This is a genomic window from Sorangium sp. So ce887 (genome assembly GCF_051521455.1).
GTDB lineage: Bacteria > Myxococcota_A > Polyangia > Polyangiales > Polyangiaceae > Sorangium.
In genome coordinates, this window is sequence record NZ_CP150354.1 from 7,507,380 (window position 1) to 7,738,065 (window position 230,686).

At 70.5% G+C, this 230,686-nt stretch carries 169 protein-coding genes and 3 pseudogenes (2 of these 172 only partly in view); 91 read left to right on the forward strand and 81 right to left on the reverse strand.

What is annotated here, in order from left to right:
• A protein-coding gene (locus tag WMF36_RS27775) for a hypothetical protein (RefSeq protein WP_437573783.1) crosses the window boundary here: on the reverse strand, positions 1–59 show its 5' portion. Its footprint begins 847 nt before the window's first position; the window shows 59 of its 906 coding nt (coding positions 1–59); the start codon lies at positions 57–59; the stop codon falls past the left edge of the window.
• A gap of 270 nt (positions 60–329) precedes the next feature.
• On the opposite strand from WMF36_RS27775, the gene WMF36_RS27780 reads away from it, so the two are divergent.
• The 3 genes from WMF36_RS27780 (at position 330) to WMF36_RS27790 (ending at position 2,680) form a co-directional block, all read left to right on the forward strand.
• Positions 330–935 (forward strand): hypothetical protein, encoded by a 606-nt coding sequence (locus tag WMF36_RS27780; RefSeq protein WP_437573784.1) that lies wholly within the window; start codon positions 330–332, stop codon positions 933–935.
• 424 nt (positions 936–1,359) lie between these two features.
• Positions 1,360–1,797 (forward strand): DUF2382 domain-containing protein, encoded by a 438-nt coding sequence (locus WMF36_RS27785; protein ID WP_437573785.1) that lies wholly within the window; start codon positions 1,360–1,362, stop codon positions 1,795–1,797.
• A 112-nt stretch (positions 1,798–1,909) separates the two neighbouring features.
• Positions 1,910–2,680: a YsnF/AvaK domain-containing protein gene (locus tag WMF36_RS27790; protein ID WP_437573786.1), complete on the forward strand. Its 771-nt coding sequence runs from the start codon at positions 1,910–1,912 to the stop codon at positions 2,678–2,680.
• A gap of 96 nt (positions 2,681–2,776) precedes the next feature.
• On the opposite strand, the gene WMF36_RS27795 is transcribed toward WMF36_RS27790, so the two are convergent.
• Positions 2,777–3,283 carry a DUF6326 family protein gene (locus WMF36_RS27795; protein ID WP_437573787.1) on the reverse strand — a complete coding sequence of 169 codons (507 nt, stop codon included), beginning with the start codon at positions 3,281–3,283 and terminating at the stop codon, positions 2,777–2,779.
• Positions 3,284–3,356: 73 nt separating this feature from the next.
• Between WMF36_RS27795 and WMF36_RS27800 the strand changes: the two genes are divergently transcribed.
• Positions 3,357–4,214 carry a LysR family transcriptional regulator gene (locus WMF36_RS27800; RefSeq protein ID WP_437573788.1) on the forward strand — a complete coding sequence of 286 codons (858 nt, stop codon included), beginning with the start codon at positions 3,357–3,359 and terminating at the stop codon, positions 4,212–4,214.
• A gap of 718 nt (positions 4,215–4,932) precedes the next feature.
• On the opposite strand, the gene WMF36_RS27805 is transcribed toward WMF36_RS27800, so the two are convergent.
• Positions 4,933–5,394 (reverse strand): hypothetical protein, encoded by a 462-nt coding sequence (locus WMF36_RS27805; protein WP_437573789.1) that lies wholly within the window; start codon positions 5,392–5,394, stop codon positions 4,933–4,935.
• Positions 5,395–5,600: 206 nt separating this feature from the next.
• Between WMF36_RS27805 and WMF36_RS27810 the strand changes: the two genes are divergently transcribed.
• The 3 genes from WMF36_RS27810 to WMF36_RS27820 all read left to right on the forward strand — a co-directional run bounded on the left by WMF36_RS27810 (position 5,601) and on the right by WMF36_RS27820 (position 7,756).
• Complete coding sequence (locus tag WMF36_RS27810) at positions 5,601–6,617, forward strand: hypothetical protein (RefSeq protein ID WP_437573790.1); 1,017 nt, start codon at positions 5,601–5,603, stop codon at positions 6,615–6,617.
• Complete coding sequence (locus WMF36_RS27815; RefSeq protein ID WP_437573791.1) at positions 6,618–7,316, forward strand: DUF6629 family protein; 699 nt, start codon at positions 6,618–6,620, stop codon at positions 7,314–7,316.
• 182 nt (positions 7,317–7,498) lie between these two features.
• Positions 7,499–7,756, forward strand: coding sequence for a hypothetical protein (locus tag WMF36_RS27820; RefSeq protein ID WP_437573792.1), 258 nt, complete (start codon positions 7,499–7,501; stop codon positions 7,754–7,756).
• On the opposite strand, the gene WMF36_RS27825 is transcribed toward WMF36_RS27820, so the two are convergent.
• A complete protein-coding gene (locus WMF36_RS27825; protein ID WP_437573793.1) occupies positions 7,729–8,838 on the reverse strand; it encodes a protein-glutamine glutaminase family protein in 1,110 nt (369 codons plus the stop codon). The genes WMF36_RS27820 and WMF36_RS27825 overlap by 28 nt on opposite strands.
• 73 nt (positions 8,839–8,911) lie before the next feature.
• Here WMF36_RS27825 and WMF36_RS27830 point away from each other — a divergent pair, with 73 nt between their 5' ends.
• Complete coding sequence (locus WMF36_RS27830; RefSeq protein ID WP_437573794.1) at positions 8,912–10,180, forward strand: hypothetical protein; 1,269 nt, start codon at positions 8,912–8,914, stop codon at positions 10,178–10,180.
• A 174-nt stretch (positions 10,181–10,354) separates the two neighbouring features.
• Here the strand turns inward: WMF36_RS27830 and WMF36_RS27835 are convergent, their stop codons facing one another.
• Positions 10,355–12,352 carry an ATP-binding cassette domain-containing protein gene (locus tag WMF36_RS27835; RefSeq protein ID WP_437573795.1) on the reverse strand — a complete coding sequence of 666 codons (1,998 nt, stop codon included), beginning with the start codon at positions 12,350–12,352 and terminating at the stop codon, positions 10,355–10,357.
• 69 nt (positions 12,353–12,421) lie between these two features.
• Here WMF36_RS27835 and WMF36_RS27840 point away from each other — a divergent pair, with 69 nt between their 5' ends.
• Entirely contained in the window at positions 12,422–13,096 is a 675-nt protein-coding gene (locus WMF36_RS27840) for a hypothetical protein (RefSeq protein ID WP_437573796.1), read from the forward strand.
• 61 nt (positions 13,097–13,157) lie between these two features.
• Here the strand turns inward: WMF36_RS27840 and WMF36_RS27845 are convergent, their stop codons facing one another.
• The 10 genes from WMF36_RS27845 to WMF36_RS27890 form a co-directional block, all read right to left on the reverse strand.
• A complete protein-coding gene (locus WMF36_RS27845) occupies positions 13,158–14,657 on the reverse strand; it encodes a pyruvate kinase (protein ID WP_437573797.1) in 1,500 nt (499 codons plus the stop codon).
• 217 nt (positions 14,658–14,874) lie between these two features.
• Entirely contained in the window at positions 14,875–17,352 is a 2,478-nt protein-coding gene (locus WMF36_RS27850; protein ID WP_437573798.1) for a SpoIIE family protein phosphatase, read from the reverse strand.
• A 17-nt stretch (positions 17,353–17,369) separates the two neighbouring features.
• A complete protein-coding gene (locus WMF36_RS27855) occupies positions 17,370–17,747 on the reverse strand; it encodes a hypothetical protein (RefSeq protein ID WP_437573799.1) in 378 nt (125 codons plus the stop codon).
• A gap of 317 nt (positions 17,748–18,064) precedes the next feature.
• Positions 18,065–20,563, reverse strand: coding sequence for a SpoIIE family protein phosphatase (locus tag WMF36_RS27860; protein ID WP_437573800.1), 2,499 nt, complete (start codon positions 20,561–20,563; stop codon positions 18,065–18,067).
• Positions 20,564–20,579: 16 nt separating this feature from the next.
• Entirely contained in the window at positions 20,580–20,957 is a 378-nt protein-coding gene (locus WMF36_RS27865; protein ID WP_437477137.1) for a hypothetical protein, read from the reverse strand.
• Positions 20,938–21,456, reverse strand: coding sequence for a hypothetical protein (locus WMF36_RS27870; RefSeq protein WP_437494937.1), 519 nt, complete (start codon positions 21,454–21,456; stop codon positions 20,938–20,940). The genes WMF36_RS27865 and WMF36_RS27870 overlap by 20 nt, the downstream gene beginning before the upstream one ends.
• Before the next feature lie 76 nt (positions 21,457–21,532).
• On the reverse strand, positions 21,533–24,043 hold the full coding sequence (locus WMF36_RS27875; protein WP_437573801.1) for a SpoIIE family protein phosphatase: 2,511 nt from the start codon (positions 24,041–24,043) through the stop codon (positions 21,533–21,535).
• A gap of 17 nt (positions 24,044–24,060) precedes the next feature.
• Positions 24,061–24,438 carry a hypothetical protein gene (locus WMF36_RS27880; RefSeq protein ID WP_437477142.1) on the reverse strand — a complete coding sequence of 126 codons (378 nt, stop codon included), beginning with the start codon at positions 24,436–24,438 and terminating at the stop codon, positions 24,061–24,063.
• Positions 24,419–24,943 carry a hypothetical protein gene (locus WMF36_RS27885; protein ID WP_437477145.1) on the reverse strand — a complete coding sequence of 175 codons (525 nt, stop codon included), beginning with the start codon at positions 24,941–24,943 and terminating at the stop codon, positions 24,419–24,421. The genes WMF36_RS27880 and WMF36_RS27885 overlap by 20 nt, the downstream gene beginning before the upstream one ends.
• 242 nt (positions 24,944–25,185) lie before the next feature.
• Positions 25,186–29,850: an nSTAND1 domain-containing NTPase gene (locus WMF36_RS27890; protein ID WP_437573802.1), complete on the reverse strand. Its 4,665-nt coding sequence runs from the start codon at positions 29,848–29,850 to the stop codon at positions 25,186–25,188.
• Between the two features lie 142 nt (positions 29,851–29,992).
• Between WMF36_RS27890 and WMF36_RS27895 the strand changes: the two genes are divergently transcribed.
• Entirely contained in the window at positions 29,993–30,607 is a 615-nt protein-coding gene (locus WMF36_RS27895; protein ID WP_437573803.1) for a Uma2 family endonuclease, read from the forward strand.
• Positions 30,608–30,824: 217 nt separating this feature from the next.
• On the forward strand, positions 30,825–30,953 hold the full coding sequence (locus WMF36_RS27900; RefSeq protein WP_437573804.1) for a hypothetical protein: 129 nt from the start codon (positions 30,825–30,827) through the stop codon (positions 30,951–30,953).
• A 105-nt stretch (positions 30,954–31,058) separates the two neighbouring features.
• On the opposite strand, the gene WMF36_RS27905 is transcribed toward WMF36_RS27900, so the two are convergent.
• Positions 31,059–31,841, reverse strand: coding sequence for a Uma2 family endonuclease (locus tag WMF36_RS27905; protein ID WP_437573805.1), 783 nt, complete (start codon positions 31,839–31,841; stop codon positions 31,059–31,061).
• A 193-nt stretch (positions 31,842–32,034) separates the two neighbouring features.
• Here WMF36_RS27905 and WMF36_RS27910 point away from each other — a divergent pair, with 193 nt between their 5' ends.
• Entirely contained in the window at positions 32,035–32,244 is a 210-nt protein-coding gene (locus WMF36_RS27910) for a hypothetical protein (RefSeq protein ID WP_437573806.1), read from the forward strand.
• A gap of 117 nt (positions 32,245–32,361) precedes the next feature.
• On the opposite strand, the gene WMF36_RS27915 is transcribed toward WMF36_RS27910, so the two are convergent.
• The 3 genes from WMF36_RS27915 to WMF36_RS27925 all read right to left on the reverse strand — a co-directional run bounded on the left by WMF36_RS27915 (position 32,362) and on the right by WMF36_RS27925 (position 37,032).
• The gene (locus WMF36_RS27915) at positions 32,362–33,006 is read right to left on the reverse strand and encodes a hypothetical protein (RefSeq protein ID WP_437573807.1); all 645 of its coding nucleotides are present in this window, start codon (positions 33,004–33,006) and stop codon (positions 32,362–32,364) included.
• Positions 33,007–33,351: 345 nt separating this feature from the next.
• The gene (locus WMF36_RS27920; protein WP_437573808.1) at positions 33,352–35,451 is read right to left on the reverse strand and encodes a PKD domain-containing protein; all 2,100 of its coding nucleotides are present in this window, start codon (positions 35,449–35,451) and stop codon (positions 33,352–33,354) included.
• A 741-nt stretch (positions 35,452–36,192) separates the two neighbouring features.
• Positions 36,193–37,032 (reverse strand): hypothetical protein, encoded by an 840-nt coding sequence (locus WMF36_RS27925; RefSeq protein WP_437573809.1) that lies wholly within the window; start codon positions 37,030–37,032, stop codon positions 36,193–36,195.
• 110 nt (positions 37,033–37,142) lie between these two features.
• Between WMF36_RS27925 and WMF36_RS27930 the strand changes: the two genes are divergently transcribed.
• Positions 37,143–38,336 (forward strand): formylglycine-generating enzyme family protein, encoded by a 1,194-nt coding sequence (locus tag WMF36_RS27930; protein WP_437573810.1) that lies wholly within the window; start codon positions 37,143–37,145, stop codon positions 38,334–38,336.
• Between the two features lie 114 nt (positions 38,337–38,450).
• Here the strand turns inward: WMF36_RS27930 and WMF36_RS27935 are convergent, their stop codons facing one another.
• The gene (locus WMF36_RS27935; RefSeq protein WP_437573811.1) at positions 38,451–40,862 is read right to left on the reverse strand and encodes a hypothetical protein; all 2,412 of its coding nucleotides are present in this window, start codon (positions 40,860–40,862) and stop codon (positions 38,451–38,453) included.
• A gap of 459 nt (positions 40,863–41,321) precedes the next feature.
• Here WMF36_RS27935 and WMF36_RS27940 point away from each other — a divergent pair, with 459 nt between their 5' ends.
• The gene (locus WMF36_RS27940) at positions 41,322–42,875 is read left to right on the forward strand and encodes a serine/threonine protein kinase (protein ID WP_437573812.1); all 1,554 of its coding nucleotides are present in this window, start codon (positions 41,322–41,324) and stop codon (positions 42,873–42,875) included.
• Positions 42,876–43,022: 147 nt separating this feature from the next.
• Positions 43,023–44,384 carry an SGNH/GDSL hydrolase family protein gene (locus tag WMF36_RS27945; RefSeq protein WP_437573813.1) on the forward strand — a complete coding sequence of 454 codons (1,362 nt, stop codon included), beginning with the start codon at positions 43,023–43,025 and terminating at the stop codon, positions 44,382–44,384.
• Between the two features lie 119 nt (positions 44,385–44,503).
• Here the strand turns inward: WMF36_RS27945 and WMF36_RS27950 are convergent, their stop codons facing one another.
• Positions 44,504–44,959, reverse strand: coding sequence for a GFA family protein (locus tag WMF36_RS27950; RefSeq protein ID WP_437573814.1), 456 nt, complete (start codon positions 44,957–44,959; stop codon positions 44,504–44,506).
• A gap of 124 nt (positions 44,960–45,083) precedes the next feature.
• Between WMF36_RS27950 and WMF36_RS27955 the strand changes: the two genes are divergently transcribed.
• Positions 45,084–46,046, forward strand: coding sequence for a helix-turn-helix transcriptional regulator (locus tag WMF36_RS27955; protein WP_437573815.1), 963 nt, complete (start codon positions 45,084–45,086; stop codon positions 46,044–46,046).
• Between the two features lie 9 nt (positions 46,047–46,055).
• The gene (locus tag WMF36_RS27960; RefSeq protein WP_437573816.1) at positions 46,056–47,183 is read left to right on the forward strand and encodes a sensor histidine kinase; all 1,128 of its coding nucleotides are present in this window, start codon (positions 46,056–46,058) and stop codon (positions 47,181–47,183) included.
• A gap of 20 nt (positions 47,184–47,203) precedes the next feature.
• On the opposite strand, the gene WMF36_RS27965 is transcribed toward WMF36_RS27960, so the two are convergent.
• Positions 47,204–50,560, reverse strand: coding sequence for a protein kinase domain-containing protein (locus tag WMF36_RS27965; RefSeq protein WP_437573817.1), 3,357 nt, complete (start codon positions 50,558–50,560; stop codon positions 47,204–47,206).
• 316 nt (positions 50,561–50,876) lie between these two features.
• Between WMF36_RS27965 and WMF36_RS27970 the strand changes: the two genes are divergently transcribed.
• The 3 genes from WMF36_RS27970 (at position 50,877) to WMF36_RS27980 (ending at position 54,702) form a co-directional block, all read left to right on the forward strand.
• On the forward strand, positions 50,877–51,191 hold the full coding sequence (locus tag WMF36_RS27970) for a hypothetical protein (protein ID WP_437573818.1): 315 nt from the start codon (positions 50,877–50,879) through the stop codon (positions 51,189–51,191).
• A gap of 95 nt (positions 51,192–51,286) precedes the next feature.
• Positions 51,287–52,537, forward strand: coding sequence for a hypothetical protein (locus WMF36_RS27975; protein WP_437573819.1), 1,251 nt, complete (start codon positions 51,287–51,289; stop codon positions 52,535–52,537).
• A complete protein-coding gene (locus WMF36_RS27980; protein ID WP_437573820.1) occupies positions 52,534–54,702 on the forward strand; it encodes a hypothetical protein in 2,169 nt (722 codons plus the stop codon). The genes WMF36_RS27975 and WMF36_RS27980 overlap by 4 nt, the downstream gene beginning before the upstream one ends.
• Before the next feature lie 49 nt (positions 54,703–54,751).
• Here the strand turns inward: WMF36_RS27980 and WMF36_RS27985 are convergent, their stop codons facing one another.
• Positions 54,752–56,164 carry an RNA polymerase sigma factor gene (locus WMF36_RS27985; RefSeq protein WP_437573821.1) on the reverse strand — a complete coding sequence of 471 codons (1,413 nt, stop codon included), beginning with the start codon at positions 56,162–56,164 and terminating at the stop codon, positions 54,752–54,754.
• 525 nt (positions 56,165–56,689) lie between these two features.
• Here WMF36_RS27985 and WMF36_RS27990 point away from each other — a divergent pair.
• Together WMF36_RS27990 and WMF36_RS27995 are read left to right on the forward strand one after the other, a co-directional pair.
• A complete protein-coding gene (locus WMF36_RS27990; protein WP_437573822.1) occupies positions 56,690–57,202 on the forward strand; it encodes a hotdog fold domain-containing protein in 513 nt (170 codons plus the stop codon).
• A gap of 331 nt (positions 57,203–57,533) precedes the next feature.
• Positions 57,534–59,006 carry a VWA domain-containing protein gene (locus tag WMF36_RS27995; RefSeq protein ID WP_437573823.1) on the forward strand — a complete coding sequence of 491 codons (1,473 nt, stop codon included), beginning with the start codon at positions 57,534–57,536 and terminating at the stop codon, positions 59,004–59,006.
• A 175-nt stretch (positions 59,007–59,181) separates the two neighbouring features.
• On the opposite strand, the gene WMF36_RS28000 is transcribed toward WMF36_RS27995, so the two are convergent.
• Positions 59,182–60,498: a DUF5690 family protein gene (locus tag WMF36_RS28000; RefSeq protein ID WP_437573824.1), complete on the reverse strand. Its 1,317-nt coding sequence runs from the start codon at positions 60,496–60,498 to the stop codon at positions 59,182–59,184.
• Between the two features lie 173 nt (positions 60,499–60,671).
• Here WMF36_RS28000 and WMF36_RS28005 point away from each other — a divergent pair, with 173 nt between their 5' ends.
• The gene (locus WMF36_RS28005; protein ID WP_437573825.1) at positions 60,672–61,172 is read left to right on the forward strand and encodes a hypothetical protein; all 501 of its coding nucleotides are present in this window, start codon (positions 60,672–60,674) and stop codon (positions 61,170–61,172) included.
• 374 nt (positions 61,173–61,546) lie between these two features.
• Here WMF36_RS28005 and WMF36_RS28010 read toward each other — a convergent pair whose 3' ends face one another.
• Complete coding sequence (locus WMF36_RS28010; RefSeq protein WP_437573826.1) at positions 61,547–62,353, reverse strand: hypothetical protein; 807 nt, start codon at positions 62,351–62,353, stop codon at positions 61,547–61,549.
• On the opposite strand from WMF36_RS28010, the gene WMF36_RS28015 reads away from it, so the two are divergent.
• Positions 62,318–63,262, forward strand: coding sequence for a BON domain-containing protein (locus WMF36_RS28015; RefSeq protein WP_437573827.1), 945 nt, complete (start codon positions 62,318–62,320; stop codon positions 63,260–63,262). The genes WMF36_RS28010 and WMF36_RS28015 overlap by 36 nt on opposite strands.
• 243 nt (positions 63,263–63,505) lie before the next feature.
• Here the strand turns inward: WMF36_RS28015 and WMF36_RS28020 are convergent, their stop codons facing one another.
• The 4 genes from WMF36_RS28020 to WMF36_RS28035 form a co-directional block, all read right to left on the reverse strand.
• Positions 63,506–64,147: a hydrolase gene (locus WMF36_RS28020; protein WP_437573828.1), complete on the reverse strand. Its 642-nt coding sequence runs from the start codon at positions 64,145–64,147 to the stop codon at positions 63,506–63,508.
• Positions 64,148–64,296: 149 nt separating this feature from the next.
• Positions 64,297–65,028, reverse strand: coding sequence for a helix-turn-helix domain-containing protein (locus WMF36_RS28025; protein ID WP_437573829.1), 732 nt, complete (start codon positions 65,026–65,028; stop codon positions 64,297–64,299).
• A gap of 299 nt (positions 65,029–65,327) precedes the next feature.
• Entirely contained in the window at positions 65,328–65,717 is a 390-nt protein-coding gene (locus tag WMF36_RS28030; RefSeq protein ID WP_437573830.1) for a response regulator, read from the reverse strand.
• Positions 65,702–67,342, reverse strand: a complete 1,641-nt coding sequence (locus tag WMF36_RS28035) for a sensor histidine kinase (RefSeq protein WP_437573831.1) — start codon at positions 67,340–67,342, stop codon at positions 65,702–65,704. Before WMF36_RS28035 ends, WMF36_RS28030 begins: the two co-directional genes overlap by 16 nt.
• Before the next feature lie 144 nt (positions 67,343–67,486).
• On the opposite strand from WMF36_RS28035, the gene WMF36_RS28040 reads away from it, so the two are divergent.
• Together WMF36_RS28040 and WMF36_RS28045 are read left to right on the forward strand one after the other, a co-directional pair.
• Positions 67,487–67,846 (forward strand): transposase, encoded by a 360-nt coding sequence (locus WMF36_RS28040; RefSeq protein ID WP_437573832.1) that lies wholly within the window; start codon positions 67,487–67,489, stop codon positions 67,844–67,846.
• Positions 67,846–68,988, forward strand: a complete 1,143-nt coding sequence (locus tag WMF36_RS28045) for an IS3 family transposase (RefSeq protein WP_437573833.1) — start codon at positions 67,846–67,848, stop codon at positions 68,986–68,988. Before WMF36_RS28040 ends, WMF36_RS28045 begins: the two co-directional genes overlap by 1 nt.
• On the opposite strand, the gene WMF36_RS28050 is transcribed toward WMF36_RS28045, so the two are convergent.
• The 4 genes from WMF36_RS28050 to WMF36_RS28065 all read right to left on the reverse strand — a co-directional run bounded on the left by WMF36_RS28050 (position 68,983) and on the right by WMF36_RS28065 (position 72,710).
• Positions 68,983–70,350, reverse strand: coding sequence for a PAS domain-containing sensor histidine kinase (locus tag WMF36_RS28050; protein ID WP_437573834.1), 1,368 nt, complete (start codon positions 70,348–70,350; stop codon positions 68,983–68,985). The genes WMF36_RS28045 and WMF36_RS28050 overlap by 6 nt on opposite strands.
• 167 nt (positions 70,351–70,517) lie before the next feature.
• Positions 70,518–70,919: a response regulator gene (locus WMF36_RS28055; RefSeq protein WP_437573835.1), complete on the reverse strand. Its 402-nt coding sequence runs from the start codon at positions 70,917–70,919 to the stop codon at positions 70,518–70,520.
• 386 nt (positions 70,920–71,305) lie between these two features.
• On the reverse strand, positions 71,306–72,517 hold the full coding sequence (locus WMF36_RS28060; protein WP_437573836.1) for an ATP-binding protein: 1,212 nt from the start codon (positions 72,515–72,517) through the stop codon (positions 71,306–71,308).
• The gene (locus WMF36_RS28065; RefSeq protein ID WP_437573837.1) at positions 72,495–72,710 is read right to left on the reverse strand and encodes a hypothetical protein; all 216 of its coding nucleotides are present in this window, start codon (positions 72,708–72,710) and stop codon (positions 72,495–72,497) included. Before WMF36_RS28065 ends, WMF36_RS28060 begins: the two co-directional genes overlap by 23 nt.
• An 851-nt stretch (positions 72,711–73,561) precedes the next feature.
• On the opposite strand from WMF36_RS28065, the gene WMF36_RS28070 reads away from it, so the two are divergent.
• Positions 73,562–74,134, forward strand: a complete 573-nt coding sequence (locus WMF36_RS28070) for a hypothetical protein (protein WP_437573838.1) — start codon at positions 73,562–73,564, stop codon at positions 74,132–74,134.
• Between the two features lie 905 nt (positions 74,135–75,039).
• Here the strand turns inward: WMF36_RS28070 and WMF36_RS28075 are convergent.
• Positions 75,040–76,215 carry an alpha/beta hydrolase gene (locus WMF36_RS28075; protein WP_437573839.1) on the reverse strand — a complete coding sequence of 392 codons (1,176 nt, stop codon included), beginning with the start codon at positions 76,213–76,215 and terminating at the stop codon, positions 75,040–75,042.
• Positions 76,216–76,964: 749 nt separating this feature from the next.
• On the opposite strand from WMF36_RS28075, the pseudogene WMF36_RS28080 reads away from it, so the two are divergent.
• From WMF36_RS28080 to WMF36_RS28110, 7 genes and pseudogenes are all read left to right on the forward strand, one after another.
• Positions 76,965–77,201: pseudogene (locus tag WMF36_RS28080) on the forward strand (hypothetical protein); the annotation flags it as partial.
• A gap of 575 nt (positions 77,202–77,776) precedes the next feature.
• A complete protein-coding gene (locus WMF36_RS28085; protein WP_437573840.1) occupies positions 77,777–79,996 on the forward strand; it encodes a hypothetical protein in 2,220 nt (739 codons plus the stop codon).
• A gap of 149 nt (positions 79,997–80,145) precedes the next feature.
• Positions 80,146–80,973 carry an SDR family oxidoreductase gene (locus tag WMF36_RS28090; protein WP_437573841.1) on the forward strand — a complete coding sequence of 276 codons (828 nt, stop codon included), beginning with the start codon at positions 80,146–80,148 and terminating at the stop codon, positions 80,971–80,973.
• A gap of 992 nt (positions 80,974–81,965) precedes the next feature.
• Positions 81,966–84,911: a sugar-binding protein gene (locus tag WMF36_RS28095; protein ID WP_437573842.1), complete on the forward strand. Its 2,946-nt coding sequence runs from the start codon at positions 81,966–81,968 to the stop codon at positions 84,909–84,911.
• A gap of 38 nt (positions 84,912–84,949) precedes the next feature.
• On the forward strand, positions 84,950–86,266 hold the full coding sequence (locus WMF36_RS28100) for an extracellular catalytic domain type 1 short-chain-length polyhydroxyalkanoate depolymerase (protein ID WP_437573843.1): 1,317 nt from the start codon (positions 84,950–84,952) through the stop codon (positions 86,264–86,266).
• Positions 86,267–86,793: 527 nt separating this feature from the next.
• Positions 86,794–87,903 (forward strand): IS630 family transposase, encoded by a 1,110-nt coding sequence (locus WMF36_RS28105; RefSeq protein WP_437573529.1) that lies wholly within the window; start codon positions 86,794–86,796, stop codon positions 87,901–87,903.
• A complete protein-coding gene (locus WMF36_RS28110) occupies positions 87,878–88,174 on the forward strand; it encodes a hypothetical protein (RefSeq protein WP_437573530.1) in 297 nt (98 codons plus the stop codon). Before WMF36_RS28105 ends, WMF36_RS28110 begins: the two co-directional genes overlap by 26 nt.
• Here the strand turns inward: WMF36_RS28110 and WMF36_RS28115 are convergent.
• The 3 genes from WMF36_RS28115 to WMF36_RS28125 form a co-directional block, all read right to left on the reverse strand.
• A complete protein-coding gene (locus WMF36_RS28115; RefSeq protein WP_437573844.1) occupies positions 88,125–88,964 on the reverse strand; it encodes a transposase in 840 nt (279 codons plus the stop codon). The two genes, WMF36_RS28110 and WMF36_RS28115, sit on opposite strands and share 50 nt — an antisense overlap.
• A gap of 182 nt (positions 88,965–89,146) precedes the next feature.
• The gene (locus tag WMF36_RS28120; protein ID WP_437573845.1) at positions 89,147–89,902 is read right to left on the reverse strand and encodes an SDR family NAD(P)-dependent oxidoreductase; all 756 of its coding nucleotides are present in this window, start codon (positions 89,900–89,902) and stop codon (positions 89,147–89,149) included.
• Positions 89,890–90,324, reverse strand: a complete 435-nt coding sequence (locus tag WMF36_RS28125) for a DUF4082 domain-containing protein (protein WP_437573846.1) — start codon at positions 90,322–90,324, stop codon at positions 89,890–89,892. The genes WMF36_RS28120 and WMF36_RS28125 overlap by 13 nt, the downstream gene beginning before the upstream one ends.
• A gap of 623 nt (positions 90,325–90,947) precedes the next feature.
• On the opposite strand from WMF36_RS28125, the gene WMF36_RS28130 reads away from it, so the two are divergent.
• Together WMF36_RS28130 and WMF36_RS28135 are read left to right on the forward strand one after the other, a co-directional pair.
• Positions 90,948–92,252, forward strand: a complete 1,305-nt coding sequence (locus WMF36_RS28130; RefSeq protein WP_437573847.1) for a peptidylglycine alpha-amidating monooxygenase — start codon at positions 90,948–90,950, stop codon at positions 92,250–92,252.
• A 430-nt stretch (positions 92,253–92,682) separates the two neighbouring features.
• Positions 92,683–93,951, forward strand: coding sequence for a hypothetical protein (locus WMF36_RS28135; protein ID WP_437573848.1), 1,269 nt, complete (start codon positions 92,683–92,685; stop codon positions 93,949–93,951).
• 573 nt (positions 93,952–94,524) lie between these two features.
• Here the strand turns inward: WMF36_RS28135 and WMF36_RS28140 are convergent.
• Entirely contained in the window at positions 94,525–95,814 is a 1,290-nt protein-coding gene (locus WMF36_RS28140) for a transposase (protein WP_437573849.1), read from the reverse strand.
• A gap of 32 nt (positions 95,815–95,846) precedes the next feature.
• On the opposite strand from WMF36_RS28140, the pseudogene WMF36_RS28145 reads away from it, so the two are divergent.
• From WMF36_RS28145 to WMF36_RS28160, 4 genes and pseudogenes are all read left to right on the forward strand, one after another.
• Positions 95,847–96,614, forward strand: a pseudogene (locus WMF36_RS28145) (transposase); the annotation flags it as partial.
• Between the two features lie 456 nt (positions 96,615–97,070).
• Positions 97,071–97,313, forward strand: a pseudogene (locus tag WMF36_RS28150) (transposase); the annotation flags it as partial.
• A 3-nt stretch (positions 97,314–97,316) separates the two neighbouring features.
• Positions 97,317–97,769, forward strand: a complete 453-nt coding sequence (locus tag WMF36_RS28155) for a hypothetical protein (RefSeq protein WP_437582059.1) — start codon at positions 97,317–97,319, stop codon at positions 97,767–97,769.
• Between the two features lie 221 nt (positions 97,770–97,990).
• Entirely contained in the window at positions 97,991–98,347 is a 357-nt protein-coding gene (locus tag WMF36_RS28160) for a glycoside hydrolase family 30 beta sandwich domain-containing protein (protein WP_437573850.1), read from the forward strand.
• A gap of 25 nt (positions 98,348–98,372) precedes the next feature.
• On the opposite strand, the gene WMF36_RS28165 is transcribed toward WMF36_RS28160, so the two are convergent.
• Together WMF36_RS28165 and WMF36_RS28170 are read right to left on the reverse strand one after the other, a co-directional pair.
• Positions 98,373–99,572: a poly(ethylene terephthalate) hydrolase family protein gene (locus tag WMF36_RS28165; RefSeq protein WP_437573851.1), complete on the reverse strand. Its 1,200-nt coding sequence runs from the start codon at positions 99,570–99,572 to the stop codon at positions 98,373–98,375.
• A 510-nt stretch (positions 99,573–100,082) separates the two neighbouring features.
• Positions 100,083–100,889 (reverse strand): transposase, encoded by an 807-nt coding sequence (locus WMF36_RS28170; protein WP_437573852.1) that lies wholly within the window; start codon positions 100,887–100,889, stop codon positions 100,083–100,085.
• Positions 100,890–101,241: 352 nt separating this feature from the next.
• Here WMF36_RS28170 and WMF36_RS28175 point away from each other — a divergent pair, with 352 nt between their 5' ends.
• Complete coding sequence (locus WMF36_RS28175) at positions 101,242–101,937, forward strand: hypothetical protein (RefSeq protein WP_437573853.1); 696 nt, start codon at positions 101,242–101,244, stop codon at positions 101,935–101,937.
• Between the two features lie 91 nt (positions 101,938–102,028).
• On the opposite strand, the gene WMF36_RS28180 is transcribed toward WMF36_RS28175, so the two are convergent.
• Both WMF36_RS28180 and WMF36_RS28185 read right to left on the reverse strand, forming a co-directional pair.
• Positions 102,029–102,577 carry a nuclear transport factor 2 family protein gene (locus tag WMF36_RS28180; RefSeq protein ID WP_437573854.1) on the reverse strand — a complete coding sequence of 183 codons (549 nt, stop codon included), beginning with the start codon at positions 102,575–102,577 and terminating at the stop codon, positions 102,029–102,031.
• 453 nt (positions 102,578–103,030) lie between these two features.
• Positions 103,031–103,813 (reverse strand): IS630 family transposase, encoded by a 783-nt coding sequence (locus WMF36_RS28185; protein WP_437573855.1) that lies wholly within the window; start codon positions 103,811–103,813, stop codon positions 103,031–103,033.
• Between the two features lie 428 nt (positions 103,814–104,241).
• On the opposite strand from WMF36_RS28185, the gene WMF36_RS28190 reads away from it, so the two are divergent.
• Positions 104,242–104,523: a hypothetical protein gene (locus WMF36_RS28190; protein ID WP_437573856.1), complete on the forward strand. Its 282-nt coding sequence runs from the start codon at positions 104,242–104,244 to the stop codon at positions 104,521–104,523.
• Positions 104,524–105,054: 531 nt separating this feature from the next.
• On the opposite strand, the gene WMF36_RS28195 is transcribed toward WMF36_RS28190, so the two are convergent.
• Complete coding sequence (locus WMF36_RS28195; RefSeq protein ID WP_437573857.1) at positions 105,055–105,579, reverse strand: hypothetical protein; 525 nt, start codon at positions 105,577–105,579, stop codon at positions 105,055–105,057.
• A 253-nt stretch (positions 105,580–105,832) separates the two neighbouring features.
• Between WMF36_RS28195 and WMF36_RS28200 the strand changes: the two genes are divergently transcribed.
• From WMF36_RS28200 to WMF36_RS28225, 6 genes are all read left to right on the forward strand, one after another.
• Positions 105,833–106,177 carry a hypothetical protein gene (locus tag WMF36_RS28200; RefSeq protein ID WP_437573858.1) on the forward strand — a complete coding sequence of 115 codons (345 nt, stop codon included), beginning with the start codon at positions 105,833–105,835 and terminating at the stop codon, positions 106,175–106,177.
• 150 nt (positions 106,178–106,327) lie between these two features.
• Positions 106,328–106,525 (forward strand): hypothetical protein, encoded by a 198-nt coding sequence (locus WMF36_RS28205; RefSeq protein WP_437573859.1) that lies wholly within the window; start codon positions 106,328–106,330, stop codon positions 106,523–106,525.
• Between the two features lie 134 nt (positions 106,526–106,659).
• A complete protein-coding gene (locus tag WMF36_RS28210; RefSeq protein WP_437581972.1) occupies positions 106,660–107,673 on the forward strand; it encodes an NADP-dependent oxidoreductase in 1,014 nt (337 codons plus the stop codon).
• Between the two features lie 829 nt (positions 107,674–108,502).
• Complete coding sequence (locus WMF36_RS28215) at positions 108,503–111,214, forward strand: kelch repeat-containing protein (protein WP_437573860.1); 2,712 nt, start codon at positions 108,503–108,505, stop codon at positions 111,212–111,214.
• Positions 111,215–111,686: 472 nt separating this feature from the next.
• Positions 111,687–112,025 carry a hypothetical protein gene (locus WMF36_RS28220; protein WP_437573861.1) on the forward strand — a complete coding sequence of 113 codons (339 nt, stop codon included), beginning with the start codon at positions 111,687–111,689 and terminating at the stop codon, positions 112,023–112,025.
• A gap of 638 nt (positions 112,026–112,663) precedes the next feature.
• Positions 112,664–112,987, forward strand: coding sequence for a hypothetical protein (locus WMF36_RS28225; protein WP_437573862.1), 324 nt, complete (start codon positions 112,664–112,666; stop codon positions 112,985–112,987).
• Positions 112,988–113,373: 386 nt separating this feature from the next.
• Here the strand turns inward: WMF36_RS28225 and WMF36_RS28230 are convergent, their stop codons facing one another.
• From WMF36_RS28230 to WMF36_RS28245, 4 genes are read right to left on the reverse strand one after another with little or no spacing between them, the layout of a single operon-like run.
• On the reverse strand, positions 113,374–114,435 hold the full coding sequence (locus tag WMF36_RS28230; RefSeq protein WP_437573863.1) for a hypothetical protein: 1,062 nt from the start codon (positions 114,433–114,435) through the stop codon (positions 113,374–113,376).
• A gap of 13 nt (positions 114,436–114,448) precedes the next feature.
• Complete coding sequence (locus tag WMF36_RS28235) at positions 114,449–115,516, reverse strand: hypothetical protein (protein WP_437573864.1); 1,068 nt, start codon at positions 115,514–115,516, stop codon at positions 114,449–114,451.
• Positions 115,513–117,723, reverse strand: coding sequence for a hypothetical protein (locus WMF36_RS28240; RefSeq protein WP_437573865.1), 2,211 nt, complete (start codon positions 117,721–117,723; stop codon positions 115,513–115,515). Before WMF36_RS28240 ends, WMF36_RS28235 begins: the two co-directional genes overlap by 4 nt.
• Positions 117,720–119,180 (reverse strand): hypothetical protein, encoded by a 1,461-nt coding sequence (locus WMF36_RS28245; protein ID WP_437573866.1) that lies wholly within the window; start codon positions 119,178–119,180, stop codon positions 117,720–117,722. Before WMF36_RS28245 ends, WMF36_RS28240 begins: the two co-directional genes overlap by 4 nt.
• A 218-nt stretch (positions 119,181–119,398) precedes the next feature.
• On the opposite strand from WMF36_RS28245, the gene WMF36_RS28250 reads away from it, so the two are divergent.
• Positions 119,399–119,563: a hypothetical protein gene (locus WMF36_RS28250; protein ID WP_437573867.1), complete on the forward strand. Its 165-nt coding sequence runs from the start codon at positions 119,399–119,401 to the stop codon at positions 119,561–119,563.
• A 97-nt stretch (positions 119,564–119,660) separates the two neighbouring features.
• Here WMF36_RS28250 and WMF36_RS28255 read toward each other — a convergent pair whose 3' ends face one another.
• Genes WMF36_RS28255 through WMF36_RS28265 form a run of 3 tightly spaced genes read right to left on the reverse strand, consistent with a single transcriptional unit; the run spans position 119,661 to position 124,028 of the window.
• Complete coding sequence (locus WMF36_RS28255; protein ID WP_437573868.1) at positions 119,661–121,217, reverse strand: hypothetical protein; 1,557 nt, start codon at positions 121,215–121,217, stop codon at positions 119,661–119,663.
• 37 nt (positions 121,218–121,254) lie between these two features.
• Positions 121,255–122,892 carry a hypothetical protein gene (locus WMF36_RS28260; RefSeq protein ID WP_437573869.1) on the reverse strand — a complete coding sequence of 546 codons (1,638 nt, stop codon included), beginning with the start codon at positions 122,890–122,892 and terminating at the stop codon, positions 121,255–121,257.
• Between the two features lie 23 nt (positions 122,893–122,915).
• Positions 122,916–124,028: a hypothetical protein gene (locus WMF36_RS28265; RefSeq protein ID WP_437573870.1), complete on the reverse strand. Its 1,113-nt coding sequence runs from the start codon at positions 124,026–124,028 to the stop codon at positions 122,916–122,918.
• A 221-nt stretch (positions 124,029–124,249) separates the two neighbouring features.
• Here WMF36_RS28265 and WMF36_RS28270 point away from each other — a divergent pair, with 221 nt between their 5' ends.
• From WMF36_RS28270 to WMF36_RS28280, 3 genes are all read left to right on the forward strand, one after another.
• Complete coding sequence (locus tag WMF36_RS28270; RefSeq protein ID WP_437581973.1) at positions 124,250–125,317, forward strand: RNA polymerase sigma factor; 1,068 nt, start codon at positions 124,250–124,252, stop codon at positions 125,315–125,317.
• 208 nt (positions 125,318–125,525) lie between these two features.
• The gene (locus tag WMF36_RS28275) at positions 125,526–126,092 is read left to right on the forward strand and encodes a sigma-70 family RNA polymerase sigma factor (RefSeq protein WP_437573871.1); all 567 of its coding nucleotides are present in this window, start codon (positions 125,526–125,528) and stop codon (positions 126,090–126,092) included.
• A complete protein-coding gene (locus WMF36_RS28280) occupies positions 126,089–126,289 on the forward strand; it encodes a hypothetical protein (RefSeq protein ID WP_437573872.1) in 201 nt (66 codons plus the stop codon). The genes WMF36_RS28275 and WMF36_RS28280 overlap by 4 nt, the downstream gene beginning before the upstream one ends.
• Positions 126,290–126,578: 289 nt before the next feature.
• Here the strand turns inward: WMF36_RS28280 and WMF36_RS28285 are convergent, their stop codons facing one another.
• Positions 126,579–127,598 (reverse strand): hypothetical protein, encoded by a 1,020-nt coding sequence (locus tag WMF36_RS28285; RefSeq protein ID WP_437573873.1) that lies wholly within the window; start codon positions 127,596–127,598, stop codon positions 126,579–126,581.
• Positions 127,599–129,191: 1,593 nt separating this feature from the next.
• On the opposite strand from WMF36_RS28285, the gene WMF36_RS28290 reads away from it, so the two are divergent.
• From WMF36_RS28290 to WMF36_RS28310, 5 genes are all read left to right on the forward strand, one after another.
• Positions 129,192–129,488, forward strand: coding sequence for a hypothetical protein (locus WMF36_RS28290; RefSeq protein ID WP_437573874.1), 297 nt, complete (start codon positions 129,192–129,194; stop codon positions 129,486–129,488).
• 134 nt (positions 129,489–129,622) lie between these two features.
• Entirely contained in the window at positions 129,623–130,636 is a 1,014-nt protein-coding gene (locus WMF36_RS28295) for an NADP-dependent oxidoreductase (protein ID WP_437581974.1), read from the forward strand.
• 114 nt (positions 130,637–130,750) lie between these two features.
• Positions 130,751–132,004: a serine hydrolase domain-containing protein gene (locus WMF36_RS28300; RefSeq protein ID WP_437573875.1), complete on the forward strand. Its 1,254-nt coding sequence runs from the start codon at positions 130,751–130,753 to the stop codon at positions 132,002–132,004.
• 258 nt (positions 132,005–132,262) lie between these two features.
• Entirely contained in the window at positions 132,263–133,144 is an 882-nt protein-coding gene (locus WMF36_RS28305; protein WP_437573876.1) for a glycine zipper family protein, read from the forward strand.
• 158 nt (positions 133,145–133,302) lie between these two features.
• The gene (locus WMF36_RS28310) at positions 133,303–135,525 is read left to right on the forward strand and encodes a hypothetical protein (protein ID WP_437573877.1); all 2,223 of its coding nucleotides are present in this window, start codon (positions 133,303–133,305) and stop codon (positions 135,523–135,525) included.
• Between the two features lie 189 nt (positions 135,526–135,714).
• Here WMF36_RS28310 and WMF36_RS28315 read toward each other — a convergent pair whose 3' ends face one another.
• Positions 135,715–137,106, reverse strand: a complete 1,392-nt coding sequence (locus tag WMF36_RS28315; protein WP_437573878.1) for a hypothetical protein — start codon at positions 137,104–137,106, stop codon at positions 135,715–135,717.
• Positions 137,107–137,587: 481 nt separating this feature from the next.
• On the opposite strand from WMF36_RS28315, the gene WMF36_RS28320 reads away from it, so the two are divergent.
• Positions 137,588–141,205 (forward strand): hypothetical protein, encoded by a 3,618-nt coding sequence (locus WMF36_RS28320; protein WP_437573879.1) that lies wholly within the window; start codon positions 137,588–137,590, stop codon positions 141,203–141,205.
• A gap of 397 nt (positions 141,206–141,602) precedes the next feature.
• The gene (locus WMF36_RS28325; protein ID WP_437573880.1) at positions 141,603–143,471 is read left to right on the forward strand and encodes an amidohydrolase; all 1,869 of its coding nucleotides are present in this window, start codon (positions 141,603–141,605) and stop codon (positions 143,469–143,471) included.
• A 216-nt stretch (positions 143,472–143,687) separates the two neighbouring features.
• Here WMF36_RS28325 and WMF36_RS28330 read toward each other — a convergent pair whose 3' ends face one another.
• Positions 143,688–144,431, reverse strand: a complete 744-nt coding sequence (locus WMF36_RS28330; RefSeq protein WP_437573881.1) for a DJ-1/PfpI family protein — start codon at positions 144,429–144,431, stop codon at positions 143,688–143,690.
• A gap of 281 nt (positions 144,432–144,712) precedes the next feature.
• Here WMF36_RS28330 and WMF36_RS28335 point away from each other — a divergent pair, with 281 nt between their 5' ends.
• Positions 144,713–145,612: a hypothetical protein gene (locus WMF36_RS28335; protein WP_437573882.1), complete on the forward strand. Its 900-nt coding sequence runs from the start codon at positions 144,713–144,715 to the stop codon at positions 145,610–145,612.
• 215 nt (positions 145,613–145,827) lie between these two features.
• Here WMF36_RS28335 and WMF36_RS28340 read toward each other — a convergent pair whose 3' ends face one another.
• Complete coding sequence (locus WMF36_RS28340) at positions 145,828–146,580, reverse strand: hypothetical protein (RefSeq protein WP_437573883.1); 753 nt, start codon at positions 146,578–146,580, stop codon at positions 145,828–145,830.
• On the opposite strand from WMF36_RS28340, the gene WMF36_RS28345 reads away from it, so the two are divergent.
• The gene (locus WMF36_RS28345; protein ID WP_437573884.1) at positions 146,564–147,514 is read left to right on the forward strand and encodes an RNA polymerase sigma factor; all 951 of its coding nucleotides are present in this window, start codon (positions 146,564–146,566) and stop codon (positions 147,512–147,514) included. The genes WMF36_RS28340 and WMF36_RS28345 overlap by 17 nt on opposite strands.
• Entirely contained in the window at positions 147,511–148,182 is a 672-nt protein-coding gene (locus WMF36_RS28350; RefSeq protein ID WP_437573885.1) for a hypothetical protein, read from the forward strand. Before WMF36_RS28345 ends, WMF36_RS28350 begins: the two co-directional genes overlap by 4 nt.
• A gap of 64 nt (positions 148,183–148,246) precedes the next feature.
• Here the strand turns inward: WMF36_RS28350 and WMF36_RS28355 are convergent, their stop codons facing one another.
• The 3 genes from WMF36_RS28355 to WMF36_RS28365 form a co-directional block, all read right to left on the reverse strand.
• Positions 148,247–148,654 (reverse strand): hypothetical protein, encoded by a 408-nt coding sequence (locus WMF36_RS28355; protein ID WP_437573886.1) that lies wholly within the window; start codon positions 148,652–148,654, stop codon positions 148,247–148,249.
• Between the two features lie 250 nt (positions 148,655–148,904).
• Positions 148,905–151,139 carry a CHAT domain-containing protein gene (locus WMF36_RS28360; RefSeq protein ID WP_437573887.1) on the reverse strand — a complete coding sequence of 745 codons (2,235 nt, stop codon included), beginning with the start codon at positions 151,137–151,139 and terminating at the stop codon, positions 148,905–148,907.
• 252 nt (positions 151,140–151,391) lie between these two features.
• Complete coding sequence (locus WMF36_RS28365) at positions 151,392–154,328, reverse strand: DUF4215 domain-containing protein (protein ID WP_437573888.1); 2,937 nt, start codon at positions 154,326–154,328, stop codon at positions 151,392–151,394.
• 489 nt (positions 154,329–154,817) lie between these two features.
• On the opposite strand from WMF36_RS28365, the gene WMF36_RS28370 reads away from it, so the two are divergent.
• The 6 genes from WMF36_RS28370 to WMF36_RS28395 all read left to right on the forward strand — a co-directional run bounded on the left by WMF36_RS28370 (position 154,818) and on the right by WMF36_RS28395 (position 166,858).
• Complete coding sequence (locus WMF36_RS28370; RefSeq protein ID WP_437573889.1) at positions 154,818–160,169, forward strand: DNA repair ATPase; 5,352 nt, start codon at positions 154,818–154,820, stop codon at positions 160,167–160,169.
• A gap of 202 nt (positions 160,170–160,371) precedes the next feature.
• Positions 160,372–161,580 (forward strand): FIST signal transduction protein, encoded by a 1,209-nt coding sequence (locus tag WMF36_RS28375; protein ID WP_437573890.1) that lies wholly within the window; start codon positions 160,372–160,374, stop codon positions 161,578–161,580.
• A 209-nt stretch (positions 161,581–161,789) separates the two neighbouring features.
• The gene (locus WMF36_RS28380) at positions 161,790–162,956 is read left to right on the forward strand and encodes a DUF3500 domain-containing protein (RefSeq protein ID WP_437573891.1); all 1,167 of its coding nucleotides are present in this window, start codon (positions 161,790–161,792) and stop codon (positions 162,954–162,956) included.
• A gap of 628 nt (positions 162,957–163,584) precedes the next feature.
• Entirely contained in the window at positions 163,585–164,736 is a 1,152-nt protein-coding gene (gene tgt, locus WMF36_RS28385; protein WP_437479338.1) for a tRNA guanosine(34) transglycosylase Tgt, read from the forward strand.
• Positions 164,733–165,623 (forward strand): MnmC family methyltransferase, encoded by an 891-nt coding sequence (locus WMF36_RS28390; RefSeq protein ID WP_437573892.1) that lies wholly within the window; start codon positions 164,733–164,735, stop codon positions 165,621–165,623. The genes tgt and WMF36_RS28390 overlap by 4 nt, the downstream gene beginning before the upstream one ends.
• Positions 165,624–166,447: 824 nt before the next feature.
• Positions 166,448–166,858, forward strand: a complete 411-nt coding sequence (locus WMF36_RS28395; protein ID WP_437573893.1) for a hypothetical protein — start codon at positions 166,448–166,450, stop codon at positions 166,856–166,858.
• A 161-nt stretch (positions 166,859–167,019) separates the two neighbouring features.
• Here the strand turns inward: WMF36_RS28395 and WMF36_RS28400 are convergent, their stop codons facing one another.
• Positions 167,020–167,982, reverse strand: coding sequence for an L-lactate dehydrogenase (locus tag WMF36_RS28400; protein WP_437573894.1), 963 nt, complete (start codon positions 167,980–167,982; stop codon positions 167,020–167,022).
• A gap of 130 nt (positions 167,983–168,112) precedes the next feature.
• Positions 168,113–169,318, reverse strand: a complete 1,206-nt coding sequence (locus WMF36_RS28405) for a mechanosensitive ion channel family protein (protein ID WP_437573895.1) — start codon at positions 169,316–169,318, stop codon at positions 168,113–168,115.
• A 1,048-nt stretch (positions 169,319–170,366) separates the two neighbouring features.
• On the opposite strand from WMF36_RS28405, the gene WMF36_RS28410 reads away from it, so the two are divergent.
• From WMF36_RS28410 to WMF36_RS28430, 5 genes are all read left to right on the forward strand, one after another.
• Positions 170,367–171,047: a sialate O-acetylesterase gene (locus WMF36_RS28410; RefSeq protein WP_437573896.1), complete on the forward strand. Its 681-nt coding sequence runs from the start codon at positions 170,367–170,369 to the stop codon at positions 171,045–171,047.
• 629 nt (positions 171,048–171,676) lie between these two features.
• Positions 171,677–172,243 (forward strand): hypothetical protein, encoded by a 567-nt coding sequence (locus tag WMF36_RS28415; RefSeq protein ID WP_437573897.1) that lies wholly within the window; start codon positions 171,677–171,679, stop codon positions 172,241–172,243.
• Positions 172,244–172,869: 626 nt separating this feature from the next.
• Positions 172,870–176,817: an RHS repeat-associated core domain-containing protein gene (locus WMF36_RS28420; RefSeq protein ID WP_437573898.1), complete on the forward strand. Its 3,948-nt coding sequence runs from the start codon at positions 172,870–172,872 to the stop codon at positions 176,815–176,817.
• Between the two features lie 131 nt (positions 176,818–176,948).
• Positions 176,949–179,606 carry an NACHT domain-containing protein gene (locus WMF36_RS28425; RefSeq protein ID WP_437573899.1) on the forward strand — a complete coding sequence of 886 codons (2,658 nt, stop codon included), beginning with the start codon at positions 176,949–176,951 and terminating at the stop codon, positions 179,604–179,606.
• Positions 179,607–179,860: 254 nt separating this feature from the next.
• Positions 179,861–180,307 carry a CoA-binding protein gene (locus WMF36_RS28430; RefSeq protein ID WP_437573900.1) on the forward strand — a complete coding sequence of 149 codons (447 nt, stop codon included), beginning with the start codon at positions 179,861–179,863 and terminating at the stop codon, positions 180,305–180,307.
• A gap of 71 nt (positions 180,308–180,378) precedes the next feature.
• On the opposite strand, the gene WMF36_RS28435 is transcribed toward WMF36_RS28430, so the two are convergent.
• Positions 180,379–180,801 carry a cupin domain-containing protein gene (locus WMF36_RS28435; protein WP_437573901.1) on the reverse strand — a complete coding sequence of 141 codons (423 nt, stop codon included), beginning with the start codon at positions 180,799–180,801 and terminating at the stop codon, positions 180,379–180,381.
• A gap of 227 nt (positions 180,802–181,028) precedes the next feature.
• Here WMF36_RS28435 and WMF36_RS28440 point away from each other — a divergent pair, with 227 nt between their 5' ends.
• From WMF36_RS28440 to WMF36_RS28450, 3 genes are all read left to right on the forward strand, one after another.
• Entirely contained in the window at positions 181,029–182,102 is a 1,074-nt protein-coding gene (locus WMF36_RS28440; RefSeq protein WP_437573902.1) for a PA0069 family radical SAM protein, read from the forward strand.
• A 137-nt stretch (positions 182,103–182,239) separates the two neighbouring features.
• Positions 182,240–183,019 (forward strand): HAMP domain-containing protein, encoded by a 780-nt coding sequence (locus tag WMF36_RS28445; protein ID WP_437573903.1) that lies wholly within the window; start codon positions 182,240–182,242, stop codon positions 183,017–183,019.
• A 25-nt stretch (positions 183,020–183,044) separates the two neighbouring features.
• Positions 183,045–183,503, forward strand: coding sequence for a tellurite resistance TerB family protein (locus WMF36_RS28450; protein WP_437573904.1), 459 nt, complete (start codon positions 183,045–183,047; stop codon positions 183,501–183,503).
• A 28-nt stretch (positions 183,504–183,531) separates the two neighbouring features.
• On the opposite strand, the gene WMF36_RS28455 is transcribed toward WMF36_RS28450, so the two are convergent.
• The gene (locus WMF36_RS28455) at positions 183,532–185,265 is read right to left on the reverse strand and encodes an NFACT RNA binding domain-containing protein (protein WP_437573905.1); all 1,734 of its coding nucleotides are present in this window, start codon (positions 185,263–185,265) and stop codon (positions 183,532–183,534) included.
• Positions 185,266–185,286: 21 nt separating this feature from the next.
• Positions 185,287–185,943 carry a hypothetical protein gene (locus WMF36_RS28460; RefSeq protein ID WP_437573906.1) on the reverse strand — a complete coding sequence of 219 codons (657 nt, stop codon included), beginning with the start codon at positions 185,941–185,943 and terminating at the stop codon, positions 185,287–185,289.
• 135 nt (positions 185,944–186,078) lie between these two features.
• Between WMF36_RS28460 and WMF36_RS28465 the strand changes: the two genes are divergently transcribed.
• A complete protein-coding gene (locus WMF36_RS28465) occupies positions 186,079–186,822 on the forward strand; it encodes a formylglycine-generating enzyme family protein (RefSeq protein ID WP_437573907.1) in 744 nt (247 codons plus the stop codon).
• 10 nt (positions 186,823–186,832) lie between these two features.
• Here the strand turns inward: WMF36_RS28465 and WMF36_RS28470 are convergent, their stop codons facing one another.
• The 7 genes from WMF36_RS28470 to WMF36_RS28500 form a co-directional block, all read right to left on the reverse strand.
• Positions 186,833–187,540, reverse strand: coding sequence for a glutathione S-transferase family protein (locus WMF36_RS28470; protein WP_437573908.1), 708 nt, complete (start codon positions 187,538–187,540; stop codon positions 186,833–186,835).
• 222 nt (positions 187,541–187,762) lie between these two features.
• Entirely contained in the window at positions 187,763–188,944 is a 1,182-nt protein-coding gene (locus tag WMF36_RS28475; RefSeq protein WP_437581975.1) for a benzoate/H(+) symporter BenE family transporter, read from the reverse strand.
• Positions 188,945–188,959: 15 nt separating this feature from the next.
• The gene (locus WMF36_RS28480) at positions 188,960–189,874 is read right to left on the reverse strand and encodes a hypothetical protein (RefSeq protein ID WP_437573909.1); all 915 of its coding nucleotides are present in this window, start codon (positions 189,872–189,874) and stop codon (positions 188,960–188,962) included.
• Between the two features lie 120 nt (positions 189,875–189,994).
• On the reverse strand, positions 189,995–194,383 hold the full coding sequence (locus tag WMF36_RS28485; protein WP_437573910.1) for an amino acid adenylation domain-containing protein: 4,389 nt from the start codon (positions 194,381–194,383) through the stop codon (positions 189,995–189,997).
• A gap of 158 nt (positions 194,384–194,541) precedes the next feature.
• Positions 194,542–195,531 carry a diiron oxygenase gene (locus WMF36_RS28490; protein WP_437573911.1) on the reverse strand — a complete coding sequence of 330 codons (990 nt, stop codon included), beginning with the start codon at positions 195,529–195,531 and terminating at the stop codon, positions 194,542–194,544.
• Positions 195,532–195,615: 84 nt separating this feature from the next.
• Positions 195,616–197,292 (reverse strand): aspartate aminotransferase family protein, encoded by a 1,677-nt coding sequence (locus WMF36_RS28495; RefSeq protein ID WP_437573912.1) that lies wholly within the window; start codon positions 197,290–197,292, stop codon positions 195,616–195,618.
• 138 nt (positions 197,293–197,430) lie between these two features.
• Positions 197,431–198,483, reverse strand: coding sequence for an NAD(P)H-dependent flavin oxidoreductase (locus WMF36_RS28500; protein ID WP_437573913.1), 1,053 nt, complete (start codon positions 198,481–198,483; stop codon positions 197,431–197,433).
• A gap of 391 nt (positions 198,484–198,874) precedes the next feature.
• Here WMF36_RS28500 and WMF36_RS28505 point away from each other — a divergent pair, with 391 nt between their 5' ends.
• From WMF36_RS28505 to WMF36_RS28520, 4 genes are all read left to right on the forward strand, one after another.
• On the forward strand, positions 198,875–200,128 hold the full coding sequence (locus WMF36_RS28505; RefSeq protein ID WP_437573914.1) for a hypothetical protein: 1,254 nt from the start codon (positions 198,875–198,877) through the stop codon (positions 200,126–200,128).
• 166 nt (positions 200,129–200,294) lie between these two features.
• On the forward strand, positions 200,295–201,335 hold the full coding sequence (locus WMF36_RS28510; protein ID WP_437573915.1) for a methyltransferase: 1,041 nt from the start codon (positions 200,295–200,297) through the stop codon (positions 201,333–201,335).
• Between the two features lie 110 nt (positions 201,336–201,445).
• Positions 201,446–202,417 carry an aldo/keto reductase gene (locus WMF36_RS28515; protein ID WP_437573916.1) on the forward strand — a complete coding sequence of 324 codons (972 nt, stop codon included), beginning with the start codon at positions 201,446–201,448 and terminating at the stop codon, positions 202,415–202,417.
• Between the two features lie 38 nt (positions 202,418–202,455).
• Complete coding sequence (locus tag WMF36_RS28520) at positions 202,456–203,418, forward strand: MBL fold metallo-hydrolase (RefSeq protein WP_437573917.1); 963 nt, start codon at positions 202,456–202,458, stop codon at positions 203,416–203,418.
• A gap of 438 nt (positions 203,419–203,856) precedes the next feature.
• Here the strand turns inward: WMF36_RS28520 and WMF36_RS28525 are convergent, their stop codons facing one another.
• The 7 genes from WMF36_RS28525 to miaB form a co-directional block, all read right to left on the reverse strand.
• Entirely contained in the window at positions 203,857–204,723 is an 867-nt protein-coding gene (locus WMF36_RS28525; protein WP_437573918.1) for a carbohydrate ABC transporter permease, read from the reverse strand.
• Positions 204,720–205,718: a carbohydrate ABC transporter permease gene (locus tag WMF36_RS28530; RefSeq protein ID WP_437573919.1), complete on the reverse strand. Its 999-nt coding sequence runs from the start codon at positions 205,716–205,718 to the stop codon at positions 204,720–204,722. Before WMF36_RS28530 ends, WMF36_RS28525 begins: the two co-directional genes overlap by 4 nt.
• On the reverse strand, positions 205,715–207,016 hold the full coding sequence (locus WMF36_RS28535) for an ABC transporter substrate-binding protein (protein ID WP_437573920.1): 1,302 nt from the start codon (positions 207,014–207,016) through the stop codon (positions 205,715–205,717). The genes WMF36_RS28530 and WMF36_RS28535 overlap by 4 nt, the downstream gene beginning before the upstream one ends.
• Positions 207,017–207,450: 434 nt before the next feature.
• Positions 207,451–208,923 carry a VanW family protein gene (locus WMF36_RS28540; protein WP_437573921.1) on the reverse strand — a complete coding sequence of 491 codons (1,473 nt, stop codon included), beginning with the start codon at positions 208,921–208,923 and terminating at the stop codon, positions 207,451–207,453.
• Positions 208,924–209,018: 95 nt separating this feature from the next.
• Entirely contained in the window at positions 209,019–209,219 is a 201-nt protein-coding gene (gene thiS, locus WMF36_RS28545) for a sulfur carrier protein ThiS (RefSeq protein ID WP_437573922.1), read from the reverse strand.
• Positions 209,216–209,818 carry a gamma carbonic anhydrase family protein gene (locus tag WMF36_RS28550; RefSeq protein WP_437573923.1) on the reverse strand — a complete coding sequence of 201 codons (603 nt, stop codon included), beginning with the start codon at positions 209,816–209,818 and terminating at the stop codon, positions 209,216–209,218. The genes thiS and WMF36_RS28550 overlap by 4 nt, the downstream gene beginning before the upstream one ends.
• A 1-nt stretch (position 209,819) precedes the next feature.
• Positions 209,820–211,310, reverse strand: coding sequence for a tRNA (N6-isopentenyl adenosine(37)-C2)-methylthiotransferase MiaB (gene miaB / locus WMF36_RS28555; protein ID WP_437573924.1), 1,491 nt, complete (start codon positions 211,308–211,310; stop codon positions 209,820–209,822).
• Between the two features lie 285 nt (positions 211,311–211,595).
• Here miaB and WMF36_RS28560 point away from each other — a divergent pair, with 285 nt between their 5' ends.
• From WMF36_RS28560 to WMF36_RS28570, 3 genes are all read left to right on the forward strand, one after another.
• The gene (locus tag WMF36_RS28560) at positions 211,596–213,431 is read left to right on the forward strand and encodes an AMP-dependent synthetase/ligase (protein WP_437573925.1); all 1,836 of its coding nucleotides are present in this window, start codon (positions 211,596–211,598) and stop codon (positions 213,429–213,431) included.
• A 148-nt stretch (positions 213,432–213,579) separates the two neighbouring features.
• Positions 213,580–214,542: a prolyl aminopeptidase gene (pip, locus tag WMF36_RS28565; RefSeq protein WP_437573926.1), complete on the forward strand. Its 963-nt coding sequence runs from the start codon at positions 213,580–213,582 to the stop codon at positions 214,540–214,542.
• A gap of 301 nt (positions 214,543–214,843) precedes the next feature.
• Complete coding sequence (locus WMF36_RS28570) at positions 214,844–215,344, forward strand: host attachment protein (RefSeq protein WP_437573927.1); 501 nt, start codon at positions 214,844–214,846, stop codon at positions 215,342–215,344.
• Between the two features lie 30 nt (positions 215,345–215,374).
• Here the strand turns inward: WMF36_RS28570 and WMF36_RS28575 are convergent, their stop codons facing one another.
• Together WMF36_RS28575 and WMF36_RS28580 are read right to left on the reverse strand one after the other, a co-directional pair.
• The gene (locus WMF36_RS28575; protein ID WP_437573928.1) at positions 215,375–216,862 is read right to left on the reverse strand and encodes an OmpP1/FadL family transporter; all 1,488 of its coding nucleotides are present in this window, start codon (positions 216,860–216,862) and stop codon (positions 215,375–215,377) included.
• Positions 216,859–220,725, reverse strand: coding sequence for a hypothetical protein (locus WMF36_RS28580; RefSeq protein ID WP_437573929.1), 3,867 nt, complete (start codon positions 220,723–220,725; stop codon positions 216,859–216,861). The genes WMF36_RS28575 and WMF36_RS28580 overlap by 4 nt, the downstream gene beginning before the upstream one ends.
• 165 nt (positions 220,726–220,890) lie before the next feature.
• On the opposite strand from WMF36_RS28580, the gene glmU reads away from it, so the two are divergent.
• The 7 genes from glmU (at position 220,891) to WMF36_RS28615 (ending at position 228,535) form a co-directional block, all read left to right on the forward strand.
• Positions 220,891–222,315: a bifunctional UDP-N-acetylglucosamine diphosphorylase/glucosamine-1-phosphate N-acetyltransferase GlmU gene (gene glmU / locus WMF36_RS28585; RefSeq protein ID WP_437573930.1), complete on the forward strand. Its 1,425-nt coding sequence runs from the start codon at positions 220,891–220,893 to the stop codon at positions 222,313–222,315.
• A 188-nt stretch (positions 222,316–222,503) separates the two neighbouring features.
• Positions 222,504–225,419 carry a monovalent cation/H+ antiporter subunit A gene (locus WMF36_RS28590; protein ID WP_437573931.1) on the forward strand — a complete coding sequence of 972 codons (2,916 nt, stop codon included), beginning with the start codon at positions 222,504–222,506 and terminating at the stop codon, positions 225,417–225,419.
• A complete protein-coding gene (locus WMF36_RS28595) occupies positions 225,420–225,764 on the forward strand; it encodes a Na+/H+ antiporter subunit C (RefSeq protein WP_433927340.1) in 345 nt (114 codons plus the stop codon). It begins immediately after the preceding gene.
• On the forward strand, positions 225,761–227,416 hold the full coding sequence (locus WMF36_RS28600; protein WP_437573932.1) for a monovalent cation/H+ antiporter subunit D: 1,656 nt from the start codon (positions 225,761–225,763) through the stop codon (positions 227,414–227,416). The genes WMF36_RS28595 and WMF36_RS28600 overlap by 4 nt, the downstream gene beginning before the upstream one ends.
• Positions 227,413–227,910, forward strand: a complete 498-nt coding sequence (locus tag WMF36_RS28605) for a Na+/H+ antiporter subunit E (protein WP_437573933.1) — start codon at positions 227,413–227,415, stop codon at positions 227,908–227,910. The genes WMF36_RS28600 and WMF36_RS28605 overlap by 4 nt, the downstream gene beginning before the upstream one ends.
• Positions 227,907–228,185, forward strand: a complete 279-nt coding sequence (locus WMF36_RS28610) for a K+/H+ antiporter subunit F (protein WP_433927343.1) — start codon at positions 227,907–227,909, stop codon at positions 228,183–228,185. The genes WMF36_RS28605 and WMF36_RS28610 overlap by 4 nt, the downstream gene beginning before the upstream one ends.
• A complete protein-coding gene (locus tag WMF36_RS28615; protein ID WP_437573934.1) occupies positions 228,182–228,535 on the forward strand; it encodes a Na+/H+ antiporter subunit G in 354 nt (117 codons plus the stop codon). Before WMF36_RS28610 ends, WMF36_RS28615 begins: the two co-directional genes overlap by 4 nt.
• Before the next feature lie 21 nt (positions 228,536–228,556).
• On the opposite strand, the gene ribA is transcribed toward WMF36_RS28615, so the two are convergent.
• The 3 genes from ribA to WMF36_RS28630 all read right to left on the reverse strand — a co-directional run.
• Positions 228,557–229,243, reverse strand: a complete 687-nt coding sequence (ribA, locus tag WMF36_RS28620) for a GTP cyclohydrolase II (RefSeq protein WP_437573935.1) — start codon at positions 229,241–229,243, stop codon at positions 228,557–228,559.
• A 215-nt stretch (positions 229,244–229,458) separates the two neighbouring features.
• A complete protein-coding gene (locus WMF36_RS28625; RefSeq protein ID WP_437573936.1) occupies positions 229,459–229,962 on the reverse strand; it encodes a sirohydrochlorin chelatase in 504 nt (167 codons plus the stop codon).
• Between the two features lie 42 nt (positions 229,963–230,004).
• Positions 230,005–230,686 carry the 3' portion of an acyl-CoA dehydrogenase gene (locus WMF36_RS28630; protein ID WP_437573937.1) on the reverse strand. Its footprint extends 1,121 nt past the window's final position, so 682 of the gene's 1,803 nt are visible here — the last part of the coding sequence; its start codon lies beyond the right edge, outside the window; it ends in the stop codon at positions 230,005–230,007.

Sequence of the window (230,686 nt, forward strand, 5' to 3'; positions counted from 1 at the left end):
GGGAGGGCCCGCGCCGGGGCGGGCGGGGCGCCCGGCGCGGAGCGGTCGGCGAGCGGCATGGGGCGGCGATGCTACCGCCGGAGGGCCCTCGAGCGAACCGCCATGACGCCCGCGCCGAGCCGCTGCCCCCCGGACGGCGCTGCCGGCGGGCGCGGCGGCCCGCCCTCCCGCCCTGCGAGGTTCCGGTTGACGTGCCCTGCTCCTCTCCTAGCATGCAAGGACATGCGGCGATTCGGCTGCCCCGCGCACCGTCCGGAGCGATCGACCGCGCACGCGGCCGACGGATCGCGGTTCACGGCCGCGAGGCCCCTCGATCCGGCGCGGGCGCGATGAGCCCGTCCGTCCGCGAGCAGCGGCTCCGTCTCGCCGTCGTCCTCTGGGGTGTCCTCGGCGTCGTGGCCGTCCTGGTCGAGGCGATCTACCGGCTCGCGGCCACGGCGGTTCGCATCCTGACAACCCACGATCTCACGACAGCCCAGCTCATCCTTCTTGCGGCCTGGACGGTCGTGATCGCCTATTTCGAGGGGTATCGCGGCTTTCAGCAGCGCTTCTCGCCGCGGGTGATCGCGCGCGCGCTCCACCTCGCGGAGCACCGTCGGCCCCTGCATGTGGCGCTGGCGCCGCTCTACTGCATGGCGCTCTTCCACACGACGCGCCGCCGGCTGATCGCAACGTGGGTGCTCATCGTGGGCATCGTGGCGCTCATCCTGCTCGTCCGGCAGATGTCCCCGCCCTACCGCGCGATCGTCGACGCGGGCGTCGCGTTCGCGCTCGCCTGGGGGACCGTGTCCATCCTCGTCTACCTCGCGCGGGGGCTCGCGGGCCGCCCGCCCGGCATCCCGGCGGACGTGCCGGAGGACGCCCTCCGCGCCGGCAACGACGCGGAGCGACTCGCCCGTCCGGCCGTGCAGGCGGGCGGCCCCTGCGATCCGTGAAGCCGAGCAGACGAGCGGGCGGCTCCTGCGAACCAGGAGCTCCGCGCAAGCGGCCGATCTCCACAATGGCACAGCCAGGCGGGCGAGCGGCGCTGTGACTCCCGATCGGCGCGGCTCACGGTACGCCCTGATCTGAACCGCGTTGCGGCCTCACCTGTGGCCTTCTGGTCATCGCCTCCGACGTCGCGATTCGCGGCGACAATTCGCGGCAACAGGCACTTTGTAAACACATCTTCATGCCACGCGTGTGGCGCGATGCCTCGCGCGGCGCGGCCCGCGCAGGGGGGAGCGCGCTGTCGCGCGGCGCCTCGGCGCCTGCGGCCGCAGTTGGCCCGGGCCGTGCTCCAGGCCCGGGGGCCGGGAGCGCTCGTCGAGAGCGCGTCACCGACGATCAACCGCGCTCCGTGGAGCGCACCGGGGCACCGTGCAGGACTCGATCAACAGCCAGGAACCGGCCGATAAGAGAGCAGAGATCGCCGACGAGCTCATCGTGCCTGTCGTCGCGCAGGAGCTCGAGGTGCAGAAGCGCACGGTCGAGTCTGGACGCGTCCGCATCACCAAGCAGGTTCACGAGCGGCTGGAGACCGTCGAGGAGCCGCTCGTGAGCGAGCGCGTCGTCGTGGAGCGCGTCGCCGTCAATCAGGTGGTGGCGGAGCCGCCCGCGACCCGGCAGGAGGGCGACACCCTGATCGTGCCGGTCGTCGAGGAGGTGCTCTTCGTCGAGAAGCGCCTGGTGCTGAGGGAAGAGCTCCGCATCACCCGGGTCCGCGCGGTCGAGATGAGCCCGCTGGAGCGCGTCACGCTCCGGAGCGAGGACGTGCGGGTGGAGCGCGTCTCCCCGCGCGAGCGCGACGGCAAGTGAAGAGCTTTCGAGGGGCTCCGGCGTCCCGGGCCCCGAGCCACGAACCCCACCCTCGCGCGCGGCGCGGGGGACAACGGTCCAGAGGGACCCCACCGACCCTGGAGGTCACGTCATGAATCACAGCGAACGTTCCATGTCCCCGTCCCAGCGTTCTCAGCAGCTGAGCAAGTCCCAGCAGACCACCAAGACCGCCACCTCGACCGCGAAGACCGAGGACCTCCGGGCCGACGTCCTGCAGGAGCAGGTCGCCGTCCCCGTGATCGAGGAGGAGCTTCAGGTCGGCAAGCGCGAGGTGAACCGCGGGGGCGTGCGCGTGTCGAGCCGCCTCGTCGAGCAGCCGATCCAGGAGTCGGTGAGGCTGCGCGAGGAGCACGTCCACGTCGAGCGGCACCCGGTGGATCGGCCGGTTCAGCCGGCGGCGCTCGACACCTTCCAGTCCGGCACCGTCGAGCTCGTCGAGACCGACGAGGAGGCGGTCGTCGCGAAGAAGGCGCGCGTCATCGAGGAGGTCGTCGTCAGCAAGGCGGTCACCCAGCGGACCGAGCAGATCCGGGAGACCTTGCGTCACACCGAGGTCCACGTCGAGCCGGTCAGCGCGACCGAGCGCAGCAACGGCGCGCGAGGGTACGAGCAGTACGACACCGACTTCCGGCAGCACTACAAGACGGGCGCCTACTCCAAGCACGGCTATGCCTACGAGCAGGTCGCGCCGGCGTATCTGTTCGGCTACCAGCTCGGCACGTCCCAGAACTTCAAGGGGCACGACTGGACGACCATCGAGATGGAAGCGGGCAAGGCGTGGGAGGAGCGCAATCCCGGGACCTGGGAGCACATGAAGGCCGCGGTGCGGCACGCCTGGGACAAGGTCACGGGCAAGGCGTAGGAGGGCGGCGCTGACGCGCCGCTGAGCCCCCGAGACGGGAGAGCGCTGGAGGCGCCGGGAGATGGGTTCTCTCGGCGTCTCTTTGCTTGCTCCGATTCAGGACCAGCCCTCTTCCAGCCGCGCCGCATGGGCGCCGGGGCCTCGGCCTCGTGCCTCGCTCGCGGGGCGCGGCTTCCATCGGAAGGCCAGCACCACGATGAGCGTCGTGCACGCGATCTCGATCGCCGCGAAGAAGCGATAATAGCCGGCGGTGGGACCCATCATGAGCGTCGCCGCGACGACCGCGGTCTTGATGGCGCCGGCCACGATGTTGGCCCACCGGTTGGCCCGATGCGGCAAGATGCGCGACAGGAGCGTCATCGCGATCGGGATCTCCATGAGCACGGCTGCGCCGAGGAGGAACTCGCGGGTGATCCGGAGCGAGTCGACCTGGCCGCGCAGGAACTGCGCGAGCATCGTGGAGTCCATCAGCCCCACGACGTCGGCATAGAGGTAGTTGAACATCGCGAAGATCCACAGCGCCGAGAGGAGGCGCTCCATGTCCCGGGGCGGCGGGTGGATCGCGGCGGGCGGCGTCGAGAGGGTGTGTTCCGGGTGCCTCATGCGACGAACGTAGCGGTTCGCGTTCGTTCAGCCGATGGTTGAATCCGCAGATTCACTGTGCAAGGATGCACAGGTGGACTGGGACGACCTGCGGCACGTGCTCGCCCTCGCGCGGCACGGCACGCTGAGCCGCGCCGGCGTCGGGCTGCGGACGACCCACACGACGGTGGCGCGCCGCATCCGGGCGCTTGAGGAGCGCCTGGGGGTGCTGCTCTTCGCGCAGACGCCCGACGGCTACGTGGCCACGGCGGCGGGCCAGGACGTGGTGGAGGTCGCCGAGCGGACCGAGGCCGAGCTGCTGGCGCTCGAGGCGCGCGTGCTCGGCCGGGACGCGCAGCTCCAGGGAAGGCTCCGCGTCTCCACGATGGATATGCTCTTTCGCGTGTACCAGCCGGCGTTCTCGTCGTTCACCGAGCGCTACCCGGGCGTCGAGCTGACGGTCGCCTCCGGCGACAGCGAGGTCAGCCTGCCGCGCCGCGAGGCCGACGTCGTGCTGCGCATGACGAGCTCCCCCCCCGAGCACCTCGTGGGGCGCAAGGTCGGCCGCGTGCAGTTCGCCGTGTACGCGAGCAAGGGCCTCGCGGAGCGCGCGGGGCAGCCGGCGCGCTACGCCGACTTCCCCTGGATCCACTGGGACGAGCGGCTCGACCCGCGCTGGCTCGACGCGTGGCTGGCGGCGAACGTTCCGGGCGCGCGCATCGCGATGCGGGTGGACTTCGGCTCGATGGCGCTCCAGGAGGCGGTCGCCGCGGGGATCGGCGCGCACTTCCTCGCCTGCATCGCGGCGGACGGCGACCCGCGGCTCGCGCGCATCGGCCCGATCGACCCCGCGTTCGACCGCGACCTCTGGCTGCTCACGCTCCCCGAGCTGAAGAACGTGAACCGCATCCGCGCGTTCATGGATCACATGGCCGACGCGCTGTCGGCTTGACGCCGCGCTCGCACGGGAGCCGCGTGGGGGCTCACGCCGGTGGGGCGCCGAGCTCCGCGCGCAGGCGATCGCAACGGGAAGCCGGAATCAAACGCCAAGGCGCCAAAAGGCAAGGGAGAGGTGATCGTGCCATGGTGCTCCGCTCAGCGACGAGATTCTCCGACGCCCGCGCCATTGTTGTCGGACAGGATCCCACCGTGGGAGACTGGTGACATGTCGCGGACCTTGCTTGACGGTGAAATACTTATTCGCGGTGAGAATGAGTGGACCGGTCAGGTCGCAGGTAGGAGATGAGGGGCTTCCTTCGAGGCGAGCTTTCTCCCGCGCTCTCGAGCGCGCTCCGCGCCGCTACGGTCCAGTCGAGAAACCGCTTTCACGATCCGGCGCCCATCGACACGCGTGGAGCCCGGATCTCGGAGAGGTGAGCATGTCTCGAAACCTTCGTCAGTTCATCACAGGGTCGCTCGTTGCGGCGCTCGGTCTGCCGGTGGGCTGCATCTCTGCCGATGGAGCGCCCGCCGCCGGGGAGTAGCGCACGTCCCGAGGTGCACCGGCTCAGGTGGGCGGCCCCCGCTCGCCCGTGGGCCGGGCACCGCCTCCGCAGGCTCGTGCCTCACGCCGAGCCCGGCTTCCACCGGCCTGTCGACCTTCGTGGCGTCTCGTGGAACGGGAGGGGATGCTCGTTCCGTGCGCTGCGGGCTCGCTTGACGTCGCGACGTCAGTCGACTGCGATCGCGACCGCCGTGTCGTCCGGGTACGTGAACCCCTGCTCGACGGTGAACGGATCGATGGGGGACGAGCACAGGCCGCCTTCACACGTGGCCGCGCCGAAGAGCTCGAGGGCGATCTCGAACGCTCCGGGCTGCACGGCGACGGCGCGCGGGCAGTCCTCGGCGAATGGATTGTCCGGCTGCGCCGCGCAGGCGATCGGCATCTGCTGGGGCTCGTACAGCAGACCGGTCCAATGGAAGGTCGCGCTCTGTCCGGCGGCGATCTCGATCGCGGTCTCGTCGATGCAGTCGAACGGCCAGCCGTCGTTCGTCTGGACCTCTTCGCAGGTCAAGTGCACGCTCGGGAAATTCGCCGTGCCGAGGCGCCCGCCCTCGGGACCGATGCGGAAGCGCTCGAAGCACTCATGCTCGCGGTAATAGATGGGCGTCGCGCGGTGGTGCGCGGTCAAGTCGTCGCCCGGGACCGGAGAGGGCGGACATCGCGTTCGTCGACCGCGAGAGCGCGCACGTCGCCGAACTCGGCGACGTGCAGTACGTCCCGCCCGGACAAGGCGCGCGGCCAGGCGTGATCAGGCGACCCAACCGTGGGAATGGCGAATATTTATTCCAATTATGCCGAAGTTACGGATAATATACCCTCAGCATGGAGGGCGAAATGAACCAAGGCGCCGAGCGACCTTCGATGAAGGACGCGCACGTCGAAGCGCACGCGGACGTTCCGGCCGACATGGCCGCGGCGGACAACGAGAAGAGCAAGCGTGGCTCACATACCCGCGGCGCTGCGAGTTCCCTCCGCGACAAGCGCTGGGGTTGGCGATGGACGTGGCGCGTCCTTCGTGGGCTTGCAATCATCTACATCGCATTCATCGGCATCCTCGCCATCGAGGAGCTGCAACGTCGTGAAAAGGTCCTGGCCGTCCTGACCGCCCGCGACAACGAGATCGCGGCTGCGCTCGCCGTGATGGGCGACGATCGCGGTGAAGCGTCCAACCCGCAAAAGGAGGTTCTCGACAGGGAACGGACGAAGCTGCAGGGGCTGAAGGCGCGTATGACCACGCTCATCCTCGGTGGCTCGATGAGGCCGAATACGCGACCGCTCAAGGAGATCCTGTGCGAGCTCGCCGCGACCCGAAGCGTCGAGGTCACGTGCGACGGCCAGGAGCAAGACAGGCTTCGAGACCTTGCCGCGGCGCTGTTCCTCAAGAGGACAGCCGAGCAACGCTCCAGCGGAGACGTGTTCGCGGTCCTCATCGTCGTCGCCGCCGTCGGCGGCGCCCTCGTCCGGCTCTACTTGCCCGGAGAGTACGAGCACGACGAGCACGACGACGCGTTCCGCACGGTCTTCCGGGCCATCGGCGGCGGCATCGTCTGTTACCTCGCGCTCAGCGGCGGGAGCATCCCCTTCAGCGGAACGAACCTGACCGCGTACACGAGCCCTGCGACGGGTTCCCTGCTCGGCTTCCTGTCGGGGATGTTCTCGACGAAAGTCTTCCTGCTCCTCTCGTCCGTGGTGGACTCGTGGGTCGGGAAGCTAATGCCGCACGATCCGCCGCGTGCCGAGGCGCCCCCGAGCAGCAAAGCAGTGACCGTCGTGGCGGCGTCGAACGGCGCCGCTGTCGCGGCGGTCGCGCCGGTGAACAAGGCGCCGTCCGCTGGGTCGGAGGCCGGCTGAGTGTGCTTCTCGGCGCAAGCGAGCTTCGCGGCGGCGGCCGCGCTGACGGGCATCGGCGTCCTCACACTCCGCTCGGCGCCATCACGCGCCCACCTGCCTGTCGCTGCCATCCCGCTCCTCTTCGCCATCCAGCAAGCGTGCGAGGGCGCTGTGTGGCTGGTGCTCCGTGACGCTCCCTTCGGTAGGGGCGACACGTCGTTCGCGCGCGTCTTCCTCTTCTTCGCCCTGTTCGTATGGCCGGCCTACGTCCCGGGCGCGCTCGTGCCCATCGAGTTCGCGCGAGCTCGGCGGCGCGCGCTCATGGCGCTGTCGGCTGGCGGAGCGGTCCTCGGCCTCTATCTGCTGGGGTGCGCGTCTCTCCGCGAGTCGGACGCATGCATCGCCTTCGATAACCTCTACTACTGGATCCAGATCGACGCGCCATTGAAGCCGTTCGTGGCCTACGTGTATGCAGCCTTCATCATCGCGCCGCTCGTGCTGTCATCGGTGCGCGGCACGTCGCTCCTCGCTGTCGTCGTGGCCGCTTCGTTCGCGCTGATCGGCTCGCTCTACCGGGCGGGGTTCGTCTCGGTGTGGTGCTTCCTCGCGGCGGCGATAAGCGGCGTCACTGGACTCGTCGTCTATCGCGATACCGGTTCGCCCCACGTCCTCTCTGCACCCCTGCGTCGGGCCGACCGGCGCCCGAAGCAGCTCGCCTGAGCACGTACACCTCGCACGGCGGCTGGGGGGCTCGCCCGACGCGGCCCGTGTAGCTCGGAACTTCGGGATGCCAGCAAGTTCGGGGCGGAGCGCTCGCCGGCGTCGAGGTGCTCGGCCGAACCGCGAGCACAAGAGCCCTGGGGGCGCTGGCGAGCCTAACGTGCTCTGCCTCGAGGAGGCCGGTGCGGAGGGGGCAAGACAGCGGCGCGCGGACATCATCGTCCCCTCCGCTCACGCTCCCGGGCGAGGTCGGCGACATCGGCCCCGGCTTCGCCCTGGAGTGCTGGCGCTCCGAGCAGCCGCCCGAGCGCCTCGTGCGCCACACGGGCCGCTTCGACGTCGCCGGCCCCAGCCGCGCCCGCGCCCGGCCGAGCGTCGCTCTCCTACCGGCGCACGTGCCCGGTCCTCCGGCTCAATCGATCGTCAGCGACACGGTCTGACTGGCGTGCGCTCCGTTCGACGCCGTCACCTGATAGACGCCGGACGGATACGACTCCTCGATCAGGATCCTGCGCTTGTTGATCTTGGAGATGGGAGCCAGCGCGTCGATATCGTTCCCGGTGATGCGCACGGTCGTCAGGCCCTCGACGAAGTTGTCGCCGATCACATGGATGGGATACCAGACGAGCAGGTCGCGGTCCGACGCGAACCCCCGGATGGTCGGCGGCAGGTTCGGATTGGGCGCGGGCTCGGGGGGGCAGTCGGCCCACGGCGGGCAGTCGCCGAGGGAGCGGTACGGATCGCGTCCGAGGAGCTCCTGGACGCGCCATTCGGTGGTCAGCCGCCTGCGCAGCCCCTGAGGGTCGGTCATGCTGGGAAGCGACGGCACCTTCGGCACCGCGTCGAAACACCCGCTCTGGTCGGCGTGATCGCGGCACACCGCCACGTCGACCTCGCTGGCGACGAACCGAGAGAGCCACTCCGCGATCGGGAGAGGTCCATCCGGCTCGATGGCGGGGTCGAGGACCATGAGCTGCCCGCCGGCCCGGACCACGGGTGCAACGTGGGCGCTCCACGACACCGAGCCGTCCGGCTCGTTCTCGGTCGCCAGGGTCAATCCGATGTTCACCCTGGAGTGGACTCTGGCAAACCAGGGCGTCGGATACCCCCACTGGGTGAGGAAGTAGGTCGCCGCCGGGGCCCGGTCCTGGCAGCCGTTATCGGCCTCGAGCCAGGAAATCCGCCGCGGAAAGCCGGGTTGCTCCGGCAAGGCGAGCTCCGCGAGCCGCGTGTCGCGGATCGCTTCGAACCCATCGCTCAGCTGCGCCTCGGTCCAGCTGGGGACGCAGTCGACCGGCAGGTTCTCGAGCGGGCCCTTGAGCTCGTTGAACGAGAGTGGACCGTCGGGCAGCTGGCAGCTACCGCTGCCGGCGCCTCCCTGGAGCGGCGCCCCCACATCCGAGCGCTCGATGTCGAGATCCGGCTCGGAACCCGGGTCCTCGCCGCCGCCGCAGGCCGACGAGGCCATGACCATGGCCGCGACACAGAAGAATTTCGCCAAAGCAAGGTACGGCTGTCTCATGACCTGGGGATGCGGACCGCGGTGCGCCCTACCCGGTACAATGTCGGGAACCGCGGGAACAAAGGAGCACGACGTGCCGAAGTCCGATCCATTGCGCGCGCTCGAATCGCGGCTGCGCGCCGACGATCCCAGGAGCCGGGGGCCGACCGAGGCAGCCGCTCGTCCGCCACGTGACGTGGAGGCATGGCGGCGCTACGGCGAGCTCCTGGCTGCGGCGGGTGATCCGCGCGCCGAGCTCGTGGCCATCGAGCTGCGGTTCCTCGAGCGCTCGCCGCGGGAAGAGCTGGAGCTGCTCCGCCGGCGCAACGTCCTCCAGGCCGACCTCAAACGCGCGCACGGGCTCGACAAGGACGTCTCCGGCGAGTGGTGCTGGGCCTTCTTCGTCCCGTCGTCGGTCGGCGGAGACCTCGTGGGGGCCCTGGGGCGGCTGGCGGCGTGCTCCTTCGTCTCCGCGCCGGACCTCGAGCTCGACTTCGACGGGAGCACGCAGCCCCTCGGCGACGCCCTGGGGAGCCTCGTTCACCTCGCGCCCCGCACCCTCCGCCTCAAGGATGTGGGGCGACCCCGAGAGGCGCTCGAGTCGCTGCTCGCGCAGGGACGCCCCTTGCTCGCGCGTCTCGAGGGCTTCGCGCTGTCCTGCGACGAGCAACCCGTGTTCGAGACCGAACCGCTCCTCCTCGCCGCGCTGCTCGAAGCTCTCCCTCTCGTCCGCGGGTTGACGCTGTGGTCGTGCGGCCTCGCCGAGGCGGGGATGGTGACGCTGGCCGAGCACGCCTCGAGCCCTCCGCGCACACGCCTCGAGCAGCTCAACCTGGGCTTCGAAGAGGCCCTCGGTCGCGGCCTGGAGGCGCTCCTCGCGTCGGGGGCGCTCGACGGTCTGCAGCGGCTCGCCCTCGGCGCGTGCGACGTGGCCGACGCAGCGGCGAGGGTCCTCGTCGAGAGCCCTGTCGCGCGTCGACTGCGGGAGCTCTCGCTGTGGAGCTGCGACGTCTCCACGGCGGCGCTCCGGCGCATCGGCGAGGGATCGAGCCCCTGGAGCTTGCGCGCGCTCGATCTCGGCGAGACGGCGTTCGACGACGCCTGTGGGCAGGAGCTCGCCGAGCGGGCCGCGCTCCCCCATCTCGAGGTCCTCGACCTGATGTTCGTGCCGCTGAAGACGCACATCCTCATCGCGCTCCTCACGTCGCCCCGGCTGCGGAGCGCGCGGCTGCTCGCGGACGTCGCGGACTTCGAGGAGGAGAGCTCGGCGCGGCTGCGCGCCTTTCGGCCCCGGCTCTTCATCAGCGGATCGCCCGATAGCCTGACGCTCGCCTTCCAGCGGTCCGACCACTGGCGAGCCTGATCGCCGTGCAGGCAGCGCCCGGTGCCTCGTCCGGCTCGGCTCGAGGCGCTTCAGGTGGACGAGCCCGAAGAGGCTCGCCGGCCCCGGTGATCAGGCGACGCGCGCTGCGCCGCGGTTCGCGCCGGCTGGCGGAGGCCTATCGAGCAGCACGAAGCGCGCAAATAAGGGGATCCCTTAGGTGACAGGGGTCGAGCGCTGCAGCGCCTCGGCCAGCAGCGACCGGTAGAGCGGCGAGCCCTCGCGCAGCGACTCGTGCGTGCCCACCGCCGCGACCCTGCCCTCGTCGAGCAGCACGTTGAACGTCGACCTGAGGAGGTGCGGCCCGTGGGTCACAACGATCGCGGTGCGCCCGGCGGCGACCTCGCACACCGTGCGCAGGAGCGCCTCGGCGGTCGCGCCCGGCAGGCCCGCCTCCGGCTCGTCCAGCACGAAGACGCGCGGCTCGCGCAGCAGCACCCGCGCGAGCAGCAACCGCCGCGCCTCGCCGCCGGACAGGCTCGGCGGCGACGTGCGCACCTCGGTCGCGATCCCGCGCGCCGGCCGCGTCCCCGCCGGCCTGTCCGACCCCCCCGCCAGCTCGTCGAGCTCCACCCGGCGAAGCGCCTCGCGCATGCGGTCCTCCGAGGGCGCAGGCGCGAGGCCGAGCGCGAGGTTGTCCGCGATGCTCCGCTCGAACAGCCGCGCCGACTGGCCCACCACGCCGAAGAGCCGCGGCAGCTGCTCGGGCGGGATCTGCCGGAGATCCACGCCCCCCACGGAAATCGCGCCCGACGACGGCTCGTCCAGGCGCAGGAGCAGGCGCAGGAGCATCGATTTGCCGCTGCCGGAGCGGCCGCAGACGCCGACCACCACGCCGGCGGGAATGGAGAGCGACACGTCCTCGAGCACCGGACGGCTCGCGCCCGGCGGGGTGAAGGTGACCCGCTCGAAGACGATCGCCAGAGGCCCCATGGCCTCGCCGTCCAGGCCGGCCGCGGGGGCGCCGCCCGGACGCGGCGGGTGCTCCGGCAGGCGCAGCAGGGCGAGCGTCGCGCGCAACAGCGGGGCGCGCTCGAGGAAGCCGGCGCGGAGCGCGTCGAGCGCCTCGAGGCGCGCCATCAGGAGCGGCACCACGAGCAGGAGCTCGCCGATCTCGCCCGCGCCGGCGTCCCCGCGGGAGGCCGCGATCGCCGCCACGATGACGAGCGGCGAGAGCGCCGCGAGCACGCCCTTGATCTGGCCCGAGACCGCGAGCGCCTGGCCGAAGCGGCGGCGCGCGTCCGCGACCCGGTGCGCCGCCCCGGCGAGCTCGCCCTCCGCCTGGGCGCGGGCGCCGAGCAGGCGCAGGTCCTCCGCGCCCGCGAGCGCCTCGCCGAGGGCGCCGAAGACGGCCGTGTCGGCGTGCTGCATCTCCCGCATCGCGCGCGCCACGCGGCCCGAGGCGCGATCCGCGGCGAGGCGCGAGGCCGCGAAGAGCGCCGCGCCGCCCGCGAGGACGAGCGCCATGCCGCTCGAGACGAGCGACGCGGCGAGCACCGCGAGCGTCGCGAGCGCCTGGGGCAAGCCGGTGGCGAAGGCGACCCCGAAGTCGGCGACGAGGCCGGCGTCGCGCGCGATCGCGAGCCGCACGACCTCGGCGCCCCGCGCGGGCGGCGCGGGCCGCGCACCGGAGCCGGCCGGCGGCCGGGGCGACGCGGCGGGCCCCGCCGCCTGGGCGTCCAGGAGGGCGCGCCCTGCGGCGTCGACGTCCCGGGGCGAGGCGGAGAGCGCCGCGCGGAAGAGCGCGACGCGGAGCGCGGCGGTGAGGTCGCCGGCGAGCTCGGAGCTCTTCCGGCTCGACAGCACCGCCGCCGAGGCCGAGGCGAGCGTGGCCCCCAGCGCGGCGAGGACCACCGCGGACGGCGGCGCGCCGTCGAGCAGCCGGGCGAGCGCGCCGCCGAGGCCGCTGGAGGGCGTCGCAGCGCGCCCGGCCACGGCGCCGAGGGCCGCGCCGGCCATCGCCGGCAGGAGGCCGGACAGGGCGCCCGCGAGCGAGGAGAGCGCCACGACGAGGGCGAGGCGCAGCCCTCCGGAGAGGGCCGCGCGGCGCTCTGCCGGCCCCTGCGCCCCCGCCGGCCCCTGCGACATGTGCGCCCCGCCCCCCTCGCGCAGCGAGCGAAGACCGATCCGCAAGATCGCGAGGAGCGCGCGCATCGACGTGCGAGGCCACGCTACACCGCGGACGCCGTTGCGCGCGACGCGCATTCGATCGACCCTCTCCCCGTGCGCACCGCGCTCGTGGTCCTGCTCCCGCTGCTCGCGGCCTGCGAGCGCCCTCAGCCCGCGCCGCCGGCGGAGGCCGACGCCGGGGCTCACACCCCCTGGACGCGCGGCGCCGCGCCGTCCCTGAGCGAGCGCAGCGCCCACCCCCGGACAGGCGGTGCGCCGGCGGTGGGCTCCGCCGAGCCGGACGCGCTCGAGGAGATCCTCGCCGCTGCGCGGGAGGCCGCGCCCAGGCCGGGCGACGGCGCGAGCCTCGCGAAGATCGGCACGAGCACCGGCCTGCCGGCGCCCTCCGCGCCCCCGCCGGCGCCGGCGCCCGACCCCACCCCGGCCCCGCGCTCGCGCGTCGAGATCGGCGCGCCCATGATGCCGGCCAACATGTCGAGCCCCGCGATCGAGAAGGCGGCGCGGGCGCAGCTCTACTGGGACCTCGTGCAGCGCTGCCGCGGCCCGGACGGCAAGACGCTGCCGCCCGACGCCGTCCGGGTCGAGTTCAACGTCGACGCCGAGGGCTACATCGTGGTGCCGACGATCATCGGCAGCGCCTCCGACCCCCGCCACGACGAGGCGGCCACGTGCATGCGCCGGGAGCTGTCCGGCGCCGCGTTCCGCGCGCCGGCGGGCGCACGCGGGCTGCCGACCCGGGTCGACGCCACCGTGCCGTCGGTGGACTGACCGGCCCCGGCGCCGGCGGCCCCCCGCGCCGCCTGGCGACGCCGGCGGCCCCCGCGCCGCCTCAGTCGAGGCGCGAGACGCTGAGCGGCCGCATCAGCGCCCGCTTCTTGTCCTGGTGCTCGTGCATCCGCTTCAGCACGTCGACGACGAAGGCGACCGTCGCGACGATGTTCTCGCCCTGGTTGAGCATCACGCACTCGGCGCGCGAGCTCATCGCCGCGTCCGTCACCTCCCCGCGGGTCGGCACGCCGGTCTTGTTCAGGCTCTCGAGCACCTGCGTCGCCCAGATCGCCGGGACCAGCGCGGCCTCGCACAGCCACAGGAGCTCCTCCTGGACCTCCGCCAGCCGCACGAACCCCATCTCGACGGCCATGTCGCCGCGCGCGAGCATCACCCCCACGTTCTCGCTGCGCATCGCCGTGAGCAAGAGCCGCGGGAGCTGCTGGAACGCAGGCGTCGTCTCGATCTTGAGCACGATCCCGAGGTGAGCCGCCTCGCGCGCGGAGAGCTCCGCCTGGAGGCGCTCCACATCGGAAGGAGACCGAACAAACGAGAGCCCCACCATGTCCGCGTGGCGCGCGATGAAGTCGAGATCCTCGAGATCCTTCGGCGCGAGCGACGGGATCCCGAGCTCGGTGTCCGGAAAGTTCAGGCCCTTTCCAGGCTTCAGCTTCACCGAGCCCTGCCGCGCGAAATCCACCTCCACGAGCGCGGCCCCCTCGGTCACGGCCTGGACCGTGCCGCCCAGCCGCCCGTCGTCGTAGAACACCCTGTGCCCGGGCCGGAGGTCGTCGACGACCTCCGGGATGGAGCAGCCGACCGCGAGCGCCTCCTCGGCCTCGGCCCCGCCCGCCAGGGCGCGCGCCCGCTTCACGTCCTTGCAGAGCCAGAACCTCGGCCGCTCGCCCGACGCAGGGAGCGTGACGCGCGCCGACCCGCCGATCTTGCTCACGCGCGGGTTGGGCCCGGCGATGTCGCAGAGCACCTTGTACGCGACCCCGGTCTCCTGCCCGGCCTTCCGCAGCCGCTCGAGGAGCTCGGCCCACGCGTCCGCGTCCCCCTTCGAGCAGTTGATCCGCGCGATGTCCATGCCGCCCTGGAGCAGCCGCTTCAGCTCGCCCTTCCGCGCGTCCCCGGGCAGCGTGACCATCACCCGCGTCTGGCGCCCCTGCCCCCCCTCACCGAGCAGCGCCAGCGCGTGCTCCTCCAGCAGCGCGCCCCCCGACGCGAACGTGGTGGGGGGCTCGACGCGCTCGCGCGCCTCGGGGCGCCGCGCGAGCGCGTCGAGCGCGCCGAGCACCGCGTCCAGCGAGGCCAGCGCGCAGCTCTCCAGGCGCCCCAGAGAGCTCAGCCCGAGCGAGGCGAGCCGCCGCTGCAGCTCGCGGAGGTCCTGCTGCCGGACGGCGAGGTAGTGGAGCAGGTTCGTCGCCCCCGCCCGGTGCCGCGGGTGCACCGCCTCGAGCAGGTGCCGGTAGCGCTGCTCGTGCTCGCCGGCGCTCGCGCGCAGCGCCTCCACGGCGGCGAGAGCATGCTCAACAACCTGCGGGTCGGGACAAGCCATGACGCGATCTCCGGGCTCCGGTGCGCGGATCCTCGCACCGCTGCGGCGCACCGCGACGCGCGGCGCGCCGGCGAGTCCAGCACCGCGCTCCGGGCAAGTCCAGCGCTGCAACCCCCGCAAAGCGCCGGCGACAACAGAACGTCTCCGTTCCGCCACAGCGCCGTCACAGAGGGCCGCCACCCGCGGCCAGCGCCGCGGCGGGCGCTGCCCCGGGGCGCTACGCGGGCGCGCGGTACCGCGCCACGACCACCGTGATGTCGTCGTCGGGGCTCGAGCACCAGCCCTCGACGTCCCTCAGGATCCGGTCGCGGATCGCCTCGACGGGCGCGGTCTGGACGGCCTCGATGGCGGCGCAGAGCCGCTCGAGCCCGAACTGCTCGCGGTGCGCGTTGCGGGACTCCGTCACGCCGTCGCTGTAGAGCACGAGGACGTCCCCGTCCTCCAGGACGAACTCGGCGTCCCGCGTCACCGCGTCGATGACAGGCAGCACGCCGATCCAGACGCCCGTGCTCGGGATGCACACGCACCGCCGCGTGCGCGCGGAGCACACGATGATGTCGTCGTGCGCCCCCGCGAACGTCACCCGCCCGCTCCGATCGTACCGGAGGAGCAGCAGCGTCGCGTGCTCGTCCCGCTTCAGCCGGCCGCGGACGTTCTTGAACACCGCCTTGTTCAGCGCCGCGAGGAGCTCGCTCGGGCTCGCGCCCGGATCCCGGCTCGTCAGCGCCGAGACCATGCTCTGGATCATCAGCATCACGAGCCCCGCCGCGAGCCCGTGCCCCGCGACGTCGCCGATCCCGAGCCACCCGCCCCCGGGCGTCGCGATGACGTCGTAGTAATCGCCCCCCACCTCGGCAGCCGGCGTCATGGCCGCGCAGAGCTCCAGCCCCTCGACCTCGAGCTCCTCCGGCACGAGCGTCGTCTGAAGGCGCGCCGCGAGGGCGGTCTCCTGCCGCTCGCTCTCCTGCTCCAGCCGCTCGCGCAGCTCCACCTGGCGGACCATCTCCCGGTGCAGCGCCACCGTCTTCACCGCAGAGCCAATCTGGAGCCGCAGCGCGTCGTACGCCGTCTCGGACATGCCGCTGTTGAGCGCCATGATCCCGAAAAACTCGGTGTCCCCAAACGTGAGTGGCATCACAACGGTGCTCCTGCGCTCGTGCGAGCTCAGGAACCCGGGCGGAGCGAGGGAGCGCGCGGGGAAGCTCTCCGCGGGGGGCGCCACCTCGCGGCCGTCCTCCATCAAGAACAGCGTCTTCAGGGCGGTGCGCTGGGCGTCCTCGTAGAGCGAGACGGCGGCGCAGGTGACGTGCAGCCGGGGCATCTCCGAGGCCAGCATGCGCTTGAAGAGCGGCAGGCTCAGGCACGTCGAGAACCACCGCCCGCTCCAGCTCAGATCGATCGCGGCGACCTCGACGTCGAGGCGCTGGCGCCCCTCGGCGCGCACCGACGCGGTCCCGACGAGGACGCGGCATGCGTGCCAGAGCTGCTCGAGGGCCTCGTTCGCGGCGGCCCCGGCCGGGTCCTCGCTCGGCCGGCGGAGCCGCGCGCGCAGCAGCGTGATCACGCCCTGGAACAGATCGAGGAACACCCCGTCGCGCGCCGCCGCGTCGAGGACGCGCTCCAGGACGAGCAGGAAGCGCCCCTCGCTCCCCTCGAGCTCCTCCTCCAGCGCCGACAGGAGCTCGCCGGACCAGCCGTCGAGCGAGGCGGCCGGGATGCCCACCGCGCGCTCGAGCGCGCGCCCGAGCTCGTCGCGGCGGCCGCCGAGCGCGAGCGCCCCGTGGCGCGGCGGCGGGCTCGTGAGCGGCGGCAGCGCGGCGACGGCTTGATAGGCGCAGCCGCACGACTCGCGCCGCGTGAGCTCGATCGGCTGCGTGCGGAGCTCGGGGACGCGCTCGCCGTCGAGCATGCGCAGGACCGTCTCGAGCGCGATCTCCCCGAGCCGCTGGATCGGCTGGCGGACCGTGGTGAGCGACGGCTTCGCGTAGCGCGCCACGCCGACGTCGTCGAAGCCGCACACGAGGATGTCCCGGGGGACATTGCGGCCCTGCGCCTTCAAGAGCTCGATCGCGCCGAGGGCCATGTTGTCGTTGGCGGCGAGCACCGCGTCGAGCTCGACCCCGCGGGCCAGGATCTCGGACATCGCGACCCGGCCGCTGTCGACCGTGAACTCGCCGGCCGCGACGAGGCGCTCGTCGCAGGGAAGCGCGCGCGCCGCGAGCGCCTTCCGGTACGCGTCGGCGCGGAGCCTCGCCTCCCCGTTGTTGGCCGGCCCGCCGATGTACGCGACGCGCCGGCACGCGTGCTCGTCGAGCAGGTGGCCGGCCGCCATCTCGATCCCGAGGCCGTTGTCGACGACGATGCTGGGGACGCCCACGAGCGGGATCCCGATGCTGCACACGGGCAGCGGCGCGTAAGCACGGCAGAAGCTCTGCACACCCTCGACGCCGACGTGGTTGCAGAGCGGCGCCGCGGCGACCACGATGCCGTCGACCGCCTCCGGGCCGACGAGGCGATAGATGCTGTTCTGGGCGACCTCGGAGGCGCTGTGGCCGGCGAGCGTCTCGCCGACGGCGATCACGAGATTGACGTCGTGCGCCTCGGCGGCGCGCTCGACCCCGATCCGGACGGCGGACTGGTACTCGCCGCGCACATAATCCATCACGAGGGCGATCGTCCGGCGCTTCTGCTCCATGTCCTCGGGCTCTCGGGTCAGGCGTCCTCGATCGAGACAAGCTCCGGGGACATGCGCTCGAGCGCCGCCAGGCTCCGCCTTTGCCATCCGAGCCGCGCGTCCGCGATGAACAGCACCTTGCACTTCATCCCATGGCCCGCGAGGCCGCAGATGAAGCTGATGAACGCCTTCAGGCAGCTCGAATTCAGGAAGTAAAGGGCCCTGACGTCGAACTCGACGACGTGGATGGAGAGGCGCTGCACCTCCGCCTGGAGCGCCTTGAGGCAGAGGCCGAGCGCCGGCGCCGCCGCCATGTCGCCTGTCCCGCTGAGCTTGACGCCGAGGGTGTCGTCCCTCAGGGTCGGAGCGATCCCGAAGCTGTCCGTGACGACAGGCTCAACCCGCAAGCTGCTCATCGACCCTCCATCTCCCGACCGGCGCGCGCGCGAGGCGCGTCAGCTCGTCGCCCTCGCCCTCGAGCGCGCGCTCCTCGTCCCGCGCCATCGCGCAGACGCTGGACACCGGCCGTAACACCGCGGTAGCCGCCCGTTGGCTCGGAAGAAACGTGATGCACCCACGTGATGTACAGGAACGGCGAAGCGTTCTGGCTCACTCCGGAAGCTAACACGACCCGACCAGCGTACGTCGTTCTTGCACGGGATCCAATCCCCTCGGTCCGCCGTACGGTCATGTAGGCGCGCTCGCGGCCGCGCGCCATCACCGCGCCGGGCCGTCAGGGCTGCCGGGGCGCTCGGTACCTCGCCACGACCATCGTGATGTCGTCGTCCGGGCTCGGGCACCAGCCCTCGACTTCCATCAAGATCCGGTCGCGGATGGCCACGACGGACGCAGACTGGGCCGACTCGACGGCGGCGCAGAGCCGCTCGAGGCCGAACTGCTCATGGTGGGCGTCGCGCGCTTCGGTCACTCCATCGCTGTACAGCACGAGGACGTCGCCGTCCTCCAGGACGAACTCGGCGTCTCGCGTCATCGCGTCGATCGCGGGCAGCGCGCCGATCCAGACACCCGAGCTCGGGATGCACACGCAGCGACGGGTGCGCGCGCGGCACACGATGATGTCGTCGTGCGCCCCGGCGAACGTCACCCGCCCGCCCCGCTCGTACCGGAGGAGCAGCAGCGTCGCGTGCTCGTCCCGCATCAGGCGGCCGCGGACGTTCTCGTACACCGCCGCGTTGATGGCCGAGATCAGCCGGGCAGGGCTCGCCCCCGGGTCCCTGCGCGTCAGCGCCGAGACCATGCTCTGGATCATCAGCATCACGAGCCCCGCCGCGAGCCCGTGCCCCGCGACGTCGCCGATCCCGAGCCACCCGCCCTCGGCGGTCGCGAGCACGTCGTAGTAGTCGCCGCCGACCGCGGCGGCCGGCTTCATGATGGCGGACAGCTCGAGCCCCTCGACCGAGAGCCGCTCCGGGACCAGCGTGGTCTGGATGCGCGCCGCCACGACGCTCTCCTGGTGGATCTTCTCCTGCTCCAGCCGCTCGCGCAGCTCCACCTGCCGGATCATCTCCCGGTGCAGCGCCGCGGCCTTGACCGCAGAGCCGAGCTGGAGGCGGAGCGCGTCATAGACCAGCTCGTGCGCACCGCTGTTGAGCACCGCGACACCGAACTTCTCCAGGTCGCCGAACGCGACAGGGATCGCGATCAGGGTCGTGCGCTCTTCGCCCCCCAGAAAGCCGTCGGGCGCGAGGAGCCGGGCCGGGAAGCTCGCGGGCGGCGGCTCCACCTCGCGGCCGCCCTCCATGAGGAAGAGCGTCTTCATCGTGGTTTGCTGCGGGTCGTGGGCGCCGTGCGTGCTGTCATAAAGCGACACCGCGACGCGCGAGAACCCCAGGGCGGGCAGCTCCGACGCCATCACGCGCTTCAGGATCGGCAGGCTCAGGCAGGTCGAGAAGCTCCGCGCGCTCCAGCTGAGGTACATCGACGCGAGCTCCACGTTGAGCCGCCGCTCCCCCTCGACGCGCACGGACGCGCTCCCGATGACGATGCGCGAGGCGTGCCAGAGCCGCTCGAGGGCGTCCTGGAAGACGCCGTCGCCGCCGTCCTCGACCGGCCGGTGGAGCCGCTCGCGGAGCACCGCGATCGCGCCCTGGAAGTGATCGAGGATCGCGCCCGCGCGCCCCGCCGCGTCGAGGAGCGCCTCCAGCGCATGCAGGAAGCGGCCCTCCTTCCCCGTGAGCTCCGCCTCCAGCGCCGACAGGAGATCGCCGGGCCAGCCGTCGAGCGAGCCGGTCGGGATCGACACGCTCCGCCGCAGCGCCCGCTCCAGCGACCCCCGCTGCGCGGCGATCAAGGCCGCGCCGCCCCGCCCCGTGGTGCCCGGAGGCGGGAGCGAGGCGCTCGCCTGGACCCCGCAGCCGCACGACTCGCGGCACGTGAGCTCGACCTCCAGGAGCGCCACGTCCGGAGCGTCCTTGCCGTCGAGCATGCGCACCATGCTGTCCATCGCGAGGGCGCCGAGCCGCTTCATGGGCTGGCGGACGGTGGTCAGGGACGGCTTGGAGAAACGCGCGATGACCGCATCGTCGAAGCCGGCCATGAGGATGTCCTGCGGGACGCGGATCCCCCGCTCCTTGAGCAGCTCCATCGCCCCGAGGGCCATCTTGTCGTTGGCGGCGACCACGGCGTCGGGCTCGCCCCCGCGGGCCAGGAGGTCGCGCATCGCGCTCCTGCCGCTGTCGATCGTGAACGCGCCGACCGCGAAGAGGCGCTCGTCGCGCGGGACGGCGTGCGCCGCGAGCGCTCCCCAGTACGCCTCGGCGCGCGCCCTCGCCTCCTCGTTGTTGGCCGGCCCGCCGATGTACGCGACGCGCCGGCGCCCGTGGGCCTCGACCATGTGCCCGACCGCGAGCTCGATCCCGAAGGCGTTGTCCACGGTGAGGCTCGGGATGCCCTCTATCTCCATCCCGATGCTGAAGACCGGCAGCGGCGCGTAGCCGCGGAGGAACTCCCGCATCCCCTCGATGCCGATGTGATGGCAGAGGGTCGCCGACGCGACGATGACGCCGTCGACCGTCTCGGCGCCGATGAGGTGATAGATGCTGTTCTGGGCCGCGTCCGTCGCCCCGGGCAGCGCGAGCGTCTCTCCGAAGGCGACCAGGAGATTGACGTCATGCGCCTCCGCGGCGCGCTCGACCCCGAACCGCACCTCGGACTGGTAATCTCCGCCCACGTAGTCCATCAAGAGGGCGATCGTCCGTCGCTTCGTGCTCATGCCCACGGCTCTCGGGTCAGGTATCGGCGATGGAGACCAGCTCCGGGGACATGCGCTCGAGCGCCGTCAGGCTCCGCCGCTGCCACCCCAGCCGCGCGTCCGTGATGAACTCCACCTTGCACTTGAGCCCCTGGCCCGCGACGCTGGAGATGAAGCTGATCAACGCCTTGAGGCAGCTCGAGTTCAAGAAATAAAGCGCCCTCACGTCGAACGCGACGGCGCTCACGCGCAGGCGCAGCGCCTCCGACTGGATGTCCTTGAGGAAGAAGCCGAGCGGCCCGACCGCCGCCATGTCGCCCGTGCCGGTGAGCTTGACGCTGAGGGTGTCGTCCCTCAGGGTCGGCTCGATCCCGAAGCTGTCCATGACGACGGGCTCAACCCTCAAGATGCTCATCGACCCTCCACCTCCCAACCGGCGCATGCGCGATGATCGTCAGCTCGTTGCCCTCGATCTTGTAGTCCACGTCGAGCCCGCCCTCGGCGCGCACCCGCGCGAGGCCGAGCCCCGACACCCCTTCTATCATCGCCGTCTCGCAGATGAGCTCGTCATAATGCTTCACCGGATCGATCGCTGTCTTCAGCTCGAACAGCCGCCTCTCCACCTCGCGCAGCCGCTCCGGAGAGGCCTCGTTGCGGGCGCATATCTTCATGACGCACGAGCTCTCGCTCTCCTCCAGCGCGAGCTCGAGGCTGACCTTGGGGCCGGAGGAGTACTTGATGATGTTCTCGGCGAGCTCGTGCGCGGCCATGTAGAACCGCGAGCACACGTTCGCGTCGTCGAGCACCATGCTGCAGAAGCTGGACACCAGGCGAAGCACGCTGTTGGCCATCCGCTCGGTCGGATAGAACGTGATGCACAGGAACAGTGACCCGCTGCGGCTCGGTTCGGACACTGGCACGATTGAGCAGCCTACGGGGTTCTCGGACGGAATCCAATCCCTGTCTTCCTTCCCGCGCGCGAGGTAGCGCTCATGTAGGAAAGCCGGCGGACTGGAGCGACAGCCCCCGGGGCGCGCTGTACCTCGCCACGACGACCGTCATGTCGTCATCGGGGCTCGGGCACCAGCCCTCGACCTCCTTCATGATCCGGTCGCGGATCGCGTCGGCGGGCGCGTCCTGGGAAGACTCGATGGTGGAGCACAGCCGCTCGAGGCCGAACTGCTCCCGGTGGGCGTCGCGCGCCTCCGTCACGCCGTCGCTGTACAGCACGAGGAGGTCGCCGTCCTCCAGGACGAACTCGGCGTCTCGCGTCATCGCGTCGATCGCGGGCAGCGCGCCGACCCAGACGCCCGAGCTCTGGATGCACACGCAGCGACGGGTGCGCGCGCGGCACACGATGATGTCGTCGTGCGCCCCGGCGAACGTCACCCGCCCGCTCCGCTCGTACCGGAGGAGCAGCAGCGTCGCGTGCTCATCCCGCTTCAGCCGGCTGCGGACGTTCTCGTACACCGCCGCGTTGACCGCGGAGACGATGTCGCTCGGGCTGGCGTTCGGGTCGCTGCGCGTCAGCGCCGAGATCATGCTCTGGATCATCAGCATCACGAGCCCGGCCGCGAGCCCGTGCCCCGCGACATCGCCGATCCCGAGCCAGCCCCCCTCCGCGGTCGCGAGCACATCGTAGTAGTCGCCGCCGACCGTGGCGGCCGGCCTCATGATGGCGGAGAGCTCGAGCCCCTCGACCGAGAGCTGCGTCGGCACCAGCGCCGTCTGGATGCGCGCCGCCACGACGCTCTCCTGGCGGACCTTCTCCTGCTCCAGCCGCTCGCGCAGCTCCACCTGCCGCACGACCTCCCAGTGCAGCGCCGCGGCCTTGACCGCGGAGCCGATCTGGAGGCGGAGCGCGTCATAGACGAGCTCGTTCGCGCCGCTGTTGAGCACCGCGACGCCGAATTTCTCCGCGTCGCCGAACGCGACCGGCAGCGCGATCACGCTCCAGCGCTCCCCGTCTCCGAGAAAGCCGTCGGGCGCGAGGAGCCGGGCCGGGAAGCTCGCGGGCGGCGGCTCGACCTCGCGGCCGTCCTCCATCAGAAAGAGCGGCACCATGGTGCTGCGCTGCGGGTCGTCGTAGAGCGACACAGCGACCCGCGAGAACTGCATCCGCGGCAGCTCCGACGCCATCATCCGCCGCAGGATCGGCAGGCTCAGGCAGGTCGAGAAGCTCCGCGCGCTCCAGCTCAGGTACAGCGACGCGAGCTCCACGTTCAGCCGCTGTTGCCCCTCGGAGCGCACCGACGCGCTCCCGACGAGCACGCGCGAGGCGTGCCAGATCTGCTCGAGCGTCTCCGCGAGCGCCGCGCCCCGGAGGTCGCCGGGCCCGCGGCGCACCCGCTCGCGCAGGAGCGTTATCACGCCCTGGAAATGCTCGAGGTTCGCGCCCTCGCGCCCCGCCGCGTCGAGGAGCGCCTCGAGGGCGCGCAGGAAGCGGCCCTCCTCCCCGGCGAGCTCGTCGTCGAGCGCCGACAGGAGCTCACCGGCCCAGCCGTGGAGCGAGCCGGCCGGGATCGCGACGCTCTCCTCGAGGGCGCGCTCCAGCTGCTCCCGCCCGCCGGCGTGCGCGGGCGGGGGCGGCGCGCGCCGCGCCCTGCTCGAGGGCCCGCCCGCCGCGTCCGCCGGGTTGCCGCAGCCGCACGACTCGCGCAGCGTGAGCTCGACCGGGAAGAGGCTGCGCTCCGGGACGGGCTCGCCGTCGATCATGCGCATCAGCGTGTCGACGGCGCGCGCGCCGAGCCGCTTGATGGGCTGGCCGATGGTGGACATCGACGGCTTCGTGAAGCGCGCGATGACCGCGTCGTCGAAGCCGCACACGAGGATGTCCTCCGGGACGCCGAGGCCGCGCGCCTGGAGGGCGTCGATCGCGCCGAGGGCCATGGCGTCGTTGGCGGCGACCACGGCGTCGAGCTCGACCCCGCGATCCAGGATCTCGCGCATGGCGGCGCGCCCGGAGTCGATCGTGAACGCGCCGCACGCGAAGAGGCGCTGGTCGAAGGGCAGCGATCGATCGGCGAGCACCCTGAAGTAGGCGGCGGTGCGCACGTCCGCCTCCTCGTTGTTGGCCGGCCCGCCGAGGAACGCGACGCGCCGGCGCCCGTGGGCGTCGACCATGTGCCCGACCGCGGCCTCGATCCCGAGGGCGTTGTCGACGATGAGGCTCGGGACGCCGTCGATCGCCACCCCGATGCTGCAGACGGGCAGCGGCGCGTAGGACCGGCAAAACCGCTGCATTCCCTCGATGCCGACGTGATGGCACAGGGTCGTCGAGGCGACGATGATGCCGTCGACCGTCTCGGCGCCGATGAGGTGATAGATGCTGTTCTGGGCCGTACCGGACGACCCGGGGAGGGCGAGCATCTCGCCGAAGGCGATCACGAGATTGACGTCGTGCGCCTCGGCGGCGCGCTCGACGCCGAAGCGCACCCCGGACTGGTACTCGCCTCGTACGTAGTCCATCAAGAGGGCGATCGTCCGGCGCTTCTTGCTCATGGCCTACGGCTCTCGGGTCAGGTATCGGCGATGGAGACCAGCTCCGGAGACATGCGCTCGAGCGCCGTCAGGCTCCGCCGTTGCCACCCCAGCCTCGCGTCCGTGAGGAACTGGATCTTGCACTTGAGCCCCTGACCCGCGAGGCCGCAGATGAAGCTGATGAACGCCTTGAGACAGCTCGAGTTGAGGAAGTAGAGGGCCCTCACGTCGAACTCGACGGCGCTCACGGAGAGGCGTATCACCTCCGCCTGGAGGGTCCTGAAATAGGAGCCGAGCGGCGCGGCGGCCGCCATGTCGCCCGTGCCGGTGAGCTTGACGCTGAGGGTGTCGTCCCTCAGGGTCGGCTCGATCCCGAAGCTGTCCGTGACGACGGACTCAACCTTTAAGCTGCTCATCTGCCCTCCATCTCCCAACCGGCGCGTGCGCGATGATCGTCAGCTCGTTGCCCTCGATCTTGTAGTCCACGTCGAGCCCGCCCTCGGCGCACACCCGCGCGAGGCCGAGCCCCGACACCCCCTCTATCATCGCCGTCTCGTTGATGAGCTCGTCATAGTGCTTCACCGGATCGCTCGCGGTCTTCAGCTCGAGCAGCCGCCTCTCCACCTCGCGCAGCCGCTCCGGAGAGGCCTCGTTGCGCGCGCGGATCTTCAGGATATAAGAGCTCTCGTCCTCCTCCATCGCGAGCTCCAGGCTGACCTTGGGCCCCGTCGAATACTTGGTGATATTCTCGGCGAGCTCGTGCGCGGCCATGTAGAACCGCGAGCTCACGTTCGCGTCGTCCAGCACCATCCCGCAGAAGCTGGACACCAGCCGTAACACCGCGTTGGCCAGCCTCTCGCTCGGGAAGAATGTGATGCAAAGGAACAGTGAAGCGTTCTGGCTCGGTTCGGGCGCGGGCACGGTTGGAGCAGCGTACGGCGTTCGCGGACCGGATCCAATCCCTTCTGCTCTCTCGCGGCCGCGTAGGTGAGCGCGCGCCCTACAATGTCACGTCCGATGGGCCGAGCGAGAGAGAGCGCGCGACAGCGCCCTTCGAGGGCCCGGGCGTGGCGCCGGCGTGCGTGAGCGCGCTCGGTGCCTCGGTTCACGAGAGATTCACGAGAGGTCCCGGGCGCGTGGCGCGGGGGATCGTGGGTTGCGGGTCACGGGGATCCGTGGCGCGCCACGAGCCGCTTGCCCTCGGCCCGCAGGTTCGACACCGCCTCGCCCACCCGCCGGGCCAGGGGCAACCCCCGGGGCACCACGACGCCTGCCGGCCCGCCCACGCGGCCGAACGACCACGAGAGCACCGAGCCCTCGGCGTCCCAGGGCGCGAGCCGCTCGCGGCCGTCCGACGGCATGGCGCCGACGATCTCGCGCCGCACCAGGTCGAGCACGACGATCCGGTCCGCCGAGGAGAGCAGCATCGTCTTGCCGTCGGGCGCGGCGGAGATGTCCTCCCACTCCGCCCCGCTCACGCCGTCGAGCACCCGATCCGCGAGGCCGGCGCGGCGGACCAGGACGACGCCCGTCGCGTCCGCGAAGGCCACGTCGCCCGGCAGCGGGCCGTCCGCGATCGCGGTCGCCCGCGGCGTCGCGTACCCGAGCACCCGCACCTCGCCGCGCCTCTCGTCGATGCGCGCCACCGCGCCCGAGCTGAACGCGAGCCACAGCCCCGGGCCGACGTCGCCGCGCGCGGGGCTCGGGCGCGCCTCGTAGACGTAGCCGTCGGTCACCGCGAGCGTGCGCGACGACAGGTCGCGGAGCGACGTCGCGACGAGGTTGCCGTCGAGCTCCTGCGTGAACAGCGTCCGGCAGGCGGCGTCGACGCCGAGCACGAGCGCGGGCGCCGTCGGCACCGCCTCCACGGTCCCCCCGGTCGCGGCGTCGAACAGCGTCCACACCCCCTCGTCCTTGCGGTACGACAGGACGCGGCCGTCGTCGCAGGCGCGCAGCAGGTGCCCCCGCTGCTCGGCCGTGCGGCGCCGCGACCCCTCGTCGTAGAGGCGCACCTCGCCGCCGATCTGGAAGGCCACCGCGGCCCCGTTCCGCAGCACCGCGGCGGCCGAGGCGCTCGCCTCGCGGAGCTCCGGCCTGCCCGCGGGGTCGAGCCCCTCGAACCGGAGGAAGCGCTCCGCGGCGGGCGGGCCCGGGCTGAACAGGACGAGGTCGCGCGTGAGCACGCGGCGGTCCGGCAGCCGCCACCCGCCGAGGAGGCGTTGCGGACCGACGTCGCGCTCGGCGAGGTCGGCCGCCTCGCTGCGCGCGCGCAGCGGCTGCGGCGCGCGCTGGCCGGGCGGCGCCTCGCACGGTGAGCCCTCGGGCGGCGGGTCGCCCGGGGCGCGCCCGCCCTTCCGGAGGTAGTGCCAGGCGCTGCCGCCGCTGCCGCAGACGCCCAGATCGAGCCCGCCCGCGTCCCAGCGCGCCGACGCGGGCGCCGGGTCCGTGTCGAGCTCGAGGAGCGGCGCGCCGGGCCGATCGAAGGCGTAGATCGACGTCCTGCTCTGCTGCACGAGCGCGATCGCGGGGGCCCGCGGGCTGAAGCGCCCGAGCACGGCGGGCGCGGCCAGGGTGATCTCGGCGCCCGCGCCGCCGTCCGGCCCCCAGAGCAGCGCCCTGCGCCCGAGCACCGCCGCCACGCGCGCGCCGTCCGGCGAGATGCCGAGCACGTTGCCGCGGAACGGGTGCCGGTCGACCGCGCCGGCGCCGCCGCCGCGCCGCATGTCCCAGCGCGCAATCCCGTCGTCGGTCGAGCAGGCGAGGACGGGCGCCGCCTCGGCCGCGTGCACGGCGCTGCTGCACTGCACCGGCGCGACGGCGGCCAGCGCCACGGTGCCGCCCTCCCGCAGCCGGAAGACGCGGACCTCGCCCGTGACCGAGCGCGTCGCCATCGCCGTGTCGAACGCGAACGGCACGCGCTCCATGTGCGGGGCGTCGTGCGGCCGCAGCGCGAGCACGCGCGGCGACCTGGCGAGCTCGATGCTCTCCGGGTCGACGTCGAGCGCGACGTCGTCGATGACGTCCGGATCGGGCGGGCGCAGGTCGGCGACGAGCAGGGTGCCGCCGGGGCCGCCGGCGACGACCCAGCGGTCGTCCCACGGCAGCGCCGGCCCCACCACGCTGTCGACCGTCAGGAAGTGCGCGCGCGGCAGGCCCATGGCCGCGGTCGCGAGGTCGAGCGGCAGCGCCGCGTCGTCCGCGCGCCGCCCGAGGGCCGCGGCGATCCACGCGGCGCGGTGGTACGGGTCCTCGGTGCGGCGCGCCTTGCCGATGAGCTCGGCGAGGTCGGCGCGCTCCTCGGCCGCGCGGCGCGCCGCCTCGGCGCTCGCCTGGCGCGCCGACACCCACCGCTCGCCCACGAACGCCGAGGCGACCGCGAGCCCGAGCGCCGCGACCGCGCCGATCTTCTTGGCGCGCTGGACGCGGGCGCGCCGGAGGCTCTCGCGCACGAGGGCCTGCTCGCGCCGCGGCAGCTGCGAGGCGAAGTCGGCGCCCGCGCTCACCGGGTCGAGCAGGTCGCGGCGCAGCAGGAAGTCGGGGTTCTCGCCGGAGCGATCCCACACGTCGGCGGCCTCGCGGAGCCGCTCGAGCAGGATGAGCCGCTCCACGTGCCGCGCGCGGGTGGACGCGAGGTGCGGCCAGCCCGCGACGAGCGCCTCGTGGGCGAGCTCCACGGCCCTGTCGCGGCGGACGAGGAGGCGCGCGCGCTCCAGGGCGCCGAGGATCCGATCGACCTCGGCGGGCGGGGCGGCGACGACCTCGACGAGCTCCGCCTCGACCCAGCGGACGCGCGAGCCGTCCACGGCGCCGAGGCGGAGCAGCGCCTCGTCGGCGATCGCGCGGTCCTCCGGGGTGAGGGCCGCGATGGCGGCGTCGGCGTGCCGCGCGAGGGCGCCGCGCACGCCGCCGAGCGCCTGCCACGCCTCGCCGCGCAGGGCGCCGCGCGCGCCGCGCTCGTCGCGCGCGGTCGCCCACCAGTCGGCGAGGGCGAGCGCCACGAACGACAGCGCGGCGCCGCCGCCCCGGAGCTCGCGCTGCACCTCGGCCTCGACCTGGGCGAGGCCGCGCACCTCGGCGCCGGCGAGCTTCGCGGGGCCGGCGACGAGGTCCTTCACGGCGGCGGCGCCGGGCAGCCCCACGTAGCGCAGCGCCGCGCGCAGGCCCTCGCCGGCCGGCGTGGCGAGGAGCGCCGCGGCGCGATCGTCGGCCTCGTCGAGCACGCCGACGAGCCGGAGCCCGCGCCGCGCGTCGCCGGTCGCGAGCGCGCTCACGAGGGCGGCGAGCCGCCCGTCGCCGAGGGGCGCGATCGGGTCGATGACGAGCGCGACCCCGACGGCCGACGCCATGCAGAACCTGGTGAGCTCGGCGAGGTCTGCGGCCTCGAGCTCGGGCGAGACGGCGGCGAGCGCGCGGGCGAGGGCGCCGTCCGGGTCGCCGTCGGGGGTGAGGCGCGCCTCGATCCAGTCGTCCTTGTGGTCGGCGTGGCGGCGCGCGAGGTGGGGCACGAGGCCGGCCGAGGCGAGCGAGGTCTTGCCGGAGCCGCGCGGCCCCTGGAGGACGAGGCACGGCTCGAACTCGAGCTCGCGCCCGAGGCGCGCGATGTCGTCGTCGCGCCCGAACAGGAGGCCTTCGTCGGTGGCCGACAGGGGGGCGAGCCCCCTGTACGGCCGGTCCGGGACGCCGTGGGGTCGCTCCCAGACCTCGTCGATCAGCTGCTTCAGCCGCCCCGGCGCGACGCGCCTGTGCGCGGGATCGACGGAGAGCAGGCGCTTCAACAGCGCGAGGAGGCCGCGCGGCAGCCGCGCGGGGTCGCCCGCGAGGTCGCGCATGGCGCCGCGCAGGGTCGCGCTGCGGAGCTCGGTCCACCAGGCGGAGACGCTCGACGGGTCGGAGCAGTCGGCCGGCTCGTCGGGGACGTCGTGCGGGAGGCGTCCTGTCGCGAGCTGCGCGATGCACACGGCGAGCGCGTACGCGTCGGTGGCGGCGGTGGGCTCGGCCATCTCGAGCACCTCGGGGGCCATGAAGCCCGGCGTGCCGATGACGTTGCGCGCGACGGCGGGGCTGTCCGCGCCGGCGAAGGCGCGGCGGGTGGAGGCGTAGACGTCGCGCTCGGCGAGGAAGGCGGCGGTGCCGAGCTCGCCGCCGCCGGCGCCGCTGTCGCCGTCGCGGCCGCCGCCGCTGCCGTCGCGGCCGCTGCCGCCGCCGATGCTGACGGCCGGGGGCGCGCCGGGGGCGCGCGAGAGGGGGCCGCCGGGCGGGGTGCCTGCGCGCCGCGAGATGCCGAAGTCGAGGACCTTGAGGGTGCCGTCCTGGGTGAGGAACAGGTTGGCGGGCTTGAGGTCGAGGTGGACGACGCCGCGCGCGTGGATGACGTCGAGCGCGCCGGCGATGTCGCGGGCCCAGGCGACGACGCGGCGCCAGGGGATGCGCCCGCGGTAGCGGATCACGTCGGCGAGGTTCCTGCCCTCGAGGAGCTCCATCGAGACGAACGGGGTCCTCGCGGCGCCGTGGAGGATGCCGGCGGCGTAGATCGTGACGAGCGAGGGGTGCCGGAACGAGGCGAGGAGCTTGGCCTCGTCGGCCCAGTCCGCGGCCTCGGCGAAGTCCGAGACGAGGAGCTTGAGGGCGACCTCGCGGAACGGAGCGCCGTCGGGCAGGAGCTCCTCGGCGCGCCACACGTCGCCGAAGCCGCCGCGGCCGAGCCGGACGCGGAGCCGGTAGCGGCGGTCGAGCGCGTCGCCGGGCGCGTGCCCGAGGCCGCCCGGGGGAAGCGGCACGGCGCCCGGGTCGCGGGAGGAGCTGCCCTCGTCGACGAGCGTGCGGTCCATCGCAGGACGACGGTATCACCGGCGCGGGGAGAGGTGGACGGTCTCGCCGCGCAGCGCGCTGCCCGACGGCTCCACGCGCGCCCGTGGCGGCTCGCCTGTCTGCGCGTGGACATCTCCAGCCCGGCACGCGACACTATCGCGCATGGGCGTGGCGGCACCGCGACGGAAGCTCTCGCCAGGGGAGTATCTCGAGCTCGAGCGCGCATCGGAGGTGAGGCACGAGTACGCCGGCGGCGAGCTCTTCGCGATGTCCGGCGGCACGTTCGAGCACAGCGCCATCGCCGCGAACATCGGCCGGCTGCTCGGCAACGCGCTGGGCGAGCGCGGGTGCATGGCGCTGAACTCCGACATGCGCATCAAGATCCCCTCCGCGGATCGCTACGTCTACCCGGACGGCTCGGTCGTCTGCGGCCGCCCCGAGTTCGAGGATGAGCGGCGCGACACGCTCCTGAACCCGGTCCTCGTGCTCGAGGTGCTCTCCGATTCGAGCGAGGCGTACGATCGCGGCGACAAGTTCGCGCACTACCAGACCGTGGCGTCGATCCGAGAGGTCGTCCTGGCGTCGCAGAAGGCGCCTCGCATCGAGGTCTTCGCGCGCCAGGACGACGGGAGCTGGGTGCTGCGGGTCTATGGCCCAGGCGATCGCGCCGTGCTGTCGTCGGCGGGGTGCGACATCGTCGTGGACGAGGTGTATCGAGGCGTGCTCGGGGCCGCCAGCACGGCAGAGCGCCTCCCAGGGGGTAGAACGACCCCGTGACCTCGGATCGTTCAGACCGTCGTTCACCGGCCGGCGCGCGGCCGGCGGGCGATCGCGCTGCGGCCGGGCGCCCGCGCCCTCCTGCGGCGCGGGAGCTCACGGTCTTCGCCGTCGGCGCGGTCGTGGTCCACCCCCTGCCATCGAGCGGCGCGGTCTCGATCGGCCGCGCCGCCGAGAACGACATCGATGGACGCCCGAAGGGTTCCTCCTCCTCGTCGTGGTCGCCAGGGTGGAAGAGCGAGTGTTCGCCGAGCCGTTCGATGCGGTAGAGCGCTCCGTGCACGCGCTCGTCGAAGGCGAGGAGGATGAGAACCACGAGGCCGAAGGCGCGGAGGAAGGTGGTTGACCCCCCGGCGTCGCCCCGGATGTAGCTGGAACGTGGTTCACCACGTCCGGTGAAGTCGGCCGAGCTTCCGGGATAGCCCTCGACCACTCCGGCCAGGCGAGCGCCTCACCCCGGGGAGCGTCGTCGCGTCCGCCGCTTCCCCTTGGCCTGCGCGAGCTCCGCCCGAAGCGCCTTCAACTCGGCCTCCAGCTTCGTGTTCGCTTCGCGCGCCTTGGCCTCCGCCTCGTGCGCCTTGGCCGCTGCTTCGCGATCCTTGGCCGCTGCTTCGCGCGCCTTGGCCGCTGCTTCGCGCGCCTTGGCCTCGGCCTCATCCGGTGTCGGCAGCAGGTCGCGGCCCTCGCGGTCGCGCGAGAGCCGGAGCATCGGGCCGACCGACGGGTCCTCCACGACGGTCCACCAGAGGCCCAGCGTCTCGCACGCGTGGAGCTCCGGGTCGTCCGGCGCCCGCTCCACGAGATCGCCGTCGAGCGCGTCCCAGATGCGGATCGGTCGCTCTCGATCGTCGGGGTGGAAGCGCACGACCTCGCGGATGCCCGCGGCACGGTAGCGCTCCAGCTTCGCCTCCCAGTCGGGCTCGCCCTCGTCCGAGTCGCTCACGATCTCGACCCCGAGGTCGGGCGCCCCGTGCATCCAGGTCTTCCACGTGCGGAAGGTCCGGTGAGGAACGCCCAGACGGACGAAGGCGTCGGGGGCAAGGCGCTTCTTCGAGGTCCTCGGGTCCCAGTAGACGAACTGGTCGGAGCCGAGCGTCGCCGTGTGCGCGAGCTCTCGCTTGAGGATCAGGTACAGCGCGGTGCGGAGCTCCAGGTGGCGATTCGTCTCGGGCACCTCTTCGGCCTCGGGGAAGTACACCGGCTCGGGCGAGCGGCTGTAGACGTGGGCTCGCATCCGCGGGCGAGACGCAGCGGGCGGGCGGACAGTGGACTCGAATGCCGACATGGCTGGCGCCGAGGATACCACGACCGCCGCCGCGCAGCATCGAGAGGCCGAGGCAACGGCCATGGCCTGAGACTTGATTCCTCCGTGCTCGTTGTCGCTCGCCCCGGGATCCCGGCTGTGGGCACCTGGAAGGTGTTCGGCCTTGGTCGAGGTGGTCGGCACCGGGGCGCAGTACGCGACCTTCGATGTACGCAACACCTACACGAGCCGCTCCAAATTTCGTTCTCTTGCGCTCACAGGGCCCAACGCAGGCGTCGGCACGCTCGGAGCCAGCGATGAGGCGGCAGGCTGCGGACCGATCTTGAAGCTCTGCCGCACGATCCCGAGGCCTCGTCGCAGCAGCCAGGCGTGACGTGGAGGAGCGCGCCGGTGGCTGCGCCGTCGATGAGCACACCGGCGAGGGTGCTGCCGCTGCAGCGGACGCCCTTGCCCGCCGCCGTCGGCGACTCGGTCCACGCGTGCCCGCTGGCTACCGCTCGTTCGGATCCGTGAGCCACGCAGCCAGGGCTTCGGCGGAGAAGCTGAGCACCGCCTCGCCCACCTTCTCCTCCCCGAGCCGATCCAGCAGCGACGCGAGCGCTGCGTGCTCCGCCCCGGCGAGCGGCCGTCCGAGGCGCATCGCGCACAGCCGAGCCGTCATGCGGAGCTGCCCGCGCTCGATCCCGCGCTCGATCCCGCGCTCGATCCCGCGCTCGATCCCGCGCTCGATCCCGCGCTCGATCCCGCGCTCGATCCCGCGCTCCTCCGCCTGCTTCAGCGTTTGCTCGTATAACTCCCGGGTTTCCATGATGAAATCCCTCTCCTCGGCCGGCAGCCCCGGAAGGAGCTCCACCGGCACCTCGAAGCTTAACCGGACCAGCCACGGCAGCGCCACCCGCCGCTCCCACGCGTCCCCCGGCAGCTCGGCGAGGTCCCGGAGCGCCATCCGGCGCACCCGCGCCGAGCCGAGCAGCCGCAAGAGCACCGTGCCGCGCACGCGAGGCAGCTCGGCGATCACCACGACCTGCACCCGCCACTCGGCCGCGGGGGCGTACAGGCCCTCTGGGCCGGCGGCGTCCAGCGCGAACCCGAAGCCGCGCAGCACGCTCTCCGGCCGATCGAAGCGGAAGTGCATACCCTCCGCAGCGGATACCACAGAAAGGCAATCAGGCTCGCATTCCCATTGTCGACGCGAGATTGCCATCGTTCCTGGCGCGCGTTCTTGCGTTCTTGCTGCTCGCGCTCTTCTTCGTGATAGCGGGCTGCGGGGCGGACGAAGGCGAGCTGCGCCATAGGTCCTCCGGCGTTTGCAGCCGCAGTCTACCTGATACCGCGCGCAGCTGCCCCTCCGGCCGGACGCGCTGCGCTCGAGCGCGATCCGGGCCGCCGTCGCGGTCGACGGCGGCCCGCCTCACGTCGCGCGCGGCGCCCGGAGGCGCCGCGCGCGCCTGGAGCCGCGCGTCAGCCGGTCACGAGCCGCTCACAGGCTCATGCAGAGCGTGAGCTGACCCGGACCCTCATTCAGCGCGTCGGAGCAGCCGGCGCCCCCGAGCATCGGGCCCATCTGGAACGGGCCCGGCCCGTTGCAATCAGGGGAGTCCATGCCCCAGTCCTGGAGCTCGGTCGACTGCTCGCTGTGCACGATGCAGCAGTTGCCCGACGGCTGGTGCTTGTACGTCTTGCCCACGAACGCGGGCGCGATGCTGCTCAGCGCGCCCTGCGGAGCCAGCGTGTAGCCGGCGTCGCACGCGCCGCCCGAGCCGTCCAGGTAATAGCAGTGCCCGTCGAGCTCGACCTCGGTCGCCGGATCGCACAGGCCGCCGGTGCAGGGCGCGCAGGGGCCGCCGCAATCGACGCCCGTCTCGCCCTGGTTCTGGATGCCGTCGTCGCACGTGGGGGCGGTGCTGCCCTCGCCAGAGCACACGACGGAGATCGTCTGGCTCGGCGCGAAGCATGTGTCGCCGCCCACGCCGCCCCAGTTCTCGTTGCCGATGCACGGCCGCGCGGTGTACCCGCTGGTGCACGCGCACTGCGCGCCGTCCGCGGTGATCTCGACCACCTCGGAGGAGGGGCCGCAGCCCGCCCCGACGACCCAGGTCCGGCCGTCGCACTCGATCGGCTCCGTCGGCGTCCCGCTGTGGAGCGCCTGGCAGAGCGTGTTCGCGGCCGCGCCCGTGCAGGTCACCCCGGCGGGGTCCTGGCTGCCCCGGATCGTGACGGCCGAGTACTCGCCCGTGAGCGACGCGCGGAACGCGTCCCAGGCGCCGCACTGCTCGCTCGATGGCTGGCCCTGCGTGAACTCCTTCGAGAACTCGACCGTGGTGCCGGTGCAGGGCGCGCAGGGGCCGCCGCAGTCGACGCCCGTCTCGCCCTGGTTCTGGATGCCGTCGTCGCACGTGGGGGCGGTGCCGCCCTCGCCCCCGCACACGACGGAGATCGTCTGGCTCGGCGCGAAGCAGGTCTCGCCGGCCACGCCGCCCCAGTTCTCGTTGCCGATGCACGGCCGCGCTGTGTACCCGCTGGTGCACGCGCACTCCGCGCCATCCGCGGTGATCTCGACCACCTCGGAGGTGGGGCCGCAGCCCGCCCCGACGACCCAGGTCCGGCCGTCGCACTCGATCGGCCCCGTCGGCGTCCCATCGTGGAGCGCCTGACAGAGCAGATTCGCCGCCGCGCCCATGCAGGTCACCCCGCCGGGGTCCTGGCTGCCCCGGATCGTGACGAACGAGTACTCGCCCGTGAGCGACGCCCGGAACGCATCCCAGGCGCCGCACTGCTCGGAGGACGGCTGGCCCTGCGTGAACTCCTCCGAGAACTCGACCGTGGTGCCGGGGGTGCCGCAGTCCGCGGCCGAGACGTGGATGGGGAAGGTCAGCGAGGAGCTCCCGCCCAAGGCGTCCGTCGCCCTCACCCTCACGGTGACATCACCCGGGCCGTCCGGGGTGAACGTCGCGGCGTTGCCGTCGCCCGTGATCGAGCCGGCGCCGGCGGCCAGCTCCCATGCGTAGGAGATCGCGTCGCCGTCGGGGTCCTCCGCGAAGGCGGTGATCGTGGCGGTCTCGCACTGGGTGATGAACTTGCTCGGCGCGATATCGAGGTCCTGGAACGCCGGCGGGTCGTTCAGCGCGACGACCGTGTCGAGCCCGCCGTTGCTCGCCCCGAGGCACTGGGACACGAGGAAGAGCTCGGTCGTGGCCTCGGAGATGACCGTCGCGATGCCCTCGGTGGGCCCGCACTCCAGGGAGGGTCCGGCGCCTCCCATCGGCGTCGCGCAGACGCGGTAATCGCCGGGCGGCACCACGAACAGGCCGTCGGCGCCGGCGTGGGTCCCCGCGCCCGGGGGGAGCGCCCCGCCGGGGAGCGCTTCTTCTTCGAGGGGGCTCGTGGTCTCCGCGATGGCCGTGTCGCTGCACGGGCTGCTCGCGTTGACGACCTTGTAGTGGACGCCGGTGACGTCGTGTCGCGCGCCGCCGACGGTGAGCGCCGCCTGGATGGACCCGTTGGACTCCGACTCTCTTGCTGTGGACCCCCCCTTGTCCGCGTCGCACGCGGAAGCTCCCAGTGCCAGCGCAATGACCATCGCTCCACACGCGCTTGCGCGTGCATCAAACCGTTGTGCCATGACCTCTCCTTGTCCAAGAATGATCCACTTAAGACGAGCACCGCGGTCCCCACCGGGCTGCGGGCGGCTCGGGGCGGCTTCGTCGTTGCCGAACGCCCAGCACACCCGCAAGCACCGTGTGTGCCACGAAACGTCCTGGAGATGTTCGGGCCGATCCGCGGCTCGGCGGAGGGGCGCGGCGCATTCTTGCGTCAGGATTTTGCCGGATCCCGCAAAAGGCTGCGCGGGAGGGGGGCGGCGTGGTGACGAGCGATCCCCGGAGTTGATCCATTGCCGGCGTCGTGCCGTGCGCACGCGCAGGTGGTGGTCGGTTTGACACAGGGAGGCGGGAAGGCGGAAAGAAAAGATCAGCAGCGCGTTCGGGTGCCCCGGTGTCCTGGGACGCCTGCGACCTCAGCGCGTTCGGGTGCCCCGGTGTCCCGGGACGCCCGCCACCTCAGCGCGTTCGGGTGCCCCGGTGTCCCGGGACGCCCGCGACCTCAGCGCGTTCGGGTGCCCCGGTGTCCTGGGACGCCTGCCACCTCAGCGCGTTCGGGTGCCCCGGTGTCCCGGGACGCCTGCCACCTCAGCGCGTTCGGGTGCCCCGGTGTCCCAGGACGACCGCGACCTCAATGCGTTCAGGTCGCCCTGAAACATAACGCTTCAACATCGCTCAGTTTTCATGAGGCGACGTGAGTTATATCACAATACGCTCTGCGTTCAGGCCGGGTCCGCCGCGGGCTCTTCCGCCGCGTCCACGGGTGCCGGCGGCGCTGGGGGAGGCGCTGCCGGCACCTCCGGGAGCACCTCGTCCTCACCACCGCCGCCGCCGGCCGCCACCGGCCGCGATTCCCACGTGGCGAGCGGTTCGAGCAAGGCCGCGCTCAGCGCCTCGCTCCCCGGCTCGTCCGGTTCCGCATACGCAGCGACGCGCGTCGCATAGTCGCGGAGCGCGGCGAGCAACGCCAAGAAGGCGCCGCGCACGTCCGCGGCAGGCGCGCCTTCCGGCTTCGGCGCGGTGATGTGCAGGGCGCGGCCATAGGCGTCGTGCGCCTCCTGGATGTTCGCGAGGAACGCCTCGCCGCCGAGCTTCTTGAAGGTCTTCTCGTGCCGGGCCGCGGCGATGGCGTCGAGGCGGTCCTTCGACTCCTTCCACTCGATCCGGTAGGGCAGCTTGATGAAACAGAGGCCGTCCTTGAAGACGAGGCTGTGAAGGCTCATCGCCTCTTCACGGTGCGGGTTTCGCTCGGGCGGCAGCCTGCACCAGCCCGAGAGCCAGTCGTATGCCGCGCTCCAGGCGTTGTCGATTGCACGATCGGCCTTCGGCTTGCTCGACGCGCTCGCCGCGGCGCCCTGCGGGCGCGTCGCCGCCTCCAGCGCGTCGCGGGCGGCGGCGAGGCGCCCCTTCGAGCGAGCGATGGGCACCGGAAGCTCCTTCAGCCGGAGCTCCTTCTGCCTGGCCTCCGCGGTCGTGAGGAGCTGGGTCGCGAGGACGACCGCCTCGGCGACGCTCAGGCGCGGGAGCGCGATCAGGTCCTGTGACGTGAAAGAACGAGCCATGTCGGGGTTCCTTTCCCTCGATTGCAGCGTTGATCGCTGGACAGCCAAGAGTAGGCACGCGGGCACCGCCAGCGCAAGCCGACCGCAAGTCGGCATCGTGCTCGTACGAAATGCGCCATCTCTTCGCATCTCGCGCATCTCGCGCATCTCGCGCATCTCTTCGCAGCTCGCGCAGCAGCGTCATCGATTTTTTCGACCAGGACCATGGCAACCCCGTCCTGCGGTTCGCCGACGAGGACGGCGACGCGCGCTGGGTGCCCGCGGAGCTGCTCGCCCAGCAGATCCAGGCGAGCCTGCGCAGCTTCCTCCGGCTCATCGTCCTCGAGGCGTGCACGCCACAGACGTGCGACGCGGGAGGGCGCTGGCAGGACCAGACTGCGTGTGAAACGGAGTGCAAGGCTGGTTCGTGTTCCGGACCGAGCTGCAATGGTTTGCCCTCGACGTGCGGCCCGCGCTGGAACGAGAGCTGCTGCCTGAGCCCTGTCGTCCTGGGAGGCACGTACAACCGAAAAAACGAGGAGGATTATCCTACGACGGTGAGTAATTTCCGACTGGACCGACTCGAGATCACGGTGGCACGGTTTCGCAAATTCGTTGAGGCGTACCCCGCGAGCAGGCCTGCGGCGGGAGCGGGAGCGCATCCAAGAATACCAGGAAGCGGATGGCCATCAGAGTGGGACGCGCAGCTGCCTGCAGACAGAGAGACGCTGGAATCGCTTTTCGACCACGAATACTCCACGTGGAGGGATCAAGACCGCCTACCGATGAATTACCTGTCGTGGCACCATGCATTTGCATTCTGCGCGTGGGATGGCGGGAGGCTACCGACGGAGGCGGAGTGGAATTACGCGTCGGCAGGAGGATTCGAGCAGAGAGAGTACCCGTGGTCGACGCCCCCGAGCTCGACGCTGTTCGATCGACATCACGCAGTCTACAACTGTAGCTCGAGAGGCATCGACTGGATGTGCGGCAAATGGGACATCCAGCCTGTAGGCCAAAAGTCGCCGCTGGGAGATGGAAAGTGGGGGCAAGCGGATCTGGCAGGAAGTATGTGGGAGTGGAATCTGGACACGTTTTCCGATCGATTCGCAGACGCCTCCTGCGATGACTGCGCCAACATCGACCCCGGCTTGGACCGGGTGCTGCGCGGTGGGAGCTGGAATACGAACGGGTCCCCCTGCTCTCCTCCGCACGCTTCAACGCCCCTCCGACGTATCGTAGCGTCGATCGCGGCCAGAACGTGGGCGCCCGGTGCGCGAGGACGCCGTGACCGACGGGACGTGATTCCGCGCGCTCCGATCTGACCCTGAAGGCGGGAAGAAGGCACGACCCACCTCCCGCCTTCCCACCCTCAAGAGAGCTCCCTCCGGGCGGATGCGCCCCCCCACCCGCCCCTCAGTCACTCACCCCGAGCCCCCTCACCCCCCCGCCGCGTCCAGCATCGCCCTCAGCAGCGGCGCCATCCTCCGCGCATCGCACGGCGCCCTCACCGCCTTTCCCGCCACGACCGCGCTCATATTGCACGCGCCCGGCCGCGGCAGGTGATCCATCCAGTACAGGTCGAACCGGTCGTCCGGCGCGAGCCGCTTCACCATCGGATCCAGCGGCAACATCAGCCCTTCGCGGAAGCGGGCCAGATAGACCACGTTCGACAGCCGAACCGGCGAGTTCAGCCCGATCCGCCGCCGCGTCCCCGACGCGAACGGGCCTGTGTGATCGATGAACTCCACCGTCTGGAGATCGCCGTAGAGATCCGGCTCCGTCTTCTCGACCGTCACAAGGGTCCACGCGCAGAGCGGCCGCTGCGCCCGGAGCAGCGCGCGGGTCATCTGCTCGAAATCGGGCAGATCCGCGGCCGCCCTCGCCTCGGTGTAGTGACCGTGCGCGAACTGGTTGCGCTCGGCCTGCATCAGGTTCGAGAGCGTCTCGAACGTCTGGTTGTGCGACAGCTTGACGTCGAGCACCTCCCTCGCCATCGAGCCGATCGGATCGTCGCGATCCCCGAACGCCCGCGCGGCCGTGCGCGCCAGCTCGCGCCATGCGCCGAGCGCCAGGCCGTCGCGCGTGCGCGTGCGGCCGTAGAAGTCGAGCAGCGCGCCCCACCCCGGGGGAACGCCGCCCGCGCCGCCCGGGCTGCTCGGGCTGCTCGGGCTGCTCGGCCTGCCGCCGCTCGCCGGGGCCACCGACCCGCGCCCGCCGCCCGATCCGGCCCCATCGCCCGCTCCGCTCGCGCTCGCGCTCGCGCTCCCCCCGCCGCCGCGCCCCGACCCGGGCGGCGCGCTTCCTCCGCTGAAGAACGCCGAGACGAGCACCGTCGCGATGAACCGCCACGTGCCCTCGAGCACGTCGAACAGCATCTTCACCCGCTCGATCGCGCTCGACGCCCCGATCGCCGCCCGCACCCGCCCGGCGATCGGATAAGGCAGGCCGCCGCTCAGGGCCGAGAGCACCCCGTGCGGATCGTCGCACTCGCGCGAGATCTCCGCCGCCCGCGCCCCCGCGTCGGCGCCGTGCAGGAGCTCCCACGACAGGGTCCGCGCGTGCTCGACCCTGCCGTCCAGGATCGGCGGCCGACCGTGCCAGTCGCACTGCACCGCGCTCGCCATCACCGCCGGATCCGCCTTCCGGGGTACGCACGCGGCGACCACGCCGGGCGCGAGCGGCGCGATCAGCGCGCCGGTGCCCGCGTGGCTCGCGACGACCGCCGCGAGCTCCTGCGCGAGCGCGCCGATGACATGCGGCCCGACGCCGAAAAGCGCGCTCTGCTCCTCGATGCCGAACAGGACCGTCGCCCGGCGCCCGCTCCGCGACGCCTCGATCACCTCGCCCGGCGCGGCAAAGCGCGCGCTCGCCGCGGCGTCGCGGAGCTCCGTCACGGGGGTGGACGCCCCCGGGGCGCACCGGTCGCGCTCCGCCGCGAGCGAGGCGATGGCGTGCAAGCCGAGCTCGACCTCGCGGCCGGCGACGTCCGCCTCCCCGGCCACCGTGAAGTAGCCGCACGCGAACGCCCCGAGCCCCTCCGCCTCGACGGCCTCCAGGGCGCGACCCGCCGCCGCGGCCGCCTCCGCCGCGCCGCCCCGCACGAGCACCACCGCCGTGCCGTCCGCGTCGCCGACCGGCAGGTCCGGCCAGAGCCGGTGCACCGCGACCAGGGCGGCCGCCGCGGCCGCCGCGCGCGAGGGCGCGCCCGCCTCGATCGGCCGCAGCAGGACGAGCGCGCCCTGGCCCTTCCGCGCGAGCAGCGACGCGCACTCCTGCTCCAGGCCGCCGCGCGCGAGCAGGCCCGTCGCCGGGTCGACCGCCCCGGCGGGGACCGACAGCGCGGCGTAGCGGCGGTCGAAGAACGTCGCGCGCATGCCGCCGACGCAGACGAACGTGCCGTGAACGAGCGGCGACTCCTGCCCGCGCGCGAGGTGCCGCGCGCCGACCTGCACGGGCACGCTGCACTCCTCGCGGCGGCGCAGCCACCAGCGCACGCCGTCGTGGCGCAGCGTGGCCGCGAGCCGCGACGCGACGTCGGCGTAGACGAGATCGTTGCGCTCGTCGCCGACGCGCTCGGCGCGGCCGAGCCGCAGCACGCCGACCGGCTCGAGCCGGAGCTCGTGGAGGTACCCGTCGCGCCCCTCGATCCGCAGCCGATCCGGGGCGGCCACCTCGCCGCGCCACAGCGAGAACCCGGGCGACTGCGTGAGCCAGAGCGTGGCGCCGCTCGCAGCGACCGAGCGCAGCTCCGCCCCGGGCGCGCCCTCGGAGCCGCTCGCCTCGACGGGCGCAGGCGGGATGCTCTCGCCCGCCGGGAAGTCTCCTCCGCTGTCTCGTGCGCCCGTCACGCGTGCCTGTCCATGATGATCCCGCGGGCCGCGCCGTCCGAGCGCCCTGCCGGCCCCTCGGGCGATTACCGCACCGCGCCCAGGCAAATTCAACGCAAATGCGCCGCTCGGCATTCCGCGAGCGCCGCCCGGCGACATCCGCCCCTCCCCGCGCTCTCGCCCGCGCCGTCCCGCCCGTCGCCCGCCGCCGCAGCGCGCGGCTGGCCACGCCGCCGCTGACCTCCTGACGCGGCGTAGCGTCGGCAGCACGCTGGCCGCGCCAGCCCCCCGGCCCAGGGGGCACACGATATCGAGAACGTCTCCTGCGGCCATCAGCGACGCCGATGCGTCGCACACGCTCTGTCGACTCGCGCTCATGCGTATTGTATCGCGAACGATGGATAATGACGGAGATGACGTCGAGGTGTAGGCGGAAGCCTGTTGCGTCCTGACACCCGCATCCTTTACCCTATCCGAGTCTTGCTCGGACAGCTCCACGACGGAAAGTACCGGGTCATCCGCTTGCTCGGGCAAGGGGGAATGGGCGCGGTCTATGAGGCCGAGCACGTCGAGACCGGTGAGCGGGTCGCGCTCAAGTGCATGGATGGCGCCCTCCTGGTCCCGGGCAAGAGCAGCGCGGAGCGCTTCCACCGCGAGGCGATGGCCATGGGCGCGATCGACACCGAGCACATCGTCCGGGTGCTCGATTCAGGGACGGATCCGGAGACCAAGGCGCCCTATCTGATCATGGAGCTCCTGGAAGGAGAGGACCTCCAGCATCTGCTCGACAGGGTCGGGAGCCTCGAGCCCGACACCGCCCTCGGGATCGCGGCGCAGGTCTGTCTCGGCCTCCAGAAGGCCCACGAAGCGCGCATCGTGCACCGGGATATCAAGCCAGCCAACCTCTTCCTCGCCCGTCGCCGGGAGGGCGGGATCGTCGTCAAGATCCTCGACTTCGGGATCGCCAAGATCCAGCGGGAGCCACATCAGGGCGGCCTGACCACGGGCCTCACCCGCACCGGAGGGATCCTCGGCTCGCCGCTCTACATGTCCCCCGAGCAGGCCCGGGGGCACAGCGACATCGATCACCGTACCGACCTCTGGTCGCTCGGCATGGTGCTCTACCGTGCCCTCACGGGAAAGCTCCCGTACGAGGATATCGGCGGCTTCGGCGACCTGATCATCGCTGTCTGCTCGCAGCCGCCGCCCTCGCTCCGGGCGCTCGCGCCCTGGGTCCGCAGGGACGTGGCGGCCGTGGTGCACGGCGCGCTCCGGCTCGACGCTGGCGAGCGATTCGCCACCGCGGCGGCGATGCTCGACGCGATCCGATCGCTGCTGCCCGACGGCTTTACCCTCCGGGACGAGCTCCTGGTCCCCGTCAGCGCGGCGAGCCGCGCCGCGACGGCGGCCGCGCTTCCGACGGTGCACACCGCAGGCGGGGGGAACCGGCCCCTCGCGAGCCCCGTCACGCAAGGGGAGATCGGCCACGAGGACACGACGGTCGACGCGGAATCACCCCTCTTCGGCTCCAGCGCGACCGTGCCCATCGAGCCCTGGAGCCTGGTGACCAAAGACTCGGACTATATCCTGGCGAGCTGGCGCCAGATCTTCTGCGTCATCTGGCGCCAGGAGACGACCTACGAAGGGGTTCGCCGCTTGCACGACGGGTGCAGAAGGTTCGCAAAGCAACATCCGCGCGGCATCGGGCTGCTCACCATCGTCGAGAGCGGGGCGTCGTCCCCGCCGGCACCTGTGCGCGAGGCGCTCTCGTTCTTCCTCGCGGACGCGAGCGCGTATATCAGGTGCTCGGCCGTCGTCGTCGAAGGAGCAGGCTTCCGGGCGGCGGCGGTGCGCAGCGTCGTGACAGGGCTCTCTCTCGTTGCCCGCCAGCGATACCCGCACAGGGTGTGCGACCTGAGGAAAGCCGGGCTGATGTTCGCCGACATCTTGCCCGCGGCGACAGGCCTCGACGTGAGCGTCGACGCGTTCGGAGCGTCGCTCGGAAGGCTGCGCGAAGCCGTCGACCGCCGGTGAGCCGGCGATGCTGGCCTCGAGCGCGCGTGTCGCGAAGAATGGGAAGCTGCTGTAGCCAGCGATGCCGGACGTGGGCTACGTGAGAGCTCAGCCCGCAAGGAGCCAGGGAAGTGTTTCGCGTCCCAACAGAAAACCGGGAGAGGATCGATGGCAGATAGACGAAGACCTCACGAAGTCACCTCGGAGCGCCGCAACGCCGCGCGCTTCCTGCTCGAGCTGCCGAAGCCGAAGCTCGGGCGCTTGCCACGATTTGCGCTCATCGCCGCGGTGATGGCGCTGACAGCTGGTGCATCGGAGCGCCCCGCGCTGGCCGCAGATCAGGCGCCTGAGGGACGATGGGTCTCCTCATGGCACGGCAGCCCGACCCCGGGCGGCACGTTCAACTCGCAGGATTGTCCCTCGGATGTCGGCCTCACCGGCCAGACGGTCCGGAACATCGTCCGCCTGAGCGCCGGCGGGAGCTCGGTGCGCGTGCGGATCTCCAACGCCGGCGGCAGCGAGCCGCTCAAGGTGGGCGCAGCGTCGGTCGCCGCCTCGGCGGGCGGCGCAGCCACGGTCGCCGGGACGTCGAAGCCGCTGCGCTTCGCAGGTCAAGCCTCGATCGTCATCGCCGCGGGCGGCGAAGCGGTGAGCGACCCCGTCGCCCTGAACGTGCAGCCCCTCCAGACGCTGGCGGTGAACATCCATCTCCCGGCCAAGACCGGGCCGGCCACGCAGCACTACTTCGCTGCGCAAGACAACTTCCTCGCCGCGGGCAATCAGACGGGGCCTGGCGCCGACAAGCAGTTCACGCGGAAGATCTCGTGCTGGATGTTCGCGTCGGGCGTCGACGTCAAGGCCGCGCCGAACGTCGTCGGCACCCTGATCACGCTCGGCGACTCGATCACCGATGGATATCTCTCGACCAAGAACAATAACCAGCGCTACCCCGATTTCCTCGCGCAGCGCCTGGCCAGCCGGAAGGGTCAGACCCTCTCCGTGGTCAACGCCGGGATCATCGGGAACGAGCTGCTCACCGTCCGCCCCCAGCTCCAGTTCGGGTACCCTGTCCCGGCCCGCCTCGCGCGCGACGTGCTGACCCAGCCGGGCGCGCGGGCCGTCATCCTGCTGGCGGGCATCAACGACATCGGCGACCGCTCCGCCAAGGCCGCGGATCTGATCCCGGTGATCCAGCAGATCATCCAGTCTGCCCGCGCCGCCGGGCTCAAGATCTATGGCGGCACCCTGGTGCCATTCGTCGGCTCGACCGGGACCTACAAGGGCGACTATGGGACTGCCAAGGGCGAAAAGGAGCGGCAAGCGCTGAACACCTGGATCCGCACCAGCGGCGCCTTCGACGGCGTGATCGACTTCGACAAGGCGCTGCGAGACCCGTCGGATCCGAGCCGCCTGCTCCCGGCCTACGACGCGGACAAGCTGCACCCGAACGACGCCGGCTACCAGGCGATGGCGAACGCGGTGAACCTGGACGCGATCATCGCCGACGTCGTCAAGGCGACCTCGCCGTAACCTCTTCAGTCCCGACGCCACAGGCGCGCTGCGGCGTCGAAGGCCGGTGAGTCGCCGCCCACGGGAGGAGGCGGCCCGCCGGCCTTCGACTCAGAGGACGCGGCCCGCCGGCCTTCGGCTCAAGCCCTCTTCGCGGCCGTGACCGGGTCCACGTACGGCGCGACGGCGAGCTGCTCCCAGGTGTCGTGGAGACCGTCGAGGTACATCACCGGCACGCCGGAGAGATCCGTGTCGTCGAGGCAGTTCAGGTTCACGGAGCAATACTCCCCGCCGAGCTCCGGGAGGTTGCCGTGGCCGAAGACGCGGATCCCGCAGGTCTTGCAGAAGCGGGCGTGGCCGGCCTCGGACCGCGAGTGGTCGCCGAGGACGTCCTCGCCGGCGACGAGACGGAAGGCGCTCGGCTTCACGATGACGCCCCACCACCGGGTCTTCGTGCAGATGGTGCAGTTGCACTGCGTCGTCCCGGCGCTCGGGTCGAAGTCGGCCTCGAAGCGAACGGCGCGGCAGGCGCAGCTTCCCCGGTGGGTCCGGGGGCCGGGGGTCGTCGTGGTTTGCGCGGAAGCGGCGTTGCTCATGGGCGGTAACTCCAGGGATGGGGGGGGCGGGACGCCTCCAGGCGCCTCGCCCGCGGGTTGAGAGGAGGCTACACTCGATTGCGGACAGATTCGGTCCGCAAGGTTCACCGAGGAGGAGCGGCACGTGATCCAGACCTCCGCGCGGCTACTGAAGCTGCTGTCGCTGCTCCAGTCCCGGCGCTTCTGGACGGGCGGGGAGCTCGCCCGCGAGCTCGAGATCACCGAGCGCAGCGTCCGGCGCGACGTGGACCGGCTCCGGAGCCTCGGGTACCCGGTGCACGCGGCCCCCGGGATCGGCGGCGGCTACCAGCTCGGCGCCGGCAAGGAGCTGCCGCCGCTGCCGCTCGAGGACGACGAGGCGGTCGCCGTCGCCGTGGGGCTGCGCGCCGCCGCGACCGGCCCCGTGAAGGGGCTGGAGGAGGCGTCGGTCCGCGCGCTCACGAAGCTCGAGCAGGTGCTCCCCAAGCGGCTCCGGCGCAAGGTGAGCGCGCTGGACGCCGTGAGCGTGCGGCTGGGCGAGGGCGGGCCCGGCTTCGACGCGGACTCGCTGGCCGTGATGGCGAACGCCTGCCGCGATTCCGAGGTCCTGCGCTTCGAGTACAGCAGCCACGACGGCACGGCGAGCGCGCGCGTCGTCGAGCCCTACCGGCTCGTGCACACGAGCCGCCGCTGGTACCTGCTGGCGTACGATCTCGATCGGGAAGCGTGGCGGACGTTCCGCGTCGATCGCATCCAGGGCAGGCCGAGGACCGGCGGTCGCTTCAAGCCGCGCCCGCTGCCCGCGGAGGACGTGGCCGCCTACGTGTCGCAGTCGGTCTCGACGGACGCGTACCCGTTCCGCGCGCGCGTGACGGTGCACGCCGCCGCGGACACCGTCTCGGCGCAGCTGTCCGGCGTGGCAGGGCGCATCGAGGCGCTGGGGCCGGACCGCTGCGTGGTCCACACCGGCGGCGGGAGCCTCGAGGCGCTCGCGTTCCACCTCGGGTTCATGGGGTTCGACTTCGAGGTGCACGAGCCGGAGGAGCTCATCGAGGTCCTGCGCCGCGTGGCCGAGCGTCTCGGCCGGGCGGCGGGGCGTTCGTGCTAGCGTTCTGGCATGACGGTCGAAGTCACAAAACCGCGGCCGGAGCGCGAAGAGACGGACGAGAGCCTGCGCACCGAGCGGGATGCGACCGACCGAGCGCTGGCCGAGAGGCGGGCGATCATCGAAGCGAAGTCCGACGCGGCGGTCGTCCTCGCCCGGGAGCATTCCGACGCGGTGCTGAGCGCCGCTCGCGAGGAGGCGGACCAGCGATCGCAGGAGTCCGACCGCGCCGATCAGGCGAGCGGGGCCGTCGCCGAAGAACGATCGATGGAAGACGTCATCGTCCGAGGCGAGCGGGCCGTTGCGGATGACAACCTTCGCCGCGAGCGCGCCGAGCATGGCCGTGTCCTTTCCAGGCTGTTGCCGCTGGAGAGAGAGAAGACCGACAGGCACCTCTTGACCGAGCGCGCCCGCTCCGACGACGCCATCTCGCACCGGGACGACTTCCTGGGCATCGTCAGCCACGACCTGAGAAACCTGCTCAGCGGGATCGTCTTGAGCGCGGAGCTGCTCTCCAAGGATACCTCCGCTCAGGACAAGGAGAGCGAGCCCGCCGTGGCAGCGAAGCGAATCCGACGCTACGCCGCCCGGATGAACACGCTCATCAACGACCTGGTGGACGTCGCGAGCATCGAATCCGGCCAGCTCGCCACCACCGCGGATCGAGGCGATGCGTTCACGCTGCTCGTCGATACGGTGGAGATGTTCCGGCCCGCGGCGTCGGAGAGGGGAATCACCATCGAGCTCATGATCGCCGAGCGCTCCCTGCCGGCAGACTTCGACCCGGAGCGGATGTTCCAGGTGCTCTCCAATCTGGTCATGAACTCGATCAAGTTCACCGCGCCGGGCGGGAGGATCTGCGTTCGCGGCGAGCGCGCAGGAGGCGAGCTCCTCGTCTCGGTGAGCGACACCGGCCCTGGCATACCCAGCGACATGCTGGAGCTCGTCTTCGAGCGGTTCTGGCAAGTCGGCAAGAGGGATCGGAGAGGCCTGGGCCTCGGCCTGTACATCTGCAAGAGCATCGTCGAGGCGCACGGCGGCAGGATCTGGGTCGAGAGCAGGGTGGGCGAGGGCAGCACGTTCTATTTCACGATTCCAGGTGCGCTCGGCGCGTCCGACGGACGCGTGGCGGCGGTCTGAGCGGACCGCTCGGATCCAGCTCAATCCGAGAGCGCCGCCGCCATCGCCGCGTCGAGCCCGGCTCCCCGCCCCTCGGCGAAGCGCGCCTCGTACGCGGCATCCCCGAGCGCCGCGCGCGCGGCCCCGGCGCACGCGACGAGCGCCGGCCGCTCGATGGGCGGCACCGGCGTGCCGATGGCCTCGCGGAGCGCCGCCGCGCCGCCGAGGAGGCGGGCGCCGCGCTCCGGCTTCCCCGCCCACACCGCCGCGCGCGCGAGCGCCTCCAGGACGCTCGCCGACCGCCAGAGATCGCCGAGCTCCCGGTGCAGCCGCAGGCTCGCCCGCAGGCGCCGGCCCGCGAGGGCGAGATCGCCGCGCTCGATCGCGACGAGGCCCAGGAGGTTGCTCGTCCAGGCGATCCCCTCCTTGAACTTCACCTGCTGCGACAGGCCCTCGCTCTCCTCGCAAAGGCGGACCGCCTCGTCGAGATCCTCGCGGTAGAACGCCGCGCAGCCGAGGTAGAGCAGCGCCGTCGCGGTCCCCTCGCGATCGCCCGCGCCGCGGAGCTCCGGCAGCGCGAGGCGGCAGGCGCCCTCCGCGCGCGCGGTGTCGCCCGAGAGCCACGCCGCGAAGCCCGAGTAGCCGAGCGCGCGCGCCGCCTCGAGCGTGTCGCCGCGGCGCGTGGCCAGCGCGAGGCTCTCGCCGTGCAGCGAGAGCGCGCGCTCGTAGTCGCCCTGCTCGCGGGCCACGCTCCCGAGGATCTGGATCACCGAGGCGAGCCCGCGCTCGTCCCCGAGCTCGCGGTAGAGCGCCGCGCCCCGCTCGAGCAGCGCGCGCGCCTCGCGGTAGTCGCACTGGAGGAGCGCGAGCGTCCCCGCGCCCCGGAGCGCCGAGGCCACGTGCTCGGGCGCGACGCCCGCGGCGGCCCCGAGCGCCCGGCGCAGCCACGCGCGGCCCTCCTGGTAGTGCCCGTGGATGTACCAGAACCGCGCCATCGCGGCGGCGAGCCGGACCGCAGCGCCCGCGTCGCCGCCCTCGATCGCGAGCTCCAGGGCGAGGCGGAGGTTGTCGTGCTCGAGGTCGAGCGCCGCGAGCCACGCGGCCTGCTCGGGCCCGCGGAGCGCCTCGGCCGCGCGCTCGGCGAGCTCCAGCGAGAGCTCCACGAAGCGCCGGTTGCACGCCGCGGCGGCGCCCTCCTCCGCGAGCCGATCGAGGCCGTACTCGCGGAGGATCGCGAGCATCTGGAACCGGGGCTCCTCGCCCGCGGCCTGGAGCAGCAGGCTCTTGTCGATCAGCGACTCGAGGATCCCGAGCGTGTCGAGCGCCGGGTCGCGGAAGGCGCACATCAGGTCCGCCATCGCCAGCGAGAAGCCGCCCGCGAAGACGGCGAGCGTGCGGAAGGCGAGCTGCTCCTCCGGCTCCAGCAGGCCGTAGCTCCAGTCGATGGCGGCGCGCATGGTCTGCTGGCGCTCGGGCAGGTCGCGCGCGCCGCCCGTGAGCAGGCGGAACGAGCCCGCGGCCGCGGAGGGGCGCCCGGCGGCGCCGCGGTCGCGGAAGCGCGCGAGCAGCGCCGCGGGGGTGAGGACCCGGAGGCGCGAGGCGGCGAGCTCGATCGCGAGCGGCAGGCCGTCGAGGCGCGCGCAGATCTCCACGACGTCGGCGACGTTCTCGGGGCCGAGCTGGAAGCCGGGCTTGATCGCGGAGGCCCGGCGGCAGAACAGGCTCACCGCCGAGCTGGCCAGCGCGGCAGAGACCGTGACCCCGCGCGGCTCCGGCAGCTCCAGCGGCGGCACGACGTAGCGCCGCTCGCCCGAGAGGTTCAGCGCGGCGCGGCTCGTCACGAGGAGCGACAGGCGCGAGCAGCTCGCGGCGAGGTGCGCGATCGCCGGCGCCGCGGCCGTCAGGTGCTCGAGGTTGTCGAGCAGGAGCAGGAGCCGGCGGTCGCGGAGGAAATGCACCACGCGCTCCAGATCCGGCCGCGCGTCGCCGTCGCCGAGGCTGAGCGCCTGCGCGATCGCCGAGGGCACGAGCGCCGGCTCGCGCAGCGACGCGAGGGGGACGAAGAAGACGCCGCCGGAGAACACGGGGACGAGGTCCTCCGCGACCTGGAGCGCGAGCCGGGTCTTGCCGGTGCCGCCGACGCCGGTGAGCGTGAGCAGGCCGGCCCTCGGATCGAGCAGGAGCGAGGCGATCTCGGCGCGCTCGCGGGCGCGGCCCACGAACGGCGTGCGCTGGACCGGCAGGTTGTGGCGAGGCCGCTCGGCCTCCGGCGAGGCGCCCAGCGGCGGCGAGGCGCCCAGCGGCGGCGAGGCGCCCGGCGGCGGCGAGGCGCCCGGCGGCGGCAGGGAGCCCAGCCACGCGGGTGGAGGGCCGGGATGGTGGGGTGTGCCGCCGGGGAAAGACTGGGAGGGGGCCTCGACCGTCCCCGCGAGCTCCATCGTGTCGGTGCGGAGCATGTCGGTCGCCGCGGGGTCTCCCGCCGACCAAGGCACCCCCGCGCCGGGCGGCTCGGCGGGCACGCTGACCGCCTCGAGCGCGGCGCGCAGCTCGAGGCTCTGCTCGCGGACCGAAGGGAAGCGCCCGGCGGGGTCGCGGTCGCACGACCGCAAGAACCACGCGTCGAACGCGGGCGGGAGCCACCGCCACCGCGTCGACGGCGGGTAGAGCCGCATGACGAGCAGCGCCACCATCAGCTCGGCCATGCTGTTCGCCGTCCAGTAGATGTCGCCGGTCAGGAGCCGCACGGCGATGAGCCCGATCGCCCACACGTCCGCCGCGGGGCCGAGCTGGTCCGAGCGCCCGCGCGCCTGCTCGGGGGCCATGTAGATGGGCGTGCCGATGGCCATGCCCGTCGCCGTGACGCTGCCCGACGCGCCGAGCGCGCCGGGTTCGATCTCCTTGACCAGCCCGAGATCGAGGATCTTCACGCGCTCCCGGCCGTCGTCGCCGATCGCGAGGAAGAGGTTCGCGGGCTTGAGGTCGCGGTGGAAGAGGCCCTGCGCGTGGGCGACCTCGAGGGCGTCGGCGACCTCGCCGAGCCAGCGCTGCACCTCGGCGGGCGAGCGCTTGCCCTGGGTGGTGACGAGGTGCTCGAGGTCGTGGCCCCGGAGCAGCTCCATCACCAGGAAGGGCGCGCCGTCGAGCTCGGGGGCGACGCCGGCGTCGAGCATGCGCACGAACCCGGGCGCGTCGAGGAGCCTCATCGCCCGGATCTCGCGCTGGAAGCGGGAAGCCGCCGCGTCTCCGGCCGCGTGCGTCCGGAGCAGGACCTTCACCGCGACCCGGCCGCCGCCGTCGAGGTCGTCGGCCATGTAGACAACGCCCGCGCCGCCCCGGCCGATCTCGCTCAGGAGACGGTAGCGGCCACCGAGGACGATCAGGCGATCTGGGGAGCGCATCGGACGGCCGCGGTAGGGACGATCTCGCGATGGGCCGCGGCGCCGGTAGCCTACCACACGCCGCCCGCGCCCCGCCCTCGGCCGCTGCCGATCCACGGTGGTGAGCGGGCACTCCCTGGCGGTCGACGGAGGACAGCGGTCGCGGTGCGCCGGAGTCGGATCGCGCTGCGCGAAGCGCCCCCGCGCGCCGCGCGAAGCAGGTATGATCGAGACAGCGTGGAGGGACGCGCCGAGCACCACCCAGAGCCCGCGATCCGGGAGCCGGCGCTCCGCGCCCGGAGGGCCGCCCCCTCGCCGCTCGCCAGGAGAGAGCGCCATGACCAGCCCCGTTGACAAGAGCGACGTGTTCCTCATCCCGATGCCCGGCAAGCGCGTGGCGCGCATCCCCATCGCCGTCCTCGAGCGCTACCTCGACGACGAGACGCGCATGGTGCACGACCCCGGCGAGCCGGAGAGCGACGTGACGGCCCACGCGATGTCCGTCGACCCCGCGACGGGCGCGAGCGTCTGGCACACCGAATGGGAGCTGGGCCCCTGCGACTACACGGACGAGAGCGGATTCCCGCAGAGCGCCTACGCGTGGCACCGCCACCCGCTCGGGACCGAGTACACCGAGATCTACCAGAAGTGAGCGCACCTCGACCGGCTGCGCCCTCCGCCGCGCGCGCCCCCCGCCGCCCGCATCGCCCCACCCGTCGTCCGCGCCGACCCGGAGCGCCGCTCCTCGTGGCGGGCGGCGGCGCGCTCGTCCTCGCCGCCGCCTGCATCGAGCGCGGCTACCCCCTCGCCGGGAGCGGGCAGGTCGAGCTCCGCGCCGACGTCGCCGGGCCGCTGTTCGCGGCCGACACGCTCGACGCGACGGGCAGGCCGGTGCCGCCCCGCCAGAGCCCGTGGCGCACCGACGTCTCGCTCAAGCTCACCGAGGCGAACGAGCCGGCGTACGGCGCCTACGTCGAGGTCCGCGTGGTCCCGAGCGAGGCGCTCGCGCTGCAGCCGGCGGACGGCGCGGCGGGCGACGGGGCCTCGTGCGGCATGAAGGACGGCGCGTTCCGCTGCACCGCCGGCACGCAGGGCTACGCCGGCCTCACCGTGGCCTCCGAGGGCGACTGGTCCGGCGAGGCGCGGCTCGTCGTCGCCTGGGCCGACCGCACCGAGGAGCTCCCGATCACGGTGCTCCCCGCGGGCTTGCCGGAGGACGCCACAAACTTCGCGCTGATCGCGGGGGGCCTCGGCGAGAGCGACCGGGTGCTCGCGACGTACCTGCCCCTCGCGTGCACGCTCGGCCCCCTGCCGGACGACCTCGGCGCCACCTGGCGGCCGGGCGCGATCCGGTCGCGCGAGGCGCGCGTCCGCGCGTCGCCCCCCCAGGACGCGCCGGGCGTGGTGGAGCACGCCCCCGTGATCATCGAGTCGCTGCACAGCGAGGCCGCCCTCTCGCTCGCCCCGGATTGCCGCGAGCGGACCACGCGCGTGCGCGTGCTGCTCGGCGCGACCGGGGAGAGCCCGCCCTTCACCCTGTGCTTCAGCGACCTCGGCGGCGAGGTCACGCTCGCCGTGAGCTCGGGGCAGAAGGCGATCGAGCCGAACCCATCGCTCACCGTCGACCCCGAGCCGCGCCTGCTCCGCGTGCGCGCCCTCCGGAGCGTCGTGACCGCGGGGACGCCGGGCGATCTCTTCGAGGTGAGCGCCTACAACGCCGAGCGCGTGCGCATCGCCGTCCCCGTCGACCTCACCGTCGGCGACGACCAGGTGATCGCGCTCGGCGAGGCGTCCGTGACCCTGCGCGGCGAGGAGAGCGAGGCGACGATCATCCAGGGCGTCGCGGTCGCGCCGGGGACGACGGTGCTGCGGGTGACGCCGCGCCTGCTCGCGCGCCCGGAGTGCTCCTCGGAGCCCATCACCGTCGTCGAGCCGGAACCCGAGCCCGAGCCGGAACCCGAGCCCGAACCCGAGCCGGAAGAGGAGGGCTCGCCGTGAGCGCACGCAAGTCCTCGATATTCCTATCGATCATCGCGATCGCGGTCGCGCTCGCGGCGCCCGCCACCTCGCCGGCGCAGGACGAGCCCGAGACCGACGCCGGGGAGGCCGAGGGCGACGCGCCCGCGGGGAGCCCGGCCTCGGCGCGGAGCGCGGCGGGCGCGCTGCCGATGGCCGTCCCCGCCGACTTCGGCGGCAGCCTGCAGGTCGTGCGCGCCCCGGCGGGCACGGCCGGCGCCGCGGCGTCGTCGGCGGGCGGACCGGAGATCTTCCCGGACGCGCGCCGCGTCTGGATGACCGTCCGCGACACCGATCCGGTCCCGATCGAGGCGGCCCGCCGCGGCGGCCGCTGGCTCTGCAGCGGCGGCGGCTGCGCGGCGCAGACCGGCGATCCCGGGCAGAGCCCCGTCGGCGACCAGGTCCTGCGCTCGATCAAGCTCCAGACCCCGACACTGCCCCTCCCGCTCACGATCTGGGGGCGGCTCAGCGAGGACGGCCAGCGCCTGCTCGACTTCGATCCGGTGCTCCTCGGCCGCCGCTCGTACCGGCACGTCTGCGCCTACCGGCCGATCGCCGAGGCCGCGAGGTCCCCCTCCGGCGCGCCGGCCGCGCCGTCTCCCGAGCGCGTCGACGTCTGCCGCGACGGCCGGCCCGAGCCGCCGCCGGCCGACGCGGGCGAGCTCACGCTGGGCATGCAGTGGCCGAAGCAGTCGGAGATGGCCGACTTCCACTACCTCGCCATCGTCGACAGCTGCGGCAACGCCCGGGTGCAGCCGTTCCAGCGCACGTTCACGGTGCCGGTCCTCGAGGTCGCCTCGGGCGCCTGCGGGCGCCCCGACGGCAAGGTGCTCCGCGTCTTCCCGGGCGGCGGCTGGCTCCGCGTCTCCGCCTTCAACCTCCACGCGCCCGCGGCGGGCAACGTGGTCAACGCGACGTACCGGGTCACGATCCCGCCGCTCGAGAACCTCGTCGAGTCGAACCCCGCGCGGCTGCTCTTCCCCGATCCGCTCGCCGACGACCTGAAGGTCGACTGCGGCCCCACGCCGATCGCGCAGCGCGCGGATCTCGGGGGCGCCCCGCCGGGGAGCCACCGTCCGCCCGGGTCCCGGCCGCCGGCCGTCGCCCCGCCGGGGGGCCGGGCGCCTCCGCGCGCCGCGGCCGGTCCGGCGGCGGCGCAGGCCCCCTCGCCAGCGCCGCCGCCCGGCGCCCTGCCGCCGCGCCGGGCGCCCGACGTGGATCCGTCGCGCCCCGGGCCGCAGCCGCTCGCGCACGGCGCGGTCGTCATCTCGCCGGCGCCGCTCCGGCTGGGCAACTGCCGGATCCGGCTCACGGGCCAGACGAAGCACCGGCTCGTGGCGCCGCTCGCGCTCCACGTCTCGCTGACGCGCACCGACCAGCTGCGGGGCGGCGCGCCGATCGAGCTCCTCCAGGACGGCACGTGGATCGTCACGCCGAGCAGCGCGGAGTTCCCGCTGCCGCCGCTCGCAGAGGATTTCGACGGGGATGCGCGGCTCCGGCTGGCCGTCTACAGCCATCCGCTGAGCCCGCAGGGCAAGGTGGTGCTCCTCTCCGACGCGGGCCGCGTCGCGAGCTCGCTCCGCTCGAGCGAGCCCGGCGATCCGGAGCGCGCCCGGCGGCTCGTGGGCTCGGTGGCGATCCACTCGGTCCCGCTGTGCGGCGAGGACAACTTCGAGACGCTGGACGCCGCGGGGAGCTGCTTCCGCGCCTACCTGACCGTCCCGGCGATGCTCGCGACCCTGCAGGTCACCCGCGCGCCGTGGGTGGAGAAGCCCCTCGTCACGCGGAGCGTGCTCAGCGCGGTCGGCGTGGCGCTCGCTGTCGATCGCTACGACCCGGTGGAGCGCCGGGCCTTCCCGGTCGCGGCGCAGCTCGGCGGCTTCGTGCAGACGCTCGGCGAGGGGCGGGTCGGGTTGCTCGGCTACGTGGGCGTCGCGCCGACGGTCCCGATCCTCGGCTCGGGGGGCAACACCACGTCGTTCGGCTTCCTGGCGGGGATCGGGCTGGAGTACATCACCAACGAGGCGGGGCCCGACGAAGGGCTCAAGCCGGCCGCGTTCGTCTCCGCGGTCGTGCAGGTGGGCCAGGCCGCCCCGCAGGTCTCCACGAGCGGCCGGGCGAGCTTCGGCACGTACGCGGGCGACTGAGCCGCCGCGACGCGCCGCGCGCTCTATGGCGCGGCGCGCGGCGCGCGCTCTAAGGATCGGGCAAGGCCTCGTCCAGCTCGTCGAGCAGGCGCCTGTCGATCGCGGGATCGAGCAGGGCCTCGTCGAGCAGCGTGCGCGCCTCGGGGAGGCGCCCCGCGAGCAGGAGCGCCCGGATCCAGAGCACCTTCCGCTCCACCCCGAAGGCGCTCTGCGGCATCTCGCGCTCGTAGCGATCGAGCGCCGCGATCGCCCGGGTCGGCTCGCGCCGCTGCACCGCCGCGCTGCACGCCTCGAACAGGGCGATGTCGAGGCTGCCGCCGGGCACCTCGCCCTCGAGCGCGGGCACCTCGGGCGCGACCGGCGCCGGAGCGCGCTCCTCCCTGACGGGCGCCGGGACGCGCGCTCGCCGCTCGACCGGGGTGCGCCTCGGCGGCGCCTGGACGGGCTCCGGGGCCGGCGGCTCCTCGGGCGGCGCCGGCTCCTCGGGCGGCGCCAGCGGCTCGACGGGCGGCGGTGGAGGCACGGCGGTGATGATCGCGGGCGCGACGTACCTCACCGTCGGTGGCGGCGGCGGCTCCGGGGTCCGGAGCGCCAGCCAGAGCGCCCCGGCCGCCGCCGTGGCCACGACGGGCGCGGCGACGAGGGGCCCGACGCCCACGGTCGGCAGCAGCTGCCGGGCGAGCTTCACGAGCCCCTTGAGCCACGCCGCGGCTTCCTTCAGCGCCTTGCCGACGCCGGCGGCGGCCTTCCCTGCGCTGCCCTCCTTGAGCGCCCGCGCCGACTCCTGCACGCCGCGGAGGAGCGACATCTGGACGTCATCGGGCACGCGCGGCGCGACCCGGGTTGTGGCGAAGAGCGCCGCCGGGTCCAGGGGCAGCACGAAGCGCCGGCCCTCTTTCCTCCGCTCCTCGCGCCGGCGCTTCGCGACGACATCGTGGAACAGGTCGAGGGCGCGCGCGCGCCACTTGTACGCCGTGGACAGCGGGATGCCGCGCTGCTGCGCGAGATCCGCCATCGGAACGTCGCCGAGGTCGTGCGCGACAAGGATCGAGTGCGCGTCCACGTCGAGTTGATGCAGGAGCTCGAGCACCATGAGGCGCTCCTGGTCCGAGATCAACAGCTCGTCCGCGCTCTTGGACTCGTCGACGAGGACCGGGAACTCCTCTTCCTGCACCAGCTCCTCGTAGCGGTGCCGGGCGCGCTCCCGGTAGTGCGCGGCGGTGTGAACCGCGATCCGGTTCAGCCAGCGCTCGGGCCGGGATATCTCAGGTTTGTAGTTGTCGAAGCTCACATACGCAGCGAGCAGGACGTCCTGAGCGAGGTCTCCACGGTCGCGCAGTGGAACTCCCAGGCGCGTCAGCCAGCGGCAGATCAGCGTGAATGTTTTTTCACGAAAGAGCAGCTCGAAGGCTCGCTCCTTCTCGGGTGGACCACCTTGGCCCGGGCGGCGAGGTCGCGTCATACACAACAAAAATTCCGGGCGCGGAGGGCGGGTTGCCGCCCGGGGCAGGCCACGAGCGGCGAGCGCGGGGGGCTGGCGACGGCTCGCAAGCGCCAGGAAGCCTGGATCCGCGCGGAATTCTCGCGCCGGCGGCGCCTTGAGGCGTCCCTGGATCCATCCGAAATTCGAATAATTTTCGCGCGCGTAATTCTTCTGGTGAATTGCTCTTTCCGGCTCGCTTCAGGAACCTGAACGAGGCCTTGGGACGTAAGCGCTGGCCGGCGGGATCTGCCGAGATCGTCCCGTGGCACGAGCCTGGAGCGGGCGTGGCGGGCAGCCCCAGCCGTAGGGCCGCGCGCCAGCGCTGCCCACCACCCTCGCGGCATCGGCGCCGACGCGCGGGCGCTGTTCGCTGCGCAACCGGAGGTGTCTGCGCGGCTCCGTGGCGCGTCGGACAGACTGCCGCCTCGCTTCGCGACGGGGAACATTCCGGGTGCGTGCGCGGGCGACTTGGGGCACCCTGGCGCTGCCACGCGGGTCCAGCGCATGAACCTCTCTGACTTTTCTCTCGCAGCCATCGCGGCGAGCTCGCGCCGCAACACCATCCGCGAGCTCTGGGACAGGCTGCACCTCCTGCCCGGGGGCAAGCGCCTGTTCAGCCGGCTCATCGGCGCGATGGCGCCGTACACCGGGACGATCCGGGCCGACATCGAGGTCCTCGAGCGCGGCCGCGCGGAGGTATCGATGCGCGACCGGCCCGGGCTGCGCAACCACCTCCGCTCGGTGCACGCCGTCGCGCTCGTCAACCTCGCCGAGCTCACCGCCAACACGGCGCTGGCCTACGCCCTGCCCGACGACGCGCGGTTCATCGTCGCGGGCCTCTCGATCGAGTACCTGAAGAAGGCGCGCGGGACGCTCCGCGCCGTCTGCGAGTGCCCTGTCCCGGACACGAGCGAACGCAGGGAGTACCCGATCCCCGTGAGCCTGCGAGACGCGACAGGAGCCGAGGTCGCCCGCGCCGTCCTCCGCAGCCTCGTGGGTCCGAAGAAACAGCCCTGAGCCAGCAGCGCCCCTGAGCCAGCAGCACATCCGTGCGACGGAGCGGCCCGGTGCTCCAAAGCACCGCTGTGCGACGGAGCGCCCCTGAGCCCGCAGCACCCCTGTGCCCGGAGCGCCCAGCGCCCCAGGCCCCCCTGAGCTCCAGAGTCCCCTGCCCTCGGAGCAATCCTGTGCTTCGCGGCAATCCTGTGTCCCGACCCACGCTTGGATATCGGGGTTCCACTCACCTCACTCGAAGCGTCTCACCCAGCACCACACCTGACCAGATTCCAGACAGCGGCTCGGACCAACGCACTCGACAAAGCGCGGTAGGGGTGTTTCGATTCTGCTCATGGAGAACCGCTCAAGGATGGTGGCGCTCGCCGCGACGGGGATCTGCGCGATCTTCGCGGCCTGCGGTGGGGCCGATGGCGGCTCGGTCTCCGGCGGCGGGACCGGGGGCGTGGCGGCGACTGGGGCCGGCGCGGGCTCGGGGACGAGCTCGGAGACCGGCTCGGGGACGAGCTCGGAGACCGGGTACGGCCCCGATGAACCGGGAGGAACCAACGCCGGGAACAGCAGCGGCACGGGAGAGGGCGCCGGCGGCGACGCCTCGTGCGCGGGCGAGTCGAGCACCGCGGAGATCGTGCCGCTCGACCTCTACATCATGCTCGATGCATCCGGGTCGATGGACGAGCCGCTCGCGGGGGGCGTCACAAAGTGGAACGCCGTCACCGACGCGCTCGAGACCTTCTTCACCGACTCGCAATCGGAGGGGCTCGGCGTCGGGCTCCAGTACTTCCCGCTGCCCGACGATGACGTGCCGGACTCCTGCACGACCAACGCGCAGTGCGGCGACAACGGGCCGTGCGCGCTCCGGGTCTGTCGCGACACGTTCTCCACGAGGACGGAGTTCTGCGCCACGGACGTGGACTGCGCGGAGGGCGACGCGTGCGTGGACCTCGGCGTCTGTTCCCGGAACGGCGACCTCTGCGCGGCCCTGGGCGACGCCTGCGCCGGCCGCGGGGGCACGTGCATGAAGGTGACCCGGAGCAGCTGCGCGAACCCGGACTCGTGCGTCACCGAGGACTACGCGACGCCCGCCGTCTCGATCGAGCCGCTCGACGCCGCGCGGGCCGAGGAGCTCGTCCGGTCGATCGCCCGGACAGATCCCGAGGGGGGCACGCCCACCGCCGGCGCCCTGTCCGGCGCGCTCGCGCAGGCCCGCGCCCACGCCGCGGCGAACCCGACCCACCGGGTCGTCGCCGTGCTCGCCACCGACGGGATGCCCACCGAGTGCAAGCCGAAGGACGCCGACGGCCTGGCGGCGCTCGCGGCCGAGGGGGTGAGCGGCACGCCGAGCATCTCCACCTTCGTGATCGGCGTCTTCGACGGCAACGACGACGGCGCCCAGGCCACGATGGACCGCATCGCCGAGGGCGGCGGGACCGAGTCGGCCTTCTTCATCGACACGAACGAGGACGTGGCGCAGGCCTTCCTCGACGCGCTCAGCGCGATCCGCGGCAAGAGCCTGGCGTGCGAGTACCAGGTCCCGGCGCCGTCGGCCGGGCAGACGCTCGATTACGACACGCTCAACGTCCAGCACACCTCGCAGGACGGCGAGGCCTCGTCGACCATCTTCTACGTGGCCGACGAGGCGAGCTGCGACGCGGCCGCCGGCGGCTGGTACTACGACGTCGACCCCGCGACCGGCGGCGCGCCGACGAAGATCGTGATGTGCCCCGCGACCTGCACCCGGTTCCAGGAGGGCGGCCAGGTCCAGCTCCGCGTCGGCTGCAAGACCGAGATCCCGCCGGTCAACTGAGCCCCTTCCCCCTGCGCTCCCGGAGGGGACAGAGATCTTACGCTCTCTGTCCTCTCTGCCTCTCTGTGGTTCCAATTCTCTGTGGTTTCAACTCTTCACCCCCCACGACAGCGGGGACGAGCTTCGGGGATACGGCGCTGGCGGGAGCTCTGAGGAGCGCTGCCGCGCGCGGGCTTCAGGCGTCGAGCGCCGGGCGCGCGGCGGGGACCGGGGCGCGCGTGCGCAGCCAGAAGTACGCCGCCGACGCGGCGAAGAGCGCCGCGCAGAGGAAGGCGGTGGCGTAGCTGAAGCCGACGAAGAACTCGATCCACGAGAGCTTCGCCTGGCCGAAGCTCTTGTAGAGCAGCAGCGCCACGCTCCCGAGATAGCCGAACGCGTCGGCCGCGGTGATCAGGAAGCCCGCCGTCGCCACCGAGCCCACCGCGGCGATGAGCCGGTCGAAGAGCACGCAGTTGAACGGGACATACCCCACGTAGAGCCCGAGCCCGACGCTGATCATCCAGGCGACCGGGCCGATGACGCCCGCCTGGTAGAGCGCGGTGCTCAGCCCGGCGAGCACCGCGCCGGCGACCATGATGCCGTGGACCACGAGGAGCGCCGTGCGGTTGCTCCGGATCCCCATCATCACCGCGACCGAGAGGAGCGCGCCGATGGCCACGGGGATCTCGGCGGTCGTCAGGATCGCCGGCTGATCGGCGTAGTCGAGGGCGTCCCAGATCTCGCGGGCGAAATTGTCCCGGAAATCGCGGTAGGCCGTGAGGACGATGTAGCCGAGGACCAGGGTCGCGAGCCCGCCGGCGTTCGCCGCGACGAACGCGCGCCGCGCGGCGCGGTCCATCGGCGCGCGCCGGGTCCGGAGCGCCTCGTCGTCGGCCGTGGGCGGCGGGATCTGCGCGAGCATCCACACCGAGAGCAGCAGCGGCGGGAAGAAGAGCGCGCCCGTCACCGCGGGCATCCACACCTCCGGCACCCCCCAGCCGAGCGTCAGTTTGCCAATGGTCTTCACGAAGCCGCTGGCGACGATGAAGCTGGCGCAGAGGCCGGCGCCGAGCAGGTCGCTCACGCGGCGGCCCTCGAGGAAGCCGAAGACGAGCCCCCAGACCATGCCGAGCGGCAGCCCGTTCAGCACGAGCAAGACGGCGGCGTACGGGGCGGGGACGAGCCCGAACAGGACGAGCGCGGCCTCGCTCACGCCGATGCACGTGAGGATGGCGAGGGCGCGCCGCTCGGGCCGCATCTCGGAGACGATCTTGATGCCGAGGAACTTCGAGGCGCAGTACCCGATCACCTGGGCGATGATGTAGAAGCTCTTCAGATCGAGGTCCGGGAGCAGCGGCAGCGCGACCGCGCCGTTGAAGGTCCCGACCGCGAACGGCTTGCGGAAGGCGTACATGCAGAAGTACGTCGCGAACGCGGCGAGCACGGCGAACGCCGAGAACACCGGGGCGGGCGCCCGTTCGAGCCATCTCGTCACACTTCTCTGGGCCGGCATGGGAGCTCCGAGGAAGGCGCGAGGGTAATCACGGGTGCGCGGCAAGCGCATGGATTTTCGGTGCGGCGCGCGCACGGATTTTCGGTGCGGCGCGCGACCGTTCCCTTCGGCGCGCGTCCGTGCGAGACATGGATCCTGCGCCGTGACCCGCGGCGCGGCCGGGAGGGCACGCCTTGGGAGACCTGTCAGCGCTCGCCGCAACGAAGATCGTGCAGGACGTCGCGGCCGCGGCCCCTTCGCTCGGCCGGGACGAACGGCTGCGCGGCGCGGTGGCCCTGCTCGCGCTGGGCCTCGCCGCCGGGGGAGCAAGCGAGCTCTCGTACGACCAGCTGAAGCAGCGCTGCCGCGGCGCCATGGCGCGGGATCCTGTCGACTCGCTCGCGGCGATGGTCCTCGGGAGCTCGTACCTGTTCTACCAGGCCGAGCACGGCGAGAACCCGCGGTGCGCGAGCTTCCTGGACGCCCTCCTGTTCATCTCGACCTGCCTGTCCGGCGGCTACGTCGACCGCTTCGCGCACACCGCCGCGGGCAAGGCGATCGCCTCCTTCGTGATGACGATGGGCCCGGCGCTCGCGACCTCCGCGCTCGGCGCGCCGCAGGGCGCGCAGGACCAGGGCAAGGCGATCATCGAGCGGCTGGACGGGATCCTCGAGGCGCTGCGCGCGCCGAGGTGAGCGGCGGCACTGGCGGCCTTCTCGCGATCAGCCGCCATCACGCACGGCTGTGTCCGATTGCCTCCGTCGACTCCCTAAGCAATCTCAGGGGGAGCCCTAACTCGCGATGTCGTGGCTGTGGCACAACGTCTCGATGAGACGCTTTGTCGTTCTGGCATGAGGCACTTTGCACCTCGGCGCGTGCGCGGCGGGGCGTAATCTTCCTGAAATCGGAGTGAAACATCGCCCCGCTCGTCCTGGAATACCCCTTGCGATGTCCGGGCGCGCTGGGGCATCGGGGCCTCGGTTCTTTTCAGGTCACGCGGCACCGGACAGGCGCGCAGAGCAGGCGGCCCGATCACTGCTGTCCCTCGTGCCCTCGCGCGTCGACCGGATCACGAGGGAGGAGCGACGCGGTTTCGCTGCCGTGTCGCGCGTGTCGCAAGGAAGGCGGAGGAGTCATGCCGAATCGTCAAGGTTGGATCGACGAGGAACATAACGACGGGCGGGGGCGCGACGAGGAGAGGTCTGGGCGGCACCAGGGGCAGCAAGGGGATGAGGGATATCGAGGCGAGCGCGGAGCTTCGGGCGATGCTAGCTACGGGCATCGTGGCAATTACGAGCAAGTCGTCCAGCGAGACGATCAGCGCCATTCCCGAGGCGGTCAGCACGACCTCCGCGGCGGGTGGGATCAGCGGGAGTTCGGCGGCCGCGGTCACGAGGGTGAGCGCGGCTACGGCGGCGAGCGCGGCTGGGGGGGCCGGCAGGATCGCGGCTGGGCAGAGCACGAGAATTACGGAGGCCCGCGCCAGGCCTCGGGCGACCCGCGCGATGACTTCCAGCGAGGAGGTCGCGACGATCTTGGCTCCGGGCGTGGTTACGGAGGCGGCCAGGGCGGCTTCGGTGGCGGCCAGGGCGGCTTCGGCGGCGGCCAGGGCGGTCACGGCGGCCAAGGTCACTTCGGCGTCGGCCAGAGCGGCCACGGCGGCCAAGGCGGCTTCGGCGGCAGCCAAGGCGGTCACGGCGGCGGCCAGGGCGGATCTGGCGGCGGTCAGGGCGGTCACGGCGGTCAGGGCAGCTTCGGTGGCCAGGGTGGACTCGGCGGTTATGGCGGCGGCCAGGGTGGATTCGGGGGCAGCCAGGGCGGCTACGGTGGCCAGGGCGGATTGGGCGGCCAGAGCGGCGATAGCGGCCAGGGCCACTTCGGCGGTGAGCGCGGGTTCGGCGGCGGCCAGGGCGGCTACGGCGGCCAGGGCCAGGGTGGATTCGGGGGCAGCCAGGGCGGCTACGGTGGCGGCCAGGGCGGCTACGGTGGCGGCCAGGATGGCTACGGCGGCGGCCAGGGCAGCTTCGGTGGTCAGGGTGGATTCGGCGGCGGCCAGGGCGGCCAGGGCAGCTTCGGCGGCCAGGGTGGATTCGGTGGCCAGGGCGGATCTGGTGGCCGCCAGGGCGGCTTCGGTGGCCAGGGAGGCTTCGGCGGAGGCCAGCACGAAGGCTACGGAGCCCGGGGCGGCCTCCGGCAGTGGGCCGACGACGAGCGCGGCTGGAACGAGCGGTCAGGACACCAGCGCGGGTACGAGGGCCAGGAGTCACGCTTCCGCGGCGATCAGGGCTATCCGTCCGGCGGACAGCACTCCGGCGGACAGGGCTCAGGCGGACAGAGCTTCCTCGAGACCGTCGGACTGGGCGGAAACGTCGGCGGTTCGCGCGGCCGCCCGCCCAAGGGATACAAGCGCTCGGACGAGCGGATCCGGGAAGACCTCTGCGACAAGATCTCCGATCACCCTGATCTCGATGCGAGCGACGTCGAAGTGAAGGTGCAGAACGGCGAGGTCGTCCTCTCCGGCACCGTCCGCGAGCGCCGCTTCAAGCACCAGCTCGAGGTGCTCGCGGAGCGGATCTCGGGCGTGACCGACGTGCGGAACGAGATCCGGATGTACCGCGAGCAGCAGCAGAACGAGGCGAAGACGAGCGCCGGTCTGTCGTCGAGCGAGCGCTCCGCCGCGGGCGCGTCCGGCGCCGCCGCGGGCGCGTCCGGCGCCGCGACCTCCATGGGCGCCACGACGCCCTCGGAGACGAAGAACAACGAGTCGCGCCGGAACGCCTCCTAGTACTTCGTTCCCTAAGTTCGTCCCGGGGGTCCGAGACGTCATATCTGCGCGAAAGCATGAGGCTTTCTGGCCGCGATAACCCGGGAGGAACTTAGGGAACGCTGTACTAGTCAGCTTCCCGGAGCCGATCGTCAGCGCGCCAGCGATGTAACGCTTCTGGTGTTCACGAGGCGAAAGGTCGGCGGCTCGGAGCCCTCGGACTCGGCGAGACGTGTCGGGGGTGCGCCTCGTCGACTCCGTGCGTCAGCGTTCGCGGCCTTCGAGGAGCTGGGTCTCCCAGGCGAACGCGATGCCGCTGCCGCCACCGTGTCCGGCGAGTACTTCTGCCATGGCGGAAGCGCTGTGTTCACGCGCCCAGTCGCGTTGCCACTCGCCGGTGACCGCGAGCCAGGTGATGGGAACCGCCCCCGCCGCGACCATGCGATGAATCGCCATGTTGTGCGCTTCGGCCGAAACGCCACCGGACGCGTCCGTCACGACGAATACGTCGTAGCCGTCGCCCAGGGCGTGGATCGCGGGCATGGCCAGGCAGATCTCCGTCCAGAGCGCAGCCAGTACGAGCTGCCTGCGCCCGGTCTTCTCGACCGCCTCCACAACCCGGCGGTCCTCCCATGTATTGATGAAGGTACGATCGATCGGCTTCTGCTCCGGGAAAACGTCCTGAAGGCTCTTGATCAGGTAGCCGCCTCGTTGCTCCAGCACGGTGGTGAGGATCGTCGGCACCTGAAATGCCTTCGCGGCCTTGGCGAGGCCGACCACGTTGTTGACGATGAGCGTGGGCTCGTGGCTGTGCAGGTTCGCAAACTGGAAAGGTTGGTGGTCGATCAGGACTAAAACGCTGTCTTCCGGACGCAGTAGTGCCTGCAATCCCGTCTTGGCTGCCATGGGTGCTCTCCTTGGGCTTGGCTCGTAGGCCGCGCTCACTCGGCGCGGCGAGCCGGATGGGGTGACTTCTAAGACACGAGCACTGGAAAAGCACTGAACGATCCGGACATCGCCTGTACGAACTTGAGGTTTTTATGCGCCGAGCCGCGTCAGCCGAAGCGTTCGCGTCGCCAGGCGCCGGGCGTCGCCCCCACCACTTTGCGAAACACACGCCCGAAGTGCGCAGCATCCGCGAAGCCCGTCGCCGCTGCCACGTCCTCGAGCGAGCTCCTCGCGTCGAGCAGCAGGGCCTGCGCGCGGCTGATTCGTCGCTCGAGCTGCCAGCGGTACGGAGCCTTACCCGTGGACTCCTTGAACGCCCTCGCGAAGTGGCCCTGGGATAGCCCGGTCAGCTCCGCGAGCTCCGCGAGCGCGACGGGGCGAGAGAGGTGGGCGTCGAGATACTCCTCCACCCGGCGCAACTGCCGTGGCGGAAGGCTGGCGCGCCGTGCCGGGGAGGGCTGCCTCGGAAGGAGCAGGCGGGCGACGATCGCGGCGGTGAGCCCGTCCCCGTACAGCTCCGTCGACGGGTCAGACTCGTGCGCCGCGTCGGACAGCAGCTTCAGCAGGGTCCAGAGCCTGTCATCGGAGAAGCGCAGTAGCGGTGTCGACACTGCCTCGGTGCTGAGCCTCTCACCGACGCGCCCCTCCAGCGCGCGTACGTCGAAGACGAGCGTGATGTCCTTCAGGTACCGAAGGTCGGGGCTGTAACCCCAGATGCTCATCCCCGCCGGCGCGAAATGCATGTGGCGCGGCGTGTAATCGATCGGGCAGCGCTTACCCGCCTGCAGCCGCGGCTCGCAGTGGCCACCGACCTCTTCGAGCAGCCCCGAGAGCCGCACCTGGTTCTCGAAACAGAGGTGGTTGTAGCTTTCGCCCTTGCCCCAGAACTCGGTGACGTCGACACAGACGCCGTTCCAGATCCTCCTCGAGACCGAAAGGCGCGTCACGTGAGGCGGTAGCGGCGTGAGGCGATCCGCGCGCGACTGAACCTGCTTCAGTTCCAACGACGATGCCATCGAGCTGGAGCAGGATAGACGCGGCGGCGCGCCCTGTAAAGTGAACTCGCGTCACCGGACCGCTACGGCGGGCTCGCTCGCGCGCGCCGAAGTCCGACGGAGAGCCCGGTATCCGCACGCGCTCAGCGGAGCGCAGCCTCCATGAGGCGCAGCAGATCCTCGAGCTGTACGGGCTTGCTGATGATCCGGAACGCTCCTTCCTTCGAGCAGCGGACGGCGGCTTCGTCGGATGCAAAGCCCGTCACCACGATGACCGGCAGGCTCGGGTTGATCCGCTTCAGGGCGGCCACGGTCTCATCGCCGCCCATGCCCGGCATCCGCAGGTCGGTGATCGCCAGATCGAACGCCTCCCTCTTGGCCTGCTCGACCGCCGCTTCGCCGCTCTCGGCGGTAGCGACTTCGTACCCCTCCCAGGAGAGGAACGTATCGAGGGACTCTCGAATGGCTGGCTCGTCGTCGATTATCAGGACCCGCCGCCTGCCGGCCGGGTGCTCGCTCAGCTGGCCGTCCACGTCGCCTCCTCGCTCCGGCGGTGCGCGTCCGATGCGGGCAGCCACATGCGGACCGTGGTCCCCTCGCCGGGCTCGCTCTCGACCCGGATGCTGCCGCGGTTCGCTTCGATGAACCGGTGCGTCAGCGCGAGCCCGAGGCCGGTGCCCAGCCCCGGCGGCTTGGTGGTGAAAAAGGGATCGAAGATGCGTCCAAGATCCTCGGCGGGGATGCCACAGCCGGTGTCGCGCACCTCGATCTGCACGCCCTGACTGTCCCGCCATCGGAGCGGCTGAGCCCCAACCACGACGGAGCTGCCGCGCGGGGTAGCATCGAGCGCATTGCCGATGACGTTGAGCAAGGCGGAGTCAAGCTGCGCCGGGTTCGCGAGCACGGTGGGCAGCGGCGCCGCGGCGGAGCCGTTCACCTCGAGGTGGACGCCGCGCACATGCGCCCGCGGCGCAGAGAGATCGAGCGCGCGGCGGAGCGCGGCGCGCACGTCGCACGGCTCCTGGCCGATCGTCTTGTCGCGCGAGTAATCGAGCAGCGCTCGCGTGAGGTCGGAACAGCGGTTGGCCTGCTGCTCGATGGTACGCAGGACCTTGAGAAGCGTGGGCTCATCGGGCAGCGCTTGGCCGTCGCGCCGCCGCTTGAGGACGAGCTGGGCGTTCATCAGGATGATGGCGACCGGGTTGTTCATCTCGTGCGACAACCCCGCGACCAGGGTGCCGAGCGCCGCCATCTTGCCTGCCCGGACGAGCTCCTCTTGCGTGTCCGAGAGCCGCTGCAGGGCCGTCGCGAGCTCGCTGTTCTTCGCCGCAAGCTCCAGATGAGCGCGGTGCAGGCGCTCGGCCGCGCGCACCCGCGCCTTGAGCTCGAGCGGATCGAACGGCTTGCTCAGGTAGTCGTCGGCGCCGATATCGAGGCCCCCCACGGCTTCGGCGCGGCTCGCCCTGGCCGTGAGGAGCAGGATCGGGATGCTTCGGAGCTCAGGCGCTCGCTTGAGCTGGCGGACCAGCTCGAAGCCGTCCATCTCCGGCATCATCACGTCCGATACGATGACGTCGGGCCGGCTTGCTCTGACCGCTTCGAGCGCTTCCCGGCCGTTGGTCGCCAGCGCGACCTCGTACTCGGCCACCAAGATGTCCTGCAGGTAGGAGCGCATGTCGTGGTTGTCTTCCACCACGAGCAGCCGCGGCGCGGGCTCGGTCCGCCCGCCCTCGGCGCCGCTCGGGCCCGTGGCGCACAGCTCCGGCTGAGCGAAGTCGCCCACGGTGATGCGCGATCCTCGCGCGCTCGTCGGCTCCGGCGAGCGAAGCGGCTGCGGCGCGATCCCACGGTCCGCCGAGCACGGCAGCCGCGCGAAGAAGCGAGAGCCAACGCCGCGCTCGCTCTCGACGCCGATGGTGCCCCCCATCATCTCCGTGAGCTCCTTGGCCAGCGACAGCCCGATCCCGGTCCCCTCATGCTTGCGCGTCGCCGACGCGTCGATCTGCTGAAACCTCTGGAACAGGAGGTGCTTCTTGTCCGCCGGGATGCCCGGACCGGTGTCCTCGACGGACAGCTCAAACACGCCGTCGAGCGTCCGTAAACTGACCGCGACCCGCCCCCCCGGCGGGGCCCTCTGTGCCAACGTCGGGTGAGACAAGCTCCCCCTGGAAATCTGTGGTGAGAGGGCGGAGAATGGACCTGACTCGTGCCGAAGCCTTCCCATCTCCGATCCGTCGATCCTACCCCCGCCCCAGCGGCGCAGGGCGCTGCTCCCCGCCCGAGTGGCGTCGCCGTCGAGACTGTGCCGAAGCGGGGCAAGAGGCGGAAGTTCTCGGCGGCGGAGAAGCTGCGCATCGTTCGCGAGGCGGCCGCGTGCACCCAGCGCGGGGACATCGAGGCGCTGCTGCGCCGCGAGGGCATCTACAGCTCCCTCCTGACGGCCTGGCGCAAGCAGCTCGCCCTCCACGGCAGCGAGGCTCTCGCGGGGCGCAAGCCCGGCCGCAAGCCGAAGCACGACGCGAAGGACCGGCGCATCGCCGAACTCGAGAAGCGCTCGGCGCGGCTCGAGGAGAAGCTCGCGCTCGCTGAGAAGCTCATCGACCTCCAAAAAAAAGTCTCTGCCATTCTGGGCATCAACCTCACGAACGACGAAGAGCGCTGATGGACGTCATCGAAGAGCTCGATGACCCGCACGTCCCCATCTCCCAGGCGTGTGCGGCACTCGGCGTCAGCCGCGCCACGCTCTACCGGCAGACTCAGCCCGCGAAGCCGTCCGCGCTGACCGGGCCCGCTCCGAGCCCACGCCGGCTCAGCGACCCCGAGCGGCAAGCCGTGCTCGACGTGCTGCACAGCGAGGAGTTCGTCGACCAGCCCCCGCCGGAGGTCTACGCGACGCTGCTGTCGCGCGGCGTCTACCTCGCCTCCATCCGCACCATGTACCGGCTGCTCGCCGCCTCCGGCGAGAGCGGGGAGCGGCGCGCCCAGCGTGGACCGATGACGCATGCCAAGCCAACGCTTACCGCCACGGCTCCCAACCAGATCTGGACGTGGGACATCACCAAGTTGCGCGGGTCGCTGCCTGGGGTCTTCTACTGCCTGTATGTCGTCCTCGACCTGTTCAGTCGCATGACCGTTGGCTGGCTGCTCGCCGAGCGCGAGAGCGCGGAGCTTGCCGAGCACCTCTTCGCAGAGACCGTCGCCCGCCACGGCGTCGAGCCCGGCTCGCTCACGGTGCACGCCGACCGCGGCTCCGCGATGCGGTCGGAGGGGCTCGCTCAGCTCCTCGGCTCGCTCGGCGTCGTTCGTAGCTTCAGCCGGCCTCACGTCAGCGACGACAACGCCTTCTCCGAGTCGCAGTTCAAGACGCTCAAGTACCAGCCAGACTATCCGGACCGCTTTGCCTCGCTGGCTCATGCACGAGCGTGGTGCCAGGAGTTCTTCAGCTGGTATAACGACCTTCATCAGCATTCTGGACTTGCGCTCTTCACACCTGCTGATGTATTCTACGGCCGAGTCGAAGATATCGCGGCTCGGCGCCAGGTCGCCCTGGACACGGCCTACGCCGCGCATCCGGAACGCTTCCCGAACGGGCCGCCCGTCGTGCGCAGGCCGCCCGCTTCGGTAGCCATCAACCCGCTGTCCGTTGACGATGCTGCCGGAGAGGCCGCGGCGCCCACGCACACGGGCACGACCAGCGCCGCGCCCGAACCTGGCGCCACGCCCACCGCCGTGCCGCGGCCGCTCCGACCTCGACCGGATGCTGCCCAGAGCCGGAACCCGCCCCTCAGCGCGATCCACTCATAGGATTCTCGTCTGGCCTGTCTCAAACCTGTTGGCATTCTCCGGGGTGAACTTCAGCGCGTTGCCCAGGAGGTTCAGCGCGATTTTCTCGAACTTGCGCCGATCAAGGGGGACTGCCCGCAGCGCGGGATCCACCTGAATCGAGAGCTGGACGCCGCCGCGCTCCGCCGCCGGACGAGCCTCGTCCACCATGTCCGCGACGAGCTCTGCGGCGTCGACGGCCTCCCAGTCGAGCTGCATCTTGCCGGCCTCGATCTTCTGGTCATCGAGGACGTCGTCGACCAACCGGTGCAGCCGCCGCCCGCTGCGCAGCACGCGCTCGAGGACCGCCCGCACGCCTCGCGAGAGCGGCTCGTCCGCGTTCGACAGGAGCGACGCGATCGGCCCCAGGATCAGCGACAGCGGCGTGCGCAGCTCGTGGCTCATCACCGTGAGGAACTCCCCCTTGGCGCGCGCGGCGGCGTCCGCCTCCTCCTTAGCCCGCTGCAGGTCGAGCTCCATCTGCTTGCGCTCGGTGATGTCGGCGTAGATCCCGATCAGCCCCGTCACGTTGCCGCTCTCGTCGCGGATGGGCACCTTGCTGGTGATGTGGACCCGCTGCTGGCCGTCGGAGCGGAGCATGGGCGTCTCGATGCTGAGGCTCGGAACGCCCTGGTCCATGACTTCCAGGTCCCTTTTCACGTAGGTGGCCGCGTCATCGCTGCTGCTACAGAGATCGAAATCGGTCTTGCCGATGAGGTTGTCCAGGACCTTGATGTTGGAGTCGTTGATGAAGTTCTGGTTTCCTCCGAGAAACCGGCCCTGGCGATCTTTCCAGAAAATGGCGTGGGGGACGTTGGCGATGACGTATTTCAGCACCGCTTGCTGCTGGTCGAGCGCCTCCAGCGTCCGCTGCCGTGCGGTGATATCGATGCCGGTACCGATGACGCCGGTGACCTTGCCTGCGGGGTCCCGGAGCGGGACGCAGCGCGCCTCTATCCAGCCTCCCCGCGTCTGCCCGACTGTCGTCACGGCTTCTCCGTCCAGGGCACGGCGAGCGCTCTCGATGATCCACGGGTAGGCGTCGAACACGTCGAACACGGAGCACCCCACGTGCTCGCCCGGCTTGAGCCCCAAGGCTTCGAGCCCACGCCCCTCGGACAGGGTGATGATCCCGCACTCGTCGAAGGAGAAGAGCACGATCGGGGCATAGCTGAGCACGGAGTGGAGTTGCTCGTAGCAATCCACCGGCGCCGAGGCTTGGGACGAGCGTGCCGGGCTGGCGCGCGTTGGGAGGGGCACGATCTTGCTGACATCGGCGGGTCGGCGGCATTGGCACAGCATTGTCTTGTTAGCCAAACAGCCTACAACCGACGCGGGGAACATCTAGGTTCGCAGCGTAAAAATCGGCCACGGATGAGGGGCCATCCGCCTAACCTCGGCCGCGATTTCCATCCTGTCCGGCCGCGCCGACGCGATGGCGCTCATCGGCCGCGCTGTGCTCGGTTGGCGCAGAGGGCGCGCGCGGCGCGGGCGTCCGCGCGTTGCGCCGCTCATGCGCGCGCGCAGCGAAGCGCGGCCTCAACGAGGCTGAGCAGATCCTCGAGCTGGACGGGTTTGTGGACGATCCGGAATGCTCCCCCTGTCGAACAGCGCATGGCGGCTTCGTCGGACGCATAGCCCGTCACCACGATGACCGGCAGGTTCGGATGGATCCGTTTCAGGGCGACCAGAGTCTCATCGCCTCCCATGCCCGGCATCCGCAGGTCGGTGATCGCCAGATCGAACGGCTCGCCCTGTGCTTGCTCGACCGCAGCTTCGCCGCTCTCGGCGGTAGCGACCTCGTACCCCTCGCAGGAGAGGAACGTATCCAGCGTCTCTCGAATGTCTTGCTCATCGTCGATCACCAGGACCCGCCGCCTGCCGACCGGACGCCCGTTCCGGTGCACGTTCACGTCTCCTCCTCGCTCCGGCCTTCTGCCGACCGCATGAAATTTGCTCCTGGGTTTGCTGCGCGACCGAGCCGAAGCGTGACCAGCCCCGCCACGGCGTTGCGGAGAATGACCTGTCCGCGGCTGCGGCCGTGGCATACGGAACCGTAGCGCTGCGGGCGGCTGTTGCCGCAGCCCCCTCGAGCAAACACGCGACGGGTCAAGATGACGCCCGCCATCGGGGCGAGCGGACCGGAGAGCCGCAGCCTCCAAGGCGCAGCCGGCAGCACCCGATCGGCTTTCGGGCGAGCCTCGGGCCTGTCTGCTCGGGCGCCAGGAGGCGACGCCCCGAGCTCGCCGAGGCCCGCCTCGACGCCATGGCCGGGCGCTGTGGCGCGGGGCCTGTCTGCTCAGGCGCCTGGGTCAGCTTCCCGCGGCGTGGTGCTGGATGGCTGCGACAGACGCGGAAGCGCAACGGTGAAGGTGGTGCCGTGCTCCAGATCGCTCGTGACGCCGATGGTGCCGCCGTGGGCTACGACGAGCTTCCGGGCGATGAAGAGCCCGAGCCCGAGCCCGCCGGATGCCCCCTGCGCTTCGACCTCGCGCGCGCCGCGCCGGAACGGCTCGAAGATCCTGGGCAACAGCTCCGGCGAGATCGGCGTGCCCTGGTTGTTCACCGCGAGCATCACGCGCTCCTCCTGTCCGTCGAGGGCGAGGTGAACGGGCGTACCTGGGGGGCTGTAGTGGATGGCGTTGCTGAGCAGGTTGGACAAGACCTGGGTGAGCCGATCGGCGTCCCAAACGCCGCGCCCATCGCCGTGGCGGCTGTAGACGATGGCACGCTCGGGGTGGAGCAACTCGAGCTCGTTGAGCACCTGACGGCAGAGGTCGTGCAGGTTGGTCGGCTTCGGGTTGATGGGGATGCCTCGGGCGGCGCGGCTGCGCGTCAGGTCGAGCAGGTCGTTGATCAGCCGCGTCATGCGGTCAGCGCCACGGGTGAGCCGCGCGAGCATCTTGCTGACTCCCTCCGGCATGTCCTCGCGCTTCTGCAAGAGCGACGCGACGAAGTGGATCGTCGAGAGCGGATCGCGCAGGTCGTGTCCGAGGATGGCCATGATGCGGTCGCGAAACTCGGCATCCTTGCGTAGCTCGTTGCTTGCCGCCTGCGCCATGGTCACGGCGACGGTGCTCATGGCCGTGTCGATCGCGGAGTGAAGGAGCTGCGCCGGGTCACCATCGAGCGCGATCGACGCGGAGCAGCACTCCTCGAGGATCTCAGCGCGGAGGAGCGAGAGCTCACGCAGCGCGTGATCCAAGCCGTACTCACAGACGAAGCGCGAGCGCGCGTGTTCCTTCGCGACCGAGCTGCTGCCGATGGCTCGCCCACGTGCCCCGCCCCCTGCTCGCTCGACATCGGGTCGCAGGAGGGCGTCAACAATCTGGTCGAGCAGGCTCGGGATGTGGTCGATCAACTCCGGCACGCTCAGCCGGCACGCTTCGGGCACCCCTGGGTCCTCACGCACGCGGCGGGCCCATCGTTGTATCAGCGCTTGTTGGTGGTCCTGGAGAAACGACGCAAGCTGCAACACGCGAGCGGGGTCAACAGGTTTCACGTTGGGCATGGTAGCCGCGCCAGCTCACGAGCGTGGGGCGCTCCGGCGCCACCGCAAGCTCGAAGCCAAAGCTTTGCACATGCGCTCGAAACAGCTTGGATGCCGTGGCGCCGAGCTGATGGGCACACAGCTCAACGTCATCGCTCGCGGTGAGCTCGCCGCAGCGACCGCTCGCCAGCTCGTTGACGTCGAGCGCTGCCATGCTGACGCGCGCGCGAATCTCGTCGTGAGCGACAGCGCAGCATTCGCCGGTGTACGCCTCGAGCTCGCCCGCCGCGCAGCGCTCGACCAGATGGACGGCGAGCGCACGAGTGCGCCCTCGATGCCCACGTCGCCCGCGAGCGCCACGAGCTCGCGCGCGGATGCGGCCGTGCGGGGATCTGCTCCGGGGCCATGGGCACACGATGCCGGCGGCGGGCCCGAGCTCACCGACGTCCACCTCGGCGCCGCGGCCACGCAGGGAACATCGGCCGCGCTCGTGCGTCTGCGTCTGCCTGTTCGGACGCCAGACCTACAGCCCCGCCTCGGCCGGCCTACTCTGGGAACGTGGCGGACGCGCGCACCCTGGTCACCGCGGATGTTGCGGCTTTGTCCCGCGAGATCAGTGCGTCTTACACCGCGCTGGCGGTCGCTCGATCACGGCTCGACCAGGACCCCTCTCAGGTTGTCGCGCGGTCACCGCCGCCTGCGCACGGCGCCGCGCTGGGTCAGGCTTGCAGCCGGTATCGTGCAGCGCGGGGCGTGTGGCCGGTAGCGCGCTCCCGCGGCTGCGCGGCCAGGCAGCTGGCGCCAGCACGTCGACACGCGTTGGAGCCGCGCAGGTAGCTGCGCGCTGGCGCACGCTCTGGACGGTACGACCCCTGGCCAGTGTAGTGTTCTCGTCTAGATTCCGTTTGACGCCGATCCCGTGATCAGAAGAATGGCCCGCGTCGCCATGTCGCTCGCGTGTTTCGGAAGGCGGGGAAGGAGACGATGAGGACGACAGGCCGGCAGATCTCCTCGGAAAGGATTAAATTTCAACACTTCCAACGTGGCAATAAACCGTTGTAGCCCGTGGACGGCTCGGCGCATCTTCGGGGCGTTTTCGCCGAAGATCCACCAGTTACGTGCCCGCGTCTCACGCCGATTACGTTCGCGCGCAGGCTTTACCTCAACAAGCAATCGCTGGTAATGCTTCGGATATTGCTGTCTTGCCGTCTCTTCAGTCAAGCCATAGAAATCGATGATCCAGCGCTCCTCGAATCGCTGAACCAAATCCCTGCCGATGATGAACCGACGAACCACGGGTGGAAGCCGTTCAGGCGCAAGCCCGAGCGCACGAAGCTGGTCCCTGTCGAGACGAAAGCCCTGATCTCGGTCTTGCACTGGGGGCGGCAGCTCGAAGGGGAGTTGTTTGCAACGTCGCGCTACGTCGAGTGGGCCGTGCTCATGAAGCGTTCGTTCGGCTTCGATGCGCTCCGCTGCCCGAGATGCGAACGGAGGATGCGCGTGCTTTCCACGATCACCGACTCAGCGGTGGTGCGCCGCATCCTTGATCCTCTGAACTTACCCTCGCAGCCCCGAACGGCAGCACCCGCGCGCGATCCAACGTGGCAGCCGATGGCGTTCGGGTTCGACGCGGCGTAGGTGGGCACCCGGCCCGAGCCCGTCATGGCGAGCGCACGCCGCGGTCGTCGAGCCAGAGCTGCGCCCAGTGCACGGCGCGCGGGCCCTGCGACGGGCCGAGCGGGTGTTTGATACGCGATAGACGGCTCGCCCGACGCCGTCCCCGCGGGGCTTGACACGGGCGGCGCCCTCCGGGACGAGCACGTCGGGCAACCCACTTGCGGCGAGCGTCAGCGTGGTGAGCGCCTGGTCGCAATCCGCGTTGGGAGAGCATGAGTCGATGGCGATCTCGCCCGGTGCGGAGGAGACGATCTGCCCCTCGATCGAGCGCTGCGTAGGAGGATCGCCCGCCTCGCCGGCCGGATCCTCGGAAGAGAAGGTGGTGCCATCCGCGGCGGTCAGCGACCACGTGATCTGGTCCATCGCGGGAATCGAGCACTCGGCGGCGCCGCCGCCACCGCCCGCGCCGCCGTCGATGACCTCGGAAGCGGTGCAGCCGGCGAGGAGAGAGAGCGAGAGCATGCCCAGAAGAAGGTCGTGTTGAATTGACATGACCTGCAACGTGGCAACCGTTGTGCCGCGCGAGAGCTCTCCCTCCCTCGCCGCGGATGGCGCCGTATTCAGCCATGAGCAACGACTACCGCCGGGCTGTGCCAGGGTGCGTCGCGGCACAATATGCCCCTCGGCCTGGGAGGCTAGGACGAGCCCGACGCGAGGCGCGTAGCATGGCGGGCGCGTGGCGGCACCCGGGGGCCACGGGTTCCTCCGGCGCGTGGGCGCCTCGGGCAGGCTCGGCCGGGCGCGGGGTCACCGGCGGCCGAGCGGCGGCGCAGCCCGAGGCCTCGCGCGGATCGCCGCCGGCCGGCGGCGGCCTACACCACCTGCGGCGGCGTACACCACGCTGGCATGTGCTGGACCACCACGCGTCAATCGACCGGATAGCCCCGCCACATCCAGCGCAGCGTGTCGGGGAGCGTCTGCTTGAGCACTCTCCCGTCGCAGTGGTTGGCGCCCTTCGCGTAGACGAAGCGATAATGATACCCCTTCTCCTTGAGGATCGCCGCCACGCGCTGGTTCGCCATCACCCAGTTGTGGTGGCTGGCTTCATCGCGGGTGCTGCCGAGGTCGTTCTCGCCGACCTGCAGGAAGATGCGCAGCGGCTTGACCGGGTTCTCCCGGATGAGCGCCTCCGTGTACTCCCAGGCGCCGTCGGGATATTCGGCCTCGGTGGGCGCGCGGGGGTTCTGCTGGTCGACGAACGTGCCGGAGTAGGTGACGATCTTGCGGTAGGTGTCGTGGCCGAACCAGCCCATGGTCAGCGCCGCTGCCCCGCCCGAGCTGCATCCGTACGTGGCGCGGCCGTCCGGGTTGCTCGTGAACTTCAGGTTGGGGTACGCGGCGTGGACGGCCTGGTTGTTCTTGACCGCCTCGAGGAGCTCCGTATCGACGAACCTCTGATAGGCGTCCGACATGGTGTCGTATTCGAGCCCCCGCTCGCTGCCGTACGAGTCGCCCCCTCCGCTCGCGGCGAAGATCGCGATGACGCTCGGGAAACGGTTGCTCGGGTCCGCGACGAAGTTGTTGATCGTGTTGATGATCTCGTCCCTGTTGGTCGCGTCCTGGACGACCATGAACGGCGCCTCCGCGCCGTCGACGTACGTCGCGGGGATCGCGACCTCCACGTGGCGGTTGAAATCCCCCTTGGCGTTGTCGTTCAAGGTCGGATCGTGGCCGGTGAAGATCTCGCTCTCCCGGGACGACAGGGAGAACGTGAACGTCCGCCCCTGGGGAACGCCGTCGATCCTCTTGATCTCCGGGGCGTCCTGGTAGTCAGGCCCGATCTCGAAATCGCCGTCGCCTTCGGTGCCGATCGGATCGACAGTCCCGCCCTGTCCTCCCCCGCCGTTCGGGTTCGGGTCGTCCGTGCCGCCCGTGCCCGAGGTGCTGCCGCTGCTGCTCGAAGAGCTGCTGCTGCTCGAAGAGCTGCTGCTTCCTTTTCCTCCGCTGCCGCCCGAGCCGTCGGCGGCGTCGTTGTCGGACCCGCAAGCAGCGATCGAAAGCGCGACAAGGAGCGAGATACTGCATGTGATCGAGCGGATCATGGATCCTCCTGGGATCGGGTTGCGTTACGCTGCTGATCGGCCTCGACCGTCAGCACCCGACCAGGCCGTTCGCGTTCGTGAGCGTGTAGAGGCTCACCTCTTTACCATCGGCGTTGCCGATGGGCGCCTTGGAAACGGAAGCGGGCTTTGCGTTCACGGCTTCACCACCAGATGGCTCGGATCTGGCGGCCGGGGCCGCTGGAGAGGCGTCCGTCGCGGGGGCCGCCGCCGGCGCAGGCGGTGCTGCCGCAGGGGGCGTGTCGACGGCCTGCGCGCCGGCGCGCAGACCGTCATCCCCAATCCGAACCACGACGGCTACCCGGACAAAGCGGAAGGACGCCCCGTGAGACGAAATTGTGAGCGCTCACATCGCCCATGTCAACGCAAATGAACCGGCGCGAGGCGAGCCTCGATCCCGAAATTGGAATCCACATCGAACAATACCGTGGGCCTGCGCCCGTCCTCTTGACGCGCCGCTCGGAGGAGACTCGCCAGCCATCCGATGTCGAGCCTGGCCGCGGATGGACAGATCATCGTTGACATCAAAAATGTGATCGCTCACAATACGTGCCTCCCACTTCGGCGTTGCCCTGTCGAAGGGCAACGATTTCTTCAAGTTCCTCATCGCGCAGCTCGAGACCGGCTCGCCGAGCTTCAGCGCCGTTCTGGCGCGCCTGGCCGCGGACCGCGCGTTGGGGGCTCACATAGGTTCTCACCGCTGATTTGACGCCGCCCTCTTCGCCGCGTGCGAAGGCTGCCGCGTCAATATCATCGCGGCGCATTGGTGTGATTGCGACAGGTCTGCCCTCGAGCGGTACCTGGGCGAGCTCCGACGCGACCGGCGCTCGCTCTGGGTGACCGGGCTCTCGTGCGGAGACGGCGCGGATCGGGAGGCTAGGACGAGCCGGCCGGAGCATCTCGCGACGCACGCTGGTCTCCCGGCTCAAGGAATACGACCTTCCGAGGCCAGCGGCGCCTCCCTCTGATCCACCCCGCGGCGCTTTGGTGATCCACGGCGCCGCCCTCTGAAAGCGCCGCGCGCGGCGCTTTGGTGATCCACCCGGGGGCGCCGCCCCAGCCATCTCCGCCGCAGAGGCGAGTCCTCGCTCCTTCGCCTTCTGCCCCGCTCCACCCTGCTCCAGGGCCGGCGTCCTGCCCGCCTTCTCCGCGAAGGCCTCTCCCGTACCCAGATCGCCGGTACACCGAGTCCGCTCTGGCCTGGGCACCACGGCACTCCGGCGCTTCGCACGGGGCGCAAGCACTCCATGATACCGGACAAGCGGGTACCTCGGCGGGGGAATGAGTAAGTCTTTCGACATACTGACCGCTTCGCACATCCGATTACCTGGTCCTGGACGCGGCCGAAGCTGCGCCGCTGGGCCGCTCGACATGCTCCGCGACTATGTTGAAAAACTTATCGAACAGTCCACTAGCTAGTACAGTGGTTCCCCAGGTTCCTCCCGGGTTGGCGTAGCCAGAAGGCTATGTGATTTCGCGTAGACACGTCCTTGCCGGACCCGGGACGAACCTTGGAAACGAAGCACCACTCTGCAGCCGCTGTATGATGCGCCTTCGCTCCCGCCCCGGCCCGGGGCACCCGCTCCTCGCCGCGATCGCGCTCGCGTCATCGCTCCTCGCCTGCTCCGCGTCGCCAGCCGGCGGCGCCGCGGCCGGCGCGCCCCGCGCCTCGCCGCTCGACCCCCTCGCGCCATACACGCCGGAGGACGCGCTCCCGGGCGCCTCGCGCGTCGACTTCCGGCTGCCCCGCCGCGGCCCGCCCGCCTTCTACACCCTCCCCTGGCCGAGCGAGCTCTGGCGCAGAGACGACGGCTCCATCGCCTGGAGCACCTTCCCGGGCGCCGGGAAGGCGCTGCTCTCCTCGTACATCGCGGCGGCCGAGTCCGACCGCGCGGGCTTCTCCGTCGCGCCGGCCATCTACTTTCACTTCTCGTCCGCGCCGGACGCGCGCCGGCTCCCAGCCCGGCCGGCGGACACGATGTCGCTCGGCTCGCCCGTGTTCCTCATCGACGTCGACCCGCAGAGCCCCGAGCGCGGCGCGCTCATCCCGCTCGAGCTCCGTCACGTGGCAGCGCCGCTCCGCTTCATCCCCGCGGGCACGCTCGCCGCGAAGCCGGTGCCCGGCGTCGTGCTCCGGCCAGACACGCTTCATTTCGCCGTCGTCCGGCGCGATCTGGGCGACCCGGAAGGGCGATTGCTCGGCACCACGCGCGATCTCGAGAGGACGAAATGGACAAGCCCCCTACCCGACCCGGTCGAGGAGCGCGCCCGCGCGCTGCACGCCGGGCCCCTGGATTACCTCGCCTCGCGCGGCGTGGCGCGGGGCGACATCGCCGCGGTGGCGCTCTTCCGCACGGGCACGCCGCACGCCGTCTCCCAGCGCCTCTTCGAGGCGGCCATGCGCCTTCCGCCGCCGCTCGCGCCGCGCCTCGTGAGCGCCGCGTGGCAGCCCGATCCGCGGCCGTCCTCAGGAAAGCGGTCCTATTTCACGATCGCCGGAACGTACTGCACGCCGAACTTCCAGTCGCGGATCGCCGAAGCCCCGTTCCTCTCGGGGGGCGGCACCCTCGCGCCGGACGAGGCGGGCGCGCCGCGCGTCGTCGAGCTGCCGCCCGGGTCGCGCTACAGGACGGACGCTTGCGGCGGCCTCCTCAGCGCCCGCTACGTGCTGACCGTGCCGAGGGTGCGCCCGCCGCCCGGCGGCTTTCCGCTGCTTGTCACGGCGCACGGCACCGGCGGCGACGCGACGGATTTCCTCGGCGAGGGCAACTTCGCTGGCTGGGCCGCCCGCCAGGGGATCGCCGCCGTCTCCACCGACCAGCCGCTGCACGGCGGCGCCGGCGCGCCCGGCGCGCGCCCCGGCAGCCGGGACGCCGCTGTCTTCTCCATCGCGGGCATCCCCGTGGGCCGGTTCCGCGGCCAGCAGCTCGGGGCGGCGCTCGCCTTCTACAACCCCGTGAACCCCGCGGCGACGCGCGACAACCTGCGCCAGGCCGGCGTCGACGCGAGCCTGCTCGCGCGGCTGATCGCCGGCACCGACTTCTCGAAGGCGGCGCGGCCGGGAGGTAGCCGCCGGCTCCTCGGCGCGGTGCCCGGACGGGTCGCGCCCCGCTTCGACAGCGGCCGCGTCCTGCTCGCCGGCCACTCGCAGGGGAGCCAGTCGGCGGCGGCGCAGGCGGCGCTCGATCCGCTCTTCCGCGGCGTGATCCTCTCCGGGTGCGGCGGCGACGCGCGCCTCGGCATCCTCCGCCGCGGCGATCTCCCGTTCATGCCGCTCATCGAGGCCGCGCTGGGGCTCCGGGAGGGCGAGCTCACCGAGTTCCACCCCTTCATGACGCTCGTCCAGAGCCTCGTCGATCCCGTGGATCCGCAGAGCTACGCGCGACTCTACCGCGAGCCCCTGCCCGGCCGGAGGCCCCAGAACGTGCTCCATTTCGGCGGCCTCGCCGACACGTACACGCCGCCCGAGACAGCTGTCGCGCTGGCGACCGCGCTCGCGGCGACGCCGCTCCGCCCCGTCCGCGCGGCCGCCGGGGTGCTCCCCTTCCTGCGCGCCGCGCCGCCGGAGGGGCCTGTGCGCGGCAACATCGCCGGTGGACAGGCCACGGCGGCGTTCGTGCAGGTGCCCGCCACGCGCGGGGAGGACGGCCATTTCGTCCTGTTTCACGAGCGCGACGCCGCGGAGCTCGCGATGCAGTTCATGCGCAGCGCGGTAGCGAGCGCCGCCGGCCCGGCCGAGGTGGGGCGCGCGCCGGGCCGCTGAGCCAGGCGTCCCCTCGCGGCTTGCGCTTTCCGGACAACGCTGTTCGACTGGCGCCGCGGGGGACGCGGAGGTGTCTTGTCTCTCCCTCTCCGGAGAGGACGAGACAGGCCGCTCGCGCCCGGAACCTGCGAGAGAGAGAGAGAGAGAGCATGAACGGGAAGGTCTGCGTCGTCACGGGCGGCAACACGGGCATCGGCAAGGAGACGGCGCGCGGGCTCGCGCAGCGCGGCGCCAGGGTGGTGCTGGCGTGCCGCGACACAGGCAGGGCCGAGGCCGCGCGCGACGACATAGCGCGCACCACCGGCAGCAAGGGCGTGGACGTGATGGCGCTGGATCTCGCGAGCAAGGCGAGCATCCGCGCCTTCGCGGAGAAGCTCCGCGCGAAGCACGATCGCCTCGACGTCCTGGTGAACAACGCCGGGGTGTGGCAGCGCTCGCGCGGCACGACAAGGGACGGGATCGAGGCGACGTTCGGGGTGAACCACGTGGGGACGTGGCTGCTCACGCAGGAGCTCCTCCCGTTGCTGAAGCAGAGCGCGCCGTCGCGGATCGTGGTCCTGTCGTCGAGGCTGCACTACCGCGGCCAGATGGGCTGGGACGATCTGCAGTTCGAGCGGCGGAAGTACGGCTCGGGCGTGGCGTACAACCAGTCGAAGCTCGCGAACGTGCTCTTCACGAAGGCGCTGGCGCGGCGGCTCGAGGGCACCGGCGTCACGGTCAACGCGGTCCACCCGGGCGTCGTCGCGACGGAGCTCACGCGCGATTTCCCGAAGCTCGCCGTGAAGCTCTTCAAGCTGTTCCTGCTCACGCCCGAGCAGGGCGCCGCGTGCTCGCTGCACGTCGCCACGGCGCCGGAGCTCGCCGGGGTGACGGGGGAGTACTTCGAGAAGAGCCGCATCGTGCCGGCGGCGACGGCGGCGCTCGACGAGGCCGCGCAGGAGCGGCTCTGGAAGCTGACCGAGGCGCTGGCGGCGTAGCGCCGCCCGCCGGGAATCCCAGCCAGGGATGGGGCGCACCACGTGAGTGTTCCGAACTGCATAGCGGCTCGTGGGGCAGAACGCCAACGGCAATGACCTGCAGGCGTGGAGCCGCAACTCTGGTGCGCAGCCCACGGAGCGTGCCGGGTGGAGACGGGCCGAGTCCAAGGGGGCACAGGCGCTGGAGGCGACAGCGCCCGAGGTCGCAGAAATCCTGCCGGACGGTAGTGAGCCGAGGCGTGAATGACGTCGTCCGGGATGTTGTTGAAGCCGACGAGGCTGACGTCCCGCGGCGCCTCGCGCCCGCTCCTCGTGACGCCGCGCTCCAGAGGCGCCCCGCCGGCCTTGGTCTCCCTCGGACTGGAGCATACCGCGGGCCGGTCGATTGGAATTGACGCTGGCCATGTGAACGTTCACAATATGCCCCATCGGCATCCTTTTGCTTCGCCATTCGCCATGGATGGGTCCGTTGTGAACACCGAGACCTTCGTCATCCGATCGATCTGGGCACCGACTCCGTTCGCATGGTCTACCAGCTTCGCCATCGTCTGCTTGAAGGCGGAGCTTCGCGCTGGCGTGACGTGACCAGAGGAGGCCTCATGCACAAAATACAGCCGTCGGTGCTTCGATGTCCTCTGCCTGGTCTCGAGTGTCGCTCTGCCTGCGTGCAGCGAAGACGATCGCGACGCAGCACGAGCTGCCTCCTGCACGCTGTGGAGTGAACGCGGTCGATTCGATGCGTCGATGAATTGCTGATGCGGCGCCACTTATCCAGGAGGTAGGCGGCTGGCACGAGGAAACGTTTGTCACCTGAGGTGAGCGTGGCGATCTGCCATCGAGATCCTCGAATCGTCCTTGCTTTTGCTTCCCCCTTCCCCTGACCGGGCGCGGCGGGCTGGATTCGATTCAATTCACTCAACGATACGCAATCGGATGACGGGCGCACCGCTCTTTCCGCGCGCTCGTGGAACGCCGAAGAAGAGAAGAAAACGATGGCCAAGCAGAACGTATCCTCCCTGGTTCTTTGCTTCATGGCGCTCTCGCTGGCCTGCGGCGAGAGCTCATCGCCGGGCGCTGGCACGGACGGTGAAGCAAGCGGGTCGGCTGGTGGCGACACAGGCGGAGCAGGTGGTTCAACCCCCTCGCCCGGCGGCGCGACGGCCGGTTCAGGCGGGACCTCGACCGGCGGCAGCGGCGCCTCAGATGGCAGCGGCGCCTCCGGCGGCGAGGGTCAGGCCGGTTCGGGTGAGGCGATCTCTCCAGTCGCGTGCGAAGAGCTCACGGACGTCGGGTCGGCGACCAGTATTTCACTGGACGGCATCAACATCCAGAGCGGCAACGTCAACGGCCTCACATTCAAAGGCTTCGGCGTGCTCAGCGCCAACAGCACCAGCGAGCTTTTGATGGATTACAAGTCCGAGCACCCCGAGCGATATGCCGAATTGCTCAAGATCCTGTTCGGCGGGACAAGGCCCATCATCACGCACGTCAAGGTCGAGATGGGCAACGACCGAAACAACTCCACCGGCGCGGACCCGGCCACGATGCGACTGGCAACTGAAGCGGCAAACGTCAGGCGGAGCCCCGGCTTCCAGCTCGCTGCCGACGCCAAGGGGGTCAACCCCGATCTCAAAGTGAGCATCCTGCGCTGGAACGCTCCCGGCTGGGCAAACAACAACGACAAGGTTTATACCTGGTTCAAAAATACCATCCTGGCCGCGTATCGCGCTTACGGTTACATGGTCGACTACGTCAACCCCGGCCTCAACGAACGTTTGCCGGACTTGACATGGACCAAGCAATATGCCGCTCGGGTCAAGGCGGACACCGCTGGCTTCAATGACGCGACCGAGCAAGCGCTGTACAACAGCATCAAGGTCATGATCTCCGACGAAGTCGGGGTCGGCACGTTCGGCGGCAGCATCGTGAGCGACGCCACCCTGCGGAACGCCGTGGCGGCTACCGGGTACCATTACAACACGGATGACGACAGCGCGGGCAATTTCAAGAAGATCGCGGAGGAGATCGATAAAGAGGTCTGGAACAGCGAGGCGCAGGCCACATTTGGCAACACGGCCTTCCGACCCAGCAACAACATGAAGGACCCCACGGTGGCAGGCACCGGCATCGGCGGCATCAACGGCCCGCTGGAGATGGGCAACACCATCATCAAGGGATTCGTCAAATCCCGCCGAACCCACTTCATCTACCAGCCAGCCATCGGCTCCTTCTACGAAGGCGGACAATATTCCTTCAAAGAATTACTCAGCGCACGCGACCCATGGTCGGGCTGGATCCACTATGACGCAGGCCTGGATATCCTGAGGCATTTCAGCTGGTTTGCGAAGGCCGGCTGGGAAAACCAGGACAACACCGCGGGGATCTGGAGGGTCGTACCTCAATCCAGCGACACCGGCGCGACGGGCACGAACCCTGTCAATGGACGCAACGGCACCCCCAGCTACATGACGCTCGCCGCTCCCGACAAGCGCAATTTCTCGACCATCTTCATAAACGACAGCGAGCGCGCGCAGACCTACAAGCTCCGGACGGTCAATATGGATTATGCGGGCAACCCCGCCCTGGAGCTCTGGGAGACACGCGCGGCCGACCCGGGAGCAGCCTTCAACAGCAACTACATGAAATACCGCTGTAACATGTCCGCTGACGCCGGCGGCATTTACACCATCCATGTAGACCCCTATTCGATCTTGACTGCTACCACGTTGGCGAACACTGGAGACCCAGCACACAATCAACCGTTACCGGTAGAGGGTGCGCGCGCCGTGCTCGACACAGATGCGAGCGGCTCGACTCAGAACACGTCCGACAAGACTCTATACGCCGACAAGTTCGACTATTCCACCAGGACCGTCCCGGTGATCGGGTCAGGCGGCCGGATCACGGGGACCGAGAGCTATATAACGTCCCGCGGCGGCCCCCAGAGCGTGATCCCCCGCTATGCCTGCGACCGCAACGGCGCGTTCGAGGCGTATCTCCCCGACGGTTCCAGCGACTTCATCCTGCGCCAGCAGGTAGATCGACCGACCATGGGGCTCGGAGGCACGTGGAACGAAGGCAATCCGATCACAGGCATCGGTGACAACCGGTGGCTCAACTACAAGGCCAGCGTCGACGTTTCATTTGAAAACAACAGCACCCAGAGCGGCAACAATTACGCTGCCATCGGAGCCCGGCAACAGGGCGGCGGCAACTCCCACTATCTCAACGGCACTCCCTATTTTCTGAAGTTCTTGTTCGACGGCGGCTGGCAGCTGCTGGTCGACGGCGTGTCCGTAGCCAGCGGGAATGTGGTCAGCGGCTCTGGCGGCGTGACGATCAATGGATTCAACGCCGCTCACGACGCATGGCACAACATTGCCATTCAGGTCGTGGAGAACAAAGTTACTGCTTTTCTGGACGGTGTGACGCTCGCCACCTACACCGATTCCAATCCCAGGCTCTCCGGTCGCATCGATCTGGCCAGCGGTTATTACTTCACCCGTTTTGACAACCTGAAGGTGGAGACAGTCGACGGTCATGCCCCGTACTACTCTGAGTTGCTTGACAATCTCGAGATGAACGATCTGGCTTCGCCGCCGGCTCCGAAGCTAGTTTACGGCGGCGCGTGGGCTCACGAGAACGGCAAGAGCATGTACAATTACCAGCGTTCCCTTTCCACGAGCCGAGGGACAGGCGCTACGCTGGAATACACATTCACGGGCACTGGACTGGACATCCTGGGTCCGAACAACGGCTCGGCGAAGCTGGAGGTCACGGTGGACGGACAGGTCGTCAATCCTTCGGCCAGCACGCTGGCCTCCAAGGAGCTCTACCAGACGTTTTCACTCCGTGGGCTTGGCCATGGCGCACACACTGTTCAGGTCAAAGTGCTGGGCGGGACCTTGGTCGTGGACGCCGTGGCGGTTGTTCTGTAGCCGTAGAGCAAACTTCGTACACTGGAGAGAAATCCGTCATGATCCGAAAGTGGACTGCGTGGGGCGCCTTGCTGGCAGCCATGCTGGGGTCGGTGCCCTCCGCGGGAGCGGCGACGTTGCAGCTGGTCAACGACTGGGGAATGAGCGGTTTGCCCGGTGACGTGAGCATGCACGTCTATGTCCCGGACCACGTGGCGCCGAACCCTCCGATTCTGACCCTGGTGCACTACTGCGGCGGGACCGCCGGTGCGGTGTTTGGTCAGGCGCAGGGCGGGGGCATCGTCGACGCGGCGGACGAGTATGGCTTCATCATGGTCGTCCCCAGCAGCGGAAGATGCTGGGACGTCGTGTCGAACAAGACTCGCACGCGCGAAGGCGGTGGCGACAGTCACGCCATCAGGCAGATGGTGAAATACGCGCTCGACACGTACGGAGGTAACGCGGATCGCGTCTATGCGACGGGGGATTCGTCCGGCGGCATGATGACCGAGCTCCTGCTTGCCCTCTACCCGGAGGTCTTCAAGGCAGGCGCCGCATTCGCGGGCATGCCGGCCGGGTGCCGCGCGGCCAACGAATCAGGCAATAACGGCGGATATAGCGGGGCGTGCGCGGGCGGCTCGGTGACCCAGACAGCGCAAGAGTGGGGGGACATCGCTCGTGCGCTGGCCCCAGGGTATGCGGGACATCGCCCGCGGCTGCAGCTCTTCCACGGCGACGCGGACACCATCATCAGGTACCCGAACCACACGGAGGCCATCAAGCAATGGACCGATGTCCTGGGCGTGAGCGCGAGCCCGACGTCGACCGACATGGGAGTCCGGCTCGGCAACCACGATGCGACGCGGCAGCGCTGGGAGAATGAGTGCGGCTACGTGGTCCTCGACGCGTTCACCTCGATTGGCGGCGATCACGGCCCATCCGACGCGTTATTTCCCGCCGAGTACGTCATCCCCTTTCTGGGCCTCGACAAGACCGGGCCGGTCGATCCCGAGATAGAAAAGTGCAGCGCTGGGGCGGGGGGAAGCGGTGGCGCAGGCGGAACCGGTGGAGAGGGTGGGGGCGGCGGACCGGGTCAGGGTGGCATGGGTCCCGGGAGCGCTGGGAGCACTGGGAGCACTGGGAGCACGGGGTCGGGCGGCACCGCGGGCGGGAGCGGCGGCGCGCCCAGCGTCAGCGGGAGCGGTGGAACGGGCGGCGGCGTCACGGAGGGTGGCCCGACGGGTGGCGCTGATTCTGGATCGTGCGCGGTCGGCGGGGCCGATTCGGGGGAGTCCTTCGGGACTTCCCTGGTTGCTCTGGCAGTCGCGCTTTCGGCCTTGATCCGTCGTCGGAGGGCGGCGGTGGGGTCGACCTGAGCCGGGACCGCGCGCGCGGCTTTTCCGCTCCGGCACGGCTGCACGGGGAAGCAGCGAAGCCCCTCTCAGGGACGAACGGCCTCCGGCCGGACGGCGAGCGCGTGCGTAAAACAAGTCCGGCTCCGCGCGCTCGGTCGACGAGCTGGATGAATGTTCGAGACCGCGGGCGCACCGGAGCCTCCTGAAATACGGAGGGTCCATGCAAGCTTACCGCCGGTACGTTGGCACCGCGATTGCTGTTGTCCTTTCCCTCTCGGCCGGGGCCGCTGACGCGGCCGTCACGGTCGAGATCGTCGAGCCGAGGAGGCTAGTACAGCGTTCCCGAAGTTCGTCCCTGGATCTACGGCGCGCCAGCCCAGGCGCTCGCGGTAGCTCGTGGCCCGAGCGCGGCGAGCGTACGCACGGTAGATTCCGGAGCGCGAGGCGGTTTTCCCAGCCCATGCAGGACCGCTTGCGCTTTTGAAGCCCTCAGCGCCGGGCAAGTCCCACGCGCGTAGGTGGCCCACGCTCGCGCCAGATCGGTCCTGTTGCCTGCGCCGCTGCGCCAGAAGCTGGAGCACACGACGCGCTCGCCCAAGGCCTCGCAGCGCGATGCGCAGCGCGCCAGGATCGCGCTCTTGGCCGATGAGGGATGGAGCAACGAGCAAATCCAGCGCGAGCTGGACTGCGACATCAAGACGGTGCGCAAGTGGCGCAACCGGATCGCGGAGGTTGCTGACGAGGCGATGCTGCAGGACAGAGCGCGCTCAGGCCGACCGCCGCGCGTGGCGACCGCAGTGCATTACGAGCTCATCAAGCTGGCCTGCAGCCGTCCCGACGAACACAAGGTCCCGTTCGAGCAGGTCTGGACGCTGGAGCAGCTGGCGAAGGCCCTGAAGCTCGAGACCCAGGTGGAGCTGAGCCGCACCGAGATCTGGCGCGTGCTGCGGGGAGCCAGCCTCCGACCGCATCGCGTCCGGCTGTGGCTGCACAGCCCGGACCCGGACTTCCGCCCCAAGGTCGAGGCGATCTGCAAGCTGTACCTGGAGACTCCCGCAGGCGTCACCGTGCTCTGCGTCGACGAGAAGACCGGCATGCAGGCGCTGGAGCATCGGTTCGTCATGCAGCCGTGTCGTAGCCGCCAAGCCGCGCGCAAGGAGTTCGAGTACAAGCGCAACGGCACGCGCACGCTGATCGGTGCCTTCAACGTCAAGACGGGCGAGGTGGTGGCGCGCTGCGAACCGACGCGCACCGCCGCCGATCTGCTCGCGTTCATGGACAAGGTGGCGGAGCGCTACCCCACGGGCGACGTCTACATCGTCTGGGACAACCTCAACATTCACCACGGTGCCAGGTGGAACGAGTTCAGCGCGCGGCACGGCGGGCGCTTTCACTTCGTCTACACGCCTCTGCATGCGTCGTGGGTCAATCAGATCGAGCTGTGGTTCAGCATCCTGAGCCGTCGGGTGCTCAAGAACGCCTCCTTCGGCTCCGCCGAGGAGTTGAGCCGTCGCGTGCTCGACTTCGTGCGCCACTGGAACGAGCACGACGCGCGACCTTTTCGGTGGAAATTTCGGGGCCAGTGGAGGGCGACCTTGCCGTCCTACGCAGCCTGGGCTTCGGTGCAAGCTCATGACGAAGCAGCATGCCGCCCCTGAGCACGCCGCCGCGGTCCGCTCCTACCTCGCAGCCCAGGGGCTCTCCCACCTGCGGGCCCGCAAGCACGGGCAGATGGTGATCATGGAGTCGGGTCCTGAAGCCGACCCGATCGCCCACGCCAGGCTGCGCCGCGACACCGTCCACCTCTGGACGCTCGAGATCGCGACCCACACCGGCAGGTGGGAGAAGACCGGCTTCCGCGGCCTGTGGCAGGACTTGCTCAAGCTGCTGATGACCGACTTCCCCTGGACTCTCGCGCCGATCGAATAACCCCCGCCGCGATGGTGGTGCGTCGTCGGGGCGTTCCGTCCGCGTCCCGCGACGACTTCGCTTCATTCACAAGCCCGGCCGGCCAGCCAGGACCGTAGCCGGATGGCACCCCGCCCCCCGCCGATCCAGGGACGAACTTCGGGAACGCTGTACTAGGACGAGCCGGCCGGATCACGAAAGGCAGAACGGCGCGGGCCACGAACGCGGGCTGGCGATCGGGGATGCGCGTGGGACGAAAAGGCCCAAGAACGAGGGCGCCGCTCGCATGGGGTCGAGCAGCGGGCAGAGGTTGGCCAACGGCCACGCGCGAGCGGCACGCCTTCGTCTTCGTCTCCGGCACCGCGATGCCCGTCGCCGCGGGCCGGTGAGGCACCACGGCGGCTCGCCACGACGAGCCCGACGCGAGCGCGCCGGAAAGGCGCAGCAACGGATACCGGGGTGGAGGCACGAGAGCCGCGATGCGCGCCAGAAAATGCACGGGCGCCAGCACCAGGTGAGTCGCGCCGTTGCGACGGGGCTTGCGAAGACGGTACGCGACGCGGCCATCGGGCAGGAGCGAGATGCGCTCCAGGCTCAAGGGCGGGCGCGCGCCGTAGCGGCACAGCCGTTCAAGGCCGGCGCGATCCCCCGCGCGGATCGTGACGCCCGCATGGATGTTGAAGCCTGCCACCTCACCGGCCCACGGGCTCTTGCCCCGGGGGCGGAAGCGATCCTCGTCGTCCGCCTCTGCGAGGGGGACGCCGTCCTCATCGAGGCGCACAAAGGTGCCGCCGAAGAGCGACAGTTGCATGCACGCTTCGAGCGGAGAGAGCTCGGGCCTCCGACGGCTCGGCGTCCGTCGCCATTTCGGTGGCGCAGCCGCACGCGAGAATGACATATGCGAGGCTCGCGCCGGCGATCTGCCTCGTGGTTGCGAACATGGTACCTCCTCGAGTTGCTTGCCCCGGCCGGGGCATCGGTCATGGGAATGGCTCAGGCGCAGGTGTAACCGCCGTCGACGAGCAGCTCGGTGCCGGTGATGTACGAGGCGCCGTCGGAGAGCAGGAAGACCACCGGCCTGGCGAGCTCCTCCGGCCGGGCATAGCGCTTCATGGGCGTGGCCGCCGCGAATCCCTGGAGCATCTGCTTGCCCTGCTCGGCGTGCGGATCCCAGATCTCCGTCTCCACCGGCCCGGGGCACACCGCGTTCACCCGGATCCCCTCCGCCGCGTGGTCCAGCGCCGCCGCCTTGGTCAGGCCGATGATGCCGAATTTCGTGGTCACGTAGACGCCGAACCCGGGCGCCCCGACCTTGCCGCCGATCGAGGAGCAGTTCACGATGCTCCCGCCCTGCCGCTTCAGCTCCGGGATCTGGTACTTCATGGACAGGAAGATGGAGCGCAGGTTCAGGTCCAGGACCTTCTGGTAGCTCTCGGAGGAGATGGCATCCAGCTTCCCCAGGGCGTCCAGCGCCCCGGCGTTGTTGAACGCGCCGTCCAGCCTCCCGTGCTCGCGCACCGTCCGGGCCACGAGGTTCTCGATGTCCTTCTCCTGCGTGACGTCGGTCCGCACGAACGTCGCTGTGCCGCCCTGATCGCGGATCCGGGCCACGAGCGCCGCGCCGACCTCCTCCCGGCGCGCGGCCAGCACGACGGTCGCCCCCTCCCTGGCCGCCTCGAGGGCCGTCGCCGCCCCGATGCCCGAGGTGGCGCCCGTGATGATGATCACCTTGTTCTTCAACAATGCCATGATGACATCCTTCCGATGTGGCCCGGTATGCCCGCAGCTCCAGCGGGAGGGCTGGCTATCCCCGGGTGAGGGAGCGGCGGCGCGAGGCGCCGCCGTTGATCAGGGCTGGGTGACGGAGAAATGTCCCAGCCGTTCAGGTTGCCGTCCTCGAAGTTGTCGCTGAAGATCACGAACGGCTCGGCCTCGAACACGACGTCGCGGAAGTAGTTGCTGTTCTGGTACGTCTGGGTGGGCCGGGCGCCGGCCGAGGTGCTGTAGACGCCGCTGCCGACGAAGGTGACCAGGTTGCCGTTGTTGATGGGCGAATTGAAGCCGCCGTTCGTGGCGGCGTACCAGCGGTCGCTGCTGTTCGATACCGAGACGGTGTAGGTCATGTTGGCCTGAACCCGGAGCGGCGTGAGGAGCGTGAGCGGATAGGACAAGCAAACGCGTTCCGCAAAGTCAAGATTCTCGGAGCCGTTCCTGACTCGTGCAGTCCGACTGTACGAGCTCATTGACAGAACGGGCCTTATGCGATGAGGCAGGCCTTCCACGCCTGAAACGCCTGGGATTACCGCGACGTAGCACCAAGCGGAAGGCATCCTACCGTATAGCTGTACCCTACTGGCGGCGCGCCACGGCGCGTTCGGCCCGAGCACGCCGCTGAGCCTCAGTAGCGGGCTCGGGCGCGCCCCGTAGATGGATCCCCGCGCGCGACCCTAGTCCGCAGCCGAGCTTTGACCAGACGGCACCGCGCCTCCTGGCGCGCGAGCGCCTCGATACCTTCCGCGTGAGCGCACCGTTGAACGATCTCAGAGCGGGCGGGCACTCACCGAAGGAGCACCGACGCCAGGTCGCCGGCCCGTCCGTAGACCTGGGTCGCCGGTGCTCTCACGCGCCAAGTCTCCCGCTGTTCTCGGGAGCTCGCGGCGCGCGTTCTTCTTCCACCCAATTCGACGGCGTCTTTCGGAATCTCGGTCTTCGACCGCCCTTTCAAAAAGCTGCAGATCAGCGCTCGATACCATCGAACGCCGATTCAGGTCGCACTTTTCCCCGAGGAGCTCGCATGAATCGTAGTCGTTATTTGTTCTCGGCGCTGTCCTTCCTATCCGCTCTCGTGGTCGTCGCGTGCAGCGACGCCGAGAAGGGCAGCAGCGGCTCATCCGGCTCCGGTCCGGAGAACGGCAACGCGGAAGCGCTGCCGTGCGACGTCGACAAGATCCTCTCCACGAAGTGCCAGACCTGTCACGGGGCGTCCCCGAAGTTCGGCGCGCCGTTCCCGCTGGTCGACCGGAGCGATCTGGTCGCGCCCGCGGTGAGCGATCCCAACAAGAAGGTCTACGAGCTCGTCGCCGCACGCGCCCGCGACACCGCGCGCCCCATGCCTCCGCCCCCAACCGAGCGCCTGACCGCCGCGGAGCTCGCGATCTTCGATCAATGGATCGCCGCCGGCATGCCGGCCGGTAAAGACACGTGCGTCGACCCGGGCGGCGGCGGAACCATCGACCCTCCGACCCTGAGCTGCACACCGGATGTCCTGCTAGCGCCGTCCGCGCCTTACGTCATGCCGAAGGACGTCCAGGACCAGTATATGTGTTATGGGGTCGATGTAGAGATCGGCCAGAAACGACACCTCGTCGGGATCGCACCCCAGATCGACAACAGCACCATTGTACACCATATCCTGCTCTTCAAGGCGGATGAGGCGTCTCCCTCGACGCCCACGCCCTGTGAGGGGGGCGACATCCAGGGGGCTCTTTTGTCCGTCTGGGCGCCCGGCGGCAAGGCCACGGAGCTGCCGCTAGAGGCGGGCTTCCCGCTGGAAGGCACGGCACACTTCGTAGTCCAGGTGCACTACAGCAACATCAAAGGCCTCGACGGGCAGCAAGACAGCACCGGCTTCAACGTCTGCACGACGACGGAGCTCCGCCCCAACGACGCCGGCATCTTCTCGTTCGGCACAGAAGACATCAACATCCCGCCTCACGGCTCGCTCGACGTGAGCTGCGATTACCAGTTCCCGCGGGATATGGGGGCGATTTCGGTAATCAGTGTTATGCCGCACATGCACGATCTCGGCAAGCACCTGTCGAGCAACACGGTGCCCACGGACGGCAGCGAGCCGAGCAACCTGGGGCTCGCCGATCCGTGGAACTTCGACAACCAGATCTGGTACGACAACGATACCATCCTTCGAGGCGGCGACACCGTGAGGACGCGTTGCGCGTGGGACAACCCGGGCAACAGGGCCGTGGAATTCGGGGAGCGGACGGTGGATGAGATGTGTTATAATTTCGTGATGTACTATCCGTCTCAAGAGCTAGAGTTGACTACTCCGACGGACGACGCGTCCTGTGTGACGACAAAATAGACCAGCTCGTGCAAGACGCGCGGCCTGTGCCCAAGCGGAGGCGCGCGCCGTTCGGTGAGAGCGCTCGTAAGCCTGGCGAACAGGAGCACCGCGCGCGCCGCCGGGCGCCTTCGAGGGTCTCTTCGATCCGCGCGCCACCCCGAACGGCCGCGTCGATCGCTTCGCTTTCAGCGACAGCGTGCTCGCGGGTGGAGCATCGCGGCGGCTAGGACATCCAAGGGCGATCTGCTGCGGAGCCCCCCGTCGGCGCTCCGCCGCCGATGCACGGACCGCGGCAGCTTGCCCGCTCCAGGCGCAGCGCTGGCGGCGTGTGGCCTCCGGCGGGCACACGTCCCCTTCGCCCCCCTTCCTCGCGCTCGCGTCACGCTGCCTCGCACCCCGTTGGGTCGCGCGCTCGGGCCACGGCCGGCCCCTCGGTCGGCAGCCCCAGGTGGACCAAGATAGCGGTCACCACCTCGGGCAGGTGCCGGATTCAAGGGCTAGCGCCGCTCCACGCGCTAGTTACACTCAGGCCGGCGGCATGAACATTCCCCAAGCAATTCCGACAGTGCCAAGCGGCCTGCGCGCGCACGTGGCGCCATCTGCCTACGCCGGCCACGTCCTTCTGGATGGCCCGCTGCTTGATGCGCTCGTGGCCCTCATCGAGGGGCCGATCGTGACCTGGAACGAGGTGGAGCGGTGCGAGCTCGCGATCCGAGCGATCGTGCTGCACACCGGCTGCTCCGCGATCGAGCCTCCTACGGACGGATCACTCACGTCCATCCTCGAGCCGTTCGATCCCTCGCTCCCGTTCTCCGAGGAGGACCCTCTCATTTCGCCCTCGCTCCGCGCCGAGCTTCACGCTGCCGCGGAGCTTCCGGGCGCCCACATCAACGCGGCGGTGACACACGCTCTGGAGCACGGCCTTGCCCGCCCGTTGAGCGATGCTCAGCGGCGCGATTCCTCCCTGCGAAGAGGTGGCGCAGTTCTCTTCCGGGGCGGGAGCCCGGTGGAGGTCGCTGTGCCCGGGATGATGTCCGTCGTGACCGAGTCCGTCCACCGCGTGCAGCGCGCAATACGTCTCATCGCCGCCGAGCTAGGGGGCGCCGGCGTGTATTGGGGAAGCGCAACGGAGCCTACCGAGAAGGTCCTCGCGGACACCTTGAAGCTCCTGGACAAGTGGTTCGATCCTCTCGAAGGAGCCGAGCTGGCGCGCCCGCGTGTCTACCTCGTGCTGCCCGTCTTCCTCGCGGTCGTCCTGAGCCGCGCCTCTCGGCGGGATCAGATCCTTAGCGCGATCATCGACCTGCGCGGGGAGCTCCTTGGCGCCGTGAAGGACCTGCACGACAAGCTGACCGCCCTCAACGCGGTTACGAACCAAGCCGAGGGAATCAAGATCCTCAAGGAGATCGAACGCTACCCCGAGCGCATCGCGCAGCTGGCGAAGGCGGAGCTCTCCGTGTGGCAGTGGATCCGCCACGTGGGCCCAGAAGCGCTCGGCGGGCTGGTCTCGTTGGCGAGCGGAAACGCCTTCGGCTTGGCGGTGTCCGGCATCAAGGTTCTGAACAGCTCGGCGGCCGGCGTCGCGCGGTTCAACTACGACGTGCGCCCGTCCCTGTCCGATCGCCTGTATCGCGAAGCAAAAGGCGTGCGCCTCGTCGAGCATCGTCCCCTGCTCGAGAAGCACCTGATGCCGGGCGAGCTGGCCGCCCTCTTCTGACTTGCGCCGCTGAGCGTCTCGAAAGGCGAGCAAGACGTGCGATACTGTAGACTCGTGCCACGTGGCAACCCACAACCATCCCGCAGCTTCTCGAAGGGGCGGACCGAGTTCGTCAGCACCAAGCCGGATGGGCCCCTCGGACGCACCAGGCAGCAGATGTTCGGGCGCCCGACGTTACTCGTGCTTCGCGCGCCCGCTTGGCCCTCGCGCTAGGTCGGCACGATGAGCGCTGCCGGTACGAGCCGTATAGCGTGAGGCTCCTCCCCTTGCCTGATGCCGTGCCGCCGAGCAAGCCGCTGGTGCTGCGGTCCGGGCTGCCTCGCTCCGCTCGGCAGCCCGGACCGCAGCACACCGGCCGATCGTTAGACGAAGGGGACCCCATGGCCAAGGTGCTTCCGACAGATCACACCGGCGGCTAGGACATCCAAGGGCGATCTGCTGCGGAGCCCCCGTCGGCGCTCCGCCGCCGATGCACGGACCGCGGCAGCTTGCCCGCTCCAGGCGCAGCGCTGGCGGCGTGTGGCCTCCGGCGGGCACACGTCCCCTTCGCCGCCCCCCTTCCTCGCGCTCGCGTCACGCTGCCTCGCACCCCGTTGGGTCGCGCGCTCGGGCCACGGCCGGCCCCTCGGTCGGCAGCCCCAGGTGGACCAAGATAGCGGTCACCACCTCGGGATCGTGAAGGTCCGCGATCACCCGACGCCGACCGCCACAAGGGCAGGCGAGGACATCTTCGAGGTACACGCGGCGAAGCAAACGGGCCCAGTCGAACCGCGCGCCGACGACCTGCACCACGCCGCTGCCGAGGCTGGTCCTGCCTGGGCTCGAGCGCGGCACGTCGCCCTCCTCGGGCACCTCGTCACGCCTCGCGCCCCCATCGACGAGGATCGCCGCCGCGTTGCCGTCCTCCTTCTCCTTGCCCTTGCGCCTCTTCCGCTTCGGGGCGTCGTGGGCTGCCTTCGCCGCCGCAACGCCTCCGCGGCCGTACACCACGACGGCGGCGCGCCACGGCGCGTTCGGCCCGAGCACGCCGCTGAGCCTCAGTAGCGGAAATCTCGGCGGAGGAATCAGCCCTGCAACGCGGGCCAAGAAAGAGACAGGCGTCATCACCAGGTGCGTCGCCCCGTTGCGCCTCGGCCTTCTCAACCGATACGCCACACGGCCGTCCGGCAGGAGCGACAGTCGCTCCAAACTGAACGGCGGACGCGCACCGTAGCGGCAGAGTCGCTCGCGTCCCTCTGCATCGTCGGCGCGCACCGTGATACCCGCATTCACGTTGAAGCCACCGACCTCCGCCGTCCACGGCCCCTTGCCTCGTGGCGCATGCGGCTCGTCGTCGTCGCTCCCGAGCTGCGCGCCGCCGTCGCCGAGTCGCAGGAACACACCGTCGAAGAGCCCCATCTGCATGCACGCTTCGAGCGGCTCGACCTCGCGTGGCTCGTTCGAGCGCTCCTCGGCGGGTCGCTCGTCGATGAGCTTCCTTCGCCGGAGCCACCGCACCATCCGCTTCTCGACGCGCGCCGCTACGTGCGCGATCTCCTCGTGCGACGGCGCCCGCCCTTCGTGAAAGACGAGCGCGCCGTCCTCCGCCTTCGTGAAGACGCCGTCGGGCGCCACGACGTGCAGGTGCACGAAACACCGGAGCATGGAATCGAACCGCTGGACGAACGTGACCGCCCCGGTCTCCCCGCCCTGCACCCCGAACGCCGCCGCGCGTTGCTTCTGCCACCGCGCGATCTCCTCGACGAAGAAGCGGTTCTGCGCGGTGAGCGCGTCAGGCCGCAGCGCGAGCACCCGACGCACTTCATAAGGCGCCGTGAGCACCCACTGCCGGAGCGGCACGTCGGGCAGCACGTGGTCGACCAAGTGCGCCGCGCTCCCGCACATTCGCCGCGCCGAGGCTCAGCATCCTCCGCGACGGTCGGGTGGCCTATCAGGTGAAATACCCGCGGCGAAAAGGAACGCATCGGGTGATGACGCCGATTGTGTTTTTCGCGAGGCTCGCCGCGCTGGTGCCGCCGCCGCGCCATCCGCTGGTGCGCTACCACGGTGTGCTCGCGCCGCATGCGAAGCAACGCAGCCTCGTGGTGCCGAAGGCGACGGGGAAGGCGCGTAAGGGCGAGCAGCGCGCCGGAGCTGATAGCGCGGGCAGCGATGACAAGAAGAAGACGACGACGATCACGCCCTTGCCGGCGAGGCAGGCGCCGAAGGGGCCGGCGAGAGGCATGGAGACGCCGTCGCGCAGAGGAGACGAGCGAAGCGAGGCGGCGCCGTCGGCAGTGTCGGAGCGAGGCGCTCGGGACGTGGCGGTTGGGGCGCTGTTGACGATGGTGCATGGCGCGGTCGAGCGCGAGCGGGTGTCGACTGCGCTGGGCGCTGTACTGCCGTGGGCTGATGTTGGATTCGTGTCGGAGGGGATCTCGGTTCGACATCTTGATCGGCTGCTGGATGGGCTCCTTCTGGCGACGTCGCCTCGCGTCGAATGGGCGAAGCTTTTGCGGCGGACTTACGCAGTAGATGTTCTCGCGTGCCCGCGATGCAGCGGGCGGATGCGACTCATGGCCGCGATCACGGACAAGGCGACGGCGAGGAAGATCTTGAGCCACCTCGGTCTGTTCGCCGAGCCGCTGGAGTGCCGCGCGCGGTACCCGGCGGACCCCGCGTGACGAAACTGAAAGGGGAGGGACGCTGCTCGACGACGTGGCCGGGGGGAGGTCTGCCCTGAGGTGCGTGCGCCGGCCATCACGACGCGCCGCGAACCGCGACGGCGGCCGTTTGGACGAGCTCAGTAGTGTACAGCTATACGGTAGGATGCCTTCCGCTTGGTGCCAGTAGTGTACAGCTATACGGTAGGATGCCTTCCGCTTGGTGCGACGTCGCGGTAATCGCAGGCGTTTCACGAGTGGAAGGCCTGTCTGATCGCATAAGGCCCGTTCTGTCAATGAGCTCGTACAGTCGGACTGCACGAGTCAGGAACGGCTCCGAGAATCTTGACTTCGCGGAACGCGTTTGCTTGTCCTATCCGCCTCGGCGACGGCGGCGCGCAGCTCGGGAGCGACGACGACGAGCCGCATGCGCCACGAGGCAAGGGGCCGTGGACGGCGGAGGTCGGTGGCTTCAACGTGAATGCGGGTATCACGGTGCGCGCCGACGATGCAGAGGGACGCGAGCGACTCTGCCGCTACGGTGCGCGTCCGCCGTTCAGTTTGGAGCGACTGTCGCTCTTGCCGGACGGCCGTGTGGCGTATCGGTTGAGAAGGCCGAGGCGCAACGGGGCGACGCACCTAGTGATGACGCCTGTCTCTTTCTTGGCCCGCGTTGCAGGGCTGATTCCTCCGCCGAGATTTCCGCTACTGAGGCTCAGCGGCGTGCTCGGGCCGAACGCGCCGTGGCGCGCCGCCGTCGTGGTGTACGGCCGCGGAGGCGTTGCGGCGGCGAAGGCAGCCCACGACGCCCCGAAGCGGAAGAGGCGCAAGGGCAAGGAGAAGGAGGACGGCAACGCGGCGGCGATCCTCGTCGATGGGGGCGCGAGGCGTGACGAGGTGCCCGAGGAGGGCGACGTGCCGCGCTCGAGCCCAGGCAGGACCAGCCTCGGCAGCGGCGTGGTGCAGGTCGTCGGCGCGCGGTTCGACTGGGCCCGTTTGCTTCGCCGCGTGTACCTCGAAGATGTCCTCGCCTGCCCTTGTGGCGGTCGGCGTCGGGTGATCGCGGACCTTCACGATCCCGAGGTGGTGACCGCTATCTTGGTCCACCTGGGGCTGCCGACCGAGGGGCCGGCCGTGGCCCGAGCGCGCGACCCAACGGGGTGCGAGGCAGCGTGACGCGAGCGCGAGGAAGGGGGGCGGCGAAGGGGACGTGTGCCCGCCGGAGGCCACACGCCGCCAGCGCTGCGCCTGGAGCGGGCAAGCTGCCGCGGTCCGTGCATCGGCGGCGGAGCGCCGACGGGGGCTCCGCAGCAGATCGCCCTTGGATGTCCTAGCCGCTCGGCGAAGCCAACGCCTGGCTCTGGTGGTGGTACTCGGGCAACACCACGAACGAAGGCTTGATTCAGCAGTCAGGCAGCGTCACCACCAAGCGCTACTACACGTTCGGAAACTTCACCCGCTACATTCGCCCCGGCTACCACCGCGTCGCCGTCACCGGCGTCTTCCCGGAAAAGGTCCTCGTCAGCGCCTACACAAACGACAGCGGCAAAGTCGTCGTCGTCGCCATCAACGAGACAACCTCCGCCCAGACCGTTCCCCTCGCCTTCGCAGGCGGCACCGCGCCAAGCGCGATGGTCCCCTTCGTGACCGCCGCTTCGAAGAACTGGGCCGAAGGAACTCCCGTCACCGTAACGGACGCCACGCTCCCGATGGCCCTCGAAGCCATGAGCGTGACGACGTTCGTGAGTCAGTGAAGCCTAGCCAGATCGGCCCCGTCGCTCAGGGGACCTTCATCAGGGCGTTCTGCTCTGCTTGCACGCGGCCATCGGTGCAGAACTTGCAGTTGTCGCCGTAGAAGAAGTTCCTGTTCGCTGTGTCATCCATCAGATGAACGCGGAACCAGGCCGCGGCCGACGACAGGGACACGCCATTTGCGCCCTGATAGACCCAGCTACCGTGATCCGCGTTGAGCTCGTTGAGGAAAAACGCGGGCTGATCGGTGACCGTCTTGAAGACATCGTGGACCCCGCTGCATTTCACCGTGGAGTCGTTCCCCCCGCAGAAGAACAACATGGGGGTGTGCACTCCCTCGAGGGCACTGGTGCCGCAAATCGTGCCGAGGGCCGAGAAACGGGGATCGGAGGCCGTCTTGCAAGTCGACATGCCCCCATAGGAATGGCCAAGCTGGCCGATCTTCGTGGTGTCGAGGGCGTGATAGTACGGGCTGCTCGCATCCTCGGCTTGTTCCAAGATCCAATCGAGGCCCGCGGTCGTGGGAAGAGGATCGCCTTCGGCGGTCGCGGTGCTGAGAGAAGCCACCACGACGAAACCGTGGGACGCGAGATGGTTGACGATCGGTCCGTATTGTCCGCACCACTGATTGCTGCCGGCGTTGACGACGCATTTCGGCGGGTTCTGCTCCGGATTGTCCCGGTAGCCATTGGCCCAGATCAGGATCGGATGGCAGTGGCCGCTGGTTGCGATATTGCTCGGGCGGTACACGTTGAAGCGCTGTTGCTCGTCCCCATAGATCGGATCGGGAACGACGCCGGCGAGGGGGCCGACGTTCTTGTCTGCGGTGACCGAGAAGGGGCCCGTCTTGGTAGGATCGGCCGTGGGGAACGGGTCGCCGACGCAGCTACTGACCGAGCCGCCGCTACCGGTCGTGCCGCCGCTTCCGGCATTTCCTTGGCCGCCGCTGCCCGGTTGCCCGCCCGAAGCCGCGCCACCCGTGGCCCCACTCGAGCCGCCCGACGCCGAGCCGCCAGCCCCACCACTGGATGCGCCGCCGCTGGATGCGCCGCCGCTTTCGGCCGTTCCCCCAGAGCCCGTCGCACCACCGGAGGCCGTGCCCCCGCTGCCCGTCCCACCGCTGTCCGTGCCAACCGCGCCCCCGCTCGCGGCAGCGTCCCCATTCGATCCGTTACCACACGCCGCGGTGGAAACGCACACGCCCAAAGCCAGTAGCCAACGCCTCATGGTGACTCTGTCCTCGCCCAGCCGCTCAGCGTCGTCAAGCGCTTTGGCGGATAGGACAAGCAAACGCGTTCCGCAAAGTCAAGATTCTCGGAGCCGTTCCTGGCTCGTGCAGTCCGACTGTACGAGCTTATCGACAGAACGGGCCCTATGCGATCAGGCAGGTCTTCCACGCCTGAAATGCCTGGGATTACCGCGACGTAGCACCAAGCGGAAGGCATCCTACCGTATAGCTGTACCCTACTGAGCGCGCGTGCGTGCGTGCGCGCCCGTAAGGGGAGGAGAAAATATCCCGCAACATCCCGCAGTCGCCGAAAGCCCGCGCCGTTGCTCGGCTTTCCTTGCGGGATGTCGTGCGGGATGTCGCGATCCCACACCCCGCAACATCCCGCTGCCGGGTCGCGTCGCTTGAGCCCCAAGAACGAGGGCGCCGCTCGCATGGGGTCGAGCAGCGGGCACAGGTTGGCCAACGGCCACGCGCGAGCGGCACGCTGAGGGACGAGGCCGAGAGGCTCACGCCGCGTCGAACGACGGGTCTCTGGCCCTGGCGATGGGCGGCGGCTCGGTGGGGATGCCGAGATGGGTCAGGAGCGCCACGATGGCTTCGCGCTGCGCACGTTGACCGATGTCGGCGACGACCCGCCGGCGCCTACCGCACGGACACGCGAGCACATCGTCCAAATAGACGCGGCGGATGAGGGAAGCCCAGTCGATGCGTGCGTAGACGGGCAGGACGATGCCGTCGCCGAGGCTGGTGCGCGCGCTCGCCGGAGGGTCCCTGCTAGCCGCGGGAGGTGGCGCCGTGATGTCGTTGGCGCAGGTCGGTGGCGCCGTCGCGCTCGTCTTCGTCTTCGTCTTCGTCTCCGGCACCGGGATGCCCGTCCCCGCGGGCCGGTGAGGCACCACGGCGGCTCGCCACGACGAGCCCGACGCGAGCGCGCCGGAAAGGCGCAGCAACGGATACCGGGGTGGAGGCACGAGAGCCGCGATGCGCGCCAGAAAATGCACGGGCGCCAGCACCAGGTGAGTCGCGCCGTTGCGACGGGGCTTGCGAAGACGGTACGCGACGCGGCCATCGGGCAGGAGCGAGATGCGCTCCAGGCTCAAGGGCGGGCGCGCGCCGTAGCGGCACAGCCGTTCAAGGCCGGCGCGATCCCCCGCGCGGATCGTGACGCCCGCATGGATGTTGAAGCCTGCCACCTCACCGGCCCACGGGCTCTTGCCCCGGGGGCGGAAGCGATCCTCGTCGTCCGCCTCTGCGAGGGGGACGCCGTCCTCATCGAGGCGCACAAAGGTGCCGCCGAAGAGCGACAGTTGCATGCACGCTTCGAGCGGGGAGAGCTCAGTGCATCGGGCCGCAGGGCGAGCAGGCGGCGCACGGCAAACGGCGTCGTTAGCACCCACTGGCGCACGGGCACATCGGGCAGGACATGATCGACAAGATGCGCCGCGGTCCCGCACATCCGCCGGGCCGAGCACGAGGGGCACGTGCCTCGGCATTTACACGAGTAGGCGACGAGTCGCCCTCGGCAAGGAGGACGACGCCGAGTTCGTCGCGTACGTCGATGACGCCACGCACAGCCTGAAGGTCGCCAGGCGGGTCGGCGGCACCGCCGGCAACTGCGGCTTCCTCAGCCAGTGGAGCTGCGAGACGGTCGTCGCCGCGGACGTGGTGAACTCGCCCTCGATCGCGGTCAAGTTCGACTCGGCGCTCGATGATTACGTGGTTCACGTCGTCTACACCTTCGAGCCGAACAGCAAGGAGACGAGGCTGGGATACGCGCGGAAGGCGGGCGGGGCGCCCTGGTCCACCGCGGTGATCAAGGCGAACGCGGGCTTCATCAGGCTGGCTTCCGACGCGATCGCCCTCGACGGCTCGGCACCGTTCGTCGCCTATGACGAGGACTTTGTCGGGGTGCAGGTGAGCCAGCTTCTGGGGCCCGCGCTCAGCAACTGGGTGACCACCCTGATCGACGCGAACGGCGGGGCCTCCGCGTCCATGGACATCAAGTCGAACCGTCGCGAAATCGCGTACACGAGCGGCACCGCGAGCAGCATCGCGTTGAAGCACTCCTGGTGGAGCGCGATGACCGGCGCCTGGACGGTGAGCACCGTCGACACGGCGCTGGGCGACTGGGATGCATCGCTGGTGATCGACGACGCCTTGAACACGCACATCGGCTACCGGAAGTCCAACGCGCCCTGGCGGGCCAAGCAGGCGAGCGGCGTGTGGAGCACCGCGGGCACGGTCACGCCCTTTGCTGCGGGCCTGAGGCCCACCATTCAGGTCGACACACAGCTCTCGCCCGACAAGACGATCCTCGTCCACAGCAACAGCTTCGGCGTGATCCAGATCACCTCCGAGTAGGCAGCTCTCGCCAGCCGGACAGGGGGCGGCGTCGGCGTCGGCGACGTGCGCGCCGCCCCCTCCAGGACCACGATCACAGCAGCTGTAGACGTCAGTCGCTCGGCAGCAGGGGAAGCTCCTCGTTGGGCAGGCCGACGGACCAGTGCCCCTGGACGATCTTCCACTGTCCGCTCTCCTTGCGGAAGACGAGGGACAATCGGGTCGGGACGTCGCCGCCCAGGAAAGCGAACGTCGGATCATCCGCCACCCAGGCGACGTGGCCCTCCTGCTTCAGCTGGAGGAGCCCCCCGGTGGTCTCGATCGGGAGTCCCCCGTCGTTCGGGTATCCCAGGCCGTCGAGGAACACGAACATCTCCTCCCACCATTGAACGATGGCCGTGTGGCCGGTAAAGACCTCCCCCGGCGCCGTGCCGAGGAACAGCGCGTCGGGAGAGGTCGAGATGATGCCTTCCATGAAATCGATATCGCCCGTGGTGGATGCCTCATAGAACTGCTGCACCAGGCTGGCGATCTGGGTGTGCTCCGGGACGGTGAGGCAGACGGGCACGGCCTCAGCGGTGTTCATCGTGCCTCCGAGCGCCAGCATGGCCGTCGACGCCGCGATCACCTGAAAGACTTTTCTCATTGAACCGTTCTTCATATGCGTCCTCATTCGCTGAGTTCACCGAGCAGAGCACGAGTAATCGAAGCATCGACCATCGTCCTCTCTCCTCTGCCGGCAGCAGACGAACGCAACCAGGTGGGTTCCGGAAGCGCGACGCTGCTGCTCGGCCTCGCTCGCAGGGTCATTGCACGCCATGTGCCAGGCGCGGAGACCGCTCGATTTCTCGATCCGTCGCGCTCCACGCGCCGGACAATGAGCCGCCCGCCTTCAAATGCGGCCCATTCCCCCGTGACATGTCACGAATCGCAGCGTGACATGTCACGGGTCGCGCCGTGACATGTCACGGATCGCAGCGTGACGTGGCCACGCGTGCATCGGGGGGCGACGCCATCCCCGAGCGCGACGAATCTGTGCTGGCGAACCGGTGATCGCGGAAGAGAGCCAGCGCGACGCGACCTAGTGGACTGTTCGACAAGTTTTTTAACATAATCACGCGGCATGCCGCTCAACCCAGCGGTGCATCTTCTGCCGCGTCCAGGACCACCTGAAAGGGTGAGCGTAGAGCTGGTCGTACTCCCGCCAGCTCACGTTCAGGTGCTCGACGAACTGCTGGCGGCTGTTCCAGCTGCCGCGCTTCAGGTAGCGCTCGCTGAATGCGCGCAGCAGCAACTCGGCCTGGTTGAGCCACGAGGCGTGCGCCGGCGTCACAAGCACGCGGACGTGCGGGTAGAGGGTACGCAGCAGGGTGGTGGTCTCCTGTGCGACGTGGGACGGGGCTCCGTCCCAGATCAGGTGCACGCGTCGCGCATTGCAGCACTCGTGGAGTAACTCGGGCAGGATCGCGCGCAGGTGCTCGCTATCGTTCCGGCTGGGGCACCACCCGCGCATCTTGCCCGTGTGCACATCGAGCACGGCGGCGAAGTTCACCGTCCCGTGCCGGATGTACTCGAACTCCTGGTGCTCGATCTGGCCGCGCCTCACGGGGCGGGTCGGTCGTCGACGTTCGAGCACCTGGATGTTCGGCTTCTCGTCGAAGCAAAGTACAACTTCGCCGCGCGCAGCTAGATCCGAGGCTCTTTCGTAGCACCACAGGATGCGCGTCGCCCTCCTCTCGAAGTCGGCATCGATCGTGGGCGTCTTCCAGTACCGCGAACGGTGGGGTTGGAGATCGGCGGTACGCAAGATCAGCGAGACGGTCGAGTGCGCGATTTTCGGCACCAGCCCACGCTCAGCCGCCACCTTCGCCAGGCTGCGTGTCGACCAGTGCGTCATGTGCAGCCCGAGCCCTGCGGGCTCACAACAGGCGAGCATCTCGAGGCCGACGCGTTGCAGAGGGGGAAAAAGCCCGGGGCCGACCTTCGCGAGGAGCGTCCTCGGCCGCCCGAACCCCCAACTTTTCGTACCGACGGCAGAGGTGCCAGATGGTCTCGCGCCTCTGCTCCACGTGCGCCGCCAGCTCCTCCACGACCGTCGCCGGGTCTGCCATGGCCAAGAGCACCCGAGCTCGGCGAGCGACGCGTTGCTCGGTGCGTCCATCGCGCACCAGCCGCTCCAGGTACGCCCGATCCTCCCGCGACAGCTCGATCCTCCTGGGTGGTCGTCCTCGCATGCCGAAGCTTACGCCACCCCGGGGAATATGTTAAAAAACTTATCGAACAGTCCACTAGCGCGCGATCTGGTCGCGGAGGAGCGGCAGGGTGATGGGGCCCCGCTCGCACCGGCCCGAGCAGCGCCTCGACGCGCGCTACCTGGCGCGCGCGGCAGCGCGCGTCGCCGAGGTCGGGCACGCGATCGTCGCAGGTGCGGACGCCGATGAACGTCGCCTCGATGGGCTCGGCCCCGAGCCGGACGTCGGGGCGCACACCGCCGCGCCGAGCCGAGCGCCGCTCCAGGGCTGCGGCTCGACGACTGAAGGTGGGCCGCAGCCCGGCGATGACAGGTGGGCCGCAGTCCGGCGGTGCGCGAAGTCACGTTCGACGTGAAAACCGGTTGACACCGAAGGTGCTCTTTCGTCGTTTGCGCGCCGCTCGGCGCGCAGCGCGTTCATGCCCGTCCGGGTCACGTCATCTCGGCGTCTTGGTTTTCAACGTCCCAGGGGGGATCTGGAGATCTGGTTGATGCGTCGTGTCCATTACTCGCTTACCTGGATTGCTTGTTCGATCTTCGCGTCGCTCGCTGGGTGCGCATCCGACCGCGCCGGCTCCACGGAGGCTCTCGCCGACGTTGACGGTGACCACGGCGGTGGCCCCGGAGGCTCACCGGCCCCGGGGAGCGGCGCCGGCGCGGGGGCCGGCGCGGCGGGCTGCGACGGGCTCGCCGTCAGGCTTCGGGCGGCGCTCGAAGCGGCGATCGACGCCCAGGGGCTCCCCGGAGCTGCCGCTGCCGTGGACCTCGGAGGCTGCTCCTTTCGTGGCGCGGCGGGCATGGCCGACATCGAGACGAGGACGCCGGTGAAGCCAGGAGATCTCTTCCGCGTCGGGAGCATCACCAGAGGCTAGGACGAGCCGGCCGGATCACGAAAGGCAGAACGGCGCGGGCCACGAACGCGGGCTGGCGATCGGGGATGCGCGTGGGACGAAAAGGCCCAAGAACGAGGGCGCCGCTCGCATGGGGTCGAGCAGCGGGCAGAGGTTGGCCAACGGCCACGCGCGAGGGCCCGCGAACATCAGCGTGACGACGCTCGCCGCCGGGACGACCGCCGTGCTCCAGCAGAACGCCAGGATCGCGCCCGTCACCGGCAGCGCCATGAATGCGCCGGCCGTCGCGAACCGCTGCGTCATGAGCAGCGTCGCGGCCACCGGCTGGACCACGCCCACGAACGTGTAGAAGTGCCCGGTCGCGTGGAACGCTTGCAAGAACTCGTGGAACGGGCCGCGATTCCCCGGATTCGTGAACGGCTCGCCGAGGATCTTCTTCAGCCCCGCCGGCAGGAACGCGAAGCCGATCAGGATGCGCAGGTTCACCACGGCGAGGTGCGCCCACCGGCGCTGCCGGAACCAGGCGACCATCGCCTCGATGCGGTCCATCACGGAGTCCACGGGCCGCGCAGTGTAGCCGCGCCGCGCACGCCACGGATCTGAAACCGTGGAACTCCCGGCCGTGTCAAGCCCCGCAGGGACGGCGCCGGGCGAGAGTTCTACGGTTTCCTACCCGCCACGGCTCACCTTGGGATCGCGCAAGAATGCGCAAGCGACGCCGCGAGCGTTGGGCCTTTCCATCGCGCGTTCGTGCGCGGTAACGTAGCCGCATCGCAGCAAGGATCGCTGCACACCACCTGCACGGGAGTTATTGATGCAGCATCCGCCGACTACGGTTCCGCCACTGGTGTTCGACTTCGAGGGGGCCGCCGCGATCCCAGTGGGACACCAGGTAGACATCACGGTGTTCGAACCGGACGGCGGCGAGCCTGGTGTGTTGATCATCGATCGCACCACCGGCGTGGTGTACGCACCGTGGTGGCTGTACGAGCGACGCAGCATGATCGTGCGCGAGGGGCCGAGGCCTCACGAACTGCGCACCGATCTGCGGGTGCGCGGACGAGTCCAAGCTCGGGTGCTGCAGTGTCGGGTGCTGATGACACGGCAGCACTCCCAGTCAGAGCAACAACGCACCACGCTGGTGGTGGCACCGATTTAGCAGGGCGTCCGCACGCCAAGTGGGGTGGGCAGATCGCTCGAATCGGCCATGTTTCGGCTAGCCCGACACGCCTCACAGACCTCACGAAGCTTGGTACGGCGAAAGTCGTCGATCGGCTCCCCGTCGCGCTACGTCGAGTGGGCCGTGCTCATGAAGCGTTCGTTCGGCTTCGATGCGCTCCGCTGCCCGAGATGCGAACGGAGGATGCGCGTGCTTTCCACGATCACCGACTCAGCGGTGGTGCGCCGCATCCTCGATCCTCTGAACTTACCCTCGCAGCCCAGAACGGCAGCACCCGCGCGCGATCCAACGTGGCAGCCGATGGCGTTCGGGTTCGACGCGGCGTAGGTGGGCACCCGGCCCGAGCCCGTCATGGCGAGCGCACGCCGCGGTCGTCGAGCCAGAGCTGCGCCCAGTGCACGGCGCGCGGGCCCCGCGTCGGCGCGACAAAATAATCGGTGTAAACTGCGCGCACCATGCAGATGCGCGCGTTCGTTTTGAAGCGATATGGCGGCCCCGAGGCGACCGAGCTGCGCGAGGTGCCGCGCCCCGAGCCCGGCCCCGGCGAGCTGAGGATCCGCGTGCACGCGGCCGGCCTCAACCCGGTCGACTTCAAGACCCGTCAGGGCCAGCTGCGGGTCATCCGCCGCTACCCGCTGCCGATCGTGCTCGGCAACGAGCTGGCCGGCACGGTCGACGCGACCGGGCCGGGTGTCACCCGCTTCGTCGTCGGCAATCGTGTGTACACGCGGGTCAACAAGGACGTGATGGGCGCGCTGGCCGAGTACGCCTGCGTGCGCGAGGACCTGGTCGCGCACATGCCCGCCACGCTCGGCTTCACCGCGGCCGCCGGTGTGCCGCTGGCAGGCCTGACGGCGCTGCAGGCCCTGCGCGACGTGCTGCGGGTCGCGCCGGGTCAGCGCATCTTCATCCCCGGCGGCGCGGGTGGGGTCGGCACCTTTGCGATCCAGCTGGCGCGCAACTTCGGCGCGCACGTGTCGACGACGGCGTCGCCGCGCGGTGAGGCGCTGGTGCGTCGGCTCGGCGCCGAGGTCGTGGTCGACTACACGCGCAGCCGCTTCGAGGACGAGCTGCGCGACCACGACGGCGCCTTCGACCTGGTCGGCCGCGACACGCTGGCGCGCAGCTTCGCGGTCGTGAAGCGCGGGGCGACCGTCGTCTCGATCGCCGGCGTGCCCGAGCCCCGGACCGCGCTCGTCGACCTCGGCGGGCGCGGCGGGCTGGCGGCGCTGTTCTGGCTGATCAGCGCGAAGACGCGGCTGCAGGCGGCGCGCCGCGGGGTCGACTATCGCTTCCTGTTCATGCACTCGAGCGGGGCCGACCTCGCCGAGCTCGCGCGCACGATCGACGCCGGCAAGCTCGAGGTCATCGTCGACCGCACGTTCGCGCTCGACCAGGTCGCCGAGGCCTTCGCCTATCTCGAGAGCGGCCACGCCAAGGGCAAGGTCGTCGTCCGCATCGCCGACGACGTATAGAATTGCGAGGACCCCGGCCGCACCCACTTTCGTGGCGCGGCCGGGGTCCGGTGAATGTCGGCGTCGCGGGCGACTCAGGCCGGCACGCGCTCCTTCTGCTGGCGCGCGAAGTGAGAGGATAGGCATGTTGGGAACGTGGCGTCCGCAACCTCGTCCCCGCAGATCCTCGCAGGTGCCGACCGCATCGGTCCCACCGGTGACGTCGGCGCATCTCCGCCGTCGCCTGCGGGCGGTGGCACCGTGCTCGCTCGTGTCAGCTGCGCAAGGGGGCGCCAATGCAGAGACACATCGGTCTGGATGTGCATGCCACAAGCACGACGTTTGCGGTGGTCGGGGCAGAGCGGCAAGCAGCTGGGGTCACACGTGGTCGAGACGAACGGCCAACGACCGGCAGTCGACATAACGTCCAAAAGTACGATCCACTGATCTGCCTATAAAAACCAACAGATCCAACGAGTTCACTCGGCTGTGGTATATTGTCTACACCACGCTGGCGGGCCTGCGCGTGCTCGCGCCGCGATGGCCTCGACCGCGGACCGGTCCTCCGGCTGGTAGGAGACGTCGACGTAATCCTGCCGTCCAGCATGAGATCGCCCCTGGGCGCGTGGGGCCGCCTCCACGCCACAATCTGCGGGCTCGCGACAGAGCCCGCGGGCTTCCGTGAAACCAGAGCCTCCCCCGCGCGTAGGTCTGGGCAGCAACCGACCAAACTGGCCATAGACGAACGTCCAATCCCGTCGCCCCTCCGTCGGGGATCGGGTCAGTCGTCCGATGGCGCGGCGACGTTCGTGGCTCGATGTACGCCAACCCTCCAACAGGAGAGCTTCTCATGTCGTTTCCTCGTACCCCCGTACTGTCTGTCACCCTGCTCGCGCTGCTCACCGCGGCTCCAGGGTGCATGAGTGATGGCGGAGATGAGCCCGAGCGCTCCGCCGGCTCGTCGCTCCGGCTCCGCTTCCCCGATCAGGCCGGCATGGTGCTGGATCAAGAGCGCTCCTTCGTCGCCACCGGCGAGGGCTTCACGCGGCGAGCCGCGGAGAGCGACGCGTCCCCGCACAAACTCGTGGCCACGCTGCCGCGCGACGGCGCCGACGCGGTTCGCCTGCGCATCGACAGCGAGTTCGAGGTGAGCGTGCGCGAGCTCGATGTGGTGGGCGAGGGCCAGCCGACCGACCACGCGGTCTCGTATCGACGCGCCGGAGGTACCTCGTTCTGGACCGCCGTGCCTTCGGGCATGGAGGAGTGGCTGCACCTCGACGCCGGGGTGGCCCGCACGGGCGAGACGGTGGCCGCGTGGGAGGTCACCGGCGCGACGCTGCAGCAGCACGACGACGCGGTGGAGATCCTCGACGCCGGCGGCTTGACACGGCTCCGGGTGACGGCGCCGGCCGCGTACGTCGCGGGAGGCCGCGAGGTCAAAGCGCACCTCGCGGTGCGCGACGCCCGCATCGAGCTCTCGGTCGACGCCGGCGGTGAAGAGGTGCTCGTCGATCCGGCGTGGACCCCGGTGACGAATATGAGCGCGACGCGCAGCAGCCACTCCGCGACGCGTCTCCAGAACGACAAGGTGCTGGTGGTCGGCGGCATCCGCTCCAGCACCGTCCTCGGGACGACGGATCTCTTCGACCCGGCGACGAACCACTGGGCGAGCGCGGGGACGCTGATCACCGCGCGCCATCTGCACACCGCGACGATCCTGCCGAACGGCAAGGTGCTGGTCGTCGGTGGCTTCGGGGCCACAACCGGCCTGTCGACCGTGGAACTCTACGATCCGGCGACGAACCTCTTTTCGGCGGCGACCTCGCTCCTGGCGGCGCGGTGGAATCACACCGCGACGCTGCTCCCCAACGGAAAGGTGCTGGTGGCGGGCGGCTCGACGACCGGGACCGCCGCTCTCTCGACCACCGAGATCTACGATCCGGCGACGAACAGCTGGGCGGCCGGTGCCCTGATGAGCGTGGGCCGCGTCTATCAGACCGCCACGCTGCTCCAGAACGGCATCCATAGCGGCAAGGTGTTCGTCGTCGGCGGCCAGACGTGGGGCCTGCTCGCGTCGACGGAGCTCTACGATCCGACGACCAACGTATGGACGGCCGGAGCGCCCTTCGCCAACGCGCGCGCCTTCCACACCGCGACGCTGCTCGCCAACGGCAAGGTCCTCATCGCGGGCGGCACGACCGGCAACTCGGCCCTGGACGCGACCACCGAGATCTACACGCCGTCAACCAACAAGTGGAAGGCGTCCGGGTCGATGAGCGTGAGCCGCTATCGCCATCAGGCCACCTTGCTGCCGAGCGGGAAGGTGATCGTCGAGGGCGGCTTCCCCTACTTCCCCCCCGGCTCGACCTCGAGCACCGTGGACCTCTACAACCCGCTGACCAACACCTGGTCCACGACGGCATCCATGAGCACCTCGCGTTACGACCACACGTCGACGCCGCTCACCAGCGGTAAGGTGCTCGTCGCGGGCGGCGTCAACGACTTCGGCGCCACCGATGGCACCAGCGAGATCTACGACGCGGACCTCTGGTCGCCCACGAACGCGCTGAGCGCCGCGCGGACCGAGCACACGGCGACGAAGCTCGCCGATGGCAACGTGCTCGTCACGGGAGGGCAAGGGACCTCGTTCACGCACCTCACGAGCAGCGAGCTCTACGACTCGGCGAGCGGCGTCTGGGGCACCGCGGGCGCGCTGAGCCTGGGCCGCGCCCGCCACACTGCGTCGCTGCTCCAGAGCGGCAAGGTGCTCGCCGCGGGCGGGCGCACCGACGGCTTCGGCTCCGCCAAGACGACCGCGACCGCCGAAGTCTACACTCCGGCGACGAACCTCTGGCAAGCCGCCGGACCGATGAACGCCGCTCGGGAGAGCCACACGGCCATCGTGCTGTCCAACGGCAAAGTGCTCGTTGCGGGCGGAGGCGGTCCGACAGGCTATCTCGCGAGCGTCGAGCTCTTCGATCCGGCGACGAACACCTGGAGCTACGCCACACCGATGAACACCGCGCGCGCGTACCACAGCGCGACGCTGCTCCAGGACGGAGAGGTGCTGGTGGCAGGCGGGCTCAACAACGCCAGCTCCAACCTGGCGAGCGCCGAGATCTACGATCCCACGACGAACAGCTGGAGCATGATGGCCCCCATGAATGCGGGGCGCTGGCTCCACATGGCGTCACGGCTCGCCAACGGTCAGGTGCTGGTGGCGGGCGGGATTGGCGGCAATCCCCTGTCGAGCGCCGAGCTCTACGATCCGGCGAACGATGTCTGGACGCCCGCCGCGTCGATGAGCACCGAGCGTTACAGGGGCGCGTCGACGCTGCTCGCGAACGACGAGGTGCTCATAGCCGGAGGGGGAGACCTCTACAGCAATTACCTGGCGAGCACCGAGGTCTACAACGCCGTCGCTGACGCCTGGACGCTCGCCCCCTCGCTCAGCAAGGCGCGGGTGGCCTTCACCACGACCTTGCTCGGCAATGGCCAGGTCCTGGCGACGGGCGGCTCGACGGCCTTTGGCATCATCGCGAGCTCCGAGCTCTACCCGTAGTCCGGCGCCGAGAGCACCCCTCGACGAGTCCGCGCGACCTTGTTCACCAGGTTCGCGGCCTCGCTCCGAGGGGCTCGCTGCCGCGCCCCTCGCAACGAATCCTTCCAGCAGCCACGGGATCGTAGGCCAACGCTGGCCGAAGCGAAGGACAGGGAGCAGACCCGACCCAGGTTGAGGTCGTGCGCCACGGCGCGGCGGGTGTGACACTGTCACGATCGGTCACGACTCCATGCGACCCGCTCATGGCCATTGCCCGAGGCCTTGCGCGCGGGCGGCGGATAGGAAGACCGAACGACGGCTGGATCCCTGTTATCAGAAGAATCGCCCGCGTCGCCACGTTGCTCGTTCGTTGAGGAGAACGGAGAGGGGGATGATGGGCACTGGAAGCCGGCGGAGCCCATGGGTGGTCCTGGTCGTCCCCCCGCTCGTCGTCGTACCGACGCAAGCGAGAGCGTACGAACTGAGCGCCGGTGTGAGCCTCGGGTGGCTCCAGGCCGGTACCATTCCGCGCCTCGCGGTGGGGCCGCACGCGGGCATATCGTGGCCCATCCAGCGAGACATCCTGTTCACGGTGCACGACCTGTGCACGATCCTACCCCCGACCCAGGAGGACGGGCCCGGGGTCTACAACCAGACCTCGGTCGACATCGGGTACGCGTGGAAGGACGGCAACGTCAGCGCGGGGCCGACTGTCGCGTTCTACGTCATGCCGGCGTGCGGCGTCACCTTGTGCGGCCGCGTCGGTGGCTTGGCCGTAGGCGGCCACGCGCAGACCAACGCGTACGTCGCCGGACCGCTGGGGTGTCGGTGAGCGTCAACGTGGATTGGGTCGGTCGGGGCAGCCTGGTGCTCCCGGGCTATGTGTCCGTCGTCGTCGTTGCTGGTCCTGTGCTTCGATGGATTGAGAAATGAACGTGAGAAAAGTTCTATTATTGATCTTGGTCATCGCGGTTTGGGTGCTGACGGCGTGCAACTGAACGATAGGAGACTGCTATCCTGTCGGGGAAAGAACTTCGGGCGCAGGTGCCGGTCCAGGCTCGGAGCCCCGCCCTATCTACAGATCCGCCGCATCCGGTGACTTCGGGGCCGACCCGCAGGGTGGCGGCGAGCGCAAGATCGCGTGCAACGAGTGGGAACTCGAAGACGAAAGGGAGAGACCGAGCGACAGCGACAGCTCGGAGGATTTCCCGTTTGTCACCACCGTCAAGGATGACGGCCGGGGCAAGGCCGGCGGGTATCAAGAGGCCAAGGCCAACCTGAACTTCAAGCACAGGGGTCCGGGCGGCGTCAATGAGTGGTACTGTCCTCTCACCATCAAGATGCCGCTCCGGACTGAGTTTATGGGGAAAATCGATCCAGTCCGTGCAGCCGGTCTCAGCGAGGAGATCACGGAGGAGGTCGGATACAGGTCTGGACTTTGGTGGATCCGTAGCGGTTCCCCTGGGTGCGGTGCTCACGGCGCTCTACTGCATCTTGTGGCCCCTGATGCGAGAGCTGCAGAGCGGTTCTTGCTACTGCGTGGTGGAGACGGATGGAGTCCTTCGCAAGGACGAGTTGATCGAGGCGCTCGCGAAGATTCGCGTGCTCCTTGAGCCGCCGATGACTCCATGGGGCATCGCTGCCAAGCGCGAGTTCGAAGCTGCCACGCGCGCGCTCGAAGCGCTGGTCGCCTCGTGGGACGGTGACGGCGAGCCGCCGGCCGCCATGGTCGCCTGGGCCATGAGCTTCCTGGCGAGTTGGCCCGTGAACTCGGAGCCCGTAGCTTCGTCGTAGCACGACTGCTGGATGTTGCCCCGATCAGCAGAAAAGCCGCCGAGATCGCCAAGAGGAGAGCGGGAGGGCCGTCCCGGCATGTCCCCTCCTACTCCCATGGTTTCTTGGCGTCACGGCGGTTCGCTTCGCTGCCTGCCTTCCTGCAATCGTGGTAGCCGTCGTGGAGGTCCGTGCCGTTCTCCCATGACGTGACTCCGGCTATTCAAGGAACCGAAGCGTCTCGACGGAGTGGATGCCCACCCCCGGTCCGTGCTCGGCGCTTCGCGCCTGCGCGCGGCCCGCCCCTCCCTAATCGCGCGCTCCGCGCGCTCAGGGAGGGGTGCGCCGTCCAGCGCGTGCGCGCCCGGGTGCGACGCCCGGAGAACAGAGAGCATGCGCGGCCTCTGTCATGACATCAGGCCGAGCGCGAAGAGCGCGTCGGCCCAGAGCGGCCAGAGCGTGCGGTAGGGGTGGGTCGCCAGCAAGATGCCACCGTTCGGGAGGCGCCGGACGTGGAACCGGGCGTGATCCACCAGGAAGTAGACGTGCTCGCCCGTCAATTCCACCCAGGTGAGGGACCCGCCGCCGCGCGTGAACTGCTCGCCGCGCGCCCTGGCCTGCACCGTCAGGTTGTGGATCTCCTCGGCGCGTGGCTCCGCGGCGCGCCACGCCTCGTCGGGCACGTCCGCCGCAGCGATGAGCGCCTCGATCAGGGCGGAGCCCGGCAGGCCCAGCGCCTTGAGGACGGTCTCGCGGGAGAGCGGGATCGAGCGCCCGCTCTTGTCCGACGGAACCACGCGCGCCCCGGCCGGCGCGGCTTCCACCCGCGCGCGGAGCGCCTCCGCCGGTAGGCCCGCGATCCGCGAGACGCTTTCGCCATCGTGGAGGCTGACCCACGACAGGGCGAGATCGCGCGCGATGTCGCCGGCGTTCGCGTGGTACGTCGCGCACATCGAGACCGGCGCGAGCCAGGTCCACGCGCTCGTGCAGCCGCCGGTCGAGACGCGCCCGGTCGCGTCCGACGCGCAGACGCGGAGCAGCAGGTCCTCAAGGTCATCCAGCACGATGTGCCACGCGAGCTCGGCTTCCGCCTCCACGGAGCGCGGGCCGCTGCCCAGGGCGGGGTACAATTCCAGCGGGAGAATGTCCGCCGCGCTGGCAGGGACCATGTGGATGGGGCCCCGTGGCTTGAGACGTTCGCTCTTGCCCGTGAAGCAGCGATAGTGGCCATAGAACGTGCGTCGGTCGTCGAGCTCCATGGCGAAGTAGGTCTCGGCGTCGGTGCGTCCGAAGTGGGCGCGGATCATCGCGACCGCCTCGTCCACGAAGTTCACCGAGCGATCCACGTCGGAGCCCATCCTCACGCTGATATAACTCCCTCGTGCAACGAGAGCCGGCAACGCCGCCGCGAACGCGTCGCCCCGCTCTGCCTCGTCACACCAGGCGAAGAAATACGGCCCTGGTTTCATCCTTGGATCACCCTCATGAGGTTGCTGGGTCAGGGATCAGCCCGAGCGAGAAGAGCGCGTCGACCCAGAGCGGCCAGAGCGAGCGGAACGGGTGGGTCGCCAGGATCACACCGCCGCCCGCGAGGCGGCGCACGTGAAAAGGCGCGTGCTTTCGGAGGAAGCGGACGTGGGCACGCGTGTCCGTGTGCACCGGCCACGTGGGCGGGCCTTCGCCCGTCTCCGCGATCTGGCTCGTCAGCGCCAGGATCTCTCCCGCGCGCGGCTCGGCGGCGCGCCACGCGTCGTCGGGCGCCGCCGCGGCCTCGAGCGCCTCCAGCAGGGTGGCGGGCGGCGTTGCCAGCGCCTTGAGGACGGTCTCGCGGGAGAGCGCGTGCGCGCGCTCGCTGCCGCCCTTGAGCGGGACGCGCGCCCCAGCCGGCGCGGCGTCGACGCGCGCGTGGAGCGCTTCCAGGGACAGGCCCGCGTTGCGCGATACCATCTCCTTGTCGTGGCGCTGTAGCCACGACAGGGCGAGATCGCGCGCGATGTCCCGCGCGTCCGCGTTGTACGTCGCGCACATGCGGACGGGTGCGATCCAGTCTCCCCCGTTCGTGCACGCGCCGGTGCGGACGCGGCCGCTCGCGTCCGGCGCGCAGAGGCGGAGCAGGAGGTCCTCGAGGTCGTCCCGGAGCAGGTGCCACGCGACCGCGGCCTCGGCCTCGATCGAGCGCGGGCCCCTGCCCCAGGCGAGCTCGAGGTAAGAGCAGAGAAACCTACGCTGGTCGCACGTGGTCATGTGGATGGGTCCGGCCGAAATGTCACGGCCGGCCTCTTCGGTGTAACAGTGGCAGCTGCAGCCGAAGATACGTTTGGAGCCGGTCAGCATGACGTCGAGGCCTGCTCCAGCGGAAGGACCTGCGGCAAACTCGGCGCGGTTCATCGCAACCGCCTCGTCCATGGAGGTCGTGTAGAATAGACCATCGTCCGTCATCATGCTGATACGAGTCCCTGGATGCATGAGCGCCGGCAGCGCCGCCAGGAACGCGTCGAGCGTCTCTGCCGCGTGACACCAGGCGAAGAACGACGGTCCTGATTCGCTCATAGCTGGGTCACCTTGATGGGGTGATTGAATCCTTTCAGGGTCACTTTCTTGCGCGTCTTCGTGTTGAAGAGGTACCCATCCTTGACGGCATAGGTATCTTTCGGCTTGAATTTCGCACCGCGCGTCATGATGAGCTCGACCTGCTCGACATCCCCCGCGACCCCCTTGTTCCGTAGCCCCTCCATCCCGTTCGACAACTGCTTGAACACATCGTCTAGCTCAACCGGGTTGCCCCCTTTCACTTCGCTCACGATCAGCTTCTGCCCGCGGGACACCGTCACGAAGTCAGGAGCCTTCCCACCGGACATGCCGGGGAGCGACTCGTCTGGAAGGTTGAGCATCTTACGCACGCCGCCGTCGCCGACGCCGAGGAGCGCCCGCTCGTCGCGGGTCATGAAGCTGATCGCCGTTTTCTCGAAGGTGTTGAACCCGGCTTCCGTGACGTGCCCTTTCAGCGTCTTGAACCCGCGGAGCCTCCATACCTCGAACCCCTTGACAACGACCTTATCGACCTTTGCGATCTCCCCAGCGATCCGGATCCCACGAGGCGGTAGCGCGCCGGCGGCGGCGACGCCGTGCCAGACGTGCCCGACCGCCCCGAGCCCGAAGCCCAGCCCCGAGAAGATCCGCTCCTCGTCGCTGAGCTCTCGCCCGGCCGGCAGGCACCACTCCTTGCCCGTCACGGCCTCGCACAGGTCGAGCGCCGGTCCCACCACCGGCACGAACCCCACCCCGATGCGCGTCGTCGCGTGCACCAGCGTCTGCATCACCTCCGCGTACGCCTCGAAGCCCTCGCCCACCGTCGACATCGCCCCCGCGAACGCGCTGATCGTCTGGTAGAGCTGCGTCTGCTCCAGGTCGAGCCCGTCCCCCCTCCACTGGTTCAGGCTGTCCTTCATCTGATCCGCGAGCACATCGAACCTCGGCTTCAGCACCCTGTCCACCTGCGCCCGCAGGTCCGGCGGCACCGGTGAGTCCTCGAACCAGTCCGACGCATCCATGAACTGCCGCACGAACCCGGTGATCCGGTTCTGCGCCTTCAGGAACGCGTTCGTCTCCGAGAGCGACACCCCCATCCGGTCGCGCAGCGCGATCTCCAGCGCCGCGCTGTTCGCCCGCCACGCCCGCACGTTCGCCACGAAGTCCGCCCGAAGGACCACCACCCGGCCGCTCACGTCCGCCTCCAGCGCCGCGATCACCGCGTCCGCGTACGCCGCGTACGGGTCCCTCCCCTCGTCGAACGCCCCGTCCACGTCCGCGATGTCCGGCACCTCGACCCACGGCACCTCGCTCTCCCCGAGCGCGTACGCCCCCGCGTCGTCCGGGTTCCACCCCGCGGCGCGCGCGTCCTGCGTCGCCAGGTCCGCCACCTCGTCCGCCTGCGCGCCGAACTCGTCCATCAGCCGCGCGAGCTCGTCCTCGAGATCGCTGACGCTCTTCTTCAGGTCGTCGACGAGCTGCTCCATCGCCGCCCGCGTCTCCGCGCCGACCGCGTCCTTGTACCGGTCGAGGATCGCGTCGAGATCGGTCCGCGAGATCTCGTCCAGCGGCCGGCTGACCAGGTCCTTCAGCTCGGTGTCGAGCTGCTGGAGCAGGTCCATCTTCTCCGCCAGGCGCGCCACCCGCGGGGCGTTCGCCACGAGCGCCTTGCGCTCCTTGGCGATGTCGGCGAGCAGGATCTCGATGTCGCGCGCGAGCGCCGGGTTGATCTCCGCGAGGCTCAGGTCGAGGGTCGTGTCGCCGGAGAACGCCACCCCGCGGCGACGGACGTCGAAGAGCGGCTTGTTCAGCCCGAGCGGCACCGAAACGAGGTTCACCACCTCGCGCGCGTTGACGCAGGTGTTGTCGCCCCCCTCCCTGCTGGCGCGGAAGTGGAAGTCGTTCATGCCCATCCCGAGCAACACCGAATCGAACGCCGCCTCCATCCGATTGCTCTCCGAGCCGTCGTCATGGAACGCGAACTCGCCCGGAACCTCGTAGGTGGGAAGCGGCGTATCGTTCACGCGAAAGTACGGCGCTCCAGGGTTGGCGAGCTCGGGGGTGAGACACCCCGGGTTGAACTGGGTGGAGACCCAGTCGAGGGTGTACGGCGTGCCAGCCCACGCGAACGACGGCGCCACCACGGCCGCCACGGTGACCAGCGCGACGAGCTTCTGCAGTGCCGCGGCGCCCCAGCCACGCCGCGCAACGTCCTTCGAGCCTCTCATGTCCCCTCCGCGCCGCGCACGGCGGCGTCATACGCGACCGCGGCGCCCTTCACGTCGCCCGCGTCGAGCCTCGCCTGCGCCGCGTCGAGCGCCGCCGCGACCATCCCCTTCTCCCGCAGCGCCGCGAGGCCCTCCGCGATCTTCCGCGGCAGGCCCGTCCGGAGCTCGGCCTCCGCGTCGTCGAACCGCTCCCGAAGCGCCGCGCACCCGGCCTCGCGCCACGACGACCCCGCCGCCCCGCAGAACGGCCGCATCTGCACGAGCCCCGCCAGCTCCCCGCACCGCTCGGCCAGCAGCGGCAGCCCGAGCTTCTCGCTCACCGGCGGCGCCGCCGACAGCGCCGCGACCTGCGCGCGCGCACGCTCCCCGAAGGTCTCCGACGCCCTCCGGGTCCGCGACCGCGCGATCGCCTCGCGCGCCCCCTCGTCCATCCGCAACACGCGGAGCGCCTGCCGGCGCAACGCGATCCCGCCGAGCAGCGCCGTCGCCGTCGCGTCGCTCCGGGCGACCCGCCGATCCGCGTAGCCCAGCATCGCGCTCAGCGACCGCAGCGCCCCCGAGGTCATGTCCGGCAGGACCGCGCCGTGCGTCGCGAGGAACTCCCGGTGCGGCGCCATCGCCTCGTCGAAGGAGGCCGCGAAGACCTGGAGCGCCGCCGACGACCTCAGGATCTCCGCGGCGAGCTCGCCGGGCGCCCGGCTCGCCTCGCGCGCCGCCGCGAGCACCGCCTGCTCCACGCCGTCGAGGCCGTCGATGTCCGACCGCGACGCCTGCTCCGAGAGCGCCGCGTACGCCGCCGTCTCCGCCGCCTCGGTCGCGCGGTACGCGGCGAAGCGCGCCGCGACGCCCGCGTACTTCGATCGCAGCGGGGCCGCGTCGCTCCGGGCCTGGTCGAAGATCGCCTGCACGACCGCCATGGCCTGCTTGTCGGCCGCGAGCGCGACGGCGAGCGGCTCCGTCTCGGCGCTCGCCTTGTCGATCATCGCCCTCTTGAAGTTGCCTGTCGCGTCGACCGGCGCCTGCGCGAGCAGCGCTCTCTGGCGGTCCGTCGCCTCGTCGAGCAGCGACTCGAGCTTGCCCGAGAGCGTCGCCCGCAGCGACTCGGCGTTCCTCGCCTCGTCCCGCACGTAGTCGATCGCCTCGTCCACATGGCGGAACCAGACGTCGAGCGAGGTGCCGCTCGCGACGATCGCATCCAGCGTCTTGTTGTTCGGCCACGTGGCCCACATCTCGATGGGCAGCGCGCCGTCCTTCTCGGCCTGGCTCCACGCGGCGCCCGGGCCGAGGTTCTCGCCAACACAATGCTCCTCGCCGCCCACCGCGGCCGCGCAGAAGCTCCCGAACGTGGGGTCCTCCCGCTCCCACAAACACCCGGCCCCCGCCGCGCCAAGCGCCAGGGCGCCGACAGCCGCCGCAAGGATCGTCCTCCGTCGCCACGGTCTCGATCTCTCGCTCATACTCATTCCCTCCACCCCGCGATTTTCTCGCTTGCGCACGCTCGCCCGCACGTTCGCCCGCTGCAAGCGTCCGCACCAGAGCGGTAGGACATTGCTCGGCGCTGGATCGCGCCCGGAACGCCAGGTCGTCCGTCCTCAATGCGCGGACAGTCGCCGAACCGGAGAGGTGTGCTTGGGGTGCGTGGCGCCACGGCCTGCGGGCCGGCCGGGGGGTCGAGGTGGACGCCGCTGAGCTCGTGGCCCTCGCCGGCGCGCTCCGCGAGCGAGGTCTCGGCGCCGTGGACTGCCAGATCGAGCTCGGGGCTGTCGCCGGCGAGCTCTCGAGCGCGGGCTCGGCGCCGCGGCCTGGAGCAAGATTCCTGGAGCTCGGTGCGACCGTCTAGCTCGCTGAGTTCAGGCTCACGTGCGGTGTCCCGCAGGCCCGGGCGCGTCGCCGCCAACGCGCCACCGGTGTGTGTTCACAGAGCCTCTGCGTCGACCCTACTCAGGGAAGCGCAGCGTCTCGACGGCGCTCCCGTCCTCTCCCGTGATCACGTCACCAGACCAATCCCAACTCGTGCCACCCGGGCCCGGCAGCCCGATCTCCCAGGTGACCCCCTCCAGCGTGAGTTGGTCCTCGTCGAGGTAGGCGATGCCGATGGAGTCGCCACCGCGCCCGGGGCCGCCGTAGCCGCCGTCGCCTCCGGGGCCGCCGCTGCCACCCTGGCAGGACCACATGCCGTCCCCCAAGGCGCCTCCTGGAGCGCCTCGGCCGCTTTTGCCGCCTTCTTCCGGCTCCCCGCCATCGCCGCCTTGGCCCCCGTCGTCGCTCGTGATGATGCTGTCGCGCACCGTCACCTTGGCGTGGAGCGCCACGATCGCGATGCTCGGTTGGGCGTTCCCGCCCCCTCGGCCGCCCCGCCCCCCGCAACCGCCCGCGCCTCCGGAGCCGCCGCCGGCGCCGCCCTTGGTGGCCACGCCGCACACCGCGAGCCCACCGCGACGCCCGCCGCCCCCACCACCGCCTTGACCCGGCATCCCCCGGTCGCCGTCGCCGGCCCCGTCGCCGTGCCATCCGGTCTCATCGATTCGCCCGCGGCCCTTTCCCGCTGCGCCGGCGGCGCCCCACATGCCGCTTCTCCCGGTGGTGCCGCTGGAACAACCCCCGTCTGCCGGGTCGCCAGATCCCCCACGCCCCTCGTGCTGTGGGTTCGGCTCGGGTACGGGCTCGCCGTCCTCCCCATCTCCGGCGCCGCCGGCGAGCCCGTCGCCCCCCTTGCCACCGGCGCTCGGGATCCCTCCCTCGCAGGAGTTCACCGGCGGAGCCCCACCCGGGACCGTCGCTGCGGAGCACGCGTCTCCCCCATACTGCCCATCCGGTCCTTCCGCTGCCCGGCCCGGCCATTTCTCCCCATCGCGGCCCCGCCTTCCGGGGTCGGCTTCGATCCAGCTTCCGACGATCTCCACCGCGGTGCCCGACCGAACGATCATCCCGACATGCATTTGGCTGCGGAAGGACATGTGATCGATGATCGAGACCCCGTCCGCTGCCCCCGTGTCGCCGGCGCGGGCCGGCTCGACGATCAGCGCAATCTGCCCGGCCGAGGGGGGATCGACCTTGCTCATGCCCTGCGCCGGGAGTGGAGTCTCCCTCAGGGGTTCCCAATCGACGACATTGAAGCCTCCGTAGATATCCACCCCGGAGGGGAGCGTGATGGACTCCTCGAAGCCATCGCTCGCGGCGAACACGCGACCGCGCCCGGTGCGCGCAAGCTCGATGCCGCGCTGGAGGGAACGAACCGGCCTGTCCTTCGTGCCGGGGTTCGCGTCGTCACCGCCGAAAAACGGATGGTTGACGAACACGCCGCAGCCGTCGACCAACCGACCCTTCGCAAGCTGCTCCAGGCAGACGGACTCGGGGACCGGATCGCCTCCACACGTCGAGGGTCCGTCGCACGGCGGCGCACCGCTCGGGTCGTCCACCCCCGGTGCGGTCCCGCAGCCGGCCGAGGCGAGCGGCAGAGCAATGACGAGGAGGATCGCGGAATTCAGGTTCATGGGCATCCCTCGATGGCCGCGTGTCACGCGGCGCGATTCAATGGATCGGCTCGCTTGCCGCCGGGAAGGCAACCAGAGGACCTTGGGGGCCGGATTTCCCTTTGCCCACCTCGTCCTCCGGACCGGCGTTCCCCGCGAGGCCGCCGTCACCGGCGGAGCCGACGGTGATGCTGGTCCCGGGTCGAATGGCGAAGTTGGGCACCACGTAGGCGAGGCCGACGGAGGCGCCGCCCAGCCCGCCGCCGGCATCGCCTCCGCGACCGCCGTGACCTCCCGCGCCGCCCTTGCATGCACCCCACATTGCATCAACAAAACCCACGCCTCCGTGAGCGCCCAGCTGACCAGCGCCGCCCGGTTGGCCCGTTCCGCCGACCCCGCCGTTGCCGCCCTTGCCCGTGAACACGTTGGTGTTGGCGACGGTCAGGTCCGTGCCCTCCAGCGCGACGATACCGATGCTCGCGCCGCCATAGCCGCCGCCCCAACCTCCCTTGCCGCCGCAACCCCCGCTTCCCCCCGAGCCGCCGGCCGCACCACTTTGGGGGCGGCTTGTCGGACACGCAAACATGGGTCCGCGCGACTTGCTGCCGCCGCCGCCGCCGCCGCCATAGCCGACGCCGCCCTTCGTCCCGTCCTCACCACGGACACCGATCCATCCATCGTCGCTGAGAAAGCCTGGACCAAACGCGCCATCCGCACGACCACCGTCGGCGCCGTCTGCGCCATCGCCTCCGTCGCGGCATCGCGTTTGATCCGCGCCGCGCCCCGCTTGGCTGTCGCGCACGGGATCCTCCGCGAGCGCCGGCTGCCCCGGTGCGCCATCGCCGCCGACGTCGAGTCCGCCGTCACCGCCGTAGCCGCCCGTCGATTCGATGCCGTCGTCGCACACGGTGACCACCGGAAGGGCGCCCACGGCAGCGTCCACAGTACATGCGTTCGCGCCGTGGTTCCCGGACTCGCCGTCCTTCGCCCGCTCGGTGTCCGCGTCCTCGCCCGGCGCCCCGCCCTTGCCGTTGCCCGCGACGATCACGCTGTCCTGCACGATCGCCCTGGCCCCGGTGCTCAAAATCACCGCGATCGACGACTTGCCATCGGGCGCCGAGGCGTCCGCCGCGACCACTCGCACGCCGGCGATCACCGACGTCGTGTCGTCCCCTGCGAGCGCCGTACCCGCCTCCCCGAGGACCCGCAGCGGGATCCCCCCCGGCGGAGCGATGATCGTCGGGTGATCCGGTCCGCCGAACGATCCCTCGTAGGACCAATCCCCGCCGTCACACCGACGCCCGCCCCAGAGGTCGATCCCCGAGGGCAGCGTGATCGTCTCCGCGAACTCCCCGCCGCACGCGTACACGCGCCGGGTCGCTTCCTCGCCGCGGCCTCGCCCGTGCTCTGCGAGCCCGATCGCGTGTTGCAGGGTCTTCACCGGCGCTCCCTTGATGCCGGGGCTGCTGTCGTCGCCCTGCTCGCTGACGAACACCCCGCACTCGTCGAGCGCCGGCGCCGTCGCTGGATGCCCGTCACAGGGCGATGGCTGGGGAGGGAGCGGCTCGCACAGGTAGCCCTCTGCGCAGCTGTCGGAATAGCAGCCGGAGACGCCGGCGGCGCCCGTTGAGCCCAGCGCAAGGAGTGCGAGGTAACGAGCAATCCCGCGAACTCGATCATCAAGCCGACGGCCCATGAGCTTCCCTCCGCCCCTCCGCCTCACCAGGCGCCCCGAAGGATCAGTCCCGCTTGCTCGCTGGTCGCCACCGGGGCAGCGTGGAGGCCCCCGGCGGCCGGCGCGGTCCCGAAGAGCGCGGTCTCGGTGAAAAAGGATGCGGCGGTCGCCACCCCGAACACGGCGCTCGTCGCCAGCGACACCTTGCCGAGGGTGGCGAACAGATTCCGCTCCTTGATCTGGCCATGGATGTCCGCGCAGGCCGCGGCGGCGTCCGCGTCCCGGCACGTCGACGACGTCCACCCCTGCGCGCGACGCCGGACATCCCCCTCGCGAAGATCGCCATGCACGACATTGGCCCGCAGGAGAAAGATCGCGCCTGCCGCCGCCGTCGCCGTCGTGAGCACAACGCCGCCAATCCGCGCCGTCCCCGGCCAGGTAGCCGATGGCGCCGGAGCCGGCGCGGAGGGCCTCGCCGCTTGCGCCTCCGTGGCTGCCTTCTTCGTGGGGCCTGCTGGCTCGCCCTCGCCCGCGCTGCTCACCGCGGCGCGCGGCAACTGGATCGTCATGGTCGGCTCGGTCGCCGCCTGCGCGTCCAGCGTCTGGGATCCTTCCTCGCGGCCCGGTGCTTGGGCCTTCACCATGTGCTTGCCAGGCTCGAAGAACAGTGTGTAGGTCCGCCTGGGTCGACCGATGGGCTTGCCATCGACGAGCACCTCGGCGTCCGGCGGATCCACCGACAGATAGAGCGTCGCGACGAACCGAACGGCCTTGGCCAGTCCATCCGCGAATCTTTTTTGCTGGGCAGGAGAAAGCGCCTTCCGCCGCTCAAGGCTCCAAGCCAGGTGCTCCGCCGCGTCACGGAACTTGCGCAGCTCGAGCTCGCAGAGGCCCAGCTCTCCAGCGATCTCAGCGGATTCTCTCTCTGTGACAGATGTCGAGTCGATCGCCTCGAAGGCCGCCTTGTAGGCGGCGTGTGCCTCGGTCCACTTGCCCGATGCCCGAGCTCGTCGGGCGCGGCGAAGAGGGTCTTTTACGATCGAATCGTCGCTTCGTGCGGCGGCCGGCTTGCGGTCCTCCGCCCGCGCCGGATGCGTGGTGCCGATCACGACGCCAAGCATCAGGCAACTCCAGAGCGATTGCGCAACAAAACGCATGGATAGACCGTACTTACGTCAGACGTGGCGCGTCAACGGCTCTGAAAGCAGCATGACCTGAACGATCAGACGAGAAATTCCCGCCCGATCGAGGAATGCGGCCATCGCTGCTCATGCAGTCACGCAATTCGCGGCCCACATGTCGCACATTGCCCGACCGACGCTGGGGCCGCCCTGCATTTTCTTGAAGCCCTCCGGACGGCTCAGGTGTTCTACCGGTGATGGGCGAGCCAGGCAGCACCCCTACCGGCTTCGAGTTCTTCCGGCGCCTCGCGCGGCGTTTCGGGGTCCCTGCGCGAGACGCGGAGGACCTCGCGCAGGACGCCTTGCTGCGGGGACTGGAGGCGGATCTGCGGATCGAGCTCGGGGAGGCCCGAGCGTCCTATGGTGCCACCATCGTCCTGAACCAGGCGCGAAACCACGTCCGGAACGAACGCCGTCGGGGGGAAGTCCTGACTTCGTTCGACGACCACGAGCTTCGGGCGGAGTGCCCGACTCCGGAAGAGATGCTCCGCAGGCAGCAGCGAGAGGCGCTCCTCCGCGACCTGATCAACCAGGTCGACCCCAAGTACCGCGACGTCTTGATCAAGCACGCGATCGAGGAGGTGCCGCTCGTCGAGATCGCCTCCGAGCTGGGGCTCAAGCCGAAGACGGTGAGGACACGATACCGCCGAGCGCTCGAGGAGCTCGCCGCGGCCGTGGAACGCCGGAGGGCGCGGCAACGCGCGCGCGGATGGGACGACGCTGCATGCGTCCCGTTCGCCTTCGATCTGCGTGGCCGCGAGGGGTGGCTGGGCCAGCTAGGCCGCCTGGGCATCAAGATCCTGGTGCAGGGGGCGGCCGTCGTGCTGACCGGCGCCGTCATCTCGACGTTGCCGGAGTCGTTCAGTCCGGAGTCGCGGTTGGGGGCGGCGGTGGAGAGCGCTCCTGCGCCCGCACCGGCCGTGGAAGACGTCGCGCAGCCACCGGCCCAACTCCCGATGCGCACGGCGGCCGCGGCGGTTGCGACCGCCGCGCAGGCGATCGAACAGGCGGCGCAGGACCGAGACGCACGGGCGTCTGCCCCGTCAGGCGCGCCGGTTCGTCGTACCTCGCTCCCCGTCCGCGCGGTGGTTCCAGCCGTCAGCGAGCGCGAGCAGAGCCTCATCGACGAGGCCCGAAGGGCCATCGAGGACCATAACGCGGTCGCAGATGCAGAGGCGCGCCGATTGCTTGAGACACATGCACGGGAGTTCCCGCAGGGAGAGCTCGCCGCGGAGCGTGAAGCGCTTCTGACGCAAGTTCGCTGAGTCTTCGGCGTCCCTCCGACAGCCAGCAAGCGGTGACGCGGGTGATGTCGTCGGACAGCACAAGGCCGAGATCTGCCTTGCGTCCAGACAAGGATGTTCGCGTCCAGGAGACGAAACGCACGGGCCAAGCTCCCGCCACCTCCACAGCCGCGGCTCCGGGGCGAGTCGTCATCACGGGACGGGAGATAGTGCGCAGGGGGGTGAATCCGTGTGTCGTCCGCCGAATGAACGCGAGCGCGCCGCTGCACGCGAGCGCTTGTTTTGTCCGACGCTGGTTCGTGCCGTGTTGCGCTGGTTGGAGAAGCTTGGTGTCCCGCGGTGCCATCGTGGCGACGTGGCGGGCCAAGTCTGGGTCAGCGCCTGGGAGAGCTGGTCCAGGTTCGATCCGACGCGCGGCACGCCAGAACGCTGGTTGAACGGGATCACCGTACACGTTGCCTCGCGCTACCACGAGCGTGCGCAGCGCCGCAGGGAGGAGCTGGTCGACTGGATCGATGCGGTCGATCCAGCGCCGGACGCCGCTGCTGTGATGGAGTCCGACAGCATCAGAACCGGCGTCATCGACGCGGTGAACGACCTGGATCCGGATCTACGATCTATTCTCGTGGCACACGATCTGAACGGTGTATCGATGGCTCAGATAGCCGAGGATGTAGAATTGCCTATCTCCACGCTCTACAAGCGACGCGCGAAGGCAATCGAAGCATTGCGCGAGATCCTCAGAAGCCGATACGCCAGGGAGCTCTCCATGCGAAAAGGGGGGCGGCTGCGGTGAGCATCAAAGGGCTGGTTGTACACCTCCGGCGCGACCTGGACGACCATGAGGCGGAGCGGATGATTGACGCTCTCAAGATGTTCAGGGTAGTCACAAAGGTGTCGCCTGTCGGCGCCGGTTACGAGGACGACTTGAACCGCGAGCGGGTCAAGCGAGATCTGCTCGACAAGATGCGCGCCCTTCTGAGCGAGGAATAGACGTCGAGCTCGGCGCTGACGTGACCGAGCCCGCGTCCGATCGCATCGGGGCCGGTGCCGTCACCGAGCCGGCCGCCGTGTGCAATTGGCCTCCACCTCCACACCGCGGCGGGGTCGTCGAGCCCGCGCTCGAGGAGCTCGCCGGCGACGGCCCCAAGCTCGACCAAGTTGACGGTGGACGGCGACGGCCCCGAGCTGGCGCGGCGCTTCTACCTGGAGGAGAGGATCCCCTGGCCGAGGGGCGACCCCGCGGAACTCGGCCAGACGGACGCGCGTGTGGCCGCGGGCGTCATTCCTCGTCCTGCGTAGCGCGATCTTCAAGTCGCCGGACGCGCTGGTGAGCTGTGCCATGGTCCACCACGACCCAAGGAGCCAGCGGATCGTACGCTGTGACACCCCACACCGGCAGCGGCGCTCCTTGAGCGATTTCAACAAGACCGTGTCGCTTTATTTCATCGCCGACAGCCGTCAACCTATAGCGAGCCTCAAGCATAATCCTCTCCTCCCGATAGGGCACGCTCTCCAGTGCGGCATCGGTCCCACGGTGCTCGGCCCACTGGCGCAGCCGCATGGCGAGAAAGCAATCGCCGATGCGCATCCCCCAACCATCACGCAGCTCTTCGCCAGCCGATGAACGGTGCATAAATACGTCCGCGGGCGTCGACCAGTTTTTATCGAGACACGCGAACAAGAGCTCGTCAACCCAAGATAGGGTGAGCGCGCTACCGTCCACCCGAGGAAAGAACGCAGCTTGGTGGGTGCCCAGCTCTACGAGATCCTTCCGCACTCGATCTGCGCGCCCACCCTCGGCGGACAGCACCGGAGACCGACCGGATAGCTTTCGCCAAGAGCGCGCCATGTGCTGGACGCGCGTCCGAGATTGAGCGCGTGCGTCGTCCAGACCGCGGCGCGCGTCGGCCGGCTTCACGTGGACGAATCCACGGCTAAACCCATCCTCCGGCGCATCTCCCAGGACGACGATGTCGAGATCCGGGTGCTCGGGCCGATAGCGGAGCCTCCACGCGCAGAGCGCCCACAGCATCAACCTATCCCTCCACAACCCGGACGTCCATACGACGATTCGTCGACGCGATTTCACGGCGCTGATAAGATCATCAAATGACGAACGGAATCGTGTCCGTTCCCGTCCTCGAAGATTCCAATAATCGCACCGCCGCTCACAATGGTCTTCGGGATCGGACGCGCACGGCCCCTCCAGCACGTTATCGCGCATGAAACGTACAGGAAGGCGAAGCCCGCGCCGAACCGCTCTCCGAATGTCCTCATTTGTGGTGACGTGAATATTCATTGAAACCTCAGAATAGACACTTTTTGCAATCCGACGATGGAGGATCCCCGGACTGGCATCGTCTATAGCAGGTTCGACACTTCGTTTCGCCTGCGTCTCCAGACCCTGGTCTTGCACAAGACCGCCACGAACCGCGGTTGATGCAATCTTGATACTTCTCGTCACAGCTACTATTACTTGTCCGCTCGCAATATTCTCGACAGCTACGATAATCAGCGTAGGCGCTCTCACTGCACGCCCTCCGCTGCGCTTCGCTCTCGAATTTACCACATGCGACGGAAGCAGACTCGTAGTCCGCCTCGCACTTCTCGTTGCATGGGCTCTGGGCCGCGATGTTGCAGACGGGAGGAGCGGGATCCACGTCCTGCGGCTCCAGCGGCGGCACAGGCCCGAAGCCACCGGTCCCTGTCGGGCCGAAGCCGTAGCCGCCGACCCCTGTCGCGGTGACGATGATGCCGCCGGCACCGCTCTCGCCATCACTCCGGAGGTAGCAGTCTCCGACATCGAAGTTGCACCCTGCGAGACCGAAAGATAGAAGAGCACAGAGCTTGTTCATTTGGACTCCCCGCCGAATCTCCAAACACGCCCAGCAGCGACCATCACAACCCAGCTACCAGGAAGAAACCGGCTACTCCCGCCGGCCCAGTCCACGTTAGCGCTCACGGACGCGCCCAGGCGACCAGCAAAGAACCAATCAGACTGCCCGCGAACACCTGGAGCAAGACCTACCACGCTGTCGCAGAACACGACACCACACACGGGCATCGCGTAGATCGCCAGGGACGGCCCAAGACTGACGTTACCTGTCTTCGTGACGTATCCAAGCGTAACGGCCGTTCGATCGTAGACTCCTACACGTGCCCCTGAGACGATGCTGAGCATGTTGTGGACTTCGATCCGGAAATCCTTCTCTCTGCGCCAGAGCCACCCGACAGAAGGACTCACCGCAAGTTTTGGCTCGGTCCCGACCTGGATCCCGCCCACGCTCACGCCGCCGCTGACCTCGAGTGCCTGTGCGGGCGCCGGGACAACGACGAGCGCACAAGCGCAGAGCAGGCAGACCTTGGGGTGTGAGCACGTAGACATGGCGGAAACCCTGGCCGGATCGCGACCCGCGCTATGGGGCGCGAACGATCTTTCTGGGCGTGTGGCGTTGGCGTCAAAGAGAAACGCTGCGGTGAAACCGCAACGGATGGGGGTCGAGCCGTCCCGGGCGTGCGCTGGCGCGCACGCGGTTACGCGGCGGGAGTGTTCGTCAACCAACTGGTTGACGAACGGCCAGTCACCAGAACTCGACGTGTCCCCCTCGACCTCCGCGACCCGCTTCGCACCCCCGGCCAGTTGGACATCGACGGCGGCCCCGCGCGCCGGCGTCCACCTCGATGGCGGCGAGCTCGCCGGCGTGAGAAACGGCGGCGGAAACGGCGGCTCGCGCGGCCGCCCGAAAGCCGCGCCGCCGAAGCGAAGGCTGAGCCGTGCGCGGGGCACGCGCCTCTGCCCGCGTCGCCCGCCGCGCCCGCGTCGCCCGCGCCCGCGTCGCCGTGCGCTCCGCCGGCGCTCTCAGCGAGGTCGCTCGCGCATGCCGAGCCCACGGTGCGAGTTGAGCCGACCCTGATCTCGGTCTTGCACTGGGGGCGGCTGCTCGAAGGGGAGTTGTTTGCAACGTCGCGCTACGTCGAGTGGGCCGTGCTCATGAAGCGTTCGTTCGGCTTCGATGCGCTCCGCTGCCCGAGATGCGAACGGAGGATGCGCGTGCTTTCCACGATCACCGACTCAGCGGTGGTGCGCCGCATCCTCGATCCTCTGAACTTACCCTCGCAGCCCAGAACGGCAGCACCCGCGCGCGATCCAACGTGGCAGCCGATGGCGTTCGGGTTCGACGCGGCGTAGGTGGGCACCCGGCCCGAGCCCGTCATGGCGAGCGCACGCCGCGGTCGTCGAGCCAGAGCTGCGCCCAGTGCACGGCGCGCGGGCCCCGCGTCGGCGCGACAAAATAATCGGTGTAAACTGCGCGCACCATGCAGATGCGCGCGTTCGTTTTGAAGCGATATGGCGGCCCCGAGGCGACCGAGCTGCGCGAGGTGCCGCGCCCCGAGCTCGGCCCCGGCGAGCTGAGGATCCGCGTGCACGCGGCCGGCCTCAACCCGGTCGACTTCAAGACCCGTCAGGGCCAGCTGCGGGTCATCCGCCGCTACCCGCTGCCGATCGTGCTCGGCAACGAGCTGGCCGGCACGGTCGACGCGACCGGGCCGGGTGTCACCCGCTTCGTCGTCGGCAATCGTGTGTACACGCGGGTCAACAAGGACGTGATGGGCGCGCTGGCCGAGTACGCCTGCGTGCGCGAGGACCTGGTCGCGCACATGCCCGCCACGCTCGGCTTCACCGCGGCCGCCGGTGTGCCGCTGGCAGGCCTGACGGCGCTGCAGGCCCTGCGCGACGTGCTGCGGGTCGCGCCGGGTCAGCGCATCTTCATCCCCGGCGGCGCGGGTGGGGTCGGCACCTTTGCGATCCAGCTGGCGCGCAACTTCGGCGCGCACGTGTCGACGACGGCGTCGCCGCGCGGTGAGGCGCTGGTGCGTCGGCTCGGCGCCGAGGTCGTGGTCGACTACACGCGCAGCCGCTTCGAGGACGAGCTGCGCGACCACGACGGCGCCTTCGACCTGGTCGGCCGCGACACGCTGGCGCGCAGCTTCGCGGTCGTGAAGCGCGGGGCGACCGTCGTCTCGATCGCCGGCGTGCCCGAGCCCCGGACCGCGCTCGTCGACCTCGGCGGGCGCGGCGGGCTGGCGGCGCTGTTCTGGCTGATCAGCGCGAAGACGCGGCTGCAGGCGGCGCGCCGCGGGGTCGACTATCGCTTCCTGTTCATGCACTCGAGCGGGGCCGACCTCGCCGAGCTCGCGCGCACGATCGACGCCGGCAAGCTCGAGGTCATCGTCGACCGCACGTTCGCGCTCGACCAGGTCGCCGAGGCCTTCGCCTACCTCGAGAGCGGCCACGCCAAGGGCAAGGTCGTCGTCCGCATCGCCGACGACGTATAGGCTGCCCAACTCTGCGCTGCTCCTGACAAGCGTGTTCGGGCGCCCTTCGGGCTTCCTCACACGCTTGCAGCAGACCGCAACGTTAGCCAGACATGAAATTAATCGAGGGACCGAATGAACGGAGGAGACCAGATCGCGAGAACCGTCGGGGCGATCGTAGACTCTGGCGCGCTTGCCAGCGCAACAACGATGGTTTGGCGCGACGACAAGGTGGTTCAGCACGCGTCTGTTGGGTGGCGAGACCTGGAGGCAAAGCTGCCCCTTGAGCATGACAGTCTGTTCCGCATTGCGTCGATGACGAAGCCGATTACCTCGACGGCCGCGCTCATGCTGTTCGAGGAGGGGTGCTTCGCGCTGAACGATCCGATCACTCGCTGGGCACCGGAATTCAGAGACATGCGCGTCCTGCGCTCTCCCACGGGTCCACTCGACGAGACCGACCCGGCAGAACGACTGATCACCTTCGAGGATCTGCTGACGCACCGCTCGGGATTAACCTACGGGGCTTTACATCGTGGATCCATCGCGAAGGCCTATGGGGAGGCGCTGGGAGGCGATATCGACAGCGACGTGGCGCCCGATGATTGGATCACGCGGCTGGCTGCTTTGCCGTTGCTCGACCAGCCGGGGGCCACCCTTCACTATGGTCACTCGACCGATCTCCTTGGGTTGCTCATTGCACGCATCGAGGACGCGCCGCTCGGCGACGTGCTCAAGCGCCGAATCTTCGATCCGCTTGGCATGACCGATACCAGCTTCATCGTGCCACGTGAAAAACGAAACCGGCGAGTCAAGAACTACGGATTCGATGGTTCGGGCCGCCTCTCCGCGCGCCTCACCTGTCCAGGCGACTCGACGGTTCCTGAACGGCCCGATGACATGGAATATGTTTCCGGTGGCCAGGGGCTGTGGTCGACGTTGGACGACTATCTCGCATTCGCGCGCATCTTCCTCGGAGCAGGCGCCGTGGACGGCGTGCGTATATTGCGGCCCGAAACTCTCGCCTTGATGACCTCCAACCGTCTCACCGAGCAGCAACGCGCTACGGCTGAAGTGGGAGGCATGCCGCTCTTCCGGGGCGGTCACGGATTCGGGATGGGCGTCGCGGTGGTGCTCGATCCAAAGAAGGCCGAGCCCACGGTGTGTGGGGGCCGCAAGGGTGCAGTCGGTTGGCCAGGCGGCTTCGGAGGCTGGTGGCGCGCGGACGCCAACGACAACTCGGTGCTGATTTTTCTGACGCACAACATGGTCGAGCGAGACCAGCTCAGCAGAGGCATCGGCTTGGGAGTCTACGAAGCCATCACCCAGTTCCAGGCCTTGGCGTCGGCCGACGACCCCCGACGACCTTATCACTCAGCAGCCGGCTAACGAACGACTCACCCAGCGCTCGGGCTGTCCGGAATTCCGCCGTTTGCAGCGAGCGCCAGCAATCAGCAGGCCCATCGGCCCCGGATCCGCGCGCCGCGCCGCGGACGCCTGCCGGGGCATGTCAAGTCTTTTCGGCGGCATGCCGGACGGCCGAATTTGGCCCCGCTCCTCCCCTCCCTGTGATCCAATCGGGGCGCCGGTCGCGGGCGCCGCATCGCGCCTCGTTCCCCCGCGCCTGCACCCTGCTCGCGTCTGCCCATGGCCGAGGTGCTCGCCGCATCGCTGATGTTCCCTGCCGTGATCTTCACGGTCGTGCTCGCGCTCGCCCTCATCTACTGGCTGTTCGTCCTCGTGGGCGCGCTCGACCTCGACCTGCTCGGCGGCGCCCACGGGGACGCGACGCCCGATCTCGGCGGGCTCGAAGGCGCCGCCAAGGGCGCGCTCGAAGGCGCCGCCAAGGGCGCGCTCGAGGGCGCCGCCAAGGGCGCGCTCGAAGGCGCCGCCAAGGGCGCGGTCGAGGGCGTGGCCGACGGGGCCGACGGCGCGCCCGGCGTCGGCTCGGTGCTCGTGGCCCTGGACCTCCACCGCGTGCCCGCGACCGTGACGCTCACGCTGATCGCGGCGTTCGGCTGGTTCACGAGCGCCCTGTCCACGATGGCCGTCGAGCCGCTCTGGGTCGGCTGGGAGCTGCCGCGCTGGGCGCTCGGCCTCGCGGTGCTCGCGGGATCGCTCGTCGTCTCCGTGCTGCTCACCTCGCTCGCCGTGCGGCCGCTCGGGCCGCTCTTCGTGACCCGGCACGGCCAGGCGAAGAAGGACCTCGTGGGCCGCGTGTGCGTCATCTCCACCGGGCGCGTCGACGAGCGCTTCGGCCAGGCGGTGATCGACGAAGGTGGCGCGAGCCACATCCTCGACGTCCGGTGCGACACGCCCGGCGCCCTCCGCCGCGGTGACCGCGCGCTGCTCGTGAGCTGGGACCCCGACGGGGAGGTCTTCAGCGTCGAACCGCTCGACGCCCTGCTCGGCCCGCCCCCTCCCCTCGCCGGGCGGCTTGCGTCCCGCGTGGAAGCGCCCCCGGAGGGCGCCGAGGACGAGCCCACCCCCGCGGTGCGACCCCGGGACGAGCAGCGTCGCGGCGGCTGAACGCCGCTGGCGCGCCGGCGGTTTCGTGTACGCTCTCGCCTGAGGGGGTGTCGTGTGGCCCCCGACCCGGCTCGGAGCGGGCTTGGGCGTTTGACCCTCGCTGAATCGAAAGCGAGGGTCAGCGCCCTCCCCTCCGCCGAAACGCGAAGGAGCTCCGCGTGCCCAGTTTGACTGTCCCCCTCATCGCCGTCCTCGTCGGTGTCCTCGCATTCGTCGCCCTCGGGATACTGGTCATGTACGCCAAGTTCTACCGCCAGGTGGACCAGGGCAAGGCGCTGATCATCAACACCCGAGGCCAGGATCCCATCGTCACCTTCACGGGGACGATGGTCCTGCCGATCATCCACAGCGCCGAGTACATGGATATCTCGGTCAAGACGATCGAGATCGATCGGCGCGGCAAGGAGGGCCTCATCTGCAAGGACAACATCCGCGCGGATATCAAGGTCACCTTCTTCGTGCAGGTCAACAAGACCCAGGACGACGTGCGCACGGTCGGGCGGACCATCGGCTGCGTCCGCGCGTCGAACCCGGAGACGCTCGAGCAGCTGTTCGCCGCGAAGTTCTCCGAGGCGCTCAAGACCGTGGGCAAGCGCCTGAACTTCGAGGACCTCTACATGGAGCGGCAGAAGTTCAAGGACGACATCCTCGACGTCATCGGCAAGGACCTGAGCGGGTTCGTGCTCGCCGACGCGGCGATCGACTACCTGGAGCAGACGCCCATCGAGCTGCTCGACAAGGACAACATCATGGATGCCGAGGGCATCCGGAAGATCACCGAGCTCACGGTCGCGCAGAACGTGCTGACGAACGAGCTCCGCCAGAAGGAGCGGATGGAGATCGGCAGCCAGAACCTGAACTCCGACGAGGCCATCTTCCGCTTCGAGCAGCGCCGGGCCGAGGCCGAGGCGAAGAAGGCGAAGGAGATCGCGGTGTCGCAGGCGCGCGAGCAGAACGAGGCCGCGCGCGTCACGAGCGACGAGCGCAAGAAGACGGTGCTCCTCCAGGAGAAGAACGACGAGGAGGCGTTCGTCGCCCGCGAGACGAAGGAGCGCGGCGTCTCGGTCGCCCAGAAGAACAAGGAGCGCGAGATCGCGGTCGAGACCGAGCGCGTCGAGAAGGCGCGGCAGCTCGAGATCGTGAGCCGCGAGCGCGACGTGTCGCTCCAGCAGATCGCCCGCGAGAAGGAGCTCGAGATCCAGAAGAAGGACATCGCCGACGTGGTCCGGGCGCGGATCGCGGTCGAGAAGACGGTGGCCGAGGAGGAGGAGAGGATCAAGGACGTGCGCGCCGTGGCCGAGGCGACGCGCCTCAAGGACGTGACGCGCATCAACGCCGAGGCGGAGGCGCAGGAGCAGCTCGTCAAGCACATCAAGGGGGCCGAGGCGAGCGAGGAGGCGGCGAAGTTCCGGGCGCGCGAGAAGCTCATCACGGCCGACGCCGACCTCGAGGCGAGCGACAAGGCGGCGCGCGCGAAGATCCGCATCGCCGAGGGCGTGCAGGCCGAGTCCGCGGCCGAGGGGCTGGCGCGCATCCGGGTGAAGGAGGCCGACGCGCAGGCGATCGAGAAGCAGGGGTTCGCCGAGGCGCGCGTGGCGCTCGAGAAGATGAACGCCGCCGCCGTCGGCGAGGAGAAGCAGGGCCTCGCGCGGGTGCTCGTGAAGGAGGCGGAGGCGCAGGCGATCGAGAAGCAGGGGCGGGCCGAGGCGCTCGTCACGCGGGAGCGGCTGCTCGCCGAGGCCTCGGGCATCGAGCAGAAGGGGCTCGCGACCGCGAGGACGCGCGAGGCCGAGGCGATGGCCCTCGAGAAGACGGGCCTCGCCGAGGCGACCGCGATCAAGCAGCGGCTCCTGGCCGAGGCGGCCGGCACGGCGGAGAAGGCCGCGGCCATGAGGGCGCTCGACGGGGTCGGGCGCGAGCACGAGGAGTTCCGCCTCCGGCTCGAGAAGGAGCGGGCGGTGGAGCTCGAGGCGCTGCGCATCCGCGTCGAGATCGCGCGGGCGCAGGCCGAGATCCTGCGGGGCGCGTTCGATCAGGCGAAGATCAACATCGTCGGCGGCGACGGGGCGTTCTTCGACCGCTTCGTCAAGGCGATCACCCTCGGCCAGTCGATCGACGGGATCGTCGATCAGAGCGCCACGGTGCGGGCGCTGGTCGGCGACTACCTGAACGGCAATGCGAGCCTGCCCGAGGACCTGAAGCAGCTCGTCGCGCCCGGCTCGCCGAGCGCGAAGTTGGCGGACGGCACGCTGTCGGGGATGCTGACGTCGCTCATGCCGAGCGTTGATGCCGACGGGAAGAAGAAGATCGAGGCCCTCGCCCAGAAGGCGCGCGACCTCGGCCTCGACCAGCTCGGGCAGCAGCGAACGCCACGCACCTGAGCGGCACGCTCCCGCTTCGGATACAGGCCCATCTCGACGTTTTCGGTGCTCGGCGCACTGGAGTGCGCCTGTGCGCCGAAAACGCCGATCTGGGCCCGTCTCCTGTGCGGGAGAGCGCCGCTCGGCTACGGGGGAGCTCGGGGGGCCCCCGCGAGATCCTCGACCCACCGCTTTGGGAAGGCGCGATCGTTACTGGTTCTTGGTCAGGTAGATCAGGGCGGCGATGCACATCTCGTCGAGCGTGCTCTCGCCGAGGTGAACGTCGACGGGGGACGGCAGCTGCTGCTCCTTGAGCGCCTTCGCGAGGAACGGGTTGCTTGTCGAGTTGTCGTAGGTGCAGCGCATCGTGAGCAGATCCCCCCCGCGGAGGCGCGGGAGCTCCGCGATGGGAACGTCGTAGTAGAACGCGCGCTGCCACGAGAAATCCCACCTCGGCGTCTGCACCAGGCACTGCTCCCCAGGCCCGCCGGCAGCCCCCTTCTTGTGCTCCAGGCTGACCTTCATGTCCGTGCCGACATAATGCATGTGCGTGCCGGCGCCGTAGAGGTACGTCTCCGAGGCAGACACCGACTCGGGTAGCCTGAATTGCATGGTCTCGACATGATCCTTCGCGCCGGCAGGGATCAGGAACTCGACGCCGTTCGCGTCGTTCGGCCCGGGCAAGAGGCCGCCCCCCTCGGCCACCGACGACTCGAAGTTGCCGATCAGCGCGACCCCCATGGCGTACTCCGGCACGCCCTGCGTGAAGCGCATCTGGAGGCGCGTCGTGTCCGGGTCCGCGGTCGTCCCCGCCGGGTGATAATGCACCTGCATCACCAGCCGCGCGCCGGCCGGGAGCTCGGCGCCGATGTTCGGCTCGAACTCCACGGGAACAGCCCCCGGCGCCCACGCGGCCACGAGCTCGCCCGAGAAGCCAGGGCCGCCGAAGCAGTCGTAGCCCCCCTCCTCGTCCGCGAGCTCGTCGGCCGCGCCCTCCTTGTCGAGATACACGAGCGCGTGGTGCACCACCTTGCTGTTGCCAGGAAGGATGTGCACGCCGTTGACGTAACGCGTCTCCGCGAGCCCAGGATCCATCACGAAACACCGGAACTGGTCGGCATCGCCGCTCGCGACGAACGGCGCCTTCGGCGCGACCTCCAGCTCGACACCGGCGAGCCCGCCGGCGCCGGCGACGAACGGCGGCGGCGCGTCGGCCGGATCCCCCTCGGGGCTGCCCGCAGCAGCCCACGCCTCGAAGACAGCTATCTCGTCCTCGGTCAGCCGGAGATCATCCTTCCAGCCGTGAGGAGGCTGGCACTCGTCGGTCTCCTCCGCTCCCCACGGCGGCATCGAGCGCTCCCGCGTCGAGGCCGCGAGCAGGGCGGCCACCGTGCGCGCGGCGTCGTACGTCGTCAGGCTGAACGGGGCGATGTTCCCGGAGGAATGACAGCTCATGCAGTGCTCCTGCAACAGCGGCTCGACGTCGCGATGGAATGTCGGCGACGTCGCCGTGGCGCCCGGCCCCTCCTCGCCAGAACAACCGAGGAGCAGCGCCGGCAGGAACACGACCGACGTGAGCACACCCGATGTCGACTTTCGCATGGAACTCCTTTTCAACAGCGTCCGCCGCGCAGACGCGCCGCCGGGATCATGAAGGCCTCATCGCGAGGCAGCCCGCCGGCTCGACCGGCGCAGCCGGTCACGAACAGTGACGCAGCTTACCGCCTGGTGCAGCATGTCCGGTGGCGTAAAGAGACCCCGGGACGCGCAGAATAGTTCCTGGGGAGCACCGAGGCTCCGAAGGAGACGCGCGCGCCCCGGACGCGCGAGAGTGGCCGCGGACCGCAGCGGGTGGCGCATCATCACGGCCGGCGGGGTGACGCCGCGCAGCGCCCCCGGGCTGCAATGTCGAGCTCGATGCATCCGGGACACAGGGACACACCCACACCACGGTACTTACGGCCCCCCCATCGTCTCGGTGCACGCGAGATAGGTAGACACCGTAAGGCCTCTGAGCTCAACTCGCCTTATGGCGTGCGATAGGAATTTTCTACGTCCGCAAGTCGCCTCGCTGCTCGTCCGGATGGCGCCCCTCGTCCCCGTGCTTGCGTTGCTCGCCTCGCTCGCCGCGGCCGGCTGCGCGGGAGGCTCGGAGATCACGACCGCGGGGCCGTCGGGGGCCGGCGGCGCGGGCGGCGGCGGCGGCCTTGGCGGCGCGGGCGGCGACGGTGCGGGCGGCAGCGGCGGCGCCTGGAGCGGGAAGCTCGAGCTCTGCGTGCTCAACGACGGAGGGCCGGCGGGCGCGTGCGAAAGCCCCGAGGTCCTCGACTTCGAGTCGGTGCCCGCCGGCAGGCAGCGGACACGCCTGTTCCGCGTCGAGAACCAGACCGCGGCGAACGTCGTCTTCACCGAGGCCGCCATCGCCAGCACCGACTTCGCCGTCCAGGCGGCGCGCTACGAGCCCGATCCGGCGAGCCCGGACACGTGGATCCGCGCCGCGCAGACGCTGCCGGTGCAGAGCGAGCCGGGCGGCGCGCTCTACTTCGAGGTGACGTTCACCTCCAGGGGTGTCGCCGGGCCGCTGCCCGCCGACCGGGTGATCGTGGAGGCCGAGATCGGCAGCACCGTCGCGCCCGACGTGGTGGTGCCCGTCATCGGGCGCTCGAACAGCTGCCCGGTGGGGACCGCCGCCTGCGACGACGAGCCGGACGACGGCTGCGAGACCGACCTCCTGACCAGCGCGGCCCACTGCGGCGCGTGCAGCCAGCTGTGCGTCTCGCCGAACGGGACCACCGGCTGCATCGACGGGATCTGCACGGTCTCGTCGTGCACACCCCCCCACGCCGACTGCGACGGGAACGCCACGAACGGCTGCGAGGCCAACCTGCTGACCGACGTGGAGCGGTGCGGGGCGTGCGGGACGAACTGTCTCAAGGAGCACACCGAGGCGTTCTGCAACGGGGGCCACTGCAACATCCTCGGCTGCGCGCCGGACCACGCCGACTGCGATCTCGACGCGCTGACCGGCTGCGAGACCGACCTCCTGACCAGCGCGGCCCACTGCGGCGGCTGCAACGTCCGCTGCGACTTCGCCCACGCGAGCGAGACGTGCGCGGCCGGCGCGTGCGAGTTCGGGGCGTGCGACGCGGGCTACGCCGACTGCGACGACGACCTGACGAACGGCTGCGAGGCGAACCTCGGGGCCAGCCTCGCCCATTGCGGCGCCTGCGGCGCGACGTGCAGCTACCCGGGCGCCGCCGAGGCCTGCCTCGCGGGCATCTGCGTGATGCGCGCCTGCGACGCCGGCTTCGCCAACTGCGACGGCGAGACGGCGAACGGCTGCGAGGTCAACACCGGCACGAGCCTCGCGAGCTGCGGCGGCTGCAACCTCGCCTGCTCCCTCGCGAACGCCGCCGAGTCGTGCCTCGGCGGCGCCTGCGTGCTCGGCGCCTGCGACGCCGGCCACGCCGACTGCGACGACGCGGCGGCGAACGGCTGCGAGGTCGACACGAACAGCAGCACCGCCCACTGCGGCGCCTGCGGCGCGAGGTGCGACCTCGCGAACGCCGCCGAGTCGTGCGTCGACGGCGCCTGCGTGCTCGGCGCCTGCGCCGCGGGGTACGCCGACTGCGACGGCGCGGCGGCGAACGGCTGCGAGGTCAACCTGAACAGCAGCGCCGCGAGCTGCGGCGCCTGCGGCGCGACGTGCAACCTCGCGAACGCCGCCGAGGCGTGCCTCGGCGGCACGTGCGTCATCGGCGCGTGCGACCCGGGGTTCGCGAACTGCAACCCGAGCGCGGCGGACGGCTGCGAGGTCGACACGGCGAGCGATCTCGCGAACTGCGGCGGCTGCAACCTGGGGTGCGCCCTGGCGAACGCGGCCGAGTCGTGCCTCGGCGGCACGTGCGTGCTCGGCGACTGCGAGGCCGGCTTCGCGAACTGCGACGGCGCGCCGGCGAACGGGTGCGAGGCCGACACCCGCACGAGCGCCGCGCACTGCGGCGCCTGCGGCGCGGCGTGCAACCTCGCGAACGCCGCCGAGGCGTGCGTCGACGGCGCCTGCGACCTCGTCGTCTGCAACGCGGGGTACGCGAGCTGCAACGGCATCGAGGCCGATGGGTGCGAGATCCGCACCGCGACGGATCCGTCGAACTGCGGCGCCTGCGGCGCGAGCTGCGCCGCGGCGATCCCGAACGCGGCGGTCGGGTGCGGCGCGGGGGCGTGCACCTTCGAGGGCTGCCTGCCGGGCTTCTACAACATCGACGGGTCGCTCGCGAACGGCTGCGAGTACGCGTGCGCGTTCGTGAGCGACGAGGACCGGCCGGACGATGCGTTCGTCGACACGAACTGCGACGGGATCGACGGCGACGCGAGCCTGGCGATCTTCGTCGCGACGACGGGGAGCGACGCCAACCCGGGCACGATGGCGGCGCCGAAGCTCACGGTCAGGGGGGGCATCAACGAGGCGGTGCTGACCGGGAAGACGCAGGTCTACATCTCGCAGGGGACGTACATCGGCCGGGTCACCCTCACGAGCGGCGTGTCGCTCTACGGCGGTTACAACAGGGCTCTCGGATGGGCGCGATCGGCCGCCGCGACCGTCGTCGTGCGCTCGGGGGACACGACGGGCGGTTACGCCGCGGCGGTCGAGGGCACGAACATCAACGCGCCCACGACGATCGACCGGCTGACGATCCAGACATCGAACCTGGGTGTCTCGTCGCCCGGGATCTCGAACTATGCGATGCGATGCGTCAACTGCACGGCGGTGACGCTGAAGAACAGCACGCTGGAGGCCGGGGCGGGGGCGCCGGGCACGGCGGGCGCGATCGGCGACGTCGGTGCGGCGGGCGGCAACGGATCGACCGGCGGGGCGGGCAGCTGTGACAACCCAGGCACGCGCACCGGCGGCCTGGGGGGGACGTCGACCTGCGGGCGCACCGGCGGCAATGGGGGCAACGGGGGTCCCGAGGGGGAGCGCGCGGGCAGCGGCGGCGCGATCGGCACCGGCGGGACGCCCGGCGGTAACGGCGGCGCAGCGGGGTACGACTCCCCCGGGCAGCCGGGCACCGCCGGCCAGAACGGCGCCACCGGGGGGATCGGGACGAGCGGCACGGGCGGCACCGGCGGGACGGTCACGAGCAACCTCTGGCGGGCGAGAATGGGGAACACCGGCGGAATGGGCGCGCCCGGCAACGGAGCGGGCGGCGGCGGCGGCGGTGGCGGGCAAGGTGGCCTCATCGCGAACGACGGCGCCGGCAACGGCGGCGGCGGCGGCGGGGCCGGGGGCTGCGGCGGCCTCGGAGGGCTCGGGGGCAACGGGGGCGGTGGCTCGTTCGGCCTGTTCCTCGTGAGCTCGAACGGGTTCCAGCTCATCGCCAACCAGATCTCCAGCGGCAACGGCGGCAACGGCGGCGCAGGGGGCAACGGCGGCAACGGCGGCAGCGGCGGCGCCGGCGGCAACGGCGGGACGGTGTGCACCGGCGAGGTAGGCGCCGGCGGCACCGGCGGCCGGGGCGGCAACGGCGGCCTGGGCGGGTACGGCGGCGGCGGCGCCGGCGGCGTCTCGTACGGCGTCTACCGCGTCGGCAGCAGCTCGGTGTCGCTCGTGGGCAACGTCCTCGCCCACGGTACGGGGGGCGCCGGCGGTACCTCGTCGGGGCTCGCGGGCAGCCCGGGGCTCGCGGGCAACTCCATCTGAGAGGCCACGGCGGCTGGAGGGTGGCCCTGCGGAGCCGTCCGCGAGGTCGCCCGAAGGCCCACGGACCCCGCGGAGCCGTCCGCGGGGTCGCCCGAAGGCCCACGGACCCTGCGGAGCTCTTCGCAGGTCGTGCAGCAGATCGAGCGCGGACGTTGTATCGCGCGCGGGGCCCCGCACCTCCGGCGGCCGCTCTTCCGCCGCGGCCGGCTCCCCTCCCGCCGCGCCGATGGTGTTATGATGGAGCTCGACTCATGACCTCTCGAGCGACACAGGCATGGCCAGCGCGGAGCTCTCGCGAGCTACGACGACGAAGCTCCCCGTTTCCGATGATGAGCGAGCCCATTCGACCATGGCGACGCCGTGTCGCAGATGACGCCGGACGGGCACAGGAGCGCTCATGAGGAACACCTCTCGGGCTGCAGGCGAAAGCCGCGTCCCCCCCCGCCGCCGTCGCGCGTTCGGCGCCGCGTGCGCGGCGTCGCACGCCCTCTTCGCGATGCAGGTCGCCTGCGGCGGCTCCATGCCGCAGGGCGCCGACACGGTGCTGCGGAATGGGTTCGTGTACACCGTCGACAGCGCGGACTCGGTGCAGCAGGCGGTCGCGGTGCGCGCCGGCAGGATCGTCTATGTCGGCGCTGACAGCGGCGTACAGCGCTACGTGGGCGCCCGGACCGAGGTCATCGATCTGAAGGGCCGCATGCTGATGCCCGGCCTGGTCGACGGCCATCTGCATGTGATGTCCGGCGGGTCGCAACGTCTGATGTGCAGTCTTGACTACAAGACGCACACCATCGCGCAGCTCCAGGAGAAGATCCAGGCCTGCCTCGACAGCGAGCCAGCCAAGGGTCCCGACCAGTGGCTCGAGGTGTCGAGCTGGGATCGGCAGGGCACGGTCTCGGTGGACGCCGACCCGACGCGGGCTGCGCTCGACGCGCTCAGGACCCAGCGGCCGATCCTCGTGCACTCCACCGACCACCACAGCGCGCTGACCAACTCGCGCAGCATGGCGCTGGCGGGCATCACCGCTGCCACGCCCGATCCGGTCGGCGGCAAGATCGGTCGCGAGGCAGGCGGCCAGCCGACGGGCATCTTCGAGGATGCCGGCATCGCGCTGGTGTCGGCGGCCATGCCGGCGCCGACGCATGAGGACGACGTGCGCAGCGCGAAGGCGGCGCTCGACGCCATCCGCCGCCAGGGCGTGACCACCTTCATGGACGCGTCCTCGGACGAACGTGCGCTGAGAGCGTTCACGACCGTGCAGCGCAGCGGCGAGCTGACGGCGAGGGCGCTCTTCGCCATCATGATCGATCCCGACAAGGTGGCGAAGGATCCGAAAAAAGCGATCGCCGCGGCCAGGGCATTGGCGGCCTCCTATGATCAGCCCGCCTCGGAGCCGGCCCCTGGCATCGGCGCGCGCCACATCAAGGTCATGATGGATGGTGTCCTGCAGGCGCCGGCCCAGACCGCGGCGATGCTCGCACCGTACCATGTCGACGTGGGCACGGGCGGCGCGCCGAAATGGGCCCCTGGCACGCACAGCGGCGACGTTTACTTTCCGCCGGACACGCTGAAATCACTGCTCCTCGCGGCGGTCGAGGCCGGGTTCGATCCCCACGTCCACGCGATCGGCGATCGTGCGGTGCGGCAGACGCTCGACGTTTACGAGACCCTGCGCGCCCGACTGCCGGGCAACGACGTTCGCGCGGCGATCGCGCATTGCGAGACGGTCGATCCGGCGGACTTCGGTCGCTTCAAGGCGCTCGGCGTGATCCCGGTCATGTCGTTCCAGTGGGCGCAAGAGGCGCCTTATTCCGTCGATGGGATGAAGAATCAGCTCGGGCCGGAGCGTTATGCCCGCCTGGAGCCCGAGGGCAGCCTGCACAACGCTGGCGCGAGGATAGCCTATGGCAGCGACTGGCCGATCGATCCGTTCGCCGAGTTCCTGGCGTTGAAGATCGGCGTCACCCGCAGGGGGGACCCCACGCATCCGGCCAGCTTTGGTCCGGCCTATGCCGGCCGGCTCAACGACGACCCGCTCCTGCCGCGCAGCGTCGCGCTGCGTGCGATCACCATGAGCTCGGCCTACCAGCTGCGGCTGGAGAAGGTCGTAGGCTCGATCGAGATCGGCAAATTCGCTGACATGGTCGTGCTGGACCAGAACTTCCTTCAGATCCCCGAGGACGATCTCGGCAAGACTCACGTGCTCATGACCATCGTCGGGGGAAAGGTCGTCTATACCGCCGATTCGTTGCGGCCGAAGGGCTAGAGCGCCGTCTGCATAGAGGATCGGGGTGGCGCTGGCAGGCGTGGGTGGAAGCGCGGCTCAGGCGATCTCTAGAGCACCAATCATGTTGAAACCGGGAGCAATTTCACAGGGAGGCGGGGAGGCGGGGAGGAAGAAAAAAAAGAATCTCTCCCTCTCGCCGTCTCTCGCTCCCCGCCTCCTCGCCTCCCTGTGAAATTTCTGCTTTTTTTCGGGGTTTCAACCCGTTTGTCGCGCTAGCCGCCGGGAAGCGCGGATGCCTACCTGGCGCGTCGCCTCGATCAGCGGCGCCATCCTCTGGAGCGACCTCGCCGTCAGCTCCGGCCCGGCGAGCTCGGGGCTGCCCGTGCCATAGGGCGGCTCCGGCGCGTATTCCATCTCCAGCTCGCACTCCCTGGCAACCTCGTCACCGTGGAGACGCCCGAGCAGGCGCAGCCCGAGATCGAAGCCGCCGGAGACCGGCCCTGAGGTGAGCCGATTCCGGTCTTCCACCACGTTCCCCTTGGTGGGGATCGCGCCGTAATAGGCCAGCTGGTCGTGCAGGTGGAAGTTCGTGGTGGCCCGGTAGCCCTTGAGCAGGCCCGCGGCGCCCAGCATCAGCGCGCCCGCGCAGACGCCGGACAACCACGTCGCGCGGCTGCCAGCCTCTGCGAGGAACGCGAGCGACTCTTCATCCTCCATGACGTGGGGGGGAACCGCCGGCACATGGAGGATGTCGAGCGCCTTCGGGCAGTCGCTGAAGGAGGTGGTGGCCCGCGTCGTGAAACGCGGGACGCCCGCGATCTCGTCCCTGTTCTTCCACACGAGGTGCAGGTCCACGCTGGGCAGGAGCCCGAACACCGTCTGCAGGCCGATGTTGTCGGGCAAGAAGAAGCCGGGGCAGACGAAGAGCGCCACCTGGAGCTTGCGCTCCATGGGAAGGCTCAGGGGCAAAGTGAACGTGGGATCGTCGTGAACGCTCATGGTGGAGTCCTTTCTGGTCTCACGCGCGGGCGCGCGCGCTGCGCGAGCGGTGCTCCGTGAGCATGCGCCCCGCGCGGAGAGGGAGAGGGACAATCCACCTGCATTTCCTGCCCCGCGCCGCGCCGGGCGGCAAGCGCGAGCGACCTGAACGACGCCGCGAGGGCCTTCGGTCCTCCGGGCTCGCTCGCCATCATGAGCACGGATGCGACCCTCATTCGAGCACAAATGCTGCGCGCTTGCGGGTAACAGAAGAGGAGCAGAGAAGAGAGAGGAGCGCCGAGATGACGAGCAGGGTGCGCGATGGACTGGGGGGTTGCTGCGCCGCCGCCGTGGCGTTGGCGCTGGGTCAGGCGGGCGCGATGGAACCGCCGCCCGGTTCCGCGCCGCAGATCTCGCCGGCACCACCGTCTCGGCCTGCGGCGGCGGACTCGACCACGGCGCCGCCGGTCGTCGTGCCGCCGGCTGCTGGCGCCGCCCCACCCGCGACGCTCGCGCAGCCTGCGGGCGAGGCGGGGGGCGTACCATCTCAGCCTCCGTCCGGCGTGAGGAGCATGCCACAGGCGGGGTATCCGCCGCCCGGGTATGCCCCGCCGCCCGGGTATGCCCCGCCGCCCGGATACGCCCCGCCGCCCGGGTACGCCCCGCCGCCCGGGTATGCCCCGCCGCCCGACGGCTGGCGCGCGGGCCCATGGCAGCCCGGGAAACACGGCCCGGGCGCGATGCGCACGTCGCGGCTCGTCTGGTATGGCTGGAAGCACGTCATCGTGCTCGGCGGGAGTCTCCTGCTCGTGCCCTTCGCCATCGGCACCGGGACCCCGGAGCTCCTCCTGGTGAGCGTCAGCGGCATGGCGTTCGGCGGCCCGATCATCCACGGCGGTCACGACAATTCCGGCAAGGTCCTGGCCAGCCTCGGCATCAACATCGGGGGCACGCTCGTCGGCGGCCTGATCGGCGCGGAGGCCGCCGGCAAGGCCGACGAAGGTGATTGGGTCGATCCTTCGGCCGTTGGCGCGATCCTCGGCGGCAGCCTCGGCCTGCTCGCGGCCAACATCGTCGACATCGCCGTCCTCCCGTACGAGGAAAGCGAGCCGGAGAGCTTTCGTTCCACCCGCGTCCGGCTCGAGCCCCAGATCGGCTTCGCGCCCGGCGGCGCCACCTTCGGCCTCGGCGGCACCTTCTGAGTCGCGAGCCGCTCGGGCCGTGGGGTCACGGTCGAGAGGGTACCCTGGGCAACGGGGAAGTCCCCGACGACCCATACCCTCACATGGTTTCTGGCGAGCTGGGCAAAGGCACGCATGGTGCGGTCCGCATCATGCGTGCCAGCGAGCGGGAACCAGACGTCCTTGCGTGGGCGGGACCACCGAGAGCGTGGTCCTGCGTGCGCGCGCGACGCGCGTCAGTGGCTGACGGTGAGGGCGGCGCCCGACCCCGACCAGTTCTGCACGTAAACGTCGGCGCCCCAGAACCAACGATAGAAGCAGGTCGAACTGCGCGGACGAACGCCGAATTCCAGGCCGAACCAGTCCACGTACGCTGACCCGAGCACGCTGGTATTGTTCGTGATGCAGATCAGCGTTTCGCCGAGGAACAGAGTTCCGCAGCGGACCCAATCCCCCTGGGCGATTGTCGAACCACACGAATACGTCAAGGCCTCGCTGGCGGCGCCGATCGACTCGCCATCCGCAGACATCGGAGGATCCGACGGATGCGCCACACCCGACGCCGCGAACGCCTGCAGATCCCCGTAGAGCGCGTCCGCGAGCGCGACGGCGCGCGCGGAGCCACCGCTGATGACGACGCCGTCCGCCGTCAAGGTGAGCGTCTCGCGGGTGGCCTGCGTGTCGACCTCCACGAGCAGCCTGGCGCCTCGCTCGACGTCTTCGGGTTGGATCGAGAGGGTCGCGATCGGTGCCGCGGCGTCGTCCAGCCCGACGAACGTCCGCGCGTCGCCGGCGCCGGAGACGGACCAGGACGCGATGCGAAGCGCGTCGTGCGTGCTCGCCGACGCACGAACGGAGAGCGGGGAGTCGGCGGTCGTCGACTCCCCGAGCTCCAGCTCTGTCGAGGGCGGCGTCGCGCAGGCGACCATGAGGCTTGCGAGAGCGGGCAGAACACAGGCAAAGCACCTTTTCATGAGCAGCTCCTTCATTGATAACGATGCGCGCGATGCGAGGCTCGCTACCGTCGGCGATCCTCGTCGGCGCCGCGAGATGTCAGTAACTGAGGTGCCGATTGCAGATCCCGCGAGGGCACCCCGCGGCGGGGCCTCGGAGAATGCGAACCGACGGGTATGGGGCGCCCGCCGCGACGAGGCTCGACGCCGGCTCGATGCTCAGACGCAAAAAAGACAATTGTTACAGATACTTATCGAATACAAAAAAGAAACTCTGTCGTCCTCGGCGCAGGTCCGTCGCCTCATCTGGATCGGCATGCGGCTCCCCGAGACCAACCCGCTTGAAGCGCTGTCACCCCTGGCGTACCTTGCCGAGCGCATGGCGGGCAGGCGGGCGGTAGACGGCGGCGAACGACCCGAAAGTTCGCTGCACGCTGCGCTCGACCGGGGCGACCATCGCGCAGCGCTCCGCGTGATCATGGCGGAGCACGGCGCGTCCGTGTACGGCTACTGCACGCGCGTGCTCGGCGACGCCACCCTCGGCGCCGACGTTCACCAGCAGGTGTTCGAGGAGGCGTACCGCGACCTCGGCAAGCTCCTGCGCCCGGAGCACGCCCGATCATGGCTCTTCGGGATCGCGAACCACCGGTGCCTGGACGCCATCAAGGCCCGACGCCGCATGGAGAGGCGCTTCGTCGGCGACGACGAGGGGCTCGCCGACGTCGCCGACGAGCCACGGGACCTGGCCGAGCGCGTCGACGCGACGACGGTCGCGCAGGCCCTCTCCGCGTGCATCCGCGAGCTCTCGGTCGAATCGAGGATGGCCGTGCTCCTCCGATTCCAGGAGGGGATGACCTACGAGGACATGGGCCGCATGTGCCGCGAGAAATCGACGACGCTGCAAGCGCGGGTGACGCGCGCGCTGCCGCTCCTGCGCCGCTGCCTCGAAGGGAAGGGCATCGCGCCATGAGCCGGCCGAGCTGCGACCGATCGGAGCACGAGAGGCTCGTCCTCTGGGACGACGGAGCGCGTCCGGACGCTCATGAGCGCGGGTGCGACGAATGCCAGCAGGCCCGCGCTCGCTACGATCGCATCGCCGCGATGTTCGTGAGCCTGCCCGTGCTCGATCCTCCGGCGGGGTGGGAGGAGCGCCTGCTCGCCCGCGTCGATCCCCCGGCTGCACCGGCGAGGCGTCTCCCGGCGCGCTGGACATGGGCGCTCGCGGCCGCGCTCCTCCTGGTCGCCGCGGTGGTGATCCTCCGGCGGCCGCGCGAGGAGCGGCTCGCGCTGCGCCAGGAGGTGGTCCCGACGGCGTCGGGCCGCCGCGCCGACTCGGCGGTTGTCGGCGATCGCCTCGGGCTACGGGCTTCTACCGGCGGCGCCGCGCACGCGGAGCTCCGCGTCTACCGGGGAGAGCGGGATCTCGTGCTGCGGTGCCCGGGGGACCGTCGGTGTCGCGCCGCAGGCGGGGCGATCGAGGCGGATCTGACGCTGGAGTCGAGGGGGAGCTACCGCGCGCTGGTGCTCGCAGCGGACGCGCCGCTGGCGGCGCCGGGAGGGTCGCTCGACGGCGACGCCCGAGCGGCCCGCGCGCTCGGCGGGCGCGTCGAGGTGGGCCCGGCGGTCGACGTGGAGTGAGCGGCGATCCGTGGATCGCGGAGCTCGTTCGCTGGGACGGACGCGGAGCAAGCCTCTATCAGGGCTAGATGCGGTGCACGTTCTTCATGTCGAATGGCACGTCCGGGGCGCCGGGCTTGCTCCCTGGAGGCGGTGGGGGCGGGGGGTCCTCTACCCCCCCGGCGATCTTGCGGAGGGAAGGCGAGAAGACGAAGCCGTTCCCACCCAACGTGGGTTGGCCGGCCTTCCTCAGGCGGTCGAGCTCCTTGTCATCGATGATGACGTCCGAAAAGTACATCTCGTAGACACAGTGCGCGGTCAGAACGAGGGTTCCGCTGCCCTGCTGGATGCTGAGGGGCGGCGTATCGATCTCCTTTCCACCTGGGTCGACGCCGCGGATGGCCACCTGGATCCACGGCTGGCTCACGGTGAAATTCAGCTTCGGGGCCAGCAACGGCGACCGCGGCATGACATAGTATCGTGCATAGCTCATGTTCGTCTCCTGTCGGATTGTGTGGCGCGCGGAGCGGCGTTTGCCTCCACGATGCATACGACGCGTACCGCCAAGGATAGGATGTCGGATCGAGCGTGCGGCCGAAATCTCGGCGCGCTCACCCCGGAAGGCGCCGCAGGAGGCCCAGAATCGGCGAGGGGCCGCCGGACTCACTGAAAAGTGAAGCGATTTCGAGCCGTTGGCAGGATTGTGAAGACAACGTTGTCGTGCGTCGCAGAGGTCCATCGCCTTATCGGGATCGCTCATGCGATGGCGCCGCAGCGCTGTACGCCACGAACGAGGCCCAGCGCCGGGGGGGGACCGAACGCGCCATCTCCCGCTGCGCGGCCGCGAGCGCGCGCACGGGATCGTCGGTCACCCCATTGCGGTAGAGGCTCGCTACCACCGCGCGCGCGTCGGCGTCGTCGACCGAGCCGAGCGTCGCGACGACGGCGCCGCTGCCGTTGGCCAGGAACGCCGCGGCGAGAGAGCCCCACATCTCCTCGTGGCGCGTCGAGGCCGAAGAGCAGCTCGCGAGCACCACGACGTCGGCGCGGAGCTTCGACGCGAGCACGTCGCGCGCGGTCCACCGCCCGTCGTGGAGGCGCAGCCACGCCCCCCCGGCGTCGATCCCGGCATGCGTGGCCACGTGGAGCACGCGGCGCGACGGAGCCGCCAGGAGCCGCTCACGCGTCGCGTCGGCCAGGGTGAGCGGCGCGACGCCGAGGATGCGCCCGACCAGCGCCGCCTCCTCGCGCGCAGCCGGGAGGGTGCCGTCGGCGTCTGCGAGCACGAGCGCTCCCTCGGACCGGGCGGATACGGCGCGCGCCGCGAGCGCGCGCAGGCTGGGCGCGACCGCGACGGGGCGCTCGTCCACGAGCCGGCGAGACCCACGCCGGAGCGCCGTGTAGGGAACGGACAGGAAGCTTCCGGTCGGAACGACGTACAGGAGATCGTCGCCCGCCGTGACGCGCTCGGGGATCAAGAGCTCCCCGAGCTCGCCGGCGGCCGCGTCGTCGTCGAGATCGGCCGCGAGCCGCTCCGCGAGCCTCCGCGCTGGCACCGCGTCGCCGTGGTCGGCGAACGCGAACTCCCCGTCCCGGCCGCGGTGCACGACCCAGAGACGGCCCTGCGCCTCGACGTGCACAAGGATCTCGCGGTCGCCGAGGCGCGCTCCGAGCTCGGATTTCACCGCCTCCCCGCGGAGCCCGCGCCAGAGCGCGCCGATCGCGTCCGCGTGCGCGGGCGCATCGCCGGCGGCGCCCTCCGCGCGCACGAGGGAGTCGAGGAACGAGCGCGCGGTGAACGCCTCGAGCGCCTCGAGCGCCTCGGGTGTCCGGCCGGCGCGGGCGAGCATGGCGAAGAGCGCTTCGTAGGGCGCGCGTCGGCGCGTCAATACCCACGGCTGGAGCTCCGTCAGGTCGACCGCATCGCGCATGCGCTCGACGACCGCAATGGACGCCCGATACGCGCGCTCCGCCCCCGCCGTGTCGCCTGTGCGCTCGGCGATCCGGCCACGCTCATACGCGACGTCCCACGCCCAGTCGTCGCTCCCGGCCACCGCTGCAGCCTCGTCGAGGAGGCGCGCCGCCTCGACGAATCCACCGCGATCGGCCTCGAGCAGCGCGCGGTTGTAGAGGTAGGACACCTCGCGGGGCGCGGGCAGCCCCGCGAGGTGTGCTAGCCCCGCAGCGGCGTCCCCTTCGAGGTGGGCCGTGTAGGCGAGGTTGAGGTGCGCAGCGGCCTCGACGTCGCGGAGCCCGGTCTCGCGCGAGATCGCGAGCGCCTCCTCGAACGCCTGCCGCGCGAGCGAGAGCCGGCCGGCGTCCCGGTGGAGCATCCCCATTTTCAGCCGGACGTACACGAGATCCCCGCGCGTGGCCGCGAGCGCCGCGCCGGCCTCGCGGAGCGCGCCCTCGGCGCCCCGCGCGTCGCCGAGCGCTCGCAGCACGTCACCGCGCATCAGCGCGACGTACCCGAGCATACGCGCGTCGTGGCCTGCCTCCGCGTCGCGCATCGAGGCGTCGAGCTCCGCGAGCGCGTCGCGGTAGCGAGCCCTCCGCCAGTGCGATCCCGCGAGGGCGTAGGCGGCCCGCGCGGCCTTGGGCGACTCGCCCCGCGCGCGGAAGAGCGCGAGCGCCTCCTCGAGCGCCGTGCGCGCCGGCGCCGCGTCCCCGCGGCGATCGAGGACGAGCCCCGCGATCATCCGCGCTTCGGCGCGCATCTCGCCGGCCTCCGCGAGGCGCGCGAGCTCCAGCGCCCCGTCGTCGTCGCCAAGGCTCATCTTCGCCCGCGCCAGGGCGAGGCCGTAGCTCGGCCGTGGATCACGCGCGTAGCTCGCCTGACAGAGCAGCAGCGCCTCGCGCCAGTCGCCCCGCTTTTCGGCCTCATCACAATGTGACGGCCATCCGACGCCCGCGTCGTCCGTGACGGCGAGAGTGACGCTCGCGAGCGCCAGATAGGTGAGCGTCGCCGCAGGCTTCAATCGATGGATACTACGCCTGCTCAGTCACCTGCCATACAAGCTATCGCAACCGACGCTCCCTCGTGATTGGCCGTGAAGTGGCCGCGCCACCGCAAATTCGAGCCCAGCTCCCTCCCCGGGGGCCGGTCGCCTCGGCGAGACCTCCCGCCGAACCACAGAGGATCTCGCTCGGCGGGTTGTTACCAGCAGACGAGCGGCGCGGCGGCCCGGGCGAGCCGCCGCGCTCTGCTCTCCGTCACGGATCGATCCGGGTCAGTCGACCTCGTCGTGGCACGTGGCGCTGCAGCCGTCGCCGCTCGCGGTGTTGTCGTCGTCGCACTGCTCGTACGGCAGCTGCCGCACGCCGTCGCCGCAGTGCGGACCGAACACGCAACCAGGAGCGCACTCGCCGTAACCGCCGTCGTTCTCCACGTCGTCGCACTCCTCGGGCGGCGTCTGGGTCACGCCGTCTCCGCAGCGCGGACCGTAGACGCAACCGGGAGCGCACTCGCCGTGACCGCCGTCGTTCACGCCGTCGTCGCACTCCTCGCCGAGCTCCGTCTGGGGGAACCCGTCGCCGCAGACGGCCCCGATCCGGCAGCCGAGGCAGCCCATGCTGCCGTCGTTCACGCCGTCGTCGCACTCCTCGCCCCACTCCGCCTGCGGGGTCCCGTCGCCGCACTTCGCCGCGTCGCCGCACTCCGGCGTGCACCCGCCATAACGGCCGTCGTTCACGCCGTCGTCGCACGTCTCGTCCGGCGTGTGGACCGTCGCATCGCCGCACCACGGCCCGACGAGGCACTCCGGCGTGCACCCGCCATAGCGGCCATCGTTCACGCCGTCGTCGCACGTCTCGCCGAACTGGCTGTTGATGTCCTCGTCGCCGCAGCGGGGCGCCGCCACGCAGCCCGGGGCGCAGGCCCCCGAGCCGTAGCCGCCCAGGTTGGTGCCATCGTCGCAGATCTCGTACGGAGTCGTCCGGACCCCGTCGCCGCAGTAGAGCCCGAGCGTGCAGGTCGTGGAGCAGTTCCCGTAACCAGGGCCGTTCTCCGCCCCGTCGTCGCACTGCTCGTCCGGCGTGACGATCCCGTCGCCGCACACGGGCTCGCAGCGCGAGGGGGCCGCGTTGAAGCCGCCGAGCGTCAGCTTGTAGCTCGACCCCGTGATGTGGCGCTCCGCCTGGAACACGACGACCTCGTAGACCCTCCCCTCCGTCAGGCCGAGGTCATCCATGAGCACCGTCCCGCGATCGTCCTCCACGCCGTCGATCTCGCCGGTCCCCATGGGGGCGTGGATGCCGCCGAGGTCGACGCGGAGCCGGTTGTTGACGAACACCCAGACGTCGTCGTCCCCGTAGAAATCGAGCCGCTCCCCGCCGTGGTACTCGAACCAGTAACGGACCTCGCTCGTGAAGTAGAAGTTGTGGTTGCCCGCAGGAGACCAGTCGTTGAACGGATCGGTCGCCGCGCGGCTCGCCTCGCGCTGCGCCACCGGCACCGACGTGTGCTGCCAGCCCCTGCCGTCGAGCGGGAAGAACGTGTGATCCTCGTAGACGAACAAGTCCGACGTCCCGACGCGCGCGAGCGCGAGCCGGTCCGCGACCGTCTTCGAGAGGGTCGAGTCGCTGTACCAGTTGTTGAAATCCGCGGCGTTCGTGAGGAAGCCGTTCGGCCGCGCCGCCGCGAACTGGGGCTTGTTGTTGGTGCCGAGGACGTTCTGCACGATCCCCGTCACGATCGCGTTCGGCGGATTTGTGTTCGGCTCGAAGTTCGGCGCGTCCTCCTTGAAGTCGCGGTACACGATCGGCACGAGGAGCTCGTCGCCCACGGGCGCGTCGTTCGTGCAGCTGTACCCCGGCTCGATGACGCACGCGGACGAGCAGCCGTCCCCGTCGGCCGTGTTGCCGTCGTCGCACGCCTCACCGCCGAGGCGCAGCCCGTCGCCGCACGCCGAGGTGCAGCCGCTGTCGCCGCAGTCCGGCTCGACCTGGCAGAAGGGCGTGCAGCCGTCGCCCATCGTGCTGTTGCCGTCGTCGCACGGCTCGGAGCCCTCCCTCTCTCCGTCGTTGCAGACGGTGGCGCGGCAGATGTAACCGCCGGCCGCAGGCTCGCACACGAGGCCCGGCTCCCACTTGCACGTGGCGTCGCACCCGTCGCCGTCCGCCGCGCCGCCGTCGTCGCACTCCTCCCGGGCCACGACCCGACCGTCGCCGCAGAGCGCCGTGCAGCGGCTCCCCGCGCGCGCGCATTCGAACCCGGGCTCGATCTGGCACGTGGCAGAGCACCCGTCGCCCGCGGCCCTGTTGCGGTCGTCGCACCCCTCGCCCACGCCGATCTGACCGTCGCCGCAGACGACCGTGAAGACGCAGCTCACGCCGTCGGGGCACACCCAGCCGGCCTCGACCTGGCAGCTCGGCGAGCAGCCGTCTTCCGGCTCCAGGTTGCCGTCGTCGCACCCCTCGCTCGGCCGCAGCAGGCCGTCGCCGCACCGCTCGACCGGCCTGCAAGGCCGCCCCGGGATCGGGCAGGTGATGTTGCCAGGGTCCTCCAGGGCGCAGACGTCGGAGCACCCGTCTCCGGGCACCGCGTTGCCGTCGTCGCAGGTCTCGCCGCCCGAGACCCGCGCGTCGCCGCACGAGTGCAGCCGGTAGCACGGCTCCCCGGGCCCCGGGCACACCCAGTCGCCCGGCTCCCGCTGGCAGCGATCGTCACAGCCGTCGCCCGAGGCGGTGTTCCCGTCCTCGCAGCTCTCGCCGGGCTCGATCGCGCCGTTGCCGCAAGCGATCGTCGTGTGGCAGGGCTCCCCCGGCTCGCACGCGCAGTACGGCTCCACCTTGCAGGCGCCGGAGCAACAATCCCCGGGCAGGCTGTTGCCGTCGTCGCACGCCTCGGTCTCCTGGTTGATCTCGCCGTCGCCGCACGCCGGCGCCACCGCGTCGCACTCCGGCGGAGGATCCGGCGACTCGCACGGATCGCCGCCGCTGCCGGTGGTCCCCCCGGGTCCGACGGTGATGAACCCGCCGCCCAAGGCCCCGGAGCTGTCGTCGGTTCCGCCGGTGCCCGTGGCGCCGCCCGCCCCGCCCGCCCCGCCCACGCCGCCCCCCGCGCCGCCATCGCCGCCGCCGTCATCCCCGCAGGCGGCGAGCGGACCGGCAACCAGGACGAGGAGCACGGAAGTAAGTCTTTTTCCCAAGCCCATTGATGCCACCATCCCAACTCGCTGAAGTTCGTCGTGAGTTCCAAGCCGCGCCGCGAGGCGCCCCGGTCGACGAGGTGCGCCGCCGGAGGCGGCGTGGGCTCACGCGCGCATGCGCGCGGCTGTCGCCCTCGTTAACGGCCCATCGCAACGCAACACCCCCCGTGGAGCAAGCGGATTTGACGCCGTGGCGGCTTTGCGACGCGCCGCCCGCCGGGACGCGGCGGAATCCGCGGGCGGCGCGCCGGCCGGCAGGGGGCAGCCCGGGCCTGACATCCCGGCGCGCTGGCGGCCGGCGCGCGCCGCGGCCCCCTCGCGACCCACGCGCGCCGTGACCCCCCTCACGGCCCGCGCGCGCCGCGGCCTCTCTCGCGCCGCCGCGCGGTGCGGTCGCCATCTCGCCCCCCGGACGCGGCGAACGGCTGTAACCTGGCCGCGGACAGGCCGAGGCCCGCGCGGATTCGACGCGGGGGCGGGCATCGAGCCTGACCACACGGAGCATGCATGGTGGCGACAGGGGCCTTGGACGGCGCGGCCCGGACGGCGGGGGCTCCCCCCCCGCAGGCGGCGGAGACGCTGGATGGGGGCAATTACGAGGTCATCCGCCGGCGGCTCGTCGAGCGCGCCGAGGAGCTCGGCCGCCGCGCCGAGGCGCTCAACGCGCGGCGAAAGCAGGTGTTCGGCGGCACCGACCTCGCGCTCCTCGAGAACGCGCGCGTCAGGACCGAGAACAACTGCCTGCCGCGCGACATCGTGAGCATCCGGGGCAAGCTGCTCGTCGGCTACCTCGTGTTCATGGGGCTCAAGGAGGTGAACGTCGGCGACGTCTTCAGCCTCCACCGCTTCGCGAGCGAAGGCGGCGCCTTCGACCTGTCGCACGCGCCGCTCGACGAGGGCGACGCGTTCCTCGGCGACGCCACCTTCGTCAAGGAGTTCAACGACCTCCACCGCTACGTCAAGGAGCCCCGGCTGCTCCAGCTCCGGCGCAGCGACACGCGGATGCTCGCCATCTTCCAGGTCGGCGCGACCGAGCGCGACGTCAAGGTGTTCCGCTGGAGCATCGACGCGACAGGGCGCGTCCGCTACCTCGACGCGCGCGGCGACGAGGACAACGTCCGCCCGCGGGCGCACGACTTCGCCTGGACGCAGACCACGCGCGACGACCACGTGCAGGGCAAGCACCCGCACGTCGCCCTCCTCGGCGAGATCTTCGTCGAGACGGTCGGCGGCGATCTCACCATCAAGGTCGAGAACAACACGGCCACGGGGCTCGGCATCTACCGCGAGCCGGTCGACGACGCGGGCCAGGCGCTCGACGACGCCGACATCCAGTACGCCCGGCTCGGGCCGCTCATCCTGCTCAAGATCAAGCCGTTCCGGGAGCCGTCGTACCGCTACCTCGTCTACAACGGCCGCACCCGGAAGGTCGTGCGCATCGACGCGATCGGCCTCGCCTGCCTGAGCCTCCCGGAGGACCAGGGCATCGTCTTCCCGAACGGCTACTACCTCATCACCGGGGAGACGAAGCGCTTCGAGGGCAGCACCGACAGCCTCGTCTTCGAGCGGGTCATCCGCTCGCCGAACGGGGAAGACGTGCTCTACGTGTTCCACCAGGTCGTGGACGGGCGCTACGTGCTCTTCCCGTACAACCTGATCCGCAAGGAGATCGCGACCCCGATCCAGTGCCACGGGTACAGCCTCTTCGACGACGGCAAGATGGTGATCTTCCGGGCGCTGGGCGAGGAACCGACCCGCGTCCACCCGATGCAGATCTGGCAGACGCCGTTCATGACCGCGGAGTTCGCGGCGTCGGCGCCGACCGACGGCTCGTACCTCGCGAAGGTGGGCAACGCCGACCTCGTGCGGGGGATCTCGGACGCGCTCAGCATGCGGCGCGCGGCGATGGACGGGTCGCCGACCCGCCAGACGTTCGAGGACCTCATCCGGACCGCCGAGCGGATGACCGACGCCTACTACTGGCTCGGCCACGCCGAGGCGGGCGACCTCCTGTCGACCGTGAACGAGCTCCGGACCGTCTCGGAGAGCATCGTCGACGAGTTCGAGAAGGTCGAGGCCATCAAGGCGCGCGCGGCGAGCGCGCTCGCCGAGACCGAGGCGGCGCAGCAGCAGCTGCTCGGCGGGGTGCGGCCCGAGGACGCGGCGAGCGTCGACGCGTTCCTGAAGGCCCTGACCGCGCTGCGGCGGCAGCGGGGGCACCTCATCACGCTCCGCGAGCTCAAGTACATGGACCTCGGCCGCCTCGACGCGCTCGAGGCCGAGATCCTGGCGCGCACCGGCGAGGTGAGCGGCGCGTGCGTGACGTTCCTCCTCGGCGACCAGGCGTTCCGGCCGCTGGCCGACCGGCTCGCGGGCCTCATCGCCAGGATCGAGGCGGTCGCGAAGTCGTCCGAGCTCGCCCCGTTCGCCGCGGACCTCGACGGCGTGAACGAGGGGCTCTCGGTGCTCGCCGAGATCGTGGCGGGCCTGAAGGTCGACGACCCCACGGCGCGGACCCGGATCCTGGAGGGGATCAGCGAGGTCTACGCGCAGCTCAACCGCGCGCGCGCGACGCTGAGCGCCCGCGGCAAGGACCTCCGGGGCGCCGAGGGGCGCGCCGAGTTCGGCGCGCAGTTCAAGGTGTTCGGCCAGAGCGTCTCGAGCGCGCTGGCCGTCTGCGACTCGCCCGAGCGCTGCGACGCCGAGCTCTCGAAGCTCCTCGTCCAGCTCGAGGACCTCGAGGGGAAGTTCGGCGAGTTCGACGAGTTTCTGGGCGAGCTCGCGGCGAAGCGCGAGGAGGTGAACGACGCGATCGCCGCGCGGCGGCAGACGCTGCTCGACGAGCGGCAGCGGCGCGTCTCGAACCTCGTCGCCGCGGCGGACCGGATCGTCCAGGGGGTGACGCGGCGGGCGCGCTCGTTCGCGACCGTGGACGAGCTCAACACGTACTTCGCGTCCGACGCCATGGTCGCGAAGATCCGCGATCTCGCGGCGAGCCTCCACGCGCTCGGCGACAGCGTGAAGGGGGACGAGGTCGAGGCGCGGCTCAAGTCGGCGCGGCAGGACGCGCTCCGGGCGCTGCGCGACCGGGAGGACCTGTTCGAGGGCGGCGGCGACGTCATCAAGCTCGGCCGCCACCGCTTCAACGTGAGCACGCAGGCCCTGGAGCTCACGCTGGTCCCGCACGGCGAGGGGCTCGCGCTGCACCTCACCGGGACGGACTTCTTCGAGCCGATCGAGGACCCGGCGCTCGAGAGCGCGCGCGACCTCTGGGGCCAGGAGCTCGTGAGCGAGACCCCGGAGGTCTACCGGGGCGAGCTCCTCGCGGGCTCGATGCTCGCGGACGCCGAGGCGGGGCGCGGCGGGCTCTCGATCGAGCGGCTGCGCGAGGCGTCGCTCGGCCCGGGCGGGCTGCTCGCCGCGGTGCGCGCGTACGCGGCGGACCGGCACGACGAGGGCTACGAGCGCGGCGTCCACGACGCGGACGCGGCGCACCTCCTGGAGAAGCTGCTCGCGCTGCGGGCCACGGCGGGGCTGCTCCGCTTCGGCAGCGTGCCGCGGGCCCTCGCCTGCCTGACCTGGGCGGGGCTCGACCCGCGCGCCCGGGATCTCGCGCACCGGCGGGCGCGGAGCCTCGGCCGGCTCGCGGCGCAGCTCGGCGCGGGCGAGGCGCGGGCGGCGCTCGCGGCCGAGCTCGCGGCGGGCGTGGCCGCGGCGGCGGCGGCGCACCGGCTCGCGGCGGACGTGAGCAGCGCGGCGGACGTGCGCGTCGCGGCGCGGTACCTCGTGGAGGAGCTCGCGGCGGAGCACCCGAGGTTCGTGACCAGCGACGCGGCGCTCGATCTGCGCGCCGCGCTGCTCGCGCGCCTCGACCTCGAGGGCGGCCGCGGGGCGTTCGAGGAGGACCTCCGGCAGCTCGAGAAGCACCCGGCCGAGCGGCTGGAGCTCGCGCTGGCGTGGCTGCGGGGGCTCGCCGCGCGCGACGCCGCGTCGGCCCCGCTCGGCCACCTCGCGCTCGAGGCGGCGGTCGTCATGGTGACGGAGCGGCACATCGAGCGGGAGCCGAGCGGGGCCGTGACCGAGGCGCGCGTCGAGGGGCTGCTCGGCCAGCACCCGCGCATCAAGGAGCGCGCGCTCGCGCTCCGGCTCGACGAATTCCTGAGCAGGATCGAGGACTTCCTGCACGAAAGGGCGCCGCGCTACCGCGCCTACAGGAAGGTGCGGAGCGAGATCGCGGAGCGGGAGCGGAGGCGGCTGCGCCTCGAGGAGTTCGCGCCGCGGGTGCTCACGTCGTTCGTGCGCAACCGGCTCATCGACGAGGTGTACCTGCCGCTCGTCGGCGCGAACCTGGCGAAGCAGCTCGGGGCCGCGGGCGACGCGAAGCGCACCGACCTGATGGGCATGCTGCTGCTCATCTCGCCGCCGGGCTACGGCAAGACGACGCTGATGGAGTACGTCGCGAGCAAGCTCGGCCTCGTGTTCATGAAGGTGAACGGGCCGTCGCTCGGCCACGAGGTGACGTCGCTCGACCCGACCGAGGCCCCGAACGCGACCGCGCGCCAGGAGGTCGAGAAGATCAACCTGGCGTTCGAGATGGGCAACAACGTGATGCTCTACCTCGACGACATCCAGCACACGAACACGGAGCTGCTCCAGAAGTTCATCTCGCTCTGCGACGGGCAGCGCCGGATCGAGGGCGTGTGGCGGGGCCGGACGAGGACGTACGACCTGCGCGGCAAGAAGTTCTGCGTGGTGATGGCGGGCAACCCGTACACGGAGTCGGGCGCGCGGTTCCAGATCCCCGACATGCTGTCGAACCGGGCCGACACCTACAACCTGGGCGACATCCTCGACGGCAAGGAGCAGCTGTTCGCGCTGAGCTACCTGGAGAACGCGCTCACGTCGAACCCGACGCTCGCGCCGCTCTCGGGGCGGCCGCCGGGGGACACGCACAGGCTGCTCCGGATGGCGCAGGGCGAGTCGGTCGCCACGACGGAGCTCGAGCACGCCTACTCCGCGGCGGAGGTCTCGGAGATCGTCGCCGTGTTCGAGCGGCTCTTCCGGGTGCAGAAGGTGCTCCTGTCGGTGAACCTCGAGTACATCCGGAGCGCGTCGCAGGACGACGCCTTCCGGACCGAGCCGCCGTTCAAGCTGCAGGGCAGCTACCGCAACATGAACAAGCTGGCCGAGAAGGTCGTCGCGGCGCACACGCCCGAGGAGATCGACCGGCTCATCGACGATCACTACGTGAGCGAGTCGCAGACGCTGACGACGGGCGCCGAGCAGAACCTGCTCAAGCTCGGCGAGCTGCGCGGCCGGATGACGCCCGAGCAGAAGGCGCGGTGGGAGGAGATCAGGAAGGGGTACCAGCGCATCAAGCGGATGGGCGGCAAGGAGGACGATCCGGTCGTGCGCGTGACCGGCACGCTCTCGATGCTGGGCGAGCAGCTCGAGGGCATCCGCGGGGCGATCGGCAAGGCGGCCGTGGCGGCGCAGGCGGGGGACGCGCGGGCGAGGGAGATGAAGCAGTGGCTCGCGCCGGAGCTCGAGCGGCTCTCCGCGGCGCTCAAGGGGGTCGCGCAGCCGACGGTCGAGGTGAAGGTCGAGACGGATCGCTCGGTGTCGGAGTTCGTGGGCCACCACCTGTCGCTCGTGGAGCGGATCGTCGCGCCGCTCTCGAAGGCGACGACGCAGAGCGCGTTCGGCATCCGGGCGATCGAGGCGCAGATCTCGGAGCTCGGCCAGGCGCTCCGGTCGCTCGACGAGCGGGTCCGCGCCGCGGCGCGCCCGCAGAGCCAGCCGCCGCCGCCGGAGTGGCCTGGTGAAGCAGACCCCACGCGCGGGCGCGGTGGTGCGTGAGCGGATCACAGCACCCGCGCTCCACCGACGAGCGGCCGCGGGGCTCTCACCAGGCGGGCGACCGCACGGAGCAGAAGTCTACAAGAGGAGTAGAGAGGGGTCCGTCGTGCGTGTTATCACCATGCCGCGACGCGTATCGTCAGCGGATGGCCTGGACTCGAAGCCCCGCGCTCCGGCGCTGGGCACGTAGGAGCTTCGGCGCATGAAGATGATGACCCTCGGACCCTTTGATGGGAACGCGTGGCTGCTCGGCCGGAAGGTCGAGCGAACGGTCGCGGAGTGGAAGGAGCCCGCGCGGCTCGCGATCCTGGCCTTGCCGAACGGGGGGAAGCACGAGGAGTACCTCGCCGCGGTCGAGGACGCGACGGGCGTCCCGGTGATCGGGGCCACCACGGGCGGGGCGTCGTTCACGGAGCGGGGCTTCACGAGGAGCGGGGTGTCGTGCGCGTTCCTCGGGGGCGCGCACGTCGAGGTGACGTGCGCTGTGGCGCGCGAGCTGCGGGCGGATCACGGCAAGAGCATCCGGGCGGCGCTGAGCGACATGGACGAGGCGGTCTCGAGCAACGGCCCGCGCAGCGGCGCGCCGAGCTCGATCCTGGTGCTGGCGGACGCGTTCGCGTGCGACGGGGACGAGCTCGTGGCGGCGCTCCGGCAGGGAGTGCCGCCGCACACGCGGGTCTTCGGTGGGACGGCGGGCGACGGGTGGACGTTCGAGGGGGCGCGGGTGTTCCTGGGCCGCAAGGCGCTGACGGACGCGGCGGTGCTTGTGCGGCTGACGCACCGGCACCGGGTGAACATCGACGTGGTGCACGGGTTCCGGGCGGCCGAGGGGGGGCGGGATTTCACGATCACGGACATCGAGCGGAACGTGCTCAGGACGCTGGACGGGCAGCCGGCGGCGCGGGTGATCGAGGAGGAGCTGTCGCGGCTCGGGCTGCGGTCGAGCGGCGAGGGGCTGCTCCAGACGATGGCGAAGCACGCGCTCGGGGCGAAGACGCCGTTCGGGGAGGCGCTGAAGATCCGGGGGCCGATCGCGGTCCGGGGGGATGGGGCGGTCGTGCTGACAGGCGGGCTGGCCCGGGGACAGGTGGTGCGGGTGGTGAACGCGACGGCCGACGCGCTGCTGCAGGCGGCGAAGGGGCTATCGACGAAGGTGCTCGGGTCGCTGCCCGCGGTGTCGGGGGCGCTTGTGTTCGACTGCGCGTCGCGCTTCCGGTTGCTGGGGGAGCGGTACCGGGACGAGGTGCGGGCGTTCCTGTCGCCGAGCGGGACGGCCCATCCGATGTTCGGGATGGCGTGTTACGGGCAGATCGCGAAGTTCGGGGGGAGCGTCGAGGGCTTCTACAACACGAGCGCGGTCATGGTGGCGTGGGGGGAGTCGGACCAGGGGACGGGGCCGGCCAGCGGGTGAGGCCTGCGGCGCCGAGCTGCTCGTGCCCTGCAAGCGCAAGCGAGAGGCGGGCCAGGGCAGATGTCGGATCTCGGAGGTGCGCCCCGGTGCTTGTTACCCAGCACCTCTGTGCGAAACCGGCGACGAGGGCACGCGGCGGAAGAGCTTCGCCTCCCGCTCGCGGAGCATGCCCCGAGGTTCGCCCGTCCGGGCCGGGCTCGTGGAGCGCGATGGCCTTCGTGCTCATGATGACGACCTCCTGCAACAGCATGCGACCCCAGGAAGGCCTGCCCGGCGAGCCCGCTGCCGCGCCGGGCAGCGCGTCCGCGCCGGCCCAGCAGGCCGCCGAGCAGGGCGCCCTGCCCGCCCCGCCCGAGCCGCCGGCGCCCGCGGGGCCTCCGGGCGCCGCGCCTCCGCCGGGCGGCGCTGCGGGGCGCGCCACGGTCGAGGCGATCGCGGCCTCCGCGCGCGTCTTCCTGGACGGACTCGACGGCGAGGCGCGCGGCCGGGCGCTGCTCGCGTTCCAGAGCCGCGAGCGCGAGGACTGGCATTACGTCCCGCGCCGCCGCGCCGGCCTCGCGCTCGGCGACATGGATGGCGGCGAGCGCAGCGCGGCGCACGCGCTGCTCCGGGCCGGCCTCAGCCCAGAGGGATATCGCAAGCTGGAGGGCGTCCTGCTGCTCGAGGGCATCCTCGGGGGCATCGAGGGCAACCCGGCGTTCCGCGACCCGGGCCGCTACCACCTCGCCCTCTTCGGCCAGCCCGGGCCCCGGGCCCCGTGGGGTCTTCGCTTCGAGGGACACCACGTCTCGCTCAACCTCACCTCCGCAGGAGGTGGCGTGGCCACCACCCCGGCGTTCCTGGGCGCCAACCCGGCCGAGGTGCCCTCGGGTCCCCGGAAGGGCCTGCGCGTGCTCGCGGTCGAGGAGGATCTCGGCCGCGCCTTCCTGGCCTCCCTCACCCCCGCGCAGCGTCAGCGCGCCGTGATCGCCTCCGAGGCGCCGCCCGACCTCGTGACCGAGGCCTCCCGTAGGGCCGCGCTGTCGAGCTTCGACGGCCTGCCCGCCGCCGAGATGACCCCGGCCCAGCGCGCCGCGCTGCTGCGCCTCCTGGAGGTCTATGCCCGCAACTTCCCGGCCGACGTCGCCGACGGGCACCTCGACCGCATCGCGCGCGCCGGCGTGGAGCGCCTGCACTTCGCCTGGGCCGGCGGCGCCGCGCCGAAGCAGTCGCACTATTACCGGATCCACGGCCCCACCCACCTCATCGAGTACGACAACCGCGGCGGCGATCACATCCACACCGTGTTCCGCGACCTGCAGGACGACTTCGGCGACAGCCTGCTCGCGCGGCACCTCCAGGAGGGCCACGGCGCCCCCGCCCGCGGTCGGCCCTAGCCGCCGCGAGAGGGCGGCAGCGCCCTCAGAAAACGCATTCGGGGACGCCGTCCGGAGCTATCTCGCAGGGCTGGCCCAATGCGGTCGCCCCCTTGCCATGGCTCGGCGCGGCCATGATGACATGATGACTGGGTGCCGCCAAACAAGCCAGTGGTGCTGACCGCAGCACACCGGCAAAGCGTTGGGCCGGGCGTACCATGGAGTGGGGAGCGGTGGCCGCCACCCTCCGCCATGGCGCCGCCACCCGTGAACTGGCTCTCTCCTCGCGTTCTCCCGTTTCATGTCGGCATGCGGTGTGCTCGAGGCCGAGCGTCATGCCGACGCTCGAGCACAACGCCCTCGTCGAGATGTTCCGTGAGGACCTCTCCGGCGCCGAGGCGCCAGCGGCAGAAATGTTTGTTATTTCAATGGGTTCCGGCTGACGCTTGGCCGAGTCGTCTTCCGGCGTGGCCCAACGCGGGCCCAACGAATAGGCGTTTGCGGGACTGCGCCTGAGCAGCAGCGGCGGCGAGGTCCCGGCGCAGTCCCGCAAACGCCTATTCGTTGGCGGAAAATTCTTGACAGGTCGGAATGTCTTTGCGCGGACTATCCTCTCCGACTCCGGTGCTCGGCATACACTTCGCCGTCCATGTCCTTCCACTTCACGGTGCACGCAGTCGACCCGGGCTCACGCGCGCGTCGCGGCGCCCTCCTGACCCCGCACGGACGCGTCGAGACGCCGGCGTTCATGACCGTCGGTACGCGCGCGACGGTCACCGGCCTCTCACCTGCCGACCTCAAGGAGGTCGGCGCGCAGGTGGTGCTCGGCAACACGTACCACCTGATGCTCCGCCCCGGCGTGGAGCTGTTTCGCCGCATCGGTGGCATCCATCGCTTCATGGGCTGGAGCGGCCCGGTGCTCACCGACTCCGGCGGCTACCAGATCTTCTCGCTGCCGGGCGACCGGGTCATCACGGAGCAGGGCGCGCGGTTTCGCAGCTACACCGACCAGCGCGTGCACATGCTCTCGCCGGAGCGCTCCATCGAGGTGCAGACCGCCATCGGCGCCGACATCATGATGGTGCTCGACGTCTGCGTCGACGCGCGCTCCGACCTGACCACCACCCGCGACGCCATGGAGCGGACCCACCGGTGGGCGCTGCGCAGCCTCGCCTCGCGCACCGATTCTCCGCAGGCGCTCTTCGCCATCATGCAGGGCGGGATCTTCCCCGAGCTGCGTCGGGAGTCGGGCGCGTTCCTCACCGATCACCCGTTCGACGGCTTCGCGATCGGCGGCCTCGCCGTGGGCGACACCCGCGCCGAGCGGGAGGACGTCACGCGCATGGCCGCCGAGCTGCTCCCCGCCGATCGGCCGCGGTACCTCATGGGCGTGGGGACGCCCCCCGACCTCCTGAACGCGATGCTCGCCGGCGTCGACATGTTCGACTGCATCCTGCCGACCCACCTCGCCTGGCAGGGCACCGCGTTCACGTCGACGGGCCGGGTGAAGCTCACGCGCGCGTCGCACGCCGCCGAGGATCGACCGCTCGACGCGGACTGCGCCTGCGCGACGTGCAGCAGCTTCACGCGGTCCTACCTGCACCACCTCTTCAAGTGCGGCGAGCCGCTCGGCCCGCGGCTGCTGTCCATGCACAACCTCCACCATTATCTCTCCCTGATGGCCGAGGCGCGCGCTGCGATCGTCGCCGGCAACTTCGCCGCTCACGCCCGCGACAAGCTAGAGGCCATCGACCGGCACGAGCACAGCGGCCGCCGGATGGGCGCCGAGGCGACCGCGTGAGCGCCGGCGATCCGCGCTGTGAGGTGGTGACCACCCGCGGCGGCGCGCGGGCGATGCTCGACCGAAAGACCGGCGAGGTGATGCACCCCGTGGTCGGACCGTCGATCGAATCCGCGCGGCTGTACTGCGAGCCGGCCCGGCTGTCGGCCCGGCTGTCAGCGCCGGTCTCCGGCGCGCGCGCGGAGCCGCTCGTGCTGCTCGACGTGGGCCTCGGCGCCGGGTCCAACGCGAGCGCCGCGTGGCGGCTGTCCGAGGCGCTGCCGGCGAGCGCGCGACGGCTGGAGATCGTCAGCTTCGATCACAGCCTCGACGCGTTCGCGCTCGCGGCTCGTCCCGAGCACGCCGCCGACTTCGGGCTCGACGGCGCGGCCGGGCTCGCCGCCCGCGCGTTGCTCGCCGCCGGACACCACGAGACGGCGCGCTCGCGCTGGCGGCTGGTTCACGGCGAGCTGCCGGCGGCCCTCGACCTCGAGGCCGCGGCGGCGGCGGACGTGGCGTTCTGGGACCCGTTCTCGCCGCGCGCCAACCCCGACCTCTGGACGCTCGCGGCCTTCACAGCGCTGCGGCGCTGCTGCCGCGCGGGCGCGACCGTGCATACGTACAGCGGCGCGACCGCGACCCGCTCGGCGCTGCTGCTCGCGGGCTTCGCCGTGGGCATGGGCGAGTCGACGGGAAAGAACAAGACAGCGACCTGCGCGGCGGTGGATCTCCGGGACCTCGCGCGCCCGCTCGATCGGCGGTGGATCGAGCGCCTCGGTCGCTCGTCGGCCGCGTTCCCTCCCGATGCGCCGGCTGACGCGCTGGCGCAGGTAGCGTCGCTCCCGCAGTTTCACGCGGCTCGACCGGAGGTCGAGGGGAGCTGCCTCTCGTCGAGAAGGCAGCTGTGATCGACGCGGAAGGCAACGCCGTCGAGAAGGGAAAGGCGACCCCACCGATCACGCGGCTCTCCTCGACGAGCGCGCCGCGCAGGGTTGTACCCCGCACGGTGCCACATCGCGACAGGCACTCTCGCACGGCACCGCCGTATGGCCGAAAGGACACCGCTCCTCCGGCAGGAGTGGCTGTGCAGCTCGTCACTGAGCTCGCCGTGCGCTCGGCGGTGGCGCACGGCAACGGGCCGAACGGGCTCACTGTTTTGGCGACGTGAGGCAGGGTATCCATCGCGTGGTCAACGGATTGTAGAAATGACTTCCCCCCTCTCCCTTGCACCCCGCCGAGGTCGACGAGGGGATGGGTCCACCTGAGCGTGAGCGACGTCTTTCCGGTCCCCTTGGCTCCGAGCGTCAGGGTCTTTTGTACCGCTTCTGCGTGATCTTGGGCCGGACGTCCAGCTCCCGCCGTCACCACACACTCTCTCTGCTGTGCGTCGAGCCATTCGACCTTCGGCTTCAGTGCTACCACAACGCGCCTCGGCGACCAGCCGAGTCGCGACGCGCCGAGCCCGGACATCGCTTCGAGCGCGCGGCGCCGCGTTCAGGACGTCACGCGCAACCAGGGACGAATCTGGGGGACGCGGTTCTAGAAGCTGAAAAGAGCTCGTGCCCTCCATACAACCATGTTATTCTCCTACCTGTGCGTCGTCGGTGCGACGATGTTGACTGCGTGATTGCAGTCTGCAGTCGGGACCGATGCGTCCCTCCTGTCGAGACAGGACGGGCACGAGGAGAGGAGATTGGTCATGCGATCGCGAGCGCGCTGGGTTGCTTGTTGCGTGGGCATCATCGTCAGCGGCGGACTCTTCGCCTACTCGGCCGCGGCCGACCACAGGCCACGGCCTCGTCGCTGTTCCGAGGCTACGTTGAAGGGCTCCTATATCTTCGCGGCTGATGGTCTCAACGTGACGACAGGGCGCAGGTTCGCGTCGGCCGGGGTCGAGGTCTTCCGTGGAGACGGCACCATGGATGGGAATGTCACTGTCAGCATCGGGCGCGCCATCGCCCGTGTCACGGTCGATGGAGAATACACCATCGACGCCGAATGCAGGGGCAGGCTGACGCTGACGACGTCCGCCGGGGGGGAAGAGAACTACGACTTTTTCACCGAGCCGTCGGGCAATGAAATACGCTGGATCCAGACCGATCCGGGGATCGTCGCGTCCGGCAGTGAGCGCCGCGCAGAGTAGCGCGTCGGGCAGGCGGCGCTCGAAGGGGCTCGACCCGTCCAGCTCACGCGCGGGGCTCGGACCATGCAGGCGAGAGGCCCGGGAAGTGTGCCCCAGCGAAGCGCGCTCTGCCGCGAGGTCGGTCCGAGAGCCCGCGGTCGCTCAGCCCGCGCAAGGTCGCTTCAGAATCCGAGCGACCGGATCGCCTTGCGGATCGTGTCCGCGCTGGCACGGACGCCGGCCTCCTCCTCGGGGCTCATCGGTATGGGCAGCTGCGCCTCGAGGCCAGACCGGTTCACGATGCACGGCACGCTCAGGCACACGTCGTCGATGCCGCGATAGCCGCTCAGCAGGCTGCTGATGGGCAGCACGCGGTTCTCGTCGCGGAGCAGGGCCTCCAGGATCTTGGCGGTCGCCAGGCCGATCGCGTAGTTCGTCGCGCCCTTGCCGGAGATCACCTGGGCAGCGGCGTTCTTCACGCCGTGGAAGATCTCCGTCCGGTCGCTCGCGCCGATCTTGCCGTGGCCCGGCACCGACCACGCGTCGAGCGGGATGTTCGCGACGCTCGCGCTGCTCCACAGCGGCACCTCGCTGTCGCCGTGCTCGCCGGCGATGTACGCGTGGACGTTCTGCACGGCCACGTTCAGCTGCCGGGCGATCAGGAAGCGGAACCGGCTGCTGTCGAGCACCGTGCCGCTGCCGATCACGCGGGCAGGCGGGAGGCCCGTCAGCTTGAGCGTGACATACGTGATCACGTCGACCGGGTTGGTCACCAGCAGATAGAGCGCGTCCGGCGCGACAGCCAGGAGCTTCGGCAGGAGCTCGCGGCATATCGCGACGTTCGCGGTGGCGAGGTCCATCCGGCTCTGTCCGGGCTTCTGCTTCGCGCCGGCGGTGATGACGACCACGTGCGCCCCGCGGCAGACCTCGACGTCGTCGCTGCCCTCGAGCGTCGCCGCCGGGACGAACTGAAGGCCGTGGTTCAGGTCGAGCACCTCGGCATCGACCTTGGTCCGGTTCACGTCGAAGAGGGCGACCTCCTTCGCCGCGCCGCGGAGCAGGCAGGCGTAAGCGATCGTCGCGCCGACGCTGCCGGCACCCACGATCGCGACCTTGCTGGGGGAGACGGACGGGTTGTCAGGCATACCGATCGGCTACCGCGGCGGCAGGGCCGGACCAAGCCAAATCAGGGGCGCGACAGGCCGCGACAGGCGGCGTTCGCCCGCGCGGCCGGCGCGAGCGATGTCCGGCGCCCGCTGTGTCCGGTCGCGGGGCTCAGCTCTCCGGGAGCGGCTCGGTGGAGCGCCCCTGGCGCGGCGCTCCCGCGTCGGCCTTGCCGCTCGCGGCGGCGGGCGCCGGGGCGGCCGGCACCGCGACGATCGCCGGGAGGACCAGCGGCGCCATCGTCGGATCGACGGCGGCGCGCGGGTCGATGACGCGCGGATCGAGGGCGAGGCCGGGCTGCGCCGCGGCGGGGCTGAGGGCGACGCCCTCCTCGCGACACGCGCGGAAGAACGCCTTCATCACCTCGGACTCCAGCAGATCGTGGCGTTCGAAGTCGGCGATCCAGAACTTGATGACGTACCGCTGGAAGAGGGGTGTGACGGCGGCGAGCCAGAGCCTAGGCGGCGGCTCGCTGAGGATGTCCGGCACCTGCGCGCAGGCGCGCTGCGCCGCGCGCTCCACGGCCTCGGGGGCGGCGCCGAGCGAGACGAGCATCTCGATGTTGCGCGCGCACGTCCGGTCCGGGGCGCAGAAGTTCTGCACGCGCGCCTTGGCGATGATCGAGTTCGGCAGGATCACGATGTCTCCGGAGAACGTCCTGAGGCGGGTCGAGCGCCAGCCCACGTAGACGACCTGCCCCTCGACCCCGTCGACGAGGATCCAGTCGCCCGCGCCGAACGAGCGCTCGGAGTGCAGGGCGAGCCCGGCGAAGAGGTTGCCCAGGGTGTCTTGTAGCGCGAGGCCGAGGACGACCGTGATGACGGTCGAGGTGGCGAGCAGCGGCACGAGGTCGACCCCGGTGGCCGCGCCGACGATCGAGAGGCCGGCGACCAGGTAGAGGATCGCGAGCAGGAGGTGCCGTACGAGCGCCGGGAGCTGCACCTTCTGGCGCTCGGCGAGCCAGTAGTCGATGACCAGGGTCTCGGCGATCTCGATGGCCAGGTACGACGCGAGCGCGAGCTCCAGGAGGAGCACGCCCTTGTGGATCCTGGGCAGCTCGCCCCCGCGCAGGGCGATGTACGTGTGGAGCGCGAGCAGCGCGACGAGCACGCGCGCCGGCAGCCGCATGCGCCGGAGCAGCAGGTCGTCGAGCGACGTCTGCGTGGCGCGCGCGACGCGCGAGAGCAAGCCGAAGAGCAGGCGGTAGGCGACGAACCCGAGCGCGAAGACGGCGAGCGACATGCCGAGCGCGGCGGGCAGCGAGGCGGGGGAGCGGAAGAGGTCGGCCCAGAGCGCCGGGAGCCGGTCGAGGTTCACGGGGCGCAGTCTGCCACAAGCGGCGGGCGGGGGGCTCGCGCTGCGCTAGACCGCAATCAAGCGCTTGAAAATCGCTCTTTTTCGGGCTCAGAATGAGAAGCCCGGGTGTTTGTCGAGCTGCGGAAGCTTGACAGAGAACCCCCGGAGGCTCTTCAGGTGATGGGTCGACGAAGCTGGCGCCGAAGTGAAGCGAGAAAGATCGCCCGGCGACTGAAGCCCGCCCAGCGTGGACGCGACCCGCGTGGAACGGGTCCCGAGCTCGCCGCGCGCACGATTCGTTACGAGGCGTCGGATCGGCTTCACGCGATCCCCTGCGGCGGGATCGGTGCCCTTCATCAACTGGCCTGCAAGGTCGGGCTGGTCACCGCGCTCAAATTATCCATACCGGTCGAACGCTCGTCTATCGGCTCCTCGCCTGGCGCCCCGGACCGAGAGAGCGCTTCGCTTCGAAAGGATCGGTCGGCGCTTGAGGCGCAGCGAAGAACGAGCGCCGTCGACAATGGAATAATTCAGCATCAACGGTCTTCTCCCTGTGCTGTCCTGAAACCGAATCCTGGATGCCAAGCTCCCAAGATGCGATAGGCTAGGCCCCGACGCTGAGCTCTTTGCGGGCGAGGTTCGCCGCACCGGCATCGCGACGCCGGCCTACCAATTCCGCCATTCTCTTCAGATCGCGCCCCGGCGCGACGAGGTAACGACCATGACCGAGATGAACCGCACAAGCCGAGGCACACCCAGGTTCCTGCTCCTCCCATTTCTCTTCATGATCGCTGCGTCCGGTTGTGGCGAGTCCGCTTCGCCCGGCGCGACCGGTGCGAGCGACAACACCGGAGGGGCCGGTTCGGGGACCGGAGGCGCCTCGACGGGTAGCACGAGCGCGGGAACCGGAGGCGCCTCGGCGGGGAGCACGAGCGCGGGGACCGGAGGCGACGCGACAGGCAGCACGAGCGCTGGAACTGGAGGTGGCGCCACGGGAGGGACCGCATCGAGTAGCAGCGGGGCAGGCACCGGCGGCGCACCGAGCTCAAGCCCGACGTTTCACGTCTTCATGCTCATGGGCCAGTCGAACATGGCCGGTGTCGCAGACAAACAGGCCAGTGACCAAAATTCTGACGCGCGGCTCAAGGTCCTCGGCGGATGCAATCAGCCGGCCGGACAGTGGAACGTGGCCAATCCGCCGCTCAGTGATTGCCCTGGTGAAAAAGGATGGAACCTGTCGACCGCCGTCGACCCGGGCATCTGGTTCGGCAAGACCCTGCTCGGAAAGCTGAACGAGGGGGACACGATCGGGCTGGTCGCTACTGCTGAGAGCGGTGAGTCGATCAACACGTTCATCTCTGGTGGCTCACATCACCAGATGATTTTGAACAAGATCGCCAAAGCGAAGACGGCTGAGAATGCGCGCTTCGCGGGCATCATCTTCCACCAGGGTGAGTCCGACAGCGGCCAGAACTCATGGCCCGGCAAGGTCGTTCAGCTCTATAACGAGGTGAAGGAAGCCTGGGGGGCCGACTACGACGTTCCCTTCATTCTTGGAGAGCTCCCCGCGGGCGGATGTTGCAGCGGCCATAACAACCTCGTGCACCAAGCGGCCGACATGTTGCCTGATGGACACTGGGTCACTCAGCAGGGGACCAACGTCATGGATGAGTACCACTTCGATCATGCGTCCGTTGTTCTCATGGGCACGCGTTATGGTGAGAAGATGATCGAAGCTTTGGGTTGGTAGCAAAGCGGCTCGCGGCGGGTGTCCGCGCAACCGAGGCCGCTCGAATCCCCTGGATTCGAGCGGCCTTTGATGATGCCGGCCGTGGGGATCGCGGGCTGAGAATTCCTCATTCGTTCGCTTTGTCAGCGGAAAATTGAACAGGGAGGCGGGGAGACAGGGATATCTGTCATCCTCGCTCTGTCTTCCTCGCTCTTCGGAGTCTCGTGCATTCTGGATGCCGAGCCAACGAACGCAGGCGATCCGACTGGCGAAGCTCAGCAGCAGTTTCCCATCGTCTCCTTCTCACGGAAGGATTTCCCCTTCGGCACCCTTGTCAAAGATGACGGCAAGGACGAGGGCGGTGGATGGCAGGAGGCCAAGGCCAACCTGCCATTCTCGAAATTGCATAACCTGCGCCCGGTGCGCCGCTGGACGTGTTCTTTCAGGGTAAGGATGCCGCTGCGGGCTCAGCGTATGGGGCGAATCCGGCCAAACCGTGCGGCCATGCTCAGCATAGAGATCGCAGAGGACGTCGCACGCCGCATGAACTATAACCTCCCGGAAGGGATCTTCTGCAGTAGGTTCATCGACGAGATGCGGGCGACGTTCAAATCCAAGTACCCGCGGCTCGGCGCCACGGTGATGAGGCCATGAGGATAACTCGCTCCGAGCTGCTCGACGTCGTCTACCGCTTCTACCCGCGGGGCGTACGTAACTTCGAGCGCATCCACGTGCCTCCCAACGAGCCCTTCTACGACGACACGGAGGAGCACCGCCGCCTGGTGGACGCCGCAAACCGCGGGCGAGCGGAGTACTTGACGTGGAAAGCGATGATTCGCCGAGTGGGGGATCGATACAGCCTTCAGAGCGAGTCGCTCAGCCTGTTGGCGGGGGGGGTCGAGCCGGCCTACTCGGCTCGCATCTATCGCCCCAAGGACTCGGGGCCCGTTCCATCGCTCAGCGAAAGGGCTTCGCTCAGCTTCCACGTGAGCCTTCTCGGGCCCTATTACGGGATCCACGACAGGGGCGAGCCCGACGAGATATCGGCGGCGGTCGCAGAAGAGATCGAGGCCACGTACCCCGGCTACCGACCGATCCCACCGGAGCTTGGGAACGAGGTGGTGCCGGATGTGGAGATGGACGGGGCGTTGATGGGCAACGCGACGATCTACGTGTGCCTGTTCTCGGACAAGTGGACTTGGGTGGATCCGGTGTAGCCCCCCTCCGGATAGAGCGGATAGGAAACGGTAGAACTTGCGTCCGAGTCAAGCCCCGCGGGGACGGCGCCGAGCGAGCCGTCGTTCGCCCATCCGACACCCGCTTGCCCCGTCGCAGAGCCGGCGCGCCGTGCTCCGGGCGCAGCGCTGCCTCGACGACCGCGGCGTGCGCTCGCCATGACCGGCTCGGGCCGTGTGCCCAGCTACGCCGCGTCGAACCCGAACGCAATCGGTTCCCACGTTGGGTCGCGTGCGGGTGCTCCCGACCCGTCGATGTAATAGTGCTTCCCGTCGAAGGAATGCCACACGTTGCGATCGCCGTCCTTGCGTGGCGCTCCTGGAGGCCGCCACGGCCTCCACAAGCTTCTCCTTGCTCCGCCGATGGTGGCGACCGCGCAACCCTGCGGGGCCTCGGCAGACCCTGCAGACGCCGGCGGCAGGGCTTGCGACGCCCGATCCACGACGTGCGCCGCAGCGCTGCACATCCGCCGCGCACCGCAGCTCGGACAGCGGCCGCGCCCCTGCCGGAGAGAACGGCCAGGAGGTCCTGCGTCCGGATGCCAGGTGGTGTACCCTCGCCTGGTGTCGCACGGCAGCAAGCCCGTGCTGAGACTCAGGAGAAGGCCATGGCCCGCACTGCGCCTGTACCGAACATCCCCGCCATTCCTGGCATGAACCCGGGCGTCTTCATCATGGGAGGGGGCGGGGGCGGGAGCGGCGGCAACGGAAAAGGCGGTGGCGGCTCTGGAGATGGGCAGGGCGGCAAGGGGGCCAACGGCGGCAAGGACGCAGGCGGCGGCGGAAAGGCCGCATGTGGCGGCGCAGGCGGTGACGGCGGCGGCTGCCCGAATCACCATGGCGGGAAGAAATCGGGAGCGGTGTCGAAGGGCGACCCGGTCGACGTGGTGACGGGCCGGGTGTTCACGATTCCCGCCGTCGACCTCGATCTGCCGGGACCGCTGCCGCTCTCGATCGTGCGGTCGTACACGACGGCGGCGAGCAATCGCGACGTCGGGCTGGGGTTCGGGTGGAGCCACTCGCTGGCGTGGGAGATCGAGGTCCGCCGGCGCGCCATCCGCGTATGGACCGACGATGGACCGGTCGATTTCGACGCGATGCCCGTGGGCGCCGGCGCCGCGGGCCCTCACGGCTGGGTCCTCGCGCGGGAGGAGGGCGGCTTCGTCCTCGATACCGGCGACGACCGCTGGTACGTGTTCGCCGAATCGGCGGGGACGGGTTACCTGCTCACGGCGATCAAGGACCGATACAACAACGAAATCAAGCTCTCGTACCGTGAGGGTGTGCTCGGTGAGATCATCGACAGTGTCGGCCGGACCGTCCGAGTCCGACGGGCGCCTGACGGGCGCATCGGTGCCTTCGAGCTCAAGAACGCACGAGAGCGCGGTGCTTGGATCGCTTGCGCCCGATACACCTACGACGAAGCTGGGGATCTCACGTCCGCGACCGACGCGGACGGATACACGACGCGCTACGCGTACCAGGAGCACCTCGTCACCTCCCATACGAGCCCCACGGGGCTCACGTTCTTCTTCCGCTACGACGATCGGCGCCGCTGCGTCGAGACGTGGGGCTCCTACGCCGATGGGCGCGACAGCGGCCTGGCGGAGAACCTTCCGACGCACCTGGCCGATGGGAAGACCGTCGCCAGAGGCATTCACCACTGCAAGATCGAGTTCGGAGAGGACGGATACTCCGAGGTCGCGGACTCGATCACGGTTCACCGCTACCTCGGGAATCCCCTGGGCAAGGTGGACAAGGCCGTGAGCGCCGGGGCCGTGTTCAGCCGGACGTATGACGAGCACGGGCATCTCCGAACGTTCGTCGACCCGCTCGGCGCCATGACCCTCTGGCAGCGGGACCGCCTCGGTCGGGTGATCTCCGTCACCGACCCGCTCGGTCGAATGACAACCATCGAGCGCGACGCGGACGGGCACGTTCGTCGGGCCATCGATCCGGCAGGCGGCGTCACGGAGCTCTGGCGGATGCCCGATGGGCTCACCTGGACCGACCCGATAGGGGCGGTGTTCCAGGTGCGCCAGGACGCGCGCGGGCGGCTGATCGAGACGGTGGCGCCGAACGGCGGCCGCACGACATATCTCTACGACGATCTCGGGAACATGGTCGAGAAGACCGACGCGCTCGGAGCCAAGACTCAGCTGGCCTACGATTACTGGGGTCGATGCCGCTCGCTTCGCGATCCGAGCGGCGCGGTGGTGTCGTACACCTACGACAATCGCGGCAACCTCACCGGCGTCTACCGACCCGACGGCGGAACGACCCGCTACGAGGTTGACGGCATGGGGGACTGCACCTCGGTCCTCCAGCCGAACCAGCAGCTGACCCGGCTCGTGCGAGGCGGCTTCCACAAGCTCTGCGAGGTACACAAGCCGAACGGAGAGGTCACGCGGTTCCGGTACAACCGGGAGGGTCGCTTGGTCGAGGTCCAGAACGCGCTCGGGGAGCGCCACAGCATCGAGCTCAACACCGCGGGGATGGTGACCAGCGAGCGCGGGTTCGACGGGCGCGTGTCTCGTTACAAATACGACTACAATGGCCGGCTCGTCTTCTTCGAGAACGCCGCGGGCGAGAAGACCGAGTATACCTACGACCTCGCCGGGCAGCTCGTCGCGCGTACGCACGACGACGGTAGCGTCGAGACGTTCATCTATGATGAGCGAGGCGACTTGATCGCCTCCGACAGCGCCGCCGGCTCGTTCTCGTACCAACGAAACGCCGTCGGCTGGGTCGTGTCCGAGACCCAGATTGTAGGCGGCGAAGCCGCGACCGTCCGGCGCACCTACGATCTCATGGGTGACGTCGTCGAACGCACCATGTCGCTGGGTCACTCCGCCAGGTGGACTCGCAACCTCGACGGACGCGCCGAGAGGGTGAATCTCGATGGCGGAGACGAGATCCGGATCGAGGTTGACGCCGCGGGGCGTGAGGTCTGTCGCGCGCTCCCGCGAGGCGGCCGGATCGAGAGCGCGTGGGACCCGATGGATCGTCTCGTCCAGCGGCGCGTCTGCTCGCCGTCGAGCCGCGTCCCGGTCGGGCCCAACGAGCCAGAATGGGTGGGCCCAGCCGCGCCGGTGATGACGGTCCACCAGGCCTACCGATACTCGCCCGCCTCGGAGCTCGTCGAGGCATGGGACCAGGCGTACGGCGTGCGCCGGTTCGAGTACGACCCTGCGAGCCAGATCCTGGCGAATGTCTCGGAGCGTGAGCGCGCCGAGCTCTTTCGCTATGACGTCTGCGGAAACGTGTTCGACGTCGCCGCCGGCAAGGAGGATCGCTCCTACGGTCCGGGCAATCGCCTGCTCAGGAAGGGGAATACCGAGCTCGTGTGGGATGACGACGCGCGCCTCAAGGAGACGCGGACCAGGACCCCGGCCGGCGCGATCGAGGTCACTCGGTACACCTGGGAGGCGCGTGGGCTCTTACGGTCGGTCGAGCGCGCCGACGGCACCGTCGTGGAGTTCTCCTATGATCCGGACGCCCGACGCGTCACCAAGCGGGTCTCGCGGCGCCTGGCGACCGGCGAGCTGCGACCCGACAGCGCGACGAGGTTCGTCTGGGATGGCGCCGAGCTCGTGCACGAGATCCGACAGGTCACCCGCGAGGTGGCTGCCCCCGTCGTGGAGGCGCGCACCTACGTCTTCGAGGCCGGCGCGCCGTGGGCGCAGCGCAGCGGGCAGAGCGAGTGGTACCATTACCTGAACGATGAGATGGGTACGCCGGAGCGGCTCGTCGGCCCCGACGGGGTCGTCGCCTGCGAGCTGCGGCTGAGCGCCTGGGGAAGGGTCGAACCCGCGCCCGGCGCATCGACGTCGACGCCGATCCGCTTTCGCGGGCAGTACTGGGACGACGAGATCGGGCTCAGCTACAACCGGAACCGCTATTACGATCCGGAGACTGGTCGCTATATCAGCGCTGATCCGATCGGGATCCTCGGCGGTGTCAACGGTTTCGCCTACGCGGAGAACCAGCCGACCCGGTTGAGCGATCCGGACGGGCTCATGGCCAAGGCCTCGTCCACCATCGAGACCGCCGGCGGCAAGCCGCACACCGGCAAGAGCACGTTCGAAGGTCCTCTCGATCCCGCGCTCAAGACTGCGGTCGACAATGCCCACAAGAAGTTCGACGACGGCAAGGTGGCGGGCCCGAAGCCATCGAGCGCCGGACACTGCGCCGAGATCGAAGCGCTGAACAAGCTGGCGACAGACATCCGGGAGGACCGCGCCAAGAACAATAAGGCATTGAAGGATCCCAAGGCGGAAGACGCCGAGATCAGAAAAGAGATGCAGAAACAGGTGAAGGAGGGGAAGATGACGACGAAGACGGACAAGGACGGTCTGCTCATGGACCCGTGCAAGTTCTGCGCGCAGGTCATGCGAGAGCTCGGCCTGCACCCGGCGAACAACGGGGGCACGGGCAAGAAGAAAGGCGTCATCGGCTCGGACGGCAAGGCGTGGAACGGCAATGTCTGGCACAAGGGAAGCTCGGTGCCCTTCAAGACCGCTCCCTCGAGCACTCCGCCTTTCGAAGGCACATGACCTCTCCTCCGCGAGCACCGGATGCGCCGGCGGCCGGTCCGGCGGCGGCGGAGCGCGGCGTCCTCGCCTTCTGGCGCGAGGTCGAGCGCTGCCTCAGCGCCCCTCTCGGGGGGCACGCGCGCGCTGGCGCCATGACGCACCTCGATCGATGGCTCCAGCACGGCGGCACGCGCGCGGCGCTGCTCGGCCCGAGCGGGCGCGGCAAGTCGACGCTGCTCGGCGCGTGGGCGCTTGCGCTGGCTCGCGCGGGCCAGCAGGAGATCGCCTTCGTCCCCGTGAGCCACCGGTTCGGGACTGCCCTGGAGCACACGGCGCTGAACCTCATCTACGCGCGTGTGGCCCTCTTCCTCAGGTCTCCGCGACGTACAGGTGAACGGCCGCACGGGATCGCGGAGACGCGGCGCGACCTTGCAACCATGCTGCAGGAAGGCCGGCCGCCGGAAGCGAGGCCGCTCCTCTTGATCCTCGACGGGATCGACGAGGCCGTCGACTGGACGCCCGATGCGGCGGCGAGCTTCCTGCGGAACCTCGGCCCGGGCGTGCGCGCCGTGCTCTCCGTGCGCTCGCTCGAGGCGCTCGACCGGGTCGGATGGCTCCGGGAGGACGTCGAGGTGGTCGCGCTGCCGCCGCTCGAGGCCGATGAGCTTGCAGAAGTTATCCGACCGAGGCTGGGTGCGCTGCCAGCCAGGGTGGCCGGCGACATCGCACGTGGGAGCGGTGGGGAGCCGCTCCTCGTGGAGGCGCTCCTCGAGGCCCTCTCGCGGGATCCGGCGGGCGTCACGCCGTGGCTCGCGAGCGCTCCCGTCGGGGCTCCGGCGGTCCTCGATCTCTGCACCGGCGACGCGATCCGCCCGGCGCTGCCATGGCTCTCCCGCGCGCTCGGTCCGATTGCGGCGGAGGAGCTCTTCGCGATCTCGACCGAGGGAGCCGGCACCTCCAGCGAGTTGACGGCCGGCGGGCCGCTCGTCGCCGCCGGAGAGCCGGGCATCGCGCTTCGCCACCCGGCCTGGGCGGAGGCCATTGGAGCTCGGCTCGCGCCGCAGCAGCGCGCGGCGATCGACCGCCGGTTCGCCGACCACGGAAGGAGGGCATTCGCCGCATCCACGGTCTCCGAGTATGTGTGCCGGAGCTGGCGCGCTCACCTGGAGCGGATCGACGCGCGTCTCACGGAGCGACTCGAGCTGGTCTCGAGAGCGTGGTTGGAGGTCTGGAGAACGCGCCCGGACGGGTCATCCGGGTTCATCGCCGACGTGGACGCGACGGCGGCCTGCGCGGCGCGCCTCCTCGTCGATGTCGCGGCCGGAGGCGATGTCGTGGGAGCGCTGTCCGCGCGGGTCCGCTGCCTGCTCGTCACGAGCTCGGTGCGGGCGATCATCGGCTTCGAGGAGACGCGACGTGGGCTCGCCGCGCAGGAGGAAGAGGAGAAAGAGGAAGAGGAAGAGGAGGAGAGGCCCGAGGGCAGCGACGACTCGGCCGGACCGCGGCTCGAGATTCCGCGCGTCGGCGAGGACGATCTCGACGCTGGCCGACCGATCGCCGACGCCGGGGAACGCGCCGGCGCCCTGATCCGGCTGGCGCGCGAGCTGCCCGACCCCGAGCGCGCCGTCGTGCTCGGCTTGGCGCTGGAGGCCGCCCGCGACGAGCGCGCCGGCGGGGCTGCGCTCGCCGCCGCGGCGCGTGCGCTCGAGGGGCAGGCGCGCGAGACGACCGCGCGCGAGACGGCAGCGCGGCTCGGCCGCGAGCGGACCGAGGAGAGCCGGCTCGATCGCGTGGCCCTGGCGGCGCTGCTGCCCGAGGCCGAGGCGCTCGATCTCGCGCGCGACGCGTTCGCCGAGGTCGCGGCCGACGCGAGGAGCGACGAGCTGCCGCGGCTCTCGGAGGCCGCCGCGCGATTGCCTCCCTCGGTGGTGCGCGGGCTCTGGGCTTGGTCCGAGGCGCTGTCCGCCACGGAGCGACACCAGACCCTCGCGCGCCTCTGCGCGGGCCTGCCCGCGGCGGAGCGGGACGCGGGCGTGTCGGAGGCGCTGGGGCTCGCGCTGTCGCTGGTGGCCGACGGCGAGCTGCCGGCGGACGCGTGCTGGAGCGTGTGCGCGCTCGCGCCCCACGCGCCTGCCGACCTCGTGCCCGCGCTGGTCCAGGCGTGCGCGGCTGCGCCCTGCTTCCGGCGGCCAATGGTGACGGCGGTCGCGGCGCGCCTGGGCGATCTCGGCCGCGCGGACGACGCGCTCGCGCTCGTGGCGACGCTGCCCGAGGCATCCGACCGGGTCGAGGCACAGGCTGCCCTGCTGGCGCATCTCCCCGCCGCGGCTCGCGACGCCGTCTGGACGCGGCTGTCGAGCGATTTACGGGCGAGCGACGGCGGGCGCACGCTCCTCGAGCGGAACGCCGCTGCGTGGACCCGGGCTGTCGGGGCTGACGTCGTCCTCGACCTGTCCCGCGAGCTCGGCGCGACGTGGCCAACCCTTGTTGCAATCGCCGAGGCCTCGCCGGACCACGCGCCAGCGATCACACGCGAGCTGCTCGCACGCGCCCTCGATCGGCCGAGCGATGAGGACGAGGCGCTCTTCGCGCTGATCCCGCTGGCCGCCTCGATGACCGAGCGGCACGCGCGCCACCTGTGCCAGCGCCTCCTGCAACACCTCGACTGGAAGCGGCGCCCCGATCTCCTCGACGACTGGACGAAGGACGACCTCGGGCACCTGGCGCCCTTGTTCGGCCGCATCGCTGGACCGCAGGGCGTCGCCGCGGTGGCCCGGGAGATTGTCGACGTCGCGCGATGGCTTCCCTGAGCGCCTGGCGAGCTGCAAGGCGTTCACCCCCCGTCCTTCGTCCTTGATGGACGCGGAGCGGACGCCTTCCTGCTGGCGCTTCCCCTCCCCTGCCCCCCCGCCCTCCGCCGCTCCCCTCCCCGGCCCCGTTCTCTCGCTCCGCGCCACCCCGCGCTCGCTCCCCGCCTCCAGCGACCGCGATCCCCGCCTGCTCCAGCGGTGGCAAGGCGTCCGCCATGGGTGCCACGCCGGCTCTGCGGACGTACACTCCCTCCATGAACGACATTCGCGACATCAGCCAGGACGAGGCCCGGGTGGCCGAGCTGGTCCGTTCAGCGAGGCGCGTCGCCGTGCTCGGCATCAAGATCGAGGCGCAGGCGGATCAGCCCGCCTTCTACGTCCCGAGCTACCTGCAGAGCGCGGGCGTGGAGGTGATCCCGGTCCCCGTCTACTACCCCGACGTGAAGACCATCCTCGGCCAGCAGGTCTATCGCCGCGTGGCGGACGTCCCGGGCCCGGTCGACATCGTCGTCGTCTTCCGGCGCGGCCAGGACGTCACAGCGCACCTCGCCGACCTGCTCGCCGCCCGGCCGCGCGCCGTCTGGCTCCAGCTCGGCATCCGGAACGACAGGGTGGCCGAGCGGCTCGTCGAGGCCGGCATCCTCGTCGTGCAGAGCCGCTGCCTCATGGTCGACCACCGCCGCGTCGCCGGGCAGGGCTGAGGCTCGTCAGGGACATCAGACACCGAGGGCACAGCGGACGACGAGAGTGAGCCGGTGTCGCCGCCGCGCAGCTACAGCGGCCGGTGCTGCGTCCCCTTGCCGTACGTGATTGACAGCAGGTCCCCCGGCTCGCGCACGATGAGCCGGTGCCACGCGCCTTGCGGAACCTTGCACGTCGTCCCCGCGAGCAGCGCGACGACCCGCTCGCCGCCCTGCTCCTCCAGCACGACGTCGCTCGCGCCCGACAGGAGACACAGGATCTCGTCCCCGGCCGGGTGCATCTCCCACTGCGGCGTGTCCTCGGCCAGGTGAAACCGGATCACCAGCCAGCCGCCATCGTCCGTGATCCGCCGGATGTCCGCGGCCTTCGAGTCGCCGGACATCAGCTCTTGCCAGAACGTCGGCCTCACCTCGATCGGCAGCGCGTCGCCCCCGTCCGCGAGGTGCAGGTACGTGCTGCGGAGATCGAACCCGGGCTGTCTCTGATTGGCCATCTCGTCCCTCACGTCGCTCCTGAGCGTCCTCATGGCAACAGGCCGCCCCTGCCCTGTCAACCGCCCTCCCCGGCGCCGCCGCCGCGCGCCTCCCCGGCGCGCCCGCCGCCGCCCAGCCCGCCACGACGGAGCCCGCCGGGCTCTACTGAACAAATGCTCCCATCCCGGCCAGGACGCGCTACACTGCCCGCGCAGCGACCGCCCCCTCGCCCGGCGCTGACCGCACCATGCCGCGCCCCGTGAACAACCCTCCGAACCCGTGGTCGTCAACGCAGGTCGAGTACCTCGAAGAGGCGCCCCCGGCGACGCTGCAGATCTTCGAGGAGCAGGCCCGCTCCATCGTGACCGCGAACGACAGCCCCGATCTTCCATTCCGGTACAGCGTCAACCCGTACCGGGGCTGCATCCACGCCTGCGCCTACTGCTATGCCCGGCCCTCGCACCAGTACCTCGGCTGGGGCGCCGGGACAGACTTCGACCGCAAGATCGTGGTCAAGGCGAACGCGCCCGAGCTGCTCGAGAAGGAGCTCAACAAGCCGGGCTGGCAGGGCGATACGATCGTGTTCTCGGGCAACGTCGATTGCTACCAGCCGCTCGAGGCGAGCTACGAGCTCACCCGCCGCTGCCTCGAGGTCTGCCTCGCGTTCCGGAACCCCGTCGGGCTCATCACCAAGGGCGCGCTCGTGCGGCGCGACGCCGCCCTGCTCGGCGAGCTCGCGCGGCGCGCCCGCGCCCGCGTCCACTTCAGCATCCCCTTCGCCGACGACGCGGTGGCGCGCAAGATGGAGCCGTACGCGAGCCGCTCATCGCTGCGCTTCGAGGCCATGCGCGCGCTCTCGGACGCGGGCGTGCCGACCGGGATCTCCCTGTCGCCCATGATCCCCGGCCTGAACGACAGCGACGTGCCGGAGCTCCTCGAGCGCGCCCGGGACGCCGGGGCGCAGAGCGCCTTCATGATGCCGCTGCGCCTGCCGCGCGAGGTGCTCCCGGTCTTCGACGAGCGCCTCGAGGAGGCCTTCCCGGACCGCGCCGGCAAGGTCCGCCGCGGCATCCAGGAGATGCGCGGCGGCAAGATGAACGAGGCCGCCTTCGGGGCGCGCTTCCAGGGCGCAGGCGCGCGCTGGGCGGCGATCCAGCGGCTGTTCGAGGTGCACTGCCAGCGCCTCGGGCTGAACGCCGCGCGCGTTGGCGACGAGGCGGACGAGGCGGACGCGGCGGACGCGGCGGACGCGGCGGACGCGGCAAAAGCGCGCTCGACCTTCCGGCGGCCGAGCCGGCAGGGGACGCTGTTCGACCTCTGAATGACCCTTGCGACCGGCGCAAGGAATGGGGTACCAGTGAGAACGCAGTGCATTCTCGGGGGGGTCGCACCGGCGCGGCCCCGCTCGTGCCCTGCCCTGGGCAGGCGGTGATGCCGTCCGCCCGCCGACGAGACCTCATGACCTCTCCCGCCCAGGATCGCGCCACAGCCCGCCCGGCCCCACGCCGCAAGCTGCTCCTGAACCCGCGATTCCAGCTCAAGTACACGGGGCTCCTGGTCTCGGTGGTGCTCGCGGTCATGGCGGTGCTCGGACTCGTCATCTGGCAGACCGCGAGCGTCGCGAACGAGCAGGCGCAGTACGCGGCGACCCAGGCGGAGCTCGCCCTCAAAGAGGCGGCGAACAGCGCCAAGATCCTGAAGATGAGCACCGCCGCCCTGGGCGGCGACGGCGCCGAGCTCGACAGCACCCTCGACGAGGAGCTCGCGAAGACGGAACGCGAGCACGAGCGCAACCTGGCAGAGGTCGCGAAGCGGCGCTCCGAGGTCGAGGCGCTGCGACAGCGGCTCCTCAACGTCCTCGTCGGCGGCGGCGTGTTCCTCCTCGTCGTCCTCGGCGTGCTCGGCATCTTCATCACCCAGCGCATCGTGGGGCCGGTCCACCAGCTGAAGCGCCTCTGCCGCCAGGTCGGCACGACGCGGCTCACCATCGGAGAGGGGCTGCGCAAGGGCGATGAGCTCGGAGACCTCTTCGACACGTTCGTGCAGATGACCTACTCGCTCAAGGCGCTCCAGACAGGCCGGCTCGCGACGCTCGACGCGGCCATCGAGCGGGCCGAATCCGAGAAGGTCTCGGCCGAGGTGCTCGAGGGGCTGCGCGCGCTGCGGGCGCAGCTCTGCCTCGGGCTCAGCGAGGCCGAGACGGTGCGGCGCCGCGCTCCGAGAGGTGGTGAGTCATGAGCCGAATCGCCGGAGCGGAGACGACATGAAGCCTCCCGCATTGATCCAGCAGGCGGCCGGCTTGCTCCGCGCTCGCTTCGATCTGAACGAGTACAACCCGACCCCGATCGTCGACCTCGGCGCGCTCGTGGCGAACGCCGACGGCAACGTGGACGCCGAGGAGATCGACGCCCTGCGGCAGCTGATCGAGCCGATGCTCGGCACCCAGCTCAACGCCGAGCTCGTCCGCTACCTCATCGAGGCGAGCCTGAAGGTGATCGCGGCGGCGGGCGTCGAGCCGCGGGTGCGATTGCTCGCGGAGATCCTCATGGACTGCGACGCGGTGGAGGAGGGCATCCTCGTCGCGCTGGCGGTGGCCCACGCGAGCGAGGGGATCTCCGACGCGGAGCGCGCGGTGATCGAGTCGCTCGCCCGCGCGGCGGAGCTGCCGGTGCGCCGGCTCGATCAGCTGAACGAGCAGGTCCGGGGGGCGTTCGCGGCCTGAGGCGGCCTGCGCCGGCCGAGGGCGGCCGTCAGCCCTCTTCCTTTGTCGCGAGCAGCCGCGACAGGCGCTCTCCCTCGATGCGGACGGCGATGACCTTCTCCCGGTCGAAGACCACCGCGCCCGGAGCCGCGCCGCGTGGCTTGCGCACGTAGCGGCGCGGGAGATAGCTCACCTCGCACACCGCCTCGCCGCGCGCGTCGCTGAAGTGCGCCGCCAGGGTCGCGGCGTCCACGAGCACGTCGGCGGAGCAGCTCGCCCCTTTCTGGAGCGGCACGACGACGTGCGAGCCGACGACGCCCTTCGCGTGCAGCCAGAGGTCGTGCGGCCGCGCGTGCTTGGTCGTGAGCGCGTCGTTGTCCTCGGCGCCCCGGCCGACGAGGATCGCGGCGCCGGACGCGCTCCGGTAAGCATGGAACGGCCGCCGCGGGGCGGCCCGGGCGGCCCGCCGGCCGCGGGCTCCGGGCATCCCCGGCTCACCGGCGCCGGCGGCGCCCACCCCGGCGAGCTCCGCGCGCGCGACGCCGAGGGAGCGCGCGCGCTGCGCGAGCGGCTCGAGCGCGTCCGGCAGCGCCTCCGCCGCCGCGACGTCCGCGGCGAGCGCGGCGATCGCGTCGAGGGCGCGCTCGGTCTCGGCGAGGCGCGCGCGCATCACCGCCTCGCCGCGCTGGTAGCGCCGCGCCTTGGCGAAGAAGGCCTCGGCCTGCGCCTTCGCGGGGCGCGCCGGGTCGAGGGCGACCTCGAGCTTGCCGCCGGTCTCCCAGTCGTCGAGGAGCGCCCTCGCCGCCCCCCGCGGCACCCGCGCGCCCTGCGCGAGCAGGAGCTGCCCCGTCTTCTGGAGGCGCGCCACGCTCCCCAGCCGCCCGAGATCGCCGCGCACCGCCTCGGCCCTGCGCTCGAGCGCCGCGCGCCGGGCCTTCACGGCGCGCGCGAGCGCCGCCTTCTCCTGCCCGGCGGCGGCGTCGTCGCTCGCCTCGACGAGCGCGGCGCCGGCGGCCAGAGGATCCGCCGGGTAGGCGATCTCGGCCGGCGGGGCGCTCCCCTGCGGCGGCCAGCGAAGGATGAGGTGGCCGGCGCCGTCGAGCAGCCGCACCTCGCCGCGGCGACCCGGCGCGAGCTCCAGCCGCGCCGCCGGGGCGGGCGCCGGGCTCAACCCGGGTGAGGGCGCCGCCGCCCCGGGGCTCAACCCGGGTGAGGCCCCCGCCCCGGGGCTCAACCTGGGTGAGGCCGCCCCCGCCCCCGGGCTCAACCCGGGTGAGGCCGCCGCCCCCGGGCTCAACCTGGGTGAGGCCGCCCCCGCCCCCGGGCTCAACCCGGGTGAGGCCCCCGCCCCGGGGCTCAACCTGGGTGAGGCCGCCCCCGCCCCCGGGCTCAACCCGGGTGAGGCCGCCGCCCCCGCCTCGCTCAACAGTTCACTCTCCTGGTCTTTTTCCACCAGAAGCACATCGCCGGCGATGACGGCGATCCCGTCGCCCCGCACCTCGATGGCCAGCACGCGGCGGCCGACCAGGTGGGCCCGCATGGCCGCCAGGAGCGGGTGCGACGCGTCGGCGCGGAGCCGCGGCAGCCGCGGCAGGACCCCCGTCCCCGCGACCCGCGGCCCGATGCCGACGCCGAGCACGCGCCGCGCTCCGGCGTACACGGCCAGCGCGACGAGCCCCGTCGCGGGGTTCGCGTGCGCCGCGTCGATCCGCGCCCCCACCCAGCTCGCCATCGCCTCGGCGAGCGCCCCGCCTCGCGCCGCGCTCCCTTGATCGTCCTCCATGGCGAACGCCGTTCGTACCCCTCAGCGGAACTTCTCGAAGATCGGCCCGCAGCAGCCAAGGGCGAGATCGCACGCCGGCCCGTTGTCCTGACAGGTGGCCACCTCCGCGCCGTTGACCAGGCAAGAGCAGCTGATGCCGCCGGGCCCGCTCGGCCGGCACTCGACGGCCAGGTCCACGCCCGAGCACGAGCCCTTGCAGGTGCAGGCCCTGCCGCCGCCGTCGAAGCACTCGAGCGCCCCGCAGGCGGGGTCGGACGCACACGCGTCGTACCCCTCCAGGAGCGGCTGGCACCTCGGCGGGATGGCGTCGCAATTGAACACCTCGTCCATCGCGCAATCGAAGAACGGTACGAGCAGGCCGTTGCACTCGGGCGCGCTGGACACCTGCCCATCACAGAAGTCGCCGCAGTCGCCCGGTCCCTGCCCGCACGTCGCCAGGAAGAGATCGCAGTAGTCCACGCATCTCGACCGCACGTCGCCGCCGCCCACCCCGGTCGAGGTCCCCACCGTCGAGCTGGTCGTCGAGCTCGCGCTGGTGCTTGTCACGCCGACGCCGACGCTGATCGCGCTGGCGCTTGTCGCGCCGGCGCCCCCTGACCCGCCGGGCATCCCGTCGACGACGACGTTCCCACCGCAGGCGCTCCCCCAGGCCAGGACTGCGAGCGCAGCGATGCGCATCCTAAGCAGCGTCATTCCCATGGCGCGAGACTAACCCGACGCGAGCGCGGGCGCGAGCGCCGCGCTCGCGCCGATGACGAGCCGCCGTGCGGCCTCTCGTGCGGCGCGCGCGGCTTTGCGATAGAGAGCCGCCGCGTGCTCCTCGACCTCCTGCTCGCCCCGCTGCTCGCCCAGGGCGACGCGCTGCCCCGACCCGGGCCAGCGGCGTCCTGCCCGCCCGACATGGTGCTCGTGGAGGGCACCCACACGGAGAACGTGCAGCGGATCTGCACGAGCTACCGCGGCGGCCACTGCTTCAGCTTCTTCCCTGGGCTGTTCGCCGCCGAGCCGCGCTTCACGCCGGTGCGCACGTGCATGGACCGCCACGAGTGGCCGAACCGGGCGGGCGCGCTGCCGGTCGTGATGCTCCGCTTCGTCGAGGCCGAGCGGGAGTGCGCCGCCGCCGGCAAGCGCCTCTGCACCGAGTTCGAGTGGGAGCTCGCGTGCGAGGGGCCGTCCGCGCTCCCCTTCCCTTACGGCTACGCGCAGGATCCGGCCGCCTGCAACGTGAGCAAGCCCTACCGGGGCATCAGCGAGCGGCGGCTCGCGTCGAACGACCCGGCGGTGCGGGCCGCGGAGACGCAGCGGCTCTGGCAGGGCGAGCCGTCGGGCTCGTATCCGGCGTGCGTGAGCCCGTACGGCGCGGTCGATCTCGTCGGCAACGTGGAAGAGTGGGTGTCGACGTCGCGACCCGAGTGGCCGCACCGCTCGTCGCTGAAGGGCGGCTACTGGTCCAAGCCGTGGGCGGGGTGCCGCGGCACCAACGACTCGCATGGACCGATGTTCCGGTTCTACGAGATCGGGTTTCGCTGCTGCAAGGATCCAGGGGCGGGGACGTAGCGCCGCGACGTCAGGCCTGCTCGTCGCGCAGCACCTTCTGCACGGCCGGATCGGCGTTCATCCGCGCGAAGACACGCGCGAGATGGGGAAACTCGGCGAGGCCGCCCGCCAGCTTCTCGGCCCAGCCCAGGTAGACGAACAGGTAGGCATCCACGACCGTCCGGCGCGAGCCCACCGGAAAGTCGCGACCGGCGAGCTGGCGGTCGAGGTTCGCCAGCAACGCGCGGATCTTCTTCACGGCGTGCGCCTTGAGGTCGTCCCACTGGCCGCGATCGGTGATGAACCTGTCCGGCGCGAACAGCGGCACGAACGCCTTGTGCACGTCCGACGTCAGGTGCGCGAGCCAGCGCGTGACCTCGGCGCGGCTGCGCGGCGAGCCGTCGCCGCCGAGCTTCGCCTCCGGATACGAATCGGCGATGTAGCTCAGGACCGCCGCGCCCTCGGTGAGGACCCAGCCGTCGTCCTCGACGATCGCCGGCACCGCGCCGAGCGGGTTCACGGCGAGATACTCGGCTTCCTTGGTCTGCGGCGCCGTGAGCTTGACGGTCTCATACGGCTTGCCGGTCCACTCCAGCGCGATGTGCGGCCCCAGCGAGCAGGCGCCGGGCATGAAATACAGTTTCATCTTGGGTCTCCTCAGGAATATCGTCTGTTGACTTGCGCTATTTGACTCGCGCTCAACTTGCGCGACCTGCGCAAACTGCAGCATCTGTGCCATCGAGAGCAGTTCAAGGAAGCAGAGACGCCTGGCCGCGGGCCGCCTTCGAGAGCCCCGGGCCGTAACCGGCGTGCACGGCCCATTGGCCCGCGCTGCACAGCGCCTCGAGCTCATCACGCCGCCTGTCTGTCCATCGCAGCGGCCCCTCGCGCCGCGTCCCCCGCAGCGCCTCCCTGGCTCCGGCCGTTCCGCGGGGGACCAGGGAGGCGCTCCGGGGACAATCTACGAGCGTCGTCCTGCCTTCAGGACCACCAGCGCCAGGACGCCAGCGGCGAGCCCCCAGAACGCCGACCCGATACCGAACGAGCTCACGCCGGAGGCCGTGACCAGAAACGTGATGAGGGCGGGCTCGCGCTCGCGCTCCTGGCCGAGCGCCGACACGAGCCCGTTCCCGATCGTCCCCAGAAGCGCGAACCCGGCGATCGCCAGCACGAGCTCCCGGGGGAGCGCCGCGAATACGGCGCCGATCGTCGCGCCGAACAGCCCGGTCATGATGTAAAATACCCCGGCCGTCACGGCGGCCACGTAGCGCCTGGCCGGGTCCTCGTGCGCTTCCCGACCGACACAGATGGCGGCCGTGATCGTGGACAGATTCAGGGCAAAGGCGCCGAACGGCGCCAGCAGCAGCGTCGTCGCCCCGGTCCAGCCGACAAGCGGCGAGCTCGACACCTTGTAGCCCGACGTGCGGAGCGCGGCGACCCCAGGCACGTTCTGCGACGCCATCGTGACAACGAACAGCGGCAACGCGACGCCGATCACCGCGTGCAGGGAGAACCGCGGCACGACGAGCACCGGCTCGGCCAGCTCCAGGCGTATGCCGCCCGTGTGCAGCAGGCCCTGGGCGCCCGCGATGGCCACGCCCACGAGCAACGCCGAGATCACCGCGTAACGCGGCAGAAAGCGGCGCCCGAGCAGGTAGGTGCACAGCATGGCCATCGTCATCGCGAACTGGATCTTCATCGCCGCGAAGGCATCCAGCCCGAAGCGCAGCAACACGCCCGAGAGCATGCCAGAGGCGATCGACATCGGAATGCGGTTCAGCGCGCGCTCGAACCAGCCGGTGAACCCGCACAGCGTGATGAGGCCCCCCGAGACGAGGAACGCGCCCACCGCCTCGCGCATCGAGAGGCCGGCCGTCCCGGTGATCAGCATCGCCGCGCCCGAGGTCGACCACGCGGTCGCGATGGGCATCCGGTAGCGCAGCGACAGCCCGATGCAGGTCAGCCCCATGCCGAGGCCGAGCGCCCACATCCAGGAGCCGATCTCCTTCTCCGTCGCGCCGAGCGCAGCCGCCGCCTGGAAGATGATCGCCGCCGAGCTGGTGAAGCCCACCAGCACCGTCACGAGCCCCGCGTTCACCGCGGACACAGAGAAGTCTTTTACCAGGGCCATGTCGCTTCCGATCGTGGTTCCGGAGGATCAAACGCCGATCCGTCGCTGCTCTCGGTCCTGGAAGAACGGGCTGTCCACGATCCGGTCGCTGTCGTTCTGGCAGACATCGAGGTGGAACCTCGTCGGGCCGGGGTACCTGAAATAGTTGCGCGGGATCTCGATCATGTGGGCCCGCGCGCGGTCGTACCTCGACGTCTCGCAGATGAACCGCAAGGAGAACGCGTCCCTCGACTCGAGAGGACCATCGCCCAGCAGGACGCTCCTGTGGATCACGTACTTGTCCATCAGCAAGATGTCCCCGAGCTCGTAATCGTCCTCGACAGCGAAGAACTCGAGCAGGTTGTTCATGCCGGAGGAGTTCAGGGGGCCGTCGCGCAGCGCAACGTAGTCCTCGAACGCGATTCCGCCGGCGTCGATCCGCTCCTGGATGCACCTGAAGACGGCGGGATCGACGTGAGAGTACATGTATTCCCCGGAGATGATGTCCTTCGGGACGTACCTCATGCCGCCGCGCTGGCCCTTCGTGTCGATGGGGTGGAGGGGCGCCCAGATCGTGCAAGCGTAGTCCTCGGTCCTGTGGAAACCGAAGCTCTGCGACTCGATGTGCCACTCGAAGCCCTTGCTGAGATTCCTCTTCAGCTCGAAGCCCACGCCCTGCGTGAAGAACAGACGGTGCCCGGTGAGCGCCGACATCGCCGCGCGGAACTTCCGGTCGCGCAGCAGCTCGTAGATCATCGCGTCGCCGGAGCACAGGTCGTACCCCAGCCTGCTGAAGCCCTTCTGGTAGCTGTCCGTGGGCGTGGAGAGCTCCGCCCTCACCTTGTCCCTCAGGTAGAGGACCATGTCCTCGGAGAAGAATCTCTTCAGAAGAACGAAGCCGGTTTGCCGGTAGCTCTCGATGTCTCTCTCCGTGATGCTGAACTTGTCGCTGATCGTTTCCATGAATCGCCCTGTTGTTGACTCGATCGATGTTCGCCCTGATGGCGGTAGTTGGCTCGTGAAGCTGGCCGCCTCTTGCCGTCGACGCGGCGCATGGGCCAGCCGATGCGCCGCGCCGCGAGGCTATGAAGCCCGTTTCATGCTCCGCACGCGAATGCCCCTCATGACGGCCGGGCTGGTCGTCCGGCTCGGCGTGACGGCGCCGAACACGCCCTCCCGAGCGAGCGACCTGGTGAACTTCGAGAGCCACTCCTCGCCGAGCTCGGAGAACGAGCATCCGAGCCGCCAGAGCAGCTGGTGCGTTCTATCGTGGTCGTAGCGGACGTTGCGCGGCTTCCTCGACGCCCAGAAATATCCCAGCGCCAGGTCCGAGTCCTTCTGCTCCCGGACGGCGCCGAAGAGGCTCGAGAACGAGACGTGCTCCGACCGCTCGAACGCGATGCCGTTCCTCCGCAGCGCGTCGAAGACCTGCTCGAGGGCGACCTCATAGGGGCTGTCGACGTGGAACACGCCGCCCCGCGTGTTGGGATCGAGCGAGATCGCGACGATGCCGGCGGCGACCTGGTCGATGGGGCTCAGCGCGATCGTGTCCTCGATCTGCTGCGGCACCTTCCCCACCTTGGCGCAGGCGGCCAGGAACTGGACGAGGCGGTTCTCCCGAGCGTTGCGCTGGAAGCGTCCGGTCCGCGAGTGCCCCGAGACGTTCCCGGAGCGGTAGATGAAGCCTCGCCCGCCCGCCGCCTCGAAGCCCTTGATCAGGCGCTCCGCCATGTACTTGGTCGACTCGTAGTGGTTCTGGAACTCCTGCCCCACGTCCAGCGAGTCCTCCGAGAAGCTGACGGGCTCCGGGGCGGGATTGACGCCGCTGACCGCCAGCGTGGACATGTAATGCAGGTCCTTGGGCCGTCGATGCATCGCCAGGTCGATGCAGGTTTGCACCGGAGCCACGTTGTTCTTGCGGAACTCCTCGTCCGACCCGAACAGCCGGGTATCGGCGGCGAAGTGGTAGATCGCGTCGGTCTCCGCCGCGAGGTGCGAGTACAGCCCCGGAGACAGCCCGAAGCGCTCCAGCGCGACGTCGCCCTCGATCACGGTGTAGCGCCCGACGAGGCCGTCGAGCGACGTGCCGGGAAAATACCAGTCGAACGCCGCGCGCAGCCGCTGCGCCGCCGAGGAGCCCTCCTTCCCGCGGACCAGGCAATAGACATGCGCCTTCGACCGCGACAGCAGCTCGTGCAGCACATGCACGCCGAGGTAGCCTGTAGCGCCGGTCAGGAGAACCGCCTCGTACGGCGGCCGGGGCCGTGCGACCGTCTGCGCGACGAGGTCGGGCGGAACGTACGTGATGAGGCCGGTGCGCGTCCCCGGCTCCGCGACGATCCGGGGGGCCGGCGCGCTCCATCCGAGCAGCGCGGCGAGCTCACGCTTCATGTCCTGCATCACCGCTGTCATCTCCACTCCGCCTCCGCCCCATGTCCCCGGAAAAGACAGGTCCAGAGCCAGCTGGCCGCCGACGATCCGGGCGGTGAGCTTCAGCTCGTGGCCGCGGTGGTTGCTCTTGCCTCGCGCGCGCCCGATGTCGTACCGGGCCGGGGTGACGGGGAAGCGGGGGTCGTGACTGAAATCGATGTCGCCGAGATAGTTGTAGCAGACCGCCGCCGACGGCGTGGCCGGCCGCTCTTCCCGGGCGCCATCCCTGCGCAGCACGCCGTAAGCGACGCCCAGATCACGGACCTCGCGCATCGCCGACGCCGCGGAAGCCACCGTGTGCCGGACGCTCCCCTCGCTCACGTCGATGAGCACCGGGAACGTGGAGGTGTGCCACCCGACGACGCGGCTGACGTCGACCGAGTCGTCGAACGCGACCCGACCGTGGCTCTCGACGTCGACGCCGAGCTCCCTCAGGCCTCGGCGACGCGCCAGGCAGAACGCGAACGTGCCCAGCAAGACCACGTGAATGGGCGCTCCCAGCTCGGTGGTCACGTCCCGCAGCAAGAGTCGAGTCTCCTCCTCGGAGAAGCCGATCCACAGTGTGTGGGCCGCGCCATCGGTGTTCGACGCGTCGTACCTGGGCGCGGTGAGTCGAGCCGCCGCGGCCGTCGCGTCCAGCCATGCGCCGCCGTTGCTGTAGAGCGTGCTCTTGTGCTCCTCGATGTGGGCGACCCAGTCCCAGAAGGTCGTCCGGCTGGGCGCGACGGGCGAGGGCGCACCGGCGCGGTGGTCGCTGTACAGCCTCGCCAGCTCGGACACCAGGAGCCGCCAGGAGATCATGTCGACCGCGACGTGGTGCGCGACAAGCAAGAGGTGGTCTGGCCCCGACGCGCGCTTGAACAGGTGGCATCTGATCAGCCGCCCTTCCGCCAGAGAGAGCGACTGCTGCACTCGCTGCGAGGTCTCCTCGATGTGATCCTCGAACGAGGCCTCGCTCGTGCTCGCCGCGATGAACGAGACATCCATCGCTCCCTCCGCGTCCTCTGCGGCCACGACGCGACCCAGGTCGCCGAGGGCGTCGCGGCCGTAGGCCGTACGCAGCGAAGCGTGGTTCGAGATGAGCTGCCCGAGGGCCCTGCGCATCGCATCGGCGTCGACCTCCACGCCGCACTCGAGGAGGACCGCCTGGTTGTAATGGTCGGGAGCGACCAGCTGTTGACGGAAGAAGAAGTCCTGGGCGGCCGAGAACGAGCGGCTCTCTCCGGCAGCCTGCTTGCCGCTCCGGGGCGGCAGCGCCCGGGCGCCGTCGCGGATGGCTTGAAGCAGACCCGACACGGTCGGGTTCTTCAGGAACGCGTGCGCGGTCACCGCGTGGCCCTTGACCTGCAGGTCGGCGATGAGCTGGATCGCGTCCAGCGAGTCGCCGCCCAGATTGAAGAAGCCGTCGTCGTCGCCGAAGGAATCCACCTGGAGCGTGCGCTGCCACAGCGCGCGCACCTCCTGCGCCAGCGGGGATCCGGCGGGAGGAGCGTCGGCCGGGCGCTCGGCGCCGCGCGGCGGCGCCTCGGCCAGCCGCGACAGCACCTGCTCTTTCAGCGCCTTCAGGTCGGTCTTGCCATTCTCGTTGCGCGGGAGCTGCTCCATCGGCAGAAAGACGCTCGGGATCATGTGGTCTGGCACGAGGCTCTCGAGCCGCGTCTTCAGCCAGTCGAGAGGGTCGTCGGGCTTCGGGCCCGTGAGCGCGGCGACGATCCGGTTCTTGCCCCTGACCTCCGGAAAGAAGACGGCCGCCTCGCTGACGCCGTCGACCGTGCGCAGCACGCTCTCGATGTGCTCGAGCTCCACCCGGTACCCGTTGACCTTGACCTGGCGATCGACGCGCCCGAGGAACAGCGCCACGCCATCGTCGTCGATCGACACGTAATCTCCGGTCTTGTAGAACCGCCCGGGCGCCTCCTCGCCTGAGCCGATCAGGACGAAGCTCCTCTCCGTGGCGGCGGGATCCCCGACGTAGCCGGCGGCGACGGAGGGGCCTCCGATGTACAGCTCTCCTCTCGCGTCTCTCTCGCGAAACACGCCGTCCTCGCAGCGGACCTTCAACACCGTGCTGCCGAGCGCGCGGCCGATCGGTATCGACTCCGACCTCAGCTCGGCGATCTGCTCGACTCCGGCGATCGGATAGGCGGTGACGCCCACGGTCGTCTCCGTCGGGCCGTAGTGGTTCGCGAGCGTGCGGACGAGGCCGGAGTCCAGGATCCTCCGGGCGAGGCTGACAGGCAGCGCTTCCCCGCCGAGCACGAGGTAGAGCAGCCGCAGCGCCTCGTCGCGCGGCTCTGTCGCGAGGGAGAAGATCGCGTTCCAGTGGGAAGGCGTGATCTTCAAGAACTGGATCTGGTTGTCGCTCAGGTAGTCGCGCAGCGCGGCCGGGTCCTTCCTCGTCCGTGCGTCGATCAGGTGGAGGCATCCGCCCGTGTACAGCGAGAGGAACAGCGACGTGTTGCCCAGGTCAGCCGCGAGGGTGCTGACGTGGGCGTACCGGAGGCCCGGCTCGACGCTCAGGCGGGCGGCGATCGCCGAGGTGTAGTGCGCGATGTTGCCGTGGGTGACGGCGACGCCCTTCGGCTTTCCGGTGGAACCGGAGGTGTACAGCACGTAAGCGACCTGGTCCGCGGTCACCGGCGGCAACGCGACCTCGGTGGAGGGGCGGCGCGCGTCGTCGATGCAGATCGCGGGCAAGCCGAGCGCCTGCAGCGAAGCGAGGCGCTCTTGCTCGCAGAGAATGACGCGCGCGTCGATCGACGCGAGGCGGTTCATGTTCTCTGCATGGTTCCCGTCGTCCTCCACGACCGTGTACGCGGCGCCCGCCTTCATCACGCCGACCAGGGCCACCAGCGCGTCCGCCGTCCGCTGCATGTAGAGCGCGACGAGCGCGCCGTCCGAGTTGCCAGCCTCCGACAGAAACGCAGCCAGCTCATTCGCCCGCCGCACCAGCTCGCCAAAGCTCAGGCGGCTCTTGCCGGCGACCACGGCGAGGCGGCCTGGCGTGCTGCTGGCGATTGAATCTATCTGATGAATCAACATAGTGCGTGTCTTCCTCGAAGATCCCTGCGATGGGTCTCATGGTGTGTCTTGTTCGTGCGCACAGCTGTAAGTCGAAGCCAGGCAGTGTTGACCACCGGACGGAGCGCCTCGTCGGCTCGCTCGATGGTTGGCGCGGTCGGGGGTGATCGCGGCCCGTGTCAGGCCGCGCGGATCGTCGACGTCAGCGCGGCGCTCGCTTCGTGGGCGAGGAACGCGGCCCTCGCGGCCGGGAAGTCCATGATTCCGACGCGTTGCAGCAGCTTGACCAGGTTGGCCTTGGTCTTCGTGATGTATCCGTTCATGCTCGCCAGATAGGTCTCGTGGGTCTCGTCGATCACGCGGCTCACCTGGCTCTCGGCGAGGCCGTACGCGGACAGGACCTTCCGGTCGAAGCCCCGCTCGGGGTCGCCGGCGAGATAGTCGTCGAGGTAGCTCGGCAGCAGCGTTGCGATGACGGTCTTCGTCGCGTCGGGGAGCCGCGCCCAGTGGGCCTTCGTCAGCCTCGCGAAATAGTTCGCGTGCCGGCCCTCGTCCGAGACGTGGTCGGTCATGACCTGCGTGAACGTGCGCGTCGCGTCCTTCTCTCGACCGATGCTCAAGAGGTCCTTCGTCAAGGTGTGCTCCGCGAGGCACACGGAGATGAGCTGGAAGTCATGGTGCATGTGCTGCGGCAGGACCTCGAAGGCGCGCCGTACGGCGTCCAGATTGCCGTTGGTGTCGGGCACCTCGACGGGCTGGACGCCGCTCAGCGCCTTCATCTGGAGGATGAAATCCAGCGCGACGTAGGCGTGGTAGCCCTCGTCGATCACGATGGCCAGCGCTTCTCGTTTCTCGTTGTCGCTCGCGCCCTTGATCTCGTTGTTGACGATGTTGAGCGCGCAGTCGATGACGTACCGCGTCTCGAGGAGGCCGATCTCGTACATGTACCTGTAGGCCGACTGGGTGAGGACGAACGAGATCGCGTCTTCGCCCAGGCCCGTGACGATGGGGTGCTCGCTCAACGGCTGGCGTGAGCGAGGAAAGATGTACTCGCCCTGGGTGATGTCCGGCACGACGATCCGCGGGCTGTTGCGGACCGTGGCCGAGGCATACCACCTCTCGACCGATTCCGGATCTGACGGTGCGCTCCGCGCTGCGATGGGGTTCATGAGTGGGTCTCCCTTGCGATTCGGTGAATTGATGGCCTGTGACATGAATGCTCTTCGTGATGCGGGCGGCGTGCTCGGAGCGCGTCAGACGGCCGACGTCGGCTGGCCGTCCGCCGCCGCCCGGTCGGCCCTCGACAGCTGGATCGACTCGGCGAGCGCCTCGGCCAGCGAGGTGAGGTCGTCGAGGCTGTGGGCGGCCGATATGAAGATCGGCTCCTCGAGCGAAGGCGGCATCAGGAAGCCGCGCTCCAGCAGGCGAGCATGAACCTTCTTGAAGACGTCGTAGTCCTGGGTCTTGACGTCCTTGTACGACCTCATCGGCTCCCGGCTGTCGCGGAAGGCGACGCCGGCGAGCGCTCCATGGCGGGAGAAGTGAAACGGGATGTGCCGTGCCGCGAACTGGCGACGGATCGCGGCCTCGAGCCAGGAGCCTTTGGCGTCCAGCGCCTCGTAGAAGCCGGGGCGCGCCAGCACGTCGAGCGCGGCGTTGCCGGCCGCCATCGTGAGCGGGTTGGCCGCGAACGTCCCGGACTGGAACACCTTGTTGCCGGCGGCGACGTGCTGCATGTAGCGCGCCTTTCCTGCGTAGGCGCCGATCGGCGCGCCGCCGCCGATGATCTTCCCGAAGGTCACGAGGTCGGGGTCGATGCCGAGCGAGTTGCAGACACCACCGAAGTTGAACCTGAAGCCGGTGACGACCTCGTCGAAGATGAGCAGCGCGCCGTGACGGTCGCACAGCGCTCTGATCCGCGCGTGGAACCCAGACCGCGGCTTGACGAAGCCCATGTTGGTGGCGAAGGGCTCGACCAGGACGGCCGCGATCTGGGGCCCGTGCGCGGAGAACAGCTCTTCGAGCTGGTCCTCGTCGTTGTACTCGCACAGCAGCACCTCGCGGTTCAGCTGCTCGGCGATGCCCTGGGTTGCGCCCTTCATCTTCGCCGCTGCCGGGCCGAGGTTCTGCGGCGTCGCCAGCAGAGCATCGGAGTGCCCGTGGTACGCGCCGCCGAACTTGACCAGGAGGCTCCTGCCGGTGTGGGCTCTCGCGATGCGCGCGGCGGTCATGACCGCCTCGGTTCCGCTGCACACGAAGCGGATCTTGTCGATCGACGGTGTGCTCGCGACGATCTTCTCCGCGAGCTGATATTCGAGCGCGGTGGAGAGGCCGTAGACGGTGCCGAGAGAAGCCTGTCTGGAGACGGCCTCGACCACCTCGTCTCGCGCATGACCGAGGAGGAGCGCGCCGAACGCGTTCAGGAAGTCGATGTAGACGTTTCCGTCCGCATCCATGATCTTTGACCCTCTGGCCCAGGCGGCGCAGATCGGGTTGCCCCCGACCTGCGCGAACGCCCGCATCGGGGAGCTGACCCCATCCGGCATGACCGAGCGGCCGTGCATGAACAGATTGGCTGATTTGGTGGTGAATCTCATCGTAGATAGGTGTCCATTGCAGGGTTGTTCGACGGCGCTGTTCAGCGGGCCCCGGGGCGAGGAACCAGGGAGGAGCTCCGGGGAGCGCCGACTGGCAGGGCCAGTCCGGGACACCCGAGCAAGCTCATGCGCTGACGCGATCGCGTCAGCGATCTCCTGGTCGCTGAGGATCAGGGGCCCGGCTGGGCTGATGACGACGTTGCCCTTGGCGACGCTGCCTTGGCGACGCTGCCTTGGCGACCTGGCGTTGCACCGCGCATGCCAGCGGCGATGTGGCCGGAAGTCTCGCCGATCGCCGCGACGGCCGGCGCCGCGCCGTCGCGGTTCGATCACGGCATTGCCCGATCAAGCAAGCGCGTGCCCGCGCTGACGTGCCCGCGATCTCGGGGTCGAGCCTACAGGGAGCCGACGAGCGGCGGCGTGTGGACGCGCGACCGCGTGAAGGGTCGCGACCGCCCCGTGCGAGTCACGTCATCCGCGCAGCCGGCGCAGGACGGTCTCGACCTGAGCGTTCAAGCTTGTGACGACCTCGCCGGCCGGGCGGCTCGAGCTCATGCCGGCCGCCTGTCCGGCCCACAGCGACATGAGCTCCGCGCGTCCTGCTGCCGCGGCAGCCCGCCGGATGTCCGTGGTGAGCTCGTGCTGGATCGGATAGGGCGGGATGGCGTCGTCGTGACGGCTCATCTCGGCGATGAATCGGTTCGCGATGCCGCGCGCTGGCTTGCCCGAGAAGACCCGGGTGAGCACCGTGCTCTCGTCCGTCGCAGAGAGGACCGCGTCCTTGTGCTTCGGGTGAGCGCCGCTCTCCGGACACGGCAGGAACGCCGTCCCGAGCTGGACCCCTGCCGCCCCGAGCGCCAGGGCGGCCACGATACCCCGGCCATCCATGATCCCCCCGGCGGCGACGACCGGTACGCGGACCTGATCGACGACCTGCGGGAGCAGCGCCATGAGCCCGACCATCGAGCGGTCGACCGGCGCGAGGAACGTCCCTCGATGTCCGCCGGCCTCGGCGCCCTGGGCCACAATGAGATCGACGCCGGCGTCGGCCAGCGCGGCGGCTTCTCGAACGGTGGTCGCGGTCCCCATCACCGAGCAGCCCGCGCTGTGAAGCTGCTGCAACCACGCCGCGGAGAGCACCCCGAACGTGAAGCTGAGGAGGGGCACGCGCTCTTCCAGGACGACGCGCAGCTGCTCCTCGAGGAGCGGGACGCCCTTGAGCTGGGTCGGCGCTTCGAGCCCGAGCTCTCGCCGATAGACGTGCATCGCCTCGTTGATCTTGTCGACCCCGCTCGCCGCCTCGGCCCGAGGCTCGCCGACGAAGACGTTGACGGCGAAGGGGCGTCCGGTCAGCGCGCGAATCTCCCTGATGGCGCTCCGGATCGCCGCGGCATCCATGTACCCGGCGCCGAGCGAGCCCAGTCCTCCGGCGTTCGCGACCGCGGCCACCAGCTGAGGGGTCGTCACGCCGCCGGCCATCGGCCCCTGGACAATGGGCAACGCGACGCCGAGCGCCCTCGTCAATTGCGTGTCGGGCCACATCTTCAGGACCTCGCGGTGGGTGCCCGATAACAGGGCTCTCTGCGTGGGACCCTAGCGTGGATCTCTGCGCGGGCAACGGAGGATGACGGGCGACGTCGATGCTGAATGCGCTCGCCGGCACGGCGTGGCGCGCAGGTTATACCGAGCTTCAGCGTTTGCCTGGTCCCGTGGTCGCGAGGCGGCCCAGGCCGATCCCCCGTGACGCCATCGCCGGTCGAGTCCCCGCGCGCTCCTCCTCTCTCCCTTCGTCCTTGCGCCGCTGCGTTGAACTCTCCCTCTCCTGCAAGGAGCAAATATTTCAACCCAGCGGTACAACGAACACCCCCGCCCCTCCGGCTTCTCCACGGGAGGCGCGCGGCGCTAGAGTACCGCGATGCAACGGATCGAATGGACCTGCCTCGCGGCGTGCGCCGCCTTGAGCACGGCGCTGGGCTGCAATGCGATCTGGGGGATCTCCGAGGGGGAAAGCGGCGGGGCGCCCGCGGCGGGCGGCGCGGGCGGCGCGGGCGGCGCAGGCGGGAACGGCGCCGCCGGGGGTCCGCCTCCGGAGTGCCCGTCCGAGCCGTTCACCGGGCGCGCGCCGGGCGCGTGCCAGCAGGCCGACGGCGATCACGATTACCTCTCCGATCCGGAGAACTGCTGTGTTCCCGGCAGGAGCTGCCTCGGCGGCGCCTGCGAGGGGGGCCAGTGCCAGCCGGTCGTCCTCACCACGATCACCGACGAGCACGAGGCGCTCGGCATCGCGGTGGAGGGGGACGGGGACGACGCGCGCGTGCTGTGGGGAAGCGGTTATGGGAGCACGGTCTTCGCGACCGAGAAGGCGGCGTTCGGCGCGACCGAGCCGCTGGTGGTCCTCGACTCCCTCGCGAGCATGCTCGCGCACGCCGACGGCTCGCTGTTCATCACCGACTGGAGCGCGTCCGAGGTGTACCGGATGCCGCTCGAAGGGAACATCACCGTCCCGACGGTGGCGAGCGCCGAGGGAGAGGCGCGCTACCGGGCGCCTGTGGTCGGCAACGGCTGGGTCTACTGGATCACCGGGAGTTCTCAGGAGCCGTACCAGGAGGCCGACGCGCCCCAGGCCCCGCAGCACATCTGGGCAGCGCGGGTCGACCAGACCGACCAGGCAGGGCTGCCGGTGCTCGACAGGCACACGTACGTCGGCGGCCTCGCGCAGGACGGCACCCATCTCTACTGGACCGAGCTGGAGCCCGGCGGCGAGCAGAGCACGGTCCGCAGGATGGCGCTCGGCGAGCCCAGCACGCCCGAGACCGTCGCGTCGACGCGCGTCGAGGGCGACGAGCTGCCCGGGGAGATCGCGGTCGGCGAGCGCATCTACTGGATCGTCGGCGGCAACATCCACGCAGCGAACAAGGACGGCTCCGGCGCAGGGGTGCTCACGCCGGCGGACTACCCCGCGCGGCTCCTGACGGACTCCACCTTCGTCTACTGGTACAGCGGCGGCGATAACCAGCTCCAGCGGGTGCGCACCTCCGGCGGCGCGCCGGAGCCGCTCGCCGACAGCGCCGCTTACGTCCGCAGCCTCGCGCAGGACTGCCGCGCCCTCTACTGGACGACATGGGCAACCGAGGAGGCGCCTGCCTCGGTGATCAAACTGGCCAAGTGAGCGTGCCGACCGGCGGGCGCGCGGCGACCGAAAAAACAGCGGGATCCGCGAGGCGAAGAGCAACGCCCGGGCAGAACCGACCGCGCTCAGGTATGTGTAGGACGGATCGATCGCCGGCCGCGCCGGCGCGCGCATCCCTTCTTGAGCAGAGCGGAGGAACGGTTCGATGCCCATGGACCTTGAAAAGCCCACCTGTGACGACTCCCTGATACGGCAGCTCTCGATATCGATCTTTCAGCTGCCCATCCTCAGCGTTGCGGACGAGCTCGGCGTGTTCTCGCATCTCGAGCGGGAGCCCACGGGCATCGCGGAGCTGGCCAGGCAGCTCTCTCTCAGCTTCCGCGCGACCGAGGCGCTCCTGGCCTCCCTGGCCGGAATGGGGCTCCTGGCCCGGTTTCAGGGCAAGTTCCACCTCACCGAGACGTCCCGCAACTTCTTGCTCCCGGACAGGCCGTTCTACTGGGGCCACATGTTGCGGTTGATCGGTCAGGTTCCGGTCACGCACAGCACCCTGCTGGAGACCCTGCGGCGGGACGGGGCCATCGCGTGGGACGCCGGCAAGGTCATCACGGAGGAGTGGGACCGTGTGGACCTGTCGGAGGAGCGGGCGTTCGTCTTCACCCGGGCGATGCACAGCCACTCCTTCGCCACGGCGGTCGGGCTCGCGCAGCGGGTCGAGCTGACGGGCGTGGGGCGCCTGCTCGATGTCGCCGGCGGCTCTGGCTGCTTCAGCATCGCCCTGGCGCGGCAGAATCCTCACGTGCAGTTCACGGTCGCCGAGCTGCCGCCCGTGTGCAAGACGACGAGGCAGTACGTCGCGGAGCACGGCCTCGAGGGGCGCATCGACGTGGTGGCGCTCGACATGTTCCGCGACGCGTGGCCTCCGGGTCACGACGTGATCTTCTTCGCCAACGTCCTCCACGACTGGGACAGCGCGCGCCGGCAGCGCTTGATCCAGCGCAGCTTCGAGGTGTTGCCCCCGGGCGGCCGCATCCTCATCTACGAGCTCCTGCTCTCGGACGGGCAGGACGGCCCGCTCACGGCGGCGCTGAGCTCCATGAACATGGTGTATCTGACCCCCGGCAAGCAGCTCACGGCCGGCGAGCTCGACGAGCTCGTCCGCGGGTGCGGGTTCACGGACGTGTCCGTCATGCCGGCGTACGCCGGATACTCGCTCATCAGCGCCAGAAAACCCCTCGATCGCTGAGACCGGCCTTGTGCCGGCTCACGGACGCGTGACCCCGGCGAAACCCGACGGCGCGTTCAGCGGTTGCGCATGGACCGCGCGCGGGGCGTGTTGCTACCCTCCCCGGCACCATGAACTACCGCAATCTCGGACGCACCGGCCTGAAGGTCAGCCCGCTCTGCCTCGGCACGATGAACTTCGGCCCGGAGACCAGCGAGCCCGACAGCTTCGCCATCATGGACCGGGCCCTGGAGCACGGGATCAATTTCTTCGACACGGCCAACGTGTACGGCCGGAAGCGCGGAGAGGGGATCACCGAGCAGATCGTCGGGCGCTGGCTCGCCCAGGGCGGCGGGCGGCGGGACCGCATCGTCCTCGCCACGAAGGTCTACGGCGCCATGGGCGAAGGGCCGAACGACAGGAGGCTCTCGGCCTATCACATCCGCCGCGCCTGCGAGGGGAGCCTGCGCCGCCTGCAGACGGACCATATCGACCTCTACCAGATGCACCACATCGATCGCGAGACGCCCTGGGACGAGATCTGGCAGGCGATGGAGCAGCTCGTCCGCGAGGGCAAGGTCCTCTACGTCGGCAGCAGCAACTTCGCCGGCTGGCACATCGCGCAGGCGAACGGCCTCGCCGCGCAGCGGCACTTCCTCGGCCTCGTCTCGGAGCAGTGCGTGTACAACCTGAGCGCGCGCACCGTCGAGCTGGAGGTCCTGCCCGCCTGCCGCGCGTTCGGCCTCGGCGTCCTGCCCTGGAGCCCGCTCGCCGGGGGGCTGCTCGGCGGCGCCCTCCAGAAGGCGCGCGAGGGCCGGCGCGCCTCGGCCGACGCGCAGGCGCGCATCGAGAAGAGCCGCGCCAAGCTGGAGGCCTACGAGGCGTTCTGCGCCGAGCTCGGCGAGAAGCCCGCCGACGTGGCCCTGGCCTGGCTGCTCCAGAACCCGGTCGTGACCTCGCCCATCATCGGCCCGCGCACCGCCGAGCAGCTCGACGGGAGCCTGCGCGCCCTCGAGATCCGGCTGACTCCGCAGCACCTGAAGCGCCTCGACGAGGTGTTCCCCGGCCCCGGCGGCGAGGCGCCGGAGGCCTACGCCTGGTAGCGCCGCGCCGGGAAACGCTCGTGCACAAGGAGATGAACATGAATCGATGGCGGTATGAGCAAGGGCTGCAGGACGTCGGCAACGGCTGCTTTGCGTATCTCCAGCCGGCCGGCACCTGGGGGCTCAGCAACGCGGGGCTCGTCACCTCGGACGGCGAGGCCCTGCTCGTCGACACGCTCTTCGACCTGAAGCGCACGCGCGAGATGCTCGACGCCATGCGCGCGGCGACCCCCGCCGCGGCGCGGATAGGCACCGTCGTGAACACCCACGCGAACGGCGACCATTGCTACGGCAACGCGCTCGTCGACGGCGCGACGATCATCGCCACGCGCGCCGGCGCCGCCGAGATGGATGAGGTCCCCGCGCCGATGCTCGCCATGCTGATGCGACAGGCGCGCAGCGGCGCCGCCGGCGCGCTCGGCGAGTACCTCGTCCATTGCTTCGGCGCCTTCGATTTCGACGGGATCGCCCCCACGGCGCCGACCCGGGTCTTCGAGGGGGAGCTGACCGTCGCGGTCGGGGGCAAGGAGGTCCGCCTCATCGAGGTGGGCCCCTCCCACACGAAGGGCGATCTGCTCGTGCACGTGCCCGCGGACCGCGCGGTCTACACGGGAGACATCCTCTTCATCGACGTGACGCCGATCATGTGGGCGGGGCCCGTCGGCAACTGGATCAAGGCGTGCGACACAATCCTGGCGCTGGACGTCGACGTCATCGTGCCGGGGCACGGCCCGATCACGGATCGCGCCGGCGTGCGCGCGGTCCGCGATTACCTCGTGTACATCCGCGATGAGGCGCGTCGCCGCTACGACGCCGGCATGCCCCCGGCCGACGCCGCCCGCGACATCGCGCTCGCCGACTACGCGAGCTGGAGCGACGCGGAGCGCATCGCGGTGAACGTGCACACGCTCTACCGCGAGTTCAGCGGAGGAGAGCTCACCCCGCCCGGGCCGGTCGAGCTCTTCGGCCTCATGGGCGAGCTCGCGCGGAGGCCGCGCTGAGGTAGCCAGAAGGAGAGAATTTAACGCAAAGGCGCAAAGGCGCAAAGACGCAAGCGGAGAAGAAGAAATGGGGCGCAATCCGCAGTGCGATCACCACGACTCACGAGCTTTGGTTCGTCCTCACCCATTCTCTGGCCTTTTTTTGCGCCTTTGCGCCTTTGCGCCTTTGCGTTAAATTCTGATCACCACGACCGCCTCGGCCGACAGGACATCCGGCCCAATCTCCTCGTGAGATCGAAGCAAAGATAAGCCAAGCACACACACCAGCCGTCGTCCCTGGCAGCAGGCACAGCGCGGCGCCTCGGCCCCGCGCAAAAGGGGCGCTGCCAGCCGCCGAGGACAGAGAGCTTCCCCCGAGAGCGACTCCGGGTCAAGCAGAGGCGATGACGCGCGGACAGCCAATGTCCTTGCCGTCGCGCCGCCGTGGCGCGCCGCGGATCACCCCTTCAGGCCGGTGCGGGCGACGCCCTCGATCACGTACCGCTGCGCGGCGATGAACACCGCGAGGACCGGGACGCTCGCCACCACCGCGCCCGCCGTGACGAGCGCGTAATCGGTGGCGTGGGCCGCCTGAAGCAGCGCAAGGCCGGGCGACAGCGTGAGCTTCTCCGGGTTGAACAGCACGTAGATCGGCCAGAGAAAGTCGTTCCAGTTGCTCAGCAGGCTGAGCACGGCCAGCGTGGCCAGGGCCGGCTTCGACAGAGGCAGCACAATTTTCCAGAAGACCTGGAGACGGCTGGCGCCGTCGAGCGCGGCGGCCTCCTCGAGCTCCCTCGGGAGCCCGAGGAAGAACTGGCGCAGGAAGAAGACGCCGAACGCCGAGGCGGCCGGCGGCACCACGAGCGCCGGGAGGCTGTCGAGCCAGCCGAGGGCCCGGACGATCAGGTAGTTCGCGGGCAGGAACAGGATCGGCGGGATGAACAGCGTGGCGACGGCCGCGGCGAGCACGAGCCGCTTGCCGCGGAACTCCATGCGCGCGAGCGCATACGCCGCCGGGGCCGCCGTGGCCAGCACGAGCAGCGCATGGGCCACCGCGGCCAAGACGCTGTTCAGGAGCCAGCGGAGCACCGGCGCCCCGGAGCTCGAGCCCGCGAGCGCCTCGTAGCTCTCGAGCGTCGCCCGCGCGGGCAAGAGCGTGGGCGGCACCGCCGTCGCCTCCGGCGGCGACTTGAGCGAGGTGAGCGCCATCCAGATCACCGGAGCGAGGTAGACCACGGCGAGGAGGAGCAGCGCAGCATACGACAGGACACTCCCGATCTGCCGGCGGCGGACAGGACAGCTGTCGTCGAGCAGCCGGCGCCTCATCGAGCGTCCCCGCCGCCGCGCCGGCCGAAGAACAGGAGCAACATGCCGAGGTTCACGAGCGCGAGCAAGAACGCCTGGACGTAGCTCATGGCCGCCGCGGCGCCGAGGCGGAAGTTACGGAACCCCTCCTCGGCGATGTACATGATCGTGGTGCGCGTCTCGCTGCCAGGCCCGCCCCCGGTCATCAGATAGGCCTGTCCAAACATGTTGGCCGACCCGAGGACGGTCATCGTCACGACGAACACGAACACCGGCCTGAGCCCCGGCACCGTGACGTGGCGGAGCTGCTGCCAGCGGGTCGCGCCGTCGATGCGGGCAGCGTCGTAGAGCTCCCGGTGGATGTTCTGCAGCCCGGCCAGGTAGATCACGGCGTTGTAGCCGAGCGTCCACCACACCGTCATGCCCACCAGCGAGACCCACACCCACGGCACCGCCGTGGTCCAGCCCGTGTCGGCGGGCAAACCCACCTTCCCCAGCAGGTGGTTGATCACGCCGAGGTGCGGGTCGAGCAGGAGCCGCCACATCAGGGCCACGACCGCCACGCCGAGCACGTAGGGGGCGAAGAACATCGCCCGGAAGAACGATCGGCCGGGAAAGCGCCGGTTGAGCGCGAGGGCGAGCAGCAGCGGGAGCGTCACGAGGACAGGCACGCTCAGCGCCGTGAACAGCGCGGTGGCCCGCAGCGCGCGCCAGAAATTGCCGCGGATCGGCGAGCCGGACCGGAACAGATCCGCGTAGTTGTCGAGGCCGACCCACGGCCGCGACGGCAGGTATGGGTCCCAGTCGTGGAGGCTGATCCACACGCCGAGGACGATCGGCGCCGCGACGAAGAGGCCGAACAGCGCGAGGTACGGCGCGAGGAACAGGTAGGGAGCCCACCGGCGCGGCCGCGCGAGGCCGCGCTCCCGGAGCCGGCCGACGCCGGGGGCGCTCTGCGGGGCGCCGTCCGCCTCGGCCTGGCCGGGCTCCACGAGGGGGACGTCGACCGAGGTCACAGGGCCCTCGCGAACTTCTTCAGGTTGGCCGCGAGCAGCGCGTCGGCCTCGCGGGCAGCGCGGTTCAGGGCCTCGCGCGGCGCGGCCCGCAGCAGCACGGCCTCGTTCACCGCGAGATCGAGGGTGGACGCGCGCACCGCGTCGATCCCGGCGATCGCCGGCGGGAAGCGGACCACCGGCAGCTGCTCGGCGAAGATCGCCTGCTCCGTCATCCGCCCGAACGCGGCGCTCTCGCGCGCCGCCCGCCGGGCCGGCACCATGCCGGCCTGCGCCCACTCGATGGAGTGCTCGCTCAGCCAGGCGAGGAACACCACCGACGCCCTCAGGCGGCGCTGGCCGGCGCCGGTCGAGGGCTGCCGCGGGAGCACGAGGTGGTGCGCGTTGCCCCAGACCGCCGGCTGCGCGCCGATGACAGGCACCGGGAGGACGCCCCACCGGAGCCCGGGGATCGCCCGGTAGATGTTGATCATCCAGATGCCGTTCCAGAGAAAGGCGTTCCGGTTGTTGGTGAAAGCGATGCTGTCGGCGTCCTGGCCGACGTCGCGCGGGCTGTAGCCTCGCCGGATCAGCTCGAGCATGAAGCCGAGCGCCTCGACGCCGGCCTCGGAGTTGAACATCGCCCGGGCGCCGTCCTCCGAGAACAGCTCGCCGCCCGCCTGCCACAGGATCGACTGGAACATCAGCCCGCCGGTGAACAGGACCGGCGACACCCACGATCCCTGGATCCCCTTCTGTCTGAGGTGCTCGAGGACTTCCAGGTAGTCGCGCCGGGAGCGAGGGAGCGCGGCGTCGTCGAGGCCGGCGTCGGCCAGCAGAACGCGGTTGTAGTAGAGCCCGAGCGGGTGGATATCGAGGGGGACGCCGTAACGGCGGCCCCGGAAGACGCCGGCGTTCCAGAGCGTCTCGGAGAAGTCGGCGGCGCCGAGGCCGAGCGCCTCGGTCACCTCGTCGAGCGGGAGGACGGTGCGGTGGACCGCGGCCGTGGCCAGCTGGTCGGCGTGCATGACGGCCACGTCGGGGCCGCTCTCGCTGTCCACCGCGGCCGGCAGCTTCTGGTAGAAGTCGCCCCAGCGGTTCACGCTCATCCGCACCGTGATGTTGTCGTGCTCGCGGTTGAACCGCTCGATGAGCCGCTGCATCGGCGGCCGGTCGCCCCCGGTGAAGCCCGTCCAGAACGAGAGCTCGACGGGCGGGCCCGCGTAACCCCGGCTGCCGCCGGCGGCGATAGCCGCCTGCGCGCGCACGTCGACCGGCTCACCACGACAGCCGAGCAGCAGGAGGCCCGCAGTCGCCCCCACGCCGGCGAGGAGCTCGCGACGGCCCGGCAGCCGCCCGGCATCCCCCCGCGCAATCGGTGCTCGCCCCCTCTGCATCTGCCCTCGGCTCACGCAATCCCACCGCGGAGGGCTCGCTTCCGGCGTGTTGCCCGCGTCCGAGCCGGGATGCAGCTCACCCCGGTCCCCCGGCTGGCACGGCCATTTACACCTGTGTCACCCACCGTCCACAGGAATATTCCCCGAGCGCAGGGGCGACCACACGACTGTCGGATGTTGCCGTGTTGTTCGTTCTTCGATCTTGAGATTTTCTCCGCTGATGTCGTCGCTCACCAGGTTCATATCGACCAGGCAAGCTCATCGACGGCTGCGCGGCCTGCGGCGCCCGCCGCGCCGGCCGCAGGCCGCCCGCCTCTGCCAGGAGATGAGCCACGGGGCCGCAGAGGGCCTCCGCGCGCTCACATCGAGAAGCCGTCGCCCTGCCCCACCGCAGGACCGTCGCCCTGCCCCTCCGCGGAAGGGGCCTGCCTCTCCGCGGTAGGGGTCTCCCCCTCCTGGAGCTCCTCCACCGCCTTCGCGTGCTCGGAGAGCTCCGGCAGCGCGGAACGGTCGTAGTCGGGCGCGACCCAGAAGACCTCGGGCGCGGGCTTGTACTCGCTCGTATAGCGGCGCTCGTCGGCCCTGCCGTCCTTGTAACGGAGCGTGACGTGGGACCTCACGTCGTATCCGCACGAGCCCTTCTGGTGGCGTTTCACCTTGCCCTCGGAGAGCTCGGACTTCACGTAGATGCGGCGGATGAAGTCGTCGGTGTGCTCGGCCGAGACGCGGTGATCGACCTCCGCCACCGGGTCGCCGCCGAGGATCTCGACGCGGAGCACCGTCGGTTCCGGCAGATAGGCGTGGATCATGACCGGGAACGGGAGCGTGTTCCTGATCTTCAGGTCCGACTCCGGGTAGGTCACCATGGCGTCGAGCCCCATCGGGATGTAGGCGCTCGGGCGGGAGTGGCTCTGTCGGTCCGGCGTGTCGAGCGCGCCGAAGAGCGACGCGGCGTAGAGCGTGCTGGAGACCTGGCAGGTCCCCCCGCCGTAGCCGGGGACGGTCTCGTCGCCCAGGATCTCCGGCGCGATGGTGAAGCCGTTCTTGCGCGTCCGCGGGCCGACATGGGCGTTGAACGAGAAGGTCTCGCCGGGAGCCACGATGGTGCCGTCGATCTTGGACGCCGCGGCCTTGATGTTGACGGCGCGCCCGGCCTCCTTCCCGTGCCGCTTGAACTTCGTCTCGTACGCCGCGACGACCCGGCTGACGTCGACGCTCACCAGATCGTCGACGCCGACCGCGGGCGCGATGTACCGGACCGGGAGCTCGATGAGCTCCTCGTCGTCGTGGTCGCCGGCCCGGAGCGCCGCGAGGGAGGCGTCGATGTCGAGCTCGCGGCCGGCCTGCTCCGGGATCTTGCGCCGGTTCGCGAGGTCGAGCCGCGCGTCGACGGGCATCCGGTAGACCTGCGGGGCGAGCCGCTCGAGGAGCGCGCGGGCCCTCGCCTCGTCGACGGTCCACACGAGCGGCACGTCGATCCCACCGCGCCGCGCCCGCCGGGCCTCCCGGAGCCGCCGCGCCCAGGGGCCCTCGTGGCCGACGCTCTGCGCCGCCGCGAGCGTCTCGCCGACGTCGATCGCGACGCCCACCTCACCGAGCGTCGAGGTCAGCTCCACGTCGTCGTGACGGAGCCGGACGACGCGCGCGCGCAGGGCGTCGCGCCTCGCCTCGAGCCAGGTCGCCGGCGAGGCGCCGTCCGGAAGGAAGCGCTCGCCGATCGAGAGGCCGCGGACCACCGGCGAGGCCGGCAGCGCGTCGCGCACCGCCAGGGCGGCGCCCACGCCCGCCGAACCGCCGAGCGCCAAGACAAAGACGAGGGCCCTCGTATCCACGGCAGCTCGCCATGGTAGCCGGATCGCGGACGATCTGGAAGATCGCTAGGCCGTCGAGGGCTCTGTCGAGCTCCGGAGCTGCCAGCCGGGCGGCCTCAGCCGCCCCCGACGAAGTGCACGATCTCGATCACGTCGCCCTCGACGAGCTCGGCGGCCGTGTGCTCGGCCCGCGGCACCACCTCGCCGTTGCGCTCGACCGCCACGGGCCCCTCGGTCAGCCCGAGCAGCTCGACGAGCCTCCGCACCGTGACCGCCGCCGGCACCTCGCGCGCTTCCCCGTTCACCGTGATGTTCATGACCTCTTCACCTCGTCCACCGCGCCGCCATCGCGCCTCGCCGCCGCCGCCGCCCCCGGCTCGCCGGCCGCGGTCGCCGCGGCGAGCGCCGCCCGGAAGCGCCTCGCGTTCTCCACGTAGCTCGCGGCGCCCAGCCTGCCGAGCTCGGCCTGGTCCGGCCGCACCTCGCCCATCACCTGGGCCGGGTTGCCGCGCACCAGCGACCGCGGCGGGATCACCTTCCCCGGCGGCACCACCGCGCCCGCGGCGATCACCGAGCCCTCGCCGATCACGACGTTGTCGAGCAGGATGCTCCCCATCCCGATCAGGCACCCGTCGCCGACGCGGCAGCCGTGCAGGATCGCGCCGTGCCCGATGGTCACGTCGGCGCCGACGATCGTCTCCGAGACGCCGCTCGTCAGGTGCAGGCACGCGAGGTCCTGCACGTTGGTCCGCGGGCCGATGCGGATCGCGCCGATGTCCCCGCGCAGCACCGCGCCGAACCACACGCTCGCCTCGTCGCCGAGCGTCACGTCGCCGATCACCGTCGCGTTCGGCGCGAGGAACACGTCGCGCCCGAGCCGCGGCGACGCCCCGCCGAAGTCGAGGACGAGCGCCACGTCAGCCCCCCTCGGCGGCGACCACCGGCAGCGAGCGCCGCGCCGGCCCCGGCTCCGCGCCGCCCCGCTGCCGCGGCCGGGCCGCGGCGCGCGCCGCCTCCGTGAGCTCGGCCTGCAGCGAGTGCTTGTTCGCCCGCGCGATCGAGACCTCGACGACCTCGCCGAGCAGATCGAGCTCCCCCGCGCCCTCGATGTGCGCGATCTCGTGGCGCCCCGTCCGGCCCGACCAGAGCGCGCCGCCCTGGCCGCGCGCGCCGCCCGCGCCGCGCTCCTTGTCGCGCCCCTCGACGAGCACCGCCTGCGTCGTCCCCACGAGGCCCGACAGGTGGGCGGCGAGCAGCGCCTCGCTCGCCTCGAACAGGCGCGAGAGCCGCTCGCCCTTCACGCCCTCGGGCACGTCGTCCGGCAGCTTCAGCGCGGGGGTGTGCGGGCGGCGCGAGTACTTGAAGCCGAACAGCCCCTTGAACCCGACCTCGCGCACGAGCGACAGCGTCGCCGCGAAGTCGTCCTCCGTCTCGCCCGAGAAGCCGACGATGATGTCGGTCGAGAGCGTCAGCCCCGGGACCGCCTCCACGAGCGCCCGCGTCCTCGCGACGTACTCGGCGCGCGTGTAGCGGCGGATCATCCGCCGGAGGACCCGATCGCTGCCCGACTGCACCGGCATGTGCACGTGGCGCGGCAGCACGGGGAGCTCGGCGTGGGCGAGGACGAGCGAGGGCGTGAGGTGCCGCGGGTGCGGGCTCGTGTAGCGCAGGCGCGCGAGGCCGGGGACGTCGGCCGCGACGCGCCGGAGCAGCGCCGCGAACTCGCTCTCGTCCGGGTCGTCCGCGCTCGCGCCGGGGGCCCGCGGCAGCGCGCCGAGCGGATCGCGGTAGCTGTTCACCGTCTGGCCGAGGAGGGTGACCTCGCGCGTCCCCGCGGCCACGAGCCCCGCGATCTCGGCGACGATCTCGTCGCTCGACCTGTAGCGCTCCGGCCCCCGGGTGTGCGGGACGATGCAGAACGAGCAGCGCTCGTCGCAGCCCTTCATGATGGTCACGAACGCCGTCGGCGCGGCGCGCGACGAGGACGACGGCGACGCCACGAGGAACCGGGGCGCGTCGAGGTCGAACACCGTGCGCGCGACCGGCAGCCCGCCGAGCGCGAGGTCGCCGAGCAGGCCCGGCAGCTCCGGGATGTTGTCGGGCCCCACCACGACGTCGATCGTCCGCATCTGCTTGAGGAGGCGCTCCCCCTCCTGCTGCGCCACGCATCCGGCCACGACGACCACCCGGTCGGTGCGCTCCCGCTTCCAGCGCGCGAGCCGCCCCACCTCGCTCCGCAGCTTCTGCTCGGCCTTCTCGCGCACGCTGCACGTGTTGAGCACGAGCACGTCCGCCTCCTCGGGGCCGCCGGCCTCGGTGTAGCCGGCGCGGCGGAGCACGTCGTGCATCCGCTCGGAGTCGTGCACGTTCATCTGACAGCCGAACGTCGTGATCGAATACCGGGGCATTGAAGCGATGCACCCTCTAACAGAAGGTGCCCGAGGCCGCCACCTCGCGCGCGAGGCGCGCCACGGGCCGCAGCAGCCGGCGCGCGGCACGCCGCCTCCCGCGCGGCACGCCGCCTCCCGCGCGGTACGCCGCCTCCCGCGCGGCACGCCGCCTCCCCGCGCGGCACGCCATGCACGGGCGGGACAGATGCGGCGCCGGCTCGGTGACCCCAAGTATCGCGCGCCGCCGAAAGGACGCAGAGCCGGCGCGTTATCATGGTAAAAATCGGGCCGGGAGGAGAGCCGATGGCGAAACTGGAGAACCTGGTAGAACTGCTCGATCGCTCGCTGAAGCTTCATGGCCCCCAGCCGATCTTCGGTACGAAGACCGAGGGCCGCTGGGACTGGATCACCTATGCCGAGTTCGGGCAGCTCGTCGCCAAGTTCCGCGGCGGTCTGGCGTCGCTCGGCGTCCAGCGGGGCGATCGGGTGGCCCTCATCTCCAACAACCGTGTGGAGTGGGCGGTCTCGGCCTATGCCTGCTTCAGCATGGGCGTCGCCGTCGTGCCGATGTACGAGGCGCAGCTCCCGGGAGAGTGGGCGTTCATCATCAACGACTGCGAGGCCGTGGCCGCGATCGTCGCGACGCCGCAGATCTACGGCAAGTGCAAGGATCTCCCCGAGAAGGCGCCCTCGCTGAAGCACCTCGTCTGTCTGTTCGAGCCCGGCGGCGCGGGAGACGGCGTCCCCGGCGCGCGGACCACCTCGTACAAGGAGCTCCTCGCCGCGGGCGAGGGGAGCCCGGCGCCGGCCATCCAGCCGACGTCGAAGGACACGGCGTGCCTCATCTACACGTCGGGCACGACAGGCAATCCCAAGGGGGTGATCCTCTCGCACGGCAACATCGCCTCCAACGTCTGCGCCGTGCTGGATCTCATCCCGTTCGGCAGCGGCGACCGGAGCCTGTCGTTCCTCCCGTGGGCCCACTCGTTCGGCCACACCGGCGAGCTCCACCTGATGATCACGGTCGGCGCGTCGATGGCGCTGAGCGAGTCCGTCGACAAGATCGTCGCGAACCTCGCCGAGGTGCACCCCTCCGTGCTGATGAGCGTCCCGCGGATCTTCAACCGCATCTACGAGGGCGTGCAGAAGCAGATGACGGAGAAGCCCGCGCTCATCCAGAGCCTGTTCCGCGCCGGGCTGCGCGCCGCGACGAAGCAGAACAAGGGCGAGGCCCTCGGCCTCGTCGAGCGGCTCACGCTGGCGGTGGCCGACCGGGTCATCTTCTCGAAGATCCGCGCCAAGTTCGGCGGCAAGCTGAAGTACGCGATCAGCGGCGGGGCGGCGCTCTCCTACCAGGTGGCCGAGTTCGTCGACGCGCTCGGCATCACCGTCTACGAGGGCTACGGCCTCACCGAGACGTCGCCCGTCGCCACGGTGAACTACCCGGGGGCCCGCCGCCTCGGCAGCGTGGGCAAGGCGATCCCGGGGGTGCGGGTCGTCATCGACAAGTCGGAGACGCACGATCCGAAGCAGGGTGAGATCGTCATCTACGGCCCGAACGTCATGGTGGGCTATTACAAGCGCGACGAGGAGAACAAGGCCGTCTTCACCGAGGACGGCGGCTTCCGCTCAGGCGATCTGGGCTACCTCGACGACGACGGCTATCTCTTCGTCACGGGCCGCATCAAGGAGCAGTACAAGCTGGAGAACGGCAAGTACGTCGCGCCGGCCCCGCTCGAGGAGAAGATCAAGCTGTCTCCGCTGATCAACGGCGCGATGATCTACGGCGACAACCGCCCCTTCAACGTGGCGCTGATCGTGCCCGAGATGGAGGCGCTCACCGAGTGGACGCGGGCCCAGGGGCTCTCGTTCGAGTCGCCCGACGCGATGCTGAAGCACCCGCGGGTGGTCGCGCACCTCCAGGCCGAGGTCGACAAGTACGCCACGGATTTCAAGTCCTTCGAGAAGATCAAGAAGATCGCCCTCTCGGCCGAGGACTTCACCGCGGACAACGGGATGCTCACGCCGACCCTGAAGCTGAAGCGGCGCGTGGCGCTCCAGAAGTACGCGCCCGCGCTCGATGCGCTGTACACCGGCGCGGCGAGGACCGAGGCGCGCGAGGCCGCGCCGGCCGGCTGATCGGCCGGCGCCTCCCGGCCGGTGGCCACCGCCGCCCCTGCTGTTCCCCTCCCTTTCTCCTCCACGCCCTCTCCCCTCCCGGCGCGCCTTGGCGTAGGCTGGCGCGCGCTGGCGCGGGCTTCACGCCGGGTCAACGGACGGGAGCGGCATGACGACGACAGGCACCCAGAGACGAACGCTGTATCCCGAGCTCGAGCCGTACCGCGCCGGGAGGCTCCGCGTCTCCGATCTTCACGAGATCTATTTCGAGGAGTCGGGCAATCCGCGCGGCAAGCCGGTGATCTTCGTGCATGGCGGCCCCGGGGGCGGCACCGAGCCGAAGCAGCGGCGCTTCTTCGACCCGGCCGTCTACCGGATCGTGCTCTTCGACCAGCGGGGCAGCGGAAGGAGCACGCCGTACGCGAGCCTGGAGGAGAACACCACCTGGCACCTCGTCGCGGACATGGAGGCGCTCCGCGAGCACCTCGGGATCGAGCGCTGGCAGGTGTTCGGCGGCTCGTGGGGGAGCACGCTCTCGCTGGCCTATGCCGAGAAGCACCCGGAGCGGGTGACGGAGCTCGTGCTGCGCGGCATCTTCCTCCTGCGGAAGCAGGAGCTCGACTGGTTCTACCAGCGAGGCGCGAGCGCCATCTTCCCCGACGCGTGGGAGGAGTACCTCGGGTTCATCCCCGAGGCCGAGCGGGGCAATCTGCTCACGGCCTACCACCGGCGGCTCACGAGCCCCGATCCCAAGGTGCAGCAGCAGGCGGCGCGGGCGTGGAGCGTCTGGGAGGGGCGAACGAGCTGCCTGTTCACGAACCAGGAGCTCGTCGCGAAGACGTCAGGACAGCAGTTCGCCCTCGCGTTCGCCCGGATCGAGTGCCACTATTTCATGAACAAGGGGTTCTTCACGTCGGAGACGCAGCTGCTCGACGACGCGCACCGGATCCGCCATGTCCCGACGGTCATCGTGCAGGGCCGCTACGATGTCGTCTGTCCGGCGGAGAGCGCGTGGGCGCTCCACCGCGCGCTCCCCGAGTCCGATCTGCGCATCGTGGCGGACGCGGGGCACTCGGCGATGGAGCCCGGCATCCTGCACGAGCTCGTCGAGGCGACCGACCGGTTCCGCTGAGGCGCGCGGGCGGTGGCGCGCCGAGCCGAGCGCGCGCTGGCGATTGAGGGCGGACGCCGAGGAGCGGCCCCCTCTCGTACACCGACGACCGTATTTATCCCTCAACAACTTCCTGATGGGCTCTCGCCGTCTCCCGTTCTCCTCGAATTCGTGCTGCGCGAGGTGGATGAGCCTGCTTGATCCGGTGTCGCGGCGTGCAATCCGGTCGAATCTCGCCGGTTTGGGCTCTCCGGCCGCTTGCGATGCGCGGGGTCGGTCTTTAACGTAGACAAAAGGAAGGGTTGATTCCCTGTGGAGGCTTATGGCAAACAAGGCAGCACGGAAGACGTGGATCCTGGTCTCCGACGCAAGCCGTGCCCAGCTCTATCGTGAAGAGCCTGCGGGCAAGGGCTTTACCCTGCTCGAGTCCTACAGTCACGAGGAGAGCCGGGCGCGGGTGCGGGATCTCATGGCAGACGCGCACGGCCGGAAGCCGAACGGCACCCCCGGCGGGAACGGCAACCTCAACGGCGGCGCGGGCGGCCAGCACCTCGGCCGGCCCGGCGCGGCGCCCGACACCGATCCCAAGGAGGTCGAGAAGCAGAAGTTCGCCCAGGAGCTCGCGGAGGTGCTGGAGAAGGGTCTCAACGAGCACGCCTACGATTCGCTGGTGCTCATCGCGCCGCCGCATTTCCTCGGCCTGCTCCGCAACACGGTGACCAAGCAGGTCAGCAATCACATCGAGACGAGCGTGGACAAGGACCTGAGCTGGCTCGACGGCCCCCGGCTCACCGAGCGCCTGCGCGAGCTGCGGGCCCAGTAGCGCCGCTCGCCTGCGCGTCTCTCCGACCTGTCAGCGCAGCACCTCCGGATCGCTCGCCGCGTCGTCGAAGGTGTAGGCGACGCCGAGCCCCACGACGTTCGCGCGGGCGCTGTAGGCGCCCCCGTTGATGGTGTTCGGGTTCTCGGGCGGATTGCCCTGCACCGGGCTCACCTGCGGGAGCCGCGCTTCCCTCGGATCGACCCTCACGTCCGCGGCAAAGGCGTGCGCGTAGCTCGCGTCGAGGCGCCACCTCCCGAGGTGCACGCCGAGGCCGGCCGCCGTCGTCAGCTTCGTCGCGTCGATCGTGAGGACCGAGAGGTACTCGGGCGGGACGGCGCTCTGCTCGAGGCTCACGCCGGCGCGCAGCGCCCACCGCCTGCCCGCGAGCTCGAAGGAATACTCGCCGCCGAGCCTCGCCGAGAGCGAGCTCTCGAACCGCCGGGGGACCACGACCGGGGGCACGCGGAACGCCTCGGGGAAGCCGGCGACGTTCCGAAGCACCACCCCGTCGGGCTCGACGCGGATGTCGTCGTGCATGCCCCAGCCCTCGACGCCGAGCCCGAGCTCCACGCGCAGGTCGTCCACGAGCCGCGCCTCCACGCCGGCGCGGAGGATCCAGGGCAGATCGAACGAGATGTCGGCGTCCTCGCCCTCCTGGACCGCCCGCTCGAAGACGGGCGCCGCGGGGAGCCGCGCCCTGAAGGTGGCCGGCGCGCGCACCCAGACGGGCAGCTGGAAGGCCAGGCCGATGCGCCATCGCGGGGTCGGGAGGAAGAGCGCCCCGAGCTGGCCCGTCGGCGCCACGATGGGCCCGACGGTGAGCTCGGAGTGGATGTCCCAGTCCGGATCCTCGGGCGCGCAGAACATCCGCTCCGGGACGCACCCGGAGACCACCATCCGGCTGTTGAGCGAGCCGACCAGCGCGCCGAGCGCGGCGCCGAGGCGCCACTCGGGCGACGGCGCGTACGCCGCGCCGGCCCCGAGGAACGCGAGCGCCGAGCCCTCGAGGGTGAACAGCGCGTACCGCTGCGGCGCCGGCATGCCCTTCACCTGCTCCGGGTAGCTGGAGAGGGCCGCGTACGGCGCCCACATCCCGCCCCAGACGACCCATCGCGGGTCGACCCGGAACGACGCCGCGAGCGTGGGGATCGGCAGCACCGGCGCGCTGCCTGTCACGGGCTCCATCGTCTGCACGAAGCTCGCGCCCGTCGGCTCGCCGGTGTTCGGATCGACCTGCCGCACGATCGCCTGGCGCGTGTGCTCGCTGCGCCACTCGAACAGCCCGACGTCGAGCAGGACCTGGGTGCCCGCCTCGTAGACGCCCGCGGGGTTGTAGGCGATCGCCCCGAGATCATCGCCGCCGGCGATGTACGCCCCGCCGCGCGACGACGGCCGGACGCCGCGATCGGTGAAGTACAGCCCGGCCGCGCCGGCGTCGCCCGGGAGCAGGGCGAGCGCGCCCGCGGCGGACGCCGCGAGGAGCGCGGCGCGGATCGTGGGCGTGTGGACGCGGGTCACTCGCGAGGCCGCTTCTTGAGGATGGTGTAGAGCTGCTCGAGCCCGCGGGTCTCGTCGGTCAGGAAGTCCCTGGCCGTGAGAAGCACCTGCCGGTAGTCCTCCGCCATCAGCGGCTCGCCGCTCGCGGCCTCGACGCGGTGCACGTCCGCGAACGCGTCGAGGAACACCTCGAGCGGCGCGCGGCCGTCGTCCATCGGCGTCACGAGCGCCGGGAGGATGTGATCCATCGCGTGATACCTGTCGTACCGATCGTCGTTGAGCGCCCTGAGCGCCTTGAGCCCCGTGTCGGCCGCGCCCGGGCCGCCGGGGTCGCCCTCCGGGGTCAGCGCGGTCGACGCGGCCTTCAGGGCCGGGAGCAGCGTGTCCTCGTCGCCGAGCAGCTGGAGCGCGTCGGCCAGCGTCGCCAGCAGCGCGCGGAGCGTGGCGCCGCCGGCGCCTTCGTCGAGCAGGTAGGTGAGGAACCGCTCGAGCTCCCGGCGAGCCGGCTCGTGGGCGCGGACCGCCTCCGAGACGTCGGCCGCGGCGGCGAACAGCGGGTGGCTCACCAGGTCGCTCACCTTCCTGCCGAGCTCCTTCTGCGCCCAGACGCACCGCCCGGTCGTCTCGCGATCGGGGCAGTGCGCGTTCAGCTGCTCGCGGAGGACGCGCAGCACGAGGGCGCCCATCCTCGGGAGCGCGCGGTTCTTGAACCGGGTCTCCGGCCCTGACCGCTCGACCGCGAGGAGCGCGTCGACGAGCTCGTCGGTGGCGCGCTTCCACTGGCCCTTTCGCGCCATCGCGTCGGGCGCTGCGCTCTGCTCGAAGCGCGCGTCGATCCCGTTCAGCGCGTCGGCGAGGAGGGTGAACGCGGTGAGCTGGTCCTGGGTCCGGCCGTCGGCCCACGTCGCACTTTTCTTTCCCCAGCGGTCGACCATGTCCACGCTGGCCGCGTGGCGGGTGCTGAAGAAGATCCGCGCGAGCTTCTCGATCGCCTGCGCCTTCGTCCAGGTCTGCTCGGCCCCGGGGCCGCGCTGCACCGTCACCGGGGCCGACGGGTCGATCAGCATTCCGGCGAACGCCACCGAGGACGCCATGACGTCCTCGGCCTGGAGCGCGTCGGCCATGAGCGGCTCGTAGCTGTTCGCCCCCGCCTCCGAGCAGTACGCGGTGTTTGTCGCCGGTGAGCCGGCCTTGATGCATTCCGGCCCGTGCTCCTTGCCGGGCCAGTGCCGGTACGCCGTGCTGAAGAGATCGATCAGGATCTCCTCCCCGGTAGAATCCGGGGCGACGTCGGCGAACGCCGCCACGATGGGGCTCAGGTACGCGCCGAGCCCGAGGCGCTCGATGAGGAAGGTCGTCCCCGGGTGGCGGATCCGGATCAGGTTCTCCGGGGAGCTGCACGCGTTCACGCCCAGCGCGTTCTTCGGGCAGTGGATCGTGCCGGCCGGCTCGAGCGTCCCCGAGATGAACAGGTTCGTCGTCGAGTTCGTCAGGTCCCGCAGCGGGTCGAGATCGACAAGCCCCGGGAACCTGTCCGAGTCGGCCCCGAAGTAGATGAGCCGGCTGAGCGCGGCCGGCGTGGGGTGCCCCGTCAGGCCGTCGATGTCGCTGGACAGCTCCAGCACGGAGTCGGTCACGACGAGATCGAGGGCGGCGGGTTTGACGTCGAGCTCGGCCCGCTTCGGGTGCGCCTCGGGGAGGAGGGAGTCGAGGTAGAAGGCCGCCAGGTTGTCGATCTGGAACAGCTCGCACTCGTCGAACTCGAGGAAGGGCACCGTGACCTCGAAGGCGCTCACCGTGGCGCCCTCCTTGTTGCACTGCCGGACGCCGGCGGTGTCGTGCATGAGGTGCATCAGCCGCTCCATGGCCGAGCGGTTGTCGCCGACCCTGGGCTTCGTCGGGTCCACCGGCGTGCGCGGGTCGGCCGTCGAGGGCGCCCCGACCGTGAGGTTGATCGCCGGGCCGTTCAGGACCTCCGGGTCGTACGCGTACTGATCGCGGCTCCGGAGCATCGTCGCGATCGCGTCGCCCGCGTGCTGCGCGCTGCCGTGCGGGGCGAGGAGCGCGTCGCTCGCGAGCGCCTCCATCAGGCGCGCCACGAGCCCCGGCTGCGCGACGGCCCGGTCGAGCACCGCCGCCAGCTCGTCCCAGAGCGGCGCCTCGCCGTCGATCTGCGCGAGCGCCTCCGCGCCCTCGGCGGCCAGCCGGTCGTGCTCGCGGGCGAGATCGCGGATGCGCAGCGCCGCGCCGGTCATGCGGGCGAGCTCCGCCTCGTGGTTCTCGAGCAGATCGATCAGCGTGAGGAGGAGGACGTCCGAGTCCTTGTCGGCGAGCACCTGGCCGAGCGCGTGCGCGAGGTCGGCGAGCGGCGAGTCCTCGCCGCGGAAGCGGCGGTAGACAAGGCAGCCGTCGCACGCCTCGCCCGCCGGCACGATCCTGTCGCTGCGGAAGTCGTAGCGGGCCTCCTCGCGGTCGCCGAAGAGCAGGTACGCGCCGGCGAGGGCGTACATGAGGCCTTCGTGCTCGGTCTTCCACGGCTCGAGGTCGTCCTTGCCCGCGTACCGGGTCCCGTCGACGAGCGGCACGATCGCCCGCAGCGCCGCGCCGAGGAGCGTCTCGGAGGTGTCGACGTAGGCGTAGAGCTCCGGCGACAGGCGCCCGAAGTCGTCCCGCGGCGGCGAGGTGACCCCGGGGACGGCGAACGGCGGGTCGATCGCGAGCGGCGCGCGGCGCTCATCCACGAACCTGCCGGACGCGTCGACGTCGGCGAGCCCGTCGCGGTCGGCGTCGGCGAACGGCGCGGGGACCCCGTCGCCCTGGGGGAGGACCCACCCGCGCCCGTCGCGGCGGGCGATGAAGCTCGACGGCGGCGAGGCGAACGCGTCGTGCTCGGCGAGCAGCGCCGCCTGCGCGAGCTCCACGAGCGTGCGCGGGCGGCTCGGCTGCGCGGTGGGCGCGTCGACCGAGAGCGGCGCCCGCTCCTCCGGCGAGAGCGCGCCGAGCTCCTGCTTGCCGGCCGCGAAGAGCGCCTGGAGCGCGGGCGCCCCCGGGCCGCCGGGGCCGATCGTGTCGAGCGCCGCCACGGTCATCGGGCGCAGGCCGGGGTACGCGAGCGCCGCGCGCACCGCGCCGAGCCCCACCGCCGCCGACCGGTAGCCCTGCCGCCCCCAGATCCTGGAGAGGGCGCAGACGAGCTCCGCCCCCTCCTCGGCCCGGTCGCAGTCGATCGGCGCCCGCTCTCGCTGCGTCTTCTTCTCCCCCTCGTCCCGGGCCGCGTTCTCCTCGCTGCCGTGGAGGAGCGCGTCCAGGAGCCGCCCGAGCCCCCGCGTCGAAGCCGGCAGGACCGGCTCGGCCCCGGGACTCGGGTCGAACGGGTTCGTCTCGTAGAGCGGCGCGATCGTGTGCGACAGGCTCAGGAAGGCGTCGTGCAGCCGGATCTCGCCGCCCCCTTCGCCGGGCGCGAGGTTGTCGATCGCGACGTCCGGCACCGCGGCGTTGACGGCGCGCACGAGGTCGCCGCGCCACCGCGCCATGGCCTCCACCTTGGCCACGCCGAGCCTGCGCGCCCGCTCCGCCCGCTCGCCGGAGACGGGCGGCAGCAGGGAGACGTCGACCTCGTCCTCGTACCGGCCCTCGCGGTCGTAGTGACAGACACGCTGGTACGAGGCGCCTGTGGGGTCCTCGACAAGGCTCGACGCGCCCACGCGGTCGCAGAGCATGCCGAAGACGTCGTCGCCCAGCCCGTGGCCCACCGCCACCGTGGGAGGCGCCCTCCGCGTCGTGTCGAGCGGCTCATGACATGAAGCGACCGCAGCGCCGGACGCGACGAGCGCGGCCAGCCGAAGCACACAAGCGGCCGAGGAACGCAGCGTTCGTCTGCGCATGGACGACAACCTCCCCGAGACACCTCCAAGGTAGACGATTCCGCTCCAGGTGCGTAGGACTTCGTGCCTGTCGGTGAGGGCGGCGGTGACACAGCGCGCATTCTCCAGGCTCACTGCGCGGCGACAGGGACGGCGGCGGGGCGGAGGGTGATAGGCTGCGGGGCGATGGCGACCGCCCAACCCACCCCGCTCACCGCTGTCGTGCTCGCTGCCGGACAAGGGACTCGGATGAAGAGCGCCCGACCGAAGGTGCTCCACGAGCTCTGCGGCCGGCCGATGATCCACCACGTCGTCGACGCGGCCCTGGCCGCCGGCGCCTCGGACGTCGTGGTCGTCGTGGGCCACGGCCGCGACGAGGTCTCCGGCTACCTCGACAGGGCGTTCGGCGCCCAGGGCAAGAACGTCCGCACCGCGCTCCAGGCCGAGCAGCGCGGCACGGGCGACGCGGTGCGCTGCGCCATGCCGCACCTCAAGGCGACCGCCGAGGCGGTGCTGATCCTGTGCGGCGACACGCCGCTGCTCGATCCGGAGCAGCTCACGCAGCTCCGCGGGGCGCTCGACGGCGCGCGCGACGCGCCGATGGCGATGCTCACCGCGCAGGTCGCCGATCCGGCGGGCTACGGCCGGATCCTGCGCGACGGCGCGGGCCGCGTGATCGGCATCCGCGAGCACAAGGACGCGAGCCCCGAGGAGCGCGCGATCACCGAGATCAACCCCGGCGTGTACCTCGCCCGCGGCGCCTTCCTCGAGCGCGCGCTGGCCGGGCTGACGACGGACAACGCGCAGGGCGAGCTCTACCTGACCGACATCGTCGCGCAGGCCGCGAAGGCCGGCGGCGCCGCGGTGGTCGTGGCGCGGGACGCCGGCTCGCTCGTGGGCATCAACGACCGCGCGCAGCTCGCCGCCGCCGAGGAGGTGCTCTACGGCCGCATCGCCGACCGGCTGCGCCGGAGCGGCGTCACCATCCGGACGAGCGCCCGCGTCGACGCCGGCGTGGCCGTCGAGCCGGACGCGGTGATCGAGCACGCGGCGGTGCTGCGGGGGCAGACGCGGATCGGCGCGGGCGCGCGCATCGACGTGGGCTCGGTCCTCACGGACGTGGTCGTCGAGGCGGGCGCCACGGTGAAGCCGTACACCGTGGCCTCGCAGTCGTCGATCGGCGCCGGCGCGCAGATCGGGCCGTTCTCGCACCTCCGCCCGGACAGCCAGATCGAGGCCGACGCGCACATCGGCAACTTCGTCGAGACGAAGAAGACGGTGGTCCGCAAGGGCGCGAAGGCGAACCACCTCGCCTACCTCGGCGACGGCGACATCGGCGAGGGCGCCAACGTCGGCGCCGGGACGATCTTCTGCAACTACGACGGCTTCCGGAAGCACCGGACCGAGATCGGCCCCGGCGCCTTCATCGGCAGCGACTCGCAGATCGTGGCGCCGGTGAAGATCGGCGCGGGCGCCTACGTGGCGACGGGCACGACCGTGACCCGCGACGTGCCGGACGACGCGCTGGCGATCGGCCGGGTGAAGCAGGAGAACAAGGAAGGGTACGCCGCGAAGCTCAAGGCGCGGCTGAAGGGCGCGGCGAAGACGTAGCGGGCGCGGCGGCGCGACCTCCGGCCCCGGGCCGACGAGGTCGCACGGCAGGTTGAGAACCGCGGGATATCCTGTTCGAGCTCACGGCGTCTTCCGCTTGAGAGCTCTTGTCGTCGGTGTCGCGAACGCTGCGACCCCTCCCACCTTTTGGCTGAAACCCGCGCGGTCAGCAAGTACACTCGCGCGCCATGCCTCTGGCCGCCCTGCTCCTCTTGCCATTTCTCGGGAGCGTGCTCACCGCGCTCCTGCCGACGCGGGCACGGTCTGAGCTTGCGGCTTGCGCAGGGTTCGTGTCGGCCGGCGCGGCGGTCTGGGTCATCAGCCTGTTCCCGCGGGTACGCGACGGGGGCGTGATCCGCGAGACGATCTCGTGGGTGCCCTCGCTCGGTCTCGATCTGGTCCTTCGGCTCGACGGGTTCGCGTGGATGTTCGCCGTGCTCATCACCGTCATCGGCGCCCTCGTCTGTCTTTACGCGCGCTACTACATGTCCCCCGAGGATCCGGTGGCGCGCCTGTACGCGTTCCTCCTCGCGTTCATGGGCGCAATGCTGGGCGTCGTGCTCTCGGGCAACCTCGTTCAGCTCGTCGTCTTCTGGGAGCTCACGAGCCTCGTTTCGTTCCTGCTCATCGGCTACTGGCATCACCGGGTGGACGCGCAGCGGGGCGCGCGCATGGCGCTCACCGTGACCGGCGCGGGCGGGCTCGCGCTCCTCGGAGGCGTGATTATCCTCGGCCACATCATCGGCAGCTACGAGCTCGATGTGGCCCTCGCCTCGGGCGACCGCGTGCGGGCACACCCGCTCTACCCAGCCGCGCTCGTCCTCATCTTGCTGGGTGCGCTCACCAAGAGCGCTCAATTCCCGTTTCACTTCTGGCTGCCGCGGGCGATGGCCGCGCCGACGCCGGTGTCCGCCTACCTGCACTCGGCGACCATGGTGAAGGCGGGCGTATTCCTGCTCGCGCGGCTCTGGCCGGTGCTGTCGGGGACCGAGCTGTGGTTCTGGATCGTCAGCGGCGCGGGCATGACGACGCTCCTGCTCGGCGCGTACATCGCGATGTTCCAGCACGATCTGAAGCGCGTGCTCGCCTATTCGACCATCAGCCACCTCGGCCTCATCACGCTCCTCTTCGGGCTCAACAGCTCGCTCGCCGCCGTCGCCGGCGTGTTCCACATCATGAACCATGCGACGTTCAAGGCCTCGCTGTTCATGGCCGCGGGCGTCGTCGACCACGAGACCGGGACGCGCGACATCCGTCGCTTGAATGGCCTGATTCGTTCCATGCCTCGCACCGGCGCGCTGGCGCTCGTGGCGAGCGGCGCGATGGCCGGCGTGCCGCTGCTCAACGGCTTCCTGTCGAAGGAGATGTTCTTCGCCGAGACGATGTTCTTTTCCGCGCACCCCTCGGTGGAGGTGATGCTCCCGGTGGTGGCGACGATCGCGGCGATCTTCGCGGTCGTGTACTCGCTGCGCTTTGGCTACGACATCTTCTTCGGACCGCCGTCGACCGATCTCCCTCGCCAGCCGGAAGAAGCCCCGCGGTGGATGCGGACACCGATCGAGCTCCTGGTGCTCAGTTGCCTCATCGTCGGCGTCGCGCCGACGATCTCCATCGGGCCATCGCTCGCGGCGGCAGCCCGCCCCGTGGTCGGTGGGACGCTCCCCGAGTACAGCCTCACCATATGGCACGGATTCAACCCGCCTTTCGTCATGAGCCTCGTCGCCATCTCAGGCGGCGTCGTTGGGTACCTCTGGTTGCGCAAGCATCAGGAGCAGGGGCGACTCCAGGATGCGCCCTTCGTCGGACGGCTCAACGCAAGGCGGCTGTTCGAGAGCGCGCTGATCGGGCTCACGCGCCTCTCGCGAAGGGTGCTTCGGCTCGTCGGAACTCGACGACTTCAGACGCAGATGTTCGCGATCATCGCGGTTGCGCTCCTCCTCGCGCTCCTCGCGGCGCGGGGCGTCCCGCTGGAGTGGGGCGACCGGGACCGGCTCCCCGCGTCGCCTGCGTTCGTGCTCTTGTGGGTCATCGGCGCGGTCTGCGCGGTCGGCGCTGCCGTGATGGCAAAGTTCCACAGGCTGATCGCGATCACCTTGATGGGCGGCGCGGGCCTCGTCACCTGCCTGACGTTCATGTGGTTCTCGGCGCCCGACCTTGCCCTCACACAGATCGTCGTGGAGGTCATCACCACCATCCTGCTCCTGCTCGGGCTGCGCTGGTTGCCGATGCGCATCGAAGGGATCTCGAGGCCTGTCACGGCCCGCGACAGGATGCGGCGCGGGCGCGATCTGCTGCTCGCGATCGGCGCCGGCAGCGGCCTCGCCGCGCTCTCCTATGCCATGCTGACCCGGCCGGCGCCGCACAGCATCTCACCGTTCTTCCTCAGCCGCGCGCTGCCGGAGGGAGGAGGCGCCAACGTCGTCAACGTCATGCTCGTCGACTTTCGCGCCTTCGACACGCTCGGTGAGATCACGGTCCTCGGCGCGGTGGCGCTCACGGTCTACGCCCTCCTGCGCCGCTTTCGACCGCCCCCGGAGAGCATCGAGCAGCCCCACCAACAGAGAGCTTTTCCGGCCGACGTCGTCACCGACCTCGTGAAGCCGCGCACGGCCGAGGACGCCGCGCGCGGATACATGATGGTGCCGGCGGTCATCGCGCGCCTGCTCCTGCCGGTCTCCGTCCTCGTCGCGGCGCACTTCCTTCTTCGTGGGCACAACGAGCCAGGCGGCGGCTTCGTGGCCGGCCTCGTCGTCGCGATCGCGATGCTCATGCAGTACATGGTCTCGGGGGCGCTCTGGCTGGAGGCGCGCGCGCGCCTCCGTCCGGTGCGCTGGATCGCCGTTGGACTGCTGCTCGGGGCGACCACGGGCCTTGGCGCGCTCGCCGTCGGCTATCCCTTTCTTACGACGCACACCGCGCATGTCAGGCTGCCGCTGGTCGGCGAAGTGCACCTGCCGAGCGCCACCTTCTTCGACCTCGGCGTGTTTGCGGTCGTCGTGGGAGCGACGCTCCTCACCCTCACGGCGCTCGCTCACCAGTCGCTGCGTGCACACCGGCGACCAACACAGAGCCCGGCGTCGTCGACGAGCAAGGGCACGAGCTAGATGGAAGCCCTGCTCGCGCTCGTCATCGGTGTGCTCGGCGGATCCGGGATCTGGCTCGTGCTGCGTCCACGAACCTTCCAGGTGATCATGGGGCTCACGTTGCTCTCTTACGCGGTGAACCTCTTCATCTTCAGCATGGGGAGCATCTTCATCGACAAGCCACCGCTCGTGCGACCTGGCGTGCCTGCCGATCTTCAGCACTACACGGATCCGATGCCGCAGTCCCTCGTGCTCACGGCCATCGTGATCGGCTTCGCGACCACGGCGCTCTTCCTCGTCGTGCTCCTCGCTTCGCGCGGCTTCAGCGGCACCGACCACGTGGATGGAACGAGGGAGGAGCCATGATCGAGCGCTTCCCGCACCTCATCGTCGCGCCCGTCGTGCTGCCGCTGATGACGGCGGCCCTGTTGCTCCTGCTCGGTCAGAAGCGCAAGCGCGCCAAGTCGATCGCCAACGTCGGCGCGGCCTTGGCAGGCCTCCTCGTGGCGCTGGAGATCATGCGCGGCGCCGACGCTGGCGGTTCGTCCGGCGCCGCCCGGGTGGTTCTCATGTCGAACTGGGAGGCGCCTTTCGGGATCGTGCTCGTCGCGGACCGGCTCTCTGCGCTCATGCTGGTGCTGGTCGGTGTGGTGAGCCTCTGCGCCGCCCTCTACGCCGAAGCCGCGTGGGGTCGCGCGGGCGCGTACTTCCATGCGCTCTTCCAGATTCAATTGATGGGGCTCAACGGCGCCTTTCTCACGGGAGACCTCTTCAACCTCTTCGTGTTCTTCGAGGTGATGCTCGCGGCGTCGTATGGCCTGCATCTTCATGGATCCGGGTGGCCGCGGGTGCGCTCGGGGCTCCACTACATCGCGGTGAACCTGCTCGCGTCGTCGCTCTTCCTCGTTGGCCTGGCGGTGCTCTACGGCGTCATGGGCACGCTCTCCATGGCCGACATCGCCGAGAAGCTCGCGCTCGTCCCGGCGCGCGATCGCGGGCTCTTGCACGCAGGCGCGGCGGTCCTCGCCGTGGCGTTCCTCATCAAGGCGGCGATCTGGCCCCTCAACGCCTGGCTGGTGCCGGCCTACTCGGCCACGAGCGCGCCTGTCGCGGCGCTCTTCGCGCTGATGACCAAGGTGGGCATCTACGTGCTCATGCGCTCGTGGACGCTGTTCTTCTCCGCGGGCGCTTCAGCGCAGTTCGGGGGGACAGTCCTGCTCTACGCAGGGCTCGCGACCATCGCCTTCGGCGCGATCGGCCTCATGGCCTCCATGTCCCTCGGGCACATCGCGGGCTTCTCGGTGATCGTGTCGTCGGGGACGCTCCTCGCGTCACTCGGGACGGGGACCCCCGCGGTGACGTCGGCGGCGCTGTTCTACATGCTGAGCGCCACGCTGGCGGTGAGCGCCCTCTTCCTCCTCGTCGAGCTGGTGGAGCGCATCGGCTCCGATGGACAGCGGGTGCCGGACCTCGACGTGGAGCCGGGCGAGGACACAAACCTCGATGACGAGGAGGCGCCGCTCGTCGCCCGAGCGTTTCCGGTGTCCATCGCGCTGCTCGGCCTGGCGTTCATGGTCTGCGCGCTGCTCGTCGCAGGGCTGCCGCCGCTCTCGGGTTTCGTCGCGAAGATCTCGTTGCTGACCGCCCTCCTGTCGCCCCGAGGGGGCGACCCCGCGAGCACCGGCGCCCCCGTCCCGCCCGCCGCGTGGATCTTCTTTGGGCTGCTGCTCCTCTCGGGGCTCGCGGCCACCATCTCCCTCGCGAGGGCGGGCATTCGATACTTCTGGTCGTCGGGTGGGCGGCTCCCGCCCCGCTTGAAGGCCGTCGAGGCCGCCTCCCTCCTCGGCCTCATCCTCTGCTGCACCTTGCTCACGCTGTTCGCTGAGCCGGTCCTGCGCACCACGAGCGCGACAGCCGCGGGATTGCACTCGCCGAAGGCGTACATCGAGGCCGTCTTGTCGATGAGGCCTCGTCCGGGACCGACGCGTCCCGTGATCGAAGAGGAGGAGGCGCCGTGACCTTCCTCGGGAAGCTCGTGCTCGCGCCGCTGCTGTCCGCCGCTCTGTTCGCGTTGTGGCTGGCGCTCGCGCGCTCCACGAGCGTGGGCCAGATCGTCCTGGGGCTAGGGCTCGCGCTGGCGGTGCCGCTCCTCACCTCGACCCTGCGACTGACGAATGTCCGGGTGCGGCGACCGCTGGTCGTCGTGCGCTTCATCCTGAGGGTCGGCTACGACGTCTTGCTCTCGAACTTCGAAGTCGCCTGGGACGTGGTCAGATGGCGATGGCGGCGACCGCGGTCGAAGTTCGTGATCGTGCCCCTCGATCTGCGCGACCCCCTCGGGCTGGCCGCGTTATCCATGGTGACGACCGTGGTTCCGGGCACCGTGTGGTCGGAGCTCGCGCTCGATCGCAGCGCGCTCTTGCTGCACGTGTGGAATGTCGGTGATGAAGGCGCCTTCGTCGCCCGTTTCAAGGCTCGCTACGAGGAGCCTCTCAGGGAGATCTTCGAATGAGCGCACTTCTGTCCGGCGCAATTGCCTTCGCGCTCGGCTGCTACGCCGTCGCGTCGGTCCTGGTGGTCATCAGGTTGATCCGGGGGCCGCGGGCGCAGGATCGCGTGTTCGCGCTCGACTTGCTCTACTTCCACGCGATGCTGGTCATGCTGGTGCTCGGTATTCGTCACCGGAGCGACACGTACTTCGAAGCCGCGTTGTTGATCGCACTCTTCAGCTTCGTGAGCTCATCCGCGATGGCGAAGTTCATCCTGCGCGGGGAGGTGATTGAATGAACCAGCTTCCCCTCTGGGTCGAGGCGGCGGTCGCTGCGTTGCTCGTGTTGAGCGGCCTGTTCGTGGTCATCTCCGCGTTCGGGTTCCTACGCCTGCCAGACTTCTTCCTGCGCATGCATCCCCCTGCGCTGGCGTACACCTTCGGCAGCTGGTGCGTGACGCTGGCGAGCATCCTCTACTTCTCGATGATCGAGTCCCAGCTCGTGCTGCACCCGTGGCTCATCATCATCACGCTCTCCATCACGGTCCCTGTGACCACGCTGCTCCTGGCACGCGTGGCGCTGTTCCGCCGCCGCGCTGCGGGAGCAGCCGACACTCCGCCTCCGCTCACGCTACGCCGCGACTCCTGAGGGCGGTTCGAGGCTGGGAGGCTACTCGGCGTCGCCGGCCGCGGCGCTCTCCGCGACCGCGCCGTCGCGCAGCGACGGGATGGCGTGGCCCATCCGGAGGCGCTTCGCCTCGAGGTAGGGCGCGGAGAACGGGTTGGCCGGGACGAGGGCCGGCGAGCGCGAGGAGATCCGCACGCCGAGCGCGCTGAGCCCCTCCACCTTGTCCGGGTTGTTCGTGAGGAGCCGGATCGACTCGATGCCGAGGTGGTCGATCATCGCGGCGGCGGGCTCGTAGCCGCGGGCGTCGTCGGGCAGGCCGAGGATGCGGTTGGCGTCGACCGTGTCGTGGCCGAACGCCTGGAGCTGGTACGCGCGGATCTTGTTGGTGAGCCCGATGCCGCGCCCCTCCTGCCGCAGGTAGAGAACGACGCCGAGCCCGCGGCGGCCGATCTCGGCCTGGGACGACTCGAGCTGCTCGCGGCAGTCGCACTTCAGCGAGCCGAACACCTCGCTCGTGAGGCACTCGGAGTGGACGCGGAGGGTGACGTCCGACTTGCCGCGCACGTCGCCCATGATCAGGGCGACGTGATCGGGGGAGAGCCCCTGCTCGTGGGTCGTCGTTCCGCCCCAGTGGAATACAAGCATCTGGAAAACACCGTGCTTGGTCGGCACGGGCGCCTGGGCGCGAATATCGAGCTGAGGCCGGATCGCCGTCGTCGGGACGTACATCTCGCTCTCCTGGTGGAGGAATCCTGGGTCTCGTGTCAAGCAAGGTGCGATGCGTCGAGTTTGCCCGCTTACCCTGCCGATGTCCGGCCACCCCTGAAGGTGGCGTCAATCAAGTAGCGTAAGCCCCGAACAGGGACAAGGTAAGCTCTCCAAGTTGTTGCTCTGGGGGCATACGGGACGCATCCCAGCGGGCTCAGTGGAGCGCGGGCGCCGGTCTAGCCGAGGTCCCGCGCGAGCTGGGCGGCGAGCAGGCGCGCCACCTCCGGGAGGTCGAAGGGCCAGGCGTAGCGGAGGGTGACCGACGGGTGCTCGGCGCGGAGCCGCGCGATGGCCTCGGGGATCTCCACCTCGGCGTGCACGCCGCCCGGGGTCAGCATCGACGGGACCACCGCGATCTCGGCCGCGCCCCGCTGGATCGCGGTCGCGACGGCCTCGGCCAGCGTCGGGGCGCAGAACTCGTTGTAGGCGACGAGGAGCTCGGCGCCCCCCAGCAGCGGGGCGAGCTCGGCGGCGAGGCGCTCGATGCCGGCGCGGTAGGGGTCGCTCTCCGGCGTGCGCGGCCAGGCGCGGACCCTCGCGTCGAGCTCGATCTCCTCCGGGCCCGGCGCCGCGCCCGACGCCGCGCGCCGGCCCTCCAGCGCCTTGAGGCGCGTCACGAGCTCGCGCGGGCAATCCGCCGCCGGCGCCCCGTGCCCCACCAGGATGACCGCCCTCTTCATTCGATCGCTCCTCCACCGAGGCGCCTCGGCGCCCCGCGCTCCTCAGAACCACTCCGGTCGCATCCTGGCGTACGAGTCGTCGCCCGAGCGGCAGAGCGCCGCGAGCGCCTCGACCCGCGGCAGCTCCGTCGAGAACCAGTACTGCGCCGCGCACAGCTTGCCCTCGTAAAAGCCGGCCGGCGAGGCCCCCCGGGCCAGCCCCTCCCGGGCCGCCGCGGCCATCGCGAGCCACTGCCAGGCGACCACGAGGACCGAGACGAGCTCCAGGTAGTCCGCGCTGTGCCGCAGCATCCGCTCGACGTCGCCGCGCATCCCCGCCTCCGCGAGGTGGGCCGTCAGCTCGCCGAGCAGCGACATCGACGCGCCGAGGCGCTCGCCCCACGCGGGCTCGACCCCGGCCCGCTGCGCCCGGCCGATCGCCTGCTCGACCTCGCCGCCGAGCGCCAGGAGCGCCGCGCCGCCCCCGGCCACGACCTTGCGGCCGAGGAGGTCGAGGCCCTGGATCCCCGTCGTCCCCTCGTGGATCGAGTTGAGCTTCTGGTCCCGGAGCCACGCCTCCGGGAGGTACTCGCTCGAATAGCCGTAGCCGCCGTGGACCTGGAGGGCGAGGGCGTTCGACTCGAAGCCCTTCTCGGCGGGGAAGGTCTTGGCGATGGGGGTGAGCAGGTCGAGGAGCCGCTGCGCGCGCTCCCGCTCCGCCGCGTCGGCGGCGTGCGCCGCGAGA

Coding starts and splice junctions, on each gene's coding strand:
- WMF36_RS27780 (WP_437573784.1), top strand. CDS start 330: ATGAGCCCGTCCGTCCGCGAGCAGCGGCTCCGTCTCGCCGTCGTCCTC.
- WMF36_RS27790 (WP_437573786.1), top strand. CDS start 1,910: ATGAATCACAGCGAACGTTCCATGTCCCCGTCCCAGCGTTCTCAGCAG.
- WMF36_RS27795 (WP_437573787.1), bottom strand. CDS start 3,283: ATGAGGCACCCGGAACACACCCTCTCGACGCCGCCCGCCGCGATCCAC.
- WMF36_RS27810 (WP_437573790.1), top strand. CDS start 5,601: ATGAACCAAGGCGCCGAGCGACCTTCGATGAAGGACGCGCACGTCGAA.
- WMF36_RS27825 (WP_437573793.1), bottom strand. CDS start 8,838: ATGAGACAGCCGTACCTTGCTTTGGCGAAATTCTTCTGTGTCGCGGCC.
- WMF36_RS27835 (WP_437573795.1), bottom strand. CDS start 12,352: ATGCGCGCGCTCCTCGCGATCTTGCGGATCGGTCTTCGCTCGCTGCGC.
- WMF36_RS27845 (WP_437573797.1), bottom strand. CDS start 14,657: ATGGCTTGTCCCGACCCGCAGGTTGTTGAGCATGCTCTCGCCGCCGTG.
- WMF36_RS27850 (WP_437573798.1), bottom strand. CDS start 17,352: ATGGAGCAGAAGCGCCGGACGATCGCCCTCGTGATGGATTATGTGCGC.
- WMF36_RS27855 (WP_437573799.1), bottom strand. CDS start 17,747: ATGAGCAGCTTGCGGGTTGAGCCTGTCGTCACGGACAGCTTCGGGATC.
- WMF36_RS27860 (WP_437573800.1), bottom strand. CDS start 20,563: ATGAGCACGAAGCGACGGACGATCGCCCTCTTGATGGACTACGTGGGC.
- WMF36_RS27865 (WP_437477137.1), bottom strand. CDS start 20,957: ATGAGCATCTTGAGGGTTGAGCCCGTCGTCATGGACAGCTTCGGGATC.
- WMF36_RS27875 (WP_437573801.1), bottom strand. CDS start 24,043: ATGAGCAAGAAGCGCCGGACGATCGCCCTCTTGATGGACTACGTACGA.
- WMF36_RS27880 (WP_437477142.1), bottom strand. CDS start 24,438: ATGAGCAGCTTAAAGGTTGAGTCCGTCGTCACGGACAGCTTCGGGATC.
- WMF36_RS27890 (WP_437573802.1), bottom strand. CDS start 29,850: ATGGACCGCACGCTCGTCGACGAGGGCAGCTCCTCCCGCGACCCGGGC.
- WMF36_RS27895 (WP_437573803.1), top strand. CDS start 29,993: ATGGGCGTGGCGGCACCGCGACGGAAGCTCTCGCCAGGGGAGTATCTC.
- WMF36_RS27905 (WP_437573805.1), bottom strand. CDS start 31,841: ATGCGAGCCCACGTCTACAGCCGCTCGCCCGAGCCGGTGTACTTCCCC.
- WMF36_RS27915 (WP_437573807.1), bottom strand. CDS start 33,006: ATGCACTTCCGCTTCGATCGGCCGGAGAGCGTGCTGCGCGGCTTCGGG.
- WMF36_RS27920 (WP_437573808.1), bottom strand. CDS start 35,451: ATGGTCATTGCGCTGGCACTGGGAGCTTCCGCGTGCGACGCGGACAAG.
- WMF36_RS27925 (WP_437573809.1), bottom strand. CDS start 37,032: ATGGCTCGTTCTTTCACGTCACAGGACCTGATCGCGCTCCCGCGCCTG.
- WMF36_RS27930 (WP_437573810.1), top strand. CDS start 37,143: ATGCGCCATCTCTTCGCATCTCGCGCATCTCGCGCATCTCGCGCATCT.
- WMF36_RS27945 (WP_437573813.1), top strand. CDS start 43,023: ATGGCAGATAGACGAAGACCTCACGAAGTCACCTCGGAGCGCCGCAAC.
- WMF36_RS27950 (WP_437573814.1), bottom strand. CDS start 44,959: ATGAGCAACGCCGCTTCCGCGCAAACCACGACGACCCCCGGCCCCCGG.
- WMF36_RS27960 (WP_437573816.1), top strand. CDS start 46,056: ATGACGGTCGAAGTCACAAAACCGCGGCCGGAGCGCGAAGAGACGGAC.
- WMF36_RS27965 (WP_437573817.1), bottom strand. CDS start 50,560: ATGCGCTCCCCAGATCGCCTGATCGTCCTCGGTGGCCGCTACCGTCTC.
- WMF36_RS27970 (WP_437573818.1), top strand. CDS start 50,877: ATGACCAGCCCCGTTGACAAGAGCGACGTGTTCCTCATCCCGATGCCC.
- WMF36_RS27985 (WP_437573821.1), bottom strand. CDS start 56,164: ATGACGCGACCTCGCCGCCCGGGCCAAGGTGGTCCACCCGAGAAGGAG.
- WMF36_RS27990 (WP_437573822.1), top strand. CDS start 56,690: ATGAACCTCTCTGACTTTTCTCTCGCAGCCATCGCGGCGAGCTCGCGC.
- WMF36_RS27995 (WP_437573823.1), top strand. CDS start 57,534: ATGGAGAACCGCTCAAGGATGGTGGCGCTCGCCGCGACGGGGATCTGC.
- WMF36_RS28000 (WP_437573824.1), bottom strand. CDS start 60,498: ATGCCGGCCCAGAGAAGTGTGACGAGATGGCTCGAACGGGCGCCCGCC.
- WMF36_RS28020 (WP_437573828.1), bottom strand. CDS start 64,147: ATGGCAGCCAAGACGGGATTGCAGGCACTACTGCGTCCGGAAGACAGC.
- WMF36_RS28045 (WP_437573833.1), top strand. CDS start 67,846: ATGGACGTCATCGAAGAGCTCGATGACCCGCACGTCCCCATCTCCCAG.
- WMF36_RS28050 (WP_437573834.1), bottom strand. CDS start 70,350: ATGTTCCCCGCGTCGGTTGTAGGCTGTTTGGCTAACAAGACAATGCTG.
- WMF36_RS28060 (WP_437573836.1), bottom strand. CDS start 72,517: ATGCCCAACGTGAAACCTGTTGACCCCGCTCGCGTGTTGCAGCTTGCG.
- WMF36_RS28065 (WP_437573837.1), bottom strand. CDS start 72,710: ATGGCAGCGCTCGACGTCAACGAGCTGGCGAGCGGTCGCTGCGGCGAG.
- WMF36_RS28075 (WP_437573839.1), bottom strand. CDS start 76,215: ATGATCCGCTCGATCACATGCAGTATCTCGCTCCTTGTCGCGCTTTCG.
- WMF36_RS28085 (WP_437573840.1), top strand. CDS start 77,777: ATGATGCGCCTTCGCTCCCGCCCCGGCCCGGGGCACCCGCTCCTCGCC.
- WMF36_RS28090 (WP_437573841.1), top strand. CDS start 80,146: ATGAACGGGAAGGTCTGCGTCGTCACGGGCGGCAACACGGGCATCGGC.
- WMF36_RS28095 (WP_437573842.1), top strand. CDS start 81,966: ATGGCCAAGCAGAACGTATCCTCCCTGGTTCTTTGCTTCATGGCGCTC.
- WMF36_RS28100 (WP_437573843.1), top strand. CDS start 84,950: ATGATCCGAAAGTGGACTGCGTGGGGCGCCTTGCTGGCAGCCATGCTG.
- WMF36_RS28110 (WP_437573530.1), top strand. CDS start 87,878: ATGACGAAGCAGCATGCCGCCCCTGAGCACGCCGCCGCGGTCCGCTCC.
- WMF36_RS28115 (WP_437573844.1), bottom strand. CDS start 88,964: ATGCAACTGTCGCTCTTCGGCGGCACCTTTGTGCGCCTCGATGAGGAC.
- WMF36_RS28120 (WP_437573845.1), bottom strand. CDS start 89,902: ATGGCATTGTTGAAGAACAAGGTGATCATCATCACGGGCGCCACCTCG.
- WMF36_RS28130 (WP_437573847.1), top strand. CDS start 90,948: ATGAATCGTAGTCGTTATTTGTTCTCGGCGCTGTCCTTCCTATCCGCT.
- WMF36_RS28165 (WP_437573851.1), bottom strand. CDS start 99,572: ATGAGGCGTTGGCTACTGGCTTTGGGCGTGTGCGTTTCCACCGCGGCG.
- WMF36_RS28170 (WP_437573852.1), bottom strand. CDS start 100,889: ATGCAACTGTCGCTCTTCGGCGGCACCTTTGTGCGCCTCGATGAGGAC.
- WMF36_RS28180 (WP_437573854.1), bottom strand. CDS start 102,577: ATGAAGAACGGTTCAATGAGAAAAGTCTTTCAGGTGATCGCGGCGTCG.
- WMF36_RS28185 (WP_437573855.1), bottom strand. CDS start 103,813: ATGACGCACTGGTCGACACGCAGCCTGGCGAAGGTGGCGGCTGAGCGT.
- WMF36_RS28190 (WP_437573856.1), top strand. CDS start 104,242: ATGGGGCCCCGCTCGCACCGGCCCGAGCAGCGCCTCGACGCGCGCTAC.
- WMF36_RS28200 (WP_437573858.1), top strand. CDS start 105,833: ATGCAGCATCCGCCGACTACGGTTCCGCCACTGGTGTTCGACTTCGAG.
- WMF36_RS28205 (WP_437573859.1), top strand. CDS start 106,328: ATGAAGCGTTCGTTCGGCTTCGATGCGCTCCGCTGCCCGAGATGCGAA.
- WMF36_RS28210 (WP_437581972.1), top strand. CDS start 106,660: ATGCGCGCGTTCGTTTTGAAGCGATATGGCGGCCCCGAGGCGACCGAG.
- WMF36_RS28215 (WP_437573860.1), top strand. CDS start 108,503: ATGTCGTTTCCTCGTACCCCCGTACTGTCTGTCACCCTGCTCGCGCTG.
- WMF36_RS28230 (WP_437573863.1), bottom strand. CDS start 114,435: ATGAAACCAGGGCCGTATTTCTTCGCCTGGTGTGACGAGGCAGAGCGG.
- WMF36_RS28235 (WP_437573864.1), bottom strand. CDS start 115,516: ATGAGCGAATCAGGACCGTCGTTCTTCGCCTGGTGTCACGCGGCAGAG.
- WMF36_RS28240 (WP_437573865.1), bottom strand. CDS start 117,723: ATGAGAGGCTCGAAGGACGTTGCGCGGCGTGGCTGGGGCGCCGCGGCA.
- WMF36_RS28245 (WP_437573866.1), bottom strand. CDS start 119,180: ATGAGCGAGAGATCGAGACCGTGGCGACGGAGGACGATCCTTGCGGCG.
- WMF36_RS28255 (WP_437573868.1), bottom strand. CDS start 121,217: ATGAACCTGAATTCCGCGATCCTCCTCGTCATTGCTCTGCCGCTCGCC.
- WMF36_RS28260 (WP_437573869.1), bottom strand. CDS start 122,892: ATGGGCCGTCGGCTTGATGATCGAGTTCGCGGGATTGCTCGTTACCTC.
- WMF36_RS28265 (WP_437573870.1), bottom strand. CDS start 124,028: ATGCGTTTTGTTGCGCAATCGCTCTGGAGTTGCCTGATGCTTGGCGTC.
- WMF36_RS28270 (WP_437581973.1), top strand. CDS start 124,250: ATGGGCGAGCCAGGCAGCACCCCTACCGGCTTCGAGTTCTTCCGGCGC.
- WMF36_RS28285 (WP_437573873.1), bottom strand. CDS start 127,598: ATGAATATTCACGTCACCACAAATGAGGACATTCGGAGAGCGGTTCGG.
- WMF36_RS28295 (WP_437581974.1), top strand. CDS start 129,623: ATGCGCGCGTTCGTTTTGAAGCGATATGGCGGCCCCGAGGCGACCGAG.
- WMF36_RS28300 (WP_437573875.1), top strand. CDS start 130,751: ATGAACGGAGGAGACCAGATCGCGAGAACCGTCGGGGCGATCGTAGAC.
- WMF36_RS28305 (WP_437573876.1), top strand. CDS start 132,263: ATGGCCGAGGTGCTCGCCGCATCGCTGATGTTCCCTGCCGTGATCTTC.
- WMF36_RS28315 (WP_437573878.1), bottom strand. CDS start 137,106: ATGCGAAAGTCGACATCGGGTGTGCTCACGTCGGTCGTGTTCCTGCCG.
- WMF36_RS28320 (WP_437573879.1), top strand. CDS start 137,588: ATGGCGCCCCTCGTCCCCGTGCTTGCGTTGCTCGCCTCGCTCGCCGCG.
- WMF36_RS28325 (WP_437573880.1), top strand. CDS start 141,603: ATGAGGAACACCTCTCGGGCTGCAGGCGAAAGCCGCGTCCCCCCCCGC.
- WMF36_RS28330 (WP_437573881.1), bottom strand. CDS start 144,431: ATGAGCGTTCACGACGATCCCACGTTCACTTTGCCCCTGAGCCTTCCC.
- WMF36_RS28335 (WP_437573882.1), top strand. CDS start 144,713: ATGACGAGCAGGGTGCGCGATGGACTGGGGGGTTGCTGCGCCGCCGCC.
- WMF36_RS28345 (WP_437573884.1), top strand. CDS start 146,564: ATGAGCAGCTCCTTCATTGATAACGATGCGCGCGATGCGAGGCTCGCT.
- WMF36_RS28340 (WP_437573883.1), bottom strand. CDS start 146,580: ATGAAGGAGCTGCTCATGAAAAGGTGCTTTGCCTGTGTTCTGCCCGCT.
- WMF36_RS28350 (WP_437573885.1), top strand. CDS start 147,511: ATGAGCCGGCCGAGCTGCGACCGATCGGAGCACGAGAGGCTCGTCCTC.
- WMF36_RS28355 (WP_437573886.1), bottom strand. CDS start 148,654: ATGAGCTATGCACGATACTATGTCATGCCGCGGTCGCCGTTGCTGGCC.
- WMF36_RS28365 (WP_437573888.1), bottom strand. CDS start 154,328: ATGGTGGCATCAATGGGCTTGGGAAAAAGACTTACTTCCGTGCTCCTC.
- WMF36_RS28370 (WP_437573889.1), top strand. CDS start 154,818: ATGGTGGCGACAGGGGCCTTGGACGGCGCGGCCCGGACGGCGGGGGCT.
- WMF36_RS28375 (WP_437573890.1), top strand. CDS start 160,372: ATGAAGATGATGACCCTCGGACCCTTTGATGGGAACGCGTGGCTGCTC.
- WMF36_RS28380 (WP_437573891.1), top strand. CDS start 161,790: ATGGCCTTCGTGCTCATGATGACGACCTCCTGCAACAGCATGCGACCC.
- tgt (WP_437479338.1), top strand. CDS start 163,585: ATGTCCTTCCACTTCACGGTGCACGCAGTCGACCCGGGCTCACGCGCG.
- WMF36_RS28400 (WP_437573894.1), bottom strand. CDS start 167,982: ATGCCTGACAACCCGTCCGTCTCCCCCAGCAAGGTCGCGATCGTGGGT.
- WMF36_RS28410 (WP_437573896.1), top strand. CDS start 170,367: ATGCTCATGGGCCAGTCGAACATGGCCGGTGTCGCAGACAAACAGGCC.
- WMF36_RS28415 (WP_437573897.1), top strand. CDS start 171,677: ATGAGGATAACTCGCTCCGAGCTGCTCGACGTCGTCTACCGCTTCTAC.
- WMF36_RS28420 (WP_437573898.1), top strand. CDS start 172,870: ATGGCCCGCACTGCGCCTGTACCGAACATCCCCGCCATTCCTGGCATG.
- WMF36_RS28425 (WP_437573899.1), top strand. CDS start 176,949: ATGACGCACCTCGATCGATGGCTCCAGCACGGCGGCACGCGCGCGGCG.
- WMF36_RS28430 (WP_437573900.1), top strand. CDS start 179,861: ATGAACGACATTCGCGACATCAGCCAGGACGAGGCCCGGGTGGCCGAG.
- WMF36_RS28435 (WP_437573901.1), bottom strand. CDS start 180,801: ATGGCCAATCAGAGACAGCCCGGGTTCGATCTCCGCAGCACGTACCTG.
- WMF36_RS28440 (WP_437573902.1), top strand. CDS start 181,029: ATGCCGCGCCCCGTGAACAACCCTCCGAACCCGTGGTCGTCAACGCAG.
- WMF36_RS28445 (WP_437573903.1), top strand. CDS start 182,240: ATGACCTCTCCCGCCCAGGATCGCGCCACAGCCCGCCCGGCCCCACGC.
- WMF36_RS28450 (WP_437573904.1), top strand. CDS start 183,045: ATGAAGCCTCCCGCATTGATCCAGCAGGCGGCCGGCTTGCTCCGCGCT.
- WMF36_RS28455 (WP_437573905.1), bottom strand. CDS start 185,265: ATGGAGGACGATCAAGGGAGCGCGGCGCGAGGCGGGGCGCTCGCCGAG.
- WMF36_RS28460 (WP_437573906.1), bottom strand. CDS start 185,943: ATGCGCATCGCTGCGCTCGCAGTCCTGGCCTGGGGGAGCGCCTGCGGT.
- WMF36_RS28470 (WP_437573908.1), bottom strand. CDS start 187,540: ATGGCACAGATGCTGCAGTTTGCGCAGGTCGCGCAAGTTGAGCGCGAG.
- WMF36_RS28480 (WP_437573909.1), bottom strand. CDS start 189,874: ATGGAAACGATCAGCGACAAGTTCAGCATCACGGAGAGAGACATCGAG.
- WMF36_RS28485 (WP_437573910.1), bottom strand. CDS start 194,383: ATGTTGATTCATCAGATAGATTCAATCGCCAGCAGCACGCCAGGCCGC.
- WMF36_RS28490 (WP_437573911.1), bottom strand. CDS start 195,531: ATGAACCCCATCGCAGCGCGGAGCGCACCGTCAGATCCGGAATCGGTC.
- WMF36_RS28505 (WP_437573914.1), top strand. CDS start 198,875: ATGCAACGGATCGAATGGACCTGCCTCGCGGCGTGCGCCGCCTTGAGC.
- WMF36_RS28510 (WP_437573915.1), top strand. CDS start 200,295: ATGCCCATGGACCTTGAAAAGCCCACCTGTGACGACTCCCTGATACGG.
- WMF36_RS28515 (WP_437573916.1), top strand. CDS start 201,446: ATGAACTACCGCAATCTCGGACGCACCGGCCTGAAGGTCAGCCCGCTC.
- WMF36_RS28520 (WP_437573917.1), top strand. CDS start 202,456: ATGAATCGATGGCGGTATGAGCAAGGGCTGCAGGACGTCGGCAACGGC.
- WMF36_RS28525 (WP_437573918.1), bottom strand. CDS start 204,723: ATGAGGCGCCGGCTGCTCGACGACAGCTGTCCTGTCCGCCGCCGGCAG.
- thiS (WP_437573922.1), bottom strand. CDS start 209,219: ATGAACATCACGGTGAACGGGGAAGCGCGCGAGGTGCCGGCGGCGGTC.
- miaB (WP_437573924.1), bottom strand. CDS start 211,310: ATGCCCCGGTATTCGATCACGACGTTCGGCTGTCAGATGAACGTGCAC.
- WMF36_RS28560 (WP_437573925.1), top strand. CDS start 211,596: ATGGCGAAACTGGAGAACCTGGTAGAACTGCTCGATCGCTCGCTGAAG.
- pip (WP_437573926.1), top strand. CDS start 213,580: ATGACGACGACAGGCACCCAGAGACGAACGCTGTATCCCGAGCTCGAG.
- WMF36_RS28570 (WP_437573927.1), top strand. CDS start 214,844: ATGGCAAACAAGGCAGCACGGAAGACGTGGATCCTGGTCTCCGACGCA.
- WMF36_RS28580 (WP_437573929.1), bottom strand. CDS start 220,725: ATGCGCAGACGAACGCTGCGTTCCTCGGCCGCTTGTGTGCTTCGGCTG.
- glmU (WP_437573930.1), top strand. CDS start 220,891: ATGGCGACCGCCCAACCCACCCCGCTCACCGCTGTCGTGCTCGCTGCC.
- WMF36_RS28590 (WP_437573931.1), top strand. CDS start 222,504: ATGCCTCTGGCCGCCCTGCTCCTCTTGCCATTTCTCGGGAGCGTGCTC.
- WMF36_RS28595 (WP_433927340.1), top strand. CDS start 225,420: ATGGAAGCCCTGCTCGCGCTCGTCATCGGTGTGCTCGGCGGATCCGGG.
- WMF36_RS28600 (WP_437573932.1), top strand. CDS start 225,761: ATGATCGAGCGCTTCCCGCACCTCATCGTCGCGCCCGTCGTGCTGCCG.
- WMF36_RS28610 (WP_433927343.1), top strand. CDS start 227,907: ATGAGCGCACTTCTGTCCGGCGCAATTGCCTTCGCGCTCGGCTGCTAC.
- WMF36_RS28615 (WP_437573934.1), top strand. CDS start 228,182: ATGAACCAGCTTCCCCTCTGGGTCGAGGCGGCGGTCGCTGCGTTGCTC.
- ribA (WP_437573935.1), bottom strand. CDS start 229,243: ATGTACGTCCCGACGACGGCGATCCGGCCTCAGCTCGATATTCGCGCC.
- WMF36_RS28625 (WP_437573936.1), bottom strand. CDS start 229,962: ATGAAGAGGGCGGTCATCCTGGTGGGGCACGGGGCGCCGGCGGCGGAT.